The 228,789-nt window shown below is 64.5% G+C and carries 213 protein-coding genes, 1 tRNA gene, 2 pseudogenes and 1 riboswitch (2 of these 217 running past the window's edge); of the genes and pseudogenes, 86 read left to right on the top strand and 130 right to left on the bottom strand.

Going from position 1 to position 228,789, the window contains the following annotated elements:
• The 4 genes from ACE10W_RS31390 to ACE10W_RS31405 form a co-directional block, all read right to left on the bottom strand.
• Window positions 1–65: the 5' portion of a DUF3297 family protein gene (locus ACE10W_RS31390; protein ID WP_011089470.1), read on the bottom strand. The gene continues 193 nt to the left of window position 1, outside the view; 65 of the gene's 258 nt are visible here — the first part of the coding sequence; it begins with the start codon at window positions 63–65; its stop codon lies off the left edge, out of view.
• Window positions 62–538, bottom strand: coding sequence for a glutathione peroxidase (locus tag ACE10W_RS31395; RefSeq protein WP_011089471.1), 477 nt, complete (start codon window positions 536–538; stop codon window positions 62–64). The genes ACE10W_RS31390 and ACE10W_RS31395 overlap by 4 nt, the downstream gene beginning before the upstream one ends.
• 2 nt (window positions 539–540) lie before the next feature.
• Entirely contained in the window at window positions 541–1,941 is a 1,401-nt protein-coding gene (locus tag ACE10W_RS31400; RefSeq protein WP_011089472.1) for an amidase family protein, read from the bottom strand.
• Between the two features lie 228 nt (window positions 1,942–2,169).
• Window positions 2,170–2,427: a DUF6894 family protein gene (locus tag ACE10W_RS31405; protein WP_028174561.1), complete on the bottom strand. Its 258-nt coding sequence runs from the start codon at window positions 2,425–2,427 to the stop codon at window positions 2,170–2,172.
• Window positions 2,428–2,692: 265 nt separating this feature from the next.
• Here ACE10W_RS31405 and pqqA point away from each other — a divergent pair, with 265 nt between their 5' ends.
• From pqqA to ACE10W_RS31455, 10 genes are all read left to right on the top strand, one after another.
• Window positions 2,693–2,773, top strand: a complete 81-nt coding sequence (gene pqqA / locus ACE10W_RS31410) for a pyrroloquinoline quinone precursor peptide PqqA (protein ID WP_007595659.1) — start codon at window positions 2,693–2,695, stop codon at window positions 2,771–2,773.
• A gap of 147 nt (window positions 2,774–2,920) precedes the next feature.
• Window positions 2,921–3,850: a pyrroloquinoline quinone biosynthesis protein PqqB gene (gene pqqB / locus ACE10W_RS31415; RefSeq protein ID WP_011089475.1), complete on the top strand. Its 930-nt coding sequence runs from the start codon at window positions 2,921–2,923 to the stop codon at window positions 3,848–3,850.
• Window positions 3,847–4,626, top strand: coding sequence for a pyrroloquinoline-quinone synthase PqqC (pqqC, locus tag ACE10W_RS31420; RefSeq protein ID WP_011089476.1), 780 nt, complete (start codon window positions 3,847–3,849; stop codon window positions 4,624–4,626). The genes pqqB and pqqC overlap by 4 nt, the downstream gene beginning before the upstream one ends.
• A 25-nt stretch (window positions 4,627–4,651) precedes the next feature.
• Entirely contained in the window at window positions 4,652–4,963 is a 312-nt protein-coding gene (gene pqqD, locus ACE10W_RS31425; protein ID WP_060908679.1) for a pyrroloquinoline quinone biosynthesis peptide chaperone PqqD, read from the top strand.
• Entirely contained in the window at window positions 4,960–6,159 is a 1,200-nt protein-coding gene (gene pqqE / locus ACE10W_RS31430; protein ID WP_060908680.1) for a pyrroloquinoline quinone biosynthesis protein PqqE, read from the top strand. The genes pqqD and pqqE overlap by 4 nt, the downstream gene beginning before the upstream one ends.
• Window positions 6,149–7,135, top strand: coding sequence for a prolyl aminopeptidase (gene pip / locus ACE10W_RS31435; RefSeq protein WP_161533614.1), 987 nt, complete (start codon window positions 6,149–6,151; stop codon window positions 7,133–7,135). The genes pqqE and pip overlap by 11 nt, the downstream gene beginning before the upstream one ends.
• A gap of 13 nt (window positions 7,136–7,148) precedes the next feature.
• Complete coding sequence (locus ACE10W_RS31440; protein WP_375762371.1) at window positions 7,149–7,826, top strand: hypothetical protein; 678 nt, start codon at window positions 7,149–7,151, stop codon at window positions 7,824–7,826.
• A gap of 237 nt (window positions 7,827–8,063) precedes the next feature.
• The gene (locus tag ACE10W_RS31445; protein ID WP_028174556.1) at window positions 8,064–9,863 is read left to right on the top strand and encodes an FAD-dependent oxidoreductase; all 1,800 of its coding nucleotides are present in this window, start codon (window positions 8,064–8,066) and stop codon (window positions 9,861–9,863) included.
• Window positions 9,833–11,680: a 2-oxoacid:acceptor oxidoreductase subunit alpha gene (locus ACE10W_RS31450; RefSeq protein ID WP_375762372.1), complete on the top strand. Its 1,848-nt coding sequence runs from the start codon at window positions 9,833–9,835 to the stop codon at window positions 11,678–11,680. Before ACE10W_RS31445 ends, ACE10W_RS31450 begins: the two co-directional genes overlap by 31 nt.
• The gene (locus tag ACE10W_RS31455; protein WP_011089483.1) at window positions 11,677–12,732 is read left to right on the top strand and encodes a 2-oxoacid:ferredoxin oxidoreductase subunit beta; all 1,056 of its coding nucleotides are present in this window, start codon (window positions 11,677–11,679) and stop codon (window positions 12,730–12,732) included. Before ACE10W_RS31450 ends, ACE10W_RS31455 begins: the two co-directional genes overlap by 4 nt.
• Here ACE10W_RS31455 and ACE10W_RS31460 read toward each other — a convergent pair whose 3' ends face one another.
• From ACE10W_RS31460 to ACE10W_RS31470, 3 genes are all read right to left on the bottom strand, one after another.
• Complete coding sequence (locus ACE10W_RS31460) at window positions 12,733–13,179, bottom strand: DUF4399 domain-containing protein (RefSeq protein ID WP_028174554.1); 447 nt, start codon at window positions 13,177–13,179, stop codon at window positions 12,733–12,735.
• Window positions 13,180–13,196: 17 nt separating this feature from the next.
• The gene (locus ACE10W_RS31465) at window positions 13,197–14,729 is read right to left on the bottom strand and encodes an SUMF1/EgtB/PvdO family nonheme iron enzyme (RefSeq protein WP_028174553.1); all 1,533 of its coding nucleotides are present in this window, start codon (window positions 14,727–14,729) and stop codon (window positions 13,197–13,199) included.
• Window positions 14,730–15,122: 393 nt separating this feature from the next.
• Window positions 15,123–15,692 (bottom strand): STM3941 family protein, encoded by a 570-nt coding sequence (locus ACE10W_RS31470; RefSeq protein WP_028174552.1) that lies wholly within the window; start codon window positions 15,690–15,692, stop codon window positions 15,123–15,125.
• Window positions 15,693–15,899: 207 nt separating this feature from the next.
• Between ACE10W_RS31470 and ACE10W_RS31475 the strand changes: the two genes are divergently transcribed.
• The 6 genes from ACE10W_RS31475 to ACE10W_RS31500 all read left to right on the top strand — a co-directional run bounded on the left by ACE10W_RS31475 (window position 15,900) and on the right by ACE10W_RS31500 (window position 18,723).
• Complete coding sequence (locus tag ACE10W_RS31475; protein ID WP_028174551.1) at window positions 15,900–16,523, top strand: hypothetical protein; 624 nt, start codon at window positions 15,900–15,902, stop codon at window positions 16,521–16,523.
• Window positions 16,524–16,564: 41 nt separating this feature from the next.
• On the top strand, window positions 16,565–17,014 hold the full coding sequence (locus ACE10W_RS31480) for a DsrE family protein (protein ID WP_028174550.1): 450 nt from the start codon (window positions 16,565–16,567) through the stop codon (window positions 17,012–17,014).
• Window positions 17,015–17,274: 260 nt separating this feature from the next.
• Window positions 17,275–17,598, top strand: coding sequence for a helix-turn-helix transcriptional regulator (locus ACE10W_RS31485; RefSeq protein WP_011089489.1), 324 nt, complete (start codon window positions 17,275–17,277; stop codon window positions 17,596–17,598).
• On the top strand, window positions 17,595–18,026 hold the full coding sequence (locus ACE10W_RS31490; protein WP_011089490.1) for an SRPBCC domain-containing protein: 432 nt from the start codon (window positions 17,595–17,597) through the stop codon (window positions 18,024–18,026). Before ACE10W_RS31485 ends, ACE10W_RS31490 begins: the two co-directional genes overlap by 4 nt.
• Window positions 18,027–18,070: 44 nt before the next feature.
• Entirely contained in the window at window positions 18,071–18,283 is a 213-nt protein-coding gene (locus ACE10W_RS31495) for a hypothetical protein (RefSeq protein ID WP_375762373.1), read from the top strand.
• Window positions 18,280–18,723, top strand: coding sequence for a DUF1801 domain-containing protein (locus ACE10W_RS31500; protein WP_011089492.1), 444 nt, complete (start codon window positions 18,280–18,282; stop codon window positions 18,721–18,723). The genes ACE10W_RS31495 and ACE10W_RS31500 overlap by 4 nt, the downstream gene beginning before the upstream one ends.
• Window positions 18,724–18,860: 137 nt before the next feature.
• On the opposite strand, the gene ACE10W_RS31505 is transcribed toward ACE10W_RS31500, so the two are convergent.
• From ACE10W_RS31505 to ACE10W_RS31520, 4 genes are all read right to left on the bottom strand, one after another.
• On the bottom strand, window positions 18,861–20,399 hold the full coding sequence (locus tag ACE10W_RS31505) for a SpoVR family protein (RefSeq protein ID WP_011089493.1): 1,539 nt from the start codon (window positions 20,397–20,399) through the stop codon (window positions 18,861–18,863).
• Window positions 20,396–21,673, bottom strand: a complete 1,278-nt coding sequence (locus ACE10W_RS31510) for a YeaH/YhbH family protein (RefSeq protein ID WP_028174548.1) — start codon at window positions 21,671–21,673, stop codon at window positions 20,396–20,398. Before ACE10W_RS31510 ends, ACE10W_RS31505 begins: the two co-directional genes overlap by 4 nt.
• Before the next feature lie 19 nt (window positions 21,674–21,692).
• On the bottom strand, window positions 21,693–23,636 hold the full coding sequence (locus ACE10W_RS31515; RefSeq protein ID WP_011089495.1) for a PrkA family serine protein kinase: 1,944 nt from the start codon (window positions 23,634–23,636) through the stop codon (window positions 21,693–21,695).
• Window positions 23,637–23,934: 298 nt separating this feature from the next.
• The gene (locus ACE10W_RS31520) at window positions 23,935–24,618 is read right to left on the bottom strand and encodes an STM3941 family protein (RefSeq protein WP_028174547.1); all 684 of its coding nucleotides are present in this window, start codon (window positions 24,616–24,618) and stop codon (window positions 23,935–23,937) included.
• 290 nt (window positions 24,619–24,908) lie between these two features.
• Between ACE10W_RS31520 and ACE10W_RS31525 the strand changes: the two genes are divergently transcribed.
• From ACE10W_RS31525 to ACE10W_RS31550, 6 genes are read left to right on the top strand one after another with little or no spacing between them, the layout of a single operon-like run.
• A complete protein-coding gene (locus ACE10W_RS31525) occupies window positions 24,909–27,758 on the top strand; it encodes a bifunctional transaldolase/phosoglucose isomerase (protein WP_375762374.1) in 2,850 nt (949 codons plus the stop codon).
• 13 nt (window positions 27,759–27,771) lie between these two features.
• Window positions 27,772–28,770, top strand: coding sequence for a phosphogluconate dehydrogenase (NAD(+)-dependent, decarboxylating) (gene gnd / locus ACE10W_RS31530; RefSeq protein WP_375762375.1), 999 nt, complete (start codon window positions 27,772–27,774; stop codon window positions 28,768–28,770).
• A 40-nt stretch (window positions 28,771–28,810) separates the two neighbouring features.
• Entirely contained in the window at window positions 28,811–30,322 is a 1,512-nt protein-coding gene (zwf, locus tag ACE10W_RS31535) for a glucose-6-phosphate dehydrogenase (protein WP_011089499.1), read from the top strand.
• Window positions 30,322–31,071 carry a 6-phosphogluconolactonase gene (pgl, locus tag ACE10W_RS31540; RefSeq protein ID WP_375762785.1) on the top strand — a complete coding sequence of 250 codons (750 nt, stop codon included), beginning with the start codon at window positions 30,322–30,324 and terminating at the stop codon, window positions 31,069–31,071. Before zwf ends, pgl begins: the two co-directional genes overlap by 1 nt.
• Window positions 31,058–31,600, top strand: a complete 543-nt coding sequence (locus ACE10W_RS31545) for a gluconokinase (RefSeq protein WP_011089501.1) — start codon at window positions 31,058–31,060, stop codon at window positions 31,598–31,600. The genes pgl and ACE10W_RS31545 overlap by 14 nt, the downstream gene beginning before the upstream one ends.
• Window positions 31,597–32,409: an HAD family hydrolase gene (locus ACE10W_RS31550; protein ID WP_161533608.1), complete on the top strand. Its 813-nt coding sequence runs from the start codon at window positions 31,597–31,599 to the stop codon at window positions 32,407–32,409. The genes ACE10W_RS31545 and ACE10W_RS31550 overlap by 4 nt, the downstream gene beginning before the upstream one ends.
• Before the next feature lie 82 nt (window positions 32,410–32,491).
• Here ACE10W_RS31550 and ACE10W_RS31555 read toward each other — a convergent pair whose 3' ends face one another.
• Together ACE10W_RS31555 and malQ are read right to left on the bottom strand one after the other, a co-directional pair.
• Complete coding sequence (locus tag ACE10W_RS31555) at window positions 32,492–34,297, bottom strand: glycoside hydrolase family 15 protein (protein ID WP_375762376.1); 1,806 nt, start codon at window positions 34,295–34,297, stop codon at window positions 32,492–32,494.
• A gap of 29 nt (window positions 34,298–34,326) precedes the next feature.
• The gene (malQ, locus tag ACE10W_RS31560) at window positions 34,327–36,288 is read right to left on the bottom strand and encodes a 4-alpha-glucanotransferase (RefSeq protein WP_375762377.1); all 1,962 of its coding nucleotides are present in this window, start codon (window positions 36,286–36,288) and stop codon (window positions 34,327–34,329) included.
• A gap of 203 nt (window positions 36,289–36,491) precedes the next feature.
• Here malQ and ACE10W_RS31565 point away from each other — a divergent pair, with 203 nt between their 5' ends.
• The 6 genes from ACE10W_RS31565 to treY are packed head-to-tail and all read left to right on the top strand — an operon-like array spanning window position 36,492 to window position 50,505.
• Complete coding sequence (locus ACE10W_RS31565) at window positions 36,492–38,438, top strand: maltotransferase domain-containing protein (RefSeq protein ID WP_375762378.1); 1,947 nt, start codon at window positions 36,492–36,494, stop codon at window positions 38,436–38,438.
• A gap of 12 nt (window positions 38,439–38,450) precedes the next feature.
• The gene (gene treS / locus ACE10W_RS31570) at window positions 38,451–41,747 is read left to right on the top strand and encodes a maltose alpha-D-glucosyltransferase (protein ID WP_011089506.1); all 3,297 of its coding nucleotides are present in this window, start codon (window positions 38,451–38,453) and stop codon (window positions 41,745–41,747) included.
• Window positions 41,740–43,887: a 1,4-alpha-glucan branching protein GlgB gene (gene glgB / locus ACE10W_RS31575; protein ID WP_038965697.1), complete on the top strand. Its 2,148-nt coding sequence runs from the start codon at window positions 41,740–41,742 to the stop codon at window positions 43,885–43,887. The genes treS and glgB overlap by 8 nt, the downstream gene beginning before the upstream one ends.
• 3 nt (window positions 43,888–43,890) lie before the next feature.
• Window positions 43,891–45,969 (top strand): glycogen debranching protein GlgX, encoded by a 2,079-nt coding sequence (glgX, locus tag ACE10W_RS31580; RefSeq protein ID WP_011089508.1) that lies wholly within the window; start codon window positions 43,891–43,893, stop codon window positions 45,967–45,969.
• Complete coding sequence (gene treZ / locus ACE10W_RS31585; protein ID WP_375762379.1) at window positions 45,966–47,717, top strand: malto-oligosyltrehalose trehalohydrolase; 1,752 nt, start codon at window positions 45,966–45,968, stop codon at window positions 47,715–47,717. The genes glgX and treZ overlap by 4 nt, the downstream gene beginning before the upstream one ends.
• Before the next feature lies 1 nt (window position 47,718).
• The gene (gene treY, locus ACE10W_RS31590; RefSeq protein ID WP_375762380.1) at window positions 47,719–50,505 is read left to right on the top strand and encodes a malto-oligosyltrehalose synthase; all 2,787 of its coding nucleotides are present in this window, start codon (window positions 47,719–47,721) and stop codon (window positions 50,503–50,505) included.
• A gap of 3 nt (window positions 50,506–50,508) precedes the next feature.
• On the opposite strand, the gene ACE10W_RS31595 is transcribed toward treY, so the two are convergent.
• Window positions 50,509–50,826: a polyhydroxyalkanoic acid system family protein gene (locus tag ACE10W_RS31595; RefSeq protein ID WP_375762381.1), complete on the bottom strand. Its 318-nt coding sequence runs from the start codon at window positions 50,824–50,826 to the stop codon at window positions 50,509–50,511.
• A 181-nt stretch (window positions 50,827–51,007) separates the two neighbouring features.
• Between ACE10W_RS31595 and ACE10W_RS31600 the strand changes: the two genes are divergently transcribed.
• Complete coding sequence (locus ACE10W_RS31600) at window positions 51,008–51,172, top strand: DUF3309 family protein (protein WP_007595743.1); 165 nt, start codon at window positions 51,008–51,010, stop codon at window positions 51,170–51,172.
• Between the two features lie 113 nt (window positions 51,173–51,285).
• Here ACE10W_RS31600 and ligD read toward each other — a convergent pair whose 3' ends face one another.
• Window positions 51,286–53,964, bottom strand: a complete 2,679-nt coding sequence (gene ligD / locus ACE10W_RS31605) for a DNA ligase D (protein ID WP_375762382.1) — start codon at window positions 53,962–53,964, stop codon at window positions 51,286–51,288.
• Between the two features lie 116 nt (window positions 53,965–54,080).
• Here ligD and ACE10W_RS31610 point away from each other — a divergent pair, with 116 nt between their 5' ends.
• The gene (locus ACE10W_RS31610) at window positions 54,081–54,965 is read left to right on the top strand and encodes a Ku protein (protein WP_375762383.1); all 885 of its coding nucleotides are present in this window, start codon (window positions 54,081–54,083) and stop codon (window positions 54,963–54,965) included.
• Window positions 54,966–55,076: 111 nt separating this feature from the next.
• Here the strand turns inward: ACE10W_RS31610 and ACE10W_RS31615 are convergent, their stop codons facing one another.
• From ACE10W_RS31615 to ACE10W_RS31645, 7 genes are all read right to left on the bottom strand, one after another.
• Window positions 55,077–55,766: a response regulator gene (locus ACE10W_RS31615; protein ID WP_375762384.1), complete on the bottom strand. Its 690-nt coding sequence runs from the start codon at window positions 55,764–55,766 to the stop codon at window positions 55,077–55,079.
• On the bottom strand, window positions 55,763–58,486 hold the full coding sequence (locus tag ACE10W_RS31620) for a DUF4118 domain-containing protein (protein ID WP_375762385.1): 2,724 nt from the start codon (window positions 58,484–58,486) through the stop codon (window positions 55,763–55,765). The genes ACE10W_RS31615 and ACE10W_RS31620 overlap by 4 nt, the downstream gene beginning before the upstream one ends.
• 40 nt (window positions 58,487–58,526) lie before the next feature.
• A complete protein-coding gene (locus ACE10W_RS31625) occupies window positions 58,527–59,132 on the bottom strand; it encodes a K(+)-transporting ATPase subunit C (RefSeq protein ID WP_011089516.1) in 606 nt (201 codons plus the stop codon).
• Between the two features lie 177 nt (window positions 59,133–59,309).
• Entirely contained in the window at window positions 59,310–61,424 is a 2,115-nt protein-coding gene (kdpB, locus tag ACE10W_RS31630; RefSeq protein WP_375762386.1) for a potassium-transporting ATPase subunit KdpB, read from the bottom strand.
• Window positions 61,425–61,473: 49 nt separating this feature from the next.
• Window positions 61,474–63,177 carry a potassium-transporting ATPase subunit KdpA gene (gene kdpA / locus ACE10W_RS31635; protein ID WP_375762387.1) on the bottom strand — a complete coding sequence of 568 codons (1,704 nt, stop codon included), beginning with the start codon at window positions 63,175–63,177 and terminating at the stop codon, window positions 61,474–61,476.
• 112 nt (window positions 63,178–63,289) lie between these two features.
• Complete coding sequence (locus ACE10W_RS31640; protein ID WP_038965694.1) at window positions 63,290–63,379, bottom strand: K(+)-transporting ATPase subunit F; 90 nt, start codon at window positions 63,377–63,379, stop codon at window positions 63,290–63,292.
• 11 nt (window positions 63,380–63,390) lie between these two features.
• Window positions 63,391–63,549, bottom strand: a complete 159-nt coding sequence (locus ACE10W_RS31645; RefSeq protein ID WP_162494044.1) for a hypothetical protein — start codon at window positions 63,547–63,549, stop codon at window positions 63,391–63,393.
• Between the two features lie 433 nt (window positions 63,550–63,982).
• Here ACE10W_RS31645 and ACE10W_RS31650 point away from each other — a divergent pair, with 433 nt between their 5' ends.
• The 10 genes from ACE10W_RS31650 to ACE10W_RS31695 all read left to right on the top strand — a co-directional run bounded on the left by ACE10W_RS31650 (window position 63,983) and on the right by ACE10W_RS31695 (window position 69,967).
• On the top strand, window positions 63,983–64,450 hold the full coding sequence (locus ACE10W_RS31650) for a hypothetical protein (RefSeq protein WP_028174532.1): 468 nt from the start codon (window positions 63,983–63,985) through the stop codon (window positions 64,448–64,450).
• Window positions 64,451–64,490: 40 nt separating this feature from the next.
• Window positions 64,491–64,751 (top strand): hypothetical protein, encoded by a 261-nt coding sequence (locus ACE10W_RS31655; RefSeq protein ID WP_060908711.1) that lies wholly within the window; start codon window positions 64,491–64,493, stop codon window positions 64,749–64,751.
• A gap of 132 nt (window positions 64,752–64,883) precedes the next feature.
• On the top strand, window positions 64,884–65,138 hold the full coding sequence (locus ACE10W_RS31660) for a hypothetical protein (RefSeq protein WP_375762388.1): 255 nt from the start codon (window positions 64,884–64,886) through the stop codon (window positions 65,136–65,138).
• A 25-nt stretch (window positions 65,139–65,163) separates the two neighbouring features.
• Window positions 65,164–66,081 (top strand): 4-hydroxy-tetrahydrodipicolinate synthase, encoded by a 918-nt coding sequence (gene dapA / locus ACE10W_RS31665; RefSeq protein WP_375762389.1) that lies wholly within the window; start codon window positions 65,164–65,166, stop codon window positions 66,079–66,081.
• Window positions 66,082–66,108: 27 nt separating this feature from the next.
• Window positions 66,109–66,504: a hypothetical protein gene (locus ACE10W_RS31670; RefSeq protein WP_375762390.1), complete on the top strand. Its 396-nt coding sequence runs from the start codon at window positions 66,109–66,111 to the stop codon at window positions 66,502–66,504.
• A gap of 110 nt (window positions 66,505–66,614) precedes the next feature.
• Window positions 66,615–66,803, top strand: coding sequence for a hypothetical protein (locus ACE10W_RS31675; RefSeq protein ID WP_375762391.1), 189 nt, complete (start codon window positions 66,615–66,617; stop codon window positions 66,801–66,803).
• A 17-nt stretch (window positions 66,804–66,820) separates the two neighbouring features.
• A complete protein-coding gene (locus ACE10W_RS31680; protein WP_375762392.1) occupies window positions 66,821–67,207 on the top strand; it encodes a hypothetical protein in 387 nt (128 codons plus the stop codon).
• Window positions 67,208–67,297: 90 nt separating this feature from the next.
• A complete protein-coding gene (locus ACE10W_RS31685) occupies window positions 67,298–67,426 on the top strand; it encodes a hypothetical protein (protein ID WP_375762393.1) in 129 nt (42 codons plus the stop codon).
• Window positions 67,427–67,723: 297 nt separating this feature from the next.
• Window positions 67,724–68,359 carry a uracil phosphoribosyltransferase gene (gene upp, locus ACE10W_RS31690; RefSeq protein WP_028174525.1) on the top strand — a complete coding sequence of 212 codons (636 nt, stop codon included), beginning with the start codon at window positions 67,724–67,726 and terminating at the stop codon, window positions 68,357–68,359.
• A 33-nt stretch (window positions 68,360–68,392) separates the two neighbouring features.
• A complete protein-coding gene (locus tag ACE10W_RS31695) occupies window positions 68,393–69,967 on the top strand; it encodes an AMP-binding protein (protein ID WP_375762394.1) in 1,575 nt (524 codons plus the stop codon).
• A 53-nt stretch (window positions 69,968–70,020) separates the two neighbouring features.
• Here the strand turns inward: ACE10W_RS31695 and ACE10W_RS31700 are convergent, their stop codons facing one another.
• From ACE10W_RS31700 to dctP, 5 genes are read right to left on the bottom strand one after another with little or no spacing between them, the layout of a single operon-like run.
• Window positions 70,021–71,268 carry an acetyl-CoA hydrolase/transferase family protein gene (locus ACE10W_RS31700; RefSeq protein ID WP_375762395.1) on the bottom strand — a complete coding sequence of 416 codons (1,248 nt, stop codon included), beginning with the start codon at window positions 71,266–71,268 and terminating at the stop codon, window positions 70,021–70,023.
• Window positions 71,269–71,299: 31 nt separating this feature from the next.
• The gene (locus ACE10W_RS31705; RefSeq protein WP_011089530.1) at window positions 71,300–72,466 is read right to left on the bottom strand and encodes an acyl-CoA dehydrogenase family protein; all 1,167 of its coding nucleotides are present in this window, start codon (window positions 72,464–72,466) and stop codon (window positions 71,300–71,302) included.
• 40 nt (window positions 72,467–72,506) lie between these two features.
• On the bottom strand, window positions 72,507–73,796 hold the full coding sequence (locus ACE10W_RS31710) for a TRAP transporter large permease (RefSeq protein WP_375762396.1): 1,290 nt from the start codon (window positions 73,794–73,796) through the stop codon (window positions 72,507–72,509).
• Between the two features lie 12 nt (window positions 73,797–73,808).
• The gene (locus tag ACE10W_RS31715; protein ID WP_011089532.1) at window positions 73,809–74,363 is read right to left on the bottom strand and encodes a TRAP transporter small permease; all 555 of its coding nucleotides are present in this window, start codon (window positions 74,361–74,363) and stop codon (window positions 73,809–73,811) included.
• Window positions 74,364–74,398: 35 nt separating this feature from the next.
• Window positions 74,399–75,427, bottom strand: a complete 1,029-nt coding sequence (dctP, locus tag ACE10W_RS31720) for a TRAP transporter substrate-binding protein DctP (RefSeq protein ID WP_375762397.1) — start codon at window positions 75,425–75,427, stop codon at window positions 74,399–74,401.
• Window positions 75,428–75,653: 226 nt separating this feature from the next.
• On the opposite strand from dctP, the gene ACE10W_RS31725 reads away from it, so the two are divergent.
• The 4 genes from ACE10W_RS31725 to ACE10W_RS31740 are packed head-to-tail and all read left to right on the top strand — an operon-like array spanning window position 75,654 to window position 78,984.
• Window positions 75,654–76,856 carry a CaiB/BaiF CoA transferase family protein gene (locus tag ACE10W_RS31725; RefSeq protein WP_375762398.1) on the top strand — a complete coding sequence of 401 codons (1,203 nt, stop codon included), beginning with the start codon at window positions 75,654–75,656 and terminating at the stop codon, window positions 76,854–76,856.
• Window positions 76,857–76,899: 43 nt separating this feature from the next.
• Window positions 76,900–77,352: a MaoC family dehydratase gene (locus ACE10W_RS31730; RefSeq protein ID WP_011089535.1), complete on the top strand. Its 453-nt coding sequence runs from the start codon at window positions 76,900–76,902 to the stop codon at window positions 77,350–77,352.
• Window positions 77,352–78,203: a CoA ester lyase gene (locus tag ACE10W_RS31735; RefSeq protein ID WP_060908719.1), complete on the top strand. Its 852-nt coding sequence runs from the start codon at window positions 77,352–77,354 to the stop codon at window positions 78,201–78,203. Before ACE10W_RS31730 ends, ACE10W_RS31735 begins: the two co-directional genes overlap by 1 nt.
• A gap of 37 nt (window positions 78,204–78,240) precedes the next feature.
• The gene (locus tag ACE10W_RS31740) at window positions 78,241–78,984 is read left to right on the top strand and encodes an IclR family transcriptional regulator (protein WP_028174518.1); all 744 of its coding nucleotides are present in this window, start codon (window positions 78,241–78,243) and stop codon (window positions 78,982–78,984) included.
• Between the two features lie 10 nt (window positions 78,985–78,994).
• Here ACE10W_RS31740 and ACE10W_RS31745 read toward each other — a convergent pair whose 3' ends face one another.
• Both ACE10W_RS31745 and ACE10W_RS31750 read right to left on the bottom strand, forming a co-directional pair.
• A complete protein-coding gene (locus tag ACE10W_RS31745; RefSeq protein ID WP_161533588.1) occupies window positions 78,995–79,417 on the bottom strand; it encodes a hypothetical protein in 423 nt (140 codons plus the stop codon).
• A gap of 263 nt (window positions 79,418–79,680) precedes the next feature.
• Window positions 79,681–80,472, bottom strand: coding sequence for a fumarylacetoacetate hydrolase family protein (locus tag ACE10W_RS31750; RefSeq protein ID WP_028174516.1), 792 nt, complete (start codon window positions 80,470–80,472; stop codon window positions 79,681–79,683).
• Between the two features lie 282 nt (window positions 80,473–80,754).
• Here ACE10W_RS31750 and ACE10W_RS31755 point away from each other — a divergent pair, with 282 nt between their 5' ends.
• Complete coding sequence (locus ACE10W_RS31755) at window positions 80,755–81,051, top strand: hypothetical protein (RefSeq protein ID WP_038965684.1); 297 nt, start codon at window positions 80,755–80,757, stop codon at window positions 81,049–81,051.
• A 216-nt stretch (window positions 81,052–81,267) separates the two neighbouring features.
• Window positions 81,268–82,758, top strand: a complete 1,491-nt coding sequence (locus tag ACE10W_RS31760) for a hypothetical protein (protein ID WP_375762399.1) — start codon at window positions 81,268–81,270, stop codon at window positions 82,756–82,758.
• A 9-nt stretch (window positions 82,759–82,767) separates the two neighbouring features.
• Here ACE10W_RS31760 and ACE10W_RS31765 read toward each other — a convergent pair whose 3' ends face one another.
• Both ACE10W_RS31765 and ACE10W_RS31770 read right to left on the bottom strand, forming a co-directional pair.
• On the bottom strand, window positions 82,768–84,066 hold the full coding sequence (locus tag ACE10W_RS31765; RefSeq protein WP_375762400.1) for an MFS transporter: 1,299 nt from the start codon (window positions 84,064–84,066) through the stop codon (window positions 82,768–82,770).
• A gap of 27 nt (window positions 84,067–84,093) precedes the next feature.
• Complete coding sequence (locus ACE10W_RS31770) at window positions 84,094–84,342, bottom strand: hypothetical protein (protein WP_375762401.1); 249 nt, start codon at window positions 84,340–84,342, stop codon at window positions 84,094–84,096.
• A 113-nt stretch (window positions 84,343–84,455) separates the two neighbouring features.
• Here ACE10W_RS31770 and ACE10W_RS31775 point away from each other — a divergent pair, with 113 nt between their 5' ends.
• From ACE10W_RS31775 to ACE10W_RS31785, 3 genes are read left to right on the top strand one after another with little or no spacing between them, the layout of a single operon-like run.
• Window positions 84,456–85,670: an ABC transporter substrate-binding protein gene (locus tag ACE10W_RS31775; protein WP_375762402.1), complete on the top strand. Its 1,215-nt coding sequence runs from the start codon at window positions 84,456–84,458 to the stop codon at window positions 85,668–85,670.
• 7 nt (window positions 85,671–85,677) lie between these two features.
• Entirely contained in the window at window positions 85,678–87,411 is a 1,734-nt protein-coding gene (locus ACE10W_RS31780; protein ID WP_375762403.1) for an FAD-dependent oxidoreductase, read from the top strand.
• Between the two features lie 19 nt (window positions 87,412–87,430).
• A complete protein-coding gene (locus ACE10W_RS31785; RefSeq protein WP_375762404.1) occupies window positions 87,431–88,225 on the top strand; it encodes an IclR family transcriptional regulator in 795 nt (264 codons plus the stop codon).
• A 195-nt stretch (window positions 88,226–88,420) separates the two neighbouring features.
• Here the strand turns inward: ACE10W_RS31785 and ACE10W_RS31790 are convergent, their stop codons facing one another.
• The 8 genes from ACE10W_RS31790 to ACE10W_RS31825 form a co-directional block, all read right to left on the bottom strand.
• Window positions 88,421–89,200 (bottom strand): SDR family NAD(P)-dependent oxidoreductase, encoded by a 780-nt coding sequence (locus tag ACE10W_RS31790; protein WP_375762405.1) that lies wholly within the window; start codon window positions 89,198–89,200, stop codon window positions 88,421–88,423.
• A gap of 58 nt (window positions 89,201–89,258) precedes the next feature.
• Complete coding sequence (locus ACE10W_RS31795; protein ID WP_375762406.1) at window positions 89,259–89,849, bottom strand: thiamine pyrophosphate-dependent enzyme; 591 nt, start codon at window positions 89,847–89,849, stop codon at window positions 89,259–89,261.
• The gene (locus ACE10W_RS31800) at window positions 89,849–90,391 is read right to left on the bottom strand and encodes a thiamine pyrophosphate-binding protein (RefSeq protein WP_375762407.1); all 543 of its coding nucleotides are present in this window, start codon (window positions 90,389–90,391) and stop codon (window positions 89,849–89,851) included. Before ACE10W_RS31800 ends, ACE10W_RS31795 begins: the two co-directional genes overlap by 1 nt.
• A gap of 265 nt (window positions 90,392–90,656) precedes the next feature.
• Complete coding sequence (locus ACE10W_RS31805; RefSeq protein WP_375762408.1) at window positions 90,657–91,346, bottom strand: GntR family transcriptional regulator; 690 nt, start codon at window positions 91,344–91,346, stop codon at window positions 90,657–90,659.
• A 120-nt stretch (window positions 91,347–91,466) separates the two neighbouring features.
• Complete coding sequence (locus ACE10W_RS31810; RefSeq protein WP_011089550.1) at window positions 91,467–92,210, bottom strand: aspartate/glutamate racemase family protein; 744 nt, start codon at window positions 92,208–92,210, stop codon at window positions 91,467–91,469.
• Between the two features lie 9 nt (window positions 92,211–92,219).
• Window positions 92,220–93,485, bottom strand: coding sequence for an FAD-binding oxidoreductase (locus ACE10W_RS31815; protein WP_211434040.1), 1,266 nt, complete (start codon window positions 93,483–93,485; stop codon window positions 92,220–92,222).
• 3 nt (window positions 93,486–93,488) lie between these two features.
• Window positions 93,489–95,150, bottom strand: coding sequence for a thiamine pyrophosphate-binding protein (locus tag ACE10W_RS31820; protein ID WP_011089552.1), 1,662 nt, complete (start codon window positions 95,148–95,150; stop codon window positions 93,489–93,491).
• 147 nt (window positions 95,151–95,297) lie between these two features.
• The gene (locus ACE10W_RS31825) at window positions 95,298–96,215 is read right to left on the bottom strand and encodes an NAD(P)-dependent oxidoreductase (RefSeq protein ID WP_375762409.1); all 918 of its coding nucleotides are present in this window, start codon (window positions 96,213–96,215) and stop codon (window positions 95,298–95,300) included.
• Window positions 96,216–96,327: 112 nt separating this feature from the next.
• Here ACE10W_RS31825 and ACE10W_RS31830 point away from each other — a divergent pair, with 112 nt between their 5' ends.
• Window positions 96,328–97,164 (top strand): transporter substrate-binding domain-containing protein, encoded by an 837-nt coding sequence (locus ACE10W_RS31830; protein ID WP_060908733.1) that lies wholly within the window; start codon window positions 96,328–96,330, stop codon window positions 97,162–97,164.
• A 215-nt stretch (window positions 97,165–97,379) separates the two neighbouring features.
• Complete coding sequence (locus ACE10W_RS31835; protein WP_038965675.1) at window positions 97,380–98,108, top strand: aspartate/glutamate racemase family protein; 729 nt, start codon at window positions 97,380–97,382, stop codon at window positions 98,106–98,108.
• Window positions 98,109–98,153: 45 nt separating this feature from the next.
• Here the strand turns inward: ACE10W_RS31835 and ACE10W_RS31840 are convergent, their stop codons facing one another.
• The 4 genes from ACE10W_RS31840 to ACE10W_RS31855 all read right to left on the bottom strand — a co-directional run bounded on the left by ACE10W_RS31840 (window position 98,154) and on the right by ACE10W_RS31855 (window position 102,155).
• On the bottom strand, window positions 98,154–98,312 hold the full coding sequence (locus tag ACE10W_RS31840) for a hypothetical protein (protein WP_165448172.1): 159 nt from the start codon (window positions 98,310–98,312) through the stop codon (window positions 98,154–98,156).
• Between the two features lie 80 nt (window positions 98,313–98,392).
• On the bottom strand, window positions 98,393–99,139 hold the full coding sequence (locus tag ACE10W_RS31845) for a metallophosphoesterase (RefSeq protein ID WP_011089558.1): 747 nt from the start codon (window positions 99,137–99,139) through the stop codon (window positions 98,393–98,395).
• A gap of 47 nt (window positions 99,140–99,186) precedes the next feature.
• Window positions 99,187–99,265: riboswitch (SAM riboswitch) on the bottom strand.
• Between the two features lie 23 nt (window positions 99,266–99,288).
• The gene (locus ACE10W_RS31850; RefSeq protein ID WP_060908734.1) at window positions 99,289–100,797 is read right to left on the bottom strand and encodes a carboxylesterase/lipase family protein; all 1,509 of its coding nucleotides are present in this window, start codon (window positions 100,795–100,797) and stop codon (window positions 99,289–99,291) included.
• Between the two features lie 17 nt (window positions 100,798–100,814).
• Window positions 100,815–102,155 carry an MFS transporter gene (locus ACE10W_RS31855; protein ID WP_060908735.1) on the bottom strand — a complete coding sequence of 447 codons (1,341 nt, stop codon included), beginning with the start codon at window positions 102,153–102,155 and terminating at the stop codon, window positions 100,815–100,817.
• A gap of 207 nt (window positions 102,156–102,362) precedes the next feature.
• On the opposite strand from ACE10W_RS31855, the gene ACE10W_RS31860 reads away from it, so the two are divergent.
• On the top strand, window positions 102,363–103,013 hold the full coding sequence (locus ACE10W_RS31860; protein ID WP_028174499.1) for a TetR/AcrR family transcriptional regulator: 651 nt from the start codon (window positions 102,363–102,365) through the stop codon (window positions 103,011–103,013).
• 159 nt (window positions 103,014–103,172) lie between these two features.
• Here the strand turns inward: ACE10W_RS31860 and ACE10W_RS31865 are convergent, their stop codons facing one another.
• The 6 genes from ACE10W_RS31865 to ACE10W_RS31890 all read right to left on the bottom strand — a co-directional run bounded on the left by ACE10W_RS31865 (window position 103,173) and on the right by ACE10W_RS31890 (window position 109,089).
• The gene (locus tag ACE10W_RS31865; RefSeq protein ID WP_375762410.1) at window positions 103,173–103,958 is read right to left on the bottom strand and encodes an ABC transporter permease; all 786 of its coding nucleotides are present in this window, start codon (window positions 103,956–103,958) and stop codon (window positions 103,173–103,175) included.
• A complete protein-coding gene (locus tag ACE10W_RS31870; RefSeq protein ID WP_060912684.1) occupies window positions 103,955–104,767 on the bottom strand; it encodes an ABC transporter permease in 813 nt (270 codons plus the stop codon). Before ACE10W_RS31870 ends, ACE10W_RS31865 begins: the two co-directional genes overlap by 4 nt.
• A gap of 85 nt (window positions 104,768–104,852) precedes the next feature.
• Window positions 104,853–105,902 carry an ABC transporter substrate-binding protein gene (locus ACE10W_RS31875; RefSeq protein WP_178372667.1) on the bottom strand — a complete coding sequence of 350 codons (1,050 nt, stop codon included), beginning with the start codon at window positions 105,900–105,902 and terminating at the stop codon, window positions 104,853–104,855.
• 28 nt (window positions 105,903–105,930) lie between these two features.
• Window positions 105,931–107,238, bottom strand: coding sequence for an NAD(P)/FAD-dependent oxidoreductase (locus ACE10W_RS31880; protein WP_375762411.1), 1,308 nt, complete (start codon window positions 107,236–107,238; stop codon window positions 105,931–105,933).
• A gap of 16 nt (window positions 107,239–107,254) precedes the next feature.
• A complete protein-coding gene (locus tag ACE10W_RS31885; protein ID WP_375762412.1) occupies window positions 107,255–107,971 on the bottom strand; it encodes an HAD family hydrolase in 717 nt (238 codons plus the stop codon).
• A 35-nt stretch (window positions 107,972–108,006) separates the two neighbouring features.
• Entirely contained in the window at window positions 108,007–109,089 is a 1,083-nt protein-coding gene (locus ACE10W_RS31890) for an ABC transporter ATP-binding protein (protein ID WP_038965672.1), read from the bottom strand.
• A 211-nt stretch (window positions 109,090–109,300) separates the two neighbouring features.
• Here ACE10W_RS31890 and ACE10W_RS31895 point away from each other — a divergent pair, with 211 nt between their 5' ends.
• A complete protein-coding gene (locus ACE10W_RS31895) occupies window positions 109,301–110,239 on the top strand; it encodes a LysR family transcriptional regulator (RefSeq protein ID WP_028174492.1) in 939 nt (312 codons plus the stop codon).
• A 47-nt stretch (window positions 110,240–110,286) separates the two neighbouring features.
• On the opposite strand, the gene uxuA is transcribed toward ACE10W_RS31895, so the two are convergent.
• The 6 genes from uxuA to ACE10W_RS31925 form a co-directional block, all read right to left on the bottom strand.
• Window positions 110,287–111,477 (bottom strand): mannonate dehydratase, encoded by a 1,191-nt coding sequence (gene uxuA / locus ACE10W_RS31900; protein WP_375762413.1) that lies wholly within the window; start codon window positions 111,475–111,477, stop codon window positions 110,287–110,289.
• A 12-nt stretch (window positions 111,478–111,489) separates the two neighbouring features.
• Window positions 111,490–112,539 carry an L-idonate 5-dehydrogenase gene (locus ACE10W_RS31905; protein WP_375762414.1) on the bottom strand — a complete coding sequence of 350 codons (1,050 nt, stop codon included), beginning with the start codon at window positions 112,537–112,539 and terminating at the stop codon, window positions 111,490–111,492.
• Window positions 112,536–113,942 (bottom strand): TRAP transporter large permease, encoded by a 1,407-nt coding sequence (locus tag ACE10W_RS31910; protein ID WP_011089571.1) that lies wholly within the window; start codon window positions 113,940–113,942, stop codon window positions 112,536–112,538. The genes ACE10W_RS31905 and ACE10W_RS31910 overlap by 4 nt, the downstream gene beginning before the upstream one ends.
• A 4-nt stretch (window positions 113,943–113,946) precedes the next feature.
• The gene (locus ACE10W_RS31915) at window positions 113,947–114,525 is read right to left on the bottom strand and encodes a TRAP transporter small permease (protein WP_375762415.1); all 579 of its coding nucleotides are present in this window, start codon (window positions 114,523–114,525) and stop codon (window positions 113,947–113,949) included.
• Window positions 114,526–114,633: 108 nt separating this feature from the next.
• Window positions 114,634–115,593: a sialic acid TRAP transporter substrate-binding protein SiaP gene (locus tag ACE10W_RS31920; protein ID WP_162603843.1), complete on the bottom strand. Its 960-nt coding sequence runs from the start codon at window positions 115,591–115,593 to the stop codon at window positions 114,634–114,636.
• A gap of 87 nt (window positions 115,594–115,680) precedes the next feature.
• On the bottom strand, window positions 115,681–116,502 hold the full coding sequence (locus tag ACE10W_RS31925) for a FadR/GntR family transcriptional regulator (RefSeq protein WP_375762416.1): 822 nt from the start codon (window positions 116,500–116,502) through the stop codon (window positions 115,681–115,683).
• A 144-nt stretch (window positions 116,503–116,646) separates the two neighbouring features.
• Between ACE10W_RS31925 and ACE10W_RS31930 the strand changes: the two genes are divergently transcribed.
• Window positions 116,647–118,131 carry a mannitol dehydrogenase family protein gene (locus ACE10W_RS31930; RefSeq protein WP_375762417.1) on the top strand — a complete coding sequence of 495 codons (1,485 nt, stop codon included), beginning with the start codon at window positions 116,647–116,649 and terminating at the stop codon, window positions 118,129–118,131.
• A gap of 100 nt (window positions 118,132–118,231) precedes the next feature.
• On the top strand, window positions 118,232–118,639 hold the full coding sequence (locus ACE10W_RS31935) for a nuclear transport factor 2 family protein (protein WP_028174485.1): 408 nt from the start codon (window positions 118,232–118,234) through the stop codon (window positions 118,637–118,639).
• Between the two features lie 67 nt (window positions 118,640–118,706).
• Here the strand turns inward: ACE10W_RS31935 and ACE10W_RS31940 are convergent, their stop codons facing one another.
• The gene (locus ACE10W_RS31940) at window positions 118,707–119,423 is read right to left on the bottom strand and encodes an HAD family hydrolase (RefSeq protein WP_375762418.1); all 717 of its coding nucleotides are present in this window, start codon (window positions 119,421–119,423) and stop codon (window positions 118,707–118,709) included.
• Between the two features lie 155 nt (window positions 119,424–119,578).
• Here ACE10W_RS31940 and ACE10W_RS31945 point away from each other — a divergent pair, with 155 nt between their 5' ends.
• Both ACE10W_RS31945 and ACE10W_RS31950 read left to right on the top strand, forming a co-directional pair.
• Window positions 119,579–120,430: an SDR family oxidoreductase gene (locus ACE10W_RS31945; protein ID WP_375762419.1), complete on the top strand. Its 852-nt coding sequence runs from the start codon at window positions 119,579–119,581 to the stop codon at window positions 120,428–120,430.
• Between the two features lie 116 nt (window positions 120,431–120,546).
• Complete coding sequence (locus ACE10W_RS31950; RefSeq protein ID WP_375762420.1) at window positions 120,547–121,815, top strand: serine hydrolase domain-containing protein; 1,269 nt, start codon at window positions 120,547–120,549, stop codon at window positions 121,813–121,815.
• 110 nt (window positions 121,816–121,925) lie between these two features.
• Here the strand turns inward: ACE10W_RS31950 and ACE10W_RS31955 are convergent, their stop codons facing one another.
• A complete protein-coding gene (locus ACE10W_RS31955; RefSeq protein WP_375762421.1) occupies window positions 121,926–122,813 on the bottom strand; it encodes a dienelactone hydrolase family protein in 888 nt (295 codons plus the stop codon).
• Window positions 122,814–123,472: 659 nt separating this feature from the next.
• On the opposite strand from ACE10W_RS31955, the gene ACE10W_RS31960 reads away from it, so the two are divergent.
• Complete coding sequence (locus ACE10W_RS31960) at window positions 123,473–124,051, top strand: MarR family winged helix-turn-helix transcriptional regulator (protein WP_011089582.1); 579 nt, start codon at window positions 123,473–123,475, stop codon at window positions 124,049–124,051.
• A gap of 13 nt (window positions 124,052–124,064) precedes the next feature.
• On the opposite strand, the gene ACE10W_RS31965 is transcribed toward ACE10W_RS31960, so the two are convergent.
• A complete protein-coding gene (locus tag ACE10W_RS31965) occupies window positions 124,065–125,015 on the bottom strand; it encodes a hypothetical protein (protein WP_011089583.1) in 951 nt (316 codons plus the stop codon).
• Window positions 125,016–125,837: 822 nt separating this feature from the next.
• Here ACE10W_RS31965 and ACE10W_RS31970 point away from each other — a divergent pair.
• The gene (locus ACE10W_RS31970; protein WP_028175236.1) at window positions 125,838–126,608 is read left to right on the top strand and encodes a response regulator transcription factor; all 771 of its coding nucleotides are present in this window, start codon (window positions 125,838–125,840) and stop codon (window positions 126,606–126,608) included.
• A gap of 214 nt (window positions 126,609–126,822) precedes the next feature.
• Here ACE10W_RS31970 and ACE10W_RS31975 read toward each other — a convergent pair whose 3' ends face one another.
• The 37 genes from ACE10W_RS31975 to motA all read right to left on the bottom strand — a co-directional run bounded on the left by ACE10W_RS31975 (window position 126,823) and on the right by motA (window position 157,592).
• Entirely contained in the window at window positions 126,823–127,281 is a 459-nt protein-coding gene (locus ACE10W_RS31975) for a hypothetical protein (RefSeq protein ID WP_011089586.1), read from the bottom strand.
• Complete coding sequence (locus ACE10W_RS31980) at window positions 127,278–127,790, bottom strand: flagellar biosynthesis protein FlgN (RefSeq protein WP_375762422.1); 513 nt, start codon at window positions 127,788–127,790, stop codon at window positions 127,278–127,280. Before ACE10W_RS31980 ends, ACE10W_RS31975 begins: the two co-directional genes overlap by 4 nt.
• A gap of 43 nt (window positions 127,791–127,833) precedes the next feature.
• Window positions 127,834–128,313 carry a rod-binding protein gene (locus ACE10W_RS31985; protein WP_375762423.1) on the bottom strand — a complete coding sequence of 160 codons (480 nt, stop codon included), beginning with the start codon at window positions 128,311–128,313 and terminating at the stop codon, window positions 127,834–127,836.
• Window positions 128,310–128,729, bottom strand: coding sequence for a hypothetical protein (locus ACE10W_RS31990; RefSeq protein ID WP_028175234.1), 420 nt, complete (start codon window positions 128,727–128,729; stop codon window positions 128,310–128,312). The genes ACE10W_RS31985 and ACE10W_RS31990 overlap by 4 nt, the downstream gene beginning before the upstream one ends.
• 5 nt (window positions 128,730–128,734) lie before the next feature.
• Window positions 128,735–129,487 carry a flagellar biosynthesis protein FliR gene (fliR, locus tag ACE10W_RS31995; RefSeq protein WP_011089589.1) on the bottom strand — a complete coding sequence of 251 codons (753 nt, stop codon included), beginning with the start codon at window positions 129,485–129,487 and terminating at the stop codon, window positions 128,735–128,737.
• Window positions 129,484–131,565: a flagellar biosynthesis protein FlhA gene (gene flhA, locus ACE10W_RS32000; protein ID WP_375762424.1), complete on the bottom strand. Its 2,082-nt coding sequence runs from the start codon at window positions 131,563–131,565 to the stop codon at window positions 129,484–129,486. The genes fliR and flhA overlap by 4 nt, the downstream gene beginning before the upstream one ends.
• A 78-nt stretch (window positions 131,566–131,643) precedes the next feature.
• The gene (gene fliQ / locus ACE10W_RS32005) at window positions 131,644–131,910 is read right to left on the bottom strand and encodes a flagellar biosynthesis protein FliQ (RefSeq protein WP_008130649.1); all 267 of its coding nucleotides are present in this window, start codon (window positions 131,908–131,910) and stop codon (window positions 131,644–131,646) included.
• A complete protein-coding gene (flgD, locus tag ACE10W_RS32010) occupies window positions 131,907–132,329 on the bottom strand; it encodes a flagellar hook assembly protein FlgD (RefSeq protein ID WP_375762425.1) in 423 nt (140 codons plus the stop codon). The genes fliQ and flgD overlap by 4 nt, the downstream gene beginning before the upstream one ends.
• 15 nt (window positions 132,330–132,344) lie before the next feature.
• On the bottom strand, window positions 132,345–132,755 hold the full coding sequence (gene flbT, locus ACE10W_RS32015; RefSeq protein ID WP_011089592.1) for a flagellar biosynthesis repressor FlbT: 411 nt from the start codon (window positions 132,753–132,755) through the stop codon (window positions 132,345–132,347).
• On the bottom strand, window positions 132,755–133,099 hold the full coding sequence (gene flaF, locus ACE10W_RS32020; protein ID WP_028175231.1) for a flagellar biosynthesis regulator FlaF: 345 nt from the start codon (window positions 133,097–133,099) through the stop codon (window positions 132,755–132,757). Before flaF ends, flbT begins: the two co-directional genes overlap by 1 nt.
• A 66-nt stretch (window positions 133,100–133,165) precedes the next feature.
• Entirely contained in the window at window positions 133,166–134,224 is a 1,059-nt protein-coding gene (locus ACE10W_RS32025) for a flagellar hook-associated family protein (RefSeq protein ID WP_375762426.1), read from the bottom strand.
• A gap of 3 nt (window positions 134,225–134,227) precedes the next feature.
• A complete protein-coding gene (gene flgK / locus ACE10W_RS32030) occupies window positions 134,228–135,703 on the bottom strand; it encodes a flagellar hook-associated protein FlgK (protein ID WP_375762427.1) in 1,476 nt (491 codons plus the stop codon).
• A gap of 31 nt (window positions 135,704–135,734) precedes the next feature.
• Window positions 135,735–136,967, bottom strand: coding sequence for a flagellar hook protein FlgE (locus tag ACE10W_RS32035; protein ID WP_161533562.1), 1,233 nt, complete (start codon window positions 136,965–136,967; stop codon window positions 135,735–135,737).
• Between the two features lie 90 nt (window positions 136,968–137,057).
• Window positions 137,058–137,639, bottom strand: coding sequence for a lytic transglycosylase domain-containing protein (locus ACE10W_RS32040; protein ID WP_011089597.1), 582 nt, complete (start codon window positions 137,637–137,639; stop codon window positions 137,058–137,060).
• The gene (locus ACE10W_RS32045) at window positions 137,590–138,897 is read right to left on the bottom strand and encodes a flagellar hook-length control protein FliK (RefSeq protein WP_375762428.1); all 1,308 of its coding nucleotides are present in this window, start codon (window positions 138,895–138,897) and stop codon (window positions 137,590–137,592) included. Before ACE10W_RS32045 ends, ACE10W_RS32040 begins: the two co-directional genes overlap by 50 nt.
• Window positions 138,894–140,087 carry a chemotaxis protein gene (locus tag ACE10W_RS32050; protein WP_028175227.1) on the bottom strand — a complete coding sequence of 398 codons (1,194 nt, stop codon included), beginning with the start codon at window positions 140,085–140,087 and terminating at the stop codon, window positions 138,894–138,896. Before ACE10W_RS32050 ends, ACE10W_RS32045 begins: the two co-directional genes overlap by 4 nt.
• On the bottom strand, window positions 140,084–141,409 hold the full coding sequence (locus ACE10W_RS32055) for a MotB family protein (RefSeq protein WP_375762429.1): 1,326 nt from the start codon (window positions 141,407–141,409) through the stop codon (window positions 140,084–140,086). The genes ACE10W_RS32050 and ACE10W_RS32055 overlap by 4 nt, the downstream gene beginning before the upstream one ends.
• Window positions 141,410–141,415: 6 nt before the next feature.
• Window positions 141,416–142,111, bottom strand: a complete 696-nt coding sequence (locus ACE10W_RS32060; RefSeq protein ID WP_011089601.1) for a hypothetical protein — start codon at window positions 142,109–142,111, stop codon at window positions 141,416–141,418.
• Complete coding sequence (gene fliF, locus ACE10W_RS32065; protein ID WP_028175225.1) at window positions 142,108–143,736, bottom strand: flagellar basal-body MS-ring/collar protein FliF; 1,629 nt, start codon at window positions 143,734–143,736, stop codon at window positions 142,108–142,110. Before fliF (ACE10W_RS32065) ends, ACE10W_RS32060 begins: the two co-directional genes overlap by 4 nt.
• A 305-nt stretch (window positions 143,737–144,041) precedes the next feature.
• On the bottom strand, window positions 144,042–144,986 hold the full coding sequence (locus tag ACE10W_RS32070) for a flagellin (RefSeq protein WP_011089603.1): 945 nt from the start codon (window positions 144,984–144,986) through the stop codon (window positions 144,042–144,044).
• Window positions 144,987–145,258: 272 nt separating this feature from the next.
• The gene (locus ACE10W_RS32075; protein WP_011089604.1) at window positions 145,259–146,200 is read right to left on the bottom strand and encodes a flagellin; all 942 of its coding nucleotides are present in this window, start codon (window positions 146,198–146,200) and stop codon (window positions 145,259–145,261) included.
• A gap of 265 nt (window positions 146,201–146,465) precedes the next feature.
• Window positions 146,466–147,206 carry a flagellar type III secretion system pore protein FliP gene (fliP, locus tag ACE10W_RS32080; protein WP_375762430.1) on the bottom strand — a complete coding sequence of 247 codons (741 nt, stop codon included), beginning with the start codon at window positions 147,204–147,206 and terminating at the stop codon, window positions 146,466–146,468.
• Complete coding sequence (locus ACE10W_RS32085) at window positions 147,203–147,646, bottom strand: flagellar basal body-associated FliL family protein (RefSeq protein ID WP_028175224.1); 444 nt, start codon at window positions 147,644–147,646, stop codon at window positions 147,203–147,205. The genes fliP and ACE10W_RS32085 overlap by 4 nt, the downstream gene beginning before the upstream one ends.
• Before the next feature lie 42 nt (window positions 147,647–147,688).
• Window positions 147,689–148,384, bottom strand: a complete 696-nt coding sequence (flgH, locus tag ACE10W_RS32090) for a flagellar basal body L-ring protein FlgH (RefSeq protein ID WP_011089607.1) — start codon at window positions 148,382–148,384, stop codon at window positions 147,689–147,691.
• The gene (locus tag ACE10W_RS32095) at window positions 148,385–149,152 is read right to left on the bottom strand and encodes a hypothetical protein (RefSeq protein WP_375762431.1); all 768 of its coding nucleotides are present in this window, start codon (window positions 149,150–149,152) and stop codon (window positions 148,385–148,387) included. It lies immediately after the preceding gene.
• 67 nt (window positions 149,153–149,219) lie between these two features.
• A complete protein-coding gene (gene flgI, locus ACE10W_RS32100; protein WP_028175222.1) occupies window positions 149,220–150,350 on the bottom strand; it encodes a flagellar basal body P-ring protein FlgI in 1,131 nt (376 codons plus the stop codon).
• Window positions 150,347–150,823, bottom strand: a complete 477-nt coding sequence (flgA, locus tag ACE10W_RS32105) for a flagellar basal body P-ring formation chaperone FlgA (protein WP_161533556.1) — start codon at window positions 150,821–150,823, stop codon at window positions 150,347–150,349. Before flgA ends, flgI begins: the two co-directional genes overlap by 4 nt.
• A gap of 13 nt (window positions 150,824–150,836) precedes the next feature.
• A complete protein-coding gene (gene flgG, locus ACE10W_RS32110) occupies window positions 150,837–151,625 on the bottom strand; it encodes a flagellar basal-body rod protein FlgG (RefSeq protein WP_011089611.1) in 789 nt (262 codons plus the stop codon).
• 17 nt (window positions 151,626–151,642) lie between these two features.
• A complete protein-coding gene (locus tag ACE10W_RS32115) occupies window positions 151,643–151,972 on the bottom strand; it encodes a flagellar hook-basal body complex protein FliE (protein WP_011089612.1) in 330 nt (109 codons plus the stop codon).
• Between the two features lie 2 nt (window positions 151,973–151,974).
• Window positions 151,975–152,391, bottom strand: coding sequence for a flagellar basal body rod protein FlgC (gene flgC, locus ACE10W_RS32120; protein WP_011089613.1), 417 nt, complete (start codon window positions 152,389–152,391; stop codon window positions 151,975–151,977).
• Between the two features lie 11 nt (window positions 152,392–152,402).
• The gene (flgB, locus tag ACE10W_RS32125; protein ID WP_011089614.1) at window positions 152,403–152,804 is read right to left on the bottom strand and encodes a flagellar basal body rod protein FlgB; all 402 of its coding nucleotides are present in this window, start codon (window positions 152,802–152,804) and stop codon (window positions 152,403–152,405) included.
• A 65-nt stretch (window positions 152,805–152,869) separates the two neighbouring features.
• A complete protein-coding gene (gene flhB, locus ACE10W_RS32130; protein WP_011089615.1) occupies window positions 152,870–153,955 on the bottom strand; it encodes a flagellar biosynthesis protein FlhB in 1,086 nt (361 codons plus the stop codon).
• Between the two features lie 13 nt (window positions 153,956–153,968).
• Complete coding sequence (locus tag ACE10W_RS32135; RefSeq protein WP_011089616.1) at window positions 153,969–155,009, bottom strand: flagellar motor switch protein FliG; 1,041 nt, start codon at window positions 155,007–155,009, stop codon at window positions 153,969–153,971.
• A 2-nt stretch (window positions 155,010–155,011) separates the two neighbouring features.
• On the bottom strand, window positions 155,012–155,386 hold the full coding sequence (gene fliN, locus ACE10W_RS32140) for a flagellar motor switch protein FliN (protein ID WP_011089617.1): 375 nt from the start codon (window positions 155,384–155,386) through the stop codon (window positions 155,012–155,014).
• 76 nt (window positions 155,387–155,462) lie between these two features.
• Entirely contained in the window at window positions 155,463–155,777 is a 315-nt protein-coding gene (locus ACE10W_RS32145) for a hypothetical protein (protein WP_011089618.1), read from the bottom strand.
• The gene (locus tag ACE10W_RS32150; RefSeq protein WP_011089619.1) at window positions 155,758–156,699 is read right to left on the bottom strand and encodes a flagellar motor switch protein FliM; all 942 of its coding nucleotides are present in this window, start codon (window positions 156,697–156,699) and stop codon (window positions 155,758–155,760) included. The genes ACE10W_RS32145 and ACE10W_RS32150 overlap by 20 nt, the downstream gene beginning before the upstream one ends.
• A complete protein-coding gene (motA, locus tag ACE10W_RS32155; protein WP_028175216.1) occupies window positions 156,696–157,592 on the bottom strand; it encodes a flagellar motor stator protein MotA in 897 nt (298 codons plus the stop codon). The genes ACE10W_RS32150 and motA overlap by 4 nt, the downstream gene beginning before the upstream one ends.
• Window positions 157,593–157,734: 142 nt before the next feature.
• Between motA and ACE10W_RS32160 the strand changes: the two genes are divergently transcribed.
• The 4 genes from ACE10W_RS32160 (at window position 157,735) to ACE10W_RS32175 (ending at window position 162,107) form a co-directional block, all read left to right on the top strand.
• Window positions 157,735–158,523, top strand: a complete 789-nt coding sequence (locus ACE10W_RS32160) for a DUF1217 domain-containing protein (protein ID WP_028175215.1) — start codon at window positions 157,735–157,737, stop codon at window positions 158,521–158,523.
• A 3-nt stretch (window positions 158,524–158,526) separates the two neighbouring features.
• Window positions 158,527–159,255 carry a flagellar basal-body rod protein FlgF gene (gene flgF, locus ACE10W_RS32165; RefSeq protein WP_011089622.1) on the top strand — a complete coding sequence of 243 codons (729 nt, stop codon included), beginning with the start codon at window positions 158,527–158,529 and terminating at the stop codon, window positions 159,253–159,255.
• A gap of 36 nt (window positions 159,256–159,291) precedes the next feature.
• The gene (gene fliI / locus ACE10W_RS32170) at window positions 159,292–160,617 is read left to right on the top strand and encodes a flagellar protein export ATPase FliI (protein ID WP_011089623.1); all 1,326 of its coding nucleotides are present in this window, start codon (window positions 159,292–159,294) and stop codon (window positions 160,615–160,617) included.
• An 842-nt stretch (window positions 160,618–161,459) separates the two neighbouring features.
• Window positions 161,460–162,107 carry a MarR family winged helix-turn-helix transcriptional regulator gene (locus ACE10W_RS32175; protein ID WP_161533552.1) on the top strand — a complete coding sequence of 216 codons (648 nt, stop codon included), beginning with the start codon at window positions 161,460–161,462 and terminating at the stop codon, window positions 162,105–162,107.
• Between the two features lie 1,106 nt (window positions 162,108–163,213).
• On the opposite strand, the gene ACE10W_RS32180 is transcribed toward ACE10W_RS32175, so the two are convergent.
• Window positions 163,214–164,797, bottom strand: a complete 1,584-nt coding sequence (locus ACE10W_RS32180; RefSeq protein WP_375762432.1) for a porin — start codon at window positions 164,795–164,797, stop codon at window positions 163,214–163,216.
• 511 nt (window positions 164,798–165,308) lie between these two features.
• Between ACE10W_RS32180 and ACE10W_RS32185 the strand changes: the two genes are divergently transcribed.
• Window positions 165,309–165,788, top strand: coding sequence for a MarR family winged helix-turn-helix transcriptional regulator (locus ACE10W_RS32185; protein WP_375762433.1), 480 nt, complete (start codon window positions 165,309–165,311; stop codon window positions 165,786–165,788).
• Between the two features lie 135 nt (window positions 165,789–165,923).
• On the opposite strand, the gene ACE10W_RS32190 is transcribed toward ACE10W_RS32185, so the two are convergent.
• Window positions 165,924–167,009, bottom strand: coding sequence for an alpha/beta hydrolase family protein (locus tag ACE10W_RS32190; RefSeq protein ID WP_375762434.1), 1,086 nt, complete (start codon window positions 167,007–167,009; stop codon window positions 165,924–165,926).
• 495 nt (window positions 167,010–167,504) lie between these two features.
• On the bottom strand, window positions 167,505–167,744 hold the full coding sequence (locus ACE10W_RS32195; RefSeq protein WP_375762435.1) for a hypothetical protein: 240 nt from the start codon (window positions 167,742–167,744) through the stop codon (window positions 167,505–167,507).
• Window positions 167,745–167,987: 243 nt separating this feature from the next.
• Here ACE10W_RS32195 and ACE10W_RS32200 point away from each other — a divergent pair, with 243 nt between their 5' ends.
• The gene (locus tag ACE10W_RS32200) at window positions 167,988–169,052 is read left to right on the top strand and encodes a ketopantoate reductase family protein (RefSeq protein WP_038965654.1); all 1,065 of its coding nucleotides are present in this window, start codon (window positions 167,988–167,990) and stop codon (window positions 169,050–169,052) included.
• 39 nt (window positions 169,053–169,091) lie between these two features.
• Here ACE10W_RS32200 and ACE10W_RS32205 read toward each other — a convergent pair whose 3' ends face one another.
• Window positions 169,092–169,694: a LysE family translocator gene (locus ACE10W_RS32205; protein WP_271551540.1), complete on the bottom strand. Its 603-nt coding sequence runs from the start codon at window positions 169,692–169,694 to the stop codon at window positions 169,092–169,094.
• A 262-nt stretch (window positions 169,695–169,956) separates the two neighbouring features.
• Here ACE10W_RS32205 and ACE10W_RS32210 point away from each other — a divergent pair, with 262 nt between their 5' ends.
• A complete protein-coding gene (locus tag ACE10W_RS32210) occupies window positions 169,957–170,775 on the top strand; it encodes a YkgJ family cysteine cluster protein (RefSeq protein WP_038965652.1) in 819 nt (272 codons plus the stop codon).
• 104 nt (window positions 170,776–170,879) lie between these two features.
• Window positions 170,880–172,394, top strand: a complete 1,515-nt coding sequence (locus tag ACE10W_RS32215; RefSeq protein ID WP_060908746.1) for an ATP-binding protein — start codon at window positions 170,880–170,882, stop codon at window positions 172,392–172,394.
• Window positions 172,395–172,397: 3 nt separating this feature from the next.
• Here ACE10W_RS32215 and ACE10W_RS32220 read toward each other — a convergent pair whose 3' ends face one another.
• The 9 genes from ACE10W_RS32220 to ACE10W_RS32260 form a co-directional block, all read right to left on the bottom strand.
• On the bottom strand, window positions 172,398–173,138 hold the full coding sequence (locus tag ACE10W_RS32220; protein WP_011089634.1) for an ABC transporter ATP-binding protein: 741 nt from the start codon (window positions 173,136–173,138) through the stop codon (window positions 172,398–172,400).
• The gene (locus tag ACE10W_RS32225; protein ID WP_375762436.1) at window positions 173,135–173,983 is read right to left on the bottom strand and encodes an ABC transporter ATP-binding protein; all 849 of its coding nucleotides are present in this window, start codon (window positions 173,981–173,983) and stop codon (window positions 173,135–173,137) included. Before ACE10W_RS32225 ends, ACE10W_RS32220 begins: the two co-directional genes overlap by 4 nt.
• Window positions 173,983–175,806 (bottom strand): ABC transporter permease, encoded by a 1,824-nt coding sequence (locus ACE10W_RS32230; RefSeq protein ID WP_375762437.1) that lies wholly within the window; start codon window positions 175,804–175,806, stop codon window positions 173,983–173,985. Before ACE10W_RS32230 ends, ACE10W_RS32225 begins: the two co-directional genes overlap by 1 nt.
• A gap of 57 nt (window positions 175,807–175,863) precedes the next feature.
• Window positions 175,864–177,021, bottom strand: coding sequence for an ABC transporter substrate-binding protein (locus tag ACE10W_RS32235; RefSeq protein ID WP_028174227.1), 1,158 nt, complete (start codon window positions 177,019–177,021; stop codon window positions 175,864–175,866).
• Window positions 177,022–177,080: 59 nt separating this feature from the next.
• Complete coding sequence (locus ACE10W_RS32240) at window positions 177,081–177,665, bottom strand: alkylhydroperoxidase domain protein (protein ID WP_011089638.1); 585 nt, start codon at window positions 177,663–177,665, stop codon at window positions 177,081–177,083.
• Between the two features lie 13 nt (window positions 177,666–177,678).
• A complete protein-coding gene (locus ACE10W_RS32245; RefSeq protein WP_038965667.1) occupies window positions 177,679–178,305 on the bottom strand; it encodes a CMD domain protein in 627 nt (208 codons plus the stop codon).
• 114 nt (window positions 178,306–178,419) lie between these two features.
• The gene (locus ACE10W_RS32250; RefSeq protein WP_161533545.1) at window positions 178,420–179,457 is read right to left on the bottom strand and encodes a putative FMN-dependent luciferase-like monooxygenase; all 1,038 of its coding nucleotides are present in this window, start codon (window positions 179,455–179,457) and stop codon (window positions 178,420–178,422) included.
• Window positions 179,458–179,583: 126 nt separating this feature from the next.
• Window positions 179,584–180,366 carry a MetQ/NlpA family ABC transporter substrate-binding protein gene (locus ACE10W_RS32255; protein WP_028174223.1) on the bottom strand — a complete coding sequence of 261 codons (783 nt, stop codon included), beginning with the start codon at window positions 180,364–180,366 and terminating at the stop codon, window positions 179,584–179,586.
• Between the two features lie 228 nt (window positions 180,367–180,594).
• Entirely contained in the window at window positions 180,595–182,052 is a 1,458-nt protein-coding gene (locus ACE10W_RS32260; RefSeq protein ID WP_028174222.1) for an MATE family efflux transporter, read from the bottom strand.
• 148 nt (window positions 182,053–182,200) lie between these two features.
• Here ACE10W_RS32260 and ACE10W_RS32265 point away from each other — a divergent pair, with 148 nt between their 5' ends.
• The gene (locus ACE10W_RS32265) at window positions 182,201–182,779 is read left to right on the top strand and encodes a TetR family transcriptional regulator (protein WP_028174221.1); all 579 of its coding nucleotides are present in this window, start codon (window positions 182,201–182,203) and stop codon (window positions 182,777–182,779) included.
• 48 nt (window positions 182,780–182,827) lie between these two features.
• Here ACE10W_RS32265 and ACE10W_RS32270 read toward each other — a convergent pair whose 3' ends face one another.
• Window positions 182,828–184,015, bottom strand: coding sequence for a CaiB/BaiF CoA transferase family protein (locus ACE10W_RS32270; protein WP_375762438.1), 1,188 nt, complete (start codon window positions 184,013–184,015; stop codon window positions 182,828–182,830).
• Between the two features lie 162 nt (window positions 184,016–184,177).
• Here ACE10W_RS32270 and ACE10W_RS32275 point away from each other — a divergent pair, with 162 nt between their 5' ends.
• Window positions 184,178–185,065 (top strand): VOC family protein, encoded by an 888-nt coding sequence (locus tag ACE10W_RS32275; protein WP_375762439.1) that lies wholly within the window; start codon window positions 184,178–184,180, stop codon window positions 185,063–185,065.
• Between the two features lie 5 nt (window positions 185,066–185,070).
• On the opposite strand, the gene ACE10W_RS32280 is transcribed toward ACE10W_RS32275, so the two are convergent.
• From ACE10W_RS32280 to ACE10W_RS32320, 9 genes are all read right to left on the bottom strand, one after another.
• Window positions 185,071–186,726, bottom strand: a complete 1,656-nt coding sequence (locus ACE10W_RS32280) for a copper resistance D family protein (protein ID WP_028174218.1) — start codon at window positions 186,724–186,726, stop codon at window positions 185,071–185,073.
• A 10-nt stretch (window positions 186,727–186,736) separates the two neighbouring features.
• Window positions 186,737–187,099, bottom strand: coding sequence for a copper resistance CopC family protein (locus ACE10W_RS32285; RefSeq protein ID WP_039183916.1), 363 nt, complete (start codon window positions 187,097–187,099; stop codon window positions 186,737–186,739).
• Between the two features lie 172 nt (window positions 187,100–187,271).
• Window positions 187,272–188,342, bottom strand: a complete 1,071-nt coding sequence (locus ACE10W_RS32290; RefSeq protein WP_049832519.1) for a HoxN/HupN/NixA family nickel/cobalt transporter — start codon at window positions 188,340–188,342, stop codon at window positions 187,272–187,274.
• Between the two features lie 188 nt (window positions 188,343–188,530).
• A complete protein-coding gene (locus tag ACE10W_RS32295) occupies window positions 188,531–189,301 on the bottom strand; it encodes an amino acid ABC transporter ATP-binding protein (protein WP_074077324.1) in 771 nt (256 codons plus the stop codon).
• 16 nt (window positions 189,302–189,317) lie between these two features.
• Complete coding sequence (locus ACE10W_RS32300; protein ID WP_028174214.1) at window positions 189,318–190,160, bottom strand: transporter substrate-binding domain-containing protein; 843 nt, start codon at window positions 190,158–190,160, stop codon at window positions 189,318–189,320.
• A gap of 44 nt (window positions 190,161–190,204) precedes the next feature.
• Complete coding sequence (locus ACE10W_RS32305; RefSeq protein ID WP_028174213.1) at window positions 190,205–190,846, bottom strand: amino acid ABC transporter permease; 642 nt, start codon at window positions 190,844–190,846, stop codon at window positions 190,205–190,207.
• A gap of 6 nt (window positions 190,847–190,852) precedes the next feature.
• Window positions 190,853–191,521, bottom strand: a complete 669-nt coding sequence (locus tag ACE10W_RS32310) for an amino acid ABC transporter permease (RefSeq protein ID WP_028174212.1) — start codon at window positions 191,519–191,521, stop codon at window positions 190,853–190,855.
• A 101-nt stretch (window positions 191,522–191,622) separates the two neighbouring features.
• Window positions 191,623–192,723, bottom strand: coding sequence for a Gfo/Idh/MocA family protein (locus tag ACE10W_RS32315; protein WP_304548191.1), 1,101 nt, complete (start codon window positions 192,721–192,723; stop codon window positions 191,623–191,625).
• 1 nt (window position 192,724) lies between these two features.
• Window positions 192,725–193,585, bottom strand: a complete 861-nt coding sequence (locus ACE10W_RS32320) for a sugar phosphate isomerase/epimerase (protein WP_039183914.1) — start codon at window positions 193,583–193,585, stop codon at window positions 192,725–192,727.
• A gap of 123 nt (window positions 193,586–193,708) precedes the next feature.
• Between ACE10W_RS32320 and ACE10W_RS32325 the strand changes: the two genes are divergently transcribed.
• Both ACE10W_RS32325 and ACE10W_RS32330 read left to right on the top strand, forming a co-directional pair.
• Window positions 193,709–194,377, top strand: a complete 669-nt coding sequence (locus tag ACE10W_RS32325; protein ID WP_028174210.1) for a TetR/AcrR family transcriptional regulator — start codon at window positions 193,709–193,711, stop codon at window positions 194,375–194,377.
• Window positions 194,378–194,566: 189 nt separating this feature from the next.
• A complete protein-coding gene (locus tag ACE10W_RS32330) occupies window positions 194,567–196,354 on the top strand; it encodes a peptide ABC transporter substrate-binding protein (RefSeq protein ID WP_304548193.1) in 1,788 nt (595 codons plus the stop codon).
• Window positions 196,355–196,474: 120 nt separating this feature from the next.
• On the opposite strand, the pseudogene ACE10W_RS32335 reads toward ACE10W_RS32330, so the two are convergent.
• Window positions 196,475–196,819 (bottom strand): annotated as a pseudogene (locus tag ACE10W_RS32335) (nuclear transport factor 2 family protein); the annotation flags it as partial.
• Between ACE10W_RS32335 and ACE10W_RS32340 the strand changes: the two are divergent.
• The 4 genes from ACE10W_RS32340 (at window position 196,799) to ACE10W_RS32355 (ending at window position 203,749) form a co-directional block, all read left to right on the top strand.
• A complete protein-coding gene (locus tag ACE10W_RS32340; protein ID WP_304548194.1) occupies window positions 196,799–197,785 on the top strand; it encodes a serine hydrolase in 987 nt (328 codons plus the stop codon). The pseudogene ACE10W_RS32335 and the gene ACE10W_RS32340 sit on opposite strands and share 21 nt — an antisense overlap.
• A gap of 142 nt (window positions 197,786–197,927) precedes the next feature.
• Window positions 197,928–199,610: an NAD(P)/FAD-dependent oxidoreductase gene (locus ACE10W_RS32345; RefSeq protein WP_304548195.1), complete on the top strand. Its 1,683-nt coding sequence runs from the start codon at window positions 197,928–197,930 to the stop codon at window positions 199,608–199,610.
• Between the two features lie 726 nt (window positions 199,611–200,336).
• Window positions 200,337–200,795 carry a hypothetical protein gene (locus ACE10W_RS32350; RefSeq protein ID WP_038965607.1) on the top strand — a complete coding sequence of 153 codons (459 nt, stop codon included), beginning with the start codon at window positions 200,337–200,339 and terminating at the stop codon, window positions 200,793–200,795.
• Window positions 200,796–201,796: 1,001 nt separating this feature from the next.
• Window positions 201,797–203,749: an adenylate/guanylate cyclase domain-containing protein gene (locus ACE10W_RS32355; RefSeq protein ID WP_304548196.1), complete on the top strand. Its 1,953-nt coding sequence runs from the start codon at window positions 201,797–201,799 to the stop codon at window positions 203,747–203,749.
• Window positions 203,750–204,034: 285 nt separating this feature from the next.
• Here the strand turns inward: ACE10W_RS32355 and ACE10W_RS32360 are convergent, their stop codons facing one another.
• Both ACE10W_RS32360 and ACE10W_RS32365 read right to left on the bottom strand, forming a co-directional pair.
• Window positions 204,035–204,493 (bottom strand): cupin domain-containing protein, encoded by a 459-nt coding sequence (locus ACE10W_RS32360; RefSeq protein WP_028174154.1) that lies wholly within the window; start codon window positions 204,491–204,493, stop codon window positions 204,035–204,037.
• Window positions 204,494–204,807: 314 nt separating this feature from the next.
• Window positions 204,808–206,013, bottom strand: coding sequence for a sensor histidine kinase (locus ACE10W_RS32365; RefSeq protein WP_304548197.1), 1,206 nt, complete (start codon window positions 206,011–206,013; stop codon window positions 204,808–204,810).
• Window positions 206,014–206,169: 156 nt separating this feature from the next.
• On the opposite strand from ACE10W_RS32365, the gene ACE10W_RS32370 reads away from it, so the two are divergent.
• The 4 genes and pseudogenes from ACE10W_RS32370 to ACE10W_RS32385 all read left to right on the top strand — a co-directional run bounded on the left by ACE10W_RS32370 (window position 206,170) and on the right by ACE10W_RS32385 (window position 210,953).
• Window positions 206,170–207,234 carry an IS110-like element ISBj4 family transposase gene (locus ACE10W_RS32370; protein WP_304548198.1) on the top strand — a complete coding sequence of 355 codons (1,065 nt, stop codon included), beginning with the start codon at window positions 206,170–206,172 and terminating at the stop codon, window positions 207,232–207,234.
• 994 nt (window positions 207,235–208,228) lie between these two features.
• Window positions 208,229–208,972, top strand: a complete 744-nt coding sequence (locus tag ACE10W_RS32375) for a Crp/Fnr family transcriptional regulator (RefSeq protein ID WP_039183889.1) — start codon at window positions 208,229–208,231, stop codon at window positions 208,970–208,972.
• 804 nt (window positions 208,973–209,776) lie between these two features.
• On the top strand, window positions 209,777–210,130 hold the full coding sequence (locus ACE10W_RS32380; protein ID WP_304548200.1) for a hypothetical protein: 354 nt from the start codon (window positions 209,777–209,779) through the stop codon (window positions 210,128–210,130).
• 189 nt (window positions 210,131–210,319) lie between these two features.
• A pseudogene (locus ACE10W_RS32385) lies at window positions 210,320–210,953 on the top strand (tyrosine-type recombinase/integrase).
• A 564-nt stretch (window positions 210,954–211,517) separates the two neighbouring features.
• Here the strand turns inward: ACE10W_RS32385 and ACE10W_RS32390 are convergent.
• Window positions 211,518–211,823 carry a GcrA family cell cycle regulator gene (locus tag ACE10W_RS32390; protein ID WP_370204676.1) on the bottom strand — a complete coding sequence of 102 codons (306 nt, stop codon included), beginning with the start codon at window positions 211,821–211,823 and terminating at the stop codon, window positions 211,518–211,520.
• A gap of 38 nt (window positions 211,824–211,861) precedes the next feature.
• On the bottom strand, window positions 211,862–211,984 hold the full coding sequence (locus tag ACE10W_RS32395) for a hypothetical protein (RefSeq protein ID WP_370204678.1): 123 nt from the start codon (window positions 211,982–211,984) through the stop codon (window positions 211,862–211,864).
• 220 nt (window positions 211,985–212,204) lie between these two features.
• Here ACE10W_RS32395 and ACE10W_RS32400 point away from each other — a divergent pair, with 220 nt between their 5' ends.
• On the top strand, window positions 212,205–212,528 hold the full coding sequence (locus ACE10W_RS32400) for an antibiotic biosynthesis monooxygenase (RefSeq protein WP_370204680.1): 324 nt from the start codon (window positions 212,205–212,207) through the stop codon (window positions 212,526–212,528).
• A 1,224-nt stretch (window positions 212,529–213,752) separates the two neighbouring features.
• Here ACE10W_RS32400 and ACE10W_RS32405 read toward each other — a convergent pair.
• From ACE10W_RS32405 to ACE10W_RS32415, 3 genes are all read right to left on the bottom strand, one after another.
• Window positions 213,753–213,956 carry a hypothetical protein gene (locus ACE10W_RS32405; protein ID WP_370204682.1) on the bottom strand — a complete coding sequence of 68 codons (204 nt, stop codon included), beginning with the start codon at window positions 213,954–213,956 and terminating at the stop codon, window positions 213,753–213,755.
• Window positions 213,957–215,284: 1,328 nt separating this feature from the next.
• Window positions 215,285–215,722: an ABC transporter substrate binding protein gene (locus ACE10W_RS32410; RefSeq protein WP_304548202.1), complete on the bottom strand. Its 438-nt coding sequence runs from the start codon at window positions 215,720–215,722 to the stop codon at window positions 215,285–215,287.
• 203 nt (window positions 215,723–215,925) lie between these two features.
• Window positions 215,926–217,896: a DUF736 family protein gene (locus ACE10W_RS32415; RefSeq protein WP_304548203.1), complete on the bottom strand. Its 1,971-nt coding sequence runs from the start codon at window positions 217,894–217,896 to the stop codon at window positions 215,926–215,928.
• A gap of 1,257 nt (window positions 217,897–219,153) precedes the next feature.
• Here ACE10W_RS32415 and ACE10W_RS32420 point away from each other — a divergent pair.
• Entirely contained in the window at window positions 219,154–220,809 is a 1,656-nt protein-coding gene (locus tag ACE10W_RS32420) for a recombinase family protein (protein WP_370205796.1), read from the top strand.
• Here ACE10W_RS32420 and ACE10W_RS32425 read toward each other — a convergent pair.
• The 4 genes from ACE10W_RS32425 to mnmA all read right to left on the bottom strand — a co-directional run bounded on the left by ACE10W_RS32425 (window position 220,766) and on the right by mnmA (window position 223,342).
• Window positions 220,766–220,842: transfer RNA gene (locus ACE10W_RS32425), tRNA-Met, on the bottom strand. The two genes, ACE10W_RS32420 and ACE10W_RS32425, sit on opposite strands and share 44 nt — an antisense overlap.
• A gap of 251 nt (window positions 220,843–221,093) precedes the next feature.
• Window positions 221,094–221,456: a hypothetical protein gene (locus ACE10W_RS32430; RefSeq protein WP_028173123.1), complete on the bottom strand. Its 363-nt coding sequence runs from the start codon at window positions 221,454–221,456 to the stop codon at window positions 221,094–221,096.
• A gap of 44 nt (window positions 221,457–221,500) precedes the next feature.
• Window positions 221,501–222,139 carry a class I SAM-dependent methyltransferase gene (locus ACE10W_RS32435; protein ID WP_011089732.1) on the bottom strand — a complete coding sequence of 213 codons (639 nt, stop codon included), beginning with the start codon at window positions 222,137–222,139 and terminating at the stop codon, window positions 221,501–221,503.
• Between the two features lie 21 nt (window positions 222,140–222,160).
• Window positions 222,161–223,342, bottom strand: coding sequence for a tRNA 2-thiouridine(34) synthase MnmA (gene mnmA, locus ACE10W_RS32440; protein WP_028173122.1), 1,182 nt, complete (start codon window positions 223,340–223,342; stop codon window positions 222,161–222,163).
• Window positions 223,343–223,685: 343 nt separating this feature from the next.
• Between mnmA and ACE10W_RS32445 the strand changes: the two genes are divergently transcribed.
• From ACE10W_RS32445 to fliG, 5 genes are all read left to right on the top strand, one after another.
• Window positions 223,686–225,332 carry a flagellar hook-length control protein FliK gene (locus tag ACE10W_RS32445; protein ID WP_304548204.1) on the top strand — a complete coding sequence of 549 codons (1,647 nt, stop codon included), beginning with the start codon at window positions 223,686–223,688 and terminating at the stop codon, window positions 225,330–225,332.
• 13 nt (window positions 225,333–225,345) lie between these two features.
• Window positions 225,346–226,053, top strand: coding sequence for a flagellar hook assembly protein FlgD (locus ACE10W_RS32450; protein WP_011089735.1), 708 nt, complete (start codon window positions 225,346–225,348; stop codon window positions 226,051–226,053).
• A 385-nt stretch (window positions 226,054–226,438) separates the two neighbouring features.
• Window positions 226,439–226,714: a DUF1153 domain-containing protein gene (locus ACE10W_RS32455; protein ID WP_002714638.1), complete on the top strand. Its 276-nt coding sequence runs from the start codon at window positions 226,439–226,441 to the stop codon at window positions 226,712–226,714.
• A 180-nt stretch (window positions 226,715–226,894) separates the two neighbouring features.
• Window positions 226,895–228,508 (top strand): flagellar basal-body MS-ring/collar protein FliF, encoded by a 1,614-nt coding sequence (fliF, locus tag ACE10W_RS32460; protein ID WP_011089736.1) that lies wholly within the window; start codon window positions 226,895–226,897, stop codon window positions 228,506–228,508.
• Window positions 228,509–228,525: 17 nt separating this feature from the next.
• Window positions 228,526–228,789 carry the beginning of a flagellar motor switch protein FliG gene (gene fliG, locus ACE10W_RS32465; protein ID WP_011089737.1) on the top strand. Its footprint extends 828 nt past the window's final position, so the window shows 264 of its 1,092 coding nt (coding positions 1–264); it begins with the start codon at window positions 228,526–228,528; the stop codon falls past the right edge of the window.

Consider the following 228,789-nt stretch of genomic DNA (forward strand, 5'->3'; position numbering starts at 1 on the left):
TAGGGGCTGTTCGGATCGACCGACAGGCGGTCCGGAAATTCGTCGCTCATGATTGTCTCGCTCATAACAGGGTCTCGATTTGCTGCCGCAATCCTTCGGGCCGCGCGGTCGGCGCGTAGCGCGCGATCACCCGGCCGGCACGGTCCACCAGGAATTTGGTGAAATTCCATTTGATGGAGGCGCCGAGGAGCCCGGATTGCTGGCGTTTCAGATACTCATACAAGGGATGCGCGTTGGCGCCGTTGACGTCGATCTTCTCGAACAGGGGAAAGGTGACGTCGTAATTGGTCGAGCAGAATTCCTGGATCTCGCTCGCCTGCCCCGGCTCCTGCGCGCCGAACTGGTTGCAGGGAAAGCCGAGCACCGCGAAGCCGCGCGGCGAGAGATCGCGGTAGAGATCCTCAAGGCCGCGATATTGCGGCGTGAAGCCGCATTTGCTCGCGGTGTTGACGATCAGGAGCACCTGCCCTTCGAACCGGCGCATGGGCACTTCCTCGCCGAGCAGCGAGTTGGCCTTGAAGTCGTAAATCGCCGACATCGCTAACCCACGGGATCGATCGGCGACGGCGGCACGCCGCCCGCCTCGATCGCTTCGCCGGCAAGCAGGCACAGATCCTCGCGGTAGCGGCCGGACACGATATGCACGCCGACCGGCGCCTTGCCGACGAGGCCGGTGGAGACCACGAGGCCCGGCAGACCCATGAAGGGAATCGCGATCTGGGGCAGCTGCGCCTCCCAGACCCGCTTGAAGGATTCGTCGTCTTTGCGGTCGAGATGATCCGGGAACGGCAATTCGCCGGAGACCGGCGTCAGCAGCACCGCATATTTTTCGAAGAACAGCATCCAGTCGCGGGTCAGCGTGGCGCGGCGGGTCAATGCCTTCGCGTAATTCGCCTGGTCCATCGGCGTCACCCTGCTGCGGTTGCCGCGCAGGCACGCCAGCGCACCGGGATCGCCTTCGCGCTCTGCCATCTCGAGCTGCGCCTCATAGCCGTCGCCGAGCCAAAGCTTGATCTGCCACTCGACCGCCTCGCGCATCGGCGGCGTGTTCTCGATCACGTCAACGGTCCACCCGGCACGCTCGAGGCGCTTGCCGGCATCGGTCACCGCCGCCTTCACCTCCGGCGTGGTCGCAAGGCCGTCCGGGTTGAGGCAGAGCGCGGCGCGCTTCGGCCGCGCGGGACCTTCCAGCGGCGCCGGCACATACCAGGGGTCGCGGATGTCGCGCGCCGACATGGCCGCGAGCGAAATCCTGATGTCGTTGACGGTGCGCGCCAGGGGTCCCGACACCGCCATGATCTGCGGGCCGATCGGGCGTTCCGGCAGCGCCGGATTGAAGGCGGGGATGCGGCCCAGGGTCGGCCGCAGGCCATGCACGCCGCAGGCATAGGCGGGATAGCGGATCGAGCCGGCGATGTCGGTGCCATGGGCGATATGGCCGATGCCGGCCGCGACCGCCGAGCCGGCGCCGCCAGACGAGCCGCCCGGCGTCAGCGAGGCATCGCGGGGGTTCTTGGTGTCGCCATGGACCAGGTTGGTGGTGAACCAGCGATAGGAGAAGGCCGGGCAATTGGTGCGGCCGAGCAGGATGGCGCCCGCCTTCCGAAAGTTGGCGACCACCGGATTGTCCTCGCGCGCGATCAGGTCGCGCTGGAGTTTTAAGCCGTTGGTGGTGGCAAAGCCCTCCTGGTCGACATTGGCCTTGATGGTGACGGGCACGCCGGCCAGCACGCCGGGGTCCTCGCCCCGGCTAATTGCGGCATCGACGGCGTCAGCCTGCTTGAGCACGTCCTCCGGCCGGTGGTCGATCACGGCGTTGAGCTGGGGATTGACGGCGTCCAGACGGGCGAGGCCCGCCTTGGCCGCCTCCCTGGCGGACACCTTTTTGGTCTTGACGAGGGTGGCGAGGTCGGCAGCCGACAGGCGCCAGAGATCTTGCATGGCTTGCTCCGTGTAACCGGCGTCTTTTAGCGCCGGGAACGCGGTAAAGCCATGCGGATTTCGCAGGGCGAAGGGCTCGGATTGCGGCATCTTTCGGCATTGCGCAGCGAAGCAATCCAGACTGTCTCCGCGGAACCGGTCTGGATTGCTTCGTCGCATCAGCGCAAAATTGCTTCGCAATTTTGTCGCGCGCTCCTCGCAATGACGTGGAGAGAGCGGCGGACCTCTCTAATGCCTCGTCGCGGACTGATCCGGCATGTCCAGCAGCGCTTCGGTGAAGGGAAACTCCAGCACGACTTCGCCGTCGACATCGGTGACCTCGATCACCGCCTCCAGCAGCGCCGGCTGGGTCCCTTCCGATCTCAGGACCTCCAGGATCATCTGGCGGGCGACCTCCCAGGCGCGATCGGGATTGCGCAGATCCTCGCCCTCGGGATCCACGATCAATTCATCGCCGATGCGGGTGTTGAAGAAATATTTGGGCATCACCGAGGTCCAGATTGGGTCGCCTGTAGCCGATTGGAAGCCGTTCCATACTCACAACTGGTTTATCCCGACAGGGATCACGACCTATCGGCAATTTTTCTTATGTCATTCGCTCAACTTTACGGCCGCAATACGCTCTCTTTGCAGTGCAACAATTCGGCCAGCCTACTACTTAGGTCGGGAAAATTTCACTGGCGAACTTTTCCACCCGCAGTAATTTAACCCGTGGGCGGATGCGTCCGAATTCACGAAAATGGAGAGCCAAATGGCCTGGAAAGCCCCGAAGATCGTCGAAGTGCCCTGCGGCATGGAAATCAACATGTATGTGAGCGCCACCCGCAAGTAAGCGGTTGGTGAGTTTGCGTTTGCGCAGGTGGTTCTTTCGGTCGGGCACTCTCGGCTACGATGTCTTCCGGTCACGATGCATTTCCGGAAGATAGATTTCGTGTCGGCCTGAGATCCACCTCGCGACGTTGCCTCCAGGAGACGGATCATGCTTCGCGTCGTCGTCCTGGGCGCCGGGGCCGGCGGCGGAGTGCCGCAATGGAATTGTGGCTGCGAAGGTTGCCGCACGGCCCGTGCCATCGGCGATGAGCTCTTGCGAACCCAGGCCTCGGTCGCCTTCAGCGGCGACGGTGAGCATTGGTTCCTGATCAACGCCTCCCCCGATCTGCGCCAGCAATTGAATGCCACGCCGCAACTGCACCCCAAGCCGGGCGCGCTGCGTCATACGCCGGTCGCGGGCGTGATCCTGACCAATGGCGAGGTCGATGCCGTGGCAGGCCTGCTGTCGATGCGCGAGGGCTCGCCCTTCACGGTCTATGCGCATGAGAAGGTGCTGGCGATCCTCAGCGCCAACAGCATCTTCAACGTGCTGAACGAGAAGAACGTGCGGCGCCAGCCGATCGCCATCAGCGAGCCGTTCGAGCCGCGGCTGGTTGACGGTGCGAGGTCTGGAATCGAGGTGTTGCCGTTCGCGGTCCCCGGCAAATCGGCCTGGTACCTGGAAGGCAAGGCGCATCCGGGCGGCGAGACCGGCGACGGCGATACGCTGGGGCTCAAGATCACCGACAAGACGACCGGCAAGTGCTTCTACTTCATCGCCGCCTGCGCCGAAGTGACCGACGCGCTCAAGGCCGAGATCGACGGCGCCGCGCTGGTGTTCTTCGACGGCACGGTCTGGCAGGACGACGAGATGATCAAAGCCGGGCTCGGCCACAAGACCGGCAAGAGCATGGGGCATGTCGCCATGTCCGGCGAGGACGGCGCGATCGCGCGGCTCGCCGATCTCGATATCGACAGGAAGCTGTTTCTGCATATCAATAACTCGAACCCGGCGCTGCTGCCCGCTTCACCCGAGCGGAAAGCGGCCGAGCAGGCGGGCTGGCAGATACCCGCGGATGGAACGGAGATCGTGCTGTGAATGCCGCATCACTGACTGGAATAACTGCGCTCTCGATCGGCAAGGACATCAAGCTCAACTCGGCCGAGGAGCTGGAAGCGGCGCTGCGCCATATCGGCGCGACCCGCTATCACAGCCTGCATCCGTTCCATAAGCTGCTGCACGGCGGCAAGCTGAACAAGGGCCAGGTGCAGGCCTGGGCGCTGAACCGCTACTATTACCAGAGCACGATCCCGATCAAGGACGCGGTGGTGATCTCGCGCTTCCGCGACCGCGCCACGCGCCTGGAATGGCGCCACCGCATCGAGGATCATGACGGCGATGTCGGCTCCGAAGGCGGCATCGAGCGCTGGCTGAAGCTGACCGAAGGCCTCGGCCTCGACACCGCCTATGTGGAATCCACCGAAGGCATTCTCCCCGCTACGCGCTTCGCGGTCGAGGCCTATGTCCACTACTGCCGCGAGAAGAGCCCGCTGGAGGCGATCGCCTCCTCGCTCACGGAACTGTTCGCGCCAAGCATCCACGAAGAGCGCATCGCCGGCATGTTGCAGCATTATGATTTCGTCAATCCTGATATCATGAGCTACTTCAAGCGCCGCCTCACGCAGGCGCCGCGCGATGCCAATTTCGCGCTCGAATATGTCAGGACGCATGCGAGGACGCCGGAGGAGCGTGCCTCCGTGTGCAATGCGCTGATCTTCAAGACCAACGTGCTGTGGGTGCAGCTCGATGCGCTCCAGCACGCCTATGTCGAGGGCCACATTCCGCCGGGCGCGTTCGTGCCCAAAGAAAACTAAAAAGGCGAGCTGAAGAGGAACTGTCATGGCCGGGCCGCGTCATATCAGCGTCAGCGAGGCGAGCCGCCCCGTGCTGCCGCGGCATGCCAAGCTGAAATACGACGAGACGCGCAAAGTGTGGGTGATCCTGGCGCCGGAACGCGTGCTGGCACCGGACGAGATCGCGGTCGAGGTCCTGCAGCTCTGCAACGGGGAGCGCAGCGTCGGCGACGTTTCCGACCAGCTGGCGGCGAAATACGCCGCGCCGCGCGAGGCGATCCTCACCGATGTCGTCGCCATGCTCCAGGATCTCGCCGACAAGGGCTTCCTCACCGAGGCCCGGGAGAAGACGTCATGAGCGATGTGCTCGGTAATCCCAAAATCCCGCCCGGGACAAGTGACAGCCTCGCGGTGCTGGAGAAGCAACGCTCGACGGCGGAGACCTTCGGCATTCCGCTCGCCGTGCTGCTCGAGATCACCCATCGCTGTCCGCTGCAATGTCCCTATTGCTCCAACCCGGTCGAGCTCGATCGCTCGGGCAAGGAACTGACGACCGAGGAGTGGAAGAAGGTGTTGAGCGAGCTCGCCGAGATCGGCGTGCTCCAGGTGCATTTCTCCGGCGGCGAGCCGACGGCGCGGAAGGATCTCGTCGAGCTGGTGAAGCATGCCAGCGACGTCGGCCTCTACACCAACCTCATCACCTCGGCCGTGCTGCTGACGCGCGAGCGGCTGAGCGAGCTGGCGGACGCCGGGCTCTGCCATGTGCAGATCAGCTTCCAGGGCGTCGAGGAGGGCCTTGCCGATCGCGTCGCCGGCTACCGGAACGCGCACCGCAAGAAGCTCGAAGTCGCGAAGTGGACGCGCGAGCTCGATCTGCCGCTCACCGTGAATGCGGTGATGCACCGGCAGAACCTGCACCAGCTCCCCGACATCATCCAGATGTCGATCGATCTCGACGCCGACCGGCTCGAGGTCGCCAACGTGCAATATTACGGCTGGGCGCTGAAGAACCGCGCCGCCTTGATGCCGACGGTGGCGCAGCTCGACGAATGTACCCGCCTCGTCGAGGAAGCGCGGGAACGGCTGAAGGGCCGGCTTTCGATCGACTACGTCGTGCCGGACTATTACGCGCTGCGGCCGAAGAAGTGCATGGGCGGCTGGGGCCGGCAGTTCTTCAACATCTCGCCGGCCGGCAAGGTGCTGCCCTGCCATGCCGCCGAGAGCATCACCGGGCTCGACTTCGAATCCGTGCGCTCCAACCACTCGATCGCCTGGATCTGGCAGAACTCCGAGGCCTTCAACCGCTATCGCGGCACCGGCTGGATGAAGGAGCCGTGCAAATCCTGCGAATTCCGCGAGATCGATTTCGGCGGCTGCCGCTGCCAGGCCTTCGCGCTGACGGGCGATGCCGCCAACACCGATCCGGCCTGTGCGCTGTCGCCGCTGCACGAGACCATCTTCAAGCAGGCCGAGCGCGAGGCCGAGGGCGAGACCAACCGCTTCCTCTACCGCAACTTCGCCGGCGGTACCCTGGAACCCGAGAATGACGCCTGACGCCGACGCGGCCAGCTCACTCAGGCGTGCCGATCCCTTTGCGCCGCTGACCTCCGACATGCTCGACGTCGGCGACGGCTTTGAGCTCTATGTCGAGAGCGTCGGCCGCGCCGGCGGAATCCCTGCGATCTACCTGCATGGCGGGCCCGGCAGCGGCTGCCAGCCCGATCATCGCCGGCTTTTTGATCCTGAGCGCCTCCATGCCGTGCTGTTCGACCAGCGCGGCTGCGGCCGCAGCCGGCCGAAGGGCTCGCGCGAGCACAACACCACGGCGCATCTGATCGCGGACATGGAGAAGATCCGCGAGAAATTCGGCTTCGAACGCTGGATCGTGGTCGGCGGCTCCTGGGGCGCGACGCTGGCGCTGGCGTATGCGCAGGCGCATCCCGAGCGCGTCTCCGGCATCGCGCTGCGCGCGACCTTCCTGGGCACGCGGGCGGAAGTCGTCACCGGCTTCACCGTGCGCCTGCCGCATTTCTATCCCGGGCTGCACGAGGATTTTCTCAGCGTGCTGCCGCCCGAGGAGCGGGACCGGCCGGTGGACGCCTACTGGCGCCGCATCCTCGATGCCGATCCGGCCGTGCATGGACCGGCGGCGCGGGCCTGGCACGATACCGAGCGCATCTTGTCCGAGCACAAGCCCGCACGGACGCGGCTCGACCTCGCCTCGCTGAACGTCTGGCGCACATTGCCGGCGACCCCGTTCATGGAAGCGCACTACTTCGTCAACGACAGCTTCATGACCGCAAACCAGCTTCTGCAGAATGCAGGGAGGCTCGCCGGCATTCCCGGCATCATCATCCAGGGCCGCTACGACCTGCTGTGCCCGCCCGAGACAGCGCATGCGCTCGCGAAAGTCTGGCCGGGTTCCGAGCTTCGCATCGTGGAAGAAGCCGGGCATTCGCTCTATGATACCGGCGTGAGGGACGCGGTCATGAAGTCGATCGCGGACCTTGCCTCGAAGTCCGCGCGATGAGAGGACAAGAAAAATGCCGCTCGCCGGGAAAGGCATGCTGCTGACGTCGATGAATATCGACGCGGCCGATGAGGCCGATTTCAACCGCTGGTACGATCGCGAGCATCTGGAAGAGCGTGTCGCGATCGAGGGATTCCTGGAAGCGCGGCGCTATGTCGCGCACGCCGCCAATCCCAAATATCTCTGCCTCTATTCGACCGCGACGCTCGACGTGCTCGACAGCCCCGCCTACCGGGCAAGGCTCGCGAGCCCGACCGACTGGTCGCGGCAGACCATGGCGCGTTTCAAGGACATGCTGCGCGTCGTCGCGCGCGTCACCATCAGCAACGGCAGCGGACGCGGAGCTGCGCTCGGCGTGGTGCGGCTGCGGCCGACGCCCGACAACGCCGCGCCATGGCGTGATGCGCTGCAAGAAAGGCTGGCGCCGGAAAAGCGCGACGGCATCATCTCGATGCATCTGCTCGAGAGCGAGCCGGAATTGTCGGGCGCAGCGCCCGGGATTCCGGCAGTGCGCAACGAAGGTGCACGCGACTGGTTCGTGCTGATCGACGGCACGCATGTCGGCACGGTCTCGGCTGTCATTGCCGAACGCTTCACCGGCCCCGCCGCATCGCCCTTCCCGCTTCCCGTCTCCGTCGGCACCTACGCGCTGATGTGGGACCTCGCGAAGAGCGACATCGCGCACCGCTGACGCGCCTCCATGCACCGCAACATATTGCACCGCCGCATTGCTGCGCGCAGCCGTTAATGCTGTGCACGCGCAGCTCCCATGAAAGCGGGTGATCCCCCAAATTTGCCGTTGTACTTCGGAAGAGTTCTAATAAGCTAACCCAATGACGTCATTCAGAAACCAGATCGACGCGCGTTAAGCGTTCGCCAAGCTCAGAAGAGGCCGCCGGGTCTTTGGGCCTGCGCGGACAGGGTAGGAATGAAACCGACCGATATCGCGGCCCCCGACTACTTTCACAAAGTGGTCGACTGTCAGTGGGCCTGTCCTGCACACACCCCGGTTCCCGAATACATCCGACTGATCGCCCAAGGCCGTTACAGCGACGCCTACATGATCAATTGGAAATCGAACGTGTTTCCCGGAATCCTGGGACGCACCTGCGATCGTCCGTGCGAGCCGGCGTGCCGCCGCGGACGCGTCGAGGAAACACCGGTCGCGATCTGCCGCCTCAAGCGCGTCGCAGCCGACTTCAAGGACGACATCTCGCAGCGCCTGCCGCGCCCTTCGCCGAAGAACGGCAAGCGCGTCGCGCTGGTCGGCGGCGGTCCGGCCTCGCTGACGGTGGCGCGCGATCTGGCGCCGCTCGGCTATCACTGCACCGTGTTCGATGCCGATCCGGAAGCCGGTGGCATGATGCGCTCGCAGATCCCGAAGTTCCGGCTGCCCAATTCCGTCATCGACGAGGAGACCGGCTACATCCTCAATCTCGGCGTCGAGTTCAAAGGCGGTCACCGCATCGAGAGCATGAAGGCGCTGCTCACGGAGAAGTACGACGCGATCTTCGTCGGCTCCGGCGCGCCGCGCGGCCGCGAGCTCGACATTCCCGGCCGCAAGGAGGCCGCCGCCAATATCCATATCGGCATCGACTGGCTGTCCTCCGTTTCGTTCGGTCACACCGACAAGATCGGCAAGCGCGTGATCGTGCTCGGCGGCGGCAACACCGCGATGGATTGCTGCCGCACCGCGCGCCGCCTCGGCGGCGAGAAAGTCACGGTGATCGTGCGCTCCGGCTTTGAGGAGATGAAGGCCTCGCCGTGGGAGAAGGAGGACGCGATCCACGAGGATATTCCGATCCTCAACTACATGGTGCCGGTGGCATTCAAGCATGTCGCCGGCAAGCTCATCGGCGTCACCTTCCAGCACGTCAAAGCCGAATACGACGCCAAAGGCCGCCGCAACCTGGTGCCTTCGGGCGACCCCGAGCAGACCATTCCCTGCGACGACGTGCTGGTCGCGGTCGGCCAGGAGAACGCCTTCCCCTGGATCGAGCGCGACTGCGGCATCGCGTTCGACAAGTGGAATATGCCGCAGGTCGACCCCAAGACCTTCGTCTCGACCAACCCCAAGGTCTTCTTCGGCGGCGACGCCGCTTTCGGCCCGAAGAACATCATCTGGGCGGTGGCGCAGGGCCATGACGCCGCGCTGTCGATCCACAGACTGCTGTCGGGCGAGGACATCACCGAGCGGCCGCTGCCGGAGGTGCACGTCTCCTCGCAGAAGATGGGCATCCACGAATGGAGCTATGACAACGACATCTCCGTCGACAAGCGCTTCAAGGTGCCGCACCGCGACAAGGTGATCGCGCTGAAGGACATCCGCACCGAGGTCGAGCTCGGCTACGACGTCAAGCTCGCGCTCGGCGAAGCCCATCGCTGCCTGAACTGCGACGTACAGACGGTGTTCTCGACCTCGCTCTGCATCGAGTGCGATGCCTGCGTCGATATCTGCCCGATGGACTGCATCACCTTCACGGAGAATGGCGAGGAAGCCGATCTGCGCCAGCGCCTGAAGGCGCCCTCGCCGCACCCCGACCAGGATCTTTACGTGTCCTCCGATCTCAAGACCGGACGCGTGATGGTGAAGGACGAGGATGTCTGCCTGCATTGCGGGCTGTGCGCCGAGCGTTGTCCCACCGGAGCCTGGGACATGCAGAAATATTTGATCGAAATGACTCACGCAGGTTCAGCATGTCCGACAAAAAGCCGATCAGCAGCGTAAACGACTTCGTCGTCCGCTTCGCCAACGTCAACGGCTCGGGCTCGGCCAGCGCCAACGAGATGTTCGCGCGCGCGATCCTGCGCCATGGCGTGCCGGTCTCCCCGCGCAACATCTTCCCCTCCAACATCCAGGGCCTGCCGACCTGGTACGAGGTGCGGGTGACGGAGGACGGCCATCTCGGCGCCCGCGGCGGTGTCGACATGATGGTGGCGATGAACCCGCAGACCTGGGACAAGGACGTCGCCGGTATCGAGCCCGGCGGCTATCTGTTCTACGATTCCACCAAGCCGATGCCGTCGACGAGATTCCGCGACGACATCACCGTGATCGGCGTGCCGCTCACCGCGATCACCAACTCGACCTACACCGATCCGCGCCAGCGCCAGCTGTTCAAGAACATCATCTATCTCGGCGCGCTCTCGGCGCTGCTCGACATGGACGCCAAGCTGATCGAGCAGCTGATCGGCGAGCAGTACAAGGGCAAGGAGAAGCTGCTCTCCTCCAACGTCCACGCGCTGCATCTCGGCCGCGACTGGGCCTTGCAGAACCTGAAATGCCCGATCGGGCTGCGGGTGAAGAAGTCCGACAAGGTGGGCGACCGCATCTTCATCGAGGGCAACAGCGCCGCCGCGCTCGGCGCCGTCTATGGCGGCGCCACGGTGTGCGCGTGGTATCCGATCACGCCGTCCTCGTCGGTGGCGGAAGCCTTCACCGCTCATTGCAAGAAGTACCGGCACGACCCTGAGACCGGCAAGGCGAAATACGCCATCGTGCAGGGCGAGGACGAGCTTGCCTCGATCGGCATCGTGATCGGCGCCTCCTGGAACGGCGCCCGCGCCTTCACCGCGACCTCCGGCCCCGGCATCTCGCTGATGACCGAGTTCATCGGCCTTTCATATTTTGCCGAGATCCCGGCCGTGATCATGAACATCCAGCGCGCCGGGCCTTCGACGGGCATGCCGACCCGCACCCAGCAATGCGACATCATCGCCTGCGCCTATGCTTCGCACGGCGACACCAAGCATGTGCTGCTGTTCCCGGAAGATCCGGCGGAGGCGTTCGAGTTCGCAGCCGCCGCCTTCGATCTCGCCGAGCGGCTGCAGACCACGATCTTCCTGATGCTCGACCTCGACATCGGCATGAACCACCGCCTCTGCCGCCCGCTGAAGTGGGACGATGCGCGGCAGTATGACCGCGGCAAGATCATGACCGCGGAGATGCTGGAGGAAGGCCGCGACTTCGGCCGCTATCTCGACGTCGACGGCGACGGCATCCCCTACCGCACCTATCCCGGCACGCATCCGACCAAGGGCTCCTATTTTACCCGCGGTACGTCCCGGGATCGCTATGCGCGCTACTCCGAGGAAGGCCCGGTCTACGCCGACAACATGCAGCGCCTGGTGCGCAAGTTCGAGACCGCGCAGGACCTCGTGCCGCGGCCGCTGCAGGCCAATGCGGAACGGCCGACCAAATATGGCGTGATCTTTTTCGGGTCCACCTCCCCCGCGATGGACGAGGCGATCGGATTGCTCGAGGCACGCGGGCATCAGCTTGATCGCCTGCGCATCCGTGCCTTCCCGTTCCACTCGAGCGTGGCGAGCTTCCTCGCCGAGCACGATTTCGTCTACGTGGTCGAGCAGAACCGCGACAGCCAGCTCCGCCAGCTCATCGTCAACGAGAACGGCATCGATCCCGTCCGCCTCGTGCCGATCGTGCATTACGACGGCTCACCAATCACCGCCCGTTTCATCGCAAAAGCCATTGGCGATCACCAGGATCAACTCAAGGTGACCCCGCTCCGCAAGGCCGTATCATGACCTATATTGCCAAGCCGAAATTCCATCATCCGGGCCTCAAGAAGAACGAGCTCGGCTACACCCATCGCGACTACGAGGGCAAGATCTCGACGCTGTGCGCCGGCTGCGGCCACGATTCGATCACGGCCTCGATCATCGAGGCCTGCTATGAGCTGTCGATCGAGCCGCACCGGGTGGCGAAGATCTCCGGCATCGGCTGCTCGTCGAAGACGCCGGACTATTTCCTCGGCAATTCGCACGGCTTCAACTCCGTGCACGGCCGCATGCCCAGCGTGCTGACCGGCGCCAACCTCGCCAATCGCGACCTGATCTATCTCGGCGTGTCCGGCGACGGCGATTCCGCCTCGATCGGCTTCGGCCAGTTCGCGCATTCGATCCGGCGCGCCGTCAACATGACCTATATCGTCGAGAACAACGGCGTCTACGGCCTCACCAAGGGCCAGTTCTCGGCGACCGCCGACCGCGGCTCGAAGTCCAAGAAGGGCGTGACCAACACCGACAACGCCATCGACCTCGTGGCGATCGCGCTGCAACTGGGCGCAACCTTCGTGGCGCGCTCGTTCTCCGGCGACAAGACCCAGCTCGTGCCGCTGATCGCGGCCGCGATCCGCCACAAGGGCGCGTCCTTCATCGACGTCATCAGCCCCTGCATCGCCTTCAACAACCATGCCGGCTCGACCAAGAGCTTTGACTATGTCCGCGAGCACAACGACGCCGTGAACCGGCTCGACGTGCTGGTCGGTCGCGATCCGATCGCCGTGGACTACGCGCCGGGCACGGTGCAATTGGTCGAGCAGCATGACGGCAGCAAGATCGCGCTGCGCAAGATCGACGCGGACTACGATCCGCATGACCGGCTCGGCGCCCAGACCTTCCTCGCGAAGCACGCCGCCAAGGGCCAGATCGTCACCGGCCTGCTCTATGTCGATCCCGACGCGGAAGACCTGCACGCGCATCTCAACACGGTCGAGACGCCGCTCAATACGCTGGAAGCGGACACGCTGTGCCCGGGCTCGGCGGCCCTGGACAAGTTCAACGCCAGCCTGCGGTGATCATCTGCCGCGCTGAGGCAGCGGCCTGACGCGCACGGTGATCTTGTCCGACACGACAGGCGGCTCGAACGGATAGTGCTTCGCGTCGCCCAGCACCAGTTGAAGGGTATGGGTCCCGGGCGGAAGCTCGAGAAATGTTTCGGTCTGCCCTGCCCCGAAATGCAGATGCGACTTGTCCTGCGGGATCGGCTCCTTCGGATCGATGGGGTCGCTGACGTCGACCAGCAAATGATGATGGCCGGCGTTCTGGTAGTCGTCGCCGGCATGCGTCACGCCCATGTTGCGCAAGCCGAACCGGACCAGGAAACCGGCGCGCACCCTTTGCCCGTCATACGGGGTGATGAAATAAACCTTTGCGTCCTTTGGAGCAGCCTTACCCTGCGAGAAGGCCACGCCCGGGAGCAATGTGAGCACCGCCGACAGCGCAACGCAGCGAAGGATTTGCATCGGATCTACTCCTGCACTCAAGGACCGAGCGCGACGCGGAATCCATGCGTCGGGTAACGAACATTGGTATCGTAACCGTCGCGGTTGGACGGCCGCACGTATCTCGAATCGTTCTTCCAGGAGCCCGAGCGCAGGACGTGCGAACTGCAGTCCCCACCGCTCCATGCCGAACCGTCATTGGGCGCGCCTTGATAAGTCCTGTGCCAGCAATCGGCGACCCACTGATCGACGCCGCCGCCCATATCGTAGAGTCCAAATGGATTGGGTTTGAAGCTGCCGACCTTCGACGGCTGCTCGGCGGCTGCGTCACCGCAATCCTTGCACCCGGCCATGCCCGGCTGGAGCTTGTCGCCCCACCAATATTTGCTCTGCGTTCCGCCGCGCGCCGCATATTCCCATTCCGCTTCGCTCGGAAGCCGGTACGGCTTCTTCGTCGCCTGCGCCAGCCAGGCCGCATATTGCTGGGCATCGGTCCAGCTTACATTCGTGACGGGGGCGTCGTCCTTCCCGATCGCCGTAAAGCCACACGCCTTTGCGGCGGCGCATTCATTCCACTCCCGCACCGTCACAGGGTATTTGCTGATCGAGAATGGCTTGATCGCGACCTGGTGAACAGGGCGTTCGGTCGGATCGTCGTTGCTTCCCATCGTGAAGCTACCGCCGCGAATGGCGGTCATGTCCGGCTCGCTGGCGGGCGTCGGCGATTGGCTGGGCGTCGGCGTCGGTGCCGGCGGCGCAGGTGAAGCCAACGAGGGCGACGGTTGCGGCGTCGGCACGGCCGATTCGCGCGCCGGAGGCTGCTGGACAGGAGATGCGACCGGAGAGGCAGTCGGCGTGGCGGCCTGCTCGCTTCCCTTGCCGGGCGGCTGCGCCAGAAGATACCAGAGCACGCCGGCTGCGCTGACCAGCAACGTCAAGCTGAGGAGAAAGATCAAGGTATTCTCGCGCCGGCCTCGCGTCCCGCCGACGGCATCTGCGTCGGGCAGGACGCGATAGATGCGTACGGGGTCGGTGATGTTCTTCACCTTGCGGTCGCCAAGGGCCTCGTAGCCGCACACCACCTTGTGCTTGATCTGCTCGTAGATCGCGCCCGAGATGTAGACCTGACCGGGCTCGGCAATGCCCTCGATACGCGTGGCGATGTTGACGCCATCGCCGTAAACGTCGTCCGGCTCGATGATGACATCGCCGAGATTGACGCCAATTCGGTACTCGATCCGGGAGTGCTTCGGAAGCGAGGCATTGCGGCCGATGAGATTCTGCTGGATGACGATGCTGCAGCGAACGGCCTCAACAGGGCTATCGAAGATAGCGATGAAGCCGTCGCCCGTCGTCTTCACCAGGCTTCCATGGTGCTCGACGATACTGGGCTCGATGAGGTCCCGCTCAATCCGCTTGACGCGGACATGCGTGCCTTCCTCGTCGGCCTGCATCAAGCGGCTGTAGGAAGCGATGTCACCGACAATGATTGCTGCGAGACGACGAGGCATGGCGCCGTGCGAAGGCGGCTCGTTCTGATTCCCGGATCTGAAGTTGCGAATTTCGCCCATTGCGCGGGGACTCCACAAACTTACAAAGGCCGCCCCACCCTACGATTTCGAGAAGCAATCGTCTGTGAAGGCTATCACATTGACAAACTGGGACAATGTCGAAGGACTCGCGACATCGAGTTCCAGGGAGCGACGACCTTGAACCCTTCCGGTCCAACCAGCGACTAAAGCACCGCTCGGAACATCCATCTCATGTCGGTCCAGTGATGACGATGTCTGGGAGGAGCGAACGTGAACGCGCCGCGCTTACCCTGCGACTAACGGCCCGCCTGGGCTTCCGCTATCGCCATCGCAGCGACGATTTCGACTCCAGCGGGTCGTGCGGCAGCCACGCGGTGCTTCTCACTCAGGGCGACGGAGTCCGCCACTGGTTCAGCCAAGACACATCGGGCTTCAATGGACAGGCTCGGGCTCAGCTGCGGCGCGACCCGAATATGCCAACCGGCCGGCCGTCCAGTATTGCTTGCAGGTCTCGAACAGCGTTTCGCCGTCCATGGTCAGGCCGCCCGTGACGAGCACGCCGTCCGCGCCAATGGGCTTGTTCAGCAGCGACAAGACGCGCTTCAGAAAGCCGCCTTCGAACCGCCCGGCAAGAAGAGGATCGACCTGAAGAACGACGATCTTCTGGCTGCGATACCGAAAGATCGATATGTCCCTCACCGATCTCCACGAGATGGTGTCATCGGCGATCCTGGTGTCGCGAATGCCGATACGGGTGATGAAGAGGACCGGCTCCCTGGCGGAGATCAATGTCGAGAGCGTCTTGCAGGTGGTCAGGCCGAAAAACACGATGCCGAAATAGCTGAGCGCGATCTGGATCGTGGCGATGTCCTTGCCATAGTGCCAGCTGAATGCGAGCGCGCCGCACAGCAGCGTCGCCAGCAGGCTGGCTCCCAGCAACTTGAACAGCCGCGCAAGGGAATAGCCGATCGCAAGGTTGGGCAAGTTCTGACTTATGGACATTTTGACCGCCACCAGTCATCTGCAACAACCAGGGGCTTACCAACCCCCCTCCTTCCAAATTGTTACAGCGGGAACCTTGCGCGAGGCTGCCCGCGAGGCGTGCGGCCAGGAACGCTTGAACGCAACGCTTTCCGCCCGCGACTAACGGCCAATCGGCCCTGACCGTCCCGCCGCGGGCCGTCAACGGCTCACGCGTTCGGTGCGACCATGAAGCTTGCCCTCCTCCTGCCGCTTGTCCTTGCCGCATTCACCGGCCTCGCCCACGCCGATGAGGCCGATAAAGTCCGGGAAACCACAAAGGCCGAAGCCGACGCCTTCACGGCCCGAATCTATGCGGGAGCGCCGGGTGACAAGGCCTATGCCTGCTTCGTCCGCCGCTACGATGCCGAGCATCTGGCGCGGCATCCCAAGCAGAAGGTCGCGTCGATGAAGCTGCTGATCTCCGCGGAAACCGACAAGGAGGACAAGCAACTCCACAATTCCTTCCGCCTGGGCTTCCGCTATCGCCATCGCAGCGGCGATTTCGACTCCAGCGGGTCATGCGGCAGCCACGCGGTGCTTCTCACGGAGGGCGACGAAGTCCGCATGGGCTGCGGGGTCGACTGCGAAGGCGGTGGCATCGAAGTGGCGCTGTCCAAGGACAACAGGTCCGCCATCATCCGGCTCGAACAGGTCAGGGTCTGGCAGAACAACAAGCCGGATGACGAGGCCGAGCAATCGCTGGTCGCCGGCGCCGACGACAAGATTTTCCGCCTCGACCGCACCGACAATGGCGAGTGCGCCTCGCTGGTGACCGACCGCAAGGAACTCGCCGCGCTCCGCCACAAGTGATATGTGTCCGGCAAATTCGGGCGTAGCCGAGGGAGATCGCCATGAACCGCCGGAACATCCTGTGGAGCGCCGTTTCAGCGCTAGGTGCGGCGCTCGGCGCCTCCCGCGCACAGGCCGCGACCGAGGCTCCGCCGTCGAACAGGCTCAAGGTCGTCTATCACCTCAGCGACGCCGAGAAGGTCAATTTCGTGCTCGGCAACATCCAGAACCACATCGACGGCGTCGGCGGCCCCGAGCACGTCACGATCGCGCTGGTGATCCACGGGCCGGCGCTGAAGGCGTTTCACTCGGCGCAGGCCAACCCCGATGTCAGCAAGCGCGTCGGCGAGTTCTCCAAGGACGGCGTCGAGCTCGCGGCCTGCGGCAACACGATGAAGGCGCAGAACGTCACGCTGACGGATCTGCTGCCGGGCTTCGTCAGCGCGGAGAAAGGCGGCGTGGTCCGCTTGGCCGAGCTCCAGTCGCAGGGATATCTCTATCTGCGGCCTTAGAGCACTGCTGTTGCCACGAAAAAGGTGCGCTCCCTCCCCCGCTCGCGGGGGAGGGCTCGGGAGAGGGTGTCTCCGCGATCGAGAACCCCCAAGAGGAGAGAACCCCTCACCCGGCGCTTTGCGCCGACCTCTCCCGCAAGCGGGAGAGGTGCAGCGGAGCCTGCGGCCGGTATCGAAATCCAATAGCCCCAAACACGCTTGACTTACCCATAACCCTGCGGTTATGAATTGATCCATAACTGAATGGTTATGGAATTTGCATGTCCACCGCCCCCGACCTCCTGTTCAGGACGCTCGCCGATCCGACCCGGCGGGCGATCTTCGAGCGGTTGTGCCGCGAGGGCGAGCAGACGGTCGGGGCACTGACCGCACGGTCGGGCGTTTCCCAGCCGGCGGTCTCGAAACATCTCGGCGCGCTGAAGCAGGCCGGCCTCGTGCGCGACCGCCATGAAGGACGCCAGACCCATTACAGCGCCCAGCCCGGTGCGCTCAATCCGCTGCTCGACTGGACCAGCCAGATGGCCGGGTTCTGGCAGAACCGGCTCGACGCACTCGACGATCTCCTGAAGAGGATGGACCAATGACCGAAACCTCAAGCGAGACCCGCGCCGTCGTCATCGAGCGCGAATTTGCCTTTCCGGCCGAGCGGATCTGGCGCGCGCTGACACAGCCGCACCTGATCGAGGAATGGCTGATGAAGAACGACTTCAAGCCGTCAGTCGGCCATCGCTTCAATCTTCGCGGCGAATGGGGCGGCGTGCTGGACTGCGAGGTGCTCACCATCGAGCCGCAGAAGACGCTCGCCTACACCTGGAATTTCGCGCATGAGGACGCGGCGTTCGACTTGCGAAGCGTCGTCACCTTCACGCTGACACCGACGAATGCGGGCACGCATCTGCGCGTCGAGCAGGCGGGCTTCAGCCCGACGCAGAAGCAGGCCTATGGCGGCGCGCATGCCGGCTGGAAGCAGTTTCTCACCAAGCTGGACGAGCTGCTGGCGCGACCGGATTGAGCCGGCGGCGTACATCCATTCCGACCATTGCAAAGGAGGTCTCGTTGAACATTCGACAAATCCATCGCTGGCTGTCCATCGCCTTCACGATCGCCGTCATCGCGAACATCGTCGCGATGACCATGCAGATCCAGGCCATGTGGATCGGTTTCCTGGCGCTCGTCCCGCTGATCCCGCTGCTCGCGACCGGGCTGTATCTGTTTGCGCTGCCCTATCTTGACCGGCGCAGCGGCATGCAGCGCGAGGCGAGGTCATGAAGAAGGCCGCCGCGATGAAGACAAGCAGCCCGAAGGACGCGGACGGAGCGTCGGCGTCCAAGTTGATCGACGGCAGGATCAAGGAGCTCGGCGACTGGCGCGGCGAGATGCTCGGGCGGATTCGCGCCCTGATCAAGGACGCCGACCCTGACGTGGTCGAGGAATGGAAGTGGCGCGGCGTTCCCGTGTGGGAGCACGACGGCATCATCTGCACCGGCGAAACCTACAAGGCCGTCGTGAAGCTGACCTTTGCAAAGGGTGCGGCGCTCGATGACCCGGCCGGCCTGTTCAATTCCAGCCTCGACGGCAATGTGCGGCGCGCGATCGATATTCGCGAAGGCGAGAAAATCAACGAGAAAGCGCTGAAGGCGCTGATCCGCGCAGCCGTGGCCCTGAACGCGTCCAAGGTGAAGAAGAAGCCAGCGAAGACGAAAGCGTGATGAGCTGAGGTCAAATCGAGTCTGGCCAGGGCAAGGCAACGCTCTCTCCGTTCCCTCCCCCCTTGTGGGGGAGGGAACGCACCTTCGTCGGCGCACTAGTAGGGACTCATCGTCAAGCGCCAGAAGTTGCCGGCGCCTCAGGCCACCGCCGCCGGGATCGGGCGCGGGCTCACGACATATTCACGCAGGACCTTGTCGTTGGCATCGACCTCGATCAGCGCGACGTCGTAGGTCCAGAGGTCCGCCAGATGCTGGAGCACCCGCTTGGCGTCGGTCTCGTTGAGCTGTGCGCCCTTGATGACGTGGTGATGCAGGATCAGCCGGCGGTCGCCGGAGAGATCGACGTCGACCACTTCGATATTGGCGTCGATGTAGCCGACATCGTGCTGCCGCGCCAGCTCGCGCCGGACGCGGCGGAAGCCGCGCTCGTCGTGAATGGCATCGACGCGGATGCCGGCACGCTCCTCGGGGTCGTCGTGCAGATGGAACATGCGGAGCTGCCGCATCAGCTTCGGGCTCAGGAACTGGCCGATGAAGCTCTCGTCGCGGTAGTTGGCCCAGACGTCGCGCAGCACGCCCATCACGTCGTTCTTGCCGGCGATGTCAGGGAACCATTCGCGGTCCTCGTCCGACGGGCTGGTGACGATGCGCTCGATGTCCTGCATCATGGCGAAGCCGAGCGCGTAGGGATTGAAGCCGGAGAAGCGCGGATCGTCGAATTCGGGCTGGAACACCACATTGGTGTGCGATCCCAGGAATTCGAGGAAGTTGCCGTCGGTGATGCGGCCCTGCTGGTGCAGCTTGGTCATGATGCGATAGTGGACGTAGGTCGCCGTCCCCTCGTTCATCACCTTGGTCTGGCTCTGCGGATAGAAATATTGCGCGATGTGGCGGACGATGCGCAGCAATTCGCGCTGCCAGGGCGCCAGCCGCGGCGCGCTCTTTTCCAGGAAGTAGAGCAGGTTTTCCTGCGGCAGGCCGAGCAGCTTGCGGCGCCGCTCGACGCTGAGCGCGGAACGGCTCTTGCTCTTGCCCGCCGGCACGGTGCGCCAGAGGTCGTTGAAGACCTCCTCCTCGTGCTGGCGGCGACGCCCTGCCCGCTTCTCCTCGGCGCGCAGGTCGAGCTTCTTCTTGCCCGGGTAGCGGTCGATGCCGTGCGACATCAGCGCGTGCGCGGCATCGAGCGTACGCTCGACCTCGGCGCGGCCGTAGCGCTCCTCGCACTGCATGACGTAGTTCTTGGCGAAATCGAGATAGTCCAGAATGCCGTCGGCGTCGGTCCACTGCTTGAACAGATAGTTGTTCTTGAAGAAGTGATTGTGGCCGAAGGCGGCGTGCGCGATCACCAGCGTCTGCATCGTCGCCGTATTCTCCTCCATCAGATAGGAGATGCAGGGCGAGGAGTTGATCACGATCTCATAGGCGAGGCCCATCAGGCCCTTGCGGTAGGAGGCCTCGTGGTAGGCGAAGTGCTTGCCGAAGGACCAGTGCTTGTAGAACAGCGGCATGCCGACCGACGAGTAGGCATCCAGCATCTGCTCGGCGGTGATGACCTCGATCTGGTTCGGATAGACGTCGAGCCCGAGATCGTTCTTCGCCACCTCCTCGCAGGCATCGGTGATGCGCTGCAAGGTGTGGAAGTCCCAATCCGCGCCTTCGAACAATCTTTCCGTCATGGAGCGGCTTTCTCCTGAGAGGTTTCGCGGCGCTGGAACAGGTCGTGGAACACCGGGAAGATCTCGCTGCGCTCGCTGACCTTGCGCATCGAGAGCGGTGCGCCGCTGTTGCGCAGGCGCTCATAGAGGGTCCAGAGCGAGGAGTCGGAGAGATCGAAGGCGCTGCCGCCGGACTCGCCGACCTCGAGATAGGCAAAGAACTGGCAGACCGGCAGGATCTTGTCGGTCAGCAGAAGCCCAGTGAGCTCGCCGTCGGAATAGGAATTGTCGCCGTCGGAGGCCTGCGCTGCGTAGATGTTCCAGTCCGACGGATTGAAGCGCTCGCGCACGATGTCGTGCATCGCCTGGAGCGCGCTGGAGACCAGCGTGCCGCCGGAGGCCGGGCCGTAGAAGAAGGTCTGCTCGTCCACCTCCTCGGCGCGGTCGGTGTGGCGGATGAAGACGATCTCGACGTGCTTGTAGCGGCGCTTCAGGAACACGTAGAGCAGCATGTAGAAGCGTTTGGCGAGATCCTTCATGTGCTCGGACATCGAGCCGGAGACGTCCATCAGGCAGAACATCACGGCCTGCGCGACCGGCTTCGGCACCGTCTCGAAGCGGCGGTAGCGGATGTCGAGCGGATCGATGAACGGAATCCGCTTCGTCTTCGCCATCAGCTTTTCCAGCTCGGCGAGAAGCACCACACGCTCGTCCTCGTCCGTGCATGCCGCGATTGCGGCTTCGAGCTCTTCGATCTCGTCCTTGCGGGGACGCTTGAGCGCGATGCGGCGGGCGAGCGCGAGCTTCACCGTCCGGCTCACCGAGATGTTGGCGGGCGAGCCCGACGTGGTGTAGCCGGCGCGCTGGATGCCCTCGCTCTCGGTCTGCGCGATCTTGCGCTTGGCAAGATCCGGCAGCTCGAGGTCGTCGAGGAAGAGATCGACGAATTCGTCGCGGCTCAGCACGAAGCGGAAGGCGTCCTCGCTGTCGCCTTCGCCGGGACCGGAATCCTTGGCGCTGCCCTGGCCGGAACGCTGCAGATAGTCGCCCTCGACGAACTTCTTGTTTCCGGGCAACACCATGTCGCGCGTTCCGCCTTCGCGGCGGAAACGCGGCTCATGCATCCCGTCGAGCGGGATCGTGACCTCACCACCCTCCAGGACGTCCTTGATGTCGCGTTCCTGCGAGGTCTTCTTGACGGCGCCCTGCACCAGGGATTTGGCCCGACGCAAGAACCGCTGGCGGTTCTCAAGACTCTTGCCGCCTGGATTCAGGCGCCTGTCAATAATGTGAATGGGCACTTTTCCATCCGCCTCAACCGGCCTGCTTCACACGCATATACCATTCGACGAGCCGGCGAACCTGACGCTCGGTGTAGCCGCGCTCCACCATGCGTGCGACGAACTCGCCGTGCTTCTTCTCCGTCTCGCCGTCCTTCTTCGACCCGAAGGAGATGACCGGAAGCAGGTCCTCGACCTGGGAGAATATCCGCTTTTCGATCACGTCGCGAATCTTCTCGTAGGAGGTCCAGGTCGGATTCTTGCCGCCGTTCTGGGCCCGCGACCGTAACGAGAATTTGACCACCTCGTTGCGGAAATCCTTGGGGTTGGCGATGCCCGCCGGCTTCTCGATTTTGGTCAGTTCCTGGTTCAACAATTCGCGATCCAGGAGCTGTCCCGTATCGGGATCCTTGAAGTCCTGGTCCTCGATCCAGGCATCGGCATAGTCGACGTAGCGATCGAACAGGTTCTGGCCGTAATCCGAGTAGGATTCGAGATAGGCTTTCTGGATCTCGTTTCCGATGAACTCGGCATAGCGCGGCGCGAGGTCCGCCTTGATGAATTCGAGGTACCGTTTCTCGACTTCCTCGGGCAGCTGCTCGCGCTTGATCGACTGCTCCAGCGCGTACATCAGATGCACGGCGTCGGCGGCGACCTCCTGCGGATCGTGGTTGAACGTCGCAGCCAGGATCTTGAAGGCAAAGCGCGTGGAGACGCCGTCCATGCCCTCGTCGACGCCGGCGGCATCGCGATATTCCTGGACGCTGCGCGCCTTCGGATCGGATTCCTTCAGGCTCTCGCCGTCGTAGACCCGCATCTTGCCAAACACGGTGGAATTCTCGTGCTTGCGCAGGCGCGACATCACCGAGAAACGCGCCATCGTCTCCAGCGTCGACGGCGCACACGGCGCCGACGCCAGCTCGGAGCCCTGGATCAGCTTCTCGTAGATCTTCTGCTCTTCCGTGACCCGCAGGACATAGGGCACCTTGATCACGCAGATGCGGTCGATGAAGGCTTCGTTGTTCTTGTTGGCCTTGAAGCTCGCCCACTCCGCCTCGTTGGAGTGCGCGAGGATGATGCCGGTGAACGGGATCGCACCGATGTTCTCGGTGCCGATGTAGTTGCCTTCCTGCGTCGCCGTGAGCAGCGGGTGCAGCATCTTGATCGGCGCCTTGAACATCTCGACAAATTCGAGGATACCCTGATTGGCGCGGTTGAGACCGCCGGAATAGCTGTAGGCGTCGGGGTCGTTCTGCGCGTAGGTCTCGAGCTTGCGGATGTCGACCTTGCCGACCAGCGAGGAGATGTCCTGGTTGTTCTCGTCACCGGGCTCGGTCTTGGCAATCGCGATCTGGCGCAGCCGCGACGGCTGGATTTTTGCGACCCGGAACTGGGAAATGTCGCCGCCGAAGGCCTCAAGCCGCTTGTAGCACCACGGGCTCATCAATCCGGTGAGGCGCCGGCGCGGAATGCCGTATTTCTCCTCCAGCATCGGCCCGAGCTGATCGGGATCGAACAGGCTGAGCGGGCTCTCGAACACGGGCGAGAGTTCGTCGCCGGCCTTGAGCACGTAGATCGGATGCACTTCCATCAGCGACTTCAGCCGCTCGGCGAGCGAGGATTTGCCGCCGCCGACGGGGCCGAGCAGATAGAGGATCTGCTTGCGCTCCTCCAGACCCTGCGCCGCGTGCCGGAAGAAACCAACGATGCGCTCGATGGTTTCTTCCATGCCGTAGAAGCCGGCGAAGGCCGGATAGGTACGGATGGTGCGGTTCAAAAAAATACGGCCAAGGCGTGGGTCCTTGGCCGTGTCAATCGTCTGGGGTTCACCGATCGCTGCTAGCAGTCGTTCGGCCGCGTTCGCGTATTTCATGGGATCGCTTCGACACGATTCCAGATATTCCGCCATCGACATGTCGTGCTGGCTTCTCGCCTCGAACGACCGAGCGAAAGCGTTGAATAGAGAATCGTTGTACATGATCCCTCTCCGCGTGAGTTCCGCTACAAGCTGAAACGAAAGCAGTTACCGGACCGTTCCTCAGGCCGTTTCGAATCAGCGTGAGCACATGACGATCATTGGACACCCGGGGGCCGACTCGACGCAACGCACAACGTAGGCAACCAGGTGAGTTACGAACAGGCACCTGCCTGTTATTTATGCGAATCTATGTATATCTTCGCTCATTTCCAGCAAATGTCACTCGGCCGCAACATCCGGGCGTTACCGGGGATCAGCCTATCCGGCGGTGCAGCATAGCCGTCAGCCGGCGGCAGCTTTATGACGCTTGTGCGGCCAAGCCTTGTGAGACCGGACCCGAGCCTTCCGCGCCTTGATCGCGGTCCCGCCGCAATGCGGTGCGTGAATCGCTGGCGGCGTGACAGTCGCGGCAGGCGCGCAGCAATGTGTCAAAATCGGTCGCCAGTCCGTCGGGGCGTATGATGATGCGATCGTCCTGCACGCCGCGCGACGTCGACCGGATGTTGGCGCGGATACAGGAGAGCTGCCGCTGCAAGCCCGGCGTCGGCGTCAGCACGATCGCCTTGCGGCCGCGCCGCTCCTCGGTCGAAACCTCCGCAATCGACTCCCACAGCAGAAATTCATTGCCGATGCGGAGATCGCGGATGCCATAGGGGGTGACGATCACCACCGGCCCGCGTTCGGCGGGGAGCATCCAGATCAGCCGGCTGGTGACCAGGCCGAACACCGCGACGCCGGCATAGCCGACCGTCGTGTCGTAGTCGCCGAGGCCGTCCCACCAGTCGACGGCAAGGCCGGCGCTGAGCAGGGTCATCGCAAAGCCCGCCGCGACCAGCAGCCGCAGATACGTCGTGCATGGGTTGATTTCGAGATCGTGGGCCGCGTCGATACCTACGGCCGGCACGACTGATTGCGATCCGTCGGTGACGGCGAGCGGTGGGCCGTCAGGATGTGCGTGCATGCCTTCCCCCAGCATGGCCATTCGCGACCGGGCGATGAAGCATCAGGCGGATCGGAATCCGCCGATGCACTCTGTGCAGCGGCCGGCAGACGTTACGCAACGAGACCTCGACCGAACCTCCCCGGCCAGCGACTTTTTACGCAACACGGCCACAACCGCCTGGATCGCCATGATCGCGACGGAGTTACACTGGAGGGTATGACGCCTATTCCCTTGATTGGTTCCCTCCCGGGAGCATGTAAGCTAGAGGATAGCGCGTCAGGACCGGCGCGGAAACCCCTCGCCCGCAGGCTTGGAGATAAATAAGTATCATGAATCCCGTCAAAGAACTGGAAAAGCACGGACAAGCCGTCTGGCTGGACTTCCTGGCCCGTGGCTTCATCGCCAAGGGCGACCTCAAGCGGCTGATCGACACCGACGGCGTCAAGGGCGTCACCTCCAATCCGTCGATCTTCGAGAAGGCGATCGGCAGTTCGGACGAGTACGACGCCCCGATCGGCAAGGCGCTGAAGCGCGGCGACCGGAGCGTGGCCGACCTGTTCGAAGCCGTCGCGGTCGAGGACATCCAGAACGCCGCCGACGTGCTCCGCCCGGTCTATGACCGCCTCAAGGGGGGCGACGGCTATGTCAGCCTGGAGGTCTCGCCCTATCTTGCGATGGACACCACCGGGACGGTCGCCGAGGCACGGCGGCTCTGGAAGGACGTCAACCGCGAGAACCTGATGGTTAAGGTGCCGGCGACGCCGGAAGGCCTGCCAGCGATCGAGACGCTCATCGGCGAGGGCATCAGCATCAACATCACGCTGCTGTTCTCCAGGGACGTCTACCTCCAGGTCGCGGAGGCCTATCTCGCCGGCCTCGAGAAATACGTCGCAGGCGGCGGCGATCCGTCGCATGTCGCGAGCGTCGCGAGCTTCTTCGTCAGCCGCATCGACTCGGTGGTCGACAAGCAGCTCGACGAGAAGATCGCGCGCGCCAACGACCCCAGCGAGAAGGAACGGCTGGCCGCGCTGAAGGGCAAGGTCGCCATCGCCAACGCCAAGGTCGCCTACCAGGATTACAAGCGCCTGTTCTCCGGTTCCCGCTGGGAGAGGCTCGCCGCCAGGGGCGCCAGGCCGCAGCGCATGCTGTGGGCCTCGACCGGCACCAAGAACAAGGATTACAGCGACGTCCTCTATGTCGAGGAGCTGATCGGCCCCGACACCATCAACACCGTGCCGCCGGCAACGCTGGATGCGTTCCGCGACCACGGCCAGCCGCGCGACAGCCTGGAAGAGAACATCGACGACGCAAGGCGCGTGCTGGAGGAGCTGGAGCGCTCCGGCGTCTCGCTCGACGCGATCACCGAAGAGCTGGTCAAGGATGGCGTCAAGCTGTTCGCCGACGCCGCCGACAAGCTCTACGGCGCCGTTGCGCACAAGCGCGCCATCGTGCTCGGGCCCGCGCTCGACCGCCAGCAGTTGTCGCTCGGCGACGGGCTCGGTAAGGCGGTGGCGAAGAGCACCGAGGAATGGCGCGCGTCGGCCAAGATCCGCAGGCTGTGGCAGCGTGACAAATCGGTCTGGACCGGGGCCGACGAGGACAAATGGCTCGGCTGGCTCGACAGCGCCGCCAAGGCCGACGTCGCCGACTACGAGGACTATGCGAGCCGCGTGAAGGGCCAGAAATTCTCCGATGCGGTCGTGCTCGGCATGGGCGGATCGAGCCTCGGGCCCGAGGTGCTGGCCGAGACCTTTGCGCGAAAGTCAGGCTTTCCGAAGCTGCATGTGCTCGATTCCACCGATCCCGCCCAGGTGCGGGCGATGGAAGCGAAGATCGACATCGCCAACACCGTGTTCATCGTATCCAGCAAGTCGGGCGGCACCACCGAGCCGAACGCGATGAAGGACTATTTCCACGACCGCGTCGCGCAGGCGGTCGGCCCCAAGGTGAAGACCGGCCACCGCTTCATCGCGGTGACCGATCCCGGCTCGTCGCTGGAGAAGTCGGCCAAGACGCTGAACTACGCCCGTATCTTCCACGGCGAGCCCTCGATCGGCGGCCGCTATTCGGTGCTCTCGCCGTTCGGCCTCGTGCCGGCGGCGACCGCGGGCATCGACGTCAAGACCTTCGTCAAGCATGCGCTCGCGATGGCCCGCTCCTGCGGACCGGACGTGCCGCCAAGCGAGAATCCCGGCGTGCAGCTCGGCCTTGCCATGGGCCTCGCCGGCCTCGAAGGCCGCGACAAGGTGACGATCCTGTCGTCGAAGAAGATCACCGATTTCGGCGCCTGGGCCGAGCAGCTGATCGCGGAATCGACCGGCAAGGAGGGCAAGGGCCTGATCCCGATCGACGGCGAGCCGCTGGGCGAAGCCGCGGCTTACGGCAACGACCGCTTCTTCATCGACATCCGCACCGAGGGCGAGGCGGACGCCGCCCATGATTCGAAGCTTGCCGCGATCGAAGCGGCCGGCCATCCCGTCGTGCGCATCGTCATGAAGTCGATCGACCATCTCGGTCAGGAGTTCTTCCGCTTCGAGATGGCCACGGCGGTGGCAGGCAGCATCCTCGGCATCAACCCGTTCGACCAGCCGGACGTGGAAGCGGCCAAGATCAAGACCCGCGAGCTCACCGCGTCGTTCGAGAAGACCGGCGCGCTGCCGGCGGAGCAGCCGGTGGTCAGCACCGACGAGGCCGATCTCTACACCGACGAGGCCAACGCCACGGCACTGCGCGCCGCCGGCGCCAACGGCGACCTCACTTCCTGGCTGAAGGCGCATCTCTCGCGCTCGGGCCATGGCGATTATGTCGCCCTGCTTGGCTACATCGCGCGCGACAAGGCCACCATCGACGCGCTTCAGGCGATGCGGCTCGAGGTGCGCGAGAAGCGCCATGTCGCGACCTGCGCCGAGTTCGGACCGCGCTTCCTGCACTCGACGGGACAGGCCTACAAGGGCGGGCCCGACAGCGGCGTGTTCCTCCAGATCACCGCTGACGACGCCAAGGACCTGGCCGTGCCGGGCCAGAAGGCCAGCTTCGGCGTGATCAAGGCGGCGCAGGCGCGCGGCGATTTCGATGTGCTCACCGAGCGCGGGCGGCGCGCATTGCGCGTCCACCTGAAGGGCGGACTCAAGAAGGGTCTCGCGGCGCTCAACGCGGCGCTTAACGACGCGCTGAATTAAGGGAATCTCTCAGATGCAACTCGGCATGATCGGCCTCGGCCGGATGGGCGGCAACATCGTTCGCCGGCTGATGCGCCACGGCCATTCGACCGTGGTCTATGACAAGGACGCCAAAGCCGTCGCCGGCCTTGCCGCAGACGGCGCGGTAGGCTCGGCGACGCTGGAGGAGTTCGTCGCAAAGCTGGAGCGGCCGCGCACGGCCTGGGTGATGCTGCCTGCGGGACGCATCACCGAGACGACGATCGACACGATCGCGGGCGTGATGCAGGAAGGCGACGTCATCATCGACGGCGGCAACACCTTCTGGCAGGACGACGTCCGCCGCGGCAAGGCGCTGAAGGCACGCGGCATCCACTATGTCGACGTTGGCACCTCCGGCGGCGTCTGGGGTCTCGACCGCGGCTATTGCATGATGATCGGCGGCGAGAAACAGGTGGTCGACCGGCTCGATCCGATCTTCGCCGCGCTCGCGCCCGGCGCCGGCGACATTCCGCGCACGGAAGGACGTGAGAGGCGCGATCCCCGCATCGAGCAGGGCTATATCCACGCCGGCCCCGTCGGCGCCGGCCACTTCGTCAAGATGATCCACAACGGCATCGAATACGGCCTGATGCAGGCCTATGCCGAAGGGTTCGACATCCTCAAGAACGCCAACATCGATGCCTTGCCGGCGGACCATCGCTACGATTTCGATCTCGCCGACATCGCAGAAGTCTGGCGGCGCGGCAGCGTGATCCCGTCTTGGCTGCTCGATCTCACCTCGACGGCGCTCGCCGACAGCCCGGCATTGGCGGAATATTCCGGCTTCGTCGAAGATTCCGGCGAAGGCCGCTGGACCGTGAATGCGGCGATCGACGAAGCGGTGCCGGCCGAAGTTCTGACCGCGGCGCTCTACACACGTTTCCGTTCCCGCAAGGAACACACCTTCGCCGAAAAAATTCTCTCCGCGATGCGCGCGGGTTTCGGCGGCCACAAGGAGCCGAAGCAGCCGGGCGCTTCGAAGCCCAAATAAAAGGCGAAGTATCAAGTAACAGAGCGAAGGCCGATCATTCGTGACAAAAGACCCGCAAGCCAAGCGCAAGCCGGAAAATTGCGCCTTCGTCATCTTTGGCGTGACCGGAGACCTTACTCATCGCCTTGTGATGCCCTCGCTCTACAATCTCGCGGCCGAGCACCTGTTACCGGAAAAGTTCTGTGTCGTCGGCGTGGCCCGCAAGGGCCAATCGGATGACGAGCTGCGCAGCAGCCTGTTGAAGGGCCTGCGCCAGTTCGCGACGCGACCCGTGGACGACGATATCGCCCAGAAGCTGCTGCAATGCCTGACCTTCGTCGAGGCCGACCCGAAGGACTCGCCGTCCTTCGACCGCTTGCGCGAGCATCTGGATTCGCTGGAATGCGCGCAGGACACCGGCGGCAACCGGCTGTTCTATCTGGCAACGCCGCCCGCCGCGTTCGCGCCGACCGCGCGCGAGCTCGGCCGCACCGGCATGATGGAGGAGAACGGCGCCTGGCGACGCCTCGTGATCGAAAAGCCGTTCGGCACCGATCTCGCCTCGGCACGCGCGCTGAACGCCGAGCTCCTGAAGATCATGGACGAGCACCAGATCTACCGGATCGATCACTATCTCGGCAAGGAGACGGTGCAGAACATTTTGGTGCTGCGCTTTGCCAACGGCATGTTCGAGCCGATCTGGAATCGCAACCACATCGACCACATCCAGATCACGGTGGAAGAGAAGCTCGGCGTCGGCCATCGCGGCGGCTTCTACGACGCCACCGGCGCGCTGCGCGACATGGTACCGAACCATCTGTTCCAGCTGATGTCGCTGGTCGCGATGGAGCCCCCCGCCCGCTTCGACGCGCATTCCGTGCGCTCCGAGAAGGCCGACGTGCTCACCTCGATCCAGCAGCCCAGCCGGGAAGAGGCGCTGAAGAATTCAGTGCGCGCGCAATATCTCGCCGGCCGCATCGGCGACGAGGAGATCACGGACTATCGCAAGACCGAGGACGTCAAGCCCGGCAGCACCACCGAGACCTTTGTCGCGCTCAAGCTGATGATCGACAATTGGCGCTGGGCCGGCGTCCCCTTCTACTTGCGCACCGGCAAGGCGCTGGGTCACAAGCGCACCGAAGTCGCGATCAAGTTCAAGCAGGCGCCGCTGTCGATGTTTTCGGGCACGGACGTCGACCGCCTGTCGCAGAACTTCCTTACCATCGGCATCGCGCCGACCGAGACCATCGAGCTTCAGTTCAACGCCAAGATTCCGGGCCCGAGCATCACCATCGACGGCGTCGAGATGAAGTTCCGCTATGGCGACTATTTCCGCGTCGATCCCTCGACCGGCTACGAGACGCTGATCTACGACTGCATGATCGGCGACAACATACTGTTCCAGCGCGCCGACGGCATCGAGGCCGGATGGCAGGCGGTGCAGCCGTTCCTGGACGCCTGGAAGAGCGAGGGCACCAACGGCATCGAGACCTATGAAGCCGGCAGCGACGGCCCCGCCTGCGCGGACGAGCTGCTCCGGCGCGACGGACGAAGCTGGCGGAAGTTTTCGTGATGGCGGCGGCCGGCCAGCCGAAGCTGATTGTCGCGGCCGACGCCGAGGCCCTTGCGCAGGCCGCGGCGGAACGGGTGATGGCGCGGATTGGCGCCAATCCGGGGCGTATCGCGATCTGCCTGACCGGCGGCTCGAGCCCGAAAAAGCTCTATCAACTGCTCGGCGGCGATTCCTGGCGTGGAAAAATCCCGTGGGATCGCGTGCACTGGTTCATCGGCGACGAGCGCTTCGTGGCTGAGAGCGATCCCCTCAACAACATGGCGGTCGCGCGCGCGGCCTTTCTCGACCGCGATGCGCCCTCCGGCCATGTCCACCCGATCCCGACCGCGACTGAGAACCCGGATCAAGGCGCCGCCGCCTATGCGCGCGAGCTGCAGGCCTTCTATGGTTCGGAAAGCCTCGATCCGGCCCGGCCGCTGTTCGACCTGGTCTTGATGGGTGCCGGCCCGGACGGCCACACCGCCTCGCTGTTTCCCGGCTACCCCGAGATCGAGGAGAGCAAGCGTTGGGTCGTCGGGGTGCCCAAGGCCAATGTGGCCCCCTTCGTGCCGCGGGTCTCCCTCACCCTGCCCGTCCTTGCGTCCTGCCGCGAAATGCTGTTCGAGATTGCGGGACATGACAAGCAGCCGATCTTGACGCGCCTCCTCAATGGCGAGACTCTGCCGGCTGTACGCGCGCGCTCGAATGGTGAGACCGTCTGGCTGGTCGACCAGGCCGCGCTTCCGGAGGAAATTCGTGGGCCGCGTTGAAGCACCTTGTGCGTTGATCGTGATGGGCGTGTCGGGTTCGGGCAAGAGCACGGTTGCGGAGGCGCTGGGCGAGCGGCTCGGCTGGCGCTTCGAGGACGGCGACAGCTTTCATCCCGCCAGCAATGTCGAGAAGATGAAGGCCGGCCATCCCCTCACCGACGAGGACCGCTGGCCCTGGCTCAACGCCATCGCCGACGAGATCGAACGGGTCTGCAAGAGCGGCAAGCACGTCATCATCGCCTGCTCGGCGCTGAAGCACACCTATCGTGACGTACTGCTGCGGGGGCGCGACGACGTCCGCTTCGTCTTCCTGAAGGGCACGAAGGAGCTGATCGCCGAACGCCTCGCGCACCGCAAGGGCCACTTCATGCCGCCAGGGCTGCTGACGAGCCAGTTCAACACGCTGGAAGCCCCGGAGGCGAGCGAGCACGTCGTCACCGTCTCGATCGACGAAACCGTCGAGGCGATCGTGGACGGCGTCGTGCGGCAATTGAAACTGGGCGGCGCAATACCCAAGGTTCTGCCATGACGCCAATCTCACTCGTGGTCTCCGACGTCGACGGCACGCTGCTGACCAAGGACAAGACGCTGACGGAACGTGCGAGGTCCGCGGTGCAGCGGCTGCACCAGGCCGGCATCGGCTTCACCATCACCTCCAGCCGCCCCGCCATCGGCATGCGCTTCCTGATCGAGCCGCTGGCGCTGTGGCTGCCGGTCGGCCCGTTCAACGGCTCCTCGATCGTCGATCCCGAGATGAAGCCGGTCGAACAGCACCTCATCCCCGCAGGCGCGGTCGAGCGGTCCTTGCAGATCCTCCGGGAGTTCCGCGCCGACATCTGGCTGTTCACCACCGACAAATGGCTGATCGACAACCCTGGCGGTAAATACGTTGCCCATGAGCAGCACACCATCCGCTCCGATCCGACCATCGTGACGGATTTCTCGCCGTACCTTGCGAGCGCCTGCAAGATCGTCGGCGCCAGCGCCGACGCCGCCGGACTCGCCGCTTGCGAGAAGGCGATGCAGGAGGCGCTCGGCAGCGAGGCGACCGCGGTGCGCTCGCAGACCTATTATCTCGACATCACCCCGCCCGGCTTCGACAAGGGCACCTTCGTCGAGGCGATGGCCAAGCGCCTCGACATCTCGACCGACGCGGTCGCGACCATCGGCGACATGCAGAACGACCTCGCGATGTTCCGCGTCAGCGGCACCTCGATCGCCATGGGCAACGCCACCGACGACGTCAAGGACCAGGCCACCCACGTCACCGCCACCAACGAGCAGGACGGCTTTGCCGAGGCGATGGAGATGATCTTGAAGCGGAACGGGGTCGGCTAGGGCTTGATGGCCTCAACTATCGCCTGCCGCTGGGTACCCACCTCTCCCCAGCGGGGAGAGGTGAAGAACCTGCCGCGCCGATCTACTTCGACCGCTGCATCGCGGGCTTCTCGCTCTCCTGCCTTGCCGCCGATAGATTATGCGCGGTGTTGACCAGCGCGATGTGGGTCAGCGCCTGCGGGAAGTTGCCGGTCTGGCGGCCCGCCACGGAATCGTATTCCTCGGCCAATAGCCCGACGTCGTTGGCAAGGGCGGCCACGCGGTCGAACAGCACCTGCGCCGTGTCGAGATCGCCCGACAGCACATAGGCATCGGCGAGCCAGAGGGTGCAGGCCAGGAACGCGCCCTCGGTCGGCTGCTTTTCCTCGGACACTTCGCGCGGATCGTGCCGCAGCACGAAGCCGTCGCACATCAGGTGCTTTTCGACGGCTGCGATGGTGCCGCGGATGCGCGGGTCCTCCGCCGGCAGGAAGCCGACCGCCGGCACCAGCAGCACGCTGGCGTCGAGCAGCTTTGAGCCGTAGGACTCGACGAAGGCATTTTCCTCCGCGTCGAAGCCATTGTTGCAGACGTCGCGGTGAATGGCCTCGCGCAGCGCGCGCCAGTGCAGCAGCGGCGCCCTGAAGCCAAAGGTCTCGGCGCTCTTGATGCCGCGGTCGAAGGCGACCCAGGTCATCACCTTGGAGAAGACGTAGTGCTTCGGCTCGCCGCGCCGCTCCCAGATGCCGTGGTCGGGCTGGTCCCAGACCTCGGCGAGATGATTGAGCACCGCGCATTCCAGCGCCCAGGTCGCTTCGTCATTGAGCTTGAGCCTGGCCATGCGCGACTGGTGGAAGGCGTCGGTCAGCTCGCCATAGACGTCGAGCTGCAGCTGTGCGTGCGCGGCATTGCCGACGCGGACCGGCTGGGCGCCCTCATAGCCGTCGAGCCAGCCCGCCTCCCATTCCAGCAGGCGCCGCTGGCCCCAGATGCCGTACATGATCTGCATGTTCGCCGGCGAGCCGGCGGCGGCGCGCAAGAGCCAATTGTGCCAGGCCAAGGCCTCCTCGGTATAACCCGAGTTCATCAGCGCCAGCAGCGTGAAGGTGGCATCGCGCAGCCAGCAGAAGCGGTAGTCCCAGTTCCTGCTGCCGCCGAGCTTCTCGGGCAGCGAGGTCGTGGGCGCCGCGACGATGCCGCCGGTCGGGCCGAAGGTCAGCGCCTTCAGCGTGATCAGCGAGCGCATGATGAGATCGTGATACTCGCCGTCCCGCGTGCAGCGGCTGCACCAGTCCTTCCAGAATCTTTCGGTCTCCCGGAGCGCGATCTCCGGGTCGATCGGCTCGGGCGGATCGAGGTGCGAGGGGCCATAGGTCAGCACGAACGGCACGGTCTCGCCGGCCTTCACCTCGAATTCGGCAACCGTCGTCAGGTCCTCGCCGCGGGTCCCGACCGGCGTGCGCAGCACGGTCATGTCCTGGCCGGCGACCGCCAGCAGCGAACCGTCCCTGCAGCGGCGTACCCAGGGAATATCGACGCCGAAACCGAAGCGGATCACGAGCTCCATCCGCAGCTTCACCGTGCCGCTGACGCCGCGCACCAGCCGCACGACGTCGGACGCCTTGCCGCGCGGCGGCATGAAGTCGATCAAGGCGACAATGCCGCTCCTCGTCTCAAACTGCGTTTCGAGGATGAGGGTATCGCCGAGATAGCGGCGTGACGTCGTGGTGACGTCCCCGGCCGGCGCGATCTGCCAGCGGCCGTTTTTGCGCGTGCCGAGGATTGCGGCAAAGCAGGCGTCGGAATCGAAGGCGGGCCAGCACAACCAGTCGATCGAGCCGTTGCGCCCGACCAGCGCCGCGGTCTCGCAGTCGCCGATCAGCGCATAATCCTCGATCCTCTGAGACAATGTCGTGCGAGCCTAAAAACCCCGGCGGATTAACTCCCGCCGAGCAACGAACGTTCCCGCGTCGCCGCTCTCAAGGCCGTGAGATCGACCTTCGAGGCGATCTTGTCGAGCGTGACAGGCAGGCGCTGCCGCCAGTTCGGATGCTCGTCGATCGTGCCGGGAATGTTGGGCTGGTCGATCACGCCGAGCAGATCCTCCAGCGACACCGCGAGCAGCCGCGAGGGCGTGCGCGACAGGAAGGCGAGCACCGAATAGAGATCGTTGGCGTTGATGCCGTTCTGGCGCAGGATCTCATCGAGCATGCCGAGCGCATGCCAGCGGGCCTTGTCGTCCTCGCCGGGATCGAGCCCGAGCGACAGCTTCATCTTGAGATCGCTGAAGGAGCGCCAACCCGCATAGGTGCAGAGATCGTGCGTGTTCAGCGTCACCAGCGCGTTCGGCCGGTAATAGTCGATGTTGCGGAAGTGGCCGGCATCGTCGCGCTCGAACATCATGACGAGGTAGGACCAGATGCCGAAATCCTGCATGGTCTCGCGGAAACCTTCCGGCACCGTGCCGAGGTCTTCGCCGATCACGATGCACTTATGGGCCGCGCTCTCGCGCGCCACGGCGCCCAGCAGCGCCTCGAACGGCATCTGCACATAGGCGCCGTTGTCGGGCTTGAAGCCGCGCGGCACGAGATAGAGCCGCTTCAGCCCGAGCACGTGATCGATCCGGATGGCGCCGGCATGGCGCATCGAGGCGGCCAGCATGTCGGCGAACGGCACGAAGGATTGCGCCTCCAGGCCGCCGGCGTTGAAGCCGGCAAGACCCCAGTCCTGGCCGACCGTGTTGAGCACGTCGGGCGGCGCGCCGACAGCGAGATGACGCGAGATCGCCGTCTGCTCGTTCCAGGCATCGAAGCCGTTGGACTGCACGCCGACGGCAACGTCGAGATAAAGCCCGACCCGCATGCCGAGCTGGCCGGCCAGCTCCTTGGCCGCGTGCAACTGGCTATCGGCGGTCCATTGCACGAATTCGACGAACTCGACCTCGCGCTTGTCAGGACCGTTGCGCAGCCGGGCGCATTTTGTCTCGTCGGGCTGCCGCCACTCGGGCGGCCATTCCCACCACGGCCCGGCGAAGCGATGCCGCAGCACCTCGAAGCAGGCAAAGCGGGACAGCAGCGGCGCGCGATCCGCGCGGAAGGCGTCGAACTGATTGCGTCGGACGCCGCTCGCGCTCCGCACGAAGCTGTTAAAGGCAGCGCGCAAGGCCAGCCATTTCAGCGCCGCCATGTCGGCATAGGGGACGCGGTCGCCTTCGCGCAGCCGCGCGGCGGTCGCGGCCGCATCGGGGACGAGGTCCGCGGAAAATTCCGGGATCGCCTCGACGTCGATGTAGAGCGGATTGAGAAACAGCCGGCTGTTCGGCGAATAGGGGCTGCAATCGGCCGGGTGGTCGTCGAACAACACGTGCAGCGGATTGAGGCCGACGCCGTCGGCCCCGAGCTGTTTTGCGAGCCGGACGAGATCGGCAAGGTCGGTGAAATCGCCGATGCCCCAGTTGCGCTCCGAGCGGACGCCGTAGAGCTGCACGGCGAGCAGCCAGCCGCGGTCGAAATCGCCGCCGAAGGCGCGCTCGGGCGCCACGATCATCGGCACCTCTTCGGTCACGCCTTCGGCATCGGTCAGCGTCAAGCGGTGGTAGCCGAGCGGCAGGCCGGCGGGCCAGGCGATGACGGGCTCGCGCGTCTCGCCTTGCGCGATCACGTTGCCGTTGCCGGCGATTTTCCATTGCAGCGGCGGCGCGCCGGTGGCCGCCAATTCCGTCCGCGGATGTCCCAGGGCGCGAACCACCACGGGCCCGCTGACGAAGCGATAAACCCGCTTCTCCGGCAGGGCGTCGAGGATGGATTTGAGGGCCACGGGATCGGTGACCCGCAGCTTTCCGAGGGCGTCCACGAATTCGGACTGAACACCCTTGATCTGGGCTTGAGCTAAAAGATCCATTCGGCACGCAGCTTGCAGGCCATTGTGTGGCCGGGGGCAGGGATTTTAACGAGGTGGCGGAAGACGTTAGTCAGGGGTAACTCAAAAACGGGCCTGCCGTTCCCAGGCGGAACTAATGACACACAAGCGGCTTTCTATATAGGTATCAAGCGTAGGTTCCCGACAAGGGAAACGGGCCCTGCTTTCTTGTCAATGGCATCACCGTGAACAAGACAATTCAAACTGTCGAAAGTGCCGCAGCCGGCAGCGCTTTCCTCATCGAAGACGTCTATCCCTTGATCGACGGCGGCCGTTTCGCCGTGAAGCGGATCGCGGGCGAGTGCGTCGAGGTGTGGGCCGACATCTACCGCGACGGCGAGGCCGTGGTCGGCGCCGCGCTGATCTGGCGACGCGAGCAGGACCGGGAATGGCGGAGCGAGCCGATGATCCATCACGGCAATGACCGTTGGTCCGGCGCGTTCACGCCCGTCGAGCCCGGCCAATATCTCTACGCGATCGAGGCCTGGACCGACGAGTTCGCGACCTGGTCTCACGCGGTCGCGCGCAAGCGGCTGTCCGGCGCCGATGTCAGCCTCGACGCCATCGAGGGCGCCGGGCTCCTGACCAAGGCGCATGGCGCGCGGCAGGACGCCGCGGCGGTGATCGTCAGACAATGCGAGGACTATCTTCAGACCGGCGATGTCACCCCGCTGCTCTCAACCGAGCTCGGCAGCGCCATGGCCGAGAGCCAGTCGCGGCCCGACCTCACGCGCTCGCCGCTCTTCCCGCTGATCGCCGACCGCGACAAGGCGCGCTTTGGCGCCTGGTATCAGATGATGCCGCGCAGCCAGGGCCGGATCCCCGGCCGGCACGGCACGCTGCGCGACTGCATCGCGCGCGTGCCCGATATCGCCGCGATGGGCTTCGACGTGCTCTACTTCACGCCGGTCCACCCGATCGGGCATAACAGGCGCAAGGGCCGCAACAATGCGCCGGTGGCGACCGCAGGCGAACCCGGCTCGCCCTATGCGATCGGCACTGCCGAGGGCGGACACGACGCGCTGCATCCCGAGCTCGGCACCATCGAGGATTTCCGCGCGCTGGTTGCGACCTGCCTGGAATACGGCCTCGAGCTCGCGCTCGATTTCGCCGTGCAATGCTCGCCGGACCATCCCTGGCTGACGCAGCATCCGGAATGGTTCAAATGGCGGCCGGACCGCTCGGTGCGGACGGCTGATGGCCCCTATTCGGACATCGTCATCCCCGATTTCGCCTCCGTCGACCGGGCCGGGCTGTGGAATGCGTTCCGCGACGCGATGTTGTTCTGGATCGACCATGGTGTCACCATCTTCGCCATCGACAATCACGATACCGCGCCGCTTCCGTTCTGGGAGTGGCTGATCCGCGACATCCGCCGCCGGCATCCCGAGGTGATCCTGTTCTCGAAGACGTTTGCACGGCCGAAGCTGATGAATGGCCTCGCCAAGCTCGGCTTCGCGCAGTCCTTCACCTATTTTCCCTGGCGCACGTCGAAGTGGGAGGTGGAGCAATATCTCGGCGAGCTGACGCGTTATCCCGAGCGCGACTTCTATCGCCCGAACCTGTTCGTGAACACGCCGGACCTGCTGCCCTTTCATCTCCAGAGTGGCGAAGCCTGGGCCTTCAAGTCGCGGCTCGCGCTGGCCGCGACGCTGTCGGGCAATTACGGGATCTATAGCGGCTTCGAATTGCTCGAACACGAAGCCATCCCCGGCCGCGAGGAATATCTCGATTCCGAGAAGTACCAGATCAAGCAGCGCGACTGGGACAAGCCGGGCAACATCAAGCCCTACATCGCCGCTCTCAACCGCATCCGCAACGACAATGCGGCACTCCAGCAGACGGCGAATTTGCGGTTTCTCGGCATCGAGGACGGCGAGACGATCAGCTTCGTGAAAGAGGCGACCGATCCGGCCAACACCGTCGTCGCCGCCATCGCCCTCTCGCGCGATGCGCGCGAATTCTGGTTGCCGCTCGGCGACCTCACCATCGACGCCGGCGGCGAGCGCCGCCACGTCACCGCACTCGAAAATCTCCTCACCGGCGAACAGTCCCGCATCGAATGGGGCGGGATCAGGTTGCGTATCGATCCCGACCGCGATCCAGCGCTGCTGTTCCGCTGCCTGGCGTAAAGGCTTAACGCCATGAATGTTCTGTCTTCCGTCGATACCAAGAAGATTGAGGCTGCCGAGGTCGTGGATGAGCTCTGGTACAAGGACGCCATCATCTACCAGCTGCACGTCAAGGCGTTTGCGGACAGCAACAATGACGGCATCGGGGACTTCGCCGGCCTGACCGAGAAGCTGCCCTATCTCCAGGAGCTCGGCGTCACCGCGCTGTGGCTGCTGCCGTTCTATCCCTCGCCCGGGCGCGACGACGGCTACGACATCGCGGACTACGGCTCGGTCAATCCCGATTTCGGGACGATGAAGGACTTCAAGCGCTTCATCCAGGAGGCGCAGAAGCGCGGCTTGCGCGTCATCACCGAGCTTGTCGTCAACCACACCTCGGACCAGCACAAATGGTTCAAGCGTGCGCGCCGCAGCCATCCGGGCTCGAGCGCCCGCAACTGGTACGTCTGGAGTGACACCGACCAGAAATACCAGGGCACGCGCATCATCTTCACCGACACGGAAAAGTCGAACTGGACCTGGGATCACGAGGCCGGCGCCTTCTACTGGCACCGCTTCTTCTCGCACCAGCCGGACCTCAATTTCGACAATCCGCGCGTGGTCAGCGCGCTCATCCAGGTGATGAAGCGCTGGCTGGACGCCGGCGTCGACGGCTTCCGGCTGGATGCCATTCCCTATCTCTGCGAGCGCGAGGGCACTTCGAACGAGAACCTCCCCGAGACGCATGCGATCATCAAGCGTCTGCGCCAGGAGCTGGATTCCTACTCCAAGGGCAAGCTGCTGCTGGCCGAGGCCAATCAATGGCCGGAGGACGTGCAGGAATATTTCGGCCGTGGCGACGAGTGCCACATGGCCTACCACTTCCCGCTGATGCCGCGCATCTACATGGCGATCGCGCAGGAGGACCGCTTCCCGATCACCGACATCCTGCGCCAGACGCCGGACATTCCGGCAAGCTGCCAATGGGCGCTGTTCCTGCGCAACCACGACGAGCTGACGCTGGAAATGGTCACCGACGTCGAGCGCGACTATCTCTGGACCACCTACGCCAACGACCCGCGCGCCCGCATCAACGTCGGCATCCGCCGGCGTCTCGCGCCGCTGATGGACAACGACCGCCGCAAGATCGAGCTGATGAACTCGCTCTTGCTGTCGTTCCCCGGTACGCCGATCATCTATTACGGCGACGAGATCGGGATGGGCGACAACATCTATCTCGGCGACCGCAACGGCGTGCGCACGCCGATGCAGTGGAGCCCGGACCGCAACGGCGGCTTCTCGCGCTGCGACCCGGCCCGTCTCTACGCGCCGCTGATCATGGATCCGGTCTACGGCTATGAATCGGTGAACGTGGAGGCGCAATCGCGCAGCCTGTCCTCGCTGCTCAGCGCCACCAAGCGGCTGATCTCGGTGCGCAAGTCGACGCTCGCCTTCGGCCGCGGCACCATGACCTTCATCCGCCCGGCCAACCGCGCCGTGCTGGCCTATGTCCGGCAGTACCACGACGAGGTGATCCTCTGCGTTGCCAACCTCTCGCGGGCGGCGCAGGCGACCGAGCTCGACCTGTCGCCGTGGAAGGACCGCATCCCGCAGGAGATGCTCGGCCGCACCCGCTTCCCGCCGATCGGCGAGCTGCCCTACATGATCACGCTGGGGCCGTACGGCTTCTACTGGTTCCATCTCATGGAGCGCGACAAGTCCGAGCCGGTGACGCCGCGCGCGGTGCCGGAATTCGAAACGCTGGTGGTGCCGGTCAACTCGACCTGGGTGTCGCTGGCGCGCGAGCGCGGCGTGTTCGAGCACGATGTGCTGCCGGGATTCCTGTCGCGGACACGCTGGTATCCCGAGCACGATCCCAAGCACATCAAACCGACGCTGACCTCGGCGGTGCCGTTCTGCGACATCGGCGACAACCGGCCCTGGATCGCGTTCTTCGAGGCGGCGCAACAGGACGCCGTTGCGACCCGCTACGTGCTGCCGATGCAGATCGAATGGGTGCGCTTCGACCGCGAGCGCTTCAACCCGAAGGCGCTCGCCGCCGTGCGCCAGGGCGCGCGCGAAGGTACGCTGCTCGACGTCGCGACCGACCAGATCTTCATCGGCTTGTTCCTGCGCAACCTGTCGCAGAACCTGGTGGTGGAAGAGAACAATCTGCGGCTGGAGTTCAAGGCGACCAGCCGGTTTGCCGACTACACCATCAAGGAGCCCGGACGCATCCGCGCGATCGAGCAGTCGAACAGCACCGCGCTGGTCGACAACCAGTACGTCGCCAAGATCTATCGCCAGCTCGAAGGAGGCACCAATCCCGAGATCGAGATCGGCCACTACCTCACGGAAGTCGCCCGCTTTGCCAATACGCCGGCGCTGCTCGGCAGCGTCGAGCTGGTCGAGGGCGATCAGCGCAGCACACTCGGCGTGCTGCATGCCTATGTCGAGAACCAGGGCGACGGCTGGGCGGTGACCACGGGCTATCTCGACCGCTATATCGACGAGCAGCGCGTCTTGTCGGCGGGCGAAGCGCCGCGCGAGACCCAGGAGCAGTCGCCCTACCTGCACTTCGTCATGCAGATCGGCCGGCGCCTCGCCGAGCTGCATGTCGCTCTGGCCGCGGCAAGGCCTGACGATCTCGCTCCGGAGCCGATCGGCTCCGCCCACATCAGGCACTGGGTCTCCGACCTCAAGGCACGCGCCGGGCGGGTTTTCGAGCGACTGGCCGACAGCCGCGACGGCCTGCGGGAAGCGGACCGGCCGCTGATCGACCAGCTCACGGCGCTGCGCACGAGCCTGCCCGACCGCCTGAATGCGCTCTTGCCATCCGACATCGACGGGTTGAACATCCGTCATCATGGCGACTTCCGCCTCGGGCAAATTCTGATCGTGAAGGACGATATCTGCATCATCGACTTCGACGGCGATCCGCGTCTGCCGCTGGCCGACAAGCGGCGCAAGCTGCCTGCCGCGCGCGACGTCGCCGGTCTGATCCGCTCGATCGATCTTTCGGTGAACGTGGCGCTTGGCCGGGCCCTGTCAGGAGGCACTGACGAGCAGAGCCGGCTTGTAGCCGCGCTCAGTGAATGGCGCGAGCGCGCCACCACGACCTTCCTGTCCGCCTATCGCGAGGCCATGACCGATCGGCGGCTGTGGCCGGAAGATCCGCAATCCGCGGAAGGCCTGTTAAGGTTTTTCCTGCTTGATCAAGCGTTCGACGAAGTAGAGTACGAGCTGTCCCACCGGCCTGAGGGGCTCCATGCGCCGCTGACCGGACTGCTTCGCATTCTGTCCAATGCCGAGAGCGAAGCCCATGCCTAAACTACCTGCCGAGGCCTACGCGATCATCGAGGGCCGCCACGCCGACCCCTTCCACTATCTCGGGCTGCATCCCGAGGGCGGCAAGAGCGTGGTGCGCGCCTTTCTGCCCGAGGCTTCCAATGTCGAGGCGGTCGGCGAGCACGGCGAGGTCGCCCGGCTCGACCGCGTCCACGACGCAGGCCTGTTCGTCGGCGCCTTGCCGAACGGCTCGAAGCATTACCAGCTACGCGCCAAATTCGGCGACAGCATCGTCGAGTTCGAGGACGCCTACCGCTTTCCGCCGATCCTGACCGATTTCGACCTCTATCTGCTCGGCGAAGGCACCCATCAGCGCCTCTATGACAAGCTCGGCGCGCACCCGATGACGCTCGACGGCGTCGACGGCATCGGCTTCGTGGTGCTGGCGCCGAATGCGCGGCGCGTGTCTGTCGTCGGCGATTTCAATTTCTGGGATTCGCGGCGCCATCCGATGCGGGTGCGCGGCAGCGGCTATTGGGAATTGTTCATCCCACACGCCAAGCGGGGCGATCACTACAAGTTCGACATCGTCGGGCCGCACGGCCATCAGCTGCCGCTGAAATCCGATCCGATGGCGTTCGCGAGCGAGGTGCGTCCGAAGACGGCCTCCATCGTGTTCGACGAGGCGCACCTGCCGCGGCCGCGCCCGGCGCCTGACGGCATCAATGCGCTGTCGGCGCCGATGTCGATCTACGAGGTCCATCTCGGCTCGTGGCGGCGCAAGGGCGACAATGAATGGCTCACCTACCGCGAGCTGGCCGAGCAGCTGCCGGCCTATGCCCGCGACATGGGGTTTACGCATCTCGAATTCCTCCCCGTCAGCGAGCACCCGTTCGACGGCTCATGGGGCTATCAGCCGACCGGCCTCTATGCACCGACCAGCCGGTTCGGCACGCCGGAGGATTTTGCCGCGCTGGTCGACGCCTGCCACCGCGAAGGCGTCGGCGTGCTGCTCGACTGGGTGCCCGGTCACTTCCCGGACGATCCGCACGGGCTCGGCAGCTTCGACGGCACCTCGCTGTACGAGCACGCCAACCCGCTGCAGGGCCGGCACCTCGACTGGGGCACGCTGATCTACAATTACGGCCGCACCGAAGTGACGAACTTCCTGGTGTCGAACGCGCTGTTCTGGCTGGAGCGCTACGCGATCGACGGCCTGCGCGTCGATGCCGTCGCATCGATGCTCTATCTCGACTACAGCCGCCCGCCCGGCGCCTGGATTCCCAACCAGTATGGCGGACGGGAGAACATCGAGGCGATCGCGTTCCTGCGCCGCTTCAACACCGAACTGTTCGCCCGCTTTCCGCAGGCAACCACGGCGGCGGAAGAATCCACGGCGTGGCCGCAAGTCTCGCGCCCGGTCGAATTCGGCGGGCTCGGCTTCGGCTACAAGTGGAACATGGGCTGGATGCACGACACGCTGAACTACATCAGCAAGGATCCGATTCACCGCAAGCATCATCACGGCGAGATCCTGTTCGGCCTGCACTATGCCTTCTCGGAAAATTTCATCCTGCCGCTGTCGCATGACGAGGTCGTGCACGGCAAGCGCTCGATCCTGGGCCGCATGCCCGGCGACGAATGGCAGCGCTTCGCGAACCTGCGTGCCTATTACAGCTTCATGTTCGGCCATCCCGGCAAGAAGCTCTTGTTCATGGGCGCCGAGATCGCGCAAAGCCGCGAATGGAATCACGACCAGTCGCTCGACTGGCACCTGCTCGAATACAAATATCACTCGGGCATCCAGGCGCTGATCCGCGACCTCAACCGGCTCTATCGCGCGGTGCCGGCGCTGCACCAGATGGACTGCGACCAGGCCGGTTTCGAATGGCTCATTACCGACGACGCCAATCGCAACGTGTTCGCCTGGCTGCGCAAGGGGCTCGACGAGCACGCGCGCTGCCTCGTGATCGTCAACTTCTCCCCCAACGTCTATCGCAACTATCGCGTTCGCGTGCCCTTTGCCGGCAAGTGGAAAGAGGTGCTCAACTCGGACTCCGCCCATTATGGCGGCAGCAATGTCGGGAACATCGGCGAGGTTCATGCCGTCGACGGCAAGACGCCCGAGCTCCGCCTCACCATTCCGCCGCTCGCCGCGATCTTCCTCGTTCCGGAAAGCTGACCGATGCGCCTGACTGCCGGATCGCCCGCACGCCTCGGCGCAAGCTGGGACGGACGCGGCACCAACTTCGCGCTGTTCTCGGCCAACGCGCAGAAGGTCGAGCTCTGCCTGTTCGACACGCAAGGCCGCCGCGAGCTCGAGCGCGTCGAATTGCCGGAACGGACCGAGGACGTCTGGCACGGCTATCTCAACGACGTCTCGCCGGGCCAGCTCTATGGCTATCGCGTGCACGGCCCCTACGAGCCCGAGCACGGCCACCGCTTCAACGCCAACAAGCTGCTGCTCGATCCCTATGCCAAGCGGCTCTCCGGACGACTGGTCTGGAGCGATGCGCATTTCGCCTACCGCACCGGCTCACCGCGCGAGGACCTGTCCTTCGACCGGCGCGACAATGCGCGCGGCATGCCCAAGGCCGTCGTGGTCGACGAGACCTTCAACTGGGGCCGGCGCGAGATCCGTCCCAACATCGCCTGGGAAGACACGATCATCTACGAGGCTCACGTCAAGGGCCTGACGCAGAAGCGCGACGACGTCCCGCCGAACTTGCGCGGCACCTATGGCGGCCTGTCGTCGCCGGCGATGATCGAGCATCTGAAGAAGCTTGGCGTCACCACGATCGAGCTGCTGCCGATCCACAGTTTCGTCGACGACCGCATATTGGTCGAGAAGAAGCTCGCCAATTACTGGGGCTACAACACGCTGTCCTTCTTCGCGCCCGAGCCGCGCTACGCCCAGGACAACGCGCTCGATTCCTTCCGCACCACGGTCGCGCGCCTGCACGATGCCGGCATCGAGGTGATGCTCGACGTCGTCTACAACCACACCGCCGAAGGCAACCACCTCGGCCCGACGCTGTGCTACCGCGGCATCGACAACGCCTCCTATTACTGGCTGAACCGCGAGAACCCGCGCTATTACGACGATTTCACCGGCTGCGGCTCGTCGGTGAACCTCACCCATCCGCGCGTGCTGCAGATGGTGATGGATTCCCTGCGCTACTGGGTCGAGGTCTGCCATGTCGACGGCTTCCGCTTCGACCTCGCCACGACCCTCGCGCGCGGGCCCAACGGTTTTGATCGCGGCAGCTCGCTCCTGACCGCGATCCGGCAGGATCCGGTGCTGGCCGCCGTCAAGCTCGTCGCCGAGCCGTGGGACCTCGGGCTTGGCGGCTACCAGGTCGGGGCGTTCCCCTCGCAATGGTCGGAGTGGAACGACCGCTATCGCAGCGCCATGCGCCGCTACTGGAGCGGCGAAGGCAGCCTGATCGGCGACATCTCCAGCCGCATGACGGCATCGTCCGACCTGTTCAACCACGACGGACGTCGGCCGCGCGCCAGCATCAACCACATCACCGTGCATGATGGCTTCACGCTGGCCGACCTGTTCAGCTACAACGAGAAGCACAACGAGGCCAATGGCGAGGACAATCGCGACGGCTCCAACGACAACCACAGCAACAATTGCGGTGTCGAAGGGCCGACCGACGATCCCGGGATTCTCGGTCTGCGCCGCCAGCTTCGCAAGAACGTGCTGGCCTGCCTGATGCTGGCACAGGGCGTTCCACTGCTTCTCGCCGGCGACGAGGTCGGCAATTCGCAATCCGGCAACAACAACGCCTATTGCCAGGACAACGAGGTCGGCTGGGTCGGCTGGGGCAATCTCGGCAAGGACGGCGACGACATGGTCGATTTCGTCGCCGGTCTCGCCGACATCCGCCGCCGCTTCTCGCAGCTTCGCAGCCATCGCTGGCTCGACGGGCGCCCCAAAGACGGCCTCTCCTACGGCGCGCTGTGGCTGACGCCTGCCGGAGAGGAGATGACGGAGAACGACTGGAAATTCCCGGAAGGGCGGTTCCTCTCCTATGTGATGGGGCCGATGGAACCGGGCGGGGCCGCGATCTTTATCGTCCTGAACGCCGCTCCCGAAGAGATCGCATTCAAATTGCCCAAGATGACCGAATACAAGAGCTGGCAGCAGATCCTCAACACGACCGATGCCAAGCTGAACACGATCGACTTCCAGCCCGGAAGCGACAGCAAGGCGCCGCCGCGCTCCGTGCTCGCCTTCGCGGGGGCGCTATGAGGCCGTCCTTCGGCGCGAGGCCGACGAAGGAGGGCGTGTCGTTCCGCCTGTGGGCGCCCGGCGCGCGACGGGTCGATCTCCTGCTCGACCGAAGGCACGCGATGCAGCGCCGGCAGGACGGCTGGTATGTGGCAGAGATCGCCGGCCTGACCACCGGCAGTCCCTACAAGTTCAGGATCGATGACGAGATCGACGTGCCCGATCCGGCTTCCGCCTTCCAGCCCGAGGACGTGTTCGGCCCGAGTGAGGTGATCGATCATGACGCCTTCGCCTGGCGCGCGCGCGACTGGCGCGGCCGTCCCTGGGAAGAGACGGTGCTGATCGAGAGCCATGTCGGCACCTTCACAGCGGAAGGTACTTACCGCGCCATGATCGACAGGCTCGATCATCTCACGGCGACCGGCATCACCGCGCTTGAACTGATGCCGCTGGCCGATTTCGCCGGCTACCGCGGCTGGGGCTATGACGGCGTGCTGTGGTACGCGCCCGACAGCGCTTACGGTCGGCCCGAGGACCTGAAGACGCTGATCGACGAGGCGCATCTGCGCGGGTTGATGGTGTTTCTCGACGTCGTCTACAATCATTTCGGCCCCGAAGGGAACTACCTCGGACGCTATGCGCCGAGCTTCTTCACCGACGCGCACACGCCCTGGGGCAGCGCCATCGACTATCGCGTGCCGCAGGTGCGAGCTTTTGCGGTCGAGAACGCACTGTCCTGGCTCAGCGATTATCGCTTCGACGGACTGCGACTCGATGCCGCCAACCACATCATGGCGCTGCCCGGCGAGCAGTCGATGCTGCAAGACCTCAGCGTCGCCGCCGGCGAGCTTGCCAAGGCCACGGGGCGGCACATCCATCTGGTGCTGGAGAACGGCGACAATCGCGCCAGCTTGCTCGACGCCGCGCAGGAGCCGCCGAACGGCAAATATCGCGCGCAGTGGAACGACGACTATCACCACGTCTGGCATGTGATGCTCACCGGCGAGCTCGCCGGCTACTATGCCGACTACCAGACACCGCGCATGGATCTCGCACGCGCGCTCGCCTCGGGTTTCGTCTACCAGGGCGAGATCTCGGAGTTCTGGGGCAAGAAGCCGCGCGGCGAGCCGAGCCGCGAGCTGCCGCCGGCGACCTTCGTCAACTTCCTGCAAAACCACGACCAGATCGGCAACCGTCCGCTCGGCGACCGGCTCGAAAGTCTGGCATCGCCGCGGCAGATCGAAGCCGCGCTCGCGGTCACGCTGCTGGTGCCGATGGTGCCGATGCTGTTTCAGGGCGAGGAATGGGGCTCGAAGGTCCCCTTCCCGTTCTTCTGCGACTTCCAGGGCGGGCTGGCCGACGCCGTGCGCAAGGGACGCAGGCAGGAATATGCCTGGGCCTATGAGAAATACGGCGACGATGTGCCCGACCCGCTCGATCCGGCAACACTGCAATCGGCCGTGCTCGATTGGGGCGGCCGCACGCCGGAGCAGGATGCGCGGCTGGCTCTGGTGCGTGACCTGCTCGCGCTCCGCCGCAAGGAGATCATGCCGCGGCTGAAAGGCGCGCGCTTCGGCGACGCCGAGGCGACCGATAGCGGCTTGCTCCGCGCGCATTGGCGCATGGGCGACGGCACGACGCTGCGCCTCGTCGCCAATCTCTCGGATCACGAGATCATTTCCACCGACAATGCGGGCACGCCGATCTGGGGCGGCGCGGCCGGCGATCGGCTTCCGCCCTGGTCGGTGGTCTGGCGCCTCGGAGGTTGACATGCCTCCGGCCATTCCTCTCGCGACCTACCGGCTTCAGCTCACCGCGGATTTCGACTTCGACAAGGCTGCCGCAGTGGTGCCTTATCTCAAATCGCTCGGAATCACGCATCTGTATGCCTCGCCGGTGATGAAGGCGCGCAAGGGCTCGACGCACGGCTACGACACCGTCGATCACAGCCAGTTCAATCCGGAGCTCGGCGGCGAGGCCGGCTTTGCGCGGCTGAGCGAGGCACTCGGCAGGAACGACCTCGGCCTCATCATCGACTTCGTGCCGAACCATGTCGGCGTGCACTTTGCTGACAATCCCTGGTGGCTTGACGTGCTGGAATGGGGACCGACTTCGCCGCACGCGGCCGCCTTCGATATCGACTGGGATCTGCTGCCCCACCGCGCCCGCGGCGGCGTGCTGCTGCCGATCCTCGGTTCGTCCTATGGCGAGGCGCTGGAGCGCGGCGACATCGAGCTGCGCTACGATGCCGGCGAAGGCAGCCTTTCTGCCTGGTATTTCGAGCATCGCCTGCCGATCGCCCCGGAGCGCTATGGCGAAATGCTGCGGATGTTCGTGAAGGAAGCCGATGCCGCCGAGACGGAGGCCGGCAAGCGCCTGCTCGCGCTCGCGGCCCGCTACACCGGCCTTCGCCGTCCCAACCGCAAGGAAGCCCCTGGCTTCAAGACGGAGCTGAAGGAGATCGCGGGCGCGGCCGACATCATCGCGAGCGGCCTTTCCGCCTATCGTGCGGCCAAGGATCGTCCGGCGCAGACGCTGGCGCTGCATCATCTGCTGGAGCGCCAGCACTACAAGCTCGGTCATTGGCGGCTCGCCTCCAGCGACATCAACTACCGCCGCTTCTTCGACGTCAACGGGCTCGCCGGCCTGCGCGTCGAGGACCCCGGCACATTCGCTGCCACGCACCGGCTGGTGAAGCAGCTCGTGGCCGACGGCAGGCTGCACGGCATCCGGCTCGATCACATCGACGGCCTGCGCGATCCCGCCCAGTACTGCCAGCGGCTGCGCCGGCTGGTGCGCGACGCGCAAGGCAACACCAAGCCGTTCTACACCGTGATCGAAAAGATCCTGTGCGAGCACGAGCACCTGCCGCATTTCGCCGGCATCCAGGGCACCACCGGCTATGAGTGGATGAACGTCATCACGCAAGTGCTGGTCGACGCCAAGGGGCTGGAGGCGCTGGACGAGACCTGGCGGCAAGTCAGCAATCGCCCACCGCGGCTTGCGCCTTACGTCAAGGAGGCCAAGCGGCGGGTGCTGGAGACGCTGCTCACCAGCGAATTCATCGTGCTGACGCGCCTGCTCGCACGCATTGCCAACGGGCATTACTCGACCCGCGACTTCTCGGCCGACAGCCTGCGGCAGGCGCTCGAGCTCTACGTGCTGCATTTCCCGGTCTATCGCACCTATCTCACGTCCGGCGCGCCTGCCGCGCACGATCGCAAGCTGATCGACGATACCATCGCGCGTGCCCGGGCAGAGTGGTTCGCCGCGGACGAGGGCATCTTCGATTTCCTGCGCGATGCCCTCACCATGGACCTGCTCAAGCCCGGCCGGCCCCCGCACAGTGCCCCACGCGTGCGCCGCTTCGCGCTAAAGGTGCAGCAGTTCACCGGGCCGGTGATGGCGAAGTCGCTGGAGGATACCGCGTTCTACCAATTCCACCGGCTGCTTGCGCTGAACGAGGTCGGCGGCGATCCCGCGAGCACCGGCCTTGCCATTCCCGCCTTCCACGAGGCCATGCGCGCGCGCGCCAAGGAATGGCCGCAAGGGATGACGGCAACCGCCACCCACGACACCAAGCGCGGCGAGGACGCCCGCGCCCGGATCGCAGCGCTCAGCGAAATTCCCGGCGAATGGACCAGTGCAGTTTCGCGCTGGAAGGTGCTGAACGCGCCGCATCTCGCGCTCCATGGCCATCTGCGCGCGCCGTCGGCGACGTTCGAATACATGCTCTACCAGACCCTGCTCGGCGCCTGGCCGCTTCAGACACCCGCGGACGCCGGCTTCGTCGAGCGTATCCAGGCCTATGCGCTGAAGGCCGCCCGCGAGGGCAAGGAAGAGACGAGCTGGCTCAACCCGCACGAGACCTACGAGACCGGACTACGAGACTTCGTCGCGAAGATCCTCGATCCTGCGCAGTCGCGCGAATTCCTGGAGGCGCTGCAAACCCTGGCGCGCCGCGTCGCGCTGCTCGGCGCGTTGAACTCGCTGAGCCAGCTCACCCTCAAGGCAACGCTGCCGGGCGTCCCGGATTTCTACCAGGGCACCGAATTCTGGGATCTGACGCTGGTCGATCCCGACAACCGCCGTCCGGTGGATTTTTCCGCGCGGGATACGGCGCTTGGTTCGCTGTCCGGTCCGGATTGGAGCAGCCTTATCAAGACCTGGCCGGATGGCCAGCTCAAGCTGGCCTGGACGCGGCACCTCCTCAAGCTGCGCAACGAGCTCGCCGGCGTTTTTACGCAAGGCGACTACCAGTCGCTGGACGTCCATGGCGCGCACGCCGATCATGTCATCGCTTTCGCCCGTCGCCACGACCGCGCTGCGGCGATTGTCGTGGTCGGGCGATTGTTCGCGCCATTTTCGCAAGGCGGCCGGGAATGGCCCGCGCTCGAAGGTTTTGACGCCACCATCGACATCACCGGCTACGCCGCGCCGGGACTTGCGGGTAACGAGCTGCCGGTCGCGCAGGCTCTTCGTGATTTTCCCGCGGCCGTCATCGAGGCCCGTACAGCGGGCGCCATCAGGCCTGCGCGGCAGCGCGTGCGCGCCTGAAACTCACTTTCCCCCGTCCTTGGTCAGCAGCAACTGCCCGCGCTTGCGGATCGTCGCCTGCGCCATCTCGGCAAAGCGCTGCAACAGCCAGGGCAGCACGACTTGCACCTTGACGTGGTCGTCGGCGACGTCGACCTGGCCGGTGGCAATCTGCCCGAGTGCGCGGATGCGAAAGGTCATGCTGTCGCCGCTCCAGCGCTCCTCCTCCACCTGCATCACGGGAATGCTCGCCGCCGCGCGGCCAAGCCCGGACTTCAGCCGGCGCACCGCTTCCTCGCGGCCGAGACGATGGGGAATTGAAACGACAAGCGGTGCTGACATGGCCGTGCCCTACGCTGATTGAATCTCATTCATCATGCCGGCCCGAGCGGCAAAGGTTCCATGCAACTTGCACCTGTCGCCCCGTTTCAAAACCGGAACTTTAAAACCTGCGGCAAGTTGCCCCCGCACCAAAGGGACAGGTGCAAACGACCCTTTCAACAGAGGGCTGGAGGAGACTAGCATGTCTATCGGTACGATCATTCTGATCATTTTGGTCATCGCCCTGCTCGGCGGCTTCAGCGGCATCGGCGGCGGGCCGTTCTACGGCACCGGCTATTACGGCGGCGGCGGCCTCGGACTCGTCATCGTCATCCTGCTGATCCTGCTGCTGCTCGGACGGATCTAGCCAAGTCGGTCATTCCGGGGCGCGCGCAAGCGCGAACCCGGAATCTCGCGCCGCAAACCTCTGGATTCCGGGTCTGCGCTTCGCGCAGCCCGGAATGACGTTTAAAAGAGCGACTACCTCATCTTCCCCGCAAGCTTCTTCATCGCGGGCTTGATCGACGCGGCCGCATCGTCATAGCCCTCCCACGCCTTGGAACGCGCCAGCAGGCCCGGCACCGTCCGCACCGTATATCGCTTCGGATCGAGATCGCCCTTCACCTGCGCCCAGGTGACAGGCATCGACACGGTCGCGCCGTCGCGGGCGCGGGGCGATAGCGGCGCCACCGCCGTCGCCAGGCGATCGTTGCGCAGATAGTCCAGAAAGATCTTTCCGTTGCGCAGCTTCTTCGACATGTTGAGCAGATAGCGCTCGGGCTCGTCATCCGCCATCCATTGGCAGATTCCTTGCGCGAACGCCTTGGCCTCCTTCCAGCTCACCTGGTCGCGCGCGCCGTGGAGCAGCGGCACCACCACATGCAGGCCCTTGCCGCCGGTGGTCTTGCAGTAGCTCTCCATGCCAACGTCAGCGAGCCGCTGCCGCATCTGCTTGGCCGCCTCGACGACATCGGCGAAACCGACATCAGGCGCGGGGTCGAGATCGAACACCAGCCGGCCCGGCGTATCATACGCATCAGGCGCGCAATTCCAGGGATGCAGCTCGAGGCCGCCGATCTGCGCGACCGCGGCGAGGCCCTCGACGCGATCGATCTGCAAATACGGCTTGCGATCGCCGGACACCTTGGCGAGCTCGAGCAGGTTCGAGGTGCCCTGCATGGCATGGCGCTGGAAGAATGTCTCGCCGCCGATGCCGTCGGGCGCGCGCAGGATCGAGCAAGGTCGCCCCTTCAGGTGCTCGATCATCCAGCCGCCGACCGCCTCGAAATAGCGCGCGAGATCGAGCTTGGTAACGCCCTCGCCGTCGCCGCCATCCGGCCACAGCTCCTTGTCCGGCTTCGAGATCACGACGCCCATGACCTCGGCAGCGCCGGCATCTTTCTTCTTTCCGGACTTCGCAGGAACGCGCTTTCCAGCAGACGGCCTGGCGAGCTCGGTATCGGCGGGCGTCTCCGCCTCGACCTCCTCGGCCGGCTTGTCCTGCCGCAGCCCCTTGAAGGCGGCCTGGCGAATGTTGCCGTCGGCGGTGAAGCCGGCGAACTCGATTTCGGCGACGAGCTCCGGCTTCAGCCAGTGCACGTCCCGCGTCTTCTTCGGCGCGTTCTTGCCGCCGAACGGGCTGTCCTTGGCCTCCATGGCTTTAAGGGACGGCATGATGCGCTTGACCGTGTCGGCGCCGAAGCCGGTACCGACCATGCCGACGAAGACGAGGTGATCGCCGCGATGCACACCGGCCATCAGCGAGCGGAATTTGCCGTTGGTGGTCTTCCAGCCGCCGATCACGACCTCATGGCCGGCGCGGCATTTGGCCTTGGTCCAGCTCTCCGTCCGTCCCGACCGGTACGGTGCGTCCAGCTTCTTCGACACCACGCCTTCAAGCTCGAGCTTGCAGGCCGATTGCAGCACGGCGTCGCCGCCGCTCTCGAAATGCTCGACATAGCGGATCTGGTTCGATTTCCGCTTTTGTGCCTCCAGCAGCTCCTTGAGCCGCGACTTACGCTCCCTGAGCGGAAGGCGGCGATAGTCGCGGCCTTCGGCGAACAGGAGATCGAAGGCAAAGAAGATGAGGTCCTCGGTCTTGCCATCCGACAGCGCGGCCTGGAGCGAGGAGAAGTTCGGCGCGCCGTTGTGGTCGAGCGCGACAATCTCGCCGTCGATCATGGCCTCCGGCAGCGAATTCGCCTCCTTCGCGATGGAGGCGAACTTGTCGGTCCAGTCGAGACCCTTGCGGGTCTTCAGCGTCGCCTTGCCATCCTCGATGCGAAGCTGCACGCGATAGCCGTCGAACTTGATCTCGTGGCACCAGCCGTCGCCGGCCGGCGGACGCTCGACCGGCGTGCAGAGCTGCGGCGCGACGAAATCCGGCATGTCCGCGACCGTCTTGGCGTTCGTAGCCGCCGTGGCACTCTTCTTTGCGGCCTTGTTTACGGTCTTGCCGGCCTTCAACGCGGCGCGTGGCGCCGGCGCGACGGTCCGCCCCTTCGTCTCCTCGACGCGGTTGGATTGCCACACTGCATCGGCCTTGCCCTTGGCACCCTTCGCCAGCATGAACGGCTTTGGCGCGCGGCCCTTGCCTTCGGCGATCTGCGCCATCGCGCGGCCGGAGGCGACTGACTTGTCCTCGGCAAGGATGTCCTCGCCCTCGCGGGCATATTCGTCGCGATGCTTGATCAGCAGCCAGTTGGTCCGCTTGCCGCCATCGCGATCGTTGCGCATGCGGACCAGCACCCAGCTTCCGTGCAGCTTTTCGCCGTGCAGCGTGAACTTCAGGTCGCCCTTCTTGAAACCACGCTCGGGATCATCGGCCTCCCAGGTGCCGCGGTCCCACAGCATGACCGTGCCGCCGCCATACTGCCCTTCCGGAATCGTTCCTTCGAAATCGCCATAGTCGAGCGGATGGTCCTCGACCTCGACCGCCAGCCGCTTGTCGTGCGGATCGAGCGAGGGGCCCTTCGTCACCGCCCAGGACTTGAACACGCCGTCGAACTCGAGGCGGAAATCGTAGTGCAGCCGGCTGGCGTCATGCTTCTGGATCACGAAGCGTCGCTGTTTCGAAGAGGCTACCGCGGCCTCGCCGGAGGGCTCAGGGGTCTTCTCGAAGTCCCGCTTCTGTCGATAGGTGGAGAGTTTTCGCAGCACGACCGGTCCCGCATCTCTTTCGGCTTCAAGCCTATCACGGCAAAAGTCCCATCCGGAACCAAAACCCGACGCGCCGGTTGGAGTTCCAAAACGCCTTGAAAACGCTGGAGAATGGAATGGCCCCCCGCGCCTATTGGAAGGGAACGTTGAAGCTGTCGCTGGTCAGCTGTCCGGTCGTGCTCTATCCCGCAACGACCGCCGCGGAGAAGACCCGGTTTCACATGATCAACCGCGAAACCGGCAATCGCCTCAAGCAGCAAATGGTCGATTCGGAAACCGGCGACGTCGTCGAGAGCGACCAGAAGGGACGCGGCTACGAGCTGCGCAAGGGCAAATATGTCGAGATCGAACCGGAGGAGCTCGAGGCGGTCCAGATCGAGAGCAACCACACCATCGACATTGAGAGCTTCGTGCCGAGCGACGAGATCGACCAGCGCTACCTGGACCATCCCTATTACATCGCACCAGACGGCAAGGCCGCAATCGACGCCTTTGCCGTGATCCGCGACGCCATGAAGGACCAGGAGCGCGTCGCGCTTGCAAAAATCGTGCTTACCAACCGCGAGCATGTCATGGCGATCGAGCCGCTCGGCAAGGGCCTGCTCGGCACCACGCTGCGCTATCCTTATGAGCTGCGCGACGAGGACCAGTTCTTCGACGACATCAAGAGCCCGAAGATCACCAAGGACATGGTCGAGCTCGCCGGTCACATCCTGCACACCAAGGCTGCGCATTTCGATCCGAGCAAGTTCAAGGACCAGTACGAGACCGCGCTGAAGGCGCTGGTGAAGCGGAAGGCGAGCGGCAAGACGATCAAGCTGCCGGAACCGGAGGAGCGGCCGAGCAATGTCGTCAGCCTGATGGATGCGCTGAAGCAGAGCCTGAGGGGGCGCGGCGGGGGACGGCCGTCGGCCAAGTCGCATGGGCGGCGGACGCCTGGACGGGGACGAGCCGCGAAGAAGGTGCACCGGTCGACGGCGCGACAGAGGAAGGCGGGTTAGCTTGTCATTCCGGGGCGCCTCGAAGAGGCGAACTATGGTGCGCAATTGCGCACCTGAGAATCTCGAGGTTCCGGGTTCGATGCTTCGCATCGCCCCGGAACGACGGCTTAGTCAATCCCCCGCCTTCAGCCGGTACCCGATCCCCGTCTCCGTCAGCACATATTGCGGCCGTTCCGGATCGGCTTCGATTTTCTGGCGGAGCTGGCGGACGTAGACGCGGAGATATTGCGCGTCGGTCAGTTCGTCCCAGAGCTCCTTGAGCAGGAAGCGGTGGGTCAGCACCTTGCCGGCATGCTGCACCAGCACGCGCAGGAGGTCGTACTCCTTCGGCGACAGCTTGACCTCGCGCTCGCCGACCTTGACGATGCGGCGGACGAGATCGACCGAGAGATCGCCGGTGCGGAATATCGGTCGCTCGCCCTGGACCTGGAGCTGGTGCCGCAGCGCGGCGCGCAGGCGCGCCAGCAGCTCGTCCATGCCGAACGGCTTGGTCAAATAGTCGTCGGCGCCGAGATCGAGCGCCTGCACCTTGCCGGCCTCGTCGCCCCGGCTCGACAGCACCACGATCGGCACCGCTTCGTTGCGGGCCCGGATGGTGCGGAGCAGCTCGTGGCCCTGGATGTCGGGCAGGCCGAGATCGAGGATGATCAGCGCAGGCTCCTCGGTGAGCCTCTCCAGCGCAATCTTGCCGTTTGACGCTTCCAGGATCTCATAGCCCTGCGTCGTCAGCCCCATCCGCAGCAATTTGCGGATCGGTGGCTCGTCGTCGATGACCAGAACCTTGATCGGGGCGGCACTCATGCGGCGGTATCCAATGCGTGGGTCTGTGCCGGAACGGGCAAACGGATGGTGAGGACCGCGCCGCTCCGGTCGCTGCGGTTGGCGGCCGAGATCGTGCCATGCATCGCCTCGACGAAGCCTCGGGAAATGGCGAGCCCGAGCCCGGTGCCGGGACGAACGTGATCGCCCTTCTGCACGCGATAGAACTTGTCGAACACGCTCTCGACCTCGTCCGGCGGAATACCGCTCCCCTCGTCGGCGATCTGGAGCACCACTTGATCTCGCTCGCGCTGGCTCTTGATCGAGATCGTCGTCTCTGCCGGCGAATACTTCGCGGCGTTGTCGAGCAGGTTGAACAGCACCTGCTCGAACAACACGGCATCCAGCTGGAGCATCGGCAGATCGGCGGCCAGCACCAGCTCCACCTTGTGCGCCGTGAGGATCTTGGCTGCCCGCCGGAGTGCGCTGCCGACGATCTCGCTGAGATCATGCAGCGCCGTGTTGGGCACGATGGCGCCGGATTCGAGTTTCGTCATGTCGAGCAGATTGGCGATGAAACGGTTGAGCCGCTCGGATTCGTCGATCACGGTGGCCAGCAGGTCGCGCTTCTCGGTGTCGGACAAGGCACCTGCCAGATCGCGCATCGTGGAGGCCGCCCCCAACACGGAGGCGAGCGGCGTCTTGAGGTCATGCGAAATCGACGTCAGCAGTGCCGAGCGCAGCCGCTCGGATTCGACGGTGCGCTTGACGCGGTCCATGTCCTCGACCAGCAGCACGCGCTCGATCGCGAGCGCGCCCTGGTCGACCAGCGCGTCCAGCAGCCGGCGCTGGTCCGGCGTCAGCAACAGGCCGGTACGGTCGTTGTCGATGCCGATCACCCCGATCGGGCCGCGGCCGGTGCGCATCGGCAGGAACAGCCGTTTCGCACCCGGCAGCGTGTCCGAGCCGCGACCGGCCGGGCGATCATTGCTCCAGGCCCAGTTGGCGGCGGCAAGGTCCGCCTGGTCGAGCTGGTCCTCCGGCGGATAGCCGGACTTCACCGTGAGCAGCCCATCCTCCGGCAGCAGCAGCACCACGCGAACCTTCAGCATCAGCGCGATCTGATAGGCGGTCGCCCACAAGACGTCGTCGAGCGTGGCGGTGCCGGCGAGCTTGCGGCTGAAAGCATAGAGCTGCTCGGTGGTCCTGATGCGGCCAATCGCGGTGTCGGCCTGCGTGCGCACGCGCGCGGCGACATTGGAGACGATCATCGCCACCACCATGAACAGGACAAAGGCGGCGACGTTGGTCGGATCAGTGATCGTGAAGGTGTAGATCGGCGGCAGGAAGAAGAAATTATAGGACAGCGAGGCCGCGACGGTGGCGAGCAGCGACGGCCACAGGCCGTAGCGGACCGCGACCGCCACCACGGCCGTGAGCAGCACGAGGTCCACGTTCTCGATGCCGAACCGGGGCTGAATCAGCTCGGCGGCGCCGAGGCCGATCAGCACGATGCCGAGCGCCTTCAGATAGGGCAGCGGATCGAACGGCTCCGTCCGCGCCGCGGTCTGCACCGCGGTCTTGGGCGCCGCCTCGCCCGGCACATCGTCGCCGGCGATGACATGAACCGTGATATTGCCGGCACGGCGCACCAGGTCATGCACGACGGAGCCCCGCGTGATCTCGAACCAGCGCGAACGCGTCGACTTGCCGATCACGATCTGGGTGACGTTGTTGCCCTGTGCGAAATTGACGACGTCGTCGGCGATGCGGCGGCCGACCGCGGGAATCGTCAGTGCCTCGCCGCCCAGCGCTTCGGCGAGCCGCAGCGTGTCGGCGAGCCGGTCGCGCTCCTCATCGGAAAGCTGGAGGGAGCGCCGCGTCTCGATCGAAATCGCGGTGAACGGCGCATGCAGCCGGTCGGCCAGCCGCTTGGTGTAGCGCACGAGGCCGGCGGCGCGCGGATCCTCGCTGACGCAGACGAGAATACGCTCGCCCGCGGCCCAGGGGCCGGCGATGGCGTTCGCCTGCATGTGGGTGAGGAGCTGCTCGTCGACCCGTTCGGCCGTGCGGCGCAACGCGAGCTCGCGCAGCGCGGTCAGATTGCCCGGCGAGAAATAATGCTCCAGCGCCCGCTCGGCCTGCCTGGGGACGTAAACCTTGCCTTCTCTGAGCCGCTGGATCAGGTCGTCGGGCGTGAGGTCGATCAGCTCGATCGCATCCGCGCGGTCGAACACCGAGTCCGGCACCGTCTCACGCACCCGGACATGGGTGATCTGGGCGACGACGTCGTTCAGGCTCTCGATGTGCTGGATGTTGACGGCGGTGTAGACGTCGATGCCGTGGGAGAGCAGCTCCTCGACGTCGAGATAGCGCTTGGGATGGCGGCTGCCGGCCGCGTTGGTGTGGGCGAGCTCGTCGACCAGCGCGATTTGCGGCCGGCGCGCGATCACCGCGTCGAGGTCCATCTCCTCGATCGTCTGGCCGCGGTAGTCGAGCCTCTTGCGCGGGACGACTTCGAGCCCCCGCACCAGCGCCTCGGTCTCGGCGCGGCCATGGGTCTCGACGAAGCCGACCACGACGTCGATGCCGGCCTTGCGCTTGGCATGGGCACTTTGCAGCATCTCGTAGGTCTTGCCGACGCCGGGAGCCGCGCCGACGAAAATCTTCAGCTTGCCGCTCGCGCTTTCCTCCCGGCGCGCGGCTTCCAGCAGTGCCTCGGGAGACGGACGTTGTTCGGAATCGCGGCGCTCTCGGACCATTTTGCCAATATAATCATCTGCGCACCGGGAGCCTAGACCGCTACTTGGCGGCGGCGCGATCGAGCGCGAGATTCAACGCCAATACGTTAACGCGCGGTTCGCCAAGCAGGCCGAGCAGACGGCCCTGGACGTTGGAAGCCACAAGCTGCTTCACCGCCTCTTCCGGCATATTCCGGGCCTTGGCAACGCGCGGCACCTGGAATTGCGCGGCTTCCGGCGAGATATCCGGGTCGAGGCCGCTGGCGGACGTCGTCACTAGGTCGACCGGCACGGCGGCGTTCGGATTCTCCGCCTTCAGCTTGTCCACGTCTTCCTTCAGCCGGTCGGCCAGCGCCTTGCTGGTCGGGCCGAGATTGGAGCCGCCCGAGTTGGCGGCGTTGTAGGGCGCCGAGACGGTCTTGGTCGAATCATTCGGGTCCGGCGCCAGGGTCGCCGAGGGGCGGCCGTGGAAATATTTGTCGTCCTTGAACTCCTGCCCGATCAGGGCGGAGCCGATCACCTTGCCATCCTTCTCGATCAGGCTGCCTTGCGCCTGGGCGGGAAAGAGCATGCCCGCGATGCCGGTCATGGCGAGCGGATAGGCCAGGCCCGTGATGGCGGTGAGCACCAGCAGGAGGACGATGGCGGGGCGAATTTCTCTGAGCATGTTAGGTCTCCGGTTATTTCGTCATTGCGGGCGAAGCATCTCTGTCGTCGTTCCGGGGCGATGCAAGGCATCGAACCCGGAACCTCGAGATTCTCAGGTGCGCAATTGTGCTCCATAGTTCGCCTCTTCGAGGCGCCCCGGAATGACAGAGAGAATTTGCTCCTCGCATGACAACGATCAGGCCAGGTGCAAGGCGACGACGACGAGGTCGATCGCCTTGATTCCGATGAAGGGAATGACGATGCCGCCAAGCCCGTAGATCAGCAGGTTACGTCGCAACAGTGCGCCGGCCCCGACGGCGCGGTAGGCGACGCCCTTCAGCGCGAGCGGAATCAGCGCGATGATGACAAGCGCGTTGAAGATGATCGCCGACAGGATGGCGCTCTGCGGGCTCGACAGGTTCATGACGTTGAGCACGTTGAGCTGCGGGTAGAACGCCAAGAACATCGCCGGGATGATCGCAAAGTATTTTGCGACGTCGTTAGCGATCGAGAAGGTCGTCAGCGCGCCGCGCGTCATCAGCAGTTGCTTGCCGATCTCGACCACCTCGATCAGCTTGGTCGGGTTGGAATCGAGATCGACCATGTTGCCGGCCTCGCGGGCCGCCTGCGTGCCGGTGTTCATGGCGACACCGACATCGGCCTGCGCCAGCGCCGGCGCGTCATTGGTGCCGTCGCCGCACATCGCCACCAGCTTGCCCTTGGCCTGCTCGTCGCGGATCAACTTGAGCTTGTCCTCGGGCGTTGCCTGCGCCAGGAAATCGTCGACGCCGGCTTCCGCCGCGATCGCGGCGGCCGTCATCGGGTTGTCGCCGGTGATCATGATGGTGCGGATGCCCATGCGGCGCAGCTCGGCAAAGCGCTCGCGGATGCCGCCCTTGACGATATCCTTGAGCTGGATGACGCCGAGCAGCTTGCCGTCCTTCGCGACGGCCAGCGGCGTGCCGCCGGCTTTCGAGATCTCGTCGGCGACGATCTGGATCTCGCGGCCGACCTCCGAGAGCTCCGCAGGCTGGATCGCCCGTGCGGTGTTGCCGGAAGCCACCGCCAGCGGCGCGCCGCCTCCGACATAGTTCAGCATGGCATCGACCGCGCCCTTGCGCACCGACGAGCCGCCGGCATCGACGCCGCTCATGCGGGTCTGCGCCGTGAACGGGATGAAGGTTGCCCCGAGCTCGGCCATGTCGCGGCCGCGGATGCCATACTTCTCCTTCGCCAGCACGACGATGGAGCGGCCTTCCGGCGTCTCGTCGGCGAGCGAGGCGAGCTGAGCCGCGTCCGCCAGCTCCTGCTCGGCCACGCCGCGAACGGGGCGGAACGCGGTCGCCTGACGATTGCCGAGCGTGATCGTTCCGGTCTTGTCGAGCAGCAGCGTGTCGACGTCGCCGGCCGCCTCGACGGCGCGGCCCGACATCGCCAGCACGTTGAAGCGCACCAGGCGGTCCATGCCGGCAATGCCGATCGCCGACAGCAGCGCACCGATCGTAGTCGGGATCAGCGTCACGAACAGCGCGACCAGCACGACCACCGAGATCGAGCCGCCGGCATAGGCCGCATAGCTCGGGATGGTGACGGTGGCGAACACGAAGATGATGGTGAGGCCGGCGAGCAGGATGTTGAGCGCGATCTCGTTCGGCGTCTTCTGCCGCTCGGCGCCCTCGACCAGCTTGATCATGCGATCGATGAAGGTCGAGCCCTGCGCGGCGGTGATGCGAACGCGGATCCAGTCCGACAGCACCTGCGTGCCGCCGGTCACCGCCGAGCGGTCGCCGCCGGACTCGCGAATGACGGGCGCGGATTCGCCGGTGATGGCGGCCTCGTTGACGGAGGCGACGCCCTCGATCACCTCGCCGTCGGAGGGAATGGTGTCCCCCGCTTCGACCAGCACGATGTCGCCGACCTTCAGGCTCGTGCCCGGAACCAGCTTGAAGGCCTGGCCGGTGCCGGTGAGCAGCTTGGCCTGGCTCTCGGTGCGGGTCTTGCGCAGCGATTCAGCCTGCGCCTTGCCGCGGCCTTCGGCGACCGCCTCGGCGAAGTTCGCAAACAGCACGGTGAACCAGAGCCAGAGGATGATCTGGAACGTGAAGCCGAGATTCGCGCCGCCGGTGACGAGGTCGCGCAGGAAGATCACGGTGGTGAGCGCGGCCACGATCTCGACCACGAACATCACGGGATTCTTCACCATCAGTCGCGGGTCGAGCTTGGTGAAGGAGGCGCGGATCGCGGGCACTACGATCCTGGGATCGAGCATCGCCGATACGGCAGCACGTTTTTGCAGTTTCATCGTATCCATGGAGGTCACTCCAAACCAATCGGAAGATTGTCGATCAGAAGACGTGCGATCAGAAGACTTGGCCGGCGTTCATCGCGAGGTGCTCGACGATGGGGCCGAGTGCGAGGGCCGGGAAGAACGTCAAGCCGCCGATGATCAGGATGACGCCGACGACAAGGCCGACGAACAGCCCGCCCGTGGTCGGGAAGGTGCCCGCCGACGGAGGGATCGATTTCTTGGCGGCGAGCGAGCCCGCGATCGCCATCGCCGGAACGATCATGAAGAAGCGGCCGACGAACATCGCGCTTGCCAGCGTGAGGTTGTAGAAGAGGGTGTTACCGGTCAGGCCCGCGAAGGCCGAGCCGTTGTTGCCGGTCGCCGACGTGAAGGCATAGAGCACCTCGGTGAAACCGTGCGGGCCGGCATTCGCCATGGAGGCAACCGCCGCCGGATAGACCACACCGACCGCGGTCCAGCCGAGATACATCAGCGGCAGCACCAGGATCGCGAGCATCGCCATCTTGACCTCGCGCGCCTCGATCTTCTTGCCGACATATTCCGGCGTGCGGCCGACCATCAGGCCGGCCACGAAGATCGCGAGCACGACGAACAGCAGCATGCCGTAGAGGCCTGCGCCGACGCCGCCGACGATGATCTCGCCGAGCTGCATGTTGATCAGCGGAATCATGCCGCCGAGCGCGGTAAAGCTGTCATGCATGGCGTTGACGGCGCCGCACGAGGCGGCCGTCGTGATCACGGCGAACAGCGAGGACGCGACGAGGCCGAAGCGAACCTCCTTGCCTTCCATGTTGCCGCCGGTCAGGCCCAGCGCATGCATGGTAGAGGTGCCGTTGGCTTCCGCCCAGTAGGTGACCGCGACACCGGCGACGAACAGCACGCCCATCACGGCGAGGATCGCCCAGCCCTGGCGCTGGTTGCCGACCATGCGGCCAAACACGTTGGTGAGCGCAGCCCCGAGCGCGAAGATCGACAGCATCTGCACGAAGTTCGACAGCGCGGTCGGGTTCTCGAAGGGATGCGCGGCGTTGGCGTTGAAGAAGCCGCCGCCATTGGTGCCGAGCATCTTGATCGCGACCTGCGAGGCGACCGGGCCGACCGCGATGGTCTGCTTGGCGCCTTCGAGCGTGGTGGCCTCGACATAGTCGCCGAGCGTCTGCGGGATGCCCTGCCAGACCAGGATCAGCGTGTAGACGACGCAGATCGGCAGCAACACGTAGAGGGTACAGCGCGTCACGTCGACCCAGAAATTGCCGACCGTGCGCACCGAGGCGCGCGAGAAGCCGCGGATCAGCGCGACCGCGAGCGCGATGCCGGTGGCCGCCGACAGGAAGTTCTGGTGCGTCAGGCCGAGCATCTGCACGAGATAGGACAGCGTGCTCTCGCCGCCGTAGTTCTGCCAGTTGGTGTTGGTGATGAAGGAGATCGCGGTATTGAAGGAGAGATCCTGCGCAACCGCCGACTGCCCGGCCGGATTGAAGGGCAGCACGGCCTGGAGCCGCATCACGCCGTAGATGATCAGGAAGCCGCCGACATGGAACAGCAGCATGGCGACCGTGTAGGTCAGCCAATGCTGCTCGCGCCTCTCATCGACGCCGGAGATCCAGTAGATCCCGACTTCGATCGGACGCAGCACCGGCGACAGGAAGGTCCGCTCGCCGTTGAACACGCGCGTCATGTACCAGCCGAGCGGCTTGGTCAGCGCGACGATAATGACGCAGAAAAGAATGATCTGGAGCCAACCGATCATGGTCATGGCATTAACCCTTCAGGCTTTGTGTCTGGCGCAAGAGCGGCAGGAGCAGCGCAAGCAGGCCCGCGACGAGTGCGACGTCCGCCAGCAGCAATTCGGCAAGCAGCAGCACGGTTCAGAACCGCTCGGGCCGCAGCAGTGCATAAGTGAGGTAGAACAGGAGGCCGAAGGAGACGGCACCGGCGAGCGCATAATCGAAGATCATGGTGTGCTCCATCACAGCCGTTCGCAGGCGTAGGTGTAGCCGATCGCGAGGGCAAAGAAGACGAAGCCCAGCGCCAGCATCAGAATGTCCATCATGGCGATACTCCTCAATGCGAGACGATCTCCGGCATTGCCCGCCGGCGGGCCGCTTGCTGCGAGCGAATGCAACACGTGTCTCTCCCGGCCGGGAAACGTCACCGCGCCGAAGTGCCACCGCGCACATAGGTTTTCGAGATGAGGCCTATGGCGACGTTATAGGAATCTCATAAAGGCCGGCCCGTCGTAGCCGCCGGCCGTACGACACGGACGACGCATTCCAGGCGATCGTTCCAGGCAGGCCGCGCAGCGACGCAATCCACCAACGCTTTCGCCTCCCGTTGTTACGGCGGGCCGAGGCCAAGGTCTTTTCAAAAAGCCCTGCTTCTATAAGCCTCCACCTACGACCGAGACGGCAGGCGAGGATCTGTCGGTCTTACACGGAAGAATCCGGGCACTTATGAAATCCCTATATCTCTCGCCCGATCCCCATCTCGTTTTCAAATGCCCTCCCGGCCATCTTGGCAATGCCGGCCGACTGACCGACGCCAACTCCAGGAGGCCTGACATGACCGCCGCTCTCCGACGTCTCGACCCACCATCCCTCAGCCAGCGGCTTCACGCGGCGCCGGCGATGACGCGACCGCTGATGCACGACGTCATCGATTATGCTTGCCGGCGCATCCCCTCGCTCGGCCAGAACGAACGCACCACGCGCGTCATGCGCCTGATCGACGCCGAGGCCTGGGCCGATGCGGCGCTGGCGCTGATCGAGCTCGAGCTGCCGCTATGGCAGGTCCGCCGCATCGCCTATGACGAGGGCGAGTGGCACTGCGCGCTCTCGCGCGAGCGTGAGCTGCCGGACTGGCTCGACGCTGCGGTCGAGGCACGCCACGCCGACCTCGCACTGGCCTTGCTGTCGGCCTTCGTCGAGGTCCGGGCATTGGCCGTGGACGTATCGCGGCCGAGCGTTCCCTCCGTTCGTCCTGTGCGGGATCCGCTCTACGAGCCGGTCGCCTGCGACAATTTCGGCTAGAGCAGCCTGACGGGTTCACACCTTGTCGCAAGCTCCGGACATGCCGCACAAGCTGAGCCCGGCGCGCGTGATCGCACGCTTCGCCGTCCGTATCGCGCTGCTCGCCGCCTTTGCCGCATTCGGTAGCGTCGGTTTCGGCCGAAGCCTTGCCGTTCTGCTCTGGATGTCGATCATCCTGTGCGCGCTCGCCGGCCTCGTCAGGCGCGAAGCGCTGTTCGGCCCTGCCCTCAATCATTGGGACGAAGCTGCTGCATTCGGTGCACTCTTCGCGCTGGTCCACATTGCCAATGATGTGACTTGAGCGGTCGGCTTTATGACCTTCCTATGAGATCACCGCGCACCCGCCCTCGAAATCATATTCGCGAGACGGGATATTGAGCGCGCAGGCAGGGACATGCATCCCGCGCCGGCGTCGTTCAGAAGGAATACATCCGTGAAACTCGTCGACCCTCCCTCGTGCACCTCCACCTCAACCATCGTCCTTATCGGCCGCAACCACCGGGGACAATGGGTCTCGCAGGAGCAGAACGGCCTCTATGGCGGCTTGTTCGTCAGCCGCGCCCAGGCCGTCAAATATGCGCTGTTCGAGAACGGACAGCATCCGGAGACCATCGTCGAGCTGCCGCGCGAGATCGAGCTCGACATGGGCAAGAGCCCCAACGCCATCGTCTCGCAGCGCGCCGCCTGAGCCGACGCCATCCGGCAGAAAAGCCATGTTCACTCCTCCTGCTGCCTGGTTCACAGGCTTCATTCCGGACCTGCCGACGCCGTTCGACGCGGCTGACACAATCGATCTCAAGGCGTTCACCGCGCTCTGCGAGCGCCAGATCGCGGCTGGCGTCCCCGCGATCGTGGTCTGCGAGACGGCCGGCGAGGCGCCGACGCTCTCCCCGGCCGAGCAGGAGCTCGTCATTCGCGCCGCGGTGGACGTCGCCCGCGGCCGGGTGCGGATCATCGCCGGCGCGATGTCGAACGCGACCAGCCAGGCCATCGCGCTCGCGCGGCGCGCGGAGGCCGCCGGCGCCGATGCCGTGATGGCGGTGGTGCCGGCCTACAACAAGCCGATGCAGGAGGGGATGCTCGCGCATTTCCGGGCCATCGCCGGTGCGACCGGCTTGCCCGTGATCCTGCACGATATTCCCTCCCGCACGCTGCGCCCGCTCGCCGACGAGACGCTGGTGCGTCTCGTCGAATCCCGCCAGTTCGTCGGCCTGCGCGATGGAAGCTGCGACATCACCCGCCCGATGCGCCTCGCCCGGTTGCTCCCGGCCGGCTTTCGCCTGCTCTCCGGCGACGACGTCACCGCGTTCGGCACCATCGCAAGCGGCGGCGACGGCGCGATCTCGGAAGTCTCCAACATCGCCCCCGATCTGTGCCGCATGATCTTCTCGCAGGTCAGGCAAGGCCGCTTGCAATCGGCACGGTACCTGCACAGGCGCCTCATCCCGCTCATCACATGCCTCTCCAAGGACGGCCCGGCGGCGCTCAAGAGCGCGCTGAGCGTGCTCGGCCTGATGTCACCGGCGACGAGGCTGCCGATCGTGCCGCTGGACGCGGCCGCGCAGCGGGAGGTGGTACGCGCCTTCGCCGCGATCGCCGACGAGGAGTTGATCGACCGCGTCGGCGCCTGACGCCTCGCGCAGTCGTTCGGATCTCGCATGCCGCCATCAGTTGAAGATCATCGGAGGCTGCTCGGCGCCTGGCAGCTGGCGATCCTGCGCTTTGCCGTGACGCTGAGCGACTCTGACAGGCACAATGTCGCCGCACTCGCGGTTGAACTCGATCGTCTCGGCGGCCGGCGCAGCGGCAAGGACTCGCTGCACTTCTTCCGGCGCACCAGCTCCCGTCTCTGCGCGGCCATCGACGGCCGGCAGCAAGACGCGGAGGCGACCCTGGACTGCTTCTGCAAGCAGATCGAGGAGCCGCGGCTGCGGCTCGCCTTCGCCGCCGCCGTCGGGCTGGCGCGTTCGAAGCCTGCGCGATCCAAACCGCAACCGAAACGCGACCAAAACCTCTTCAGAGGACTGCTGGCGCGACCGCCGGCGCCTTTATGACTTTCCTATACGGCAACTGCGGCGGTCACCTCGCAATCATACGCAGCGGTGGCCATCATACGGGACAGATCGGAGCGGCCGTCTCGCCACTCCGGATTAGGACTGAAAAAATGTCGATCCTGACACATGGCCTTGACCGCCCCTTCGTGCATGGGCGTTCGGCGCGCATCTCCGAGGCACGCAAGGCGCAGCTCAAAGGTTTCGCTCTCGGCACACTGACGCTGCTCTCGATGGGTAGCGTGCTCACCGCGCTGATCGCGCTGAGGACCGCAATCTATGTCTGGCACATGCACGGCTGACCCGCAGGGAGGCCCCTATGACCTTGCAGATGTGTGAGGAAGCCGCCATGGCCGCAATTGCGCTTCAGGCTTCCCGTCGCCGCCCCGACACCAGGCAGGCGGCGGCGCTCAAGCCACTCGATCCGGATGTCGTCAGCGCCGCCATTCCCGCGTTCTTCATTGGACGCAACAGCGCCGGCCTCTGGGTCGCGCGCGAAGCGAACGGACGTGTCGGCGGCCTGTTCCTGTTCAAGAGCTCGGCGGTGGATTTCGCCAACCGTCAGAGCGCGCCGGCGCGGTGCGCGCTGGTGTTTCCCGCCGAGACCTTCGAGCTCGACATCGAGAACCGCGGCAATCCGCTGATTGTGCTCGCGGAGGGAGCGAGGCAGCTTCTTGCACGCGTGACCGTGAGACGGCGGACATGATCGAGCTCAAGATCGCGATCCTGGTTGTGTTGATGGGAGCATTGCTGCTCGGCATGCGCATCGGCGCGGCGCCCGCCCCGGACAAGTAGCGTGCAGCTCCTCAAGGGAAATCTCGAGCACGCAGTCACCACGACGATCCTGACCATGACGCTGAGCCTGGTCTGGGGCTCGGTCCTGACGATCGTGATCACGCTCGTCGCGCGGGGGCTCGGGGTCTAGCCTTTACCTCTTCACGCGCCAGTTCCGCCGCCGTGACCTCGATCGGCCGGCCGCTGCGTTCGACGCGCGCCTGGATCAGTGCGCCCTGGAGCGCCGACGTGCAGAGCCGGCAAGCGCCTGCGCCAGCCGGCCATGGACGCCATGCGGACGGCGATCGAGCGTGAATTGACCATGGCTGCCTACGAGGCGAGCAGCCGTGCCCGCAAGGAGGTCGCGATGCCGGCTTGAGGCCACGTATCCCGCGGAAAATACCCGGCCGATCTGGCGCAATTTCACGGAACCGTGTAGAGCGGTTTCATGAGCACAAGCAGCGTCAACGTCGTCGCCCACCCTCTGGTCCAGCACAAGCTCTCGCTGATGCGGGAGAAGGACCGCTCGACCAAGAGCTTTCGCGAGATCCTGAACGAGATCGGGATGCTGCTCGGCTACGAGGTGACGCGCGACCTGCCGCTGGAGCTGGTCGAGATCGAGACGCCGATCGCATCGATGCGGGCGCCGAAGATCGCCGGCAAGAAGCTCACGCTGGCGCCGATCCTGCGCGCCGGCGTCGGCTTCCTCGACGGCATGCTGGCGCTGATGCCCTCGGCGCGCATTGCCCATATCGGGCTCTACCGCGACCCCGAAACATTGCAGGCCGTGGAATATTACTTCAAGGCGCCGCAGGACCTGTCCGACCGCACCGTGATCCTGATGGACCCGATGCTGGCGACCGGCAACTCGGCCTGCGCCGGCGCGTCCCTGCTCAAGAACCGCGGCGCCCGCGACATCCGCTTCGTGTGCCTTCTGGCCGCGCCGGAAGGCATCGCGCAGTTCCAGAGCGAACATCCCGACGTGCCGATCTGGACCGCCGCAATCGACGAGCGGCTCAACGACCACGGCTACATCGTGCCGGGCCTGGGCGATGCCGGCGACCGGATGTTCGGCACCAAGTAGACAGTTTTGCGCGATCGGGTTACTCCGGGCGCCATGAGCTCCAACGAATTTTCGCTGCAATCGCTGATCTGCACCGAGGCCTTCGCGAATCCCGCCTTCGTGTTCGACGGCACGCCGGTCTCGCGCGCGGAATTCTCGGCAAATATCGAAAAGACCGCGGCCTGGCTTGCTGCGCAGGGTGTCGGCAAGGGCGACGTCGTCGCGGTCTGGCTGGTCAACCGGATCGAATGGGTCGCGCTGCTGTTCGCCGCCGCCCGCCTCGGTGCGATCGTCTCCGCCGTCAATACCCGCTACCGCAGCGCGGAAGTCGCCCATCTGCTTCGCTTGTCCGGCGCCAGGCTGATGGTGGTCGAGGCCGCGTTCCGCTCGATCGACTTTGCCGCCATCCTCGCCGATATCGCCAAGGACGAGGTGCCCGCGCTGCGACAGCTTGCAGTGGTCGGCGCAGATACGATCCCGGCGCACTGGCCGTGTGTACGGTTCGATGCGTTCGACCAACCCTATCCGCCGGCCCCGCCCGCCCAGGATGACGTCGACCTCCCCGTGCTGCTCTACACCACGTCGGGCACGACCAAGGGACCGAAGCTCGTCGCGCATTCGCAGCGGACGCTGGCCGCGCACGCCGCCGCCGTCGCCAGGGCGCTAAGCCTCGCGCCGCAAAACCATTCGCTCCTCGCCATGCTGCCGTTCTGCGGCACCTTCGGCATGACGAGCCTGCTCAGCTTCATCGCGGCGGGCGCGACCATCCATGTGCTCGACGCCTTCGAAGCGGCGCCGGCGCTGAAGATCCTCGGCGAGCATGAGATCACCCACGCCTTCGGCTCCGACGAGATGTTTCGCCGCATCCTCGCCCTCACCGACGTGGCCCGTCCCTTCCCCCGTGCCGAGGTGTTCGGCTTCGCCGCGTTCCAGCCCGGCTGGCGTGAGCTTGCCGCGGAGGCCGAGGCGCGCGGCATGCCGCTTTACGGCCTCTACGGTTCGAGCGAGGTGCAGGCCCTGTTCTCGATCGGCCGCGCCAGCGACGCGTTCGCCGACCGGATCGAGGGCGGCGGCTGGCCGATGTCGCCGGAGGCCGGGGTCCGCGTCCGCGACACCGAGACCGGCGAACTCGCAGCTCCCGGCGTCTCCGGCGAGATCGAGATCAGCGCACCGTCCCGGTTTCTCGGTTACTTCAACAATCCCGACGCCACGCGCGACGCGATTACCGCGGACGGCTTCTTCCGCACCGGCGACATCGGCCGGCTGCGCGGCGACGGCTCCTTCGTCTACGAGACCCGCGCGGGCGATGCGATGCGGCTCGGCGGCTTCCTTGTCGCGCCCGGCGAGATCGAGGACGAGCTCAAGTCCTGCGCAGGTGTTGCCGACGCCCAGGTCGTCGCGGTCGACCTGAAGGGAAACGCACGCTGCGTCGCTTTTGTGATTCCAGCAGCGGAGCCGCCTCAACAGGAGATGCTGGTCGCGCACCTGCGCGAGCGGCTCGCCGGGTACAAGGTGCCGGCACGAATCTATATCGTCGATGCTTTCCCCGTCACCGACAGCGCCAACGGTGTGAAAATCCAGCGCGCCCGGCTTCGTGCCATGGCGATGGAGCGGATTACCGCCGAATAGGCCGGCCACCTCCTCGACGATCTCGTCATGGACGCTCGCGATGATGAACTGAGCTAGCGCGCGGGCCCGCGAAGCCGCGCCGAAAGCGCGTCGCGATGCTCAGGCGCCGCGATCGCGATCATGCGGCGCGCGCGCTCGGCAAGGCCGCAGCCAAGCAGCTCCGCAACGCCCCATTCGGTGACGATGGCATCGACATCGGCGCGCGGTGTCGTCACCGTCTCGACGTCAGCGACGATCCGGCTGGTCCCGTCGGAGGCCGTCGCCGGCAGCGCGATGATCGCCCTTCCGCCGCAAGAGGCGTTGGCGCCGCGCACGAAATCGAGCTGCCCGCCGATGGCGCCGACCGCGACGCCATTCAGCGTCTCGGAATTGACACTGCCGTCGAGGCCGACCTGAAGCGCCGAATTGATCGCGACCAGCCGGTTGATCCGCGCCAGCACGTTCTGGCCGTGCGTATAGGACGTCGGCCGCACCGCGACCGCCTTGTTCTCGTGCACGAAGCGATAGAGCCGCCGGGTCCCGATCACCTGGTTGGTGACGGTGATGCCGGCATCGATGCCCTTCTCCGCATTCGTCACCGCGCCGCGCTCGATCAGGTCGACGACGGCATCGTTGATCAGGCCGGAATGGATGCCGAGACGGCGCGCATGCGACAGCGAGGACAGGATCGCATCCGGAATTCGGCCGACGCCGAACTGGAGCGTGCTGCCGTCGGCGATCAGGCCTGCCGCATGCGCGGCGATGCGGCGCGAAACGTCATCGAGCGGCGTCGAGGCCAATTCAACCGGCGGCCTGCGGGCTGCCACGCGAACATGGATCGGCACGTCCTCCGGCCATTCGGCGCCGAACGTAAAGGGCGCATCCGGATTGATCTCGGCGATGACGAGGCGTGCGCCGCGCGCGGCATCGATGACGTAGTCGTTGGAGAGGTTGGCGCTGAGCCGCCCTTCGAGCTCCGCAAGCTGCACCAGAACGACATCGGCCTTGTAGCGGCGCGCCGCGAAGTCGGCACAGAAGGCGCTGTAATTGCTCGGGATCACGTCGAGCCGCCCCGCTTTCGCGAGCCGCCGCGAATTGCCGATCACGCCATAGCTCTGGAACGAGACATTTCCCGCGCACGACGCCGAAAACGTCTCCGAGAACACTGGCCCGATCATCATGCGGAAGGGCGGAAGCTGTACTGCCTGCGCCATCAGCGCTTCCGTCAGCGTGACAGGCTCCGCCGTCGCCTGCCCGCACACGACGAGATCATCCTTCCGGACCAGGCCGGCAAAATCGATCGGCGAGCTGTCCTCGGGCATCGGCAATCCTCCCGACCGATCCGCGGGCAACCTAGTACGACTTCGCCAGCCCCAGCACCTTTTCCGCGATGAAGCTGAGCGCGAGCTGCGGGCTGACCGGCGCGATGCGCGGGATCAGCACTTCACGCAGATAACGCTCGACGTGGAACTCCTTGGCATAGCCGAAGCCGCCATGGGTCATCACGGCCTGCTCGCAGGCATGGTAGCCGGCTTCGCCTGCGAAATATTTCGCGGCATTCGCGCCGGCCCCGCAGGGCAAGCCCTTGTCGTATTGCCAGGCCGCCTGCATCACCATCAGCCAGGCCGCCTCGAGCTCGACCCAGTTCACCGCGAGCGGATGCTGGATGCCCTGGTTCTTGCCGATCGGGCGATTGAAGACGACGCGGGTCTTGGCGTATTCGGTCGCGCGCGCCAGCGCGAGCTTGCCGAGGCCGACGGCTTCCGCCGCGATCAGGATGCGCTCGGGGTTCATGCCTTCGAGGATGTACTGGAAGCCCTTGCCCTCTTCGCCGATGCGGTCCTCCATCGGGATCTCGAAATCCTCGAAGAACAGCTCGTTGGAATCGACGACCTTGCGGCCCATCTTCTCGATCTCGTGGACCTTGATCTTCTTGCGGTCGAAGTCGGTGTAGAACAGGCTGAGGCCGTGGGTGGGCGAGCGCACCTCTTCCAGCGGCGTGGTGCGCGCCAGCAGCAGGATCTTGTGCGCGACCTGCGCGGTCGAGATCCACACCTTCTGGCCGTTGACGATGTAGCGGTCGTTCTTGGCGACCGCACGGGTCTTGAGCTGGGTGGTGTTGAGGCCGGTATTGGGCTCGGTGACGGCGAAGCACGCCTTCTCGCGGCCCTCGACCATCGGCGGCAGCATGCGCTTGCGCTGCTCCTCGGTGCCGAACACGACGACAGGATTGAGCCCGAACACGTTGATGTGCACGGCCGAGGCGCCGGACATGCCGGCGCCGGATTCGGCGATGGTGCGCATCATGATCGCGGCTTCGGTGATGCCGAGCCCCGAGCCGCCATAGGCCTCCGGCACGCAGATGCCGAGCCAGCCGGCGTCGGCCAGTGCCTTGTGGAAATCGTGCGGAAAGCCGCCGTCATGGTCCTTCTTCAACCAGTAGGCATCGGGAAAGCCTTCACAGATCTTGGCGATGGCATCGCGAATGGCTTCCTGCTGATCGGTGAGCGCGAAATCCATGTTCTTGATCTCCTGATTGGGAGCAGCAGAGGCTCCGATCCTAGCGCCCCATCTGCGAGGGCAGCCAGAGAATGATGCTCGGAAACGCCACCAGGATCGCGATCGCGATCAGATGGGCGATGAAATGCGGGAAAGTGCCGTGGAACACTTCCGCCACCGGCCGCTTGGCATAGCGGGCGACGATGAAGCAGTTCAGCCCAACCGGCGGCGTGATCATGCCGACCTCGGCGGTGACGATCTTGATGACGCCGAACCAGATCGGATCGAAGCCGAGCGTCTTGATCAGCGGCAGCACGATCGGCACGGTCAGCACCAGAATGGCGATCTGGTCCATGAAGGAGCCGAGCACGATGTAGCCGCACAGGATCAGCGTGATGATCACCCAGCGCGAAGTCGGCAGACCGCCGATCCAGGCGACGAGGTCCTGCGTGACGTGGGTGAGCGTAAAGAAGTAGCCGAAGATCGAGGCGCCGACGAGGATCATGATGATCATGCAGGTGCCGTGGCAGGCCCGCAGCAGCGTCCGGTAAAGCGATGACGGCGTGATCTTGCCCTTGACGATCGCGAGCAGGAAGGCGCCGAACGCGCCGAAGGCGGAAGCCTCCGTCGGCGTGGCGACGCCGAGATAGATCGTGCCCGTCACGATCGAGAACAGCACCACCATCGGCGAGACTTGCCACAACAGCGCGAATTTTTCGCGCCACGGCACCGATTTCGCAGCGGGGGCGCGCGAAGGATCCTGCCAGACCAGGAAGTAGATCGTGGCCATGATGGTGATGGTGACGAGGATCGCGGGGATGATGCCGCTGATCAGGAGCTTGCCGATGTTCACCTCGGCGAGCAGGCCGAAGATGACGAGCGCGACGCTGGTCGGCAGCAGCATCGACAGCGTGCCTGATATCGCGACCACGCCGGCGGCCATCTTGGGCTCATAGCCCTGGCGGATCATCGCGGGAAGGCTGGTCGAGGACAGCGTCGCGGCGGACGCCGTCGAGGTGCCGCAGATCGCGCCAAAACCTGCGCCGGCAAGTGCCGTCGCCATGCCGAGCCCGCCGGGAATGCGCCCGACCCAGGCCGACGCCGTCTTGAACAGGTCGTCCGCGACACCCGACAGCAGCACGAGGTCCGCCATCAGCAGGAACATCGGGATGGTGATCAGCTCGTAGGACGAGACAGTCGACAGCGGCGCGGTTTGCAGGATGCCGAACAATGTGCCCCATCCGCCGACCATCACGAGGCCGACCGAACCGGAGAAGGCCATTGCGAAGCCGACGGGCGTGCCGAGTGCCAGCAGGCCGAACAGCAGGGCGAGAACGATGAAAGGTGTCATGGATGCCTGCCGTTACTCAAAGCTTCGCGTTTCGCCGACGCCGGTCACCGGCGGCAGCGGATAGAGGTCGCGCCCGCTGACGAGGCTCAGCACATTGCCGACGAGCTGGAGCGCCAGCCGCAGCACCAGCACCCCGCAGCCGAACGGCACCAGCGCCGCCGATATCCAGGTCGGCCAGGCGATCGCACCGGCCAGCACGTCGTGCTGCTCGTAATTCTCGAGCGCACGCTCGAACCCGACCTTGCAGATCAGGACGAACACGAACAGGCCGGCGAGCGCGGTGATGATCTCGGACAGTCGCCGTCCCGCCGGCGAGAAGCGCGACAGGAGGATATCGACGCCGACATGCGCATGCTCGCGCAAGCCGTCCGACAGCGTGAAGAAGAACACGCCGGCCAGAAGATAGAGGCCGATCAGATCATAGGTGAAGGCAAACGGACGGTTCAGCGCGTAGCGCATGAACACGTCGGTCACGACAAGCAGCATGATCACGAACAGGAACACCACCGCGATCACCGTCAGCGCGCGCTCCAGCGCGCCGAGCACATCTCCCGCCCGCTTGATCACCTCCAGCGCCTCCCTTTGCCGTATTTCATGGACGGTTACTTGGCGCCACCGGAGGCGAGCAGATCTTCAAACTCCTTCAGCGCGGCGGACGCCTGCTTGCCGCGGCTGTCGAGCCCGCTCGCCCACTCCTTGCCGACGCCCTTCAGCTTGTCCTTCATCTCGGCACGCGTCGCCTGCGGCAGCGGCTCGAAGCTGACGCCCTGGTCCTGAAGGTGCTTCCTGGTGGTCTCCGTCTCCTTGTCGACCTGCGCACAGGCGGTCGGCTCGATCGCCTCGGACGCCTCGTTCATCGCCTTCTTCACGTCGTCGGGCAGCTTGTCCCAAACCGACTGGTTGATGGAATAAGCGACGATGAAGCTGCCGAAGCTGACGCCTTCGGTGGCGTGCTTGACCAGCTTGTCCAGCCCATAGGCCACGACACTTTCCATCGGGAACAGCAGGCCGTCCATGGTGCCGCGCGACAGCGATTCATAGGCATCGGGTGCCGCCATGCGCACCGGCACCGCGCCGAGCGCACGCAATGTCAGATCCTGCGCGCCGCCGGTGGTGCGCAGCTTCAGGCCCTGCATGTCCTTGGTCGTGTCGACCTTGGTTTTTGCGGTCCACACCTGATAGGGCGGCAGCACCACCTCGAACAGCAGCTTGATCTTGTTCGGCGCGTATTCCTGCTTGGCCAAAACGCCTTCGCGCGCGGTCTTCCAATAGGCGAGCGTGCCCTGGCAGCTCGTCTCAAAGGCCCCCGGCAACTGCGCAACTTCCGACAGCGGCATCTTGTCGGAGACATAGGACGGCCCGATGTAGCCGATGTCGACCACACCGGACTGCGTCAACCGCAACATGTCGGCGGCCTTGCCGATCTGCTGGTTCGGATAATAGGTGAAGGTTACCGCGCCATTGGTGCGCTTGGTGACGTCGTCCATCCAGGGCTTGAGCAGCAGGCGAACCAGATAGTGGCCGGCGGGGAAGCTATCGGCGACCTTCAGCTCCAGCGCCTGCGCCTGAAACGTCGAGACCGGCAGCGCGAGCGCGAACACTGCTGCGGCCCAGACCTTGTTCTTCTTCATTTCGTTCTCCCTGACGCGTCCCATGCCGAAGGCGGCAGCCTTCGGCTGCCATCCGTCCGGCCCTCACTCCACTTCTTGCTTGAGGAAAATGTACATATACGTGAATTTATAAGTCAAGTATATGAACTATGCATGGGCCCATGCACGGAACATCGGGACGGTCGAATTGACACCTCAGATTTATGAATTCTAACTCCACGAATATGAATGCACCCAACGAGGCCCCATGGGACCGCTCGCCGGCTTCACCGTTCTCGACCTGACCTCCGTCCTGATGGGCCCGTACGGCACCCAGGTGCTGGCGGACATGGGCGCCGACGTCATCAAGGTCGAAAGCCCCGAGGGCGACATTGTCCGCCAGATCGGTCCCGGCCGCACGCCCGGCATGGGCGGGATGTTTCACAACGCCAATCGCGGCAAGCGCAGCATCGTCCTCGACCTCAAGAAGACGGAAGGCCGCGACACGCTGCTGCGGCTGGCCAGGCGCGCCAACGCGCTCGTCTATAATGTGCGCCCGCAGGCGATGGCGCGGCTCGGCCTCGACTACGAGACGCTGGCCGCGGTCAATCCCGCCCTCGTCTATGTCGGCGCCTTCGGCTACGGCCAATCCGGCCCCTACGCCGCAAAGCCCGCCTACGACGATCTGATCCAGGGCGCAGCGACCATTCCGACGCTGCTCGCAGCCGCCGGTGACGGCACGCCGCGCTACGTCCCTGTGACCATCGCCGACCGCGTCGTCGGTCTGATGATGGTCAACGCCATCATGGGCGGGCTGATGCACCAGCAGCGCACCGGCCAGGGCCAGCGCATCGACGTGCCGATGTTCGAATCGATGACCGAGTTCGTGCTGGTCGATCATCTCGGCGGCCTCACCTACGATCCGCCGCTCGACCATGGCGGCTATGTCCGCCTGCTCTCGCGCTACCGAAAGCCCTACAAGACCAGCGACGGCTATCTTTGCGTCCTGATCTACAACGACAAGCACTGGCGCAGCTTCTTCGAGGCGATCGGCCGGCCGGAATTCCTGCAGCAGCCGCGCTTCGCCAACCACGCGTCACGCACGAAACATATCGACGAGATCTATGAGGAGATCGGCCACATCTTCCTCACCCGCACCACCGCGGAGTGGCGCGAGCTGCTGGAGCACGCCGACATTCCGGTGATGCCGATGCACACCCTGGAGACGATTTTGGACGATCCGCATCTCAACGCGGTCGGCTTCTTCAGGACGGTCGATCACCCCGTGGAAGGCCGCATCCGCCAGATGCGGGTGCCTTCGACCTGGAGCGTGACCCAGCCGGAACCGGCCGGCCCGGCGCCGACGCTCGGCCAGCATAGCCGCGACATTCTGCACGAGGCCGGCTTCTCGGCAGACGAGATCGAGGCGCTCGCGCAGCAGGAAGCAGTTCATCTGGCGGCGCCGCCTTAACGGCAGCGCCAGCCAGACCGCACGATACAGGGAGGAAATCGCGATGGCCGGACTTTATTTCGAGGACTTTTCCGTGGGCCAGGAGTTCAGGCATCCGCTGACCCGGACCGTCACGGAGATGGACAACACCATGTTCAGCCTGCTGACGCTCAACCCGCAGCCGCTGCATATCGACGCGCATTTCGCCGAAAAGACCGAGTTCGGCCAGCGCATTTTCAACAGCCTTTACACTCTCGGCATCATGATCGGCATGACGGTCTATGATACGACCATGGGCACCACCGTCGCCAATCTCGGCATGACCGACGTCACCTTTCCGAAACCGGTCTTCCATGGCGACACCTTGCGGGCAACGACGAAGGTGCTTTCGTTGCGGGAATCCAAATCGCGCCCCAAAGCGGGCATCGTCGAGTTCGAGCACCACGCCCTGAACCAGAACGACGAGATCGTCGGAAAATGCCGCCGCATGGCGATGATGCACAAGAGGCCGGTCTGATGCGTTCGATGCTGTTCGTGCCGGGGGATTCCCCGCGCAAATTCGAGAAGGCGAGCGAAGGCAAGGCCGACGCGCTGATCATCGATCTCGAGGATTCCGTCGTCACCGAGAAGAAGGCGGAGGCACGCGGGTTGACGCTGGCGATGCTGAAGAGCCGTCCCGGCCCACACCAGCTCTATGTCCGCGTCAACGCGCTCGACACCGGCATGACGCTGGCCGATCTCGCCGCGGTGATGCCGGGCAGGCCCGACGGCATCGTGCTGCCGAAATCGCAAGGCGGCGACGATGTGCGGCAGGTCGCGACCTGGCTCGAAGCACTCGAGGCGGCGGCCGGTATCGCGGTCGGCGCAACCCGCATCGTCTGCGTCGCGACGGAGACCGCCGGCTCGATCTTCGGGCTCGGCAGCTACAAGGGCTGCTCCCCTCGCCTCGCCGGCCTGATGTGGGGCGCGGAGGATCTCTCCGCCTCTTTGGGTGCCACAGAGAAGTCCTCGGGCGGCGTGTTCCACAGTCCCTATCGCCTCGCGCGCGATCTCTGCCTGATGGCAGCCGCCGCGGCCGAGGTCGCGCCGATCGACACTGTCTATACCGACATAGACAATCTGGCCGGCCTCGAGCAGGAAACCCGGGCGGCGCGGCGCGACGGGTTTTCGGCGAAGGCGCTGATCCATCCCAAGCATGTCGATGTCGTCAACGCGGCATTCGAGCCGACGGAAGCCGAGCGCAGCTGGGCGGAGAAGGTGATCGCGGCGTTCGCGAGCAATCCCAATTCCGGCACGCTGCGGCTCGACGGCCAGATGATCGACAAGCCGCATCTTCGCGCCGCGAAGAAGATCCTCGGCCAGTCCTAGATCAAGGGCATCGCGCTGCGACAGACGGGACCGGATCATGATCGTTCGCCAAGCCGCAAACGTCCTGGAGATCATGGAATTCTTCGCCCAGACGAGGAAGCCGGCGACGCTTGCGGAGATCGCCGATCATTTCGGCTGGCCGCGCTCGTCGACCTTCAACCTGCTCGCGACGCTCTCGGAGAAGGGCTATCTCTACGAGCCGCGGCCGCGCGCCGGCTTCTATCCGACACCGCGCTGGCTCGCCATGGCGCGGATGATCTCGGAGGTCGAGCCACTGCCACCGTGGACGCATACGCTGGTTGCCGATCTCTCGGCCGAGACCGGCGAGACTGCGTCGATCGTGGCGCCCGCGGGCGTGATGGCCGTGTTCATCGACGTCGTCGAGTCCAAGGCGGCGATCCGCTATTTCGCGACCATCGGCCACCGCGTGCCGATCCACGCGACCGCGAGCGGCCGCGCGCTGCTGCTGCAATATTCGCAGGAGGAGCGCGACTCCGTCTATCGCAAGATCGAGTTCAAGCAGTACGGTCCGTCGACGCCGATCAGCATCGAGGCGGTGGAAGCCGAACTGCGCAACTCGATCGAGCGCGGCTATTGCCAGAGCTTTGGCGACTACAGCCGCGACCTCGCGGGCGCTGCGATTCCACTGCCGATCGGCGACCGCAGGCTCTCCGTCGTCGTCGCGGGGCCGGAGTTCCGGATTGGACCGAAGGTGGCCGAGGTGGCGGCGCTGATCGCGCGCACGGTCGACCGGCTGCGGCCGAAGACCACCGCGGCCTAGCGCCGAAGTTTCATTCGAATCCCTGAATCGGCGGCGTCGAAGTCTCCGCCGGCGCAGCCTGCGCCGGTGCAGCTTCAACAGGCTGCTCCGCAGGCGCGGCTTGGGCCGGCGGATTGCCGGCAGCCCTGATTTGGCCGTTGGCATTCATCGCCTCGCGTGCGCGCGGCGGAGCGACGGTTGCGGCTGCGCGATACGTCTCGCGGCGCGGCGGCTGCCGATGTCTCGCCGAACGTGAATCTCTCGCGCCCCAGGACCGGGCGATTGCAGGTCCGGCGGTATAGCCCACCACCGCGCCCGCGACGGCACCGATCGGCCCCAGCACCACAGCGCCTGATACGGCTCCGATTGCTGCAGCACCGGCGCGCTCTTGCGCGGCGGCGCTTGCAGGCACGCCAGCCAGCAGCACGACGGCAGTGATCAAAGCTTTGTTCATCGGAGCGCCTCCCTCACGGGAGATCACTTCTTACTGAAATATGGCTGCAGAACGTTTGTTCGTTGCCAAACACGGGGCAATCGCCGATGGAACTCCGGCAATTCAGAGGCCTCGCCTTCAAACCGCGGTTCCACGGAGGTCGCGCGGCGCAACTACGGCGCGACCTTGTCGCTGGTAAACCCGTTAGCGTCGAGCGCGCGACGCGGATTGCATCTGACGGTGCAATCCGGCCTCTCCCCGCACGCGGGGAGAGGCGAAGACAATCAGACGATCTTGATCGACATGTCCGGCAGTCCCTCGAGCTTGCACAGCAGCACGTCGCCCTTCACCACCGGGCCGACATTCTCCGGCGTGCCGGAATAGATGATGTCGCCGGCCTTCAGCTCGAACGCTTCCGAGAGCTTTGCGATCTGCTCGGCGACGCTCCAGATCATCTTGCTGAGATCCGAGCTCTGCTTCACGGTGCCGTTGATTGCGAGCGAGATCGCGCCCTTCTCGAAATGGCCGGTCTTGCTCGCGGGGTGGATCGGACCGAGCACCGCGGCGTGGTCAAAGCTCTTGCCGATTTCCCACGGCTTCTTCTCCGCGGCCATGCCGTTCTGGAGATCGCGCCGGGTCATGTCGAGACCGAGCGCGTACCCATAGACGTGGTCGAGCGCCTTCTCGGCCGGGATATTGGTGCCGCCGGATTTCAGCGCGGCAACCAGTTCGACCTCGTGATGATAATTCTTGGTCAGCGACGGATAGGGATGGTCGGCGACCTCGCCGACCGCGACGTTCTGGATCGCGTCCGTCGGCTTCTGGAAAAAGAACGGCGGCTCGCGGTTCGGATCCGAGCCGCGCTCGATCGCATGCGCCGCATAGTTGCGCCCGATGCAATAGATGCGGCGGACCTGGAACACCTGGGTCTCGCCGACGATCGGGATCGCGACCATCGGCACCGGGAAGATCGGCTTCGGTCCGGCCTGCGCTGCGGCGGGCGCAACCTCCGCGATGGAAGCTGCGGTGGCTGCGGCGGCTGTTGCGAGCAGATCCCGGCGCGTGGTCTTTTTCATCTTTTGTGCTCCCTTTTTGCTTCGCAGGTCGGCGTTCATGCGCGCCGATCCGTCTGCTTAGACGATATTCAATATGCCAGCAACGCTGGACGGGCGCGACGAGACATCGTCTTATTGATGAGCCAACTTCAACCGCATCCAACCCGTCATGCGGCAGGACGGACATTGTCAGCGCCTGCGTTGACCTCCACTTTTGGGCCATTCCATAAGTAGGCCCTAGTCCGGCAGCGGCCCGGTATGCTTTGATGCGTGGGGGAGGAACCGAGACGCAAGGGTGGCCTGATGTACATACTCATTCGAAAATACACCAAGGTTCGTTCGGTCGCGGATGCTGCCCGCCGCGCCAAAAGCGGCGTCGGTCAGATCCTGAGGGAGTCGCGCGGCTTCAAGTCTTACTATGTGCTGGATGGGGGCGAAGGCGTTGGTGTCGCCGTGATGATATTTGAGGACCGCGAATGCGCCAATGCGGCGAACGATAAGGTGATGGAGTTCGTTCAAGCAAGCATGCATGACCTTGATCTCGGGGATCCCGAAATCATCGCCGGAGAAGTCCTGGTGAATATAGAATCTGCCGCGTAGATGCTCGCATGGCTACTCACGCCTTGACATGCGCCAGGCTCTGCTCGCGCAACGCCAGCTATGGCCAGAACTTTGCCCAGGGCTGCGCCGCTTCGAACGCGGCGGGGCTAATGGTTCGGGCGGCTGCATTTGCTTTTGGCAGCACGCATAAGAAGGCGTCAGGACGTGCATACAAGACGGCGAATGCCACGCGGCGGGCTTCTTGACGCAGCACGGGTGACAGGGCTTGCGCTGCTCGCGGCCGGGACATCGTGCGCCGCGCACGCCGGCACGGTGTCGATCGCGCCTGCGGGGCTGCGAGCGATCGGTACGATCGATCCCCGCTTTCAGTCCTACAACATCGAGATGGTGGAGGTGACCGGCGGGCGGTTCTGGAAGCCTTATCCGCAAGCGATGCGCGCGTGGGCTGACAAGGATCGCTACAGCTACAGGCCTCCAATCGATCTCGGCAACACGCGTCTGCGCAAGCTCGCGGCGGCGTTGTCGCCGGCTTATCTGCGCGTGAGCGGCACCTGGGCCAATGCGACGTTCTTCGCCGACACCGAGAGTGCGCCAGCCGCGCCGCCACCGGGGTTCAACGCGGTGCTAAGCCGCGCGCAGTGGCGCGGCGTCGTCGACTTTGCGCGCGCGGTCGATGCAGAGATCGTCACCTCCTTTGCCATCAGCCCAGGCAGCCGCGATGCGGATGGCCTTTGGAGGCCGGATCAGGCGCAACGCCTGATCGACTATACGCGCTCGCTGGGCGGCCACATCGCCGCCGCCGAATTCATGAACGAGCCGACGCTCGCGGCGACCAACGGTGCGCCGCCTGGGTACGATGCGAAGGCTTATGTTCGCGATGTCGGGATCTTTCACGAGTGGATGCTGCGCGCCGCGCCGCAGACGCTGATCGTCGGACCAGGCTCGGTCGGCGACTCAGCTTCCACCGGCGCGTCCGGCCTCCGCACGCGCGACCTGCTCGCCGCCTCGGGCGTCGGTGTCGATCGCTTCTCCTATCATCACTACAACACGATCTCGCCGCGCTGCGGCGGCCGCGACGAGCCGGCACACGCGCTGTCCGAAGCGTGGCTCGCCCGCACCGATGCCGCGCTGGCGACCTACAAGTCGCTGCGCGACGAATTCGCGCCAGACAAGGCGATCTGGCTGACGGAAACCGCGGACGCCGCCTGCGGCGGCAACCGCTGGGACAAGACTTTCCTCGATACGTTCCGCTATCTCGACCAACTCGGACGCCTGGCCAGGGCTGGCGTTCAAGTGGTGATGCACAACACGCTGGCCGCGAGCGACTACGGATTGCTGGACGAGAAGACGTTCCGCCCGCGGCCGAATTATTGGGGCGCGCTGCTCTGGCGTCGGTTGATGGGTACGACGGTGCTCGACGCAGGCGCCGCGTTGGCACCCAGCCTCCATGTCTACGCGCACTGTCATCCGTCGAAGCGCGGCGCCGTGACCGTGCTCGCGATCAATATCTCGCGCAGCACAGCGCGCACGATCGTGTTGCCGCTACCCGCCGAGCGCTACACCTTGCAGGCCGCAAGGCTGCAAGGCGCAACCGTGCAACTGAACGGCAAGACGCTGGCGCTGACCGACGAAGATGGGCTGCCGCACCTCGCCGGGCGCGCGATCGAGGCCGGCGCAGTGCACCTTGCACCCGAGACCATCACCTTCCTCGCCATTCCGGGCGCCGCGAACTCCGCTTGCCGATGACGGCGCTCACTATTTGAGCGCGTCGCGCGCCGTCTCCGGCGCCATCAGCGTCGCGACGATCGTGATGATCGACAGCGCGATGATGTAGACCGACACCGCCCAATAAGAGCCGGCCCACGCCAGCAGCGCGGTTGCGATCAACGGCGAGAAGCCGCCGCTGAGCGCGGCCGCGACGTTGGCACCAAGCGATGCGCCGCTGTAGCGCACCTGGGTGCGGAACAGTTCCGGCATGAACGCGGCCTTCGGCCCGAACAGCAGCGCATGCGTCAGCGTCATCGTGACGACGAGCGCGAGCGTGATCAACGCCGGGTCCCTGGTGTCGAGGAACCAGAACAGCGGAAACGCCAGCGCCACCGAGAACACGCCGCCGGCGAGATACAGCGCCTTGCGGCCGAAGATATCGGACAACCAGCCTGCAAGCGGCAATGTGGCGAATTCGACGATCGCCGCATAGACCACCGCATCCAGGATCACCTGGCGCGGCAGGCCGAGCTTTGTCGTGGCGTAGACCACAGTGAAGACGGTGAGGAGGTAGGCGAGCCCGACTTCCGAGACCGTGATGCCGATCGCCAGCAGGAAGCTGCGCCAGTCGCGGCGCAGCACTTCCCAGACCGGCTGCGCCAGCACCTCCTTGCGCTCGACCACCTCCTTGAAGTGCGGTGTCTCCGCAAGCTTCAGCCGCACGACGAAACCGACACCGACGAGCACAATGCTGATCAGGAACGGCACGCGCCAGCCCCAGCTCAGGAAGTCGGCCTCAGGCAGCTTCGTCATCAGGGCGAAGATGCCGGTGGATGCGGCAACGCCGACAGGAAAGCCGATCTGCACCAGGCTGCCGTAGAAGCCGCGGCGATTGCCGGCATGCTCGATCACCATGACGACCGCGCCGCTCCATTCGCCGCCGAGCCCGATGCCCTGGACGAAGCGAAGGATGATGAGCAGGATCGGCGCCCACACGCCGATCTGGCTGTAGGTCGGCAGGCAGCCGATCAGGAAGGTGCCGAGCCCCATCGCGATCATGGTCGCGACCAGCATTGTCTTGCGGCCGAGCCGATCGCCATAATGCCCGATGATCGCGCCGCCGATCGGCCGCGCCACGAAGCCGACCGCATAGGTCGAGAATGCCACCAGCGTGCCGACAAAGGGATCGAAGCTCGGAAAGAACAGCTTGTTCAGCACCAGCGCCGCCGCCGTGCCGTAGATCAGGAAGTCGTACCACTCGATCGCGGTGCCGAGCGCGCTCGCCCACACCACATGCGCCGTCGTCGATCGCTCCGCCGCGCCGGAGACCCCCGTTGCTGCCGTCATTCCATGCCCCAAAGATTCCCGACGGCATCATGGCCAATCGCGGTGGCGGTTGCAACCTGCGGGGGTGTTGCTGCTGGCGATGACCACAGCGGGAATGGTGGCGCTCAACTGCATCAACACCGTCATTGCGAGGAGCTCGCGACAAAATTGCGTGGCAATTTTGCGCTGATGCGACGAAGCAATCCAGACTGCCTCCACGGAAAGAGTCTGGATTGCTTCGCTGCGCTCGCAATGACGGGTGTTGAAGCAGTTGCGCTTCCGGTCGTCCGCCAGCACGGAGGAACCTTCCGGGCTTTAATTCGCCATTGACAAATTCATTCGCTAATATCTAACTTGTCGCCATGATAATCGGCCGCGCCAAGCGGCCCACAAAAAGAGAGGGAACGACGATGAGAGGGTTTTTGGCCTGCGCCATGCTCGCGGCCATAACTTCGGCTGCCATGACGTCAACCGCGACCGCGCAGGTCTCCGACGACGCCGTGCGGATCGGCGTGCTGACGGACCTGTCAAGCTGGGGCCGCGACAACAGCGGGCCGGGGTCGGTCGAAGCCGCGAAAATGGCGGTCGAGGAATTCGGCCCCACCGTGCTCGGCAAGCCGATCGAGATCATCAGCGCCGACCATCAGATGAAGACCGACGTCGGCGTCCAGATCGTGCGCGGCTGGTTCGACAACGGCAAGGTCGACGCCGTCGTCGACATCCCCAATTCCGGCATCGCGATCGCCGTGCACAACATGGTGCGCGAGCGCAACAAGATCGCCCTGCTCTCCGGCCCCGGCGCGAGCTCGCTGACCGACGAGCTGTGCAGCCCGAACACCGTGCATTTCACCTACGACACCTACGCCCTGTCGAAGGTGACCGCCTCCGCCGTGATCAAGGAGGGCGGAAAATCCTGGTACTTCATCACCGCGGACTATGCCTTCGGCCAGCAGCTCGAGAAGGACGCCACGCGCTTCATCAACGAGATGGGCGGCAAGGTGCTTGGTGGCGTGAAGCACCCGACCAACACCGCGGACTTCTCGTCCTTCGCCCTCCAGGCACAGAGCTCGAAATCCGACGTCGTCGCCTTCGCCAACGCCGGCCAGGACACCGACAACGCCATCAAGCAGTCCGGCGAGTTCGGCCTGGTCCAGGGCGGCCAGAAGCTCGTCGGCCTCCTGATGTTCGACACCGACGTGCATGCGATCGGCCTCAAGGCCGCGCAGGGCACCTACATGACCACGGCCGCGTACTGGAACATGGACGAGGCAACCCGCGCCTGGTCGAAGAAGTTCTACGAGCGCACCAAGGTCATGCCGACCATGATCCACACCGGCGTCTACGGCTCGGTGTTGCATTACCTGAAAGGCATCAAGGCGGCCGGCACCGACGACCCCGCCAAGGTGATGGCCAAGATGCGCGAGCTGCCGATCGAGGATATCTTCGTCCATGGCGGCAAGTTGCGCGAGGACGGCCGCGTCATCCGCGACATGTATCTGGCCAAGGTGAAGTCGCCCGAGCAGTCCAAGGAGCCCTGGGATTACCTCGAGATCATCAAGACGGTGAAGGGCGAGGACGCCTTCCGTCCGGTCTCCGAGTCCAAATGTCCGCTGCTGAAGAAATGAGGCACGCATGACCGGCAACGAGCATAGCGCAACTGAGACTTACGAGTGCGATGTGCTCGTGGCCGGATCGGGCGCCTCCGGCATGTCGGCCGCGATCACCGCGCGCTATCGCGGCCTCGACGTGCTGATCGTCGAGAAGGAGCCGCGTTTCGGTGGCACCACTGCCCGCTCCGGAGGCTGGCTCTGGATCCCCGGCACCTCGCTGGCGAAGGCCTACGGCATCGAGGAGACGCCGGAGCAGGCCCGCACATACCTGCGACACGAGGCCGGCAACAATTTCGATGGCGCGCGCATCGATGCATTCCTGAGCGCCGGCCCCGAGGCGGTGGATTTCTTCACCACCAAAACAGCCCTGCGCTTCGACATGCCGCTGGTGTTCCCGGACTATCACGCCGAAGCACCGGGCGGCGCGCAGGGCGGCCGCTCCATGGTGACGCGCCCGTTCGACGGCCGCGAACTCGGCGAGCAGATCAGGACGCTCGGCATGCCGCTGCCGGAGCTGACCGTATTCGGCATGATGCTCGGCTCCGGCAAGGGGATCATCCATTTCATGCGGGTGACGAAATCGCTGACCTCGGCGGTGTATGTCGCAAAGCGACTGTCGCGGCATCTGATGGACGTGCTGCGCTACGGCCGCGGCATGATGCTGACCAACGGCAATGCGCTGGCGGGACGGTTGGCGAAATCCGCGCTCGATCTCAAGATTCCGATGTGGCTGTCTTCTCCGGTGCGCGAGCTGACGGTCGAGAACGGAGCTGTCACCGGCGCGATCGTGTCGCGCGAGGGACGCAAGGTGCGTGTTCGCGCAAGGCAGGGCGTCGTGCTCGCCTGCGGCGGCTTCCCTCACGATGTCGAACGCCGCAAGAAGATGTTTCCGCATGCGCCGACCGGCAACGAGCATTTTTCGCCGGGTCCCACCGGCAACACCGGCGACGGCTTGCGCCTTGCGGAAAGCGCCGGCGGACATGTCGAGGACCGTCTGCCGAATGCCGCGGCCTGGGTGCCGGTGTCGCTCACCACGCGCAAGGACGGCTCGAAGGGCGTGATGCCGCATTTCATCGACCGCGCCAAGCCCGGCGTGATCGCGGTGATGCGCGACGGCAGGCGGTTTGCCAATGAAGGCAATTCCTACCACGACTTCGTCCAGGCCATGGTCAAGGCGGCCAAGCCCGGCGAGGAGATCGCGGCGTACCTCGTCTGCGATCACAAGACGCTGCGGAAATACGGACTCGGCTGCGTGCCGCCCTTCCCGATGCCGTTGGGTCATCACCTCAGTACCGGCTATCTCATGCGTGGCGACACGCTGGAGGCGCTTGCGGCGAAAGCCGGCATCGACGCCACGGCCTTCGCCGAGACAATCAAGCAGTTCAATGCGACCGCGCCGCTGGGACACGATGCCGCCTTCGGCAAGGGCTCGAAGGCCTATAACCGCTACCAGGGCGATGCGCTGCACGGCCCGAACCCCTGCGTCGCGCCGATCGAGAACGGTCCGTTCTACGCCATCAAGATGGTGATCGGCGACCTCGGCACCTATGCCGGCATCGTCACCGATGAGAACGCGCGGGCGCTGGACGCCGAAGGCCGGGTCATCCCCGGCCTCTATGCCGCCGGCAACGACATGGCGAGCATCATGGGGGGCAATTATCCCGGCGCCGGCATCACGCTTGGGCCGGCGCTGACCTTCGGTTACATTGCCGGCCGTCATCTTGCCGACAGCGCCGCCAAGCGCAACGCGGCGTAAGCGGAACGCCAGGAGGCGCATGAAGAGAGAAAGCCGCGGCATCCAGTCGATCGAGGTCGGCGGAGAACTGCTCCGCGCCCTCGCCCGCAGCGGCGAGCCGATGATGCTGCGCGATCTCGCACGCGAGGCCGGCATGACGCCGGCCAAGGCGCATCCCTATCTCGCCAGTTTCTCGCGCATCGGGCTGATCGAGCAGGACGAGACCACCGGCCGCTACGAGATCGGCGCGCTGGCGCTGGAGCTCGGCCTCATCAGCCTGCGCCGCCTCTCCGGCGTGCGGATCGCCGGACCAAAGATCGCGGCGCTTGCGAGCCAGATCGGCCATGCGGTCTCGCTGGCCGTCTGGGGCACGCATGGTCCGACCGTGGTGCAGCTCGAAGAGCCGGGTCAGCCCGTGCACATCGTGATGCGGGCCGGCTCGGTGATGGCGCTGCTGGAGACCGCAACCGGCCGCGCCTTTGCGGCCTTCCTGCCGGAGAAGACCGTCAATGCCGCGCTCGAAAGCGGCCTCGACCGTCACGGCGTCGGTTACAATCCGAAGCGGGCGGTGAAAGGCGCGAAGGTCGCCGAGATGCTCACCGAGGTCCGCAAGCACGGCCTCGCCCGCGCGCTGGGCGATCCCCTGCCCGGCGTCAATGCGTTCTCGGCACCAGTGTTCGATCACGCCGGCCATGTCGCGCTGGTCATCACCGCGATGGGGCCGGAAGGCACGTTCGATGCCCGCTGGGACAGCCCGATCGCGCATGCCTTGCGCGACTGCGCCGGCGGGATTTCGAAGCGGCTTGGCTACGGGATGACGATCGCTGCGGAGTGAGCGATAGTTCTCCGAGTCGTCCTGGCGAAAGCCAGGACCCATACCGCGTGATCTATCGAGCGCGGTTGGTCGTCGTACCGAACGTCGAGTCTTCGCCAAATATCTTTCCGGGGTAATGGGTCCTGGCTTTCGCCAGGACGACATCGAAGACATCGCCGACTGCTTCGTCCTCCGCTCGCGATGCCGCGCGCCCCCCTACTTCTCCTTCACCGGCACCGTGTAGTTCAGGATCAACCGGCCGCCATCGGGATAGATCGTCTGCCCCGTGATGTAGGACGCATCGTCGCTCGCCAGGAACGCGACGACGGAGGCCACCTCGCTCGGCTCGCCGCCGCGGCCGATCGGTGTACGCGACAGCACGGTCTTGCGCGCATCGTCGGACGTGTAGATCGCGGATGCCACCATGTCGGTCAGGATCGTGCCCGGCCCGACCGCGACGACACGAATGTTGTGCGGGGCGAGCGCGACGGCCGCGACCGAGGTCAGCTGCTTCATGCCGCCCTTCGACATCGCGTAGGTCGCAAGCGCAGGGATCGCCAGCAGCGCGTTCACCGAGGACATGTTGATGATGACCCCGCCGCCGCCCTGCGCGATCATCTGCCTTGCAGCCGCCTGCACGCCGAAGAACGCGCCTTTCAGATTGATGCCGATGATTTCGTCGAATTCCTCTTCGGAGATCTCGAGGATGTCCCGGTTGCGGGCGACGCCGGCATTGTTGACCATGATGTCGAGCCGGCCGAACTCCTTCACGGCGGTCGCAACGAGCTGGTCGACGTCGGCGCGCTTGGCGACGTTGCCGACGACGGTGCGCAAGGCATCCGGCCGCCCCAGCTCGGCGGCCGTCGCGGCGAGGCCCTCAGCATCGACGTCCGAGATCACGACCTTGACGCCGTCGTCCAGGAATCTCTTCGCGCAGGCCTTGCCGATGCCGCGTGCCGCGCCGGTGACGGCGGCGACCTTGCCGGATAATTTCATGGTCTCACTCCAGAGTAGCTGCTTAGGCAGCAGGCTATCGCCGGGTGAGATACCCGGCTCAGGCCGCCGCAAATCCGAGATGAGCACGGAACCGGTTCTTGATAAAGACGGCATCGCGCGAGGGCAGCGAGCGCGGCGGATTTTCCGCCAGAACCTTGATGACGAAGAGTCGCGGCCCCTCGCCCGGGGAGGCGATCTGCGCCACGAGACGTTCCACCTCGGCGATCGTCCGCGCGGTTCCGGTCGCGGCAAAGCCGCAGGCCATGGCGATGGACGTGAGATCGACGCCGCGCCCGGTGTGGCTCGCCTGCATCCCGGTCTCGCCGAAATGCTGGTTGTCGATCACGACGATGTCGAGATTGCGCGGGCGCGCGACGCCAATGGTGGCGAGGCCGCCGAGGCCCATCAATTGCTCGCCGTCGCCGGTCAAAGCGAGAACGCGCTTTCCGGGCTGCGCCTGCGCCAGTCCAAGCCCGATCAGCGCGGCGCCGCCCATCGCCCCCCAGAGATAAAAATTGCCATCGTGGTCGCCGACGGAATGAAGATCATAGGTCGGGGAGCCGAGGCCGGAGACGACCAGCGTGTCCTTGCGATTCCTGAGAAGCGCAGCGACGGCGGCACGGCGATCGAGTTGAGCGTGCATTGACATCACCACTTCTTCTTGCCGATCAGGCGCTGCCCGATCAGCACTGCGATTTGCTGATCGGCATCGTAGGCGAGCGATGCCGCCGATTCGACCGTCTCGACCAGATCCCCCGGCGTCTCCGCGCGCATCACCTTCAGCCCGATCGCCTCGAGCGAGGGCTGCGTGGCCCGGCTCATCGGCACCTGCCAGGGATTGAACTCGGCCCACTCGCCGCGCATCGTCACCAGCATCAGCAGCGGAAAGCGGCCGATCGCCGAGAGCGAGAGCATGTTGATGCAATTGCCGACCCCGCTCGACTGCATCAGCAGCACGCTGCGCTGGCCGCCGAGCCAGGCGCCGGCCGCGATCGCGACGCCCTCCTCTTCCGTCGTCAGCACGTTGGTGGTGACGTCGCGGTCGGCCGAGAACAGGCGAATGAGCTGGCTGTGGCCGGCATCGGGGACGTATGACATCTGCCTGACGTCGGCGGCCTTCAGGACGCGATAGAGCTCGGACGGCCAATCGTCACTGGTCCGCGTTTCGAGATGAGGTTGAGGGCTGTGCACCGCTTGTCTCCGTGAGTCTCGGATGAACGCTAGCGATGTTCGCGCGCGAAAGCTCTGACCGTCTGGTACGATCTGGTATCGACGGATTGTATAGCTGCGGTTGGCGGTAGTGCCTCTGCTCCCTCTCCCCGCTTGCGGGGAGAGGGTTGGGGTGAGGGGGAGTCTCCACGGGGACGGTGACAGCTGGACTCGCGGAGAGTCCCCCTCACCCGGATTGCATCTTCGATGCAATCCGACCTCTCCCCGCAAGCGGGGCGAGGTGACGTCAATTCGCCGCCGACCTCGCGGCCGGCATATAAATCTGCGCGTAGCCTTCCTTGATCGCGGACGTGATGCGGTCGAGGCGGCGGTCGATGTGCTTCTCCAGCACGGAGACGCAAGCCTCCTCATTGCGCGCCTTCAATCCTTCGACGACGGCGCGGTGCTCGGCTTGCGTGTTGGAGCGGTTGACGCGGTCCATGTCGATCCAGCGCACGAAGCGGATGCGGGCGTTGACGTTGCGCAGCACGCGCAGCATCTCGGCGTTGTTCGACATCGCCATCAGCCGTTCGTGAAAGGTCTCATCCAGCTCGACCAGCTCCACCGAGGAGCGCTCGCCGGGATCGGGACCGGTCGCCTCGAGGAATTTCAGGAGCGCGTCGATATCCTCGTCCTCGGCGCGCTTGATGGCGAGACGGACCGAGGCGACCTCGATCGACTTGCGCAGCTCGTAGAGATCGAAGATCTCGTGTGCGTCGAGCTCGCGGCAGAAGAAGCCCTTGCCCGGCGTGAAGCGCAGGAAGCCTTCGGTGTTGAGACGGTTGAGCGCCTCGCGCAGCGGCGTACGGCTGACGCCGAGACGTTTTGCCAGCTCGCCTTCGTTGAGCCGTTCGCCCGGCTTGAACTCGTAGCTCACGGCCATCGCCTTGAGCTGCTCATAGACGCGATCGACGATGCTATCGGAAGCCAGTTCCACGTTGCTCTTCTTAAGCTGCATTCATGCCCGAACACAGCCCAATATACCGGGGCTGTGAAGACGATTGCAATGCAAAGGACAGCTTAGCAGCGCTTGTTCAGAGCTTTACGACACCCGGAATCAGGCGAAGACGCGCGGGCGCAGTCCAGCATGAAACCAGGTGATCATGGAATAGATATCATAGACCGGCAGCCCGACCTCGGCCTGCAACGCCGCCGCATAAGGCGGCATGTTGGTGCATTCGAGCACGATGGCGCCGACGTCGGGGTTCTTTGCGACCAGCAGCTTGCCCGCCTCGACCACGTCGCGCTCGGCCAAGCCGACGTCCATGTCGTCCTTCTCGGCCTTGATCAGGACGCGGAAAAATTCCTTGCCGTTCTCGGTGCCGACCAGCGGCGTGTCGAGCGGCACGCCGGCACCTTCGAGATGCGCCGGCGTCAACGTCGAGCCCGACACCGTGACGAGGCCGACGCGCTTGCCGGGCGGCAAGGTCGCCTGCACCCACGGCACCTGCATCAGCGACGAGGTCGCAACCGGCACGCCGACGGCCGCCGCGATCTCCTTCTGGAACAGCGAGAGGAAGCCGCAATTGGTGGTGATGGCCTCCGCACCAAGCCGCACCAGGTCCTTGGCCGCGTCGATGAAATCAGGCAGCAGGCCGGCCGCACCCTTCAGCACCACCTTCTCCGGCGAGGCGCCGTTCACCACGCGATAGAGCACGGGGAACGGCCAGGTCGTGCCGTTGCCCATGTCGCCGGGAATGCGCGGAAAGCGCGCTTCCAGCATCAGGATACCGAGCGGCGCGCCATAGATGGCCTTGCCGCCACGGGCGATGCGGGAGGATGAGTTGGCAGGAGTGGTCATGGTGCGACCTCAGAGGAAGCGAGTGGGCGAAAACGGCGCGAGCGGAATCTCGGGCTGCTTGCCGCTCAGAAGCTGGGCGACGAGACGCCCGGTGCGGGCCGAGCCGACCAGGCCGACATGGCCATGGCCGAAGGCATAGACGATGTCGCGCGAGGCGCGCGCGTGGCCGATGCAGGGCAGTCCGTCCGGCATGCTGGGACGATGACCGAACCAGGTCTTGATGCGCGCGGCCGGAATGTCCCTCGGAAGTTTCGGGAACATGCTGAAGAGATGGTCGCGCAAGATCTCGGCGCGCTTCCAGTTCGGCGCGGCCTCGAGGCCGGCGATCTCGACGGTGCCGGCGGCGCGCAGGCCCTTGTTGGTCCAGTTCACGACCATTTTCGCGTCGGACGCCATCATCGAGCTGCGCGGACCGGACTCGGGATTTTCGATCATGACGTGATAGCCGCGCTCGGTCTCGAGCGGCAGTGAATCGCCCACGGACGCGGTGAGCTGCTTCGATCTGGCGCCGGCGGCGACCACCGCAGCATCGCAAGCAATCTCACCAGTCTCGGTGACGACAGCGACGAGCTTGTTGCCGGAAAGCTTCAGCCCCGTCGCCTTGGCGCGCACGAGCTTCGCGCCGCTGGCCAACGCGTGATTGGCCAGTGCCGCAACGTAAGCGCCGGGATCGCGGCAGCGGCCGGCTTCTTCCACCACCACGCCAAAGCTGTAGCGCGGATGCAGGTCCGGCTCGCGCTGACGCATCTCGTCGGCATTGAGCTCCAGCCACTCGACCCCGACACGCTTGCGCAGCCGCCAGCCGAGATCGTGGTCAAAGTTGCCGCGCGACGGGAAGACATGCATCACGCCGTTGCGCTCGACCAATTCGGAGACACCGGCTTCTTCCGCGAGCTTCCGGTGCAGCAGCGGCGCGTCCTTCAGTAGATCGCGGAGCGCGAAGGCGGTCTTTTCCACGCGCGCCTCGGTCCAGCCCGAGAGCAGGTACTTGATCAGCCAAGGCAGCGCCTTCGGCAAATACGACCAGCGGATCGCGAGCGGGCCGAGCGGGTCCATCAGATAGAACGGCACCTTCTTCCAGATGCCGGGTTCGGCCGGCGGAATCACCGAATGCGAGGAGAGCCAGCCGGCGTTGCCGTAGCTCGCCGCCTGTTCGCCACCGGGCTCGCCGGGATCGATCAGCGTGACGCGATGGCCCTCGCGCAGCGCCTCGATGGCGCTGATCACGCCGACCGCGCCGGCTCCGATGATGGCGACATGGCGGCCTTCGGGCATCGTTTACGCCTTCACCGATGGCACAAAGTCCTTGCCGACCGAGATCGCGCGCGGATCGATGATGCAGTGGAGGATCGACGGCTTGCCCGAAGCCAGCGCGCGCTCGAACGCCGGCGCGAACTCCTCGGTGCGCTCGACGCGCTCGCCGTGGCCGCCGAACGCCTTGGCGTACATCGCAAAGTCCGGGTTCTTGAGCTGGGTGCCGACGACGCGGCCGGGATAGTCGCGCTCCTGGTGCATGCGGATGGTGCCGTATTGCGAATTGTCGACGACGATGACGACCAGCGGCGCGTCGTACTGCACGGCGGTCGCAAACTCCTGGCCGTTCATCAGGAAGCAGCCGTCGCCGGCAAAGGCAACGACGGTGCGATCCGGATATTGGCGCTTTGCCAGCACCGCCGCCGGCACGCCGTACCCCATCGAGCCCGAGGTCGGGGCGAGCTGGGAGGCAAAACTGTGGAAGCGGTGATGGCGATGGATCCAGCCGGCATAATTGCCGGCGCCGTTGCAGACGATCGCGTCCTTCGGCAGCCGGTCGCGCAGCCAGGTCATGACCTGGCCGTACTGGAACGTGCCCGGCAGCTCGCGCGCCTTCTCGGTCCAGGCGAGGTAATCGGCATGTGCCTTGGCGGCCTCGCCCTTCCAGGCAACCGCCCCGGAGGGCTTCAGCGTCTCGACCGCCGCGGCGAACGCGGCGGGCGTCGCCTGGATCGCGAGCGCCGGCTGATAGACGCGGCCGAGCTCTTCCGAGCCCGGATGCACGTGAATCAGCTTCTGCTGCGGGGTCGGAATGTCGAGCAGCGTGTAGGACGAGGACGGCATCTCCGACATGCGGCCGCCGATGAGCAGAACGACATCGGCGCCGTCGATGCGCGCCTTCAGGCCCGCGCTCGGCCCGATGCCGAGATCGCCGGCATAATGCGAATGGTCGGCGTCGATCAGCGAGGCCCGGCGGAACGAGGTCGCCACCGGCAGGTCGAACCGCTCGGCAAAACGCGCGATGCTCTTGGTCGCCTCATCCGTCCAGCGCGAGCCGCCGAGAATGACGAGCGGCGCCTTGGCGCTCGCGAGCATGGCGCCGACACGCTCAATGTCCGCGGGCGCGGGCCAGCTCACCGCCGGCTCGATGCGCATGGCATCGGCGACGGCGGCGGTCTCGGTCAGCATGTTCTCCGGCAGCGAGATCACCACGGGGCCCGGACGGCCCTGCATCGCGACGCGGAAGGCGCGCGCGACCAGTTCCGGAATGCGGTCGGGGCGATCGATCTCGACCGCCCATTTCGCCATGGTGCCGAACACGGCCTTGTAGTCGAGCTCCTGGAACGCCTCGCGTTCGCGCATGCCGGTATCGACTTGGCCGACGAACAGGATCATCGGTGTCGAATCCTGCATCGCGATGTGGACGCCGTGGCTGGCATTGGTCGCGCCGGGGCCGCGGGTGACGAAGCAGACTCCCGGACGCCCCGTGAGCTTGCCATAGGCCTCCGCCATCATCGCAGCGCCGCCCTCCGCGCGGCAGATCATCACGTCGATCGGGCTGTCGTGCAGCGCGTCCAGCGCCGCAAGATAGCTCTCGCCCGGCACGCAGGTGACGCGCTCGACGCCTTGGGCGACGAGCTGATCGATCAGGATCTGGCCCCCGGTGCGGGTGTTACGAATGGTCATGACAGCTCCCTGCAGGCTTTGGCGACGCGCTCGGGCGCCTCGCGAAAATGTCGTTCGCAGGTGGCGTAGGACAGGCCAACAGGAGGTGCAAGATCGAAAGGCTTCCCGCTCCCTGCGCAGGCGTCATGCCCGCCCCTGCTGTTTGCACTACCGCCCATTCGCGATGATGCGGCGGCAATGATCGAGCGCCGCGCCGATCAGGTTGTCGCTCGCCTCCGGCGTGCGGAACGCCGAATGCGCCGATAGCGTCACGTTCGGCAGTTTGGTCAGCGGATGGCCCGGGGGCAGCGGCTCGACGGTGAAGACGTCGAGGCCGGCATGGGCGATGTGGCCCGAGCGCAGCGCATCGCACATCGCCTCCTCGTCGACCACGGCGCCGCGCGCGGTGTTGATCAGGATGGCGCCGGGGCGCATCATCCCGATGCGCTCGCGCGACAGGAAACCCTTGGTCTCGTCGTTGAGGAGCAGATGCAGCGAGACGACGTGGCTGTCCGCGAGGAGCTTCTCCAGCGGGACGAATTCGACGCCGGGATGCGTCTTCGGCGATCTGTTCCAGGCGATCACCTTCATGCCGCAGCCAAGCGCCATGCGCGCGGCTTCCGCCGCGATGCCGCCGAAGCCGATCAGGCCGAGCGTCTTGCCGGTGAGCTGCAGCGCATCGCGACGCAGCCAATTGCCCTCGCGCATGCCGCGATCCATCTCTCCGAAGCTCTTTGCAGAGGCCCACATCAGGGCGATCGCGCATTCGGCGACGGCGGTGTCGCCATAGCCCTTGATGGTGTGAACCGAGATGCCGCGCTGGCCCAGCTCCTCCGGATTCATGTAGCTGCGCGCGCCGGTGCCGAGGAAGACGACGTGCTTCAGGGCAGGACATTTCGCGGCAATCGCCGTCGGCACCGCGGTATGGTCGACGATCATGATCTCAACACCGTCAAGAAGGCGTGGCAGGTCGTCGGGAGTGATCGCGGGGTTGCGGTTGACGCCGACCGGAAGGCTGTCCCCGCGCAGCAGTTTCTCGGTCACCGCGGCAAGGGTGTCATTGGCATCGACGAAGAGAGCGCGCACGGGCCTGTCTTTCCTGTCCAGTTTAAAATACCGTATTGCATTTTAATCTGAATACAGAAATAGTCCAGACGCCGGGTTCGAATGTCCAGAAGCGACTGCCCAGGAGACTGCCATGAATCGCAGGGATGCACTCACCACTGTCGCCCTCGCCGGAGCCGCGATCGCCGCAACCGGTTCGGCCAAGGCCGACACCGCGCCGGGCTCGACGCTCGAACGGATCAAGAAGAGCGGCGTGCTGCGGATCGCCGTCATCGCCGGCCAGGATCCTTACTTCCACAAGGACCTCACCACCAATCAATGGTCGGGCGCCTGCATCGACATGGCGAACGACATCGCCGGCAAGCTCGGTGCCAAGGTCGAGACGCTGGAATCGACCTGGGGCAACCAGATCCTGGATCTCCAGGCCGAGAAGATCGACCTTGCCTTCGCCGTGAACCCGACACCGGAGCGCTCGCTGGTCATCGACTTTTCCACGCCCATCCTGGTGCACTCCTTCACCGCCATCACCAAAAAGGGTTTTGCCAAGCCGCAAACCTGGGCCGAGCTGAACAAGCCCGAGGTCAAGATCGCCGTCGACATCGGCTCGACCCACGAGACGATCGCGCGCCGCTATTGCCCGAAGGCGACGATCCTCGGCTTCAAGGAGCGCAACGAGGCGATCCTCGCCGTCGCAACCGGTCGCGCGGACTGCAACATTTCGCTGGCGGTGCTTTCGGTCGCGACCTTGAAGAAGAACCCGACGCTCGGTGAGCTCGCGGTGCCACGTCCGCTGCTCACGCTGCCGACCAACATGGGCATCCGCGCCGAAAGCGACCGGCGCTACAAGGACTTCCTCAGCGCCTGGGCCGACTACAACCGCTCGCTGGGCCAGACCCGCGAATGGATGTTGAAGGGTTTTGAAGCCGTAGGTCTCGGCGCGGACGACATTCCCGGCGAAGTGCAGTTCTGAGCGCCAATCCGCGATGTATGTCTGGGGATTCGCGGTGCTCAAGCCGTACCGGAGCCCGCGTCGGCTTCATGAATGATGGCGTCATGGCCGGGATCGGTACGCCAGAGGAGATGATCCGCCAGCCGCGCAGCGAACGGCGGAAGTCCCTCCTCAGCCGGTTTCACGAAACGCATTAGACTGCCGGCCACGACCATCCCGAATCGGTGGGACGAACCATGAAACTCCGCGGCGGCTTCACGAATTACGGCGAGACGATCGGCATTCTGATGCTCGATACCCGCTTCCCGCGCCCGCGCGGCGACATCGGCAACGCGCTCTCCTACGACTTCCCGGTGCGCTACAAGATCGTGCGCGGCGCGCACGCCACAAGGATCATGGGCGACCAGCCCGATCCGACCCTGCTCGAGCCGTTCATCGCCGCGGCCCGCGAATTGGAAGCCGACGGCGTCAAAGCGATAACGACGAGTTGCGGCTTCCTCGCGCCGTTCCAGAAGCAGCTCGCGGCTGCCGTGAACATCCCGGTCTTCACCTCGAGCCTGATCCAGGCGCCGCTGATCCACGCCATGCTGCCGCCCGGCAAGGTCATCGGCATCTTCACCGAACGCGGCCACCACATGAACGAAGGGCACTTCCGCGGCGTCGGCTGGTCGCCGGACGACATTCTCGTTCAAATCCAGGGCATGAAGCCCGATGCGCAGTTTCCCGCAACCTACATTCTCGGCCGCGAAGAGCTGGACACTGACGTGCTGCGCGCCGAGATGATCGAGATGACGGAAGCCTTCATGGCGTCCTGCAAAAATCCCGGCGCGATCCTGTTCGAGTGCACCAACATGTGCCCATTCTCGCGGGACGTCGCCGAGGTGTCGGGTCTGCCGGTGTTCGACATCAACACCCTGATCAACTTCTTCCATCGCGCGGCCCATCCCGTGCCGTTCCTGCGCTGAACCAGCCGGGACAGGCGGCGAGGCGCGCGATGAACGCGCACGAGCCTAAAATAAGGCGGCGTTGACAGCCTGTCCGTAGATCATTGCAGCAACGAGTGAGAGCAGCAGGCCCGCTCCCGAGAATATGACGACGACTTTCAGAGTCTCGACATCGACATTGGTTCCCGTCGCGCGGGATATTGCTCTTGCCAGTGCAGCAATCATCGCCAGCTCCGAAGCGGGCCGCGCGGAAGCGAGGCCTCACTTCATCTAGCGTTACTCGGCGCATTCGCGTGTGAAGCAGATTACAGGTGATCCCGCTGCACCCAGCCCGTTGCAATCGCGCTCGCCCAGGTGAGCATTCCCCTGGCCCGCGCCAATGCTGCCATGGCCGTGGTGTCGTAGGCCACGTAGCGGAGCGTCGCGGACCAGCCTCTGTTGGCATGCTCGAGAATTGCGTAACACGCATGAGGGGTGCCGACCTCGACCACGTAGGGAACGGGCATCTTCCCGTCGTAACCGGGCAATCCAACGCTGCCGGGATTGACGACCAGCCGGCCATCCTTCAGACGCACCACGCGCGGAATGTGCGTGTGTGCGCACAGGATGATCTCGGCGTCGATCCCCTCGGCGCCGGCCTCAATAGAATCAATCCGGCTCGGACGCGGGCAGCCGTCGCCCGCGATGTGGTCGAGCCAGAACGCAGCATCATTCCCTGGCGATCCATGGCACAGGAACGCCCGCCCCCTATACATGAGCGTGGACGGCATGCTTGCCATCCACTCGAAATGCTTGCGTTCGAGCTCTCGGAAATCGCTGCGCGCCGATGTGCCGGCCTGCCACAGCTCCACGAGAATGCGGTCCTGATCGCCCTTGATGGACGGAAAGCCTCGCTCCATCAGCAGGTCAGCCGTTCGGGCCGCTTCGAGCGGACCGCTAACATGGTCGCCCAGGTTCACGACCTCGTTGATGCCGAGCGCAGCAATGTCCGCAAGGACGGCTTCGAGCGCCGGACGATTTCCGTGCACATCCGCGATGGCAGCAAATTTCACTTGGCCTCTCCATTCGAGATGGCCGACGATTCACCCAATGCGGGACGATGCAGGGATAGCGGGTCTCTTTAGCTGCATTTTTAGAAGCGCCCGCAAGCTGAGGATCAAATCGGCGCTGGACGAACGCTTACATGACCAAGGTGCTGCGATCAACCGATCTTCGCTCGCGCGGCCGGAGCCTGCGGCGCGCCGCGTTGGGCCGACAGCTCCGCCCACAGGCGGGAGCGCACGCCTTCATTGAGAGGCACAATGTGGAACGGCTGGCCGAAGATTGCGAGCGGCTCCTTGGCCGGCTCGAACCGCGGCCAGGCTTCCGCGATGTCGGGCGCGCCGGATGTGACGAAGCGCAGCACGCTTGCCTGAAACCGCGCGGCGACCTCGATATCCTCGGGCGTCATCGGCCCGCCCTTGCGCTTCAGGATCGGGCGGTCGATGAAATCCGGCGGGTGCGCCCAGAGGCAGGCATTGTCGGCACCGTGGGTCGGCCCCTGCGACAGGAACGGCTCCAGCGCCGGGCGATGGTCGAACCGGCTCAGCCACACCGCGCCGCCAGCCGCGGCATGAAGCCGCGCAAGATCTGCCATGGGGCGATGCCAGAACGCGTCGGACAGCAGCGCCTCGTACGGATCCTCGTCGACGCGCGCTGTGGCGCGGTAATACGCCAGCAGACGTTGCCAGCCGGCATCGCCGACTGCGGCGCGCACTTGTCGTTCGGTGGTGCGGATCATCGCGGCCGGCGGCGTGCTCTTCAGGAACATCACCATCTCGTCGCGGCAGGAGCCGAGCCAGAGCGGAATGTCGCGCAAGGTTCCTTCGGCGAAGACGTCCCGCGGCTCGCGCGGAATCACGATTCCGTCGAGCACCGGGCCGAACACGGTGCCTTGTTCGGTCTCGTCCGCAAGCCCGCGACTGACGCGCTCCACCGCCGCGAAGAGCTTTGGCAGTGGCAAAGAGGCAATCGCGGTTGGGTCGTACGCTAATTCGAGCTCGGCAAGCACGCGGCGTGCAACGTCGTCGGCATGATCGGCGCTCATGATGTTCCGCCCGGGCGCGCTGAGCGCGAGGGCGCGAATGAACTTGCCTCTGGCCTGCGGCAGGGTTGCGAGCGCGATCACCATCGAGGCGCCGGCCGACTGGCCGGACAGCGTGATCGCGTCAGGATCGCCGCCGAAATCCGCGATATTGGCGCGCACCCAGTCGAGGGCGGCGAGCGAATCCGAGATCGCGAGGTTGTTGGCCTCGCCGAGCCCAAGGCGATGCAATTGCAGGAATCCGAGCGGGCCGAGCCGGTAGTTGATGGTGACGATCACCGCCGGACCGTGCGCGGCGAGGAATGCGCCGTCATAGTCGGCGCCGCCGCCGGTGACGAAGGCGCCGCCATGGATGAAGACCAGCACCGGCAGCGGCCGATCGGCCTCTGCCGGCGTCCAGATGTTCAGGCTGAGACAGGCAGCCTCGTCCGCATGATCGAGATGGCCCGGCTGCGGCGCGTAAGCGCCGTAGCCCGTGCAGCGGAGCGGCTCCGTCCACGCTTTCGGCGGCATTGCCTTGGCAAAGCGCGGCGCGGTTGCGAACGGCACGCCCTTGAAGGCACGCATACCGGCCTGCGTGGTGCCGACGACGGGGCCACTCGTGGTCTGAACTGCGCTGGTCAGCATGCGTGCCTCGTCTTCACTCAAGCGCGCCGCTTGCCGAGATCGGCGATGTCGACGGTGTGGGTTTCGCGCGCCGTCGCCGCAGCGGCTGCCGAGATCACGCAGCAGCAGGCGACGAAGATCGCGACGGGGACCCAGCCGTTCGGCCCCTCCCCGACCAGGCTCGCGCTCACCAGCGGCGTGAAGCCGGCGACGAGAAAGCCGAGCTGCGTGCCGATCGCGGTGCCGGAATAGCGCACGCGCGCCTCGAACATCTCGGCGTAGAACGACGGCCAGATCGCGTTCGGCGCGGCGTAGACGATGCCGGACAGGATCATCGCGGCGGCGAAGATCGCGATCGTGTTGCCTGACGTCACCAGCATGAAGTACGGGAACAGCAGCACCGCGCAGCCGAGCACGCCGCCGATGAACACCGGCTTGCGGCCGATCTTGTCGGCGAGCAGGGCCCAGAGCGGCTGGGTGAGCAGCGCCGTGACGTTGCCGAGCACGCCGGCCCACAGCATGGTCGGGCGCGCCACGCCGAACTTGCTGGTGGCATAGCCGAGCGCGAACACGGCGGTCATCGTGCTCACGGTCGCGATCAGCGCGCAGACGATGACGCGCAGCACGTCGGGCCAGTAGTCGCGCAGTAGGGCGACGACGGGGAAGCGCGCAACCTGCGCCTTGTCCTTGATGTCTTCGAACACGGGCGTTTCCGGCATGGTCCGCCGCACCAGGTAGGCGACCAGCAGCACCAGAGCGGAAAGCAGGAACGGAACGCGCCAGCCCCAGTTCAGAAGCTGGTCCTCCGGCAGGCTCGATACCGGAATGAATACCAGCGTCGCCAGGATCGCACCGGCCTGGGTGCCGCTCAGGGTCCAGCTCGTGAAGAAGGCGCGGTTGGAGTTGGCCGAATGCTCCAGCGTCAGCGAGTTCGCCCCGCTCTGCTCGCCGGCGGCCGAGAGGCCCTGTAACAGGCGAAGCAGCGTCAGGATGACGGGCGCGGCATTGCCGATCGCGTTGGCATCCGGCAACAGGCCGATCGCAAGCGTCGAGCCACCCATCAGTACCAGTGTGAACAGCAGCACCGTCTTGCGACCAATGCGGTCGCCGAAATGGCCAAGGATGACGGCGCCGACCGGCCGCGCGATGTAGCCGATGCCGAAGCTGAGGAGCGCGAGCAGTGTCCCGGTCGAGGGATCGACATTGGCGAAGAACACTTTTGGAAAGATCAGCGCGGCCGCGGTGCCGTAGATGAAGAAGTCGTAGTATTCGAGCATGCTGCCGACGAAGCTGACCAGCGCGGCGCGCTTCGGCAGCTTGCCCGGTGTTGCCTCCGCTGCGGATGACGCGTGCAGCGATGCGGTTGACGTCAACGTCATTGCAAGTCCTCCCCATGTGTCCGGTGCGGCTCGCGTCAGGCGGTCCGCCGCGCGCGCGTTTTGTGGTTCTGGTTGCCGCAACCGTGGTTTGGAGGGATAATGTACGAACTAGTACGTTTATGCAATACGCGTTGGATCAAGGCACGGACGGGTGAAATTTGCCTTCACCTTCAAGGTGATCCGTGGAAACTGGCGGGAGAAACAGTGATGCTCGAGCGCATGCCGCCCCCATCGAAGCGCACCAACGACCCCGAGCGCACCAAGCGCGACATCCTCGAAGTGGCGATGGCCGAATTCGCCTCGGAGGGCTATTCCGGCGCCCGCGTCGATGCGATCGCGGCCCGCACGCGCACGTCGAAGCGGATGATCTACTATTATTTCGGCGGCAAGGAGCAGCTCTACCTCGCGGTGCTGGAGGAGGCCTATCGCAGCATCCGCGCGCTGGAGGATCAGCTCGACATCGAAAGCTGCGATGCGCGCGAGGGATTGCGCCGGCTGATCGAGGCGACCTTCGACCACGACGAGCGCAACCCGAACTTCATCCGCCTCGTCTCAATCGAGAACATCCATCACGGCAAGCACCTGAAGCAGAACCTGCAACTGCGCCAGCTCAACGCCAGCGTGATCGCGACGCTCGACGGCATCCTCGAGCGCGGCCGCACTGAGGGCGTCTTCCGCGACGACGTCGACGCCATCGACCTGCACCTGGCCATCAGTTCCTACTGCTTCTTCCGCGTCGCCAACCGCCACACCTTCGGCGCCCTGTTCGACCGCGACCTGAGCGAACCCAGGATGCTGGCGAGGAGTCGGACGCAGATCGTGGAGATGATTTTGGCGTGGCTGGGGGCGAAGGGGTAAAGCGGCGAGAATAGCGCCAAATATTCCGTGTCGTCCTGGCGAAGGCCAGGACCCATAACCACCGAACGCAGTTTGGCGAAAACTCGGGGTTACCAGCTCGTGCGGCAACATCTCCCTGGGATAATGGGTCCTGGCTTTCGCCAGGACGACGAACAAGAATCACCCGCTCCGCTTCCCCCGCGTGCTCGCCAGCAGCACCAGCATGAAGGAGGCCGCCGTCATCAACGTCGAGATCGCGGCAATGGTCGGGTCGATCTCGTCGCGGAGCGCGGTGAACATGCGCTTGGTCAGCGGCTGGTACTGCCCGCCGGAGATGAACAGCGCGACGATGGTCTCGTCCATCGCCGAGATGAAGGCGAAGATGCCGCCGGCCACCACGCTGGACTTGATCTGCGGCAGCGTCACCGCGAAGAAGCTGCGCAGCCGGTTCATGCCGAGGCTGCGCGCCACCATCTCCTGCGCCGGATCGAAGCTCTGCAAGCCCGCGAGCACCGAAATGATGACGTATGGCAGGCCCAGCATCACATTGGCGAGCACGAGGCCCGGCAGGGTCGCGACCAGGCCGACCTTGGCATAGACGAAGAAGATGCCGACCGCGGTGATGATGATCGGCACCACCAGCGGCAGCAGCAGCATCATGTGGATGAGGCGCATAATGCGCAGCTTCGACTGGCTGATGGCGTAGGCGGCGGCAACGCCGAGCGGCGTCGCGATCAGAACGGTCAGCAGCGCGACCGTCAGCGTCACCCGCGTCGCCTGCATCCAGGCGGGATTGGCGAAATATTGCTGGTACCAGCGCAGCGAGAACGACGGCGGTGGGAAGGTCAAGAAGCGCGCGCTGGAGAAAGAGATCGGCGCGATGATGAGCACGGGCAGGATCAGATAGACCAGCACCAGCGCGCTGATCACGTAGAGGGCAATCCGTGCGGGGGACAATCGGGTCATTTCTGCCCCAATATGCGATCGAGCGAAATGAAGCGGCTGACGACGAGGAAGATCAGGAGCACGCTGACCAGCAGCACCACCGCGACCGCGCTCGCAGCCCCGAACTGATTGTAGAGCTCGACATTGCGGCTCACCAGCATCGACACCATCACGGTGCGGCCGCCGCCGAGCAACTCCGGCGTGATGTAGAAGCCGAGGCAGAGCACGAACACCATTGTGCAGCCGGCGAGCACGCCCGGCAGCGACAGCGGCAGGAAGACGCGGACGAAAGTGAGCGACGGGCTCGCCCCCAGGCTGGCGCCGGCCTGCATCAGGTCGCCGGGGATCTTCTGCATGGTGGCATAGAGCGGCAGCACCATGAACGGCAGCAGGATGTGCACGGTCGCCACCACCGTGCCGAAGGTGTTGTGCACCAGCGCGAGCGGCTCGGAGATCACATCGAGATAGCGCAGGAACTGGTTGATCACGCCGGTGCGCTGGAGCAGCGCGAGCCACGCATAGGCACGCACCAGCACGCTGGTCCAGAACGGCAGCACGACCAGCGAGAGGATGAGGATGCTCCACCCTTTCGGGACAGAGTTGGCAAGATAGGCCACGGGATAGCCGAGCAGCAGCGCGATGCCCGTGACCGCGAGGCTGATCTCGAAGGTCAGCGCGAAGCTGCGCCAGTAAATGTCCTCGGTGAAGACGCGGCGATAGTTCTCCAGCGTGAAGCCGTCATGGTAGACCGACTGCAAGACGAGCCAGCCGACCGGCAGCACGATCAGAGCCAGGATCACCAGCAGCGCCGGCGACACCAATGCCAGCATCAGGCCGTGCTCGCGGCGCTGATGCTTTTGGGAGGGATCTGGCACTGATATCGTCAACGCTGCCTCGCTTCGCCTGGCTCTTCGTCTACTTCTGCATGAACGAGGCCCAGCGTTTCTCGGCCGCCTCGCCGGCCGGCGAGGACCACCAGGCGTAGGACATCAGCGCCTGCTTGGCCGCGTTGGCCGGCTCGCTCGGCAATTGCGCCGCGCGCTCGGGCTTGATCACATTGGTTTCGAACGCCTTGGGATTACCCGGACCGTAGTCGATATGCAGCGGCAGATTGGCCTGGTGCACGGGATCGACGGCCTCGTTGAGAAATTTCACCGCGGTCTCGAGATTCGGCGCGCCCTTGAGGATACAGAGCGAGGTGCTCTGAAGGATGCCCTGGTTGTAGGTGAAGGACACCTTGGCGCCCTCCTTGGCCACCGCGCTGACGCGGCCGTTCCAGGCCATCTCCATGTCGACCTCGCCATCGTTGAGGAGCTGTGCCGACTGCGCGCCCGAGGTCCACCACACCGTGATGTGCGGCTTGATCTCCTCCAGCTTCTTGAAGGCGCGATCGACGTCGAGCGGGTAGAGCTTGTCGGGCGCGACACCGTCGGCCATCAGCGCCGCCTCGAGCGTGGCGATGGGGTGATTGCGCAGCGCGCGGCGGCCGGGGAATTTCTTGACGTCCCAGAAATCGACCCAGCTGTTCGGCGCGTCCTTCGGGAAGGTCTTCTGGCTGTAGGCCAGCACGCTGGAATAGAACTCGTAGGACACCGAATAAGGGCTGCGATAGGCCTCCGGCATCGCCGCGGCGTTCGGGATCTTCGAGAAGTCGAGCTTCTCGATCAGCCCCTGCTCGCCGCCGCGCAGGCAATAGCCGGTGGGCGTGTCCACGACATCCCAGATCGGCTTGCCGCTGCCGACCTGGGTCTTGATCGCGGGCCAGGCATCGGGAATGGAATCCTGGTTGATGGTGATGCCGAGCTTCTTGGCGGAGGGATCGAGGATCGCCACCGTCTGCGCCGCCTGATAGGCGCCGCCCTGCGAGACGAAGGTGATCTGCTCGGCCGCGTTCGCCGCCGTGCCGCCAAACGCGATCGCGCCCAACAGGGCGTAGCCCAATGCAGAGTTCTGTTTCGTCGTCATCCTCGCCTCCTCCATCGCCAAAGTGATCTCACTGACCGATCGCATCGAGAAACTGGTACCAGCCGGCGACCATGCGCACGGCGGGCTCGCGCAGCGGATAGAATGGAATCGCCTTCATGCGCCGCGCGTCGAGCAGGCCGACATCGGGCGCCTCGCCGCGCACGAGGGCGGCGAGATAGCGCCCCATCAGGCTCGACATCGCAACGCCCGCGCCGTTGTAGCCCATCGAGAACAGCGTGCGGTCGTCGAGCCGGCCGATATGCGGCACCGAGTCCAGCGTCATGGCGACGAGGCCCGACCATTTGTAGGCGAGCGGCACCTCAGTGAGATCGGGGAAGATGCCGACCATCGCCTTGCGCAAGGCGTCGAACGCGGCTTCGGAGTCCTGCTTGCCGAACGCGCCGCGGCCGCCGAAGATCACCCGGTTGTCGACCATGCGGAACCAGCGCATCATGCGCTTGGTCTCGGTGTAGGTGCGCCCCGTCGGCATCAATTTTCCGGCGAGATTGCGCGGCAGCTTGTCGGTCGCAATGATGGCGCTGCGGAACGGGATCAGCGTGCGCTGCATCTGCGCGGTGGCGCCGGTGAGGTCCGAGTAGCTGTTGGTGGCGATGATGGCCTGCTTCGCCCGCACCGCGCCCCGCGGCGTCTCCGCGACGATGCCGCCCTGCTCTCGCCTCAGCCTGAAAACCGGCGATTCCTGGAAAATCGGGACACCGCGGCGTGCCACGCCGTCGGCGAGGCCGCGCAGATAGTTCAGCGGATGAATGCCGCCGGAGCCGGGATTGAGCACGCCGCCGACGAAGATGTCGGAACCGGTCTCCTCGCGCACCCCGCGCTTGTCGAGGATGCGGACCTCCACATCGCCCATCTCGCGCGTCATCCAGTTGGCTTCGTCGATCGCCGCCCTCAAGGTCGTCTCGTTGTGCGCGGCCTTGACCTGGCCGGCGCGCGTCAACGCGGCGCTGCTGATGCCGAACTCGGACACCAGCTCCTCGACGATGTCGGTGGATTCATGCGCGATCTCGTACATGCGCCGCGCCATGGCGCGTCCGTGCACGGCGTCGATCTCGCGAAACGAGAGGCGGAACTTTGCGGTGATCACCCCGCCATTGCGCCCGCTCGCGCCCCAGCCGGGGCGGTTAGCCTCGAGCACGATCGGCGACAGGCCGCTCTTGGCGATGTGGTGCGCGGCGGAGAGGCCGGTATAGCCCGCACCGATGATCACCACGTCCGCCTGGCTCTCGCCCGACAGCACCGGAAACGCGCGCGCCGGTTCCGCCGTGGCTTCCCACAGCGAATTGGCCGATGGCAGCGCGCTCCAGTCCCGTGTCATGCCCGTGCTCACCCGTCTACGCCGCCGGGCCGATCGCGGCGTCGGCGAGCGCCTTCAGCGTCGGGAAATGGAAGTCCGGCTTGGTCAGCGTCTCCACCGCCGGCGTTCCGCCAAAACCCGCGATGCCCTGGCGGCGCTCGATCCAGCACACCTTGTAGCCGAGCTTCCGCGCGATCCCGATGTCGTGGTACTGGCTCTGCGCGACGTGGAGGATGTCGGACTGCTTGTAGCCGAAGGCCGATTGGCGACCCTTGTTGTAGGCGAAGAATTCCGGGTTCGGCTTGGCGACGCCGGTGTCGTCGGCGCAAACGGTGTCGTCGAAGGGATTGCCGAGCGCGTGCGCGTAACAAGACAGCGCGACGCGATCTGCATTGGTCATCGCCACAAGGCGGAATTTCGTGCGCAGGCGCTTCAGGGCCTCGACCGAGTCCGCGAACGGCCCCCAGCGCAGCACCGACAGCTGGAAGACGTCGCAGGACGCATCGTCGGAAGGCAATCCGAGCTCCTTGGCGAGATGGCGATAGACGTGGAACATCGCCTCGCTGGAGCGCTCGTAGTGTTTGTCGCGGCCGCGCTTGTAGGGCTCGAAGATCTGCTCGTCGCTGAGCTCGGCCGGCGACTTGCCCGAGATCTTGCGCACGGCGGAGAGCACGCCGGCCTCGAAATCGATCAAGGTGCCGACGACGTCGAAGGTGAGGACCTTGAAACTGCTGAACGCGGCTTGGAACGACATGTTGGTCTCTTCTCTCGGGTTGGACTAGGCTGGATTCAGTCCCCTACCCTGGGCACGACGATGGTGTCCTCGGGGTGGAGGGTGACGGTGAGGCTGCCGCCGAGCGGCGGGATGCGGCTGTAGGCCTGGTGGTAGCTCGGCTGGCGCAGGCTGAGCGCGACGCCGCCTTCGAGCGCCAGGAAGATGCGCAGGCTCTCGCCCTGGTAGACGATGTCGGTGACGGTGCCGCTGAGCCGGTTGCAGGCGGCATCCTGCGCGCCGTCGTCGATCAGCAGCTTCTCGCTGTGCACGGCCAGCATCAGGGCGTCGCCGTCGGGAATGGCGCGGGCACTGCGCAACAGGGCGCTGCCGAGCGCCACGCTGGAGGCATCGACGCGGCGGACGGGCAACATCGTCGCCTCGCCGATGAAGCTTGCGACGAAGGAATCGGCGGGATGGTCGTGCAGACGTGCCGGCTCGTCGATCTGGATCAGCCGGCCGTCCTTCATCACGGCGACGCGGTCGCTCATGGTCAGCGCCTCGCGCTGATCATGGGTGACGTAGATGATGGTGGCGCCGATGCGCCGGTGCAGCGCGCGCAGCTCGATCTGCATGGATTCGCGCAGCTGCTTGTCGAGCGCGGATAGCGGCTCGTCCATCAGGATCAGACGCGGCTCGAAGATCATGGCGCGTGCCAGCGCCACGCGCTGGCGCTGGCCGCCGGAGAGCTGCGCGATGCCGCGTTCCTCGTAGCCGGCAAGGCCGACCATCGCGAGCGCCGCGCGCACCTTGTTCGGCCAGCTCGCTTTCGGCAGGTGGCGCGCGCGCAAGGGGAAGGCGACGTTCTCGCCGACGCTCATATGCGGGAACAGCGCGTAGTTCTGGAATACGACGCCGATGTCGCGCTTGTGCGGCGGCATGTAAGTGACGTCGCGGCCGCCAAACAGGATGGTGCCGCTGGATGGCAGGATGAAGCCGCCCAGGATGCCGAGCAGCGTGGTCTTGCCGGAACCGGACGGGCCGAGCAGGGAGACGAACTCACCGGCGCCGACATTGAGGGACACGTCGTCGAGGGCGCGAACCGCGCCGTAAGCCTTGCTTGCGGACCTGATCTCGACGCTTTCCGCTCGTTTGTCCAACGATCGACCTCGCCATGTCCTGAGCCGGCGTGCCTCACTGCGCGCCATAAGCCTGCTTTATAGACAGGGATTTGGAGCACTCCTGGTTGCAGCGTGCACTGCAACCAATCCTTTGCTCGAAGCCCCTGTCTTTAGGCTGTCATGCGAATGACACCAGACTTGGCAAAACTCGGCAATTGCCAAATTCTCACCCGGCTCATAACATGACCTTATGCCCGAGCTGCGCCGGATGCTGCCGTCCAGTAACGCCCTGTTCGTCTTCGACGCAGCAGCGCGCAATGGCAGTTTCACCGCGGCAGCCGCCGAATTGAACGTCACGCAGCCCGCGGTGAGCCGGATGCTCGGTCAGTTCGAGCAGCATCTCGGCGTCCGCCTGTTCGACCGCAAGGCCGGCCGCGCGGTGCTCACCGAGGAAGGCGAGTTGCTCTATCGCCGTGTGCTCGAAGGCTTTCGCAGCATCGAGAGCGGCCTCGTCGAGATCGAACGGCGGCGCAAGGGCACCGAGACGGTGACGCTGTCGGTCTCCTCCGCCTTCACCACGCATTGGCTGATGCCGCGCATCGACAAGTTGCAGCGGCAGTTTCCCGAGGTCGATTTGCGCTTCCAGCTGATCTCCGGCGCGCTGCGCGGGCCGGTGGAGAATGTCGATCTCGGCATGCGCTTTCGCGACCGCGACGAGCCGTCGTCCGGCGGCACGCTGGTGATGAAGGAAGTGATGCTGCCGATGTGCAGCCCCAGCTATCTCGACGAGACCGATCCTGCCGAGGGCAACACCATCATCCGCCTCGCCGAGACGCCGGGCGACTGGGCCGCGGATTACGCCTCGCTTCTCACCGGGCGCCGCGGCGCGGCCAAGGCGCTGAGCTTCACCGACTATGCCGTCGTGATGCAGGCTGCCCTGCTCGGCCAGGGCATTGCGCTCGGCTGGCTGACGGTCGCTTCGCACTGGCTCCTGACCGGCGCGCTGGTGCCGGCGTCCGACACGCTCACCACCACGCGCCGCATCTGCGAATTCCTGCCGCCGCGCAACCGGCCGATGCGCCCCATCGCCACTGAAATCCGCGACTGGATCATCGCGCAGATGAAAAGCGAGATCGCCGCGATCGACAAGCTCTATCCGAAACTCGGCGCGATGGCCGCGTGCTATTAGTTGCCCCCTCTCCCCGCAATCGGGGAGAGGCGAAGCGCACCACGCCGTCACCGATGCTCGATCGCCCTGATGGCGCCGCGGAGCTCGGCGAGGCCGCGCAGGCGGCCGATCGCGGTGTAGCCGGGATTGGTGCGCTTGGTGGCGGCGAGATCGTCCAGCATGCGGTGGCCGTGATCGGGGCGGAACACGATTCTCTTGTCGGGCGAACGGCGGGCGTTCTCCTTCAGCAGCGCCTTCAGCACCGCGACCATGTCGACGTCGCCGTCGAGATGATCGGATTCGTAGAACGACAGGCCGTCCGCCTCGCGCTTGGTCGCCCGCAGATGCGCAAACGCGATGCGCGGGCTGAAGCGCTCGGCCATTTCAGGCAGATTGTTCTCGGGCCGCACGCCGAGCGAGCCCGTGCACAGGCAGATGCCGTTGGCCTTCGACGGCACGGCGTCGAACAGCGCCTGATAGTCGTCGGCCGAGGAGGCAATGCGCGGTAGTCCAAACAGCGGACGCGGCGGATCGTCGGGATGCAGGGTCAGCGAGACGCCGAGCTGTTCCGCAACGGGGATGACGCGCTCCAAAAACTCGGCGAGATGCTGTCGCAGGATTTTTGGCGTGATATCGCGGTACGTTTCGAGCCGGTCGCGGAATTGCGGGATCGTCATCGGCTCGGTTGTCGAGCCGGGCAGCGCGCTGGCGATGACCATGACGAGATAGTCGATGTCGGCCTGGCTCATCTGGTCGAACAGCGTTTTCGCGCGCGCTTGCTGCTCCGGTGAATACTCCTGCGCGGCGGCCGGACGCTTAAGGATGTGCAGCTCGAACGCGGCAAAGCGATCCTGGTCGAACCGCATGGCGCGGGCGCCGTTCGGCAGCTCCCATTCCAGATCGGTACGGCACCAGTCGACCACGGGCATGAAATTGTAGCAGATGATATTGATGCCGGAAGCGGCCACGGCCTCAAGGCTCGCGATCCACGCCTCAATCGACTTCGTCGCCTTACCGCCGAGCCGCTTGACGTCGTCAGGGATCGGAATCGACTCCACCACCGACCACGTCAGTTGCGAGCGGCCGGGCTGGCCGCGCTCGATGAAGTTCTTGCGCTCCTCGACCGCCTTGCGCGTCCAGGCCTCCCCGATCGGCACCTGATGCAGCGCCGAGACGATATCCGTCGCCCCGGCCTGCCTGACGTCATCGAGCGAGACCGGATCGTCCGGTCCGTACCAGCGCCATCCCTCTAGCATCATGGGTCCCTCCGATCAGTTCGCAGTCAGCACGACCTTGACGCTCTGCGAGCGGTCGAGCGCCAGCCGCAGCGCATCGGGTGCGGTCGAGAGCGGCCGCTCGGCCGTGACCAGCGACAGCACGTCGACGCTGCCGGCGCCGATCAGTTCCACCGCAGTCATGAACTCGAAGCCGAAGCGGAACGAGCCGCGCAGGTCGATCTCCTTCGCCATCACGGCGTTCGATGGCGTCGGGATCTGGCCACCGGGCAGATTGCCGATCTGCACCACGACGCCGCCCCGCCGGACGATGCCGATCGCACTGGCAAGGCCCGCGGCCGTGCCCGAGACTTCGAACGCGACGTCGTAGGGACGTGCCGCGGCCTGCGCCTTCAGGCCCTCTTCCCCACCCGATATGTTCTCGACATGAGAGGCGCCAAGCCGGCTCGCAAACGCGAGCGGTGCCGGCGCGATGTCGGCCACCGTGACGTCGGCCATGCCGGCACGGTGCGCGGCGAGCATGGTCAGAAGCCCGATCGGGCCGGCGCCGAAGATGATGCCGCGCTTGCCCTCGATATTGCCGGCGCGCGCCACCGCGTGCAGGCAGACCGCGAGCGGCTCGGCGAGTGCTGCCGCCTGATAGGAGACGTGATCGGGAATCTTGACGCATTGCGCCGGGATCGCGTCGAAGTAATTGGCAAAGCCGCCCTGCATGTGCGGGGTCTTCGACGCCGAGCCCATGAAATAGATGTTTTCGCAGAGGTTCGGCCGCCCCTCGCGGCAGGCGACGCAATGGCCGCACCAGCGCGACGGATTGACGGCGACGCGGTCACCGACCTTCAGGTTGGCGGCGGCGCCGGAGATCTCCACGACTTCGCCGGAGATCTCATGCCCCAACACCAATGGCGACTTCACCACGAAATCGCCGGTCCGCGCGTGGCGGAAGTAATGCATGTCCGAGCCGCAGATGCCGCCGGCGCCGAAGCGGATGCGCACCATGCCTGATGCGAGCTTGTCGAGCGGATGCTCGATCATGCGCAGGTCTTCGGGGCCGAACAGGGTTGCGGCGAGAGCAGTGGAGGTCATTTGGAGAGTCCCATGTATTTAGGCAGCCAGAGGGTCAGTTCGGGGATGTAGGTGATCGCGATCAGCGCGAGCATCAGCGGCACCAGCCAGGGCAGGATCGCCACCGTCGTGCGCTCGACCGAGAGCTTTGCCACGCGGGCGAGCACGAACAGCACCATGCCGAGCGGTGGATGCAGCAGGCCGATCATCAGGTTCAGCGTCATGATCAGGCCGAAATGGATCGGATCGATGCCGAGCTTGAGCACAATTGGCAGCAGGATCGGCACCAGAATGGTGATCGCCGCCGTGGTGTCGATGAAGCAGCCGACGAACAGGATCAGCACGTTGGCGAGCGCCAGGAACACCCATTTGTTGTGGGTGATGCTGAGCATCCAGTCCGAGAGCATCTGGGCGGCCTGCGACACCGTCAGCAGCCAGGCGAAGATCGACGCAGCTGTCACGATGAACAGCACCGAGGCCGTGGTCTCGATGGTGTCGAAAGTCGCCTTCGCCACCGTCTTCAGCGTCATGGTGCGGTAGCGCACGAGCCCGAGGAACAGCGACCAGATCACGGCGGCGACCGCGGCCTCGGTCGGCGTGAACCAGCCCAGCGTCATGCCGCCGATCAGGATCACCGGCGCCATCAGCGCCATCACCGCGGAGAAGTCGAAGTACCAGTCGATCGCGAGCAGCACGCCGAGCCCGATGACGACCGCCATGTTGGTCGACATGCCGGCAACCACCATCAGCCAGATCGCGAGCGGGAAAGCGAGCACGATGGCGATCTCGAGGCCGGCCGAGCCGAGCTGCGGCCAGGAGAACGGCGTGTCGCTGCCCCATTTGTTCTTGTGCGCGAAGTAGGTGACGGTGGCCATCATCAGAAGCGTCATGACGATGCCGGGAATGACGCCGCCCAGGAACAGTGCGCCGATCGAGACGTTCGCCATCATGCCGTAGATCACGAAGGGCAGCGACGGCGGGATGATCGGGCCGAGCGTCGCGGACGCCGCAGTGACGCCGACCGAGAACTCGGTCGAATAGCCGTGGTCCTTCATCGCCTTGATCTCGATGGTGCCGAGACCGGCGGCATCCGCGATCGCGGTGCCGGACATGCCGGAGAAGATCACCGAGCCGATGATGTTGACGTGGCCGAGGCCGCCGCGCATCCAGCCGACCAGCGCGACGGCGAACTTGTAGATGCGGCCGGTCACGCCGGCGATGTTCATGAGATTGCCGGCCAGGATGAAGAACGGCACGGCGAGCAGCGGGAAGCTCTCGACACCGGCGATCATGCGCTGCGCCAGCGTGACGTCGGGCGTCACGCCGCTGACCAGGATGTAGAGCAGCGACGACGCGGCCATGGCGATCGCCACGGGAACGCCGAGCAGCATCAGGAGGAGAAAACCACCAAGCAACAGCAGCATGACCTTACCCTTCAAAACCGTCGTAGGCGCCGGGACGTTCGAGGATCGAATAGCCCTGTCGCAGATGTTGCAGCGCCACCTGCACCGAGCGCACGAACATCAGCACGAAGCCGGCCAGCACGGCGTAATAGACGTAGTCCTTGGGAAGATTGATCGTGGTCATGGACTCGTCGCCGATGATCTGGATGTAGACCCAGACCAGCTTGATGGCGTAGCCGAAGAAGGCGATCCGGATCAGGTCGATGACCGTCGACAGCGTGCGCGCGACGAGATGCGGCAGATAACGGTAGATCAGATCGACCTGGATGTGCCGCGACAGCCGCACGCACATCGAGGCGCCGATGAAGACCACGCCGATCAGGCAGTAGGTCGCGATCTCCTCGGTCCAGGCATAGCTGTCGTTGAGGACGTAGCGGGTGAAAAACTGGAGGAAGACGGCGAGCGCCATCACCCAGAAGATCGCCAGCGCCACCCAGTCCTCGAAAGCGTAGATGCCGAGATCGACCTTCGGCGTCGCCTCCTCCTCGAAGGTGTGGGCGATCTCGTCCGCGGTGATCTGCCGGTGTATTTCGGCGGTCGACATGGGGTTACCTCTCTCCAAATCGTCGTTCCGGGGCGACGCGTCAGCGTCGAACCCGGAACCTCGAGATTCCGGGTTCTCGCTTCGCGAGCCCCGGAATGACAGCCACTGCTATTTGACTTCCTGAATCCGTTCCCAATCCGCCTTGCGGTAACCGAAAGTCTCGAACGCGACGTTCTTCAGCACGGTGTCGCGGAACTCGTTCTTGTCGACCTCGGTCACGGTCAGGCCCTTCTCCTTGAAGAAGGCGACCAGCTTGGCTTCGTTCTGCTTGATCTCCGCGGTCGCCTTGGCCGCGGCCTCCTGCGCCACGTCGGTGAAGATCTTCTTGTCCTCGTCGGAGAGCTTCTTCCAGAGCGCGCCCGCCACCACCGTATTGAGGTGGTCGACGATATGGCCGGTCAGGACGATGTGCTTCTGCACCTCGTAGAACTTCTTGGCCTCGATCGTGGTCAGCGGGTTCTCCTGAGCCTCGACGGTGCCGTTCTGGAGCGCGAGATAGACTTCGGCGAACGCGATCGGCGCGGTGTTGGCGCCGCAGGCGCGCGGCATTGCGAGATAGGCCGGAACGTCGGGCACGCGCATCTTCAGGCCCTTGAGGTCGGCGCAGCTCTTGATCGGCTTGTTCGACGAGGTCTGGCGCACGCCGTAATAGGTCACGGCGACGATGTGGTGGCCGCTCTTGTCCTCATAGCCCTTGGCGAGCTCCTTGAAGATGTCGCTCTTGGTGTAGGCCAGGAGATGATCGGCGTCGCGGAAGGTGTAGGGATAGTAGGTCACGCCGATCGGCGGGAAGCTCTTGGCCGCGAAGCTCGAGCCGGAGATGATGATGTCGACCGAGCCGAGCGAAAGGCCCTGGTTGATGTCGGCTTCCTTGCCGAGCTGGGACGCCGGATAGACATCGACCGTATAGCGCCCGTTGGTGCGCTTGCCGATCTCCTGCGCGGCCCAGACCGAAGCGGTATGGAACGGCTCAGAGGTCTCGTAGACATGGGCCCATTTGAGCTTGGTCTGCGCCATGCCGGCCTGGGTCGTTGCAAACATCGCCGCGGCCGAGACCGCGAGCATCATCGTCATCTTCTTCAACACTGACTTTTCCTCCATCGTTCAAGTCTGCTTCTTGTTCGCCCGCCTCCAAGGAATGCGGGCCGCCCAATCTCATCGCCGCCGCGCGCTGCCGCTCTTGGCTTGCTTCTTGGCCTGTTTTTCGGCCTGCTTCTTCGGCGCCCGCTCTGGTTTTGCCGGCGTTTCTGGAGATCGTGCCGAGGACGATCCTGACGCGGCCACGGCGCCGAAATTCTGCGCAAAGCGCTCCTGCGAGCGCGCCAGGTGTTTGCGCATCGCCTCGCGCGCGGCGTCCGGATCATGCGCGGCGATCGCGTCGCGCACGGCGCGATGCTCGTCGAGCGCGGTGCGCCAGGTGCCCGGGTTCTCGAAATAATGCGCAAGCTGCGCGAAATAGGGATTGAGGCGCTGGTCGAACAGCTCGCCGACCACGCGCACCAGGACGGCATTGCCGAGACTTCCGGCGATCGCGACATGGAAGGCGCGGTCGTGGACCATCGAGGCTTCGCCGGGGTGCTCGACATTCTCCATCGCGAGAAGCGACGCGTCGATGCGCGCGACGTCGTCCTTGGTCGCGACGCGCGCGGCCTGCTCGGCGATGGCACTCTCCAGGAATTCGCGGGCGCGCAACAGCTCGAACGGCCCCTCGATGACGGAAGCGGTCGCAGGCGCCGCAACGGCCGCGGGCTCGATCACATAGATGCCGGACCCGACGCGGATGCGCAGGCGGCCTTCGACCTCGAGCGCGATCAGGGCTTCGCGCACCGTCGGCCGCGACACCTTGAGCTGCTCGGCGAGCTCGCGCTCGGTCGGCAAGCGGCTGCCGACCGCGTACTCGCCGCTGTCGATCAGGCTTCGCAATTGATCGGCGACCTGGCGATAGAGCCGTCTCGCCTCCACAGCTTCCAGCGGCACGCTGGTCCTCCCCGAAAGGGTCGCGCGGGGTCGTCCAAACCCGCCGCCCGCCAATTTTGGATAATTGGCCTTACCAATTGACCGGAGCATTGACCGAGGACGGGCGCCATGTCAAGCAGCGGCCAAAGACAGGGAGAGACGACCATGCGCCATAATTCAACGCGTCTTGGCCGCGCCAATCTCGACCGGCTGCCGCCGGCCATCCGCCGCCCGGCCTATGACCGATCGCGCGTCACGCCCGGCATCGTGCATCTGGGCCTCGGGGCCTTTCATCGCGCGCATCAGGCCGTCGTCATCGACGATTGCCTTGCCACAGGCAGCGCATCCTGGGGCATCGTCGGCGCGAGCCTGCGCAGCCCGGATACGCGCGACGCCCTCGCCCCGCAGGATCATCTCTACACCGTTGCCGTTCGTGCCACTGAGGGCACCGAGCACCGCGTCATCGGCGCTTTGCTCGACAGCGTCGTCGCACGCGAGAACCCGGTGCGGTTGATCGAGCGGATGGCCGATCCCGCCATTCGCATCGTCTCGCTCACCGTCACCGAGAAAGGCTATTGTCATATGCCGCAGACCGGCGATCTCGACGAGCGGCATCCGGACGTCGTGCACGATCTCAACAATTTTGACGCGCCGCGCTCGGCCCCCGGCTTCATCGTGGCCGCGCTGGCGCGCCGCCGGGCGCAGGGGCTTGCGCCCTTCACCGTGCTGTGCTGCGACAACCTCGCCGCCAACGGCCACACCGTGCAACGGATCGTGACGCAGTTCGCGGCGCTGCGCTCGAAGGATCTCGGCAAGTGGATCGCGGATACCGCAGCCTTTCCCTCGACCATGGTCGACCGCATCGTGCCGGAGACGACGGATGCCGACCGCGATGCGGTGTCATCCGCGCTGGGCTTCCGCGACGCCTGGCCGGTGATGACCGAGCCCTTCACGCAATGGGTGGTCGAGGAACGCTTCGCGGCGGGCCGGCCCGATCTTGCCGCCGCGGGCGTCGAGCTCGTCACCGATGTCAAGCCGTTCGAGCTGATGAAGCTTCGGCTGCTCAACGCCAGCCATTCCGCGCTCGCCTATCTCGGCTATCTCGCCGGCTACGAGACCATCGCCGACACCATGCAGGATCCGCACTTCGCGCGTCTCGCCGCGCAGGTGATGGAAGAGGCCGCGGTGACGCTGACGATGCCGGCGAGCACCGACCTTGCCGCCTATCGCGCCTCGCTGCTCAAGCGCTTCGCCAATCCGGCGCTGCATCATCGCACCTGGCAGATCGCGATGGACGGCTCGCAAAAGCTGCCGCAACGCCTGCTCGGCGCGATGCGGGATCGCCTCGCCAAGAACCTGCCGATCGCGACGCATGCGCTCGCGGTGGCCGGCTGGATGCGCTACGTCACCGCGCGCGACGAGCACGGCCGCGCCATCGACGTGCGCGATCCCCTCGCCGGCGAGTTCGCAGGCTTGGCGCGCGAGGCGGGCCCTGTCGCCGAACGGCTCGCGCCCGCACTGCTCGGGGTCGGACAAGTGTTCGGGCCGCTGGGTGCCGAGCCGCGCCTGCGCGAGGCCGTGATCGCGGCGCTCGGCCGTCTCTATACGGACGGCGCGCGGCGGGCGGTGGAGACGCACGTTTCTGCGTGACCACAAACTGGGCAGTAATGCTGCACTGCGGTCCAAATCGAACGCAAAGTCGACGGAAGTCGCGCTTGATTTTTGCCTGTCATTGCCTCACCCGAGAGCCATGGCAAAGGACAGCAAGGTCATCGCCGCGAACGCGGCCTTCTACGCCGCCTTTTCAACGGGCGACTTCGCCGGAATGGAACAGATGTGGGCGGATGACGACGCCATCTCCTGCATCCATCCCGGCTGGCCTGCGATCATCGGGCGGGCGACCGTGATCGGGAGCTGGCGCGACATCCTGCAAAATCCGGAGCGGCCGCAGATCGTCTGCGCCGAGCCGCAGGCCATCGTCGACGGCGACTGCGCGCGCGTGCTCTGCATCGAGATCGTCGACGGCACCGCCTTGGCCGCTGCCAACCATTTTCGCCGCGTCGGCGACGACTGGCGCCTGGTTCACCATCAGTCGAGCCCGATTGCGCAGATTGTCGAGCAGGCTGAAGACGATAGAACGAGTCACCGCGTCCACTGAAGGCGGCAGGCCCGCCGGCCCGTTCTACTGTGCATGGGGTTGTTTTTCAGTTTTTTAGTTGGCGACCTCATCGAAGCCCCGACAGATCGTCCAGCACGAACCGCGCCGCGCCGAAATCATCGTCCCGGAAGAACATGCTGCGGGTTATCAGAACCGGGATGTTCGCCCGCGATGCCGCAATCAGGCCGTTGGCGGAATCCTCGATTGCGACGCAGTCGGAGGCCTCCAGCGTCAGCCGCGCCAGGACTTCGAGATAGACATCCGGCGCAGGCTTCTTGTAGCGGACGTCGTCACCGGCAACGATCGCATCGAAGTCCGCGGCCCAGCGCATCCCCAGCGCCCGCGACAGCAGCGCATCGATGTTGCCGTGCGAGGTGGTGGTCGCGATCGCAAGCCGCTGGCCGCGCGCCTTCGCCGCGGCGAGAAGGTCCGTCACGCCCGGCCGCAGCGGGCAACAGCCGGTCTCGATCAGCTCGGCGTAATGCGCGGTCTTGACGCGGTGGAGTTCGGCGATGTCTTCGTCTGACAATGGCCGGGCAATCCGCAGCCGGGCGAGGTGAGCGCGAATTCGCTCCTTGCCGCCTGTCACCCGCAGCAGGTCCTTGTAGACGGCGCGGTCCCAATGCCAGTCGAGACCGTGGCGGACAAAGGCATGGTTGAAGGCCTGCCGATGCAGTTCCTCCGTCTCGGCCAGGGTGCCGTCGACATCGAAGATCAGCGCGGCCGCGCGCCGGATCAGCTCCGCGGCGTCCAATGGCGCTATGGCGGTCGCTTCTGCCTGCATGATCGACGCTTCCTCATGACGTCTCCGTGACGAGCGATCATCGCCCGCACTGGCGGGCGCGTAAAATTGCAATATCTTTTGCCGGACCCAAAAATCCCTTATGAGCGGAAGCGCGCAGCTGGCGCGACGGGAACTCCGACCTGCACGGGAGAGGCATGCGGCTCTTCATTCTAGGCTTCGGCTACAGCGCCAGGCATTTCGTCCGCAGATTCGGCGGAACGTTCTCGCACATCGCCGGCACGGTGCGCGATCCCGCGAAACGGGATGACCTTGCAGGCATCGAGGTGCACCCGTTTTCCGGCAGCCGCCCGGCTCGCGAGACGGCCGAACGTATCAGCGACGCCGATGTCCTTCTCATCTCGATCCCGCCCGGCAGCGCCGGCGATCCCGCAATCGCGGCCTTCGCGGACGTGCTGGCGGCGGGCCGTCAGCGCAAGATCATCTACCTGTCCACGATCGGCGTATATGGCGATCACGCAGGCAGCTGGGTGGACGAAAGCACGCCGCCGCAGGCCGCGCTCGACCGCACACGCATGCGGCTCGCAGCGGAGCAGGCCTGGACGGATATCGGGCGCGGCGATGTCGCGATCCTGCGGCTTGCAGGCATCTACGGTCCCGGCCGCAACGCGCTGGTGACGCTGCGCACCGGAACGGCCCGGCGCATCATCAAGCCCGGACAGGTCTTCAACCGCATCCACACCGACGACATCGCAAGCGCGATCATGGCCGCGGTTCGTCACCAGGGCAGCGGCACCTGGAACGTCTGCGACGACGAGCCCGCGTCGCCGCAGGACGTGATCGCCTATGCCGCCCAGCTCATGGGCGTCGCGCCGCCGCCCGAAGAGGCGTTCGAGACCGCCAAGATGTCGGCGATGGCGCGCAGCTTCTATGCCAGCAGCGCCCGCGTCTCCAACGCGAAATTGAAGCGCGAGCTCGGCGTCACGCTGGCCTATCCGACCTACCGCCACGCCCTGGATGCACTGTGGCGCGCGGGCGAAGGACGATAGGGTCCACCTCCGACGCCTCCCAGACATGCCCTGCCTGCGCTTGACTTCGCCCCAGTGCGATCGTGATCTAGGTGCCGCGCGAGCCACAACGAAACGAGCTCGCCTTGGAGGATACAATGAAGAAGACGATCGCCATGATCGCGGCGGCGGCAGCCGTCATCGCATTCGGTGCAGCGCGCGCCGCACCGCTGCCCGAAGCCAATCCTGACGACGCCGGTTTCTCGAAGCAGGGTCTTGCACGGCTCGACAGTTTCTTCGCCCGCGAAATCGCCGCAAAGCGCGTGCCCGGCGCCGTCGTCGCAGTGGCGCGTGACGGCAAGCTCGTGCACTACAAGGCCTATGGCCTGCTCGATCCGGACAAGGGCACGCCGATGTCGGTCGACGCGATCTTCGCGCTGGCCTCGATGACCAAGCCGATGGCCGCAGTCGCAGGCCTGACGCTGATGGAGAAGGGCCAGTTGCCGCTCCAGGCCCGGCTGTCCGACTACTATCCCGGCTTTGCCGACATGAAGGTCGGCGTTCAGCAGGCCGACGGCTCGCTCAAGCTCGAGCCGCAGGCCTCGCCGATCTTCATCCACGATCTCTACCGGCATACGTCCGGATTGATGTATGGCGGTCGCCCGGACAGTTCGAGCCCGGTGGCGCGGCAATACCCTGATGGCGTCGCGCCGGCGATCGAAGGCGACACGCAGGCCTTCATCGACCGCATCACAAAGCTGCCGCTGGCGCATCAGCCCTCGACCGAGTTCGAATACGGCTTTTCGATCGATGTGCTCGGCGCCGTCGTCGAGAAGGTGAGCGAACAGCGGCTCGGCGACTATCTCGCCGCCAATGTGTGGCAGCCGCTCGGCATGAAGGACGCGACCTTCCACCCGACCGACGCGCAGCGCCCTCGCCTCGCCCGCCCGTTCGCCAACGATCCGCTGACGGGGAAGCCGCAAGCCATCAAGCTGCTGGACACGCCGACCAGGTTCGACTGCGGCGGCACCTGTTCGTTCGCGACGGTCGGCGACTACATCCGCCTCGGGCAGATGCTGCTCAACGGCGGCGAGCTCGACGGCCAGCGCATCCTCGGCCCGAAGACCGTGCATCACATGACGACCAACCATCTCGGCCCCGAGATCAAGAACAACGTGGCGGTCATCGAGCCGCATCGCGCCGGTTTCGGCTTTGGCCTCGCGGTTGCGGTCCGCACCGGAGAAGGGGTGTCGTCGGTCCCCGGCAACCCCGGCGAGTTCACCTGGAACGGCGCGTTCGGAACGCAGTTCTTCTGCGATCCCAGGGAGCGTCTCGTTGTCGTGGTGGGAACGGCGGCGCCCGGTGAGCTCAGGAAATACTATCGCGAGCAGGTCCAGGACATCGTCTATGGCGCGATGGTGAAGTGAGATCGGCACGCTGAAACAGAAAGGGCGGCCGTGCGGGCCGCCCTCTTGAATTGCTTGAGCATGATCTTGTCGGAAAACCGCTGCACACTTTTCCGGATCATGCTCCGGCGTCAGCTCAGGACGCCATATTTCTTGAACCAGTCCTCGGCCTGCTTCCAGGCATCTTCCGCGGCGTCCTTGCGGTAGCTGCCGCGGTAGTCGGCATGGAAGCCGTGCGGCGCTTCGGGGTAGATCTTGAATTCGGCCGTCTTCTTGTTCTGCTCGAGCGCCGCCTTGAGCTGCTCGACCTGCGCAACGGGAATGCCGGTATCGGCGCCGCCATAGAGGCCGAGCACCGGCGTCTTCATCTCGGGTGCGAGCTGGAGCGGGCTCTTCGGCCACAGTGGATTGGCGGGGTCGACCACCGTCCCATAGAAGGCGACACCCGCCTTGAGAGTACCGCCGTGAGCGGCATATTCCCAGACGGTGCGCCCGCCGCGGCAGAAGCCGATGATGCCGAGCTTGGCGGTATCGCCGCCCTGCGATCCCGCCCACGCCACCGTCGCGTCGAGATCGGACAGCAGCTCGGCGTCCGGCTTGGCATTCACGACCGCCAACAGGTCCTTGATGTCGGTCACCTTCGTCAGGTCGACGCCCTTGCGGAAGTAATAGTCGGGCGCGATTGCGAATGCGCCGAGCTTGGCCAGGCGCCGCGTCACGTCCTTGATGTATTCGTGCAGGCCGAAAATCTCCATCGCCACGATGATCACCGGCGCCTTGGTGTTGCCGGCGGGGCGGGCGAAATAGGCAGGCATCTCCTCGGAGCCGACCTTGATCCTGGCGTCGCCGGCCTGGAGGCCCTTGGTATCCGTCGCGATCACCTCGGCACGGACGGGACCTGCCGCAAGCGTGTAGCCAGCGGCGACGGCCGCGGTCGCGCTCATGAATCCGCGGCGCGAGACCGGGGCAACTTTCGTCAGCCCGACGACGTCGGACGTCATGATCGTTTCGAAACTCATCAGTCTATTCCTTCCTGCTGCCTGGTACCCCCGGGGGCGACGCATTCGCCAATAGTTGCCGAGCAAACGCAAATCACCAGCCTGCGAGCATGCGGTCTTCAGGCATGTCCCTGACGCCGCTCCCCCATGTCCTGCATGAGCTGAATCGAGATGATGCCGCTGGCCGGCGATCGTCCGCGCAAGGCCACGCGCAAGCTTTCCGGATTTGATCGTGTGCCCGATTTAACCGCGTGGCTGCGCTGCGGCGCAACATCCATTAACCGAAAATAGGGGTTCTTCCGCCGCGCCTCACGCGGTCAGAAGCTGCAGACACTCCGCCCCCTCGCGCAATTCGAAACGCTTCGCCGCAACAAATGGGCTGCATGGTGGCCGCAACGACACATCATGTTGCCGGGATGTTGCGCGCTATCGGAATCCCGCACGCGAGCCGCCGTCATTTGACTGAAATTTTCAGAAGAGTTGAGCCGCGCGGTTTACTCGAACTTTCTTTGTGACGCTCTAGTTCCACGGCCGGAAGTTCCATCTCCGGAAACGGAGGACGTCATCCCAGTGGGCGCGCCGTCCGACCAAGGATCGCCCGCGGGTTTCATTCTCGTCCACCCCGATTGCGCTCCCCCGAAGGCTCAGTTGAATAAAGCTTTATCCGACTTGGAAGTGAAATGAATTTGGCTCGCGAATCGATTGAACTGTTGGAGCAGGTCGCACGAATCCTCTGGTTCGAAGGCACCAAGCACGGCTTGCGCGATCGCGAGTGGATGGCGCTGCGCTTCCTCTCCCGCGCCAACCGGTTTTCCCGCACGCCGTCGGCGCTCGCGAGTTACGTCGGCACCACGCGCGGCACCGCCTCGTTCATCATCGGCGAGCTGGAACGGCTCGGCTATCTCGAGCGAAAGCGCTCGGCCAAGGACAAGCGGTCGGTGATGCTGAGCGTTACGCAGCCGGGCAAGAAGTTCCTGGCGCGCGATCCCGTCAACGTCCTCGTCGAGGCGATTGCTGTGCTCGACGACGAGGCCAAGATCCGCTTCCGCGACGCGCTCCGCCACGTGCTGGACCAGTCGGACGCGGCCGAGCAGCGGCACCATACCGACGTCTGCAAGCGCTGCATCTTCCTCCGGGAAGATCGCACCGCGGCGGACGGCAAGACGACGGTCGAGTTCAGCTGCCGCCTGTTTCGCGCGCCAATCGCGGAGCCGGAGGTCGATCTGCTATGCACCAGCTTCGAGCATCACCGCCAATAGAGGCGGCGCTCGATCACGGCGTTGCCTTGCGCGACGAGTAGATCACGCCCCCGCTGGATTCGACCACAAGGCGCCCGTTCTCGTTCCGGATCTCCTCGATGCGGCCAAGGCCGGGCACCTGCTGCCCCAGCACGGCCTCGATGACGCCGTTCGGACTTTGCAGGATCGCAATCCCCTCATAGGCCTGGCGCACCGACCAGCCCTTGACCACCTTCCGCGGCACTGATGCGCGCTCGGAGGGAGACACCGAGCCCGTGACCTCGGGCGCTGCGAGCGAAGCCATCATCGGCGCGGCCTGCGACGACGGCTGCGATTGCGCCACTGTCGGCGCCGGAGCCTGGGCTTGCGCCTGGGCGAGCTTGTCGAGCTTGACCGTCGAGGACGAGCTCACCCGCTCGATGCGGTCCAGATTCTCGGCAAACCTGCCGAAGCGATCGTTGGTCGCCTTGCTCGATTGATCGACCGCGGTGCGCAGGCCGTCGAGATTTTCGGACACGCCCGACACCTGCTTGCGCAGCTGGGCGACCGTCTCGCGCAGATTCCTGATCTCCGTATTGGCCGCGACATTGTTCTGGGCGGGCTGCGTGGTGAGATAGGCGATCACACCGGTGCAGGCGCAGACCACCAGGATGGCGGCGACCGCCAACGTTGCGAGCGGCGCGACCCAGGTCGGACGGGGCGGCGGCGGCTTGGCCACGATCACGGCCGGCTTCATCACGACCGGCGCGGGCTTGGGTATCGCCATCTTGTCGAGGCGCGCCTTGGCGCGAATGCGCTTCAGCCCCTCGAGCGCCTCTTTCGCCAGCGCTTCGTCGCTCGCCGCAGCCGACGCACGCTTTGCGCTCGCGGCAGGCTTGGCCGTTTGCGTCGCGCTGTCCCTTGTATTGCGTGGCTCCGGAGCCGGCTTCGCCGCCGAGGAAACGTCAGCGGTCTCGTTGGGACGAGCTTTTCCATCGGACAACATGCGAGAATGCTCCGTTCGGTTAGATCTATCGAACGACGAATTTATTTGTCGAAGCTTGCCCGAAACGTGCGCATCGAAAACTTTTCATCACGCACGATGCGACGTCGCATGAGTCAAACGCGTCACGCACGTGGCGAGAGTGCGACTCGAAAGACACACCCTCGCCAAGATTTCGCCAAGCTGGAGTCGCCTCGCCACACATGAGTCGAATTGTCGCATGTGGAAAACCGGTGGAGAGAGTCAATCCGGGGTTGAAAACCCCTCCATACGCCTACCCCGCAGCACCACCCGAAATAGCTGTGATTATACGGGGATGCGGAACTATAGATCCGTCACGGTGCAAAACTAGTTCAAGATCCAAATCAACTGATGCGATTGAATATATCAAGAAACAACTCGAAACAAACCAACAGCATCAAACACACATAGCAATCGCTTTGATGCGCGCGCTTGATCGGAAATCGGCAATTGTTACGGTCCTATCCAAGTGATTCTCGCCAGTTGGCGAGGAGATCGGCAAGGTTCAGTAGCGTTCGGACGCGATAAGCAACTTGGCGCAACTGTTCTAGGTCGCTGTCTCAATCCGCTCCGCGAGGTGATCCGTAAGACACCCGCCGAGCCTCACGCAGTAAGCGTTCAGTATCGAGTCGAAGTAACAGGCCCGCGGAAAACGCAGGCACTGAATGCGTAGGGCTGCCCGCGAATATCGAAACCATAACAACGGTTCGCGGGATGGAAATATCGTCAAACAGCATGGTCGCCGAGCCGGGCATCACAACAACCAACCGGCCGCGATAAGTGCGAAACAGGGGCGAAAGACTGATGTATATTATCGTTGATGATCGTGAGAGCGTCACGAACAGCTACGTTGGAGGGCTCGTTCGCGAAGGCGTATCGTCGATCGGCTTCTCCTCCGGAGAATTCTGGGACTGGCTGCAATCTGCGAGTGAATCGGACCTGGCAGCGGTCGACGCCTTCCTCCTCGGGGATTGCGACGCCCGCGGAAGCCTGCCGCGGGCGATGCGCAAGCGCTCCTCGGCTCCCATCATCGCCATGAGCGGCCAGAAGATGCTCAAGAACACGCTGGAGCTGTTCGAATCGGGCGTTGACGACGTCGTGTACGTGCCGATTCACCTGCGCGAGATACTCGCCCGAACGGCCGCGATCGCGCGCCGCCGGGTGGGCGAGTTGCCGAGACCCTGCGAGACCAGGATCCAGGTCTTCTTCAACGGGCGCGACCCCGAGATCGCGGGCCACGCCCTCACCCTGCCCCGCCGTGAATTGCGTATTCTCGAATATATGGTCAGCAACCACGGCAAGTGGATCACCAAGACGCAGATCTTCAACGCGGTCTACGGCATCTTCGAGTCGACCTTCGACGAGAGTGTGATCGAGAGCCACGTCAGCAAACTGCGCAAGAAGCTCCGCGACCGCCTCGGCTTCGACGCGATCGTGGCCCGGCGTTATGTCGGATACCGCCTCAACATCCCCGCCGGCGAGACCGTCGACGTGCCGATGCAGGAGCTCGACGAGGTCGGCATCCTCCTCAACCGGGCGCACATCGCCCCGGCGGCCTATCCGGCCGGTAACTGACGCGGCTGAGCGCTGCCGCGAAAAACGACAACGGCCTCTGCGGAGCACCTTCGCAGAGGCCGTTGTACCTTCAGCGGCTGAGACGGCAGAACGCAAGGCCCCGAGGCGCGAGGCGCCGCCATACCAAAGCGCTGCGAGATCGGGGGCGCGCTTTGGTTTCCAGGTCGAGCACGATCCTTCCGGAAAGCCGCTTCGCGCCTGTCCGGACCGTGCGCTAGGGTTTCTGCTGGAATTCTTCCTTCGAGACGTAGTTGAAGTCCTCGACCAGGACGTCCTGGACGACGTCGGCCTGCATCCGCTCGTTGACGCGCTGCTTGATGCCCGTCGTGAGGATGGAGAGGTCGTAGCGCGCGAGCTTCCTGAAATCGAGGCGGTCGTCGGCATAGATCCTGCGGAAGGCCTCGTCGACGACGAACGGCTCTGGCGGAACGTTGAGCTGGTGCATGGTCCGCGCCTCCACGGTGTAGACGAAGCGCGCGACGATGTAGCCCTGCACATTGCCGTTCTCGACCATGGGCACGCTCAGCGCCCGCGTCTTCTGGTATTGGAGCCCGTCGAGATATGCGTCCTTTGCCGGCAGCAGGCTGCCGTTTTCCTTCCAATAGGCCACGGCGTAGCTCGTGCCTGCCGTGAGGATGCAGACCCAGAGCCCGGCAAGCACGAGTCTGATCATTTTCCGTCCTGCGTTGCGCGACCGGTATAGGTGCCGTCCGAATCGGCATCCTTGATTGCCTTGACGATGATGGTCGCGACCTCGCGCACCGCGTCGTAATGCATTTCGAGGATGGAACGATTCCGCTCCAGCTTCTCGCGCAGCCGCTGGACCTCCTCGGTGATCTCGACCTCGCTGCCGAGATGCATCCGCGCCCGCATCAGGCGGACGAACTCGAGCATGCTCCGGCTCTTGCGGGCGCTGAAATCGTCGAAATCGATCTTCTTGCCCGTCGCGAGCGCAACCGTCTCCTCCTCGACGATGCTCTCGAGCCTGCGGATCGCCGCCAGCAGGCCGCGCACTTCGTCCGCTCTCGCCGCCTCGGCCCTGTCGACCACCGCCTCGCCGCCGACATTCGGCAGCAGCACGGGCAACAGCGCATTGCTCGATGCCGCTTCAGCCGTCATCGCCTCGGCGTCCACGACCGGCTGCTCCATCACCAGGACCGCCGCGCCTTCTTGTGCCTGCATTGGAAATTCACCCCTCAACTTCTGTCACCCATTCCTCGGATCATCATCCGGCCTTCCCCGTCACGTCCGGCCCCGCCGGATGCGCGCCGGCAAGCTGCCTCGCAATGCCGATGCCCTTACCCTTCGCGAGCTGGTTGCCGAGTTGCTCCGCCAGCATCGACTTCCAGACGCTGCCGGCGGTCCCCTTGCCGAAGAGTTCCTCGGATTCCTTCGGCAGCATCGTCTCGACGAAGGTCTGGAGGATGAACGCCTCGAACTTCCGATAGACCTCGCCGGACGCTGGCGCCTTGATCACCTGCACCGGCGCCCCGTTCACCGCACCCGACTGCGCTTCGGAAACCTTCGCCGCGGATTGATCGGCACCAGCCGCCGCGGCCTTGCCGGCCTCCGCGTCCATCGTCGCGGCGAAATCGGCGGCGGATGATTTCAGCGCATCGAGCTTCGCGGTCGCCGCGCGTTGCGTCACGGGATCGGCGGCCTCGATAACGTCGAGAACGAGGTCGGGTGTCGCTGTCATGATCATGTCTTGTTCCGGCTGGCTGGCCGTGGCGTCCACTCGCGCACGGTGAGGCTTGTTCCCGTCATCTCCTCGAGCGAGCGCTTCTCCGCCTCGCGAAGCTTGTCCGCGAGCGCCGCCTTGGCGACTTCCTCGAGCTGTTTCACGCGCCGGCTCTCCGCACGAACCTGGTCGAGCTGCCGCGAAGCCTGCTCATTCACGGCGCGCGCGCCGACGCTCGTCCTGTTGAGGCGCCGCGCGATCGACGCGCTCGACGACCCCGCCGGCGGCTTGCCCTCGTTCAGCGCCCCGACCAGCCATTCCTGTTCGTCCTGCAGGCTGCGCTCCTGCTGCCGCAAGTGCGCGAGCTGCCATTCGGACAGCCGGAGCTGGAGCTTCACGAGCGAGACCATCCGACCGAGCTTGTCTGCGCGCGACCTCATGACGGTCATTCCGACAGCCAGGACGAGACGCCCAGCATGAATTGCGTCAGGAGCTCGTCGCTGGTCAGATAGAGCAGCAGGAAGCCGCCAAACAGCACGAACGGCACGGAGATGAAGTAGACGGGAATCGCCGGCGTCAGCTTGTTGATCAGGCCGACCGCGAGGTTGACGATGACCGAATAGACGATGAACGGGCTGGCGATCCGCAGCGTCAGCACGAACGCCTCCGACAGGCGGCTGACCAGCTGGTCGAGCGCCATGCTGCCGCCGAGCCTCGCACCGGGATGCCAGACGTCGTAGGAGTTCATCAGCCCGCGCAGCACCTGCCAGTGCTGGTCGGTCATGAAGAACAGCGTGGTGACGGACGCCATGATCAGCGGCACCAGGGCCGGCGCCGGATCGGTGTCGCCGATCGGCGTGCCCGGGATGTTGCTGAGCCCGATCGCGCTTGCCATCACGGTCGCCATGGTCTGAAGCGCCAGGAAGAACACGCGCCCGCCAAGGCCGATGACGCTTCCGACCAGGACCTCGGAGCCGATCAGGAGTGCCAGCGTCAGCGGCGCCGCTTGGTCCGTCAGAGGTTTCAGGACCGCGATCAGGATCGGCGTCAGTGCAAACGTCGTGACGAGCGCGATGAACAGGCGGACCTGGGCCGGAACGTTGACGCTGGAATAGCCGGGCACGAACATCAGGCAGGCGCCGATCCTGCAGAACACGATGAAGGTCACCAGCACGCTGTCGGCGAGGCTGCTGATCACGATATGGCTCCGAGCGCTCTGATCTCGGCGCTGCGCGCGACCTCCACATGCGACAGGACCGGCAGTGTCGGGAACACCCGTTCCAGGATCATCCGGACATAGGGACGGGCCTCCGGGGTCACCGCCAGCACCACGCTGGTGCCGTTCTCGGTGAACTTGCGGATCGCGGCGCTGGCTTCCGTCGCGAACTGCTCGATCAGGCGCGGATCGGCGTCGAATTCGACGACGTCCCCCTTGGCGTCGCGCTTCAGGCTCTGGTGGAAGGCGAGATCCCAGCGATTGCCGAGGCGGACCACGTTGAGCACGCCGCTTTCGGAGAGGTCGCCGCAGATCTGCTGGGCAAGCCGCGTGCGGACATGCTCCGCCACCTGTTCGGAGCGCCGCACATGGGGCGCGATCTCGGCGATCGCCTCGAGGATCAGGTGGAGATTGCGGATCGAGACGCGCTCGGCCAGCAGGATCTTCAGGATCGCCAGCAGGCCCGAATAGGAGATCTGTGACGGGCAGAGATCCTCGATCAGGCGCTTGTATTCGGGATCGAGGCGGTCGAGCAGCGCGCGCATGTCCTTGTAGGACAGGAGCTGGGCGAGGTTCGCCCTGATCACCTCGCTCAGATGCGTGAGCAGCACCGACAGATTGTCGACCGGCTTGCAGCCCTGCCGCTTGACTTCGTCGGTGAAGGCTTCCGTCACCCACAGCGCCTTCATGCCGAAGGCGGGTTCGATCACCTCTTCGCCGGGCACGTCGGGCTTGCCGTCCTTGTCGACCAGCACCAGCACCTCGCCGAGCCTGAGCTCGCCATGCGCGACGCGGGTGTCGTGGATCCGTATCTGGTATCCCTTGGGATCGATCGACAGATTGTCGGTGAGCTTGATCTCGGGAATGACGAAGCCGTATTGCTTGGCGAACTTCTTGCGGATCTTGGCCACGCGATGGCTGAGCTCGGTGCGCGATCCGAGCAGATGAACCGAAAGATGACCGCCGAGCGCCAGCTCGATCTCGGCGGTCTTGAGCGATTCCTTGACCGATTCCTTGGCCGCGGTCTGGGCGCGCTCGTCGGCCTTGCGCGCATCCTCTTTCCGATCCCGCGCCGCCTGACGCCTGGGCAGCGTGTAGCCGACGAAGGCCATGACGCCACCGAGCAGCACGAACGGCGCCATCGGCAGCCCCGGCATGATGGCGAGCACGAACATCATCAATGCGGCGGCCGACACCGCGCGCGGATAGCCGCTGAGCTGCCGCAGCACGGCCTGCTCCGCCGAGCCCCTGGTGCCGCCCTTGGAAACAAGCAGGCCCGCCGACAGCGACACGATCAGCGCCGGCATCTGCGACACCAGGCCATCGCCGACAGAGAGCTTCGTATAGACGTCGGCGGCGCGCGACAGCGTCAGGCCGTGATGGGTGACGCCGATGATGATGCCGCCGAAGATGTTGATCGCGGTGATGATCAGGCCGGCGATGGCATCGCCGCGGACGAATTTCGAAGCACCGTCCATGGCGCCGAAGAACGCGCTCTCCTCTTCGAGCTCGCGGCGCCGGCGCTGGGCCTCCTTGTCGTCGATCAGGCCCGCGGACAGGTCCGCGTCGATCGCCATCTGCTTACCGGGGATGGCGTCCAGGGTGAAACGGGCGCCGACTTCCGCGATACGCGTAGCACCCTTGGTGATCACGACGAAATTCACCGTGACCAGGATCGCGAAGATGATCAGGCCGATGACGAAGTCGCCGCCCATGACGAATTTCGAGAAGCCGGCGACGACATGGCCCGCGGCCTGTTCGCCCTCCCCGCCGCGCGACAGGATCAGGCGCGTGGTCGCGACGTTGAGCGCCAGCCGCAGGATCGTTGCGATCAGCAGCACGGTCGGGAACGCGGAGAAGTCGAGCGGCCGCTGGATCCACAGCGCGACCATCAGGATCAGCGCCGACAGCGCGATCGAGAACGCCAGGCCGAGATCGATCAGGATCGGCGGTATCGGCAGGAACAGGATCGTGAGCATGGCCACGATGCCGCCCGCAAAAAAGGCATCCGCCCCGAGTCGTCGCGGGTTTGGCAGGCTAGCAGCTAACGTATCGGCCATGGGTCACCGGCAGAGGGTCCGCCCGGTAATCTGCCGTGCAAAGCTTACGCGAGGGTGGTGGCCGGTCGGCCCGCGGGATCAGAAGCCGCGCTCGATATGCGAATAGACCATCTCGGTAAAGGTGGAGAGATGCGCGCCGATGAAGGAGCCGGAGATGGCGACGACCACGAGAATGACGATGATCTTCGGAACGAAGGTCAGCGTGACCTCCTGGATCTGGGTCAGGGCCTGGATCAGTGCAATGATGGTGCCGACCAGCATCGCCGCGCCGACGGCAGGCCCCGAGGCGACGATGATGGTCCAGATCGCCGCCTGGACGATGTCGAGGGCGTCTCTCTCGTTCATGACTGGCTGATCGTGAGGCCAGGCCCGACCGCGACTTTCGTGCCGTTCTCGAGGGTCGCGACGGAGCCGTCGCTGTTGATGGAGATCGACTTGACCTTGCCGGAGAAGGTCGCTCCGGTCGCGTCGGTGAAGCTGACGGTTTTTCCGATCAGCCCGTCGGCCTGCGACAACGACTGCGAAGACAGCAGCGCATCCAGCTTGGTGTTGGTCTGCATGGCCTGCTCGACCGTCGAGAGTTGGGCGAACTGGCTCATATATTGCGAGGTATCCATCGGATTGGTCGGATCCTGGTTCTTCATCTCGGCGACGAGAAGTTGAAGAAAGGTATTGTAGTCGACGCTGTTGCTCGACGTGGACGTCGTGGAGCCCGTCGAACTGGACGACTTGCTGGTGCTGTCGGTCGCGCTGGTGACGTTCATGTAGCCTCTCCGCTGTCAGGCAGCCTCGAATGGGATGTCGGTGGCGACGCCGGCCAGGATGGCCTGCTCCACCGGGAACAGCGCCCGGATCCGCTTCAGCGCCTCGAAGTAACGGGTTGCCCCGACCAGCTCGTCGATCGCGACAAGCCCGTCCAGCATCTCGCGGCTTTCGCACACCGCAACCAAGGCCGCGTGATGCTGGCCGTAGAGCGCCGAGGCATCGCGGACATCGGTGGGGTTCATCAGCATGAGCTGGACGATGAAATACAGCTGCCGCATCGCCGTGGTGGCGTCGGAGGCCTGCATGATCTGCCCCTCGAGCAGAAACATCACGTCGTTGACGAGCTCGACGGAGACCTTGCGGTCCACGCGCAGCACCGCACCGTTGATGTAGATCCGTTCGCCCGCCCGCAAGGAGATCTTCATTAAAGTGCGTCTCGGATCAGGCGGTTGATTTCGATGAGCTGCATCACGTCGCCCGACTTCTCTTCGCGAAGGCGATCCGCCTCCTTGATGACCCACAAGCCGATCGAGATGATGTCGGCGCGTAGCTTGTCCGGGAGGCCGTTCTCCGGGTGCGAGAGATCCTCGATGAAGATCGTCCACAGCCGGCGCACATAGAGCAGGCTCTGGACCAGATCCTCGAAACTAAAGGGCCCCTTCTCGATCCGCTCGAGCCGGTCGATGCCGAGGCTGAGCGCCTGTCGCTCGCGGCCTCTCTCCTGATAGCCGCTCTCTTCAACGACAGCTTCATAGGCTTCAAACGTCATCAGGACCACTCTGCGGGGAAACCGAATAGCAAGACAAAAGGAGCGAACCTTGCAATGAGCCTTGGCTCAGAGATAGTTGATGAGGCTGATCTTCTGGAGCTGCGAGGTCAGCGCCAGCGCCGTCTGGATCTGGGTCTGCAAGGTGTTGACCCGGACCGATGCCTCGGTTGGGTCGACCTTCTCCATACCGACGATCTGATTGTTCAGAATGTCCTGCTGCGTCTTGAGCTTGTTCGTTGCTGAGGTGATCCGCTGCTGGACCGTGCCGACGCCGCCGCCGAGCGTGGCGAGGTCCGTGATCGCACCGCCAATGAGGCCGATGGCCTTGTCCACGACGACCTGGAACGTCTCCTGGCTGAGTTTTGCATTCCCGAGATCCGCCATCATGGTGTAGGCCTCGGCGAGCTTGCGGAAGCCGGTCTGGTTGGCGCTGACGGACGTATCGGCGACCTCGGTCGTGGAGATACGGCTTTGCATGACCTGGTCAGTGGCCGATGACCAGTTGGTATTCCAGGCCGGGCTCGCGAACTCGGCATCAAAGGTGGTGTTGAGAAAGGTCTGCATCTGGGCCGGGGTGATGCTGCTCACGCTCGCCGAGGATTGCGGAAATCCGAAGCCCGCGGGCGGCGCTGCGGCGAAATCCGCGTCGACCTGGTTCTTGCTGGCGGAGCCCGTGGCGTAGGCGGTGATCGGCATGTTCTGCGTGTTGATGCCCGAGAAGAGATACGAGCCGTTATACGAGACGTTGAGCGCGCCGATCAGATCCTGGAGGTTGGCGGACGCAGGCGGCAGGACGATCCGCCCGCCATTGTCGGTACTGCGGGCCGCGATCAGGTCCTTGAGAAAGGACGTTGCGGTCGTGCCGAGCTGGGTGATCCGGGTTTGCGTCACGTCGAGGCGTCCCGAGACGAGCTCGTTGGTATCGACGAGCTGATCGGCGAAGCTCCAGTCCGCCCGCAGGGTGAGGTCGCCTCCCGTCGTGGCACCAAGCTCGAGGCCAACATCGGCGAAACGGCCGGTGGTCGCCTCCTTCGACGCCTTGCTCAGCGCAGCCTGGTTGTTCGTGATCGAGGTCCTCAACGACGAAGACAGCATCAAGGTCGAGATGTAGTTCGCGCTCATCATGGCTTAATTCCCCACGGCGGCCAGCAGGCTCTGCAACATTTGGTCGACGGTCGAGATGATCTTCGACGAGGCCGAATAGGTGCGTTCGACCTGAAGCATCAAGGACATCTCGTCGTCCATGTTGACGCCGCTGACGTTGGACAGCGCCGCGGTGCTGCGGTCGAGCAGAGTCTTCTGGTAGGTAACGTTGGAGTCCGCGGTCTTGCGCTGGTTTTCGATCCAGCTCGTCGACGACGACGCGAAGTCGATCAAGCTGCCACTCGGCTTGCCTTGCGTGGTCACATCGAACGGCTGCGACGCATCCATGCCCCCGATGAGCTGCTGTAGCCGGGCCGAGTAGCCGGCGTTGCCGGCGGTGTTGTATCGGTAGGCAACGTTACCGCTGATCGCTCCGTCGCGCAGCAGATTTGGATTGCCGCCCTGCGCCGGATCGACCGACGCCGCGACGCTGATCAGGCCGGCAAGGCCGACCGAGACGGTGGCGCTCGCCGGTATCGCCGGCGCGCCGGGATAGGTGAAGAGACCGGGAACGTCGGGCAGCGCCGCCGCGGTCTGATCGCTCTCCCTGAATGTGTTGATCAGGCCGCGCGCGATTTCGTCGAGCTGACTCTGATAGGTGACGGAGTCCTGGTCACGCAGCTGAGCGAGGCCGGCGAGCTTACCCGACTTCAGCGGCATCACCGAATTGGCGCCGGTCACCGGCACACCGTCGATATAGACCGCATTGCCGGTGGTGCCCGGCGTATAGATGTTGGTCGCCGCGAAGCTGACCGTTCGCGCCGTCTTGTCGAACAGCACGACACCGCTATCGGTGTAAAGCGCAGCGTCGCCGTTAGCGCGGATCGACATCGAGACGCCGACCTCCTCCGACAGTTTCGAAACGATGCTGTCCCGCTGGTCGAGGTAGTCGGTGACGTCGTCACCGGCAATCGTCCCCCTCACGACCGCGTTGTTGACCTTGTCGAACTGCGTAAGGAGCTGGTTGATGTTGGCGACCGAGGTCGCCATGTCGGCGTCCGCGCCCTCACGGACCGATTGCACGGTATTGGTCGCCTGGTTGAGCGCCGTCGCCATGTCCTTGGCGGACGTGATCGCCGCCTGCGCCAGCGTGGTGTTGTCGGGGGCGTTGGCATATTGCTGCAGCGCCTTCTTCAGCGCATTGAGCTGCGCCGTCGGCGACTGGTCGAGCTCCGTATCGTCCACCGTGGCAGATGCGATCTTCTGGAGACCGTCATAGATCGCGCCCTGCTTGGCCGACGACGAGGTCGCGGTCAGGACGTTGTTGTAGAGACCTGAGCTGGCGGCGCGCTGGATCGCCGCGACATAGACGCCGGCCCCGGGGAGATTGTCCAGCACGGCGATCTTGCGCGAATAGCCGGCGGCGCTGGCACCGGCGATGTTGCGCGAGATGGTCGAGGACTGGATGCCCGACGCCATGAGCGAAGCGCGGGCGGAGTCGAGAGCGGCGGTAAGCGACATGATTTGCTCTTGCCCGGAATGGGCGCTGAATTCAGCGCTTCAGGTTGACGACGACGTCGAGCAGGTCGGAACCGGTCTGGAACGATTTCGAGTTCGCGGTGAAGCCGCGCTGGGCCTCGATCATCCCGGTGAGCTCGTCCGCGAGGTCGACGTTGGAGTCTTCCAGCGCGCCGGACTGGACCGTGCCGAGCCCGCCGGTGCCGGCATTCCCGGCCTGCGCGTTGCCGGATTTCATATTGGTCGAATAGACGTTGCCCGGCTCGGGCGTCAGATTGTCGGGGCTCGCGACGTCCGCGAGCATGATCGTGTAGAGCGTCAGCTGCTGCCCGTTCTTGAGGATCGCCGTCACGTGGCCCGCAGTGTCGACGTCAACCTTGTCGATGGGCGCGGGGACGCTGCCGTTGACGTTCGCCTTGAAGCTGAAGTCGGTTCCGACCTGCGTCATGTTCGACAGGTCCAAGGCCAGCGACGCGCCGCCGGGGACGGTCACGGTGAGACCGGTCGGGCTCAACGCGGCCAGCTTACCTTTTCCAACCGCCGTGGTATCGAAGGTGAAGGTGGTTGCGGGAGCGAGTGAGGCACCGGTCGCGGAGTTATAGAGCTGCACCTGCCAGGTGTCCAAGCCGGCAGCCGTCGCCGTGTGGGACATATACACGTCGAGCGTAACGGCCTGGCCGATATTGTTGTAGGCCACGATCGAGCTCTTCGATGAATATGACGCCGGACCGGGCGGGCCAGCAATGACAGCCGCCTTCGGATCCAGATTGCCGGTCGTGAGTGTCCCCGCCGTCGACGGCACCGGCACCTGCGAGACCTGCGCGACGTTGACGATCTGCATACCAGTGAGGCTGTTCTGCGAGAAGTTGCTCACGACGCCGGGCTGTCCCAGAAGGTAGTAGCCGGCCGCGTTGACCAGATTGCCCTGAGCGTCCGGCACGAACGAGCCGGCCCGCGTCAGATACTGCTGCGTGTTGGCGGCGTTCGACACCACGAAGAAACCGTTGCCCTGGACGGCGAGGTCCGTGGTCGACGTGGTGAACTGCGTATGGCCGGCGTCGCTGATGGCATAGCGCACGGTGGTCTCGACGGCGCCGGAATCGTAATTGCCCGATCCGCTCTTCAGGATCAGCGAGGAGAACTCGGTGGAAGCCCGTTTGTAGCCGGTCGTGTTGACGTTCGCGATGTTGTCCGAGACCGTCGACAGCTTGTTGGACTGCGCAGACATGCCGGAAACGCCGGTGCGCATAACACCATACAGGCTCATGAATTGGGCTCCTTTGGTAGGTTGCAGCTACAATGAGGGTTCTTGCTTGCGCGGGGCTGATGATTGGGAACCGTGCACAACTTCATGTTGTCAGGTCGTTTTCGGCTGACAGAACGAGCGCGCCTTGTCTGTCCACGCGCCGAAACCGCTCGAGACGAGATGAGCGACGATGTGACAGACATAGCGCTTCTGCGCCGGCTGGTTGTTGGGGCCCGCATTGTAGCGGGCGACCGCCATGGTCCAGCTTCCCTCGCGCTGTTTCAGCTCCTTCAGGAAGCGCGCGGCGTAGTCGACATTCCGGGCGGGATCGAACATCGCCCGCACCGAAGTGAACTTGTCGCCGTGGTAGTAGTGGTTGATCTGCATGCAGCCGAGGTCGATCAGCTTGATGCCCTTGGCTCGCATCGCCTCGAAATTCGCGATCGCGTCCTCCATGTCCTTGGCGAACACGGTCTGACCGTCGGCGCCGAGCGCATAAGGATAGAGCGCCCCGCGCCGTCCGGTCTCGGTGAGGCCGACGGCGTAGAGAATGCCGAGCGGAATCCCGTGCTGCTGGGCCGCACGCGCCATCTCGCGCTCGCAGGGGCGCGCGCTGTCGGCGGCCGCCTCGGCGGCGCCGGCGTTACAAATAAACAGGGCCGCGACGAATCTGCGGCGCCACGTCCTGGTCATGACGCGTCTCCTGGTTGGACTGGCGCTCCTGCCGGGCCTGTCTCGCATCGCCGTCCGATTGTCCCGACGACGTGCCGGCGCCGTCGAACGTGCCTTGCGACTGTGACGAGGGCTGTTGCTGGCCCGAGAGCTGCGGCTGCGACTGGCCTGAGCCGCTCTGGAATCCGTCCAGCGAGCCATGCTGGACGGGGGCGACGTCGGCGACGTAGCCGGCCGACTGCATCAGCTCGCGGATCGAGTCGCGCTGCTGGTCCAGCATCTGGCTCGTGTCCTTGCGCTCGGCCGCGAGGTGGACGGAGACCTCCGAGCCGACGAGGCGGAGGCGCACGGTGACATTGCCGAGCGACGGCGGCTCGAGGTTGACGGTCAGGATCTTGAGCGGCTGGTCCGGCGCATTGGTCTGGGACCCGGCGAGATCGGGGGCTGCGGACGCCGTCGGCGCCGAGGATTCCTTCAGCTCGGCGACCACCGCATTGGCGACCTGTTGCGGAGCGTTGAACTGCGCCGGGGGCAGATGGGTCTCCTGCTGGACCACGGTGACCTTGGTCGCCTCCGGCAATGCGTCCCGGGCCGAGGCCTTGACGGCGCGTTCGACATTGGCCGTGACGGCCTCGAAGCCCGACGTCGCGGGCATTGCCTTTGACGAACTCTCGTTGCCCTGCTGCGCGGCTGCCGCCTGCGAGGCCGCGGCCTGTGAGCGCGCGCCTGTCGGACCTGCCGAGAGCGGCGCGGAATCGGCGGCGGCGACCTTCGCCATGCCCGTCGCCTGAACCTCGCCCTTCGTGGAGGAACGCTCGTCGCGCGCCGACGCATCCTTCCTGTCCCCTGCGGGCGATTGCAGCTTCACGGCCGGCACGGCGGCGAGCTCCTGTCCGACGATCGCGGCAATGCCCGGCCGGCTCGAAACGTCAGCCTTCGCGGCCTGGTCGAGCGGATTTTGCGTCTCCGACTGGTCAGACGATTTGTGACTGGACTTGGTCTCGTCGGCCGCCTCGGTGCGATCATGCACCGTCTCGTCCTTCTCGGCCGGATGCGAAAGGCGCGTGCGCAGCGTTCCCGCCTTCACGGCCGTATCGCTGCCCTCGTCTTTGAGCGCCCGTTTGGCCAGGTTCGAGACGGTGTGGAGCAGATCGTTGAACGACGAATCAGCCTGCGATTTCGTCCCGGCGCTCTTCGCCGAGCGCGACGTCCCGCGCATATTGAGACTCTCGGCGAGCCCCGAAAAAGCCTGTCCGGCGGTTCCGCTGAGCTTGGTCATGGGCGGCGATCCCTGGTGAGAAGTTCGAGTTCGCCGAGCTCCTTCCGCGCACGCGCGAGGGTCGCGGTCGACGATGCGAGATCGAGACGCGCCGGCGTGGCCGGAGGCTTGTCGGCGGTGGCGGCAGATCCGCTCGCGAACGGTTTGCGCACATCAAGCGCAAGCTGGACCGTTGCATTCAAGAGAGGAAGATCGCGCTCGGGCAGCTTCGACCGGTCGAGCGCCTTCAGCTCGGCGAGGCCGCCGTCATATTCGTCGGTGAGTACCCGCGAGGCGCCACGGAAAAAATGCGCACGCTCGCGCTCTGCCGAGGCATCGGCGCTGAGCGTCAGCGCCCGCTCGCCGGCAAGCCGGGTCACGGCCATCCGTCCACGCACCATCGCGGAGCGCGCGATCACGAGATAGAGCTTGAGGCGGCTTCCGCGATCGATCTGCTCCAGCATGGTGACGATCCGCGCAAAGCGGCGCTCGTCGAGAGCGAGGCTCGATTGCGTCAGGCCGGTGGAGAAGCGCTGCCAGAAATCGCCGGCATAGATCGAGTTGCGGTAATGGCGGATATAGGCCAGCGTCAGGAACTCGAACTTGTCGAAATCCTCGGCCTGCCCGACCAGCAGGATCTCGCGCCGCAGCGCCGCCTCCTCCACCAGCGTGCCGGGCAGGAGCAGGCGCGCATCGTCCAGACGCTCGATCGCGAGCGAGGCCTCGGTGCGAGCGAACAGCGCGCCCTGGACCAGCGCGACCTGTCCGCCCAGGCCCGACGGAATCGTCCTGGGCTTGACGTCCTTGAGCAGCTCGCGCGCTTCGTCCTGTCGGCCCTCGACATAGGCGAGCGCGCCATCGAACAGCCGTCCGTCGACATTCATCTTGTCGCGCGGCAGCTTGCGGACCAGTTGCGGGGCGCCGCCGCTGAGCAGGTAGATGACGACGGCCTGGCCGTTCTGCGCGTTGCTCCACACGCTCGCATCGGCGGCGAGAAATTTCTCGCCGATCTGCCGGATCAGCGCGATGTGGCTGCCATGCGCCGCGGTGTCGCCGTTGGCGATACCGTCCTGCACGGCCTGCAATGCGCGCACGAGCTCATAGGGCTCGCCCGATGTCGACGCCGGAGCCGGCGCCGGATCGGCCAACGCGCGTGCCGCCGCGAACGGCAGCAGCACCAGCAGGGCGGCACGGAGGAGCGGCCTGATCAAGGGCGCTTCTCCCGGATCAAGATCTCGATCCGGCGATTCTGCGCGGCCGCCGGGTCGTTCTGAAGTTTCGGCCGCCGGTCGGCGTAGCCCTCGACATGCTCGATCCGCTGCGCGTCGACGCCGGAGCGGACCAGCATGTAATAGGCCATCTGCGCACGGGCGGTCGACAGCCGCCAATTGTCGTAGGTCTCCGACTTGTACGGCCGATTGTCGGTGTGGCCGCGGACGATGATCATGCCCTGTCGTTTCATCAGCAGCGGCCCGATCTTGTCGATCACGCGGATGAGCTCGGGCCTCGGCTCGGCCGAGCCGACCGCGAACATGCCGAAGCTCGCATCGTCGGTCAGGCTGACCAGCAGACCTTCCTCGACCTGACGCACCTCGGCCGCCGGTCCGGCGCCCACCTTGATGTCCGACAGCGCTTCCGCGATCGCGGACTGGAGCTGCTTGACGGTCGGCTGCTGCGTTTGCGCGGCGTCGCGCGGTTCGGAATCCTTCGGCATATCGCCGGGACGCCCTTGCGCGGCGGCACTGGCCTGAGCCCCCGATTGCGCGTTCGCCTGCGCGCTGCCTTCGCGCGAAGACTGCGACGGCGCCGGCCCCGGCGGCAGCAGCGGCGACAGGCTTGCGGACGAGGCATCGGCGTTCGGCGCCACGCTTCCGCCGGCGTCGTCCGTCTTGGCACGGCGCGCCTGCGGCTCGCCCTGGCCGGTCCCGGTCGCGTTGTCGCGCACGGGTGCATTCGGCTTGGGCTCGCTCTCGATGATGCGATCCGAATCCTTGGACGCCTGCGGCGCCAGCTTCCAATAGCCGGGATCGAAGGGATCGCGGTAGGCGTCGCCGCCCTTGAGGCCGTCCTCTTCCGCGGACGTCAGGGCGCCGGCGCGGCGCTGGCCCGAGGCCTGGTTCGCGCTATTGGCGATCTCGGCAAGCGTCGCATAGGGATCGCGGAACAGAACCTTCTCTTCGTAGAAGGGCGGTTTCTCGGCCGTCGGGGAGTCACCGCGCCGCTCCTCGCTCGGCCCAGCCGGCTGACGCCTGCCGTCCTGGCCCTCGAACGTCGTCGGCTCCTTCTTGGAGAGATCCTTGAGGCCCTTCGGGGCGGGTGCGTTCTCCGCGAGCTTGATCGGGTTGAAATAGCTCGCGACCACCTGCTTCTGGTCCTGGTTGAGCGCGTTGAGCAGCCACATGACCAGGAAGAACGCCATCATCGCGGTCATGAAGTCCGCATAGGCGATCTTCCATACGCCACCGTGATGCGCCTCCTCGGCGAAGGCACTGCGCCGGCGGACGATCACGAGCTCTTGCTTGACCTCCTCCATGGCGGGCTACCGGCGCGCCTCATTGAGGCGGTCGCTCCAGGCCGCGATCTTCGTCTCGATCACGGTCTGGTCGGCCACGACACGGACCTCGAAAGTCTCGGCGGCCTCGTACTCGATGCCCGTTCGCCGGGCCGTCTCAAGCTGCGTCTTCACCAGGTCGAGCAGTTCGCTCGGCCCGGTGATCTTGAACACCGGCACCGGCGAATTGCCGGTCAGCGCCGCGATTTGCTCGACCAGCGACCCGATCGCCTTGTCGCGGACCGCATCGGCGAGGAACGGCAGCAATATTCGGGCAACGGAGCTCGCAATGTTGGTCTCGATCTCGCGGCAAGCCGCCTCGAAGCCGCTCACGATCGCGACCGCCTGCTGATCGGACCATTTGGCCCGCTCCTCGCCGAGCCGGATCGCGCTGCGCACCCGTTCCTCGGCAACCCTGGCATCGCCTTCCGCGACGCCGGCGGCATGGCCGCGCCGATAGGCATCGTCCAGGAGATTGACCGGCGGGGCTTCCGTCGCGGGCGCCGGAGGCGGCGACTGAGGCTGCGACTGGGCCTGAGGCTGCGGCTGAGATTGAGGCTCGCGCCGGACTTCCTTCGGCCTGGTCAGCACGTCCTGAATCTTGGGCGGCGGAGGCGGCGGCGACGACTTGACCCGGCCGTTCGCGTCGAACTGCGTCAGGAGTTTTCCGATTGCCGCGTTCATGCCGCCTCCTCGCGTCGCATCCAGTCTTTAAGGATCGCTGCTGCCTGCGCCTGATCGAGCCGGACGATCTGCTCCAGTCGCTTCTGCGGCGTGCGCTGCATCTTGCCTTCGAGGTCCTCGACGAGGTTGAGCTCGGGGTCCTGGCTCTCGGCCAATGCAAGGGCTGTGGCAGCTTCAAGCTCAGCGGCCTCCGCCGCCTCGGTCTGCTCCTGCGCCGCGCGGTGGGTCAGGATGCCGTTGACCGCGGGGCGAAGACCGAACCAGACCAGCATCGAAGCCACGGCCAGGATTGTCACCGCGTTGATGACGCTGCCGAGCTGCTTGTTGATCATCTCGACGAAGCTGATCGGCGGCACCGGCGCCAGTTCGCGCGAACCCTCGATGAAGTCGACGGCCGTGACCTGGATCTGGTCGCCGCGCTGCTTGTCCAGTCCGCCGGCCGTCGCCGCGAGCTGGCTGATCTCGGCGAGCTTGCTGTCGACGATGGCCTGGTTGCTCTTGTCGCCGAGATCGGCAACGAGGCGCGCGCGGTTGACCAGCACGGCGATGAAGAGCTTCTTGACCAGATAGCCGTCGCTCACCGTCGTCGTGGTCTTGGACGACACCTCGAAATTGGTGACGTCCTCGCGACGGGTCTTGTCCTCGCTGGAGTTCTTGCTGCCGCCGGCGTTGACCTGCTGGTCGGGAAGGTTCTGTTGCACCGTGGTCGGCGTCGAGCGGTCCGCGTTCTGCGACGACTCCTTCTCGCGAACGTTCCGCACGGAACGCTCGGCGCGGCTCTCCGGATCGTAGACGGTCTCGTTGGTCTGCCGCTTGTCGGTGGAGAGCTGCGGCGCGACGCTCACCTCGAAATTGTCGAGACCCAGATACGGCGTCAGCGCCTTGCGGATGTTCTCCTGAACCATCCCGCCGACCGTCTTCTGGAGGCTTGCCATCTTGGTCGGGGCGGCGGTGGCTTCGTCCTCTTCGGCCAGCAGCATCGAACCGTCGGCATCCAGCACCGTCACCTTGTCGCGGCTCATGCCGGGGATGGCGGCCGCGACGAGATGACGGATCGACTGCGCCGTACGCGCCTCGATCGCGCCGTCGGTGCGGAGCACGACCGACGCCGAGGGCGGCTGTTGCGTCGCGCGGAACGAGCCGCGCACCGGCATCACGATATGCACCCGCGCCGCCTTCACGCCCTTCATCAACTGCACCGTGCGCGCGATCTCGCCTTCGAGCGCGCGCAGTTTCGTGACTTCCTGCATGAACGATGTCAGGCCGAGCGAGCCGATCTTGTCGAACAGCTCGTAACCGGAATTGGCGCTGGTCGGCAGCCCCTTCTCGGCGAGCAGCATCCGCGCCTGCATGGTCTGGCTCGGACGCACCGAGACCGCGTCTCCGGCCGTATTGACGTCGAAGGCAATATTTTGCTCGCGCAAAGCAGCGCCCATGCGCGTCACATCTTCGCGGGAGAGGCCGGTATAGAGCGTTTCGAATTCAGGCCGGCTCAGATAATAGGCGCCGCCGACGACGGTGACGAGAACGGCAAAGCCGATCAATCCCAGGGCCATCAGGCGTCGCGGCCCAAGCTCCAGCAGATTGTTGAGCAGTTGCTGTATCTGCGCACGACTGAACAGCATATGACCTCGTACCAATGCGAACATATGGGACATTCCGCTGCCAACCTTGTCTGAAGGTTGCGCAGGAACACGAATGTGTCGGTTCGCGGGCGAGGCGTTGTAATTTTACAAGAAGTCGGGGGACGCTATCGCGAGGATCGGCAACAGGTGCACGGCCGGATGCACCGCGGTGCGATCGGCTGCGGCGTGTTACTTGAAATCTGGCGTCAGGGGATCGATTGCGGGCACATCTTGTGCCGTCATATCCGCCGTTCATGGCGGAGACCGTGCTCCCGAGGGAGCACGGTCGTTTTCGAAGCCGCGGCTTAGCGGAACAGCGACAGGATGCTCTGGCTGTTCTGGTTGGCGATCGAGAGCGCCTGAACGCCAAGCTGCTGCTGGGTCTGAAGCGCCTGCAGGCGCGTCGATTCCGCGTTCATGTCGGCGTCGACGAGCTGGCCGATACCGCGATCCACGGAGTCCATCAGGTTCTTGACGAATTCCGTGTTGGTCGCGATGCGGTTCTTGACGGCACCGAGATTGGCGGCGGCCGAGGCGACCGAGTTGATCGCAGCGGTGACCTGGTTGATGTAGCCGTCGAGCTTGGTCTGGTCAGTCGCCGAGTCGGTCAGCGCGCCGATGTTGATCGAGGCAACCGACGCGCCGGTGGAGCCGCCGACCACCGTATCCAGGATGCCGGTGGTGGATGAGCCGCCGGTGGTGTAGAGCGCGTAGGTGGCGGTCGTCACGGTGATGGAGCCGATGGTGGGCGTACCGCCGACGCGCGAGTACGACGACACGAGGTTGAAGGTCGTCGGCGTGGCCGTGGACGACGAGGGCGTGATGTCGATGCTCAGCCAGTTGATACCGTTGATCGTTGCCGAGTCGGACTTGAGCTTCATATCCTGCTGGATCTGGGTGACCTCGGCCTGGATCTTGGTCCGGTCGATACCGGCGGTCTTGGCTTCGACCAGCAGCGCCTGGAGCTTGGTCAGGCCGGAGTTCTTGTCGCCGATGACCGTGTTCAGAGCGGTGTATTCGGTGTCGACCATCGCGGCCGACAGACCGAGCGAATCGGAGACTGCGGACAGCGCGGCGTTGTCGGAGCGCATCGAGGTTGCGATCGACCAATAGGCCGAATTGTCCGAAGCGGTCGAGACGCGCTGACCGGTCGAGATCCGGTTCTGCGTGGTCGCGAGCTGCGTGCTGACATTGCGGAGGGTCTGCAGCGCGGTCATTGCAGACGAGTTGGTGAGGAGGCTAGAACCCATTTTGATGTCCCTTTGACGATTGAATTGAGTTTGGGGACATACCGGACTTGCACCGGTACGACAGGGCGGCATCATGCCTTTGGGCCACGGCAATGCGTGTGATGGACCCAATCTGTCGTAGCGGTGAGGTTACCCGCCGAAGCTTGTGCGAGGCTTGTGGCCCTGTGACTCGGTTGCAACACCGAGCCATGGCGTCGACGCGGCGTCACGCCTGACAAAAGAAAGGGCCGCGCTTCGCGAGAAGCGCGGCCCTCCCCCAGATGAGTTGAGGTTTAGCGGAACAGCGACAGGATGCTCTGGCTGCTGTTGTTGGCGATCGAGAGCGCCTGAACGCCGAGCTGCTGCTGGACCTGGAGGGCCGCAAGGCGGGTGGACTCCTGGTTCATGTCGGCGTCGACGAGCTGGCCGACACCGCGATCCACGGAGTCCATCAGGTTCTTGACGAATTCCGTGTTGGTCGAGATGCGGTTCTTGACGGCACCGAGATTGGCGGCGGCCGAGGCGACAGAGCCGATCGCAGCGGTGACCTGCGCGATGTAACCATCGAGCTTGGTCTGGTCGGTCGCCGAGTCGGTCAGCGCGCCGATGTTGATCGAGGAGACGGACGCGCCGGTGGAGCCGCCGACCACCGCATCCAGGATGCCGGTGGTGGATGAGCCGCCGGTGGTGTAGAGCGCGTAGGTGGCGGTCGTCACCGTGATGGAGCCGATGGTGGGCGTATTGCCGACACGCGAGTACGACGACACGAGGTTGAAGCTCGTCGGCGTGGCCGTGGACGAGGAGGGCGTGGTGTCGATGCTCAGCCAGTTGATGCCGTTGATCGTCGCCGAGTCGGCCGTCGACTTCAGCTGATTCTGGATCTGGGTGACGTCGGCCTGGATCTTGGAGCGATCGATACCGGCGGTCTTGGCTTCGACCAGCAGCGCCTGGAGCTTGGTCAGGCCGGAGTCCTTGTCACCGATGACCGTGTTCAGAGCGGTGTATTCGGTGTCGACGGTCGCAGCCGACAGACCGAGCGAGTCGGAGACCGCGGAGAGCGCCGCGTTGTCCGAGCGCATCGAGGTCGCGATCGACCAGTAGGCAGCGTTGTCCGAAGCGGTCGACACGCGCTGGCCGGTGGAGATGCGGGTCTGCGTGGTGGAGAGCTGCGAGCTGACAGACCGCAGGGTCTGGAGCGCGGTCATGGCGGTCGAGTTCGTAAGCAGGCTTGACATTGCGAATGTCCCTTTATGTACGCGTTACATTTTCACGAGGGGACATACCGGGCTTTCACCGGTACGGAGGGGCGGCATCATGCCTTTGGACTGATGTGGGTGGGGTCCAACCCGCCGTGACGCATTGCTAGCACGCGAAATCTTGCGCCGAGATTAAGATCGGCTTGAATTTCTCAGCAATATCATATGGTTACCATTACCCTCCGGTAACCATAAGCCGGTACTTCTTGCTAACCATGACCCGGCCGGCCGGCGGTCGCCGCCGCTACGAGAACGACCGCACCAGTCCGGAGGCCAGCAGGTTCCAGCCGTCGATCAGCACGAAGAACAGCATCTTGAACGGCAGCGCGAGGATCGTCGGCGGCATCATCATCATGCCCATCGACATGGTCAGCGTCGCCACGATCATGTCGATCACGAGGAACGGCAGCATGATGAGGAATCCGATCTCGAACGAACGCCTGAGCTCGGAGATCATGAAGGCCGGAATGATGACGCGCAAATCGATGCGCTTGTCGTCGAACTTCTTGCGAAAGCTCTCCGCGGCGAGCGCCTCGAAGGTCTGGAGATCCTTGTCGCGAACGTGCGCCAGCATGAACTCGCGGAACGGATCGGTGATCTTCAGATAAGCCTCTTCCTCCGAGATCTCGTTCTTCATGAGAGGCTGGACGCCGGTCTCCCAGGCGCGGTCGAAGGTCGGCGCCATCACGTAGAACGTCATGAACAGCGCGAGGCTGACCAGCACCAGATTGGCCGGCGTGGTCTGGAGGCCGAGACCGGAGCGCAGGAACGACAGCGCCACCGCAAACCGCGTGAAGCTCGTCACCATGATGAGCAGTCCCGGCGCCACCGACAGCACCGTGATCAGCGCCATCAGCTGGATGATGCGGCCGCTGGTCGAGCCGTTGCCGGGCGGCAGCAGGGAGTTGAGGTCCGGAATCTGGGCGAACGCCATTTCGGGCAGCACCGCCATAATCAACGCGAGCAGCAGGACTCTCAATTTCACTGAATCACCAACGTCTCAATGATCAATTCGCGGACCTTGCCCGACGAGCGGACATTGGCGCGCTCGGCGAGGTCATCGCGCAGATGCTGGAGCCCGCGCGATCCCTCGAACTGCGCAGCCGAGGCCGACCGCAGATAGGTGACGATGTCTTCGCTGATATGGGCGGCCAGGATGCCGGCGTCCTCGTCGCTCATGCTGTCGGTCACCATGGAGGCCTCGACACGGGCCCAGTTGTTGGCCGGCGCGGCGAGATTGGTCACGATCGGGGACAGTTTTCGAAGCCGCGCGCTGCCGGCGTAGCTCGACGCGAGCGGCGGCGGCGTAGGGCTCTTCTTCGCGTCGGCGACGCGCTCGGCGGCTGCAAACAGATGCAGGCCGGCAAGGGCGCCGGCACCGATCGCGACCAGGGTCAGCGCCACGATGGCGGCAATCAGGCGCATCACGTCCCCTGCCCTCGCGACGCGGCCCGAGGGCTGCGAACCTCAGAACGGTGCCACGGCGTCATAGATCCGATGTCCCCATCCAGGCTGCTGCACATCCGACAGATTTCCCTGACCACCATAGGACACGCGCGCCTCCGCGATCTTTTCGTAGGAAATCGTGTTGGTTCGCGAGATATCGCGCGGACGCACGATGCCGCCGACATTGAGCACGCGCATCTCGGTGTTGACGCGGAACTCCTGCGAGCCGCTGATCATCATATTGCCGTTCGGCAACACGTCGGTGACGATGGCGGCGATGGACAGCTTGATGTCCTCCGTGCGATCGATCTGGCCGTTGCCCTTGATCTGGGTGTTGGTGCTGAGGTTGGCGGTGGTTTGCCCCTTGTCGGCCCATCCTGCGACGTCCATCAGCCAGTCGAGCCCGAACTTGATCTGCGAATCGCGCGAGCGGCCGGTCTTGTTGTCGAGCTTGGCCTTGTCCTGCATCGAGATGATCACCGTCACGACGTCGCCGGTGCGCCGGGCGCGGGGATCGCGGTAGAGATCGGTGCCGTCGTCCCAGGTCGAGCGATAGCTGACCGGCGTGCGCATGCGCGGCGTCACCGGGATCGGGTCAGCCTGCGTCCTCAGGCCGCTTCCGACCGGCGACAAGCGCGGGCCGGTCAGGGCGTCCGCCGGATCACCGACGCATCCGGTAAGCATCAAGAGCGGCAGGATGAGGATCAGATTCTTCATCTATTTGGTCTTTCCGTCATCCACGCGGCGCATTCCGCCGAGCAAATCGGCGAGGTGCGCGGCGCGTGCCGTATCCATCTCGTTGAAGATCGCGCTCGAGCTCCTCGGGCTGAGCTTGGCGAGCACGGCGGCGGCGGTCTCGTCCGCCATGCCGGCGATCTGGGTGGCCGCAGCGTCCGGCTTCATGCGCGAGTAGATCTCGACGACCTGGGCCTCGGCCTTCTTCAGGAAGTCGTCGCGTAGCGCCATCCACTTCTCGTATTCGGCGCGCTTGGCCTCGACCTCGGCGATCCGCTCGCGGAGCTGGGTCTCGGCCTTCTCCAGCTCCTTGAGCTGCCAGGCCAATCTCGCATCGACGGCGGGATCCGCCACGTTGCTGCAGAACAGCGCTACCTCGTTGTCCGCGGTCGCAGCGGCCTGCGGCGGTGCGGGCTTTGGCGGCGCCGTGACACTGCCGGGCTTGGCCGGACGTACCGGCGCGGGTGCGGGCGCTGGCGCCGGCGCGGGCGTCTCGGAAGCCGGCACCGCGCCGGTGATCGCCGGTCCGGTATCTTCGGCCGCCCACGCCGTCGCCCGGATGGACGCATTGTCGCCCGGGATCGGCGTGCGCGGCTTCTGCGGTCCGGGCGCGCGGGCGCGCGCGAAGGAAAGCAGGTTGAGCGGCTTCGACGACCTGGCCTCATCCAGCGCCAGCACGGGCGAAGCGCTCGCAAGCGCCGCGGCCGCGGCCAGGAGGAGGAGTTTGGCTTTGTGATCCAGCTTCAACATCGGGCCGCGTGCGATTCTCGGTCGAGACCTGAGCATTGAGCGACCAAGCTTGCACGACGCTTATGCGTCATTGGACGATGACATCGGCCTGGAGCGCGCCGGCCGTCTTGATCGCCTGGAGGATCGCGATGATGCCTGACGGCTTGAGGCCGATCTGGTTCAATCCGCGCACCAGGCGCTGGAGATCGACGCCGCTCAGGATCGCCACCTGCGATCCGGCCTCGTTGGCCTCGACCACGGTCTGGGGAACCACCACCGTCTGCCCGCGCGAGAACGGCGCCGGCTGCGACACCACGGGCATCTCCGTGACGCGGACGGTCAGATTGCCGTGCGTCACCGCAACCGTCGATATCCGCACGTCCCGTCCGATCACCACCGTGCCGGTGCGCTCGTTGATCACCACCCGCGCCGGCGTGTCCGGCTCGACCGTCAGCTCGCCGATTTCGGCGAGGAAGCGGACCGGGCCGATATGGCGCGGCTTCGACAAGACGATGGTGCGGTAGTCGCGCTCGAAGGCGATCTGCGCGCGATAGCGGCCGCCGGCGTAGCGGTTGATTGCATCGAGGATGCGCGTTGCGGTGACGAAGTCCGGGTTCTTGAGCTCAAGCACCAGGAATTCCATCTCATGGAGGCTTCCCTGCACCTCTCGCTCGACCAGCGCGCCGTTCGGAATGCGGCCCGCGGTCGGGGTGCCCTGGCTGACGTTCTGCGCCTGACCTCCCACGCTGTAGCCGGCGACCGTGACCGCGCCTTGTGCCACCGCATAGACCGCGCCATCCGCCGCGCGCAGCGACGTCATCACCAGCGTGCCGCCGAGCAGCGAGGTCGCATCGCCGAGCGACGACACGGTCACGTCCATCCGCTCGCCTGCCCCGATCGAAGGTTGCAGGTCCGCGGTCACCATCACAGCGGCGACGTTGCGCGTGCGCAGGGTGGTCGGGCGCGCGGGGTTGGTGGTGCTCGTGGTCTCGTTCCTGACGTTGATGCCCATGTTCTCGAGCATCGATTGCAGGGACTGCTCCGTGAACGGAGCATTGCGAAGCGTGTCGCCGGTGCCGTTCAGGCCGATGACGAGGCCGTAGCCGACGATCTGGTTTTCACGCAATCCCTTGATGTCCGCGATGTCCTTGATGCGGACGGCGGCCTGGGCGCTGGCCGCGGAAACGACAAGGATGAGCGCAAGCAGGAGCCTGGTCATGATCCGTCCACGACCTTGACGGTGCCGTCCGGCTGGACGACTCCCCTGATGATCACGCCGGTGTCGGTGTTTCGCACTGGAATCAGTGCGCCGGCGGCGCCCGATTGCATCGCCGAGCCGTAGGTGACGATCGACAGGCCGCTGTCCTCGACGACGACCTTGACCATGGCGCCGCGGGCGACGGTCCAAGGATCTTCCACCGAGTTGGTCGGGATGGGCTGGCCCGGCAGCAGCGCGCGCCGGGCCATGCGGCCGACCAGGATCTGGCGTCCTTCGATGAACTGGGCGACGCCGAGCAGGTTCGGCGCGAAGGCGCGCTCCGTGATCATGTCGTCCCGGATCAGCTCGCCGGCACGGATCGACACGGCCGGCACGGGAAGCCGCTTCTCCTCGGCTGCAGCGACGCGCGCCGAGACGAGAACCAGCAGCACGGCGGCCAACCCGCGCACGATCAGGCCCACCCTGTTCAACATGGACACACCGGAACTAGCGAAGGCCCTTCGATACGGTCGAGGCCATTTCATCCGAGGCCTGGATGACCTTGGCATTCATTTCGTAGGCGCGCTGCGCCGAGATCAGCTCGGTGATTTCCTTGACCGGATCGACGTTCGAGGCCTCGAGATATTTCTGGTTGATCTTGCCGTAGCCGGCATCGCCCGGCAGTCCGACAACCGGCGTGCCGGACGCCGTGGTCTCGCGATAGAGATTGCTGCCGAGCGGCTCGAGGCCCGCCTCGTTGGCGAAGTTGGCGAGGTTGAGCTGGCCGATCTGCCGCGGGTTCACTTCCGTGTCCAGCTTGGCGAACACCTGTCCGGTCTGGTTGACCGTGACCTCGACCGTCCCCTGCGGGATCGTGATCGCGGGATCCAGCAGGTAGCCGTCGGTGGTGACGAGTTGACTGTTGGCATTGGTGTTGAACGAGCCCGCGCGGGTGTATTGCACCTCGTTGTTCGGGCCCAGCACCTGGAACCAGCCGCGGCCGTTGATCGCGAGATCGTAGGGATTGCCGGTCTGGGTGAGCGCGCCCTGGATGTGCAGCTTGCGGATCGCCGCCGACTTGACGCCGAGGCCGAGATTGGCGCCTTCCGGAATCGGCGACGAGCCGTTGACGTTCGCGACGCCCTGCATCCGGTCCATCTGGTAGAACAGATCGGTGAACTCCGCGCGCGCCCGCTTGTACGACGTCGAGTTGATGTTGGCGATGTTGTTGGCGATGACTTCGATATTGGTCTGCTGGGCATTCATGCCCGTGGCCGCAATGGCAAGCGATTTCACAATGTGACTCCTTCAGATCAAATCGACATACGAACGACTTCTTGGTAGGCCTGCACGACCTTGTCGCGAACCGCGACCGCCGTCTGCAAGGCTTGCTCGGCCGACATCAGCGCCTCGACGACGCGCCGCGTCGATTCCTTGCCCTGCATCGCCGAGATCGACGCCGCCTCGCCCGCCTTCAGCGTGCCGATCGCGTCCGTCGTCACCTGTTTCATCACCGAATCGAAGCCGACGTCGCCGCCGGACTGGATCGCGGTCGGCGCCGCGGGCGCGATCGCCTGCGTCTCGGTTGCGCGGCTCGCCGCCTGGCCTGCGGAGATCGCCGTGGACGAAATTGCCTCAAGCATTGTCAGCTCCTCAGAAGGTCGATGGTCATGCCCAGCATCGACCTCACCTGTTTCACGACCTGGAGATTGGCTTCATAGGACCGGTTGACTTCCCGCATGTCGGCCATCTCGATCATCATGTTGACGTTCGGCAGCTTGACGTAGCCGGACTTGTCGGCGGCGGGATGCCCAGGATCGTACTCCACGCGGTACGGCGTGGTGTCGACGCCGACCTCCTTGACCTTCGCGAGCTGCGCGCCCGAGGCACGGTCCATCGCGGCATCGAAGGTGATCGTCTTGCGCTGATACGGATCGGCGCCGGCGGTCCGTCCCGTCGACGTCGCGTTGGCGAGGTTTTCCGAGACGATGCGCATGCGCGTCGACTGCGCTTCGAGCCCGGAGCTCGCAACCGTCAGGGAGGCGCTCAGTGAGTCCAGCATGTCAATTCACCTCAGGTCTTCACGCTCGACAGCAGCATGCGGTGGAACGACCGCACGACCGCCGAGTTCATCGAGTAGTCGCGATTGACGTCGTTGCCCTTGATCATCTCCTGCTCGAGACTGACGGAATTTCCGGAGTGAACCACGTCCCAGCTGTCCTTCTTGGAGGTCGCGCGCGTGTCGGTCTCGGTCGCGGAAAGCTGCATGTGCGTCGGTGACGTCGTCGCGAGCCTGACCGGCATTCCGTCGAGCACCTTGTTGAACGGCTCGACGTCGCGCGCCTTGAAGCCCGGCGTATTCGCGTTGGCGACGTTGGTGGCGATGGTCGACTGGCGGAGTTCGAGGTACCGCGCTTGCGACGATGCGAGTTCGAAGAGATAAAGCGGTCCCACGACAGTCCCATTCTGGTCCATTCGAGGAGAAGCCTAGGGCGTTAAGCTTTCGTCAAGCTGTTGGGCGAAGCACCATCCTCGGAAATCTACTGGACCTTCTCGGGCCGGGTCGTCTGCTTCGACTGCAGGAAGTAGATGATCTCGGCGACGGGCCGGAAGAATTCGGCCGGAATCACCTGATCGACCTGAACGGCCTCGTAGAGCGCGCGCGCCAGAACTTTGTTCTCGATCACGGGGATTCTATTCTTCTCCGCGACTTCGCGGATCTTCAGCGCGATCACGTCCATGCCCTTGGCCACCACGAGCGGCGCCGGGTTTTCCTCGCGGTTGTAGCGCAGTGCGATCGCAAAGTGCGTCGGGTTCGCGATCACCAGCGTCGCGCGCGATGCGGAGGCGATCATCCGCTGTCGCGAGCGGTCGCGCGCCAGCGAGCGCAGGCGCGCCTTGACCAGCGGGTCGCCTTCGGCCTGCTTGTGCTCGTCCTTGATCTCCTGCCGGGTCATGCGCAGCTCGCGCCGCCAGTGGAAGCGCGCCCAGGCGAGGTCGATCGCGACCAGGACGATGGTCGCGATACAGATCGCCGAGACGATCCGCATCGCGATGTTGAGGATCATCTCCGGCAGCGCGACGGGGTCGGTGTACATCGCCTCGAACGCCTTCGCTTCGGACGAGCGCAGCACGAAGGCGACGACGACGGTCACCGAGGCGAGCTTGAACAGCGACTTGGCGAACTCGACGAGGCCCTGCGTTCCGAACAGCCGGTTCCAGCCGCTCACCGGGGAGATTCGCGAAAGGTCCGGCATGATGCGTTGAAGCACCAGGTTGGGCGCGTTTTGCAGCAGCGACGATGCCAGCCCGAACACGAGCAAAACGACCAGCAGCGGCACCAAGAATCGCAGCGCCTCGAGTCCCACCACGGTGAGGAGGTTCTGCGCGTCCGCCCCGGTGGCGAGGGGGAAGCCCTCGGGATCGTCGAGGAGGCTCTTCAGGGTCGGCGTCAATTGCTGCACGCCCTGGCCGATCAGGAACATCTGGATGACCATCAGCGCCGCCATCGACGCGAAGATGGAAGCCTCCCGAGAGACCGGAATTTTGCCCTGTTCGAGCGAATCGCGGACTTTCTTCTCGGTCGGCTCTTCTGTCTTGCTCTCCTGATCGGTTGTTTCTGCCATGCCCGTTCAGCGGTCAGCGGAAGACCAGCTCATCCTCCTGCTCGGGGTTGAGCTCGATTTCGCCCTTCTCCGCGAGGTCGAGCGCGAGATCGGTGATCACGCGCCGGGCCTCCAGCACGTCGCGCTGGTTCGACGGTTCGCCGATCGCGAGCTCGTGCTCGACGACGCGGCGGACGCGCGATGCGACCGACGACAGGATCAGCTCGCGGAAGTTCTTGTCGGTCCCCTTCAGCGCGATGACGATGCGATCGGTCGGCACCTGATCGAAGATCATGGTGCGCGCCTTCGGCGTCAGGTGGATCACGTCGTCGAAGGTGAACAGCAGCTCCTTCAGCACTTCGGCCGATTTCGGCCGCTTCTCCGACAGGCTCTTCAGCATGTCCTCGATGTGGCCGCGCTCCATCTTGTTGATGATGTCGGCGACGCGGGCATAGGTGTCCGCGCCGAGGTTGCGGGCGAAGTTCAGCGTCAGGTCCTCGTGCAGCGTCTTCTCGAGAACCTTCATCGCGTCGTCGGCGATCGGCTTGAGGCTGAGCACGCGCCGCATCAATTCGTTGCGCAGGCTGGACGGCAACTGGCTCATCACCTTGGCGGCACAGGCCGGCTTGACCTTGGACAGGATGAGGGCCGCGGTCTGCGGATGCTCCTTGGACAGGTAGGTGGCCAGCGAATTTTCCGACACCGACGAGACACGATCCCACACCGACCGGCTCGAATTGCCGAGCAGGTCCGTCATGATCGCCGAGACCTGGTCGGCCGGTAGCACGTCGCCAAGCACGGCCTCGAGGCCGCCGAGCGTGCCGAGAATGTTGGCACCCATCGAGAACTGCTGGGCGAACTCCTCGACGATCCCCTCCAGCTCCTGCGCGGTGATCGGCCGCAGCTCGGCCGCGGCCTTGGTCACGATGCGGATATCCTGCGGCTCGAACTGCGCGAGCACGCTCGCGGCCGCCTGCCGGCCCATGGCCAGCAGGAGTGCCGCGACCTTCTCCGTTCCGCCCAGCGTGGCAACGCCTCGCTGCTTGATGGGAGCGATGCCGACCTGTGCCGCCATGGTCAGGTATCACCCTGCCCCAGCGGTCCAACGATCTCCGTGAGCGAGACACCGAAGCGGGAATTGTCCTCTTCGACGACGACCACTTCGCCGCGGGCGACGATACGGCCGTTGACGACGACGTCGACGGGCTCACCGACCCGGTGGTCGAGCGGAACCACCGCGCCGCGCCCGAGCTTCATCAGGTTCGCCACCGGGATGGTAGCCGAACCCAGCACCACCTGCATGGTGACGGGAATGCGCAGGATGGCATCGACATTGGCGAACTTGCCGCTCTCCTCCGCCGTGCGCGCGGCGATCTCGGCCAGCCGCTCCAGCGGAGACGTCTCGGTCTCTTCCGATGCAGATGCAGACTCATAGTCGAAGGATTGCGCCATTTGGTATCGCCTCTTGGTATTTCCGCTCCCGGAGCGCCACGGCGTTCCGGTCGTATCTGGTTCGCCGGCCCCGGCTTCAGTGCTTGTTCACGTCGGCGCCGCTCCCGGTCGCTGCGGACGCGAGCCCGCTCCTGGCGTCGAGCGCCGCGATCGCCTCGTGGGCCTGGTCGATCTTCGTGCTCAGCACGTTGGCGAGCCGTCCGAGATTTGCGGTCGAATCATGCGCCGCGGTGATAACCGTGTCGAAGGCGCCCGCCGTCTCGTGGACGATGGTCGAGAATTCGCCCTGGTAACTGCGCAGCCGCGCCAGCTCGCGGTGCATCCGCGTCACCCGCATGCTGGTGAAGGCAAGCGCAATCAGCAGCACCGCATCAACGAGATAGGATATCATCGACGAACTCCCGTTTCTGATCCACGGGATCTGCCACCTGCATGGCGTAATAGCCATCGAGCTGGCCGATCTGACACCAGAACAGCACCTGGTTGTTGCTTTCGAGACGGGCCAGCGTGCGCGGCGTGGCTTCGAGCTCGAGCACCTGCCCGACCTGGAACTTCACGACGTCGCCGAGGGTCACCATCTTCTCATCGAGCACCGCGCTCAACGTCACTTCGGTGCGGTGGACCTCGCTCTCCATCTGCTCGCGCCAGCGCGGATCGGACGCGCGGCCGTCGCTGACGACGACATGGGCGAGCTTCTGGCGCAGCGGGTTGAGCGCGGAGTGTGGAATGATGAGGAACATCTGGCCGCCGCGGTAGAGCGCCTGCAACATGATGTTCGCGCAGATCGACATGTTGCCGCTCCGCCCGATCGCCAGCGAGGCCATCGCGGTCTCGACCCGCTCGACACGGAAGGTGACGTTGGACGTGCCGGCGAAGGCGGATTGCAGCGCCTTGGCGAAGCGCTCGAACAGCGCCTGGACCAGGCGGATCTCGATGTTCGAGAACGAGCGCTCGACGTCGAGCGGCGGTTCGGCACCATCGGAACCGAACATCGCCTCGACCATCGTGAACACGAAATCGCGGTCGAGCATGATGATGATGCGGGAGTCCCACTGCTCGGCATAGAGCACGGCGGCGACCGCGTTGGCCTCGTAGTCCTTGATGATGTCGCCGACCCGATCATTGGTGATGCCGTTGACCGAGAAATAGCAGGGCGTTCCCGCCATCGGCTGGAGGCTGTCGGTGCAGGATGCCGCCATGCGATCGAAGATCACATTGAGCATCGGCATGCGTTCGATCGATATGCCGGCCGCGTCCAGCAGGTAGTTCGGCAACTGCTTCCGCTGATCGACCTCGACGTCTTCCATCGTCATGCGCGTGCCGCCTTCGGTTCAGCGTCAGCCACGACAGCCTTCGGACCCGCGATCGTCTCGTTCTCGACGACATCGATCGACGGACGCTCGCTGCTCGAGATCATCTTGCGGCCGTGCTCGACCGCGATCTGCGGCATGGCGCCGTTCATGAATGCCAGCAGCGTCTGCTTGACGATGATGTAGGGCCGGCACTTCTTCTCGCGCGTCATCTTAATCTTGATCGCGAAGGGCGAAATGATGCCGTAGGACAGAAAGATGCCGGCGAAGGTGCCGACCAGGGCGGCGCCGATGAAGCCGCCCAGCAACTTCGGCGACTGGTCGAGCGCGCCCATCGCCTTGATGACGCCGAGCACCGCGGCGACGATGCCGAGCGCCGGCAACGCCTCGGAGACCGTCACCAGCGAATGGTAGGGCGCCAGCTTGCCCTTCACGATTGTGTGGATCTCCTCGTCCATCAGCGCTTCGATCTCGTGCGTGCGCGCATTGCCCATGATGATGAGACGGACATAGTCGCAGATGAACTGGAGCAGCGACGGGTCACCGAGCACGCTCGGGAACGCCTTGAAGATCTCGGAGGACGCAGGGTCGTCGATATGCGCCTCGACCTCGTTGCGGCCCTTGCCCCGCAGCTCGCGCATCAGGGCATGCAGCGCCCCGAGCAGGTCGAGATAGTAGCGCTGGCCCGGCACCGCGCCGGTGATGGCCTGCATGCAGGCTACCCCGGTATCCACGACCGTCTTCCACGGGTTGGCCACGATGAAGGTGCCGACCGCGGTGCCCATGATGATCACGAACTCCCACGGCTGCATCAGCACGGCCAGATGCCCGCCCATGGCGGCAAATCCGCCAAGCAGCGCCGCCACCGTGATGAAAATCCCCACGAAACTGAGCAACGCGCCACTCCATCGCCGATCCCACCGGGAATATCTAGTCGGCGACGCTTGCGCGAAGCTGGCTTCCCGCTCGCCAGCCCCGCGCAAGCAATTCACGGCAGCTTGGGACGATGTCGCAATGGCGACCAGAGGGGCGCGGGTCATGCTATCCACGATCGCGGACTACACCAGATTGACCAAGGACCTGGGCAAGTCGATGACGCAGGTCGCGACCCAGCCGGATGTCAGCCGCGAGACCGATTACTTCCTCAGCCATATCGGCAACGTGAAGACGATCGACGACTTCCTGAAGGACTACCGCCTCTACACCTATGCCATGAAGGCCTATGGCCTCAGCGACATGACCTACGCCAAGGCGTTCATGCGCAAGGTGCTGACCGAGGGGGTCTCGAACAAGGACGCCTTCGCCAACAAGCTCACCGACGCCCGTTACCGGGAATTCGCCACCGCCTTCAATTTCGCCGCCCTCGGCGACAAGGCGACCCAGACCACCGCAGCCACGACCGGCACGGCCACCCAGTACGTCACGCAGACGATGGAGCAGAAGGCCGGCGACCAGAACGAGGGCCTGCGGCTGGCGCTCTATTTCACCCGCAAGGCGTCCACGATCACGAACGCCTACCAGATCCTCGCCGACAAGGCGCTGACCCAGGTCGTCCAGACCGCCATGGGCTGGTCGTCGACGATCAGCTCGTCCGACATCGATGCCCAGGCCAAGATGATCACGGACAAGATCGACCTCACCGATTTCCAGGACCCGACCAAGGTCACCAAGTTCGTGCAGCGCTTCGCGGCGATGTGGGACGCGACCCAGGCCCAGAGCGACAACTCGACCAACCCCGCGCTGGTCCTGATCGGCGGCGCGGCGACGTCGGCCAGCCTGGATACCGACATGCTCACGAAGCTTCAATCCATCCGGTTCGGGAAGTAAGTCATGCAATCGGCTCTCTATGTGGGATTGTCGGCGCAGGTCGCCCTCGAAAAGCGCCTCCAGACGATCGCCAACAACGTCGCCAACGTCAACACGGCGGCGTTCCGCACCGACGTGGTGAAGTTCGAGACCGTGCTGTCCAAGGCCGGCGCGAACCCGGTCGCGTTCTCCTCGCCCGGCGACAACATCATTTCGCGCGAGACCGGCAACATCACCGAGAGCGGCAATCCGCTCGACGTCGCCGTGGTCGGTCAGGGCTGGCTCGCCTTCGCCGGCCCGAACGGCACGGTCTATACGCGTGACGGCCGGCTCCAGATCGCCGCCAACGGCGACCTTCAGACGGTGGCCGGCTTCCCCGTCATCGATGCCGGCGGCGCGCAGATCACGCTCGACCCGAACGGCGGGCCGGTCTCGATCGCACGCAGCGGCGCGATCACCCAGGACAACAACGAGATCGGCACCATCGGCCTGTTCAACATTCCCACTGATGCCAATCTCGAGCGCTACGGCAATTCGGGCGTGACGCCCGACCGGCCTGCGACCGCCATCGCCGATTTCTCCCGCGACGGCTTCAAGCAAGGCTATGTCGAGGGCTCCGGCGCCAATCCGATGATGGAATTGACGAAGCTGATGGCGGCCTCGCGCGCCTTCGACGGCACCAATTCGATGATCGAGGGCACCGAGAGCTCGCTCCAGAACGCAATCCGGACGCTGGGCGAGCCCGGCAAGTAGAGTGCGCCCCGTGCGCAATGAGGGTGGACGGTTTCTTTGAACGCTCTTCGGCAACTCGAGTGGGCGCTGCTGGAGCTTCAGCAGAGCACTCCCCTGGCAAGCGTCAGCGGCGCGATCTCCGAGATCGCGCCGACGCATTTCCGTGTCTCCGGCCTGTCGCGCTTCGTCAGGCTTGGTGAACTCATCGGCGTCAACTCCGGCGGCAAGCCCCAGATCGGCGAGGTGGTGCGGATCGACAGCGAGGGCATCATCGCCAAGCCGTTCGACCGGCAATTTGCCGGCGGCCTCGGTTCCGTCGCCTACCGCATGCCGCCATTGTCTTTCGCGCCCGATCCGAGCTGGAAGGGCCGCGTCATCAACGCGCTCGGCGCCCCGCTGGACGGACAAGGTCCGCTGACGCCGGGATCGCGCGCCGTCTCGGCGGAGGCCGAGGCGCCCTCGGCCATGAAGCGCGCGCGCGTCCACAAGCCGCTGCGCACCGGCGTGCGCGTCATCGACCTGTTCGCCCCGATCTGCGCCGGCCAGCGCGTCGGCATCTTTGCCGGCTCCGGCGTCGGCAAATCGACGTTGCTCGCGATGCTTGCCCGCAGCCAGGGCTTCGACACCGTCGTGCTGGCGCTCGTCGGCGAGCGCGGCCGCGAAGTGCGCGAATTCATCGAGGACGTGCTGGGCGCCAATCGCAATCGTGCGGTCACCATCGTATCGACGGGCGACGAGAGCCCGATGATGCGGCGGCTGGCGCCGAAGACGGCCATGGCGGTAGCCGAATATTTCCGCGATCGGGGCGAATCGGTTCTGCTTGTGGTCGATTCGATCACCCGTTTCGCCCACGCCGCCCGCGAGGTCGCGCTCGCCGCCGGCGAGCCCGCGGTCGCGCGCGGCTACGCGCCGACGGTCTTCACGGACCTGCCGCGCCTTCTGGAGCGCGCCGGCCCCGGCGAGGAGGGATCCGGAACGATCACCGGAATTTTCTCCGTGCTGGTCGACGGCGACGATCACAACGAGCCGATCGCCGACACCATTCGCAGCACGCTCGACGGGCACATCGTGCTCTCCAGGCACATCGCCGACCAGGCGCGCTATCCGGCCGTGGACGTTCTGGCCTCGGTCTCCCGCCTCGCCCATAACGTCTGGGACCCCGAAGAGCGCGAATTGGTGAGCAAGCTGCGCACCATGATCGCCAAATACGAGGACACGCGCGATCTTCGCCTGATGGGCGGATACCAGTCGGGACGTGATTCGGGCCTCGACCAGGCGATCGACCTGGTTCCGAGAATCTACAGCGCAATGCGGCAAGACGCATCGGCTCAGCCGAGCGCAGATCCGTTCCGCGAGCTGAGGGACATGCTCAAGGGCGAGTAGCAGGTGAGACGGCGCACGACGCGCCCGCGATCTCGCCCTGCTCATTGTTTCTACAGTCGGTCGCGCATCCAGTCACGCGGCCGGCGCATGCCTCCCGTCACCGCCACCGCGACCCGTCGTGAGCGCATCAACCGTTCGGATGACTCATCGGGCGGCCGCGACGGAAGCGGAGACGGCTCCGCGAGCGGAACAACCGCCGCGTGTAATCCCTACAAGTTCTCTCGGCGATTCTCCGGACGCATTGCACAAGTTGTGGATGACTCATCAACGCGCATCAGCTTTTGTCATGCACAAGCTTCCATCAACTTGCATCAACGGCGGACAACGACGTGCCCTGCAATTAAACCGTCGTATACTTGCGGGCATGCTGCCCGTAGGACAACGTATTGCGTTCACTACCATGTGTCCCTAAGAGCGAGATTGTCTTGAACGTTACATTCGCCTGCAACGACATCCAGTCTCCGAGAGCGTCTCTACTTGATTTTGTTGAGAAGCTCATTCATCGTTTCGGTGGAATATCAAGAAACGTCTGCTTGTGACTTGAACTCAGGGGCTTCGGTTGAACAATTCCCGTCCATCGTCCGTTCGTGACGGCAACTTGGGCTCCCGTGCGACGACGACGCGATTGGCATGTCATCGGCGACGCGGCCTCTCGCTCCGGACGACGCGACGCACGCTGGTTCGGCTCGGGCGCGTTGCGGTCCGTGCCTTCGAGCAGGAATCGGGCACGACGTACTCATCGGGCATCTCCGGAGGTCTGACCTCTTTCGAATTAATCGCGAACCAGGGCGCAAGGCGGCTTCGGGACGCCGCAGACGAAGTTCCGGGGACGAGGTAAATCCATGCCATTGGCACGAGAGGCCGTCGAGCTGCTGGTCCAGGCGGCGAGGGCTTGGTATTTCGAAGGCAACCAGCATGGATTGCGCGATCGGGAATGGATGGCGCTGCGCTTTCTCGGCCGCGCCAACAGGTTTTCGCGCACACCGTCCGCGCTCGCCGGCTTCATCGGCTCCACCAGGGCGACTGCATCGCAGATCGTGAAGACGCTCGAGAGCAGGTCCTTCCTGGTGCGAAAGCCCTCGCACGAGGACAAGCGTTCCGTGGTGCTTCACGTCACCGCGCAGGGCGAGAAGTGCCTGAGCCAGCACGACCCGATCAACCACGTGGTGAATGCGGTCACGGCGCTCGGAACCGAGGAGTGCATCAGGCTGCGCGACTCGCTGCGGGAGATCCTCAATCACCTCGACGCAGCTCACCAGCGACTCGATGCCAGCATCTGCCGGGACTGCATGTTTCTCGCCGAACGCAGCCCTGGCATCGGCCCGGCCGCAGCGAAGGGACGCGCAACCGCCGAATTCATGTGCCGGCTGTATCGCGCCCCCGTCTCGCTCGAGGAGACCGAGCTGCTCTGCACCAGCTTCGAGCGCACCCGCGACCGCCCGAAGATCGAGGCGCATCTCGACCGTGCGCGCGTGGCGAGCCAGGGATGAGGCGAAGGCCCGCAGCCTGAGCGCAACTTCCGCACCGATGGCGCGGCCAAAGCTTGTGTAAGATTTCGCGGCGCTCGCAAGGACGGCAGTATCAGCTCCGTCATCCCCGCACAACGACGAGGGATAAGCGCCCGTAGTTTCCACATCGTCATTGCGGGCGCAGCGAAGCAATCCAGAATCCCTCCGCGGAAAGACTCTGGATTGCTTCCGCCTTCGCTAAGGCTTCGGCGGACAAGTCGCTGCGCTCGCAAGGACGGAGCAAGACGAATCGTCGTCATCTTCTGGCTCGCTTCTCGACCCGCAGACACGCCTTCACGTCCCCGCGGCGCATTTCGCCCGAGCTTTGCTTCATCGCTCCACCCTCTTTCAGCCAAGAGGGCGCAGGGAAGGCCGGGTGCCGGCTGGCACCCACGGTCCGCTGTGCGCGTGTAGCGCATGAAAAGATGCACAGCGGCATACAGGTGCAGCCAAAACACTCGGCCTTCCCTGCGCAGTGGTCTGACGGCTTATGCCGTGATCTCCCGGGAGCCGAGTTCCTTCTGGCCTCCCTCACCCCGCGAATTGACGATGCCGTCCGCCCGGTCGGGCTCGCGTGCACCTCCGCGAAAGGCTTGACCGTAGCAACGACGGCCAGGACCACACGGTTTTGCCGTACGCGCATTCGCCGACCGCCACAGGGTTCTCCCGCGCTGTCGACGTCGCGGGAAAAATGTTGGCGAGACGAGCTTTCAGCGCCGCTCATCCGCACGCGGTTTCGGGCTCACAGGGACTACCCGCCCTGCCCGCACCATGTCGTGCCGACGCTGCCGCGTCCACCGCAGCCCGGCTCGCGAAACGTGACGACACAAGATCGCCCTCAAGGTCAAGCCGGGATGGGCGACACATACGACAAATCCGAATTTCGGTAAAGTGGAATATTTTTGTCGATGCGGATTGACAGCTTCGCGGGTGTTTTGCCCGTCGGGCAAACGAGGCTGTCTCCACACCGTCATAGCGAGCGCAGCGACTTGTCCGCCGAAGCTCTAGCGAAGGCGGATGCAATCCAGGCGCAAAAAAAACACCCGGCGGTTTCCCGCCGGGTGTTCGTTCGTGTGGTTCGATAGATCTTACCAGTTGCGCTGAGCGCGGAGGATCATGGCGATCGAGTTCTGATCCTTCAGCTCGTAGGTCGCGGCCGGCTTGGCGGTCACGACGTTCGGGGTGACGCCAACCGTACCGGAGTACTTCTGGTCGAGATGGGTCCAGGAGAGGTCGGCCGAGAACGTCAGGTTCTTGACCGGGGTCCAGCGGGTGACGAGACCGAGCTGGCCAATCGCGAAGTCCGGGTTACACGAGGTGACACCAGCCAGGCCACCGAACACGCCGCCAGCACCACCGGCGCCGCAGAGGGTGGTCTTGGCCAAGGTGCCGAACTGCGCCTGAGCGTAAGCGCCGTAGATCGCGGTGTTCCAGGCCGCATCCCAGTTGTGGGTGTAAGCGCCACGGAAGCCCCAGGTCTTGACGGTTTCCTGCGAGCTGCCGGTCACGAACACCGTGTCGGGAGCGTTGGCGAAGCCGATGCTGCCGTAGGCGCCAGCAACGCCCGAATTACCGTACAGCGCGTAGGAGCTGCCCGACAGATTCTGGAAGTTGTAGCGGGTCGCACCGTCGGTGTAGACGGCCTGGATGTTGATCGTGTCACCCGCGCCGGTCGGGATGTTCTTGATCGAGAGAGCGAGCTGAACCGCCCAGCCCCACTTGTCGTCGGGGTGGCCGGTGGTCTCGTTCGCACCGTAGTAGCCGACGTGGTTGTCATGCGCAGCCACCGACGCCTGGAAGAGGCCCCAGGCCTGGTCGACACGCACCTGACCGACGAGGTTCGGCGAACGCGAGCCGCCGATGGCGTTGGTGCCGTACGAACCGCCGATGATGCCGGCCGCGGTCGCGCCGGTCATGTTGAGGTTGCCGGCCTGATAGTACTGGGTCGCATCTTCAGCCGAGAACGACGCCGTCACGCCCTGGCCGAAGTCGGCCGTGTACGTGAACTGGGTCACACCGGTAACGGTGCCGGAGCCACCGACGAGGTTGTCGGTGATGTTGCCGGGATAGTTGGTCCAGGGCGCGTCGAACTGCGACACGGCCTTACCCATCGTGAAGCCGGCGAACTGGATGAAGGCGTAGTACACGCCGAGCGCACCGGCCGAGGTGTTGCCGTCGGTGCCGTTCACCGAGCCGGAGCCGTTCGAACCGACGAGGCCGGTGCCCGCAGCATTGAGACCGAGCGTACCGCTGTACTGGGTGCCGCCCGTTGCCGAACCGGTGGGGGTATAGTTGCCGGTCGTCCAGGTAAAGACGCCGTCGAAGAAGGTACGGACGACGCCGTACTCGGTCGCGGTGCGGGTGTCGATGTTCAGGTCTTCACGAGCGCGGAAGGTGTAGTAGTTCATCAGGCGGTTGCGAGCACCGGCAACGCCGCCCTGGTTCGGATTGAAGTCCGAGTTGGTATTGAGGTTCGCGTCGGCACGCAAATAGCCGCCCAGCTTGATGCAGGTGTCGGTGCCCGGGATGTAGTAGAATCCGGCGCCGTACAGCGAGCAGATCTTCACGTATTCGACCGCTTTGGCCTTTACGGGGAGATCGGCTGCGAACGCCCCGGAGGCGGCCATCAGGCCGGCAGCCGAGCCGAGAAAGAGCGTCTTCGTCAACTTCATTAGATAAACCTCCAGGTCGGTTCAGGGGGCTCGGCTCCTCGGTGGAGGCCGCTTGACCCTCTCAATTTCCGTTTCAATTCAGGTCCGCACTGAGGGTCCGGACTGAAACGACAGCGAGGTGCCCCCCCTCCGTCGTGCTTCACATATAGTTTATAAAAACAATCGTCTCAATTCATTGATTTGATGAAGCGCAAGTTCGGAAAGGGATGTTGCCTGCGGGCAACAGGAGATGCAGGACGCCGCACAAGCAATTAAAATAAAAGAAAAAGCCCTCAGGGGGCATCCCGAGGGCTTTCTTGGAGGTCTCACATCGCCGGTCATTGACAGCGGTCAAGAGCAGCAAATTCTGAGTGCGTAAGACATAACTTAATCAATTGCTTTTCACAAGCATTAAGTGGCGGCACGATTTCCCCAATGAAGTGTTCCGCGCACGATATGCGAGACGGCTTCGCAATATCCCGCTAAAAGGCTGATCAAAGACAAAAAGAAAAATGATCAAGGGGGAAGCCATATGATCGAGAAGAAGCTCGACCGGGCGATTACAGACTTCATCTGGAATATCGTTGAAATCCATTCCCAGCTGGAGGACATCCACAGCAGCTGGGCTGGACTGCTCGGCATTACCGAGCCGCAATGGCTGATCCTGATGGCCATCACCGAACTGGACGAGGGACGAGGCGTCGCCGGAATCGACGTCGCGAACAAGCTGCGCGTCCACCCCGCCTTCGTGACCAACCAGACCAAGAGCCTCGAGAAGCACGGGTTCCTGTCGCGACGGCCAGCGGCCGACGACGCCCGCTTCGTTCTGATGTCGCTGACGGAAAAGGCGACGACGGAAATCGAAAAACTGTCCAAGCGGAAGCTCGCCCTGAATTCGACCATGTTCAACGAGCTCGACGAGAAGACCCTCGCCGATTTGAATGCCGCGCTCGCGACCATTGCCAAGAATGCCCGGCTCGCTGCACGGCTACTGGCTATCGACGTGTCGTGATACGCGGTTCTTCACGACGCAGCCAAGGCGCGACGGCATGGGAAAGAATCCTCGGCGCGCTTCGGGTCGTTGTCTCCGGATGACTGCGCCGCGTTCGTCGCGAGAAGACCGCGGCTCAGTCATGCGGATCACGGGCTAAAGATAGGTGACGGGATCGAGGCGACGGGCAGCTCCAAGCTTGGCGTCGAGCCATTCAAAAATGAAGTCGTCCACCGTGATGAAATTCTCGACCTCGCCCAGAGGATACGGGATGCGGTTCGGCACGACGATCGAGCAGTCGGCTCCGGCCTGGCGATAGCCGGCTTGCAGCTCGAGTGCCTCCTGTTCGCGCACCATCGAGCGGCTCCCGACCACCATGAGAAGCGGACAGGCCATTCGGCGCGGCGACGACAACGGACGCATCGAGGCTCCGCCCTCGACGACCTGCTCGACGCCTGTCATCCAGTGAACCGATGCCCGGTGCGCGACCGACCGCAAAAGACCGCCGTCGCACACGGCGGCGGCTACCCTGCGATCCGAGAGGACAAGGCGGGAGGCATGACTGGCGCCCGCTCCTTCGCCGTAGATCGCTATCCGCTGCGCGTCGACATCCGGGCGGGCCTCCAGATAGTCCAGCCAGCATTGGAGGATATGCTCCTGTTTGAGCGGACGACGAACAGGCGAACTGCCGGGATCGATGAGCAGAAGTGACATGTTCCGGCGAAGCGAGGCGGGCAAGAGCCTGCTCATCATCGAGGCCAGGGTGACGTCCTCGTCGGCGATGCAGATGACCGCGGGCGCGGAAGGCCCGTGACAGAGCGCCGGCAGGAAGAAGCCGGTCAACGCTCCCTGCTCGAAGCCGTCGATCTCGACGTGCTCGATCGCGTGAGCCGCATCGTCCGCGAAGCTTCTCAGGCTGAGACCGACCCTATCGGCGAAGTCGGTACTCGCGAGATCGTCCGGAGAAGACAGGCTTCGCGCGACCTCGAACGCCATCAGCGCGCATATCCACGCTTCGCACGCGACGATCCGGCCGGCACCGTCCGCGCGCGCGGATTCGGCGGAGCTCCGGTAGTCTTCCGCAACCCTCAACCAGTCTGAAAACCAAAGATGCCTGTGCGCCTCGCGCGCAAGCTCCGCGACAGACAGACTTTCGAAAAATTCGGACGCGCGCTTTCGCAAGCGTACGAGGCTTCCACCGGCGCCGTCACAGCGGCCGTGAGGCCAATGATCACCTTCCATTTTCTTCTCCGAACGGCGCCGTCAGCGATTGGCCGGGCTTGCCGGCTGCGCATTCAGCGCAGAGCCGTGCACGCCTGCTCGATGCGATCCCAGGCGTACCTGGTCGCGTCCATCGCGCTTGCGTCTGCTGATGCCGTCCGCCTCGCCGATCTGTCTCGCTGCCGTCTCGACTCCACGCAGGGACAGCACATCGTGCCCCGCGCAGGATCGGAGCGTTGTTGCAGCGAGACCCCATCCGATGTTCGTTTCGTCTTCGCTTCGCGCGGGCGAGGGCACTTGGCCAAACCGTGTGTAGCCCCCATCGGCCGGTCTCAACACAAGTTGCACGCCGGCTCCAACTCAATCGTCACGTCTCAGCTCCGTTGCTGATGTACAGTCATGGCCCCGCGCCACTTTGCCATTTTTGCGGTCCTAGGTTTGTAGTTTTTTGTTGCGATCGACGGCTAAATATTGGCTGCCATTTGATGACAGAAGAGGCAGGGCCTGTGTCGGCTTTCATCGTGAATTCCTGATGACCCATCCGGCGCGCAGCTCATCACGATAGCGATAAAAGATGCGGCGGATTGCCGCTTCATCGATGCCGAATGTCTTACGCCGCGGGACTTCCCGACTGTCGTTCTCGCAGGAAAACTTGCGAGACGAATCCTCGACGTCGCGCATCCACACACGGCGCGCGAAACGTGACGACGCATGATCGCCCTCCAGGTGAACCGGGATGGTCGAGACATCCGACATTCCGAACTTCAGATAAGCCACTTATTTAAGCAACTCAAGTATCTGCTGACGCCCTCGTGTCCGGGTGCGGATAGTCACGCTTTCGGCGTCGAGCAACACGGCCGGGCCGCCCGCCGAACCTTCCGCGCCTTGTATGCATTATCCCAGTTGCCATTATCGGGCACTTCGCTTTACATGCCGGCAACCTGCCCTCGGATTGCAGCCGGGGCACAAAAATCACATGACATTTCCAAGGGACGAAACATGGCGCGCAACATATTGATTCTCGGGGCTTCCTACGGCTCCCTGCTGGGCACGAAGCTGCTGATGGCAGGACACAACGTCACCCTGGTCTGCCGCGCCAAGACCGCGGAGCTGATCAACCGTGACGGTACCGAGGTCCGCATCAAGTTGCGCGACGAGGCGGTGCACCGGGCGATCTTCTCGCGCGACCTGCCCGGCAAGCTCGATGCGGTGACGCCGGCCGATGTCGACGTCTCCCGTTACGACATGGTCGGCCTTGCGATGCAGGAGCCGCAATACACCAACCACACGGTGCGCGTGCTCATGGTCAAGATCGCCGCGGCGAAGCTGCCGTGCCTGTCGATCATGAACATGCCGCCGCTGCCCTATCTGAAGCGGATTCCGGCGCTCGCAGGCATGGATCTCGAGGAGGCCTATACCAACGCGCAGGTGTGGGAGCGGTTCGAGCCGGGCCTGGTGACGCTGTGCTCGCCCGACCCGCAGGCCTTCCGTCCGCCGGAGGAAGCCGCGAACGTGCTTCACGTCGGCCTGCCCACCAACTTCAAGGCATCGGTCTTCGCCGACGAGAAGCACAACAAGGTGCTGCGCGAGCTCGAAGCCGACATCGACGCGGTGACGCTCGACGGCCACGACGTGCCGGTGAAGCTGAAAGTGTTCGATTCCCTGTTCGTGCCGCTGGCGAAGTGGTCGATGCTGCTGACCGGCAACTACCGCTGCATCACGCCGCACGAGCCGCAGTCGATCCGCGACGCCGTGCACGGCGATCTCAAGCGCTCGCAGACGATCTACGATCATGTCGACGCGATCGCCCGCCGCCTCGGCGCCGATCCGCAAGACCAGGTGCCGTTCGCGAAATACGCCAAGGCGGCCGAAAGCCTGCTCAAGCCGTCGTCGGCCGCGCGCGCGGTGGCCAGCGGCGCGCCCTTCATCGAGCGCGTCGACCTGCTGGTGAAGCTGATCTCGCATCAGCTCGGCGTGCCCAACCCCGAGATCGACCGCACGGTCGAGACCGTGGACCAGAAGCTGAACGAGAAGATCGTGCAGGGCGGATCGGGCGCGCAGTAGCCGCGCGCCACGTCTGTCGCTATCGCGCGACGCAGGCGCTCACGCGCTCAGGAATGATTGAAGCCAGATCAGGCCGGTCACGGCGACGAGCGTGACCGCGCCGGTGCGCGTGATGATCTCAGGGTAGCCGAGACGACGGGCGCCGCCGCCAAGCGTTGCGCCCAACGCAATCCACGCGGCGCCCGCGGTGACGATCTGAAGCGCGATCATTCCGAGCCACGGCAGGAGCTCGAACAGTCCGGCCTGGAGCGGCAGGAGCAGGAAGGCGAACACCATCGCCTTCGGATTCAGCAGCGTGGTGATCAGCACCTGACGGAACGTCACCACGGCGCCGCCGCGCAGCTCGCGCGCGTTGACGCGCCAGAGCATGACGGCAAGGCCCAGGATGTAGACACTGACCGCCACGCGAAGCACGACGGCCGCGAGCGGAATGCCGCTCACGACGGGACCGAGCGCCAGCCGCAGCAGCGCAATCGCCGCGAGATAGCCGAACAGCTCCGCCGCGAGCAGACGGAGCGACCGCGATATCCCGATCCCTGCCCCCGATGTCGCGAGCAAGGTGTTGGTCGGTCCCGGCATGGCGAGGAGAAAACAGGTCGCCGTGAAGAAGGTCAGGAAGTTCATAGCCCAGGCTAACAGCATCGCGCCGGCAAATCTTGATCTGCGTCATGCGGCGGCACCGCCATGCTCGACTTTGGCCGCGTTCGCACGGAACGGTTCCCGGTGTTGCCCGAACTCGATGAGAGCGATCGCGCCGTCCTGATCACGCGATCGTGTCGCTGCCCACGTCTCGTCGTCTTGCCTCGCGCTTAGGCGTGAGCAAGATAGCTTTGTAAGTCACCTTGCCCGGCATTGATTTGCGATGCCTGCGTTTGGGATCCAGACAAGAACACGAGAAGAAGCAATGGATCAGGCGATGCTGAGCGTCGTCCGTGCGGTCGAGGCAGGCGCGACGACCATGAAGGGCGTCATCGACGCGACCGGATTATCCCGTCTCAAGATCGAACGTGCGTTGGCTGCGCTGGAGAAACAAAAGCTCCTGGTGCGCGACGGCCAAGGCTTCAGGGCAACGGGTCTGCCGAGAACAGCGCCCAACCCGCGTCAATGCGGATCGTGCAACGCCTGCTGCGATATCCTCGAAGTCGCCGCGGTCGACAAGCCGGTAAACCAGCTCTGCAGGCATTGGCAGGCGGGCACCGGATGCACCATCTACGCGAGCCGCCCGCAGATGTGCCGGTCGTTCGCCTGCGCCTGGCTGCAAGGCCATCTCGACGATGCATGGTTTCCAGCGAAATCGGGCATCGTGGTGCATTTCAGCCAGGACGCCGTCAACGTCACGGTCGACGACGACTGCCCCGATCGCTGGCGCGAGGAGCCGTATTTCAGCAAGCTCGCCGAATGGTCGATGAACGGCATCAGGCGAATCGGAAACCGCGGCTACGCGACCCTCGTGGTCTCCAGCGAGAACCGATTCCTGCTGCTCGGACGCACCGTCGTTCCCGATCCGACGCCATCAGGCACCGCGTTCCTGCCGCTCACCCCCGACACGTTCCGGTTCTGGCGGGCAACGTCACCGGAACATCTGCAGCGGCTGCACGAGCGCATCGCCGAGATCGAGCGGATCAGGCAGGAATTCGGCTCCTGCGCGATTCCCCCGAACGAGGACGACGATCCCGTCCCGCCCTATCGCCCCGCGCTTCTACGGTTGTCGAATCACGCCTGAACGCCGTCGTGGGCAACAGAGCCTGATTCGCGCTGTGGTGCTCGACGCGCCCCGGCCGGGTTGATAAGCCCCTGTCCGCGAATGATGGGGACTTGAGTCGGGACATGACGGTTGCGATCGAGATGGGGCAGACCACGGCGGGCGCCGCGGCGGCCATGGACCTCGAGGAACTGCTGGCGACCCGCCTCCTGGTGCAGGGCAATTCGGGCTCCGGCAAGTCGCATCTGTTGCGGCGGCTGCTGGAGCAGAGCGCACCCTGGGTGCAGCAGGCCATCATCGACCCCGAGGGCGATTTCGTCACGCTGGCCGAGCGCTTCGGCCATCTCGTGATCGAGGCCGAGGATCACACCGAGCGCGGCCTTCAGGTCGCGGGCGAGCGCGCGCGGCTGCATCGCGTCTCAACCGTGCTCAATCTCGAGGGCCTCGATGCCGAGAACCAGATGCGCCGTGCCGCCGCGTTTCTCGGCGGCCTGTTCGACGTCGATCGCGACCATTGGTACCCGATGCTGGTGGTGGTGGACGAGGCGCAGCTGTTCGCGCCGGCAGTCGCCGGCGAGGTGTCGGACGAGGCGCGAAAACTGTCGCTCGGTGCCATGACCAATCTGATGTGCCGCGGCCGCAAGCGCGGGCTCGCCGGCATCATCGCGACCCAGCGGCTGGCAAAGCTCGCCAAGAACGTCGCGGCCGAGGCCTCCAACTTCCTGATGGGCCGGACCTTCCTCGACATCGACATGGCGCGCGCCGCCGACCTGCTCGGCATGGAGCGGCGCCAGGCGGAAGCCTTTCGCGATCTCGAGCGCGGCCAGTTCATGGCGCTGGGACCTGCGCTGTCGCGGCGTCCGCTACGCCTGAACATCGGCCCGACCGATACCCACGCGCGCAACTCCACGCCGCGGCTGATGCCGATGCCGGACTCCGCACGCGAGGATATGCGCGCCGTGATCCTGGCCGCACCGCCGCCCGATGCCAGCCGGCCGCAGCGCCGGCCCGCGCCGGATCTGCTCGAACAGCTGCGCGCCGCGAAAGCGGCCGCCACGCCGGAGATCCGGCCTGAGGTGGTCGAGGTTCAGGTCAGCGCCGAGGAGCTCGCGGAGCGGCGCGAACGCGTCGACCGGACCCTGCGTGCCGTGCTCGCCGAGCCCGATGCCGGCTTCCGCGCCGTCGGCGTGCTCTATCAGGAGTTCGTGGTCCGCTGCCGCATCGAGGGCCTCGGCGCGGCCGTGCCTGACCTCAACGAATTCCGCCGCATGCTGACGCGCGCGCGCGCCGGGCTTGGCGCCGAGCATGCCGAGGACGACGACTGGCAGGACGTGTCGCTGCGCGCCTCGATCCTGCCCGACGACATGCAGGGCGTCTTCATGATGATCGCGCGCGCGGCGAAGGAAGGCTGGCCCTGCCCGGGCGATGCCGCGATCGCCCGCGCCTATGGCTCGCATTCGCTGCGCCGCGCGCAGCGCCTGCTCAGCTACATGGAGGAGCAGGGTCTCATCGTCTGCCAGCTCGACGGCGGCGGACGCAGGATCGTGACGCTGGTGGAGCTGGCCTGGGCGACCGCGCCCGGTGATCCCAATGGCGACGATCTGCCGGCGGAGCCGGCACAGAGCGCAGCTTCGGCCTGATCGTTACGCGGCCTCGGCCCCGCCGAGATAGGCGTCGCGGACGCGAGGATCGTCCTTCAGCGCCCGCGCGGGGCCGGAGAGCACGATCTTGCCGGTCTGGAGCACATAGGCCTCGTGCGCGATCTCGAGCGCGAGGCTGGCGTTCTGCTCGACCATGAACACGGACACGCCCTCCTGGTTGATGGTGCGGATCAGCTCCAGCACGCGGTCGACATAGAGCGGCGACAGGCCCATGGTCGGCTCGTCCATCACGATCATCCTGGGACGGCTCATCAGCGCGCGCGCCATCGCCACCATCTGCTGCTCGCCGCCGGACAGGGAGCCTGCGCGCTGCGACAGCCGCTGGCCGAGCTTCGGAAACAGCGTCAGCATCTTGTCGAGATCCTGCGCCACCGCATCGCGGTCGTTGCGCACGAAGGCGCCCATCAGGATGTTCTCGCGGACGGTCATGTCCGCGAACAGCCGCCGCGCCTCCGGCACCGAGGCGATGCCGCGGCGGACGATCTGCGGCGTGGAGAGGCCAATCAGCGAGGCGCCGTCGAACGTCACGTCGCCGGACCGCGGCTTGACGAGGCCGAGGATGATCTTCATCGTCGTAGACTTGCCGCTGGCATTGCCGCCGAGCAGGCAGACGATGTGGCCGCGCGCGACCGTGATCGACAGGTCGAAATGCACCTGGGCCTGGCCGTAGAAGGTGTTGACATCAGACAGCGCGAGCAGCGGCCCGGAAGAGGAATTCGTCATGCCGCGCTCTCCTGCTCCGCCGCCCCCGACAGGCCGTGACCGAGATAGGCCTCGATCACCTTGGGATCGCCACGCACCTGTTCGCCCGGTCCCTCCGCGATCTTCTTGCCCTCGTCCATGACGATGACGCGGTCGGAGAGGCGCATCACCATCTCGAGCTTGTGCTCGATCAACAGGATGGTCAGCCCCTCCGCCTTCAGCTCGGCGACGAGGCCCTGCATTTCGGCAGTCTCGGTCGGATTCATGCCGGCGGTCGGCTCGTCGAGCAGCAGCAGGCGCGGCTTGAGAGCGAGCGCACGGGCGATCTCGACGCGGCGGCGGTTGGCGTAGGAGAGGCTGTAGGCCGGCTGGTCGATCCGCGGCAGCAGCCGCTCGCCGAAGCGGGCGAGGATGGCTTTCACCTCCTCGCGCAGCCGCTCTTCCTCGTCCCTGACGCTGGCGGGACGCAGCAGCGCCAGCCCCAATTCCAGCAGCGGGCCGATCACCGGCACCGTCGGCTTCACCGCGCGCAGCCGCGTGTGCGCGCCGATCAGGACGTTGTCCATGACGCTGAGATTGCCGAAGACGCGGCCGAGCTGGAAGGTGCGCGCGATGCCTTCGGCCGCCAGCCGTTCCGGCGAGAGGCCGGTGATGTCCTGGCCTTCGAAGTGGACTTGACCTGCGTCGGGCCGGTCGAGCCCGGTCACGAGGTTGAACAGCGTCGTCTTGCCGGCGCCGTTCGGGCCGATGATGCTGACGAGCTCGCCCCTGGCGAGGTCGAGATCGATCTCGTCGACCGCGGTGAGGCCGCCGAAGCGCCGCGTCAGCCCGCGCAGCGACAGCATGGATGTGTGCTGCTCTGCCATCACATCGTTCCCAACAGGCCCTGCGGCCTGAACCGCACCAGTAGCAGCAGCACGATGCCGTAGATCAGGATGCGGTACTCCGCCGCGATCCGGAACAATTCTGGCAGACCGACCAGCGCCACCGATCCGACGATGGCGCCGACGACATTGCCGAGGCCGCCGAGGATCACGACCGTCAGCGCCAGGATGGACTGCTGCGTGTTGAAGGTCTCGTGGTTGATGTAGGAATAGAGATGCGCGGCGATGCCGCCGCTGACACCCGCCGCAAACCCGCCGAAGACGAAGGCCAGCGATTTGTAGCGGTTCAGGCTGAGGCCGTAGGCGCGCGCGGCGATGTCGTCGTCTCTGATAGCGCGAAAGCTGCGGCCGAGATGCGAGCCGAGCAGGCGCGCCTGGAGCAGCGCCAGAACGACCATGACCGCAAGGCTGAACCAGTAGACCGACGACGGGCTGACGAGGTCGTAGCCGAACAGCGACAGCGGCGGAATGCCGGAGATGCCGATCGGCCCGCGCGTGACGCTCTCCCAGTTCAGGATCACCAGCGACACGATCTCGCCGATGGCGAGCGTCGCGATCGAGACGTAGTGCCCGCGCAGGCGGAACGACGGCGAGATCAGAGCGGTGCCGAGCGCAGCGCTCATCAGGCCGCCGCCGATGATGGCGAGGCCGACGGGAACGGCGAAGCTCAGCGACAGCAGCGCGGACGTGTAGGCGCCGATCGCGAGCAGAGCCGCGTGTCCAAGCGAGACCTGGCCGATCGTGCCGGCGACCAGTGTCAGGCTGAGCGCGAGCATGCCGAGCAGCCAGGCGTTGATCAGGGTCTGGAGCACGTAGAACGACACCGGGAATAGCGGCAGGATCGCAAAGGCAGCGGCCGCCACCAGCAGCGCCCAGCGCGGAATACGCACCGGCCGGCTCGGCGCGATGAAAGTCCCGGTGAGCGGCTCGGGCGGCGCTTGCCGCGCGCTGGCGAACAGGCCGTTCGGCCGCAACACCAGCACGACGACCAGCAGCAGGAACGCGAACAGATTGCGGTAGCTGGTGCCGAACACGGCGACGCCGTAGCTCTCCACCAGTCCCAGCAACAGGCTCCCGATCACCGCGCCCGGCACGTTGCCGGCGCCGCCGACGACTTCGGCGACGACGCCCTTGAGTGTCGCCTGAAGGCTCATCGCGGTGTCGATCTGGTTGTAGTACATGCCGACCAGCATGCCGGAGACGCCGCCGAGCGCCGCGGCGATGCCGAACACCGCCTGATTGACGCGGTTGACATCGACGCCCATCTGCATCGCGGCATCGCGGTCCTGCGCGGTGGCGCGCACCGCCCAGCCGAGCTTGCTGTAGCGCAGGAACACGAACAGCAGCAGCGCGCTGGTGATGCCGACGCCGGCGATGAGCAGATCGAGCGGGCCGATCGTGCCGCCGCCGATCTGGAAGCGGACGTCCGGCAACTGGCTCGGCAGCGCACGCGGGTTCGGCGAGAACGTCAGCATCACCAGCTGGTCGAGCACGAAGCTGATGCCGATGGTCGCGAGCAGCGGCGCGATGCGCACCGAGTTCTGGAGCGGCCGCAGGCCGAACCGCTCGATGATCAGCCCGACCAGCGCTGCGGCCACCGCGACCACGATGATGGTGAGCGGCAGCGGCGTATGCAGCTGCACCACCGCGACCCAGCCGATATAGGCACCGACCAGATAGATCGAGCCTTGCGCAAAGTTGATCAGCCGGCTGACGCCGAAGATCAGCGCGAGCCCGACCGCAACAAGGGCGTAGACATTGCCGACGATCAGCCCGTTGATCGTGTAGTCGAGCCAGGAAGACAAACGTTGGTCCCCGCGTAGGAAGGAAGGCAGCCGGAGCGGCGCGCTCCGGCCGTCAGGTCAGGTCGGCTTGCCGTCCCAGAGCGCGAACTGGCCCTTGCGCACGACCAGTTCTGCGTTCATGGCGCCCTTGACCCGGCGGCTCTCGACGTCGAACGTCGCCGAGCCGAAAATGACGCTCGACACATCCTTCACCTTGGCGAAGGCGTCGCGGATGGCGCGGCGATCGGTGCCGCCGATCCTCACGACCGCGGCCGCCATGTTCATCGCGTCGTAGGCATAGGCGTTGAAGGCGTCGGGCTCCTGCCCGTTGTACTTGGCCTTGAAGCCCGTGATGAATTTCTTCACCTCGGGCCTGGGATCCTCGGGGAAATAACGCGTGCCGAGATGGACGTCCTCGACCGCCTCGCCGCCGAGCTCCAGAAATTTCGGCGAGTATACCGAGCTTGCCGCGCAGATGGTCTGCTTCAGCCCGACCTGGCGGGCCTGGCGCGCGATCAGCGCACCGTCGGAATAGTAGGAGATCAGGATCAGCCCGTCCGGACTGGCGTCGCGCACGCGCACCAGGGTGGAGCGGAAGTCGCGCTCCTCCGCGATGTAGCCCTCGGTCACCGCGATCTCGGCGCCGTATTCCTTCGCCGCCTTGACGAAATAGTCGCGGCTGGTGCGGCCCCAATCGGTGTTGAGGTGGAGTATCGCGAGCTTCTTGAGACCGAGGCGCTTGACGGCATAGGCCGCCAGCAGCGGCTGCTCGTCGGCCTGGCTCACCGACGTGCTCCACATGAAGTCGCCACCCTTGGTGAAATCGGGGTGCGAATTGGTGAAACCGAACTGCACGAGGCCGCCGCGCTGATAGATCGGGGATGCCGCCATCGAGGCCGGGCTGGAGAAATCGCCGAGCTCCATGACGATCCGGGGATCGGACACGAACTTCTGGGCGATCGCCACCGACTGGCGCGGGTCGCTCTGGCTGTCCTCGAAGCTGTAGGCGAGCTTGCGGCCGTTGATGCCGCCGGCGGCCTGGATCTCGTCGAGTGCGAGATCGAAGCCCTGCTTCCACTGCGTGCCATATTGCGCGTTCGGCCCGGTCAGGGGGCCGCTGACGCCGAGCAGGATCGGCTCGGACGACTGCGCAAACGCGCTGCGCGAGAAGGCCGCTCCCGCCATCATGGCGGCGAGCGAGCCCTTGACCAGGGTACGGCGATCGATGTTGCTCATCTACGGCTCCATCCACTCAATGTTGAAACAAGCAGCAATTTCCATGCCGGTGAGATTGCCTATTTCGAGGGCTCACCGAGCGACAGCATCAGCCGGTTCGCCCAGTTGAAGAACGAGGCGCCGTTGATGACGTCGACGATCTCGGCATCGTCGAGACCGGCGCGGCGCAGCTCCTCGACATTGTCGGGCCCGAACGCGATCGGCGTCGCGGCCAGCGCCACCGAGGCCTTGACCACGGCATTCCAGCGCTCGCCGAGATCGGCCTCGACGCCTTCGTCGAGCAGCCGCTGCACGTCGTCGCGGCGCTTGGAATAGGTGCTGGCAAATCGCGCATGCACGGAGGCGCAATAGATGCAGCCGTTGTAGCGCGAGGTCGCGGCGGCTGCGAGCTCGCGCTCGGCGCGCGGCAGGCCATCGGCGACGTTGTAGAAGATGTCCTTGTCGGTCTTGGTGCGGGCTTCCAGCACCTCGGGATCGCGCACCAAGAGGCGGAAATATTCCGACTTGGCGCGGGCGCGATCGACCAGACCGGCGAAGTGCCGCTCGGTCAACTCGGCCTCGGGCAGCGGGTCGATCCACGACACCCAGCCGAGTTCGTCCTGGGTGAAGACGACGGGCGGATTGACGGTGTTTGCAGCGCTCATGATTGCGGTCTCCTTACGCGCCAGCCGCGGCGTTTGCAGTGCGCCCAAGCGAGGCGCCGAGCACGCGCAGGCCCGTGACGACGCGCACCTGGAACGACAGGAACGCAACGAGCTGGGAGAAGGTGACGATGCCGGTATTCGACCAGCCGGCGGCCAGCAGCGCCTTCATGTCGGCGGACGCGGCATCGCGCGGCCGGAACACCAGCAGATGCGCATGCTCAAGCGCCGCAACGAGCCGAGGACCGAGGTCGGGTTTGCGCTCTGCGCTGACGCGATAGATCAAACCGGCCGTGTTCTCGACCGACAGCGGTCCAGCCGGGAAAGCGCCGTACGGGCCCGAGGTCGCGCCGCGCGCGATTTCGACCTCGATCGCTTCGACCAGGCGCGCTCCTTCGGCGGTCGCCGCGAGCTTTGCCCGGTAGAACGCGGCGACAACGGGCTCGCGGTGAAGACCGATCACGAAGAACGCGACCGCGGCGCGCTCGGAAAGCGAAAAATCGCCGGCGTCGATCGGCTCGAACAGCGACAGATAGCTCTTCTGCGCGTTCTCGCGCGCCTGCACGCGCTTCGCGCGGATGCCGTCCAGGGCGGACCCCGGTTCGATCCCGGCGAGCGTGTCGATGATATCCTTCGTCGCCATCATTCAGCCTCGTGCAACGCGATCATGTTCATTCCGACTATTGTTTGAGCGTGATTTTTCGGAAGACCGCTGCGGACTTTGCACTAACGCGGCCCTTCGGCTCCGGATCATGCTTTAGCCCGCCAGCGCCACGTCTTGCGCCGCCGTCCGGGTCCAGCCCAGCGCCGGCGCCACCTTGTCCGCGACCAGCTCGATCGAGCGCAGGATATAGGGGTGCGGTGCATCGACCGAATGCGCCTGGAAGACCAGGTCGGTCACCCGCTCCAGCGTCGCGTCGCCACGCAGCGAGGCGATGACCTCGTCGGCGGCGCCGACATGGGTGTCGAACGCGGTGATCATCTCCGCCAGCGTCTCGCCCGGCGGAAGGTGACCGCCCTTCATGAATTGCGGCAGCGCGCGCCGCAATCCAATGTCGGCAAGGCGCATCGCCTCACGATGGTCGTCGGCGACGAAGACGCTGCGCGAGGCCATGATGCGCGGCTCGCGTCCCGGCGGCAGCGCTTCGAGATAGGCGTCGATGATCGGGTTCTGGATCTCGGCCAGCGTTGCGCGCGGCGCCTCCTTGGCCCGCGGCTGGGTACGCGAGAGCAGGAGGCCATCGCCCGCCTTGCCGGCGCGGGCGCCGCCGGCGACCGAGAATGTCGCCTGCCAGATCCGGCCGTCCAGTTGCGGCCGCTGCGGATAGAGCGTGTCGCCGCCGGTGAGCGGCTTACCGGCGAGCGCGGTGCGGACGACCTCGAGATTGCGCGCGAAGATCTCGTTGCGCTGGGCGCTGTCGAGACCGAAGGCGGCAAAGGCCGACGGATTGCCGCCGGTGCCGACGCCGAGCTCGAACCGGCCGTCGCAGAGAAGGTCGAGCACCGCGGCGTCCTCCGCCACCCTCACCGCATTCTCCAGCGGCAGCGTGACGATGCCGGTGCCGAGGCGGATGCGCGAGGTCTGCGCGGCGACATAACCCAGGAAGGTGAAGGGCGACGGCAGGCCGCCCTCGCGCTCGTGAAAATGGTGCTGCGCGATCCACGCGGAATCGAGGCCGGCCTTCTCGGCGCGCACGATCTGCTCGGCCGCAAAGCGATAGCGGTCCGCCGGCGGCGCCTCGTCGAGAAGCCGCGTGAAGAAGCCCAGTCTTTTCAGATTTGCGAACCGTTTCATGCCAACCGCGCCCAACGTTGCAACAGCCCGCATGATGTCCGCTGCCGCAGCGCGAGGCAAGCAGCCGCCGCGCAGGGCTGCCACCCCGGAGCCATCCATTCCTGCCGAAGATACGACGCTGGCTGCCTACCAGCTGGGCAGCACCGCCCCCTTGAACTTGGTCAGGACGAACTCCTTGACCTCAGGCGTGTGGTAGCTGTCCACGAGCACCTTGACCCAGGGCTTGTCCTTGTCGGCGGTGCGAACCGCGATCAGGTTGACATAGGGTCCCTTCGGATCCTCGCGCAGGATCGGATCCTTGACCGGATCGAGGCCCGCCTGGGTTGCATAGTTGGTGTTGATCGCGGCCGCGTCGACGTCGTCGAGCGCGCGCGGCGCCTGGGCGGCGTCGACCTCGATGAACTTCAGCTTCTTGGGATTCTCGGTGATGTCGAGCACCGTGGGCTTGAACCCCGTGCCATCCTTCAGCTTGATCACACCCTTGTCGCGCAGCAGCAGCAGCACGCGGCCGCCATTGGTCGGATCGTTCGGGATCGAGACCTTGCCGCCCTCCGGGATATCGGCGAAGGCCTTGTGCTTCTTCGAATAGACGCCGATCGGGAAGTTCACGGTCAGGCCGACGGCCTCGATCTTGTAGCCGCGATCGGCTTTCTGGTTGTCCAGATACGGCTGGTTCTGGAACGAATTGGCCTGGATCTCGCCGGCGTCGAGCGCGGCGTTCGGCACCACATAATCGGAGAACTCGAGCAACTGGATATCGAGCCCCTGCCTGGCGGCGATCGGCTTCACCGCCTCGAGGATCTGCGCATGCGGCCCCGGCGTCACGCCGATCTTGATGGTCTCGGCTGTTGCTGTGGCCGACCAGGCGGCGAGCACGGTCGAGAGGATCAGAGGGAGGCGAAACGACATCTTGGTCTCCGTAGGTCTGCGACAATGATTGGAACCGTATTCGCTTCTCCGCAGGATGAAATCAATAAAATGGAAATCCATATTGGCGGCCTGGGCGGGCCACACCTTCTCCATTCGACGCCAAACAGAAAACGAATTCACGGCGCCCGACGGCGCTACAGTTGCTGACCAACGCGCTACTGCTGCCGGTGCCGGCCGTTGGCGTTGCCAGCATCAGGTGAGCCGCGCCTATTCGGACCGCCAGGTCGACGGCGACAGCATGACCAGGGCGCAGATCGCGGCATAGGCTGCGAGCGCCACCGCGACCATGGTGGCGAGCCCCGCCATGCCCGCGCCAAAGCTTGCCACCGCGATCCAGCCGCCGCCGGCCGCGATCAGGATCCGCGCGATCGAGGAGGCGAGCGGCCCCATGGCGCGCCCGGTGCCTTGGGCGGCGAAGGACGTGACGAAGCCGAAACCGAGCGCGGCATAGGCCGGCGCCACGATGCGCAAATAGGTCATGCCTTCGCTCACCACCTCGGCATCGCGGCTGAAGAGATTGAGCCAGGCGGTCGGGAAGATCGCGACCAGCAGGCCGATCGTCCCGGTCATGACCATGCCCACGATGCCGCTGATCCAGCCGATCCGGCGCGCCCGCGCGGTCTGGCCCGCGCCCATGTTGACGCCGACCATGGTCAGGGTCGCCGTGCTGATGCCGAACAGCAGCGGGATCATGATGTAATCGAGCCGCGAGGCGATGCCGTAGCCGGCGAGCGCGGAGGTGCCGAACAGGCCGACCGCGCCAGTGACGAGGATGACGGTGAGGTTGGTCAGCACCGCATTGAAGGCGGTTGGAATGCCGACCTTCAGCATGTCGCCGAAGATTTTTGGGCGCAGCGGCACGATGTGCAGCGTCAGGCCTGTCGCACCCGAGGCCATGTAGCGCAGCAGGAACAGCATGGCCGCGCCATAATAGAGGCCGAAGGCGACGCCGGCGCCGCCGATGCCGAGCCGCGGGATCGGCCCGAGGCCGAAGATCAGCGCCGGCGAGACCGGGATGGTCACGATTGCGCCGACCAGCGTCACCAGCGCGGGCACCTTGACGTTGCCCGAGCCACGCAGCGCCGCCGCCTGGAGGTTGACGATCCACACCGGAATGGCGCCGGCGAACAGATAGTTGGAATAGGTGGTGGCCGCAGCGAGCGCATCGCCCTGGCCGCCGAGGGTCCGGTAGAGCCACGGGCCGCCGAGAGTCACGCCGAGCGTGAACACACCGCCGGCGAGGATAGCGAGCACGACGGCATGAAACAGCGCCGCCTCGGCGTCATCACGGCGCCCCGCCCCGACCGCGCGCGCGACCGAGGACGCAACGCCGCTGCCGAACCCGCCGTTCGACATCATGGTCATCAGCATGAAGATCGGGAATACCAGCGCGGCGCCCGCCAGCGCGTCGGTACCGAGGAACCCGACGTAATAGGCCTCGGCAATATTCACCGCGGTCTGCGCCACCAGCACGGTCACGGTCGGCGCAGCCAGCTTGAGCAGCGTGGGGAGGATCGGCGCGATCAGCAGTGCCGCTCGCCGCTGCTCCGCCGCGCTTGGGGTGACGGCGGCGCCTGGCGCGGCCGCCTGGCGAAGCGGAGCCGCGGCATGGGCCGCGACTTGCGCGGCGGGCAAGGCTGGGGCGGCGGCATCCTCGACTGACATGGCCATGGTCCTTGCGTGCGTGCCGGACCGCCGCCAATCGGCCGCCCATTGCATTACGGCCATAATGTAATATTATGATCGTAATTCAATAGCCCGCTCCTCACGATTTCGTTGGCCGGGGTGGACATCGGCTCCCAAGGAGGCGCGATTGGCGCGGTACGACAAGGGACACCGGGACGCGACGCGGCGGCACATCATCGACGTCGCCTCGGCGCAGTTCCGCGAGAGCGGCATCGCCGCCGTCGGTCTCGCCGGCATCATGTCCGAGGCCGGCCTGACAAACGGCGCCTTCTACACACATTTCGAATCCAAGGAGGATCTGGTGCGCGCGGTGCTGCTGGATGCGCTTGAGCGGCGCGAGCAGCGGCACAAGGACAATCTCGAAAACGGCATCGCGCTGGAGACTACGATCCGCGACTACCTCTCCCCGCGCCATCGCGACCACGCCGGGACCGGCTGCCCGACCGCGGCGCTGGCGTCCGAGATCGCGCGGCATCCGAACGCGACGCGTGAAGCCTTCACCGCAAAGATGTCCGACATCATCGCGCTGATGGCGGCGCAGATGCCGGATGGCTCGGCTGCGGAGCGCCGGCGACGCGCGATGTCGGTCTATGCGACCATGGTCGGCGCGCTGCAATTGTCGCGGGCCGTGAGCGACAGGCAGTTGTCGGAGGAAATTCTGGAGAACGCGGTGAAGGCCGCGTTGGCGCTTGCGAATGGGCGGTGACGCGTTCGAAATCTTCGGCGACCCAACTGCGGCCGCTCTCCGACCCAGCTAGACGATGCCGCTTTGCCGGAGCGCGGCGATCGCGGCCGCGTCATAGCCGAGCTCCGCGAGGACACGATCGGTATGCTCGCCGAGCGTCGGCGGGCGGCTCGCGATGTCACCCGGCGTTTCCGACAGCCGCACGGCGGCCCGCGCCACCGGCGCGGGGTTCGGCAAGCCCGGATAATCGACGTCCTGCATGAAGCCGGCGGCACGAATGTGCGGATGATCCAGCGCCTGTTGCGGGCTGAGCACCGGCCCTGTCGGAATCATGGCCTTGCCCAGCGTGTCGACGGCCTCCTGCGTGGTGCGCTCGGCGCACCAGCGCGCCATCCGCTCGCTGATGACGGGGCCGTTGTTGCCGCGGCTGATGTCGTCGGCAAAGCGCGGATCGTTCAGCCACTGCTCCTCCTCGCCCATCAGCCTGGCCCAGCGCTTGAACAGCGGATGACCGGTGACCTGGCACAGCACCCAGCCGTCTTTGGTGCGGTAGATGTCGGCGGGCGCTGCGGTCTGGCCGAGATTGCCTGTCGGAACGCGGTTGACGTTGATGACGGCCTGTTCGATCAGCGTGGCATTGGTGAAGGACAACGCGGTGGCCAGCAGCGCGCCCTCGACGATCTGCCCGCGCCCGGATTTCGCACGCTCCATCAGCGCCGCGAGCGTGCCGAACGCGCAGTGCAGCGCGGTTCCGAAATCGACCCAGTTCACCGCGGCGCGGTACGGCGGATCGCCGGCGCCGGTCATGTACACCGAGCCCGACATGACCTGGCCGACACCGTCGAAGCCGACGCGGTCGGACCAGGGCCCCGGCCCGCCGAATGCGGTTGCTGTCGTCAGGATGATGTCGGGCTTGATCGCGCGAAGCGAGTCGTAATCGAGCTTCATCGCGCACAGGGTCTGCGGCGGCAGGTTGGCGACGACCACGTCCGCGGTCGCAACCAGGCGGCGCATCACCTCTTGCCCCTCCGGCTTCATCGGATCGAGCGTGATGCACTTCTTGTTGCGGTTGACCTGGAGGAACAGCGCGCCCTCGCCGCCCGCGCCGACCGGCGCCACGAAGCGATCCTCGCTGCCGTCGCGCTTCTCAACTCGAATGACCTCGGCGCCGAATTCGGCCAGCAAGGTCGCGCAATAGGGACCCGCGATATAGCGCCCGAAATCGAGGACGCGCACGCCTTCCAGAACTCCCCCCATTGACCCTTTCCTTGATGTCTTCCGCCCAGATTACAGGGAATGGTTGCCGCGGCAAGGTGGCCGGCGGCATGCCCCGATCAGCAGATGTGATCGGCCGACGGTTCGACTGGCCGATATTCTGCTCTAATATGACCCGTCCGTCCCACACCCAGAGCCGCAGCCATGCCGCAACAGTTCGATCGATCCGCTGAAGACCTCGGCAACGCGATCCATTTCGAGCACGTCAACATCCAGGTCCCGGATCAGCGCCTGGCGACGTTATTCTACGTCGCGGGACTTGGGCTCACCCGCGATCCCTATCTGATGGTGTCGGACACCAACATGTGGATCAACGCCGGACGGAGCCAGTTTCACCTGCCGAGCGGCAGGCCGCAGGTGCTGCGCGGCCATACCGGCCTCGTCATCGAAGACCGCGAGGCGCTGCTGGCGCGATTGGCGTCGGTCGCGAAGAAGCTCGAGGGGACAGCCTTCACGTTCGCCGAGCACAACGACTATGTCGAGGCCGTCTGCCCATGGGGCAACCGCATGCGTGTCCATGAACCGGACGCGGCGCGCTTCGGGCGCATCACGCTCGGCATTCCCTATGTCGAATTCGACGTGCCGATCGGAACGGCATCGGCGATCTGCGCCTTCTATCCTGACATCATGGGCATGCCCTCAGGCATGCGGAATGGCGACGGCACGGTTGCGGCGGTGAAGACGGGCCGCGACCAGCACCTGCTGTTCCGCGAGACCGATCGGCCGCAGGGCGAGTATGACGGGCACCACGTGCAGATGTACATCACCGACTTCTCCGGCCCCTATCGCAGGCTGCTCGCGCGCAACCTGATCTCGCGCGAGGACAATCAATATCAGTACCGGTTCTGCGACATCGTCGATCTCGACGGCGGCAAGAGGCTGTTCACGGTCGAGCACGAGGTGCGCAGCGCGACCCACCCGATGTTCATGCGGCCGATGGTCAATCGCAATCCTGTCGTCACCAACCGGAACTACGCGTTCGGCCATGATCAGACGTCATGGGCGATGGGGCCGGATCAGTACGACGGATAGCGCGTTCAGGCTTCGCGGTAATCCAGCAGGATCAGCCCGACCAGGATGAAGGCGACCGGCCAGATCCAGGCCGCCGCCCGCCTGACCCGGCCGTCGAGACGCAGTTCGAGCCAGCGGGCCCAGCCGGCGGCGACGCCGCAGAGCGCAAGCGGGGTGTGGCTCATCTCGATGAGCAGCTGGTCCTTGATGTTAGCGATCGCATGAGAATGCGTGAGCAGCAGGGCGCCGCCGAGCGCCGTGGTCAGGGGAAACACCAAGGCCGACGGACCGGCCTTGGTGCCGCGCAGCCGCACTCGCCATTCGAACAGGCCGAACACGGCGATGAGCAGCACGAAGATGCGATGCTGCGCCACCTCCGGATCACGCAGCGACTCGAAGAAGCCCGCCGGGCCGAGCGGCCAGGCCTGCTCGTCGGCGCGGAAGAACAGGAAGGCCGCCATCGCGAGGAAGAGCAGCGGCCAGTGCCGCGCCCAGCGCCCCCAGCGGAAATGCTCGACCAGCGCCAGGAGCCCGATCAGCACCACGAAGACGCCGGCCCAGTGATGGTTGTACTCCGACCAGGCGATATCCTCGGCATTGCGCGGCAGGATCGTGCCCTCACCGGGAACGTAGGCCGATTGCGCGCTCGCGCGCCCGGCGTCTGCCAGGGTGATCTTCGCCTGGAGCTGCGCGACGGTCAGTCTGTCGTAATCCGGGCTGGTCAGGCGCGGCGGCCATTGCGGCGCGGCGCGCTCGACGATCTCCTGCCAGTCCAGGCGATCATGAGGGAGATCCGCGCCCGGCGGCAATGACGTCAGGGACGCCGCAGCAAGCAGCACGGTGATGCCGATGCCGATCTCGACCTCGGCGAAACGCTTCAGGCGAAAGATCGGCGTCGTGGGGTCGCGGCGCAGACGTTCGACGAGGAAGTAATTGCTCGCGCCAAGCATCAGCAGCATCAAGAGCAGCCCGACCTTCGCCAGTGTCATGACGCCATAGGCGGTGCCGTAGACCGCCGCGACGGAGCCGATATAGTTCGCCGCCATGACCAGACCACCGGAGACGATCGCCGCGACCGCCGCCATCGACATCAACGAATAGCGGCGCGCAATGAGGCGCCAGTCACCGGCGTCCTTGCAGCCGTTCAGCGCGATCAGGAAATAGGGCAGACCGCCGATCCAGGCGGCCGCCCCCGCCATGTGACCTGCGTCGGACAGCAGCAGCGGCCAGCGCACATCCGGCCGGCTGGCCGCATGCGTGAGCCGGGTCTGCATCGCGAGCGCCAGCACCGACAGGGCGAGAAGCGCGGCCGACCGCACCCGGTGCGCGGGGCCTTTCGTCAGGACGGCGATGCCGGCTGCGCAAGCCGCGATCACGAGGTCAGCGCGGCCAAAATCGGCAGTGACCGCTTCGCTCCAGGGCACCTGGAGCGTTCCGACGAGCGCGGCCGCGTTGAGCGCCAGCGAGGCGACGGTGAGGAGCGCCCATGCGACGGCGCTGAACCGCAGGAACGCGCGGCATCGCTCCTCGATCGAGAGGCCGAAGACGGAGAGCTGCGGCTGCAGCGGCCCCCACAGCAACAGCTGAAACGCGAGACCGCCGAGGGTGAACGACTGGGCGATCAGGATCAGGCCCCGCAGGACCACCGACAGATAGCCGAAGATGTCGAGGAGCAGGTACACGGCCGTGGTTTCAGCGGACGGTGAACGGAATGTCGCCGCGGGTGATGTGCCCGTCGACGCTCAAAACCTGCCAGCGCAGGTGCCATGTCCCCGCCGGCAGCAGCGTCTCATCGGCATTGAGCTCGTCGGCGGGCGCATCGGAAGCCGGCCTCAGCGCGCGCGACGCACCGTCCGGTGCCAGCAGCGTCAATTTCGAGCGGGCGTGATCGATCCGGCTGTTGAAGTGCAGGCGGATCGCGACGGTGTCACCGGATATTGTCGCGCCGGTCGCCGGCGAGGACGAGACGATGATGGCGTGGGCCTGGGACGCGTGCGGATGAGCAGGAAGCCACAGGGCAGTTAGAACGAATGCGATTCGGAAGAACCCGCGCATGATGCTCACTCGCTGTCGACAGCCGTCTCTTTCACCCGCCCCCTGGCGTGTGAACTTTACCGGACGCTATGTTGGAGCGAGTTGGTTGTTCGCAAGAGCGCGAGGAATTTGGATCTGATCGCGGATCGCGGAAAATCGCCGATTGTTGCCGTTGCGACACACTCAGGTGCGATCACCCCGCCGCGGCGTCCCTGCTCAGCGCGTCAGGATCGACCATGCGCCGCCGGGCGCCCGGAGCGATACGGCGATAGAGCACGACCGAGACGAGCCAGGCGAGCGCGAACAGCGCGATCACGGCGAAGCCGAAATTGGCGAGGGAGTCGTTGATGGCCTCGACCAGCGACCACAGCCCGCCGGACAGGCCGAGCCGGTCGCCGACGAGCCCCAGCGCCTCGATGCCGCCGATGAACAGCGCGACCGCGATCGAGGCGCCGGTGATCGTGAGGTTGTACCAGAGCTTGCGATAGGGATCGACGAAGGCCCAGCGATAGGCGCTCACCATCAGCGCGGAATCGGCGGTGTCGACCAGCGCCATGCCGGCGGCGAACAGGGCGGGGAACACCAGCACATGCGCGAGCGAGGCGCCGCGCGCGGCTTCGGTGGCGGAGATGCCGAGCAGGCCGATCTCGGTCGCGGTGTCGAAGCCGAGCCCGAACAGCAGGCCAAGCGGATACATGTGCCAGGGTTTGGTGACGAGGCGGAACATCGGGCCGAGCAAGCGCGCCAGGAATCCGCGGGCCGCGAGCAGCGCCTCGAGCTGCGCGGCGTCATGAATGCCTTGCTCGCGCACCTCGCGCAGGATCCGCCACAGGCCGACGAAGATGGCGAGATTGATCGCCGCGATCACCAGCAGGAACAGCGCCGATACCGAGGTGCCGATCAGGGCGCCGATCTCCTTCAGCAGGCTGTCGCCGCCGAGGCTCACGACGCCGAGCGCGAGCAGCGTGGTCGCGGCCAGGACGACCGTGGAATGGCCGAGCGCGAAATACAGGCCGACGCTGCGCGGCGCATCGCCCGCCTGCATCAGCTTGCGCACGACATTGTCGATCGCGGCGATGTGGTCGGCATCGACGGCATGACGCAGGCCGAACACCCAGGCGAGCAGTGCGGTCGCCATCACCGCGGGCCGGTCGCCGAACATCGCGAAGGCGAAGGCCCATGCGGCGATGTTGGCGGCGATCAGCCCGCCAAACAGCACGCCGGGCTCGAACGCCAGCCTCGCGACACCACCTGACTGAATCACGTCACCCCTCCGAGTATGATGTTCATACCAATCCATCATACTCGCCGGCAAGAGCGGGGCCATGTTCGGGGGACACAGCCGGTCACCCGGGAACGCGCGTCTCCACGATCGGCGATCGCGACATAGCGACGGCAGTTCGCGTCGAGCGCCTGGGTGGCGTGCAGGCGACCATCGGACCCATCCCCGACTCAATGCGCCGCCAGGATCTCTCCCAGAAACTTCCTGGTGCGATCGTGCTGCGGATTCCTGAAGAAGCTTTCCGGCTCGGCCTCCTCCACGATCCTGCCATCGGCCATGAAGATCACGCGATCGGCGACCTGCCGCGCAAACCCCATTTCATGGGTGACGCAGATCATGGTCATACCATCCGTCGCGAGCCCGATCATGGTGTCGAGGACCTCCTTGACCATTTCGGGGTCGAGCGCGGAGGTCGGCTCGTCGAACAGCATCACCTTCGGCTCCATGCAGAGCGCGCGCGCAATCGCAACGCGCTGTTGCTGGCCGCCCGACAACTGAGCCGGATATTTCTCGGCCTGGTTCCCTATTCTGACCCGATCGAGCAGACGGCGCGCGGTCTCTTCGGCTTTCGCCCGCGGCACACCCCGGGAGCGCATCGGCGCCAGCATGCAGTTCTCCAGCACGGTCATGTGCGGAAACAGGTTGAATTGCTGGAACACCATCCCGACCTCACGACGCACGGCATCGACCGAGCCGGCAGCGTCGTTCAGCCGCGTGCCGGCGACGACGACTTCGCCGCGCTGGTACGCTTCCAGCGCATTGATGCAGCGGATGAGGGTGGACTTGCCCGAACCGGACGGCCCGCACAGAACGATTTTTTCGCCCGGGCGGACCGTCAGGCTGATCTCGGTCAGGACCTGGTAGGTGCCGTACCATTTGCAGACGTCGCGCATGGCGATCATCGGCTCTGGAGCAGTTTCCATCGCGGCTACACCCGGCATGGCGCTCTCTCCCTGCCTAGCTGACGTTGAAGGGAATACCGGGAATGGTGTCGGGGAAAGCCGGCAGCCGATTATTCATCCACTTCTGATAGATCTTCGCCAGCTCGCCATTGGCCCTGATCTTCTCAATGAAGTCGTTGGCGAAGGCGTTGATCTCCTTCTCTCCGAGCCGGGTGCAGGCGCCGTTGTAGAGTTTCGTGAATTCGAGCTTGTTCTCGTAATAGCCGGGCTTCGATTCATCGAGGCGCGGAACGTAGAAGATGTTGCCACCGACCGCCTGGACCTGACCGGACAGCAGGGCCTGCATGGTCGGCGCGTCGCCGTCGAAGCGGCGAATGGTCGTGCCCGACGGCGCGGCCTTGGTCACGTCGCTGTCCTGCACGCTGCCGCGCGCGACGCCGATGACGTATTTGCCCATGTCTGCCGGAGATTTGATCTCGAACTCCTTCGGCGCGATGAAGGTGATGATGTTCGCGCCATAGGGTTTTGAGAACTGCACGGCCTTGGCCCGCTCCGGCAGCATGGCCATGGTCGCGAACAGGATATCGACACGACCGGAGGTCAGGGCCGGGATACGATTGGCGACCGCCAGTTGCGTGAACTCGGCGGGCACACCGAGCTCCCTGGCGAACAGCGCCGAAATCTCCGCATCGTACCCATCCTGCTTTCCCGTCGCATCGACAAATCCCCAGGGCGGATTATCGCCCTGGATGCCGATCAGAACCTTGCCCCTCGCCTTGATCTCCGACGGCGTCACCGCATAAGCGGCGCGCGTCAGCACGAATGGCGAGGCGATCGTCGCCGCTCCGAGCGCCAGCAGACGACGCCGGTTGAGTCCTGTGGTCCTTGCGTTGGTCATCATTCCCTCCTCTGTCCTCGTCCTGTTGTCTGTTGTTGCCCTCGTCATCGCGCGGCGACGGCCATCCGGCGTTCAAGCTGCGCGCCAACGAGCGACAGCGTCCAGCAGATGGCGAAATAGAGGGCGCACACCAAGCCGAGGACGAGCAGCGGCTTGAAGTTCTGGTTGGACACGATGGTCCCGGCCCGCATCAATTCGGTGAAGCCGATGATCGCTGCGAGCGACGTTCCCTTGATCAGCTGGACCAGAAATCCGATCGTCGCCGGCAGCGAAATGCGGATCGCCTGCGGCAGGACGACATCCTGCATCCGCGAGCCGTAGTTGAGGCTCAGCGCCTTGGCGGCCTCGACCTGGCCTTTCGGCACGGCCTCGATCGCGCCGCGCCAGATTTCGCCGAGGAACGCGCCGGAATGCAGCGTGAAGCCGATGGAGACCGAAACCCAGGCATCGAGCTTGAGGCCCGCCAGCGCCAGCCCGTAATAGACCACGAACAATTGCATCAGAAGCGGCGTGCCCTGGAACAAGGCGATGTAGCCGGCCGCGACGCGCTCCAGCGCGCGGTGGCCCGACGTGCGCGCGAGCGCCACGCCGAGGCCGGCGATCGAGCCGACCACGAAGCCGATCGCGGACAACGCAAGTGTCCATTTGAGGCCACCGAGCAGAAACAGGAACTGATTCCGGTCCATCGCCCCTCACTTCACGGGATAGCTGAAGTAACGCGCGTTGATCAGCGCGAACATCTGCATCAGCATCCACGACATGGCGAAATAGAGCAGCGTGACGACGCCATAGACCTCGAAACTGCGGAAGGTATTGGTCTCGATCGTCTGCCCGACCGAGGTCAGTTCATAGGCCGAGATCGCAGACGCGATGCTGGTCGTCAGCGTCAGCATGACGAACTGGCTGGTCAGCGACGGATAGATCGCACGCAGCGCCGGCTTCAGCACGATCAGGCGGAATACCTGCGCCCGGCTCAGGCTGAGCGCGAGACCGGCTTCCACCTGCCCCTTGTTGATCGACTGCACGCCACCGCGGATGATCTCGATCGCATAGGCCCCGCCGTTGACGCCGAGCGCGATGATCGCGGTCAGTGTCGGATCGAGGCGAACGCCGACCAGCGGCAGCGCAAAGAAGATGAAATAGATCTGCCCGAGGAACGGCGTGTTGCGGATCGCCTCCACGAAGGCGATGACGAGCCAGCGCAGCGCCAAGGCGCGGGATTCGCGCAGCACGACGCCGCCGATCCCGATCGCAAGCGCAAGCACCATGCCGGACAGCGCAAGCTCCAGCGTGCCGGCACAGCCCCACAGCAGGTCCGGAAGTCCGTCCAGCACGGGGCCAAAATCGAACGTGTAGTTCACCTCGTTCCCTCCCTCCGGGCGGCCCTTTTGCCGGCGTCGTTGAGATCGCGCCGCGGCTCTGCCCATCCTGGTCCGCCGAGCGGCGGTGAATGTGTTTGCGCTCAGGAAACCCTTTGCTGGTCTGGCGTTGCCGGTACAAACGGACTTGCCAGCGTTTCGTAGCGATGGCGCAGGTCGACGCGTCGTCCACCGACGGCCGCCTCGGCGACTGCCAGGGTCGCGATCAGGCTTCGCGCGCCGTCCTCGACCGGCTGCAACGACCGCACGTTGGCGCGAATGATGTCGCGGAAATGGTCGAGCTGGGCGACGTAGGGATCAATCGAGGAGGCATGGATGCGTTGGGCCTGGATCGGCTTGTTCCAGTCCTGCGCACCGCCGGCTTGCGACCATTGCACGAGCGCCGGAAATTCGATCGACCCGGCTCGGCCAAGGAAGCGATAACTGCTCTCGCCGCTGAACGGGAATTCGGGGGCCTCGCCGAGCCCCTGCTCGGAGGTCCAGGGCGAGACGGCGCTGTCGCTGATGAAAAACGTGCCGAGCGCGCCGCTGTCGAATTCGATCAGCGCCGCGGCGGTATCCTCGACCGCAAAGCTGCGCTGGCGGTTCGACGCAATCGCTTCCACGGCGACGATCTCGCCCACGGTGAAGCGCAGGAAGTCGATCTCGTGGATGAGGTTGATCAGGATCGGTCCGCCGCCGGCCTGTGAGCGCCACGGCGCGATCTCGAAGTAAGCGGCCGGCTTGTGGGTGGCCCAGATCGCCGACACCCCGACGACATCGCCGATCCGCCGTTCCCCCAACACTGCCTTCAGCGTCCTGACCTGCTGATGGTGGCGGCGGTGATGCCCGACCAGCGACTGGACGCCGGCCTTGCGCACCTCGGCAATCAGGCTTGCCGCGGTCTCCACCGTATCCGTGACCGGCTTCTCGATCAGGATGTGAATGCCGCGCCTGGCGCATGCGATGCCCTGCTCGGCATGAAGCTGGTTGGGCGAGGCGATGATCACGGCCTCCGGCCGCGCCTCGTCGAGCAGTTTCCTGTAGTCGGCGAAGACAGGGGTCCCGGGATAATCGGCTGCGACCCGGTCGGAGTTCACGTCCGCGATGCCGACGAGGTCATAGTCCCCGCGCCCGGCCAGCTTGGCGAGGTGCTTCCGCGCGATCAGTCCCGCGCCGATGACGCCTATGGTGATGTTCTTCATCTCACGTCGTCCGTATCTGGATTGGGCCGCCGGCTTCGCGGCGATGGTCTGGCCGCGACGCTCCCCGTACCCGATGCTCGAGCAGGCGCCTGGTGGCGTTGAGCGCGGTGGCGAGCCGGGGCCGCACCGCCAAGGCCGGCAACGGCATCTCGACGCTGAGGCTCGCGTCCACCGGAAGCGCTTCGAGGAGCTCGCCGAGCGGCAAGGCGCCTTCGCCCGGCGGCAACCGGCCTTCGCGCGCTTCAGCGATGATGGCGGCATCGCTCGCAGGCATATCCGCGACGACGTCGCAGATCTGCGCGGCGCGCAAATAGTGCGCGGGAATCGATATCAAGTCGCCCGGCTTGCCGCCGGAACGATGGAGATGCAGCGCATCGACGAGAATGGTGCCGTTGGCCTTGCCCGCGCCACGCACGATCGCCGCGGCCTGCGGCAGCGAGCCAATCGCGCGCCAGCGCATGAACTCCAGATCGACACGCAGGCCGAATTGCTGCGCGAGGTCGCAGAGATCGGCGAAATGCGCGGTGAGGCGGACCGGATCGTCGTCATCCCCCGATGCCGTGACCGCCACAGCGCCGAGATCGGCTGCGGCTTCGAACAGGCCCGCGAGCGCCGGAATGTCGATGCGAGGCGTGAGTTGAACGAACTCGATCTCGTTCAGTCGCACCCCCTCGCCGGCGAGAGAGCGTTTGAGCTCGCGGTGCGCGTCCGTTCCCAACCGCGTCGGATAGGCAGGTCCGCCGGCAGTCGCAGGGATCACGCGCAGGCCGATGAAGCTGAAGCCGGCACGCGCGGCCTCGGCCACAAGCGCGGCAGGCGCAAGGTCCAGGGCCGTCAGATGAGCAAGGCCGAGAGCCGTCATAGCTAATTAACCCATAGGTTAATTACAATTAACCCACGGGATAATTGATGTCAAGAACCGCCGATTGCGCTATGGAGGGTGGGGCAAGCAGGCCTGGCCGGATGCAGAGGACCGAACCGCCGGATGAGACCCAAGGAAAAGCCCGTCGCGGAGGACGCGAAGCAGCCGCCGGTGCGGCGGCGCGACCGGGAGCGCACCAAGCGCGAGATCCTGGAGATCGCGTTCGCGGAATTCGCCGAGAACGGCCTCGCCGGCGGCAATACCGATGCCATCGCCGCGCGCGCCAACATCACCAAGCGGCTGATTTTCTACTACTTCAAATCCAAGGAAGAGCTGTTCACGGCCGTGCTCGAGATGGCCTACGCCAAGATGCGCGTCGCCGAGCAGGATCTTCACCTCGAAGCGCTCGCGCCGGAGGCCGCGATTCGCAGGCTGGCCGAGTTCACCTTCGATTTCGACCAGGCCAACCCGGAATATGTCCGGCTGGTCACGATCGAGAACATCCATCGCGGACGGCACATCCGGGGCAGCAAGAAGCTCAAGGAGATGACGCGGCCGATTGTCAGCCAGATCGCCGCGGTGCTGGACCGGGGCGTTCGCGCCGGCGCGATCAGACCCGGCATCGATCCGATCGAACTGCACATGTCGCTGAACGCGCTCTGCTTCTTCTCGGTCGCGAACCGGCATACGTTCGAGGCGCAATTCGCAACCGACATGTCCTCGCAGAAGGCCAAGGCACAGCGGCGGCTCGAAATCGCCGACCTGCTCTGGCGCTATGTGCGGAGCGACTAGCGAAGGCGAATTGACGATGCCCCGCCCGGCTGGGCGCGATGCATCGTCGCGACGGCACGACCGCGCCATACACACCTTCGCCATTTCGCCGCAGGGGTTCCCCGCCTTGTCGGCATTGCCGCCTTGCCCGCGATGCAACATGATGGGTCGCCGGTGACGACTTTTCTGCGCGAAGGTGGAGCTCATCCGATGAACGAGAACGAAATCCGCAAGGCCATCGCGGAGGTGAAGGACGGCACGCTGTCGCGGCGCTCGTTCATCCGGACAATGGCCGCGGTCGGGATCGCGGCGCCCGTTGCAAGCCAGATTCTGCTCTGGAACGACGTGGCGATGGCGGATGCCACCTTGCCATACAAGCCGACCAAGGCCGGCGGCGGCGGCCCGCTGAAGATCCTGATCTGGCAGGCCCCCACCTTGCTCAATCCGCATTTCGCGCTCGGCACCAAGGACCAGGTCGCCTCGCGCATCTTCTTCGAGCCGCTCGCCGGCTGGGACAGGGAGGGCAACCTCATCCCCTGCCTCGCTGCGGAGGTTCCGACCAAGGCGAACGGCGGCCTCTCGCCGGATGGCACCAGCGTGACCTGGAAGCTGAAGCAGGGCGTGCGGTGGCATGACGGCAAGCCCTTCACCGCCGACGACGTCGTCTTCACCTGGCAATACGCAGCGGACCTCGCGACCGCGGCGTACACCACGGGGTCCTACCAGAACATCAAGGTCGAGAAGATCGACGACCACACCGTCAAGGTCATCTTCAAGGCTCCGACCCCGTTCTGGGCCGACCCCTTCGTCGGCGCGGTCGGCCAGATCCTGCCGAAACATCATTTCGGCGACTATGCCGGCGCGAAGTCGCGCGACGCACCGGGCAATCTGAAGCCGGTCGGCACCGGCCCGTACAAATTCGTCGAGTTCAAGCCGGGCGATTTGATCCTGGCCGAGCGCAACCCCGATTATCACGTCAGGAACCAGCCGCATTTCGACACGCTCGAGGTCAAGGGCGGCGGCGATGCGGTCTCTGCCGCGCGCGCCGTGCTGCAGACCGGCGAATACGACTATGCCTGGAACCTGCTGGTGGAGGACGAAGTCCTCAAGCGCATGGAGGCCAGCGGCAAAGGCAAGGTGGAGTTCACGCTCTCCGGCGGCGTCGAGTTCATCGTCCTCAACACGACGGACCCGTGGACCGAGGTCGACGGCGAGCGTTCGAACGCCAAGACCAAGCACCCAACGCTGTCCGATCCGGCCGTTCGCCGGGCGTTCAACCTGCTGGTCGATCGCGAGGCAATCCAGAAATTCATCTACGGCCGCGCCGCCGTCGCGACGGCGAGCTTCGTCAACCAGCCCAGCCAGTTCAAGTCGAGCAAGCTGAAATACGAGTTCAACGTCGACAAGGCGAACAAGATCCTCGACGAGGCCGGCTGGAAGATGGGCGCTGACGGCATTCGCGAGAAGGACGGCAAGAAGCTCAAATACGTCTTCCAGACCTCGATCAACGCCCCGCGGCAGAAGACGCAGGCCATCATCAAGCAGGCCTGCCAGAAGGCCGGGATCGACATCGAGATCAAGTCGGTCACGGCATCGGTATTCTTCTCGTCCGATGTCGGCAACCCCGACACCTATTCGAAGCTCTATTGCGACGTGGAGATGTACAACACGACGCAGCCGCAGCCCGACCCGGAGCGGTTCTTGAACCAGTGCGTGTCGTGGGAGATTTCGACCAAGGAGAACAAATGGCTCGGCCGCAACGTCTCGCGCTGGTCCGATCCCGAGGCCGACAAGGCCTACAAGGCCGCGCAAAGCGAGCTCGATCCGGTCAAGCGCGCCGCGCTGCTGATCAAGGTCAACGAGATCTTCTGCGAAGCCAACGTGCTCGTGCCGCTGCTGTCGCGCAACATCGTCGGCGGCGCCGTCAACAGCCTCATGACCGACATCTCGGGCTGGGACGTCACGACGTGGAATCTGGGGAGTTGGTATCGGAGTTGAGGTGAGAAGCTGGCTTCACGCGCGCGCTGTCTCAACCGCATCATTGCCCTCCGGACGAGGGTGAATGCGACTTTCTTTCCGTTCAAGTACGGCGAAGGGTCGCTGCGCACGCTGATCCGCTCACCCTCTATCCACCACGCACTCGGCGGCATCGATGACGTACGCCGCGTGACGAAAATCCCTGATGACGGCGAGCTTGTCGGCGGACCAGTTCAGCAGCATGAAGTATTTCGGCCGCCCGTTCGGCTCATTGGGATCGAACACCAGGATCGCGGGACGTCCGTCGACCTGCCCCGTCACCAGGTGCCAGTCGCTGATCTTCGAATAATTGCCGAAATAGCGCGACACCTCGGCCTTGCCTTTCAGCCTGGTGCGGTTGACGAGCTCGAGCCTGACGTCATCGGCGATCATTTCGCGGATGGCGTCGAAGTCGCGGGCATTGAAGTGGCCGACATATGCGTCGAGGAAGGCAAGCTCGACCTGGATGCCCCGGCGAAGAGCTATGTTCCCGAGATCGGTAAGCTCGAAGTGCTCGAAGGATTCGATGCCGGCGGAAAGCCGAAGCTGCGGACGCCGAAACGCGACATCACCACCCGAATGCTGATGCTGCATACGGCTGGCCTCGGCTACGACTTCTTTAACGCCAGCTATTTCCGCCTGGCCCAGGAGCAGGGCCAGCCGAGCGTCGTCACCTGCTCGAAGGCGTCGCTGATGACACCACTGCTGTTCGATCCCGGTGACAAATGGGAATACGGCAGCAACCTTGACTGGTGTGGCCAGATCGTCGAGAGCATCCGCGGCAAGCGCCTCGGCGAAGTCATGAAGGAGCGGATTTTTGCGCCGCTTGGGATGGAGGACATCGTCTTCTCACTGACCCCTTCGATGCGGTCGCGCCTTGCCGTCATCCACCAGCGCGGAGCCGACGGGTCGCTGACCCCGCTTCCCGATATGCAGCTGCCGCCTGACCCGGAAGTCCACATGGGTGGCCACGGGCTCTACGCCTCGATCGGCGAGTACATGAAGTTCATCCGCATGTGGCTGAACGATGGGGCGGGGCCAAATGGCCGCGTGCTCAAGCAGGAGACGGTCGCCGCCGCCGTCCGCAACGGCCTCAGGGAGGGCCAGACCGTGGTCATGCTGCCTGGCGTGATTGCGACACTGTCGAACAATGCCGAGTTCTTCCCGGGTCTGAAGAAGTCCTGGTGCTACACCTTCATGCTCAACGACGAGGACGCGCCGACAGGAAGGCCGGCCGGGTCGCTCGGTTGGGCCGGCCTCGCTAACACCTTCTACTGGATCGACCGCAAGAACGGGTTCGGTGGCTATTGGGCGACGCAGATCCTTCCCTTCGGAGATCCGACTTCGTTTGTCGGCTACATGAACTTCGAGACGGCGGCCTATCAGAGCGGCGAGGTGCGCGTGGCCGCGTAAGGGCGGCCGACCTAGCCTTCGATCACGGACGATGCCAGTCTGACCTTTTGCCGGACCGGCGTCGCAACGACCCAACCGAAACGACGGCGCACAGAGAGGCTGCTCTGTGCCGACAACGAGCGCTCACAACGGGAGGAACATCATGACTGCGCAAGGTAGTTCGCCAGGAGCAAGCGCGAAGACCCACTTCGATGCCGTCATCATTGGTGCAGGCTTCTCCGGCATGTACATGCTGCATTCGCTGCGCGACAAGCTCGACCTCAACGTCACCGTGTTTGAGGCCGGCGACGGGGTTGGCGGCACCTGGTACTGGAATCGCTATCCCGGCGCGCGCTGCGATTCCGACAGCTACATCTATTGCTACACGTTCGACAAGAACCTGCTGCAGGAGTGGAACTGGTCCGAGCGCTATCCGGAGCAGGATGAGATTCTGCGCTATCTCGAGCATTGCGCCGAGCGCTTTGACTTGAAGCCTGACATCCAATTCGGCAAACGCGTTGTCGAGGTCATCTTTGACGACAACAGCGAGCTTTGGACAGTGCGCACCGACAAGGGCGACTCAGTCACAACCCGCTTTGTCATCACCGCAGTCGGCGCTTTGTCGACCGCCAATATGCCGCCGTTCAAAGGTTTGGGGTCGTTCAAGGGCAAATGCTACCACACCAGCCAATGGCCGCATGACGGCGTCGACTTCACCGCCAAGCGGGTCGGAGTCATTGGCACCGGCGCGACCGCGGTGCAGGCAATCCCGGAGATTGCGCAGCAGGCCAAGCACCTCACGGTGTTCCAACGTACGCCCGCCTTCTGCGTGCCAGCGCGCAACGGCCGCGTCGACCCCGAGGTCACCAGGGCGCGCAAGGCCGATTACGATGGGATCCGCCAGCGCATCAAAGGTTCGTTCTTTGGGTTCGAACTCAACTTCCTGCCAAAGGGGGTCCTCGATACCACTCCCGAGGAGCGTGAGCAGGAGTTCGACAGGATGTGGGACGCCGGCGGCTTCGCATTCTGGCTGGCCAACTACCAGGATATGTTCTTCTCCAAGGAAGCGAACGATATCATCGCCGACTACCTCAAGCGCAAGATCCGCTCGATCGTCAATGATCCGGTGGCTGCTGAAAAGCTGACGCCCAAGACCTATCCCTACGGCACCAAACGGCAGCCCCTGGACACCAATTACTTCGAAACCTTTAACAAGAAGAACGTGCTGCTGGTGGATGCGGCCACCGATGGCTCGATCGAGGAAATCACGCCGAATGGCGTTCGCGCGGGCGGCAAGGAGTATCCGCTCGATATCATCGTCATCGCCACCGGCTTCGACGCGTTGACCGGCCCGCTGAAGGCACTTGGCATCAAGGGCCGCGGCGGCAGGATGCTGGCGCAGGAATGGGAGGCTGGCCCGCAGACTTATCTTGGCGTGGCCATGGCGGGCTATCCGAACCTGTTCACGATCACCGGCCCGCAAAGCCCCTCGGTGCTGTCGAATATGCCGGTGTCAATTGAGCAGCACGTCGAGTGGATTACGGAATGCATCGCCCACATGCGTAGGAACAAGCTTACGACGATCGAAGCGACGCCGGAGGCGCAGGACGCGTGGGGTGCTCACGTCGCAGAGGTCGTGAACGCAACTCTGATGACTAGCGCCAATTCCTGGTACATGGGGGCCAACATTGACGGCAAGGCGCACCGCTTCTTGCCGTATCTCGGCCCGGAAGGCGTCGGCGGCTATCGCAGGAAGTGCGCCGAGGTCGCCGAAAAGGACTACGAGGGCTTCGCGTTCTCGAGCCACGGTCAGGGTTGGACCGCGCACCCGATCGCGGCCGAATAAGCCTGACAGCTCTTGATCGGGAGTGGCGTCCAGTGTCGTCACTCCCGGCATTGCGGTCGTTGAAGCGCCCGATTTCTGGGACGCATCTCAGGTACCGTGCGAAGAAGCTTACGGCTTCGCGCGCCGTTACCGTCGACTATGCCGTTCGATCACTTCATCGGCGGCCGCAAAGGTATGGCATCGTAAGACCAAGCACCCTTGCTGTGTTCAGGTTGAATACGAGTTCGAACGCCGTATGTCGCAGCACCGGTATATCCGCCGGCCTCGCGCCATTCGGAGCGGCCAACATAGACTCCCGACTTTCGATATATGTCCGCGAGGTTGGAGCCGCAGCTCGCTAAGCCGCCTGAGGCAGGAAACTCGCGCGACTGATAGATCGGCGGGCAGGAAAATTTCGGCCATCCTGGTGACGTTCCGACGTTCCTGTCGAGACAGGAATTACGGACTATTGCCGATCAAATGCCTTTGAAGCCCGGAATGTCGCGTTTGGGTCATGAGCGCCGTTCGAAGGGGCGGCCGGTTGTTTCCGGTCTACCTCCATGAGCCGACCACCCGGGACGCTGCCTAAACTTCGCATTCGGGCCAGAAGCGGTCATCATCGCACATCAATCAAAGTGAGGGCTCGCAGTGTCAGGCAGCCAAAGATGAATGTGCTTTCTTCCCGAATTGGATAGCCTGAGCTATGCCTGGGAAATTGGCCAATTGCCATCTCTCGGGAGACCACGAATGAAGTGGATAGTCACTGCCACCATTGCGCTTACTGCTTCGGTAGTGTTCGCAGCCGCGCAGCCAGCAAAAGAGCCCTACCAACCGGGCCTTGGCGAATTCATGACAGCTACGCAGCTTCGCCACGCCAAGCTATGGTTTGCTGGCGAACAAAATAACTGGGACCTCGCTGCTTATGAGATCGACGAGATCAAGGAAGGCTTAGAGGACGCCGCAAGGCTTTTTCCAACATATGAAGGCATCCCTGTCGCTGAGATGATCAAGACCATCATCGATCCACGGATAGAGAAGCTTGAAAAGGCCGTTAGAGCAAAGAGCAGCACCAAATTTACGGCCGCCTTCGACGAGCTTACCAGCGGCTGCAATAGCTGCCACGCGGGAGCCAGCAAGCCGTTTATACGCATTCAGCGTCCAATCGCGTCTCCACTGACCAACCAGAATTTTGCGCCAGAAAAATAATGGGAGTTGCGCGCATCGACCACATGACTTCCGAAAAGGGTCACGAGCATCGTTTGGCAATTGGGCCGGCCGTTTCATGTTTGCCCCCTTAAGCAGACAACGTGGGGGATGCTAGGACAGCTAGCCGTAGAAGCTTCGCTCTTCGGTCACGGAGAACATGATGCGCATTAGCAACTGACCGGCGAAAATGATGATCGCGCTCACGATAATGAGCTGCGAAATATACGTGGAAGAGCCAATTGGAGCCGCGGCAGGAACCAGTTAGGGAGCCAAGTACAGAGCAGCGAGGCTTGCACCGCGAAGGAAGAAATAGACCGGCTTCCTAAGCCTCTCTCGCGAACTCATCCAATCACAAAGGAAAAATAGGCAGCCGTAGATAAAAATCGACGACAGGTATGCCGCCGAAGCTAAGTTCAGGCCCCACGACAATAGCAGGAACAACGACTGCCTGTTCACGAAAAAAAAGATCCCAGCACCCGCGAAGAAAAGAACGACGCGATGGACTTTATCAACGGCGGCCACACTCGGTCTCCTTGGGAGAACAAGCCACGACAGATAAGCTGGTAGCAGCAAGTAGAGCCAAGAAGGCTTTGCAGCGAGGGATCATGCTAAATTCGGTTTCTGACCGGCGACGTCAACATCACACGTTTTGGTAGTGCCGTATTATTGCGTCAACCCATGCCGCAGCAAATACTCAATTTTCCATGAACAGAGGAAGTCCAATTCAGGTCAACAGGCGCCGTCCTGACCGCCGCCGGTCACGTCCGGTCTGGCGCGACAACCGGACGATTTCAAAGCCAGCCCGGGCTTCGCGTTCGGGCCATTCGACGACATAGCGTCGCGTCTTCGAGAATGTTCGGATAAGCCGGAGCGGACATCGGTCAACGCGGCTGACGTGTCGACTAGATGGCGATGACCGATATCCACTTCTAGGTAGGCATCCCGCGTTTGGCACAGCCGTATGATCCGTCGTACAAATGTGCCGGGTTGGATTGCGGGCCATGGTGCAAGAGCGACCAGTCCGGGTCGAGCGCAGGTTATCGGCGATTTTGGCCGCCGACGTGGCTGGCTATTCGCGGCTCATGCACAATGACGAAGAGGCTACCCACGCCAAGCTAAGCGCGCTGCTAACGGAAGTTGTCCAGCCGGCAATCGCTGAACACGGTGGCCACATCGTGAAGAACACCGGGGACGGGTTCTTGGCCGAGTTTCCGAGCGCGGTCGAGGCGGTTCGAGCCGCGATGCAGTTCCAGACCAGCATTCATGAACTTACAATCGGTGATGTGGAAGACAGGCGCATTGCTTTCCGTGTGGGCATCAATATCGGCGACGTAATTGTTGAACCTCATGACATTTTTGGGGACGGCGTCAATATTGCGGCGCGGCTTGAGGGCGTCGCAGAGCCCGGCGGCATCTGCATCTCGTCTTCTGCCTACGATCAAGTCCAAGGCAAGGTCGGGGTTGAGTTCGGCGATCTGGGCGAGCAGAACCTCAAAAACATTGCCCGTCCGGTCCGGGTCTATCGAATGCGGCCATGCAATGCAGCAACACGCCCACAGGCCTCGTTGCTGCACCGTGACACGCCGCAGATTGGTTGGTTTCCAAACATGTTTGGTGGCTTTCCGATCCGCCTGTGGCCGGCGCTTCGTGCGCGGCGCGCTCGGATGGCTCTAGTGATTGCCTTGCTGTTTCTTCTGAGCGGCGGCGTAGCTTATTGGTATATGCATCAAGGCGAGCCGCAGCCGTTGAACCATCGCCTGTCGATTGTCGTGCTGCCATTCACGAATCTAAGCAATGCATCCGAGGGGGAATACTTTGCTGAAGGTATTACTGACGACCTGAGTGCCGATCTTTCACGGATCGAGGATAGCTTTGTGATCGCGCCCAGCACAGCCCGCGCCTACAAGAATGTTGACCCGAAGCGCGTTGGCCGCGAACTCGGCGTACGCTACATCCTTGACGGCAGCCTGCGCAGAACGGACTCACTGGTCCGGATCAATGCCAGGCTGATTGATGCCCGGACTGGCGCCGAGATCTGGTCGGAGCGCGTCGACGGTGACTGGTCCAAATCGATGCAGCTTCAGGATATCATCACCGGTCGACTGGCGCGGCGGCTTGATCTTGAACTGACAAACCAGGAAAGCCGCGACGCGGAGGTTATGCGGCCAAACAACCCTGACGCGGTCGATCTCACGATGCGGGGGTGGGCTGTGCTCAACCAACCCTATTCGCGCGAGCAGTTGTCGCAGTCGCGAGCCCTTTTCGAACGTGCGCTCCAAATCGATCCAGGCTTCCCGAAGGCGTTGGTGGGCCTGGCTGAGACTCTGGCAATGGAGGTCAACTATCGTTGGACAGATGCGCCGGCAGATCAGCTACGGCGTGCTGAGAGCGCCGTAGGCCAGGTCCTGTCAAAGTTTCCCAGTGATGCGATGGCACATTTTGTGAGGGGAGAGATCCAGCGGGCCAGCGGTAGGAATGTTGAGGCCGCGGTCGGCGAGTACGAAGCGGCAATCGCGATCAACCCCAGCCTGGCCCCGGCCCATGGCGCGCTCGGCGCCGCCAAGATCCGCGTCGGCCGTTCCGCGGAGGCATTTGCGCCGCTCCAAATGGCCATCCAGCTCAGCCCCCGTGATCCGCTGCTAAGCACGTGGTACTTCTACATCGGCCATGCACACTCCCATCTCGGGCAGTATGAGGGGGCGATTGATTGGTGCGGCCGCTCCATCGCGGTGCAGCCTCTTTGGATTGCCTACGCAGATCTCGCCGCCGCCCACGCACTAACGGGACATGAGCGTGAAGCTTACGCCGCAGTTGCCGAGCTTCGTCGGCTCAGGCCGAGCTACACCGTCACCGAGTGGTTGCAGGATGGCAAGGGATGGTCCGACAACGCCGTCTTCCTTGCCGAGTTTCAGCGCATTGCCGATGGTTTGCGCAAAGCGGGTCTGCCGGAGTGAGAGGTTGGAGAGAGCCTAGCAAAGAGCCGCGTTGATTCTCGCGCTCGCCGTGTGTCGGATATCAGCTCCGTCCGCTCTCGTCACAGCACGAGTCCGAGATGGGTCAAAATGCGAAGAACTCAGAGTGAGCAAAGTCAGTCCGCTCTACCCCACCAAGCGGACCTCAATGAAACGTGTCGCCACTTCGCTCATGGGCCAGCAACGGCCTCGTGCGCGGCACCAACTCGTAGCGATCACCTCGTCGGGCTATAACAAATCTGCCAGCTTTAGGCTGGGCGCCGACAGCTATTTCTTGCGCGGATCGTCAGCCGGGTTGACGTAGTCAATACCTCCCGGGCCGGTGAACTGAACTTGGAGAACCGCCTCTTCGTTGCCGGTCCATGCGTAATGCGCGTGTTTTGCCGGATACACCCACAATGCGCCCGGTTTCAACAGTTCGCCTTTCTTCTCGAACTTTTCACCTTGGCTCGTTCCGATAGTACCACTGATTATCGTTACGACCTCGGAATAAGGATGAGTGTGCGGGGGCATTTGGAAGTTGGCGGGAAACTTGATGCGTAAGACGACGGTGTCTCCGGCCTTTGTCTGGTCGCCTACCAGAGCGGCGAGTTGAACGCCCTTCGGAAATGCTGGGTTATCCTTCCAGATCAGTGCGTCAGGCGTAACCTGGATGTGCTTGTCTTGCGCCATCCCAGAGCTTGCAAACGCGATCAAAGCGGCGGCGGCAAAGAGCTGCTTTTTCATGCTGCTACTCCCTGCAAATGGACAATGGGGGAATGAGAGCATATCAAATCAGGCTACTCTGCAGGAACAGATTTTCTGACCTGTTGTTGCGGACGGCCGGCCACTATCATCGGATGTCGCCTTCGGGTCATGAGCGCCCTTCGGAGGGGCGGCCTGTTGCTTCCGGTTTACCCCCATGAGCCGACGGCCGGGGACGCTGCTTAGACTTCGCATTCGGGCCAACAGGAGACTCACGCACGGCAGCAATGACTGGCGTTATTCGATCACCTCGTCGGCACGAGCGAGCAAGGTCGGCGGAATCGTTATGGCCCCCTTCAGATCGCCTTCTTGCGAAGAATAGGTAAGTTTACCAAAAACCGCGCTCCTTTCGTCGCGCCAGTAACAACGGCTATATGTCCCTGAAGCTGGCCAACCAGGCCTTTGACGACCTTAAACCCCAAACTGGTGCGCGGTTGATCGATGTCAAAGCCATCCGGCAGGCCGATGCCTTGGTCGGAAACTTCGAGGCGAAGTTGTCCCTCTATCTCGCGGGCAGAGATTTCGATCGCGCCTTTGCCTTCCGGGTAAGCATACTTCACCGCGTTGGTAACGAGCTCGTTGACCAACAATCCTAGCGGAATTGCGTGATCCGCAGAAAGCAACATTGAATCTGCATGGCAGTGCAAGGAAAGCCCCTCGGTTGCCCCCTTCAATTTTTTGCAAAGCTCGGTCATAAAATCTTCCAGGTCGACAAAGCCGATTTGCGAACCACGCCATAGGTGATCATGCACTTGGGCGATGGTTTCCACGCGCGCACTCGCATCGTCTAACGCATTCCTGACTTCTTCGGATTGTGCACTCCGTGCTTGCACGCGAAGGAGGCCGACAACCGAAGTCAGGCTGTTCTTGACACGATGGCTCATTTCCCGTGTCAGCAATTCCTGATGCTCGAGGGCCTTCTGAAGCTTGGCGTCGGCCTGCTGGCGTTCGATGGCGATGCCAAGCAGGCTGGCGAAGCCCGCAAGGAAGTGTGCGTCCGCCTCGTCGAACTCGCCAGGGTCGGTACTATCGACTTCCAGCACGCCGAAGGACTGATTGCCCTCTGCCCCCCGTTCTATCAGCACGTTGATTGCCCGCCTGATACCATGATCCGCTAGGAGCTGAGGCGTACGGAAACGCGTCTCCGCTTCTAGATGGTTTGATATGACGCTCTTTCCAGTCTGGTATGCATACCCTGCTGGCGACCCGGTATCTGTGCTAAGCGAAACGATATTGATGGTCCCGGGCGCCCAACCGACGCCGGCGCGAACCATAAGGCGTTTTTCATCTGGAAGAAATTCTAAGACCTTAGCGAAGCGAACTCTCAGACCCTGTGCGCATAATTCCGTTGCGCGTTGCAGTATTAGCGTGAAGTCGCGGGTCAGCATCGCTATGCGGCCGAAATCCCCAAGTAAGGATTGTTGCTCCAATCGATATGAAAGTTCGTCTCGACTTGGCGGTGTTGCGGAAAGCAATTGTTCCCGCCCGACGTCGGAAGTCATCGAAATCTACCCTTCGAGCCCGTTAGCCCCGCCATGGGAAGACTAGCACGTTACTGGCGTTTGAATGCTACCAATGTCCGCTAATGGGATGGTCCGGCCGTGCTCCTGCCCCGCCAGCGATAAGCTGGCCAGGGGCGCCAAGACAAGGAGCACGCCATGTCCCAGACACCCAGTACTGCGATCGCCGTGATCGGCATCGATATCGGAAAAAACTCGTTCCACGTCGTGGGCCACGATACGCGCGGCGCCATCGTGCTGCGGCAAAAGTGGTCGCGTGGCCAGGTCGAGGCGCGGCTCGCCAATATACCGCCTTGCCTGATCGGCATGGAAGCCTGCGTCGGCGCACATCATTTGAGCCGCAAACTCGCATCGCTTGGTCACGATGCCAGGCTGATGCCGGCCAAATATGTCCGCCCCTATAGCAAGGGACCGAAGAACGACTTCAATGATGCCGAAGCGATTGCCGAAGCCGTGCAACGCCCAACGATGAAGTTCGTGGCGACCAAGACTGTAGAGCAACTGGATCTGCAGGCGCTGCATCGGGTGCGCGAGCGCCTGGTGTCGCAACGCACCGGCATCATCAACCAGATTCGCGCCTTCATGCTCGAACGCGGGATCGCGGTGCGCCAGGGTATCGGCTTCCTGCGCACAGAATTGCCCACCATCCTTGCGACGCGCACCGATGCCCTGTCGCCACGCATGTTGCGTGTCATCGAGGAGTTGGCAGGCGACTGGCGTCGGCTGGATCAGCGCATCGATAGGCTCTCCGGCGAGATCGAAGCACTGGCCCGTCAAGATCAGGCATGTTCGCGCCTGATGACGGTGCCTGGCATCGGGCCGATCATTTCGAGCGCCATGGTGGCCGCGATCGGCACTGGAGACGTCTTCTCCAAAGGCCGTGACTTCGGCGCCTGGCTCGGACTGGTGCCCAAGCAGATCTCGACGGGAGACCGCACGATCCTCGGCAAAATCTCACGGCGCGGCAATCGCTACCTGCGCGTTCTGTTCGTGCAGGCGGCATGGGTTGTGCTGGTCAGGATCAAGAACTGGGAACGTTACGGACTCAGATCCTGGATCGAAGCCGCCAAGAAGCGATTGCACCACAACGTGCTGGCGATCGCACTCGCCAACAAGCTTGCCCGCATCGCCTGGGCGGTGCTGGCTAAAGGACGCGCCTTCGAGCTGACAAGGACCAACGATGCAGGCGTCCGACCCGCTTGATCCTCGCGCCGTGCTCGGCGCGGTCAAGGCGCGGCCTGGCAACGCCGGAGCCAGCCGCAAGCCAAGCGCAACGGCCGGCCTTGACCGCCCGTGCGCGCGACGCGACGCACGTCCTGCGGGCCGGGACGAAGGAACGGCCCCTGGCTCGAACACAGGAACTGCGAGGTAGGAGGAGCATGCGATGACGTAACCCCATCAACAGGTTCCAGCCGAGGTCTGCGAGAGGATGAGACGAGATGGAGGTTCGGTCTTCCCGGCGCATGCGAACACTGGTGACCCAAATGGCCCAATCGAGGCCTGTCCGCTAATGAGAACGCACGCGCGCTGATATCCATGATGGCCCGGAGCAAATGCTCCAATCAAAGGCCGGATACATTGATGCAAGACCACTCACCACCTGATCGACGAATCTCTTGCTACGCACGGCCGGACCATACAGATGCGAAATACTCTACGCGAGCAGATGTTTTCTGCTTCGCCTCTAAACTCAGACGTTGCTCGATGCGCTCGGCACTTCGCATTCGGTGCCACTTTCGGACCAAACGACCGCCTCGTCGGCATGCGCGGGGGAATGCCGCGCATCGTCTGTCTCGGCGGGGCGTGCTGGCGGAATTCCAAGACGCCGGCTTCCAGTAGCTTGTGCGCATCATCGTGCAGAACGCGACGATCGCGGTCCGGGGCATAGTTCGCGCACACTCTTCCGACATCGCCGCGGCGTTTGCCGCGCCCCGGAAATTGGAACTCCCTATGATGTTACCCATACGCATTTTGCAATTGTGCCGCGTAGCGCTGGAATCTAAGTCCTCAATGATCCGGCGAGACAAAAATTCGCCTCGCGATCGCGTGTGTTTGGAGTTCAATTTTTGACATTGAGAGCTTCCGCAGCTGAATTGGATTTCGGGGGGCGAAGCGTAGGCGGATTCAAACAAAGTTCGAGGTTGCCGCCCTATGCCGCTCGAAATGCGATGCGGCGGATGGTTCGCGGCGGGCTACAGTGACGCTTTCCAGCGGGATCGGTAACCGACTTTTGGCAGCACTACCGGCGGCGGATCTCGATCTGCTGGCACCCGACCTAGAGATGGTCGCGCTCGATCGGGACTCGGTCGTCTCGCGGGCGGGTGACCAGACCGAGCACGTCCTCTTCCCCCATAGTGGCGCCATTTCTGTGATGATCGACATGGCGAACGGGCAGACGGTCGCCAGCGCCGCAATAGGGCGCGAGGGAGCAGTAGGCACTCTTTCCGTGCTCGGGCCGTCTCCTGCGGCCGTTACCGCCATCGTTCGTGCCGCGGGCACCGCCTCGCGGATCCCCGCATCGCGATTCCACGCCGCTTTCAGCCGGAGCCCCGCGATCCGTCACGCAGTCCAGATTCACTTCAAGGCGATGCTGATACAGCTACAAATCGGCGGGGCCTGCAATGCGCTGCATTCGGTCCAAGCCCGCATGGCGCGCTGGCTGCTCCATCTTCGCGACCGCGTCGACCACGACGTCCTCCCGCTCACCCAGGAGGCGCTTTCGCAAATACTAGGTGTGCGACGAACGACGGTGACGCTCCTGATGCGGAATCTGCGCGCTTCCGGAGCGATCATATCTGAACGGCGAGGCGAAATCGAGATCGACCCTTCGCGGCTCGCAGCGGTGGCGTGCGAATGCCGCGACACCATGCGTCTCGAAATCGAGGGGATCTTCTCTATGAATGCAACCCAATCTCGCGTTTTGGTTCTGCCGACGCAGTAATTGAAACGGGCGATGTAGCCGCTTCGGCGCGGCCGGTGAAGTCGGCGAAGACGGGGCTGGATAGCGGATTCTTCGGGCCCATCAGGCCGCCGCCCCATGCCTTGACCGGGACCTCCCACCTAATGTCCGTTGCGGGTCACGAGCCGTGCGGTGAGCAAATCAAGTCGGCTCTGCCTTCGATAGGGGACCTCAGCAAGACCTCCTACATTTGTCGAGACGGGCCAACAGGGGAAACAGCGCGGCTTGACCGTTCACTGAACAAGCACGTCCTCATGGCGTCCGGCGGCGGCCAAGCCTGGAATGCCTCAGCGACAAGACTAGCGGAAAAGCCGCCGCCGGGTTGAGAGCGGCGACGGCTTCTTCTTTACGCGCTCAGACGGCCGCGACTACCCGCCGCATCGCATGAAGGAAACGGTTAGCGGGCGCTGCGACGCCATCAATTGGATGACGCTCCTGTTTGCGCAATTCATCGACTAGACGTTCAAGGTAGGGCGGCAGAGGCGAGGCTTCGCGAGATAAGTTCTGTTGCATTCTGTCACCCACCTCGTCACAGATCGAGCGGGCAGTCTTATGATCGATGTGGTCCGATATTCGATTGGTCGGTTCCATATCGCGACCTTTCGATTAGGCCCCACGATTAACTTAAGTTTCAGGGATGCGAAAATGTTTCGCGCACCTTCGAAGAATGCCGATGGTTCCATTTAATGGAACGAAGACACTGTGACCGATCGCCATCGTCAGCGCTGATGCCTGCAACCCGCCGAGTTAGTGAAACTCTTGGGGCGAACGCTTGGAGGAAGTCCGATGACGTTGAGAGGAGTGCCGGCCGTCACGATAATCGTGCTGCTCGGGCTTGGAGTTCAGGCCAAAGCGCAGGCGCCGTGCGCCGAAGTGTTGCGATTGCGTAACGCTGCTAGTGAGGCTTGGAAGCATGCGATGAGTGCACCGGCATCGCAGCGCTGCGGAGCCTTGGCCCAAGTTTCTGTGGCCACGGAGGCGACGCTCAACTACGCGGACAATAACCGCCAGTCATGCAACATCTCTGATCGATTGCTGAACGAGGTGGATGGGTATCATCGGCAAGCGGTGCAGGCTCGCGACAACGTTTGTGCTGGACGTCCTCTTCGATCATATCCGCCGGACATCATCCATCGCTAACATTCTATTACGGGCCCGGTCTGGTCACCCTTCGATTGGCTGCGTGTCAAGGACTGCTAAGGGTCACTTGCGCCCGTCCCATCGATCGAAACGGCGCTAAGTTCGCCTCCAATTGTCCGGAAGCCGACGTGTAGGTTTAGGAGGTTTCCCGCCTGAGAATGACCATCCTCATCAACTGAGGAGGTCATCATGACCGATGTCCCAAGCACCTGTGCGAACTTCTCCAAGCGCGTGCCGTGGAACAAGGGCAAGATTGTTGGCGCGAAGCCGCCACTCCGCCCTAAGCACGTCTGGTCCATCCGGACAAAGCTCCAGGTCGAAGGCCGGACTCGCGATCTAGCGTTGTTCAACATCGCTATCGACAGCAAACTTCGTGGATGCGATGTAGTCGCCCTCAACGTCGATGACATTGCACCAAGAGGCTATGCAGCCGATAGAGCGAGCGTCCGCCAGAAGAAGACCAGCCAGCCGGCCGGTCAAATTCGAACTTAGCGAGGCGACCCGCGAGGCCATCGATGACTATCTAAGGACAACCGGCAAGAAGCCAGGAGATCGTCTAATCACCGGCCGCAGAGGGCCGGACCTGACGACACGGCAGTATGCACGCCTGCTATCGGACTGGCTGGCCGGTATAGGATTGGACCCTCACCTGTTCGGAACGCATTTACTCCGTCGAACCAAGGCAACCCTGATCTATCGGCGGACAGGCAACTTGAGAGCCGTCCAACTCCTGCTCGGTCATACCAAGATAGAAAGCACCGTCCGGTATCTCGGCATTGAGGTGGATGACGCCTTGGCCATAGCGGAACAGGTCGATGTCTGAAGTGCCCGGGCAGAGCGGACGTGCTCTGCCCGTCCTGCCTCCGCTGCTTCGGGCCATTAGGTGACATTCGAGAGAAGAGGCCGCCAACGTCAGCGGGCGAATAGCCTTTCACCTTATTGCTCCCGGGCACCTCCCTTCCTCAGCCCATCCATAATGCCATCGAACTCCCGACGAAACTGCGGCTTGCTTGAGATTGAGTAACCAAGATCACGGTACCACTGGATCGTGAAGTCTGGTCGGAGCTTGTTCAATTCAAGCTCTGCTGTGCCTGCTCCAATTGCACCGTGGCTCCCACCTCGGCTACAAGGACGATCATGCCCTTAACGCCGCCGAGTGGATCGTCGACGACGCGCTGTACGCCTATGCCCAGGAAATGGTGAAGGGTGGAAAGCCGGCCGGATAATTTGCAAACTAGTTGCAGCGTGTCGCGGAAGTGCCACCGAGATCCGGCCGAGCAGTCCCGCGCGCGAACCGCTCGGGTATTTCTGCAATACCGAGCCCGTTCGAACAGAACCAGGTTTGGAGGTGTCGCGGGTTAGCGCTTAGCCCGTATTCCTGACCGCCTCAGCTAACATGGCGTAAAGCTGGCCCTTGCTGGGTTCTTTGGGCTGCTGCTTCTCTAAGGGTTTCGACACCTTTTTTCCCTGCCGGGCGGGTGCAAGCGGCGGACAACGTCGGCCTTTGCTTTGGTATCGACCTTATCTTGGGTTTTGCAGTTGATGGTTTGTGACCACGCTTTAGGTCCAAGCGAGTGAGCCTCCCGCAAGCCGCGTTACGGCTACACCCGAGACGGCGCGCGATCTGCGTGGCGCTGTGTCCTAAGGCCCAGAGTTCTTTCAGCAGGGCTACGTCTCTGTCATCCCAACTCATGGAGATACTATAACGCCGGCTCTCAATTGCTGGCTAGCCTAGTCTTCGTCCGGCTCGCGCACGACCGGCGGCTCTTCTTCCTCCTTGTCCTGATTGTCCTCGTCATCTTCCTCATCTTCATCAGGATCTCGGGGCGGCATCATGCGGCCTATGGTGACCATTGCGCCCAACTCGATCGAGCCGGTAGGAAGTCTTTTCGAAGATGCGTTGCTTCATGTTGTTGCTCCTTCAAATACCCGTGGCTGGACGCGAAGCATGATCACAATGAAATGAGGGCGATTTGAACCGTTACTATCCTCGGGAGTTCAATTTATTGGATGAACTTCGTCGGCGGCGGGGGCTCATGAGGGAACTCAAGCCATTTGCGATGGGAGCGGCTCCATGACCCACATACAAGCAGGTCGTACGATAGTCACGCAGATCACCGTAATCGAGGCAGAGCCGGAAAAGCAGGGCGAGGCTCTCTCGCTGATGACCGATCGAGCACGCTTCATGGCTCGGCAGCCCGGCTTTGTCTCAATCAGCTTGCATCGAAGTCTCGATGGCCGGCGCATCGTCAACTACATCCAATGGCAAAACCGCGAGTTGCTGCAGTCTGCCCACCAGTCGCCGGACTTCCGCAAGGAGTGGGGCAAGTTTGACGACTTGACCGATCAAATCGATCCACATTTCTATGAAGTCGTCGAAGTGTTGGAGGCCGACTAAGTTTTTCGCATTTGTTCAAATCCTGTCGCGGGATGTCATAAGTCCAAGCCATTGGTTCCAGCGCGCGGCGCAGACCCGCGCCAAGGCCCAGCGTACCAGAGACGCGGTCACCCGAGACCGGCTGATCCAAATGGCCGAGGAATATGACCGTCTCGCCGAACAAGCGGAACGACAGCTGACGAGCTTGGATGCTCCTGCCGAGCGAAAGCCATTGTGATGGGCGACGCATAAGCGGCAGCTGCCCCTGATCTCCTGTCCAGTCGATGATTTCGAAACATGCCGCGCCGAAGCATCTCAACTTCAAGGTTGGCATTATTGGGCATGGCTGAGGCTGGAACTCGCGCAAAAAAGGAACCCGCCCGAAGGCGGGAGGCGCAAGGTACCGCAATGGCCGCAAACATCAGTCAGAGGCACACATCTCAGTGCTTCTCTGCAAGCTAGGCCTCGCTAGGCCAACGGTGAGTTGGCTAGGGTCCGCTGATGCCTCGGCTATTTTCTGTGGTTTCGCGCGCGGTGTCAGAACCGCGATCTGATGGGGAGAAGCGGGCATACCGGCCAACATTAGCCTTGGCGTAGCCGAACTCTCCTCCACTTGGGCCGAGCCCAGCACTGCTACTTGATGCCGGGAGATCGGGAAGCCCGTCAGTTCAAAAGTCGGAAAGTGTAAATTGCACGCGCCAGCTTGATTGATCGTTGCGCCTCCGATGGCGGCGATGGCGGTCGCGATCAAGAACTGATTTCGCATGATGATACCCCTCTTGGATTAGAGATATTCCCACCACGAATTCCAATCCGGCCTTAGCTCTAAGTCGGTGATGCGACGTGTGAACCCGCTCACACTAACTGCGCCCATTCTGTGCGCCCAACCGAGCGACCCGGGGGCGCCTCAGATTGGCCCCCAGCGCGCCCGAATCGCAATCGCAGCTACTACTGCCCCGGGATATCGATGCAAATCGCGCCCTTGGCTACCGCTCCACCGCGCTATCTGGCCCCCCAGCCCCACGCGGTGGAGCGGAAAGCTTCGGCAAGTGGATCAACGGCACGATCCCGGCAATTTGCAAGCTGAGCTACAAAATTCATGAGAAGCCCGCGCGGCGCGATCTCGGCCAAGTCTGCCCTCACCAAGGGCCGCCGCCGACCCCGCGACGGGAGCCCTGTCCCGGCGCTGGCATCGCCTTTCCAGCCTCGTTCGTACAAAGCGAAGTTATTCCTCGCGCCTCACGTTTAGTGCTTGGTCGAATAGACCAGCGACATATCCTCAAACTCCTCGATTGGAAGCTCGTTGATGTCGATGGTGCGGTGGAGATCGTGCAAGGAACCCATGCCGGTGGTTGCTGCAGCACGGTTCAGCGGGGGCGAATGCGGTACAGTGGTTGCAGCGGCAAACAGAGCAGTCGCGAAAAATACAGACGCAAATAATAGCTTCATGGGGGAACCTCCGCTCCCCAGCCCAAAAGGAGGTCTGCGGGAATGGCGGCGAGGTTCAAAGCCCGTTGCTTCCGTTTAGGTGCGCGGTGTCCGCTCTGCAACGCACCACGGACTCGGGGCCGGGCATTGCGTCGCGCCCGAGAAGGGCCAATACCGTAACGGACAAGTTGCGGCGTAGGCAGAGGGCAGCGTTCAATCCGACAGACGAGGAATGCGACGTATGGATGCGAGCGCGATGGATGGGAGGCAAGGCGTTACAGCCTTGCTAAAACGGGCGCGATGCCCCATGACTTAAGGCAGCGCCGCCAATGCACTTCTGAGTTACACCGGCCGTTTTAGCCACCAGACCGTATCAAATACGGATCCAAGGACCCAGCTAATCGGTCCGCCACTTGTATGGCGGCCGGCGTGGACTGCTTTTCGCGATGAAGCGAGCCGACGGAATTCACGACCAGCCCACTACAAGCAAGAACAGCTATCGCAATCGCAGCGAGATATTTGGTCCTCATGACGATGGTCCCCTTTTATCGCCCCATGAACTAACCGGGCACTCTGAGAAATGGTTCCCGACTGCTGCGGCCCAATGTTTTCGGCCGCATCGGAAGTTGCTTCCATGGCGCCAGCGACTAGCCGCTGGGGCAGGTTCCTCCTTCGGAAGGGAACATCGCGGTCGCGATCAGAAATCAAGGAACGAAAAGCGTCCGCCAGGCTTTAGAAAAACTGAGGCCGTCGCTCGCCGGTAGTAACACGGCGCATGTCGCGGATAGCCAATGGTCGCAACGAGCGACCCGCTGCTCTCAATACAAGCGCTCGCGCAGATAGCCAAAAGCGACGGTCTCCGGTTCTATTCAAAATCGCCAGCAGTGCCCCGGTCGGTTGCGGGGGGAGTGCACGGCGTGCTGGCGGAACGAAGGCGCCGCCATGCGCAACCGAATTGACATTGACCACGTACACAGTCGGGCCATCGTTCGAGAGATCGGCGAGAGACTACGTGCGTCGCTGAAACCAGAGCCGGAAGTACCGGCGAGCCTGAGAGCGCAAATTGATCGGCTCCGCGAATTCGAAGCGGCCGAGCACTGGAACAAGTCGCGCGGTTGAGCCGCGGTCGGCTCGGCCGAACATGGATGAACGATGCCGCCGGTGAAGCTTCGTGCATCGTCGATCTTGAATGAGTACGGTAAGGCGTATCCGAATTGATAGGCAAAACCGTCGTTGGCGCGGCCGCGCAGCGTCGCAGGGATATCGATGCCGAGCGCCTTGACCTTCGAGACCATCGGTCTTCAACCCGGAGGTCTGCAGGGTGGTCCTTAGCGGACATCGCTGAGCGCTTAGCGTACGTCCGCTTTGATCAACTCGTCAGCCCTCGCGACCAAATGCTGAGGAACAGATAGGCCCATATCTTTGGCAGCTTCGAGGTTGATGGCAAGATGGAATTCGCTCGGCACTTCGGCGGGCAAATCACTTGGCTTTGCCCCGTTGAGGATCTTCTCGACGAAATATGCGCCCCGGCGCCATATTCCATCAATTGTCGGACCATAGGCAAGCAGTCCGCCGATCTGCACCCATTCTCGATATTCATGGGCGTTCGGAATTTTGTTTTCTATTCCGAAGTCGACAATCCTCTTGCGAGCAAAGACGAACATCGGATCTGTGACAGTAGTCATCGCATCAATCATCGTATCCTGCCTTTTGCGCAGGATTGAAGCAAACGCGACCTCAAATTCCGGCGGGGAACGAACTTCAAACGGCTGCGCTTCAATTCCCAATTTTTCAAATGCCGAAGAAATACTGTTGAGCTCGATGAATTCGCCACTCGCCCCCCTCGAACCGGCTTTAAGGTGCGCAACGAATCTGTGGCTGTGCGCCTCCCCTTTGAGGGAGAAAATGCTCTCCTGCCTCCCTTCAAAGCGGCGCGGGAAACGAAAAAAGGCCCCGCCTCCGAGGACGCGGGGCTGATGATCCGAAGCGATCAGTCCCCGCTGCGGCGCGACCAGATCAGGGTGAAACCCTCGTCGCCTTCGACCTTGACCAGCGAGGCGTAGATCGGAGCGGGGAAGCTCGGATCGTCGAGCTTGACCGAGAGATATTCGCGGTCGCTGTCGCGAACCGTCTTCTTCCAGGCGGCGCCGAATTCGGTCGCGCCTGCGAAAATGCGGTAGTCGGGAGCCTTGTCGTTGTCCCTCTCGGACGTCACGAACTTGGCCTTGATGTTCAGCGTCAGCGTCTTGATCGAGCCGGTGTAGCCGTTGTCCGAAGCGGTGAAAGTGCCGATGATCGCCATGGTCATCTCCGTCTGTCTGTTGTTCGGGCCGCGTCCATCGCAGCCTCGATGGCGATCCTTGGCCCGGGGAGCGATCGGCCCGCAGCCGCAAGGCCCGCAGCGCCAATTGGCATGGCGATCCGACCACGCTTTGCCAGCCGGGGTGTCTTCGATCCCGACCGCATGCGTGGCCAAATCCGTCTTCACGGGTTGAATGCCGACCACATGGGCATTGGCCCCGATATAGAAGATTTGAGCGGCCAGCGCGTGGGTGACGGCCATGATGGCAACATCCGACTGCTCACTCAGATTGAGACGCAGCCCTAAAGTGCGATGCGCGGTGAGGTCGCGAACGAGCGTATCGGACAGCCTCTGTTCCTCCTCTTCCTCCTCGTTTTCTTCCTCCCCTCCTTCGCCATCGCATGTGGCTTGATCGCCCCCTCCACTCGCCTCATCCGGTGTTTGTCCGTCGCCTTCCTGACCAGCTTCGGCATGAGGTTCGTCGTCCTCGGGACGGATGAAACCGCGTTCGATCCTGACGCTGCCGTCGTGATTGAGGATCACGAACGCGCCGCCGCGCGCGACATCGCTGGGATCGTAGGCCTGCCGTTTCGCCTCAAACTGCTCGATTTGGCTCTCCAATTCGCCGAACCGCGCATCCACCTCGTCAGGCAGTTCCTCGGCCGCTTGGTGCTGTTCGGTCAGTTGGTCGAACTCGGTTTGAGAGACCCGAAGGGCGGTCTGATCTTCCGCCGAAAGCTCGACCGGATGCGGGTAGGCGCGACGCATGCCGTGGGCGTGCGGGAAGTCGAGATGGGGTTCCGTCCACTTCCATCCCTCGGCCGACCGTAAGGCGTCGGCCTCCCGGCCAAGCCGCGCCGTCACCAAGAGATCGAGCAGTGCCACGTCTTCCAGATAGCCGCCGCGATCCCCGGTGAAGAGGTCGCGCAGGATCGTACCGCCCGCCTCGATGTAGGCCTCCAGCCCGACAAAAAGCGCGCGGCGATCCGTCGCGGCGACATGAGTTTCGGTGAGCAGACGGCGGATGGTGCTGGCATCGCCATCGTAGGACAGGCGCTCATAGACGCTCTCCTGCCGCGCCTGATCGTCGGTGATGGCAAAGGCCATCAACTGCTCAAGGGTCAGGTCGCCATCGCGATAGAGCTGCATCAGTTTTGGAGAAACCGCCCCCAACCGGAGGCGTTGCCGGACCACTTGCGGCGTCACCCCGAAGCGCGCAGCGATCTCCTCCGCACCAAAACCACGCTCCTCTGCAAGCCTCCTGAACGCCTCGAACTGGTCGGCGGGATGCATGTTTTCCCGGGTGACATTCTCGTCCAAGCTGATCTCGTGGGGGTCATTCGCGGTGTCGATGATGCAGCGGATCGGCTCAGTCTTCTTGATCTCCTTCCGCTTCACTCGCAGCAACTGGGCAAGCCGCCTGCCCTCGCCGATGGTCACCAAATAGAACCCCGTAACCGTGCCCTCTCCGTCCAACTCGGGCTCAACCACCAGATTTTGCAAGATGCCCTTGGCGGCAATACTCGCCGCATAGCCCTCGATCGCCGCCTCGCTATGCGGCGTTTTGCGCGCATTGTTCGAGGACTTCTTGAGCTTGTTGAGCGGAATGAGAACCTCCGTCCCGCTCACGGGGATGATTTCAACTGATTTGGCCGACATGATCATTCTTCCTTTTGCTTCCTTGGGTGCAGCGCGCACCACGCGCCTGCACCCCTGCCCGCCGGCGAGACCGGGGGTAGCAAGTGCCAGGGCGACCCGAGCGGAGGGGGATCGCCCGCCCGATAAGGGCCGCTCGCGAGAGCGGGTCTGCACGGGCGCATGTCAGTTGTTCGAGGAAGTGAAGACGATTCGAAAGCACGGAAGACCGGGGAGACCGCTCGGGTCGGCGCCGGCGACAGCCGGCGCTTCACCCTGGCGCGCGCGAGGGGCGGCGCCCCTTAGATCTCGCGTTAGAACGTTGAGCAAGTCAGAGCAGGCCAAAACAAGGGATTGAAAACAAGAGCAAGAGTGAGAAAATCAAAAGAGGCACCCGCAGGAGGGTCAGCATAGCGCCGATGCGCAGCGGCGGGACCCGGGACCGAGTGCAGTCGCGAGACCGGTTAACAAGGCACCCGCGCGACGGGCAGTGATAGCGGTGCCGCGAAGCAGCAGCCCTTCGTGCGAGTGCCTCCGGCGAGCGACACATTATATCTGTTTGTGCGAGGGATTGAAGCCGATGGCCGAGACGCAACGCGGCTCGGTTCACAAGAGCCCGGTGCGGCGATAGCCGCACGCGCCCATATGAGTGAGTCCCATGAGCAGCGCGATAACATGAATATGATCGACTAGACCAATCAGCGGCCAGTCATACCCAGATGACGTAAGCAACCCGAACTAAGCGCAAGATGCGTTAGCTTTGTTTAGCTTGCAGTTGAGGGAATGACGCCGACCGTGCTTGATGACGACGACAACTCAGCAGTCGAACTGGACGCCAGTTACTACATCACGACATAGAGCTTCTGCAAGCAGTCAGCCCTTCACCCCACTTCCGCAGCACGGCGCCTTGTATTGAGTCCCAGCGATGACCCGACATCGTTCCAGCCCACTATTGGCTGCGCCGAATGCCAGTTGCGATCGCAGCAGGATATTCGACAGACAAAGGCTTTATACCGTCTTCTGCGCACGGCATCTAATTGCCCCGCACAACTCTAAGGCTGCTTTTCGCCTGAACATCCTCGAAGCAATATCCCGAAGACGATCGTCAGTTGTCACGTTTTTCCAATTTGTGACGGGTGCTTGCACCTCGAGACATCGCACAATGATCTAGAGAATCGATCGTGCGGCCTGTTGATCGAAAATTACCCTTGCAGACGAGTCCCGACGAGGCGATCTTACGCCTTGCGCGCGCACTTGCTCGCCTGGCTGCAAGGGAAGATCATGAGAGAGAGCAAGCCAATCGAACAAAAAAAGAGAGCGGCAATCTATGCGCGGTTCTCGACAGACCTTCAGAACGAACGATCGATTGAGGATCAGCTTTCGCTTTGTCAAAGCTATGCTGATCGCGAAGGATTGAGCATCGTCCGCACGTATGATGATCGGGCTCGCTCCGGTGGCTCATTGATGGGACGCAACGGCCTGCTGCAGCTGTTGGACGATGCCAGGGAGAAATCCTTTGATATTGTCATCGTTGAGGCCCTTGATCGTCTCTCCCGCGACATGGAAGACCTTGCGGGCATCCATAAGCGGCTATCCTTTCTCGGGATCGAGATCCGGGCAGTCCATGAAGGCGTCGTCAACACTGTGCTGGTCGGCCTTCGCGGCTTGGTCGGACAACTCTATCGCGAAGATAACGCACATAAGGTGCGTCGCGGTCTGGCCGGGCGGATCAAACAAGGCTTGGCTGGAGGCGGCCTGACATACGGATATGCCGCGATCGCCGGAAGAACGGGTGAGCGCGTTATCGTCGAGGCCGAGGCACAAATTATTCAGCGCATCTTCCAGGAATACATCGAGGGTCGAACCCCTCGCGAAATCGCGCACGATCTCAACAAGGACGGAGTATCACCTCCGCGAGGTCGAGCATGGAATGCCTCAACGATCAACGGCAACCTTGAGAGGGGAGCCGGCATCCTGCAGAACGAGCTTTATGTAGGACGTCTCGTTTGGAACAAGGTCAGGATGGTGAAAGATCCTGACACGGGAAAACGACTGTCACGCCCCAACCCGCGGAGTGAGCGGCAGGTTGCTGACGTTCCGCATCTTGCAATTATCAAACCCGAATTGTTCGCGGCGGCTCAAAAGCGCAAAGAAGAGCGCGGTCATACCCACCCTAGCCATCAACGCCGGCCGCGACGGATGCTGTCTGGTCTGCTCCGTTGCGGTTCGTGCGGTGCGGGCATGTCAACCAATGGGCGAGACAAATCGGGGCGTGTTCGCATTCGCTGCTCAGCAGCGACGGAGAACGGCACGTGCCCGGACGCAAAGACCTTCTATCTTGACACGGTTGAGAGCGCTGTTCTCACAGGGCTGCAGGCCGAGTTGCGTGCGCCGAAAGTCATTGCGGAGTACGTGCGTACTTACCTCGAAGAGCGAAAACGCCTCGCGATCACATCGAATGCAAAGAGGCAGCGTCTCGAACAGCAGCTCGCGCAGTTGAATCGGGAAATCGAACGACTGGTGGACGCGATTGCAAAAGGGCACGGCGATCCATCCGTTCTCGGTCCGCAATCGACTGCCCTGGATGTCAAACGAAAGCGGATATCTGAAGAGTTGCGGAGTGAACCGCCGGCCGCAAAAGAGGTCGCGCTGCATCCAGCTATTCTCAAGCGATATGAAGAACAGCTAGGTCGGCTCGAGGAGGCGCTAACGAAGGGTATCCGTTCGGGCGACGGAGAGGCGGCCGAAGCCATCAGAGACCTGATCGACAGGGTCACTGTCTTCCGAGATCCATCACGCCTCGGTGGCGTAACGGTGGAGATATCAGGCCGGTTAAACGCCCTGTTGGGGGAAAAAGCTTTCCCAAACCAAGTCAAAGGGGTGTGGGGAAAGATGGTAGCGGGAGAGGGACTCGAACCCCCGACCCCAGGATTATGATTCCCGTGCTCTAACCAGCTGAGCTACCCCGCCACAGGGTCGCGAACGGCGAAACCGCCGATCTCGCGAACGCGCGGCATATAAGGAAGGGGGCGGCGTGCTGTCAATCCGGGTTTGCGAAAGCTTTGACGGATATGGCGCTTGAGAGGGGAAAACCGGCCCCTTTAGGCGCTGGAGTCGCGATTTCGGGCACCAGACTCGCGGAGAGTCCCCTCACCCGGATCGCATCTTCGATGCGCTCCGGCCTCTCCCCGCAGGCGGGGAGAGGCGAAGGAAGAGCGAGCCTATTTCGGCCGGACCGTCGGGTCGCCGCCGGGGCTGCCGGGGGGCGGGATGACGGGGGTGTTGCCGCCGCTTTCGGGGGCCGGGGCGTGCATGTCGGGGTCTACGCCCGAGGGCGGGCAGAGCACGCCGTCGGATTTGGCCAGCCTGTCGCCGAGCGGTTCCCGGGACTGGCCGGTGGTGGTGCCGTCGGGTACGGCGGCGCGGTTCGGGCGGTCCTGGGGCAGGCAATTGGCGGCGTGCTGCGCCGATGGCGGCGCGGTCGCTTGCGGCGGCGTCGCAGGAAGCGGCGGGGCCTGCGCCATCGCGGCGCCTGAAGCGGCGATGACGAGGCCCGCAACGAGGAGTTTCGATGTCGTGCGCATGGGAGGGAAACGCGCGGCCAAGCCCGCGTGTTCCGAGCCCATGATCACGATTTGCGGTAGCGGATCAGCGAAAAGTGGCCCATCGGCGGCATCGGGCGGCGCTCGGCCAGCGTGATGCCGCCGTGCTTTGCGGCCCAGTCGACCAGGCGCTGCCACGGGAATTCCGGGCGCCAGCCGAGGCGGCGGGCGACGGGCGCGAAGGCGAGCTCGAACAGCTTGCGCGGACCGCTCTCGGCACCGATGTGGTTGACGAGGATCAGCTCGCCACCGGGCTTCAGCACGCGCACGAATTCGTCGAGCGTGCCCTCGGGATCTGGCACGGCGGTGATGACATATTGCGCGACCACCGCATCGAAGAAGTTTTCGGGGAAGGCGAGGTTTTTCGCGTCCATCACCGAGAGCACCTCGACATTGCTGAGCCGCAGCGCGCGCACGCGCGCCTGCGCCTTGCGCAGCATCGGCTCGGAGATGTCCACGCCGCAGATCTTCGTGGTGCGCGAATAGTCAGAGAGTGAGAGCCCGGTGCCGACGCCGACATCGAGGATGCGGCCGCCGATGCGGTCGGCCTCCGCGATGGTCGACTGCCTTCCGGCGTCGAACACCTTGCCGAACACGAGATCGTAGACCGGCGCCCAGCGGCCATAGGCCTTCTCGACCCCGGCCCGCGAGATGTCTGCTGCCATGCCCCCTGCCCCGGAAATTTTCTAGCCGCGCACCGCTTCCACCAGCGGCCTCGCAGCGTTGCTCGCAACCTTCGCCGCGGCGCTCTGGATGAAGCCGCCGCCGAGCACGCGCGCCTGCCCCGAGGGCGCATCGTAGAACACGCAGGCCTGGCCCGGCGAGACGCCCTCCTCGCCGGCGACGAGCTCGATCTCGTAATGGCCGCCAGCGCCGCGCAGCCACGCCGGCTGGGGGCTGCGCGTCGAGCGCACGCGCACGAACATCTCGAGGCCATTGCCGATGGCGCTATCGATATCACCGCCGCCGAGCCAGTTGACGTCGCGCAAGCTGATGCGGTGCATCTTCAGCGCCTCGCGCGGGCCGACGACGACGCGGCGATTGGCGGCCTCGAGCCGCACCACGAACAGCGGCGCGTGAGCGGCGATGCCGAGACCGCGGCGCTGGCCGACGGTGAAATTGGCGATGCCGTTGTGCCGGCCGAGCACGCGGCCGTCGAGATCGACGATGTCGCCGGGGTCCATCGCGTTCGGCCGCAGGCGGGTGATGATGTCGGTGTAGCGCCCCGTGGGCACGAAGCAGATGTCCTGGCTGTCGTGCTTGTCAGCGACCGCAAGACCGAAGCGGCGCGCGAGCTCGCGCGTCTCCGGCTTGGTCATGTCGCCGAGCGGAAAGCGCAGATAGTCGAGCTGTTCCTGCGTGGTCGCGAACAGGAAGTAGCTCTGGTCGCGATCGGCATCGGCGGCGCAGACCAGCGCGCGCGAGCCGTCGTCGAGACGGCGCGAGGCGACGTAATGGCCGGTGGCGAGCGCCTGGGCCCCTAACTCGCGCGCGGTCTTGAGTAGGTCGCGAAACTTGACCGAGCGGTTGCACTCGATGCACGGCACCGGCGTTTCACCAAGAGCATAAGAGTCGGCGAAATTGTCGATGACGGACTCGCGAAAACGGTCCTCGTAGTCGAGCACGTAATGGGGAATGCCGAGCTTGGCGGCGACGTCGCGGGCGTCGTGGATGTCCTGGCCGGCGCAGCAGGCGCCCTTGCGATGGGTCGCCGCGCCATGGTCGTAGAGCTGCAGCGTGATGCCGACGACGTCGTAGCCCTCAGCCTTGAGCAGCGCAGCCGTCGTCGAGGAATCGACGCCGCCCGACATGGCGACGACGACCCTGGTGTCCTGCGGACGGCCTTCGAGATCCAGACTGTTGAGCATGGGTTCTTAAGGTGTGACGGCGGCGTTCGGCGATCCGCGATATGCCTTTGGCCGGGACATCGGTGGTCCCGGGGAACTTCGGTTCCCGCAGGGCGCGACTGGCCCGGTCGAAAGCGGCTGAGAGCGATCTCTTTAATATAGGGGGCATTCCGGTGAAGCAATCACAGGGGAGACCGGCTTAGGGCAATTCTTGCCGGGGCGGCAGAAATGGCGGGGTCGCGGAGGGCCCTGCGGCGGCAAGCTCGACGCATCAAGATATTGATTTTACTTCTAAATTTTCCACGCTCAGCGCTGGCCCGCTCCTTGCTACCCCTGTGCCGAAGATGTTTTCACGAGGTCGCCTGTGGTCGGTCGGACGTCAGATGTAGCTGCCAGCGTGCCGGTTCCTAGCGCGCAGCAAAAGACTGCGCGCTCGCAAGGGCCGAAGGACACGTCGACGAACGACGCCTTCGGCTCGCTGGTCGACAGTAATACCCAGGCGATCAGCAACAACGCGGCCTCGCAGGCGCAGGACAGCGCGCCGCGGCGGACCGATTCGGCGTCATCCGCCGCAGACAAGAGCCCGCGCGACACCTCCTCGACCGACCAGTCCTCGCAGAGCAAGGCGAGCGACGACACCGACAATTCCGCGCCCGCCGGGAGCGAGACGACGGACGATCCGGCCAAAGCCACGGACACGGCGTCGGCCAAGAGCAAGGACAAGACCAAGGACAAGCCGGAGGCGTCCGACGCCAAATCGGCGGACAAGTCCGACGCGACCAAGGGCGACAAGTCCGACGGCACCGACGGGCTCGCCGCCGCCGTCGCAATCGATGCCGCCGCGGCCGCGCAAGTGGACGCGACCCAGGCCGCCGTGCCCGATCCGAACGCGATCGTGGTGGCCGCGCCGGTCGTGCCTCTCGATCCGAACGCTGCGGCGAACCAGGCCGGCGATGCCGCCGCCTCGCCGCTGACGATCGCCGCCGCCGGCCTCGCCGCCAGCGCCTCCACCGCGGCGCAGATCGCCGGCGCCAAGACCGATACCGCGACGGCGGGCGACAAGAGCGCCAAGGCCGCGGGCGCCAAGGTCGATGCCGAGACCTCGGCGACGCTCGCGGACGCCGCGACCGGCACCACCGACGGCACCGCGACCGACGCCAAGACCAATGGCGGACTGATCGCCGCCGCCGTTGACCAGGGCACGCCGAAGACCTCGTTCAAGGCCGCCGCCACCGCGCCAGGCGCGAGCGACGTCTCCAATATCGGCCAGGACGCGGGCAAGGCGAATGCCGCGACCGCGCAAACGCCGGCGACCGCGACGGGCGCCGCCGCGCATCCGCAAGCGGCCAAGCCGCAAGACGATGCCGGCGCGACCGACGCGAAGGCTGCTCCCGCCGACCGCGCCGCCGATGCAACGCCTAGCGCAGCGGCCACGCACGCCCATGCGAATGCGCCGGCCAATGTAGCCGCGACCGACACCAGCGCGCAGGCGGCCTCCGCCGTGCAGGCGCCCCTGACCACGACGACGTCGGCCGCGACGGCATCCACCGCAACGCTCACCGCGACGGCGGCAACTTCGACCGCCGTGCCGATCAACGCCGTGCCGATCGAGATCGCGGCCGCCGCGCGCGCCGGCAAGACGCGCTTCGACATCAGCCTCGATCCGGTCGATCTCGGCCGCATCGACGTCCGCATCAATGTCGACCGCAACGGCCAGGTCACCTCGCATCTCACCGTCGAGAAGCCGGAGACGCTGCAGATGCTGCGGCAGGACGCGCCGCAATTGCAGCGCGCGCTCGACGATGCCGGCTTCAAGACCGGCAGCAACGGACTCTCGTTCAGCCTGCGCGACCAGAATTCGTCGGGCCAGAACTCCGGCCAGAACAACGACAATGGCGGCAATGCCCGCCGGCTGATCATCAGCGAGGACGACACCGTTCCCGCAGCGCCCGTGGGACGCGGCTACGGCCGCATGCTCGGATCGAGCAGCGGCGTCGACATCAGAGTGTGAGGAGTATTCGCAAATGACCACCACGAATGCCGCCACCGCCCCTTCCGTCGTCTCCGGCACGACCGACGTCCCGAAATCGTCCTCGTCGAACTCGCTGAGCTCGAGCACGGGATCGACGCTCGCCGGCAACTTCCAGACCTTCCTGACGCTGCTGACGACGCAGCTGCAGAACCAGAACCCGCTCGATCCGCTCGACACCAACCAGTTCACCCAGCAGCTGGTGCAGTTCGCCGGCGTCGAGCAGCAGCTCAAGACCAACGATGCGCTGTCCCAGCTCGTCACGCTGCAACAGACCACGCAGGCGACCCAGGCACTGGGCTTCGTCGGCAAGACCGCGCTGGTCGACGGCTCGACCGCGACCATGAAGAACTCGTCGGCGACCTGGCATCTCAACGTGCCCAGCGACTCGACCGTGGATATCACCGTCGCCAATTCCAGCGGCCAGACCGTGTTCACCGGCAAATACACCGCCGCCGCCGGCACCGACATTCCCTTCACCTGGAACGGCCAGGGCAATGACGGCACGCAATGGCCCGACGGCAAGTACACGATCTCGGCCACGGGCAAGGATGTCGCGAACAACAATGTCGGCATCGCCGCGCAGGTGCAGGGCGTGGTGTCGTCGGTCGACCTGACCCAGTCGCCGCCGCTGCTCACCATCGACGGCGCCAGCTACACCCTGAGCCAGGTGAAGAGCATCATCGCGACCAGCAGCAATTAAAGGCCTGCGCGGCCGCCACACACGAGATGTCATCCCCGCGAAGGCGGGGATCCATAACCACAGAACGTCGTTTTCGCGTGAGACCGTAACCCCGAGTCGTCGTCAAACTGCTCCCTGGGGTTATGGGTCCCGGCCTCGCGCTCCGCGCGCCCCGGGACGACGGTTGAGAGCTTTGCAGCGTCGCGCTCAGGCCCCGGTTTGTTAGTAAAGTATTTACTTTCTGCCCCGCCCGGCCGGCTGAAACGCGCTTTCAGCCCTCCGGGCCGGCCGTGTTCCCGCAAGTTTCAACGAGAATTGTATTGAAGCCTTAGGCTTAGCGGATTTTTAAGCCGCCGCGCGTAGGGTTACGGCGTGAGTTCAGTGGTTGAGAGTTTGTGAGTACGCCATGACAGAACCCCATCGCCCGAGGGTAAAATACGTCATCGGGCCGGACGGCAGTCCGCTGACGATCGCAGATCTGCCAGCACCCGGCACCAAACGCTGGGTCATCCGCCGCAAGGCTGAAGTCGTCGCCGCCGTCCGTGGCGGACTTCTCTCCCTTGAGGAGGCCTGCAGCCGTTATACGCTGACGGTCGACGAATTCCTCTCTTGGCAGTTTTCCATCGACCAGCACGGTCTGGCGGGTCTTCGCACCACCCGCATCCAGCAATATCGCCAGTAAGCGATCCGGAAATCTGCGGCTTTTGACGAAAATCGGCCTCGCCCTGCGAGGCCGATTTTTTTCATGACGCGACTTTTGTCCCAGCTCTTAACCTTCGTTAACCATATCGAAACCATCACCTAGGCAATAATTGCCCAGTCGACCGCTCTGGAATGCGGATCGAAGCTTCGGGGCGGTTGCTTGCAAGGTCTTGCGGACTTTTTAAAAGGTATCGGCGCCGCCCGCTTCGGGGCGATGATCGCGGTCACCGCCGCGCTCGTCGGCTTCTTCGCGTTCGTCATCATGCGGGTCACCACGCCGCAGATGACGACGCTGTTCACCGACCTCTCGGTGGAAGATTCTTCCAGCATTATCAAGGACCTGGAACGCCAGGCCATCCAGTTCGAGCTGCGCAATGAGGGCACCATCATCATGGTGCCCAAGGACAAGGTGACGCGGCTGCGGATGAAGCTCGCCGAGGGCGGCCTGCCCAAGGGCGGCGGCGTCGGCTACGAGGTGTTCGACAAGTCGGACGCGCTCGGCACCACCTCTTTCGTCCAGAACATCAATCATCTGCGCGCGCTGGAAGGCGAGCTCGCCCGCACCATCCGTGCCATCGACCGCATCCAGGCCGCCCGCGTCCATCTGGTGCTGCCCGAGCGCCCGCTGTTCTCGCGCGAGGCGCCGGAGCCGTCCGCCTCGATCGTGGTGCGGGTCCGCGGCGCGCTGGAGGCGCAGCAGATCAGGGCCATCCGCCATCTCGTCGCCTCCGCCGTCAACGGACTGAAGCCGCAGCGGGTCTCGATCGTCGACGAGGCCGGCCAGCTGCTCGCCGACGGCGCCGCGACCGATCCGGAGCAGGCGCTCGGCGACGAGCGCCGCACCACCTTCGAGAAGCGGATGCGCAAGCAGGTCGAGGACATCGTCTCCTCGGTGGTCGGGTCGGGCCGCGCCCGCGTCCAGCTCTCCGCCGATTTCGACTTCAACAAGATCACCCAGACCTCGGACAAGTTCGACCCCGAGGGCCGCGTGCTGCGCTCTACCCAGACCCGCGAAGAAAGCAGCATGACCGCCGACAACAACGGCCAGGTCACCGTCAACAACGAGCTGCCGGGCAATCAGCAGAACAACGGCGTCGCGGCCAAGGACCAGAGCAAGAAGACCGAGGAGACCAACAATTACGAGATCTCCCGCACCACCAAGACCGAGGTGACCGAAGCCGGCCGGGTCAACCGCATCTCCGTCGCGGTGCTGGTCGACGGCATCTACAGCAAGAACGACAAGGGCGAGCTGGCCTATCAGGACCGCACCAAGGAGCAGCTCGACCGCATCGCGACCCTGGTGCGCTCGGCCATCGGCTTCGACCAGAAGCGCGGCGACCAGGTCGAGGTCGTCAATCTGCGCTTTGCCGATGCCCCCTCCACCGCCCCGATCGCCGAGCCGTCGGGCTTCCTCGGCATGCTCCAGTTCACCAAGGACGACGTCATGTACTTCGTCGAGCTCGGCGTGATGATGCTGCTCGGCCTGGTCGTGCTGTTCATGGTGATCCGCCCGCTGGTCAAGCGCATCCTGGCTTCCGACGAGGTCGCCGCCGCCATCAGTGGCGTGCTCTCCGGCCCGGCCGCCTCGGACGAGGCCGCGCCGGCCGCCGGCCAGGCGCTGCTGCCCGGCGGCGCCGCCAGCGCGATCGACGTCGCAACCATCCAGGGCCAGGTCCATGCCCAGTCCGTTCATCGTGTCGGCGAGCTCGCCGAACGCAACCCCAACGAAACCGTCGCCATCATCCGCCAATGGCTGACCGAACCCGCGAAATGATCGAGAAGTGAACTGACATGGCCGCCAACCTGCAAAACGCCAACTCCAACGACATCACCAGCGTGATCTCGACGCTCGGCGCCCGCCAGGGCAGCCGTGCGGGCGCCAAGACCGAGGCGGTGGCGGGACCCAAGCGCGCCGCGATCCTGATGCTGGCGCTGGGCGAGCAGTACGGCGGCAAGATCTGGTCGATGCTCGACGACGACGAGGTGCGCCAGCTTTCGCTGGAAATGTCGACGCTCGGCACCGTCGAGGTCGACACGGTCGAGGACATGCTGCTC

It is taken from the genome of Bradyrhizobium sp. B025, from assembly GCF_042257955.1.
Classification (GTDB): domain Bacteria; phylum Pseudomonadota; class Alphaproteobacteria; order Rhizobiales; family Xanthobacteraceae; genus Bradyrhizobium; species Bradyrhizobium diazoefficiens.

Bases quoted from the DNA above. Each gene is read 5' to 3' on its own strand.
- ACE10W_RS31395 (WP_011089471.1), bottom strand. From the start codon at position 538: ATGTCGGCGATTTACGACTTCAAGGCCAACTCGCTGCTCGGCGAGGAA.
- ACE10W_RS31400 (WP_011089472.1), bottom strand. From the start codon at position 1,941: ATGCAAGATCTCTGGCGCCTGTCGGCTGCCGACCTCGCCACCCTCGTC.
- ACE10W_RS31405 (WP_028174561.1), bottom strand. From the start codon at position 2,427: ATGCCCAAATATTTCTTCAACACCCGCATCGGCGATGAATTGATCGTG.
- pqqA (WP_007595659.1), top strand. From the start codon at position 2,693: ATGGCCTGGAAAGCCCCGAAGATCGTCGAAGTGCCCTGCGGCATGGAA.
- pqqB (WP_011089475.1), top strand. From the start codon at position 2,921: ATGCTTCGCGTCGTCGTCCTGGGCGCCGGGGCCGGCGGCGGAGTGCCG.
- pqqD (WP_060908679.1), top strand. From the start codon at position 4,652: ATGGCCGGGCCGCGTCATATCAGCGTCAGCGAGGCGAGCCGCCCCGTG.
- pqqE (WP_060908680.1), top strand. From the start codon at position 4,960: ATGAGCGATGTGCTCGGTAATCCCAAAATCCCGCCCGGGACAAGTGAC.
- pip (WP_161533614.1), top strand. From the start codon at position 6,149: ATGACGCCTGACGCCGACGCGGCCAGCTCACTCAGGCGTGCCGATCCC.
- ACE10W_RS31440 (WP_375762371.1), top strand. From the start codon at position 7,149: ATGCCGCTCGCCGGGAAAGGCATGCTGCTGACGTCGATGAATATCGAC.
- ACE10W_RS31445 (WP_028174556.1), top strand. From the start codon at position 8,064: ATGAAACCGACCGATATCGCGGCCCCCGACTACTTTCACAAAGTGGTC.
- ACE10W_RS31450 (WP_375762372.1), top strand. From the start codon at position 9,833: ATGTCCGACAAAAAGCCGATCAGCAGCGTAAACGACTTCGTCGTCCGC.
- ACE10W_RS31455 (WP_011089483.1), top strand. From the start codon at position 11,677: ATGACCTATATTGCCAAGCCGAAATTCCATCATCCGGGCCTCAAGAAG.
- ACE10W_RS31460 (WP_028174554.1), bottom strand. From the start codon at position 13,179: ATGCAAATCCTTCGCTGCGTTGCGCTGTCGGCGGTGCTCACATTGCTC.
- ACE10W_RS31465 (WP_028174553.1), bottom strand. From the start codon at position 14,729: ATGGGCGAAATTCGCAACTTCAGATCCGGGAATCAGAACGAGCCGCCT.
- ACE10W_RS31470 (WP_028174552.1), bottom strand. From the start codon at position 15,692: ATGTCCATAAGTCAGAACTTGCCCAACCTTGCGATCGGCTATTCCCTT.
- ACE10W_RS31475 (WP_028174551.1), top strand. From the start codon at position 15,900: ATGAAGCTTGCCCTCCTCCTGCCGCTTGTCCTTGCCGCATTCACCGGC.
- ACE10W_RS31480 (WP_028174550.1), top strand. From the start codon at position 16,565: ATGAACCGCCGGAACATCCTGTGGAGCGCCGTTTCAGCGCTAGGTGCG.
- ACE10W_RS31485 (WP_011089489.1), top strand. From the start codon at position 17,275: ATGTCCACCGCCCCCGACCTCCTGTTCAGGACGCTCGCCGATCCGACC.
- ACE10W_RS31490 (WP_011089490.1), top strand. From the start codon at position 17,595: ATGACCGAAACCTCAAGCGAGACCCGCGCCGTCGTCATCGAGCGCGAA.
- ACE10W_RS31500 (WP_011089492.1), top strand. From the start codon at position 18,280: ATGAAGAAGGCCGCCGCGATGAAGACAAGCAGCCCGAAGGACGCGGAC.
- ACE10W_RS31505 (WP_011089493.1), bottom strand. From the start codon at position 20,399: ATGACGGAAAGATTGTTCGAAGGCGCGGATTGGGACTTCCACACCTTG.
- ACE10W_RS31515 (WP_011089495.1), bottom strand. From the start codon at position 23,636: ATGTACAACGATTCTCTATTCAACGCTTTCGCTCGGTCGTTCGAGGCG.
- ACE10W_RS31520 (WP_028174547.1), bottom strand. From the start codon at position 24,618: ATGGCCATGCTGGGGGAAGGCATGCACGCACATCCTGACGGCCCACCG.
- ACE10W_RS31525 (WP_375762374.1), top strand. From the start codon at position 24,909: ATGAATCCCGTCAAAGAACTGGAAAAGCACGGACAAGCCGTCTGGCTG.
- gnd (WP_375762375.1), top strand. From the start codon at position 27,772: ATGCAACTCGGCATGATCGGCCTCGGCCGGATGGGCGGCAACATCGTT.
- pgl (WP_375762785.1), top strand. From the start codon at position 30,322: ATGGCGGCGGCCGGCCAGCCGAAGCTGATTGTCGCGGCCGACGCCGAG.
- ACE10W_RS31550 (WP_161533608.1), top strand. From the start codon at position 31,597: ATGACGCCAATCTCACTCGTGGTCTCCGACGTCGACGGCACGCTGCTG.
- malQ (WP_375762377.1), bottom strand. From the start codon at position 36,288: ATGGATCTTTTAGCTCAAGCCCAGATCAAGGGTGTTCAGTCCGAATTC.
- treS (WP_011089506.1), top strand. From the start codon at position 38,451: ATGAATGTTCTGTCTTCCGTCGATACCAAGAAGATTGAGGCTGCCGAG.
- glgB (WP_038965697.1), top strand. From the start codon at position 41,740: ATGCCTAAACTACCTGCCGAGGCCTACGCGATCATCGAGGGCCGCCAC.
- glgX (WP_011089508.1), top strand. From the start codon at position 43,891: ATGCGCCTGACTGCCGGATCGCCCGCACGCCTCGGCGCAAGCTGGGAC.
- treZ (WP_375762379.1), top strand. From the start codon at position 45,966: ATGAGGCCGTCCTTCGGCGCGAGGCCGACGAAGGAGGGCGTGTCGTTC.
- treY (WP_375762380.1), top strand. From the start codon at position 47,719: ATGCCTCCGGCCATTCCTCTCGCGACCTACCGGCTTCAGCTCACCGCG.
- ACE10W_RS31595 (WP_375762381.1), bottom strand. From the start codon at position 50,826: ATGTCAGCACCGCTTGTCGTTTCAATTCCCCATCGTCTCGGCCGCGAG.
- ACE10W_RS31600 (WP_007595743.1), top strand. From the start codon at position 51,008: ATGTCTATCGGTACGATCATTCTGATCATTTTGGTCATCGCCCTGCTC.
- ACE10W_RS31610 (WP_375762383.1), top strand. From the start codon at position 54,081: ATGGCCCCCCGCGCCTATTGGAAGGGAACGTTGAAGCTGTCGCTGGTC.
- ACE10W_RS31615 (WP_375762384.1), bottom strand. From the start codon at position 55,766: ATGAGTGCCGCCCCGATCAAGGTTCTGGTCATCGACGACGAGCCACCG.
- ACE10W_RS31620 (WP_375762385.1), bottom strand. From the start codon at position 58,486: ATGGTCCGAGAGCGCCGCGATTCCGAACAACGTCCGTCTCCCGAGGCA.
- ACE10W_RS31625 (WP_011089516.1), bottom strand. From the start codon at position 59,132: ATGCTCAGAGAAATTCGCCCCGCCATCGTCCTCCTGCTGGTGCTCACC.
- kdpB (WP_375762386.1), bottom strand. From the start codon at position 61,424: ATGGATACGATGAAACTGCAAAAACGTGCTGCCGTATCGGCGATGCTC.
- kdpA (WP_375762387.1), bottom strand. From the start codon at position 63,177: ATGACCATGATCGGTTGGCTCCAGATCATTCTTTTCTGCGTCATTATC.
- ACE10W_RS31640 (WP_038965694.1), bottom strand. From the start codon at position 63,379: ATGATCTTCGATTATGCGCTCGCCGGTGCCGTCTCCTTCGGCCTCCTG.
- ACE10W_RS31650 (WP_028174532.1), top strand. From the start codon at position 63,983: ATGACCGCCGCTCTCCGACGTCTCGACCCACCATCCCTCAGCCAGCGG.
- ACE10W_RS31655 (WP_060908711.1), top strand. From the start codon at position 64,491: ATGCCGCACAAGCTGAGCCCGGCGCGCGTGATCGCACGCTTCGCCGTC.
- dapA (WP_375762389.1), top strand. From the start codon at position 65,164: ATGTTCACTCCTCCTGCTGCCTGGTTCACAGGCTTCATTCCGGACCTG.
- ACE10W_RS31670 (WP_375762390.1), top strand. From the start codon at position 66,109: ATGCCGCCATCAGTTGAAGATCATCGGAGGCTGCTCGGCGCCTGGCAG.
- ACE10W_RS31675 (WP_375762391.1), top strand. From the start codon at position 66,615: ATGTCGATCCTGACACATGGCCTTGACCGCCCCTTCGTGCATGGGCGT.
- ACE10W_RS31680 (WP_375762392.1), top strand. From the start codon at position 66,821: ATGACCTTGCAGATGTGTGAGGAAGCCGCCATGGCCGCAATTGCGCTT.
- upp (WP_028174525.1), top strand. From the start codon at position 67,724: ATGAGCACAAGCAGCGTCAACGTCGTCGCCCACCCTCTGGTCCAGCAC.
- ACE10W_RS31695 (WP_375762394.1), top strand. From the start codon at position 68,393: ATGAGCTCCAACGAATTTTCGCTGCAATCGCTGATCTGCACCGAGGCC.
- ACE10W_RS31700 (WP_375762395.1), bottom strand. From the start codon at position 71,268: ATGCCCGAGGACAGCTCGCCGATCGATTTTGCCGGCCTGGTCCGGAAG.
- ACE10W_RS31705 (WP_011089530.1), bottom strand. From the start codon at position 72,466: ATGGATTTCGCGCTCACCGATCAGCAGGAAGCCATTCGCGATGCCATC.
- ACE10W_RS31710 (WP_375762396.1), bottom strand. From the start codon at position 73,796: ATGACACCTTTCATCGTTCTCGCCCTGCTGTTCGGCCTGCTGGCACTC.
- dctP (WP_375762397.1), bottom strand. From the start codon at position 75,427: ATGAAGAAGAACAAGGTCTGGGCCGCAGCAGTGTTCGCGCTCGCGCTG.
- ACE10W_RS31725 (WP_375762398.1), top strand. From the start codon at position 75,654: ATGGGACCGCTCGCCGGCTTCACCGTTCTCGACCTGACCTCCGTCCTG.
- ACE10W_RS31730 (WP_011089535.1), top strand. From the start codon at position 76,900: ATGGCCGGACTTTATTTCGAGGACTTTTCCGTGGGCCAGGAGTTCAGG.
- ACE10W_RS31735 (WP_060908719.1), top strand. From the start codon at position 77,352: ATGCGTTCGATGCTGTTCGTGCCGGGGGATTCCCCGCGCAAATTCGAG.
- ACE10W_RS31740 (WP_028174518.1), top strand. From the start codon at position 78,241: ATGATCGTTCGCCAAGCCGCAAACGTCCTGGAGATCATGGAATTCTTC.
- ACE10W_RS31745 (WP_161533588.1), bottom strand. From the start codon at position 79,417: ATGAACAAAGCTTTGATCACTGCCGTCGTGCTGCTGGCTGGCGTGCCT.
- ACE10W_RS31750 (WP_028174516.1), bottom strand. From the start codon at position 80,472: ATGAAAAAGACCACGCGCCGGGATCTGCTCGCAACAGCCGCCGCAGCC.
- ACE10W_RS31755 (WP_038965684.1), top strand. From the start codon at position 80,755: ATGTACATACTCATTCGAAAATACACCAAGGTTCGTTCGGTCGCGGAT.
- ACE10W_RS31765 (WP_375762400.1), bottom strand. From the start codon at position 84,066: ATGACGGCAGCAACGGGGGTCTCCGGCGCGGCGGAGCGATCGACGACG.
- ACE10W_RS31775 (WP_375762402.1), top strand. From the start codon at position 84,456: ATGAGAGGGTTTTTGGCCTGCGCCATGCTCGCGGCCATAACTTCGGCT.
- ACE10W_RS31780 (WP_375762403.1), top strand. From the start codon at position 85,678: ATGACCGGCAACGAGCATAGCGCAACTGAGACTTACGAGTGCGATGTG.
- ACE10W_RS31785 (WP_375762404.1), top strand. From the start codon at position 87,431: ATGAAGAGAGAAAGCCGCGGCATCCAGTCGATCGAGGTCGGCGGAGAA.
- ACE10W_RS31790 (WP_375762405.1), bottom strand. From the start codon at position 89,200: ATGAAATTATCCGGCAAGGTCGCCGCCGTCACCGGCGCGGCACGCGGC.
- ACE10W_RS31795 (WP_375762406.1), bottom strand. From the start codon at position 89,849: ATGTCAATGCACGCTCAACTCGATCGCCGTGCCGCCGTCGCTGCGCTT.
- ACE10W_RS31810 (WP_011089550.1), bottom strand. From the start codon at position 92,210: ATGACCACTCCTGCCAACTCATCCTCCCGCATCGCCCGTGGCGGCAAG.
- ACE10W_RS31815 (WP_211434040.1), bottom strand. From the start codon at position 93,485: ATGCCCGAAGGCCGCCATGTCGCCATCATCGGAGCCGGCGCGGTCGGC.
- ACE10W_RS31820 (WP_011089552.1), bottom strand. From the start codon at position 95,150: ATGACCATTCGTAACACCCGCACCGGGGGCCAGATCCTGATCGATCAG.
- ACE10W_RS31830 (WP_060908733.1), top strand. From the start codon at position 96,328: ATGAATCGCAGGGATGCACTCACCACTGTCGCCCTCGCCGGAGCCGCG.
- ACE10W_RS31835 (WP_038965675.1), top strand. From the start codon at position 97,380: ATGAAACTCCGCGGCGGCTTCACGAATTACGGCGAGACGATCGGCATT.
- ACE10W_RS31840 (WP_165448172.1), bottom strand. From the start codon at position 98,312: ATGATTGCTGCACTGGCAAGAGCAATATCCCGCGCGACGGGAACCAAT.
- ACE10W_RS31850 (WP_060908734.1), bottom strand. From the start codon at position 100,797: ATGCTGACCAGCGCAGTTCAGACCACGAGTGGCCCCGTCGTCGGCACC.
- ACE10W_RS31855 (WP_060908735.1), bottom strand. From the start codon at position 102,155: ATGACGTTGACGTCAACCGCATCGCTGCACGCGTCATCCGCAGCGGAG.
- ACE10W_RS31860 (WP_028174499.1), top strand. From the start codon at position 102,363: ATGCTCGAGCGCATGCCGCCCCCATCGAAGCGCACCAACGACCCCGAG.
- ACE10W_RS31865 (WP_375762410.1), bottom strand. From the start codon at position 103,958: ATGACCCGATTGTCCCCCGCACGGATTGCCCTCTACGTGATCAGCGCG.
- ACE10W_RS31870 (WP_060912684.1), bottom strand. From the start codon at position 104,767: ATGCTGGCATTGGTGTCGCCGGCGCTGCTGGTGATCCTGGCTCTGATC.
- ACE10W_RS31875 (WP_178372667.1), bottom strand. From the start codon at position 105,902: ATGACGACGAAACAGAACTCTGCATTGGGCTACGCCCTGTTGGGCGCG.
- ACE10W_RS31880 (WP_375762411.1), bottom strand. From the start codon at position 107,238: ATGACACGGGACTGGAGCGCGCTGCCATCGGCCAATTCGCTGTGGGAA.
- ACE10W_RS31885 (WP_375762412.1), bottom strand. From the start codon at position 107,971: ATGTCGTTCCAAGCCGCGTTCAGCAGTTTCAAGGTCCTCACCTTCGAC.
- ACE10W_RS31895 (WP_028174492.1), top strand. From the start codon at position 109,301: ATGCCCGAGCTGCGCCGGATGCTGCCGTCCAGTAACGCCCTGTTCGTC.
- uxuA (WP_375762413.1), bottom strand. From the start codon at position 111,477: ATGATGCTAGAGGGATGGCGCTGGTACGGACCGGACGATCCGGTCTCG.
- ACE10W_RS31905 (WP_375762414.1), bottom strand. From the start codon at position 112,539: ATGACCTCCACTGCTCTCGCCGCAACCCTGTTCGGCCCCGAAGACCTG.
- ACE10W_RS31910 (WP_011089571.1), bottom strand. From the start codon at position 113,942: ATGCTGCTGTTGCTTGGTGGTTTTCTCCTCCTGATGCTGCTCGGCGTT.
- ACE10W_RS31915 (WP_375762415.1), bottom strand. From the start codon at position 114,525: ATGTCGACCGCCGAAATACACCGGCAGATCACCGCGGACGAGATCGCC.
- ACE10W_RS31920 (WP_162603843.1), bottom strand. From the start codon at position 115,593: ATGATGCTCGCGGTCTCGGCCGCGGCGATGTTTGCAACGACCCAGGCC.
- ACE10W_RS31930 (WP_375762417.1), top strand. From the start codon at position 116,647: ATGCGCCATAATTCAACGCGTCTTGGCCGCGCCAATCTCGACCGGCTG.
- ACE10W_RS31935 (WP_028174485.1), top strand. From the start codon at position 118,232: ATGGCAAAGGACAGCAAGGTCATCGCCGCGAACGCGGCCTTCTACGCC.
- ACE10W_RS31940 (WP_375762418.1), bottom strand. From the start codon at position 119,423: ATGCAGGCAGAAGCGACCGCCATAGCGCCATTGGACGCCGCGGAGCTG.
- ACE10W_RS31945 (WP_375762419.1), top strand. From the start codon at position 119,579: ATGCGGCTCTTCATTCTAGGCTTCGGCTACAGCGCCAGGCATTTCGTC.
- ACE10W_RS31950 (WP_375762420.1), top strand. From the start codon at position 120,547: ATGAAGAAGACGATCGCCATGATCGCGGCGGCGGCAGCCGTCATCGCA.
- ACE10W_RS31955 (WP_375762421.1), bottom strand. From the start codon at position 122,813: ATGAGTTTCGAAACGATCATGACGTCCGACGTCGTCGGGCTGACGAAA.
- ACE10W_RS31960 (WP_011089582.1), top strand. From the start codon at position 123,473: ATGAATTTGGCTCGCGAATCGATTGAACTGTTGGAGCAGGTCGCACGA.
- ACE10W_RS31965 (WP_011089583.1), bottom strand. From the start codon at position 125,015: ATGTTGTCCGATGGAAAAGCTCGTCCCAACGAGACCGCTGACGTTTCC.
- ACE10W_RS31970 (WP_028175236.1), top strand. From the start codon at position 125,838: ATGTATATTATCGTTGATGATCGTGAGAGCGTCACGAACAGCTACGTT.
- ACE10W_RS31975 (WP_011089586.1), bottom strand. From the start codon at position 127,281: ATGATCAGACTCGTGCTTGCCGGGCTCTGGGTCTGCATCCTCACGGCA.
- ACE10W_RS31980 (WP_375762422.1), bottom strand. From the start codon at position 127,790: ATGCAGGCACAAGAAGGCGCGGCGGTCCTGGTGATGGAGCAGCCGGTC.
- ACE10W_RS31985 (WP_375762423.1), bottom strand. From the start codon at position 128,313: ATGATCATGACAGCGACACCCGACCTCGTTCTCGACGTTATCGAGGCC.
- ACE10W_RS31990 (WP_028175234.1), bottom strand. From the start codon at position 128,729: ATGAGGTCGCGCGCAGACAAGCTCGGTCGGATGGTCTCGCTCGTGAAG.
- flhA (WP_375762424.1), bottom strand. From the start codon at position 131,565: ATGGCCGATACGTTAGCTGCTAGCCTGCCAAACCCGCGACGACTCGGG.
- fliQ (WP_008130649.1), bottom strand. From the start codon at position 131,910: ATGAACGAGAGAGACGCCCTCGACATCGTCCAGGCGGCGATCTGGACC.
- flgD (WP_375762425.1), bottom strand. From the start codon at position 132,329: ATGAACGTCACCAGCGCGACCGACAGCACCAGCAAGTCGTCCAGTTCG.
- flbT (WP_011089592.1), bottom strand. From the start codon at position 132,755: ATGAAGATCTCCTTGCGGGCGGGCGAACGGATCTACATCAACGGTGCG.
- flaF (WP_028175231.1), bottom strand. From the start codon at position 133,099: ATGACGTTTGAAGCCTATGAAGCTGTCGTTGAAGAGAGCGGCTATCAG.
- ACE10W_RS32025 (WP_375762426.1), bottom strand. From the start codon at position 134,224: ATGATGAGCGCGAACTACATCTCGACCTTGATGCTGTCTTCGTCGTTG.
- flgK (WP_375762427.1), bottom strand. From the start codon at position 135,703: ATGTCGCTTACCGCCGCTCTCGACTCCGCCCGCGCTTCGCTCATGGCG.
- ACE10W_RS32035 (WP_161533562.1), bottom strand. From the start codon at position 136,967: ATGAGCCTGTATGGTGTTATGCGCACCGGCGTTTCCGGCATGTCTGCG.
- ACE10W_RS32040 (WP_011089597.1), bottom strand. From the start codon at position 137,639: ATGACCAGGACGTGGCGCCGCAGATTCGTCGCGGCCCTGTTTATTTGT.
- ACE10W_RS32045 (WP_375762428.1), bottom strand. From the start codon at position 138,897: ATGACCAAGCTCAGCGGAACCGCCGGACAGGCTTTTTCGGGGCTCGCC.
- ACE10W_RS32055 (WP_375762429.1), bottom strand. From the start codon at position 141,409: ATGGAGGAGGTCAAGCAAGAGCTCGTGATCGTCCGCCGGCGCAGTGCC.
- ACE10W_RS32060 (WP_011089601.1), bottom strand. From the start codon at position 142,111: ATGAACGCGGCAATCGGAAAACTCCTGACGCAGTTCGACGCGAACGGC.
- fliF (WP_028175225.1), bottom strand. From the start codon at position 143,736: ATGCTGTTCAGTCGTGCGCAGATACAGCAACTGCTCAACAATCTGCTG.
- ACE10W_RS32070 (WP_011089603.1), bottom strand. From the start codon at position 144,986: ATGGGTTCTAGCCTCCTCACCAACTCGTCTGCAATGACCGCGCTGCAG.
- ACE10W_RS32075 (WP_011089604.1), bottom strand. From the start codon at position 146,200: ATGTCAAGCCTGCTTACGAACTCGACCGCCATGACCGCGCTCCAGACC.
- ACE10W_RS32085 (WP_028175224.1), bottom strand. From the start codon at position 147,646: ATGCGCCTGATTGCCGCCATCGTGGCGCTGACCCTGGTCGCGATCGGT.
- flgH (WP_011089607.1), bottom strand. From the start codon at position 148,384: ATGAAGAATCTGATCCTCATCCTGCCGCTCTTGATGCTTACCGGATGC.
- ACE10W_RS32095 (WP_375762431.1), bottom strand. From the start codon at position 149,152: ATGTTGAAGCTGGATCACAAAGCCAAACTCCTCCTCCTGGCCGCGGCC.
- flgI (WP_028175222.1), bottom strand. From the start codon at position 150,350: ATGACCAGGCTCCTGCTTGCGCTCATCCTTGTCGTTTCCGCGGCCAGC.
- flgA (WP_161533556.1), bottom strand. From the start codon at position 150,823: ATGTTGAACAGGGTGGGCCTGATCGTGCGCGGGTTGGCCGCCGTGCTG.
- ACE10W_RS32115 (WP_011089612.1), bottom strand. From the start codon at position 151,972: ATGCTTGAGGCAATTTCGTCCACGGCGATCTCCGCAGGCCAGGCGGCG.
- flgC (WP_011089613.1), bottom strand. From the start codon at position 152,391: ATGCTGGACTCACTGAGCGCCTCCCTGACGGTTGCGAGCTCCGGGCTC.
- flgB (WP_011089614.1), bottom strand. From the start codon at position 152,804: ATGGACCAGAATGGGACTGTCGTGGGACCGCTTTATCTCTTCGAACTC.
- flhB (WP_011089615.1), bottom strand. From the start codon at position 153,955: ATGGCAGAAACAACCGATCAGGAGAGCAAGACAGAAGAGCCGACCGAG.
- ACE10W_RS32135 (WP_011089616.1), bottom strand. From the start codon at position 155,009: ATGGCGGCACAGGTCGGCATCGCTCCCATCAAGCAGCGAGGCGTTGCC.
- fliN (WP_011089617.1), bottom strand. From the start codon at position 155,386: ATGGCGCAATCCTTCGACTATGAGTCTGCATCTGCATCGGAAGAGACC.
- ACE10W_RS32145 (WP_011089618.1), bottom strand. From the start codon at position 155,777: ATGATATCCTATCTCGTTGATGCGGTGCTGCTGATTGCGCTTGCCTTC.
- ACE10W_RS32150 (WP_011089619.1), bottom strand. From the start codon at position 156,699: ATGACGATGGAAGACGTCGAGGTCGATCAGCGGAAGCAGTTGCCGAAC.
- ACE10W_RS32160 (WP_028175215.1), top strand. From the start codon at position 157,735: ATGCTATCCACGATCGCGGACTACACCAGATTGACCAAGGACCTGGGC.
- flgF (WP_011089622.1), top strand. From the start codon at position 158,527: ATGCAATCGGCTCTCTATGTGGGATTGTCGGCGCAGGTCGCCCTCGAA.
- ACE10W_RS32175 (WP_161533552.1), top strand. From the start codon at position 161,460: ATGCCATTGGCACGAGAGGCCGTCGAGCTGCTGGTCCAGGCGGCGAGG.
- ACE10W_RS32180 (WP_375762432.1), bottom strand. From the start codon at position 164,797: ATGAAGTTGACGAAGACGCTCTTTCTCGGCTCGGCTGCCGGCCTGATG.
- ACE10W_RS32185 (WP_375762433.1), top strand. From the start codon at position 165,309: ATGATCGAGAAGAAGCTCGACCGGGCGATTACAGACTTCATCTGGAAT.
- ACE10W_RS32190 (WP_375762434.1), bottom strand. From the start codon at position 167,009: ATGGAAGGTGATCATTGGCCTCACGGCCGCTGTGACGGCGCCGGTGGA.
- ACE10W_RS32195 (WP_375762435.1), bottom strand. From the start codon at position 167,744: ATGTCGGATGTCTCGACCATCCCGGTTCACCTGGAGGGCGATCATGCG.
- ACE10W_RS32200 (WP_038965654.1), top strand. From the start codon at position 167,988: ATGGCGCGCAACATATTGATTCTCGGGGCTTCCTACGGCTCCCTGCTG.
- ACE10W_RS32205 (WP_271551540.1), bottom strand. From the start codon at position 169,694: ATGCTGTTAGCCTGGGCTATGAACTTCCTGACCTTCTTCACGGCGACC.
- ACE10W_RS32210 (WP_038965652.1), top strand. From the start codon at position 169,957: ATGGATCAGGCGATGCTGAGCGTCGTCCGTGCGGTCGAGGCAGGCGCG.
- ACE10W_RS32215 (WP_060908746.1), top strand. From the start codon at position 170,880: ATGACGGTTGCGATCGAGATGGGGCAGACCACGGCGGGCGCCGCGGCG.
- ACE10W_RS32220 (WP_011089634.1), bottom strand. From the start codon at position 173,138: ATGACGAATTCCTCTTCCGGGCCGCTGCTCGCGCTGTCTGATGTCAAC.
- ACE10W_RS32225 (WP_375762436.1), bottom strand. From the start codon at position 173,983: ATGGCAGAGCAGCACACATCCATGCTGTCGCTGCGCGGGCTGACGCGG.
- ACE10W_RS32235 (WP_028174227.1), bottom strand. From the start codon at position 177,021: ATGAGCAACATCGATCGCCGTACCCTGGTCAAGGGCTCGCTCGCCGCC.
- ACE10W_RS32240 (WP_011089638.1), bottom strand. From the start codon at position 177,665: ATGAGCGCTGCAAACACCGTCAATCCGCCCGTCGTCTTCACCCAGGAC.
- ACE10W_RS32245 (WP_038965667.1), bottom strand. From the start codon at position 178,305: ATGGCGACGAAGGATATCATCGACACGCTCGCCGGGATCGAACCGGGG.
- ACE10W_RS32250 (WP_161533545.1), bottom strand. From the start codon at position 179,457: ATGAAACGGTTCGCAAATCTGAAAAGACTGGGCTTCTTCACGCGGCTT.
- ACE10W_RS32255 (WP_028174223.1), bottom strand. From the start codon at position 180,366: ATGTCGTTTCGCCTCCCTCTGATCCTCTCGACCGTGCTCGCCGCCTGG.
- ACE10W_RS32260 (WP_028174222.1), bottom strand. From the start codon at position 182,052: ATGTCAGTCGAGGATGCCGCCGCCCCAGCCTTGCCCGCCGCGCAAGTC.
- ACE10W_RS32270 (WP_375762438.1), bottom strand. From the start codon at position 184,015: ATGGGGGGAGTTCTGGAAGGCGTGCGCGTCCTCGATTTCGGGCGCTAT.
- ACE10W_RS32275 (WP_375762439.1), top strand. From the start codon at position 184,178: ATGCCGCAACAGTTCGATCGATCCGCTGAAGACCTCGGCAACGCGATC.
- ACE10W_RS32285 (WP_039183916.1), bottom strand. From the start codon at position 187,099: ATGCGCGGGTTCTTCCGAATCGCATTCGTTCTAACTGCCCTGTGGCTT.
- ACE10W_RS32295 (WP_074077324.1), bottom strand. From the start codon at position 189,301: ATGCCGGGTGTAGCCGCGATGGAAACTGCTCCAGAGCCGATGATCGCC.
- ACE10W_RS32300 (WP_028174214.1), bottom strand. From the start codon at position 190,160: ATGACCAACGCAAGGACCACAGGACTCAACCGGCGTCGTCTGCTGGCG.
- ACE10W_RS32305 (WP_028174213.1), bottom strand. From the start codon at position 190,846: ATGGACCGGAATCAGTTCCTGTTTCTGCTCGGTGGCCTCAAATGGACA.
- ACE10W_RS32315 (WP_304548191.1), bottom strand. From the start codon at position 192,723: ATGAAGAACATCACCATAGGCGTCATCGGCGCGGGACTGATCGCGCGG.
- ACE10W_RS32320 (WP_039183914.1), bottom strand. From the start codon at position 193,585: ATGACGGCTCTCGGCCTTGCTCATCTGACGGCCCTGGACCTTGCGCCT.
- ACE10W_RS32325 (WP_028174210.1), top strand. From the start codon at position 193,709: ATGAGACCCAAGGAAAAGCCCGTCGCGGAGGACGCGAAGCAGCCGCCG.
- ACE10W_RS32330 (WP_304548193.1), top strand. From the start codon at position 194,567: ATGAACGAGAACGAAATCCGCAAGGCCATCGCGGAGGTGAAGGACGGC.
- ACE10W_RS32345 (WP_304548195.1), top strand. From the start codon at position 197,928: ATGACTGCGCAAGGTAGTTCGCCAGGAGCAAGCGCGAAGACCCACTTC.
- ACE10W_RS32350 (WP_038965607.1), top strand. From the start codon at position 200,337: ATGAAGTGGATAGTCACTGCCACCATTGCGCTTACTGCTTCGGTAGTG.
- ACE10W_RS32355 (WP_304548196.1), top strand. From the start codon at position 201,797: ATGGTGCAAGAGCGACCAGTCCGGGTCGAGCGCAGGTTATCGGCGATT.
- ACE10W_RS32360 (WP_028174154.1), bottom strand. From the start codon at position 204,493: ATGAAAAAGCAGCTCTTTGCCGCCGCCGCTTTGATCGCGTTTGCAAGC.
- ACE10W_RS32365 (WP_304548197.1), bottom strand. From the start codon at position 206,013: ATGACTTCCGACGTCGGGCGGGAACAATTGCTTTCCGCAACACCGCCA.
- ACE10W_RS32370 (WP_304548198.1), top strand. From the start codon at position 206,170: ATGTCCCAGACACCCAGTACTGCGATCGCCGTGATCGGCATCGATATC.
- ACE10W_RS32380 (WP_304548200.1), top strand. From the start codon at position 209,777: ATGACGTTGAGAGGAGTGCCGGCCGTCACGATAATCGTGCTGCTCGGG.
- ACE10W_RS32390 (WP_370204676.1), bottom strand. From the start codon at position 211,823: ATGAGTTGGGATGACAGAGACGTAGCCCTGCTGAAAGAACTCTGGGCC.
- ACE10W_RS32395 (WP_370204678.1), bottom strand. From the start codon at position 211,984: ATGGTCACCATAGGCCGCATGATGCCGCCCCGAGATCCTGATGAAGAT.
- ACE10W_RS32400 (WP_370204680.1), top strand. From the start codon at position 212,205: ATGACCCACATACAAGCAGGTCGTACGATAGTCACGCAGATCACCGTA.
- ACE10W_RS32405 (WP_370204682.1), bottom strand. From the start codon at position 213,956: ATGAAGCTATTATTTGCGTCTGTATTTTTCGCGACTGCTCTGTTTGCC.
- ACE10W_RS32415 (WP_304548203.1), bottom strand. From the start codon at position 217,896: ATGTCGGCCAAATCAGTTGAAATCATCCCCGTGAGCGGGACGGAGGTT.
- ACE10W_RS32420 (WP_370205796.1), top strand. From the start codon at position 219,154: ATGAGAGAGAGCAAGCCAATCGAACAAAAAAAGAGAGCGGCAATCTAT.
- ACE10W_RS32430 (WP_028173123.1), bottom strand. From the start codon at position 221,456: ATGCGCACGACATCGAAACTCCTCGTTGCGGGCCTCGTCATCGCCGCT.
- ACE10W_RS32435 (WP_011089732.1), bottom strand. From the start codon at position 222,139: ATGGCAGCAGACATCTCGCGGGCCGGGGTCGAGAAGGCCTATGGCCGC.
- mnmA (WP_028173122.1), bottom strand. From the start codon at position 223,342: ATGCTCAACAGTCTGGATCTCGAAGGCCGTCCGCAGGACACCAGGGTC.
- ACE10W_RS32450 (WP_011089735.1), top strand. From the start codon at position 225,346: ATGACCACCACGAATGCCGCCACCGCCCCTTCCGTCGTCTCCGGCACG.
- ACE10W_RS32455 (WP_002714638.1), top strand. From the start codon at position 226,439: ATGACAGAACCCCATCGCCCGAGGGTAAAATACGTCATCGGGCCGGAC.